Origin of the sequence: Hasllibacter sp. MH4015, from assembly GCF_020177575.1 — a bacterium.
GTDB lineage: Bacteria > Pseudomonadota > Alphaproteobacteria > Rhodobacterales > Rhodobacteraceae > Gymnodinialimonas.
In genome coordinates, this window is the sequence record NZ_JAHTBK010000001.1 from 2060546 (window position 1) to 2284453 (window position 223908).

The window sequence follows — 223908 nt, forward strand, 5'->3', positions numbered from 1 at the left end:
GAACAGATGCCGTGTTCCGGTGTTGGTCCCCGACGACAGAGACATGGGCGGGCGACCGCCCCGTCGCGATGCGCGCCTGCCATTGGGGCGCGCGCGGCGGATCAAGCACCGGTCGGAGGCCGGGCAGCCAAGGGGACACACATGGCCGAGAGCGGCAAGAGAGACCTGACCAAGGGCCCGATCTGGAAGGCCCTGACCGCCATGTCGGCCCCGATGAGTTTCGGCATCTTCTCGGTCATCGCGGTGGGTCTGGCGGATGCCTATTTCCTGGGCCAGGTCAGCGGGGCCGCATTGGCGGCGGTGGGCTTCATCTATCCGGTCATCACGGCCATCACGTCGCTTGCCATCGGGTTGAGTGCCGGGGCCAATGCAACGCTGTCCCAAGGGGTCGGGGCGGGCAAGGACACCGACGATGTGCAGCGCCTTGGCCTGCACGCGATCGGCCTTGGCCTTGCGCTGGCGCTTGTGATCGGCGCGCTGATCTGGCTGATCTTCCCGTTCATCTTCTCCGCCCTCGGCGCGGAGGGTGAGGTGGCCGAAGAGGTCGCCGCCTACATGCCGCTTTGGGCGCTGTCGTTCCCGTTTCTCGTCACGATGATGATTACCAACGCGGTGTTTCGCGCCCATGGCGACGGGGCGACCTCGGCGGCGATCATGGTGGTGGCGGCGTTTTTCGGCATCGCGCTCAACCCGATATTGATTTTCGGCTGGGGTCCGATCCCGGAGATGTCCACGGCGGGTGCTGCCACGTCTACGTTGATCGGGCGGGTGATCGCCATGGCGCTGGCCCTGTGGCTGGCGTGGCGGCGCGGCCTTCTGGGGGTATGCGGCAACGTGCTGAGCGGCCTTTGGGGCAGTGTGCGGTCGATCCTGAGCGTGGGGCTGCCCGCGTCGATGTCCAACGCGATCAACCCGGCCGGTATGGCGCTGGTGACGGCGGCGGTGGCGACGGTGGGCGACGCTGCCGTGGCAGGTTTCGGCGCGGCGGGCCGGGTGCAATCCATCTTGCTGGTGCCGTTGATGGCCGTCTCCGCCGGTATCGGACCCGTGGTCGGCCAGAATTGGGGCGCGGAGAAATACGGCCGCGTCACGCAGGCGACATCTTGGGCCTTCGGGTTTTCGCTGGCCTATGGCGCGGTGGTCGGGATCGTTCTGTTCACCCTCGCCTCCCCCATCGCGGGGCTGTTGGCGTCGGGCGAGGAAGATCAGGGATATGCCGCGCAATACCTGCGCATCGTGGGCCTGACCCTGTTCGGCTACGGCATCCTTGTGATCGGAAACGCGGCGATGAATGCCCGCGACAAGGCGCTTTGGTCCATGTCGCTGAGCCTTGGGCGTATCTTGTTGATCTATCTGCCGCTGGCGTGGATCGGCGTCTGGACCTTCGGCTATATCGGCATCGTCTTTGCAGCCGCCCTTGCCAATATCCTGGGTGCCGTCGGCGCGATCTATGCCGCGACGCGCACCGATCTTCTGCGTCTGCCGGAGGGGTGGTGGAAGAGCGGGACGGCGCAGCGGGCCTGAGGCGGGGCACGCGCGGGCGAGATCAGGCGCGGTCGGGCGGCGGCGGTTACGCCTCTGTCGGGGGGCCGAACCGGTCCTGCATCCGGGTCACGATCTGGTCGCGGGCCTGGCGGTAGCTGGCAAGCTTCGCGTCCCGCGTCTCGCCCAGGCCGGTGGGGTCGATGATCGGCCAGTATTCCACGTCGATATGAAACGTGCGCGTCATGTCGAGGGCGCGGCGCTGGCTGGCGGGGCTGAGGGCGACGATCAGGTCGAAGCCGGTCAGGTCGTCGCCCCATTGCTCCATCTCGTCGAAGGAGCGGACGCGGTGGCGTTCCAGCTCCACCCCCAATTCGGCGCAGACGGAGACCGCGAAGCCGTCAATCTCCAGCTCGTGCTTGACGCCCGCGGATTGCACATAGGCGCGGTGGCCGTAGAATTTCTTCATCAGCCCCTCGGCCATGGGGGAGCGGGTGGAATTGTGATCGCAGCAGAACAGGACCGATTGGGGGAAGGCCTTATGGGATGTGTCCGGGGCCACCTGGATCACGCTCCGAAATGCAGGACACAGATCAGGGTGAAAAGGCGCCGCGCGGTGTCGGTATCGACCTCCGCCTTGCCGTCGAGGCGTTCTTGCAAGAGCCGCGCGCCTTCGTTGTGGATGCCGCGCCGGGCCATGTCGATCGTCTCGATCTGGTTGGGGGGCAGCGTCTTGACGGCGTTGAAGTAACTCTCGCAGATCTGCCAGTAATCCTTGACGGTCTGGCGGAACGGCGACAGCGACAGGTGGAATTCGGCGGCCGGTTCGCCCGCGTCGGTGTCGACGTCGAAGACCAGCCGCTTTTCCCGGATCGCGAGGGTCACGCGGTAGGGGCCATCGGGGACGTCATCGCGGGGGATGGAGAACGTGTTCTCCTCCAGCAGGTCGAAGATTGCGACCTTGCGCTCCTGCTCGATCTCGGGCGTGGGGGCGGGCAGACCGTCGGTGTCGATCTCGATATGGCTGATATGCATGGTCAAACCTCCCCCTCCCGGTTCAGGCGATCGAGACGCGCGCGCACGGAGGCCGCATGGGCGCCGAGACCTTCGGAGGTCGCGAGGATCTCCGCCGCGGGGCCGATGGCCTTGAGCGCGTCGGGGTTCATGCGGGCAAGGGTCGTCTTCTTCATGAAATCCAGCACATTCAGCCCAGAGGAAAAGCGCGCGGACCGCGCGGTGGGCAACACGTGGTTCGGCCCGCCGATGTAATCGCCGATGGCTTCGGGAGTCCATTGGCCGAGGAAAACGGCACCCGCATGTGTGATCTTGTCGAACAGGGCGTCGGGATCGGCGACGCAAAGCTCCAGATGCTCGGGGGCGATCCGGTCCGACAGGGTGGCGGCCTGATCGAGGTCGCGGACCAAGATGATCGCGCCGTTGTCGCGCCACGACGGCCCGGCAATGGCGGCGCGCGGCAGGGTTTCGAGTTGGGTTTCAACGGCCTGGGCCACGGCGCGCCCGAAGGCGGCATCGTCGGTGATGAGAATGCTTTGCGCGCTTTCGTCGTGTTCGGCCTGGCTGAGCAGGTCGGTGGCGATCCAGTCGGGATCATTGTCGCGATCCGCGATCACGAGGATCTCGGACGGGCCCGCGATCATGTCGATGCCCACGCGCCCGAAGACGCGGCGCTTGGCGGCGGCGACGAACGCATTGCCGGGGCCGGTGATCTTGTCCACGGGCGCAATCGTTTCCGTCCCGTAGGCCATCGCGGCAATCGCCTGCGCGCCCCCGATGCGATAGATCGTCTCCACCCCCGAAAGCTGTGCCGCCAGAAGCACCAGCGGGTTCGCCACCCCGTCGGGCGTGGGCGCGCAGATCACCAGATGCTCCACCCCCGCGACCTGCGCCGGGATCGCGTTCATCAGCACCGAGGAGGGATAGGAGGCCAGCCCGCCCGGCACGTAGAGCCCCGCCGCCGACACCGCGTTCCAGCGCCAGCCAAGCGTCGCGCCCTCGGGATCGGTCCAGCGCGCATCTTCGGGCATCTGGCGGACGTGATAGGCGCGGATGCGGTCGGCGGCCAGTTCCAGCGCCCTGCGCTCCGCCTCCGGCACGCGGGCGGCGGCCTCCGCGATCTCGTCTTGGGAAAAGGCCAGCGTCTCGGGGGTCAGGGTCAGGCGGTCGAATGTCTCGGTGAGCTCGATCAAGGCCGCGTCGCCGCGCGCGCGCACATCGGCGATGATACCGGCCACGATGTCGTCCACATCCGCGCTGTCCTCCCGCTTCATCTCCAGAAGGGCGGCGAAGCGGGCCTCGAAATCGGCCTCCGTGGTATCAAGAAATTGCGGCATGTCCCCTCCGGAATATTAGGCGGCAGATAGCGCGGCGGGACCGGCGGCTCAACCGTTTGCGAGGGGGCAGACCATATAAAGCTGGTTGTGGATGTGACCGCCATGGTTCAGCGCGCGGGGAATGCCGCCGGTCACGGTGAATCCATGGGCCTCGTAGGCGGCGCGCGCGGATTTGTTGTCGGCGCCCACGTCCAGCTCGAACTGGATAATGCCGTCGTCAGCGGCCTCTGCCTTGGCGGCGTTGAGAAGCGCGCGGAAATGGCCCTTCTGGCGCGCTTCGGGCCGCGTGTAGACGGCGACGATATGGCCACGGTGGGCCTGGACCTGGCCGGGGAAGCGGTGCCAGCCAAGGCAGGACAGGACGCGGCCCCCTTCGACGACGGCCCAAAGATGCGTCTTGCCCATCCAGTCCACGACCTCGTCCGGGGCCCGGGCGGCCCATTCCGCGGGCATGGTGCCGAAGCTGTGCGTGGCCAATGTCAGCATCTCGGTGCGGATGTCGTGGAACGCCTTCCAGTCACCCGGACCAAGACGACGCATACCGTCGGGGCCGGGCGTCGGGCGGGGTTCGGAAAGCGTGCGGACCATGAAGATGTCGTCGCGCGGCGTGCCATCCATCACGACGGCCGCGGGCATCTGGCCGACACCGCGATAGCCGAGCTTGGTGTAGAAGGCCCGCGCGCGGGTATTGGCGGCGGCCACCCAAAGCTCCAACTGCGTCACACCGCGCGCGAGGGCGAGATCCTCGAAATACGCCATCAGCGACAGCGCGGCGTCGGAGCCGTGACGGCACCCGGTGACGTAGAACGGGCCGATATGGGCGCGGTGGGACGCCATGGCCCAGGGATGAAACTCCAGCCCCCCAAAGCCGATCAGGGTGACGCCGTCGAAACAGCCATGGAGGCGTCCGCTGTCCAATTGCGCGGCCACGCGGTCCGGAGGGGCCGAGCGCGCCTCTGCCGCGGTCAGGAGGAAGGCTTCGGGGAAGGCCTCGATTCCCTCAAGGCGCAGGGCGGCAAAGACCTCCGCATCGGCGGCGGTCAGGGGCCGGTGGCTAAGCGCCATGGTCCGGCGCGTGGCCCGAGGGCGCGATATAGGGCTTGGTGACGTCCTTCAGGGTCAGCTCCAACGCTTCCACATCCACCGCCACCGCGCCGTCACCCGCCAGCACGAGGGTCAGGCGGCCCATGCCATCTTCGGACGGCTCCCATTCAAGGGCAAGAAGCGACAGGATCGTGTCCGTATCGGCCCGGTCGATACCCTGCGTGGCAACCGCCAGCACGTCTTCGATCGCGAGGACGGCCTGCACTCGTTGCGGATCGCCGCGCCCCCGCTCCTCCCAGCGGAACCGGTTGAGCAGGATCGCGAAGCGGCGCGCCTTGCGGTCATAGCCCATCTCGGTGATCGGAAAGACCGCGTCCTGCACGAGGGCGGAGATCACGGGGACATCCGCGGCCTCCAGTGCGCGCAGGGCGACTGGCGCGTCATCGGCATCCTCGAACCGGGCATCCCGGGGCTGATCGTCAGACGCCATCGTTCAACCGCTCCACATTCGCGCCGACGCCGCGCAGCTTGCGCACTAATTGTTCATAGCCGCGATCCAGGTGATAGACGCGGTTCACCACCGTCTCCCCCTCTGCCGCGAGCCCGGCGAGGATCAGCGACACCGAGGCGCGCAGATCGGTCGCCATCACTGGCGCGCCCTTGAGCGTTTCCACGCCCGTCACGCGGGCCGTGTTTCCGTGAACCTCAATCTTCGCGCCCATGCGGATCAGTTCGGGCGCATGCATGAAGCGGTTCTCGAATATCGTCTCTTCCAGAACCGCCGTGCCTTCGGCAAAGCACATCATCGCCATGAATTGCGCCTGAAGATCGGTGGGAAATCCGGGGAACGGAGCGGTGGTGACATCGACCGCCTTCAGCCGGCCGCCGGGGTGCCGGACCTTCAGCCCGGCCTCGGTTTCCGTGATCTCCAGCCCCGCCTGTTCCATCTTGTCGCACAGGGAGGCGACCAGATCGCGGCTGCCGCCCAGGCATTCGACCTCTCCGCCCGCGATGCCGGGGGCGACCATGTAGGTGCCCAACTCGATCCGGTCGGTGATCACGCGATGGGTGGTGCCGTGCAGGCGGTCGACGCCGCGGATCACCATCGTCTCCGTCCCCGCGCCTTCGATATCGGCGCCCATGGCGATCAGGCAATCGGCCAGTGCCTTGGTGTCGGGTTCGCGGGCGGCGTTCTTGATCACGGTCGTGCCCTTGGCGCGCACGGCGGCGCACATGACGTTTTCCGTGGCACCCACGGAGGGGAAGGGAAATTCGACCTCCGCCCCTCTCAGGTCGCCCGAGGCATGGACGTAGCCATCCTTCAGCTCGACCTTGGCCCCCATCTTCTCCAACCCCGTGATGTGGAAATCCACGGCCCGCGCGCCTATGGCACATCCGCCGGGCAGTGAGACGATCGCCTCCCCCGTCCGGCCGATCATGGGGCCGAGCACGTTGAAGGAGGCGCGCAGTTTGCGCACGATGTCGTAATGGGCCAGATGCGAGGTCAGGTTGGCCGCCGACAGGGCGAGGGTCTGTCCCTCGTTCAGGCGACCGACTTCCACGCCGAGGCTTTCGAGAAGCTCGCTCAGCGTGGCGACATCCGACAGGCGCGGCACGTTGGTGAGCGTCAGCGGCTCATCGCTGAGCAAAGCCGCGCACATCAGTTTCAGGCAAGTGTTCTTTGCGCCCGCAATCGGGATCTGCCCGCTGAGCGGCCCGTTGCCGGTCACCACAATTCTGTCCATTTGCCTGCCTCTCTCTCCGCGTCTCTACTCGTCCGCCGGTTCGCCGGCCTCATTATCCTCACCCGCCGCCGCACGGGCGCGGGCCTGTGCCTTGCGCCTTGCCATATTGGCCTTGAGCGCCGCCTTGAGGCGGGCTTCCCTGGCCTCGACGGCGGAGCCCTGCGGCCTGTCGCTTGCGGGTTTGCGTGCCATGTCCAGAGCCTTTACCGCGCCACGCCCCGGGGGTCCAGATTGCGCTTGCAAGGATGCGCCCCACGCTCTAAACCGCCGCCACCCGGCGCTGCTGTAGCTCAGAGGTAGAGCACTCCCTTGGTAAGGGAGAGGTCGAGAGTTCAATTCTCTCCAGCAGCACCAGTTTCCACGCCTCAGGTCGCAACCGTCACACCAAGACCGAATGCCGGTCTCTCGACTGGCGCGCACCGGCGTGCGCCGCCACGCTGAGTGCGAGAGTTCAATTCTCTCCAGCAGCAGCACTTCCTGTTTGGCCTAGCGCCTTCGGCTACTTGAGGCCGTATTGTCGGTTTCTCCCGTTAGCCTCATCGTTATTCCGACTGCTGCTTTCGGCAGCTTGACGTCGTCTTTTCTGGACTACCGCGCTTTGCACTCTGAGAAGCCGGGCGGATTGAGGGGCAATTCGCTCTCTTTCTTCAGGAAACCCGGTGAAGGCCGATTAGGCCACAAGTACGCGGTGGAGCGCCTGCGACACGTGCACCCAAGCCGCGCCTTGCACCGGTCAGGTGCGGGCGGCTTCGAATTTGGCCCAGGTCTCGGCCAGCTTGTCGATGTCGAAATCGCCCGAGCGGGCGGGGTCGAGCACGATGGCTTCGCTGGCCATGACCGTCTCGATCCCCTGCTTGAGGCCGCCTATCACCTCCTCCGGGACGACAAGCGCACCGTGGCGGTCGGCGTGGATCAACTCGCCCTGCCGCACCTCAAGGCCCATGACCCGGACCGGCCCGCCAATATCGACCACGTGGACAAAGCCGTGGCTGACGCCGATGGATCCGGTGAGAACCGGGAAGCCGTCGTCGATCACGTCGAGATCGCGCATCACGCCGTTGGTGACGGCACCGGCCAAGCCAAGGCCCTTGTGGACGGCGACGTGAACCTCCCCCCACCAGCCAGCGATGCAATTGGGGTAATCGAGGTCCTCGACCACCGCGGCGGTGGGGCCATCGCCCCCGGCCATGGAGCGGAAATACTCCATGCGCCGGGCGCGGATCGTGGCCGGGTCTTCGGTCGGCGGGGCCAACCCGGCGATGCGCGCGGTTCTGGCGCGGCCCACGATGGGCGGATCGCCCGGTTTGGAATGCTGCATCGTGCCGCGCGTGAAACGGTTGAAGCCGCGGCGACCCTGCACGACCTCGATCGCGTTGCACACGGTCGGCGTATCGACGCGCCGCAGGAGCGCCAGAAGATCCTGCGGAATATCAGCCATTCCAAGTGGACCCGGCCGCATCGTCGGTGGCCACGACATGGAACATCGCGGCCTCCCCCGTCATCGAGGGATAGGCCGTGTGATCGAGGTTCGCGGGCACGTTCATGGTGTCACCCGGGGCCAGCGTGGCCGCGCCCGCGCCATAGGTCTCATTCGCCGCCCATTCGACGCGCCAATGGCCCTTGACCGGCATCAGGACGGAGGCGCGGTCGTGGCGGTGCATCTCCGTTTTGGCCGAGCCGCGGGTGAGGAACCCGACCTCGAAACCCGGCTTGTCGCGCAGCATTCCGTTCTCACCGATCACCAGCGCCGGTTTGCGGTCTGACAAGGCCACCATGTCCCAGTAGCGCGCGACGTAGTTCGGCACCACATCCGCCGTTGTGGATTCGGGGAACGCCTTCAGCTCCTCCTCGGTGAGAAGCGGCATGGGCTTCACGCCGTCGGGCAGCGCCTGCCCCTTCTTGGTGTCGTAAAGACGCCCGGTCTCAGCCAGGACCAGCCCGTGATCGGCCGCATCCTCGATCACCTGGGGCGCCCAGATCACGCCGCCACCGGCGTCGTCGCCGCCGAGGATGGCCATGATCATCCCGTAATCGTCGCCGATATTCTCGAACCCCCGGAAAATGCCGGTCGGGATGTTGAAGATGTCGCCCTCTTCCAGCGTCACCTCGCCCGCGTCGCCATGGCGGCCCCAGAAGAACCGCCAGCGGCCCTTGAGGACGAAGAACACTTCCGCCGTGCGGTGGGAATGGAGCGAGTTGCGGCATTTGGGCGGCTGGCCCGCCGCGCCGATATTGAAGCCGATCTTGTCGGTGATATGGACGTGCTGATCCGCGCTTTCGCTGACCCCGCCGCCGATGATCGTGAAATTCTCCTTCTGGTCGCTGCCCGGGGTATGGGCGTCGATGAAGGCGGTCTTGCAGGGGCGCAGGTCGCCGTAGCGGACGATGTTCTGCTCCATCTGGGATTGGCTGAGGTCTTTCATGTCACGCTCCAATGCGGATGCGATCCCCGCTCTCGGGATCGAAGAGATAAAGATGATCGGGGTTCAGCTTGATGCCCACGATATCGTCCTGTTCCTTGCGCAGATGCCGGTCGCCGCGCGCGATCACGCGCTGCTTGCCCCATTGCACGGTCAGAAGGGTGCTTTCGCCGGTATTCTCGAAGGCGTAGATCTTCACGTCGATATCGCCTTGGCCGGCCTCATGCACGCTCATATCGTCGGCGCGGACACCGAGGATGGCGCTGGCGCGGTCCGGCCCGCCGATGCCGACCAGCCGCGTGCCGCCGGTGGTCACGAACATGCCCGATTGGACGGAGCCGTTGATGAGGTTCATCGCAGGGCTGCCGATGAAGCCCGCCACGAAGACGTTGGCGGGGTCGTTGTAGATGTCGTCCGGCGTTCCGAGTTGCTGGATGATCCCGTGGCGCATGACGGCGACGCGGTCGGCGAGTGTCATCGCCTCGATCTGGTCATGGGTGACGTAGACCGTGGTGATCTGGAGCGCGCGGGAGAGGTGTTTCAGCTCCGCCCGCATGGTCACGCGCAGCTTGGCGTCGAGGTTGCTGAGCGGCTCATCCATCAAGAACACCTTGGGCGTGCGCACGATGGCGCGCGCGAGCGCCACGCGCTGCCGTTGACCACCTGACAGCGCCTTGGGCTTGCGGTGCAAAAACTCCGTCAATTCAACCTGTTCGGCGGCCTTCTTCACGCGCGGCTCGATATCGGCCTTGGGGGTGCCGCGCACCTTCAAGGGATAGGCGATATTGTCGAAGATCGTCATGTGGGGGTAGAGGCCGTAATTCTGGAACACCATGGCCACGTCGCGATCCTTGGGAAGGTCGTCATTGACCATGCGGTCGCCGATCCAGATTTCCCCATCCGTGGGGTCTTCGAGCCCCGCGATCATGCGCATGGTGGTGGTCTTGCCGCAGCCCGACGGGCCGAGCAGGACCAGGAATTCCTCGTCATGGATGTGCAGCGACTGGTCGTCGACACCGATGAAATCGCCCCAGCGCTTGGTGAGGTTGTTGAGCCGGATTTCAGCCATGAAGACCCCCATTTTCCGGTGTGGTATTTCTGTAGCTTTTTGAGGTTTTCTTTATAACCACAGATGCTGTTCCCATAATCGCTGTCCCAGACGCGCATCGGCGGGCCGCGGTGCGGCGATCCGACGTTCGTGTCGTCCACTTTATGCCCGCAAAATCCCCATAACATTCGACCGGATCACCAAGCCCCACCAAATCGCCGTGCCGGGGGGCGGCCCGGCGATGCGCGGCGGCTTCGCCTTTGTTCCGCGCCGGGTCTGCAATGGTGGCGCTCACCTGACCGCCCCCATAGTCATGCCTTGCACGAAATACTTCCGGATCGCCAAGGCCAGCACGAACATGGGCGCCATGATGATGATCCCGGCGGCGGATAGAAGGTTCCACAGATCCCCCTCCTCCCCCCGGAACAGCGCGAGGCCGATGGGCAGCGTCACCGCCTCCCGATTGGTGAGGAACAGCGCGAACAGGAACTCGTTCCACGCCAGGATGAAACAGAAGATCGACGCCGTGACGAGGCCGGGCGCCGCCATGGGCAGGACGATGTTCTTGATGACTTGCAGGCGCGACGAGCCGTCGACCATCGCCGCCTCCTCCGTGTCCATCGGGATGCCGTCGATGAAGCCTTTGATCATCCAGATCGCGAACGGCATCACGATGGCGAGGTTTACGAGGATCAGGCCCAGCCGCGTGTCCAGCAGGCCCACATCGCGGAACATGATGAAGAAGGGCAGGATGATGACGACCGCTGGCACGAATTGCGTGGCGAGGATCACGACAAGGATCGTCGTCTCGAATTTCAGGCGGAAGCGGCTGAAGGAATAGGCCGCCATGGTGGCGATGGGGATGGCGAAGATCACCGTCACGAAGGCCACGATCGTGGAATTGTAGAGTTTTGATCCGAGGTCGTAGGGCTCCTCGAACACGGTCCCGAAATTCTCCAGCGTGGGCGTGAAGAACAGGCGCAGCTGGTAGACTTCGACGTGGGATTTGAAGGCCGCGAGGAAGATCCAGATGATCGGGATCAGCATGATGAAGGCCGCGATCAGGATCAGGATGGTCTGAACACCGCGCCAGAAGCGTTGCTTGCGCTTGCCGGTCCAGAATTCGGACGCCTGCGCGGCGGACAGCTCGATTTGCGGTGTGGTCCGTTCCGTCATCGCGTCAATCCTTCTTGAACACGAACTTGGCGTAGAAATAGGTCAGCACCATCATCGGGATCACCATCAGCCAAGCGACGGACGCCGCATAGCCCACCTGCCCGTAGCGGGTGGAGGTGATGTAGATGTAGTGGCTGAGCGTTTGGGTCGCCGTGCCCGGGCCCCCATTCGTGAGCATGAAGACCTGGTCGAAGGTCTTGAGGCTGAAGATCGCCTTGAGGATGATGACGACGGCCAGAACCGGCATCAGTTGCGGCAGGGTCACGTCCTTGAACACGCGCCAGCCCGACGCGCCGTCGACCTGCGCGGCCTCGATCGTGTCTTGCGGGACGGAGGCGAGGCCACCGATCAAAACCAGCGTAAGGAAGGGTATCCAGCCCCAGACATCGGCCATGACGATGACGGCGAAGGCCAGGTCGGGGTCGGCCAGCCAGGAAACGTCAGCCAGCGGCGGAAAGACCACCCCGAAGAACGCGTCGAACAGGCCGAATTCCGGGTTGAACATGAAGCGGAAGGAGACGCCGATCAGCGCCGGGCTCATCGCGAAGGGCAGGATCAGGAGCGTCTGCACGCCCGAGCGCAGTTTGCCACCGGGGGCCAGCAGCATCGCAAGGCCGAGGGCGAAAAGCGTCGTCAACGCCACGGTGATGATCGTGTAAAGCGCCGTGACGTAGACGGAATTCCAGAAGGCCGGTTCATAGAGGAACGCCCATTCGTAATTCTCGAACCCCAACCAGTTCTGGGGAAAATCGCCCCTGTCGGTACGGCCTTGGTAGAAGGAGAACCGCAGGCTCTCGATCAGGGGCCACACGGCGGTCGCGAAGACCACCAGGACCGCCGGCAACACCAGCAGATATTTTAGGGTTTGATCGCGCATGGGCGTAAGGCGGGCGGGGACACGGACGCCCCCACCCCTCCAGAAAGGTTACTGGATACGTCCCGCGCGCCGCAGCACACGGTCGGATTGTTCGGCAGCCGCCATCATCAACTCGCGCACGTCACCGCCCGCGGCCGCCTCGGCAATCGCCGCCGACAGGATGTCGCCGACCTCGGGCCATTCCGGGATCTGCGGCATGATGTCGGAATTCTGAAGGCTGTCATAGGCGGCCTCCTGAATGCCCGCATTGGCGGCGTTCACATCCGGGTCGGTGAGGGAGGAGACATGGGTGACGACGTTGTTGACGATCGTTTCCCCGCCCACTTCCCGCTCGATCGCGTTGGCGCGGTCCATGTCGGGGTTGCTGAGCCATTTCAGGAATTCCCAGGCCGCTTCCTGGTTCTGGGAATAGCTGGAAATCGAGAACGGCATGGAGATCGCGTAGGTTGCGGTCGTGCCCTGATAGGACGGCATCCCAACGAAACCCACCTGATCGGCCGTGAGCGTGGAGCTTTCGGGGTTGATGAACCCGGAATAAGCCCACCACCAGACCGGGATCATCGCGGAATTGCCCTGCATGAAGGATTGCCGCGCGTCCTGCTCGACGAAGGCGAGGCTGTTGGGGTTGGTGATCTCGTGCTCCGTATGCAGGCCGATATAGGCCTCCGTCGCGGCGAGCGCCTCTTCGCTGGTCCAACCGGCGGTGAAGTCGTCGTTGAAGATCCGGCCACCGGCGGCCCAGAGGAAGTTGATCCAGATGAACAGGTTCTGACGGTTGCCGTCATTGTTGTAGTAAAGCGCAAGCGGCGAAATGTCGGGATTGGTTTCCTTCAGCTCGTTGCCGATGGCGATCACGTCGTCCCATGTGGCGGGCGGCGTTTCGATCAGGTCCTTGCGGTAGAACATCAACTGCGCGTGGGCGCGGAGCGGGAAGCCGAGCGTCTCCCCCTCAAACTGTGCCGACCGGGCGAAGGCGGGCGGATAGCGATCCATGGAGATGCCGTCGCGATCCATCAACTCGTCGATGCGCGCCAGCCAATGGGCGTTGGGCGGGCCCCAGCTGTCGAGGTAGTTGACCACGTCGAATGCGCCGTTTGCGGCGATGCCTTCGGCGTTCACGCGTTCCTGCAGCGAGCCGAAGGGGATGAAGGTCCATTCCACCTCGATCCCGGTCAGATCGGTGAATTCCTGGTCGCGCAGGCGCAGGCCGTCGAATTGCGGTGTGACCACGGACAGGACGTTGATCGTCGTGCCCTCGTAGGGGCGTCCGGGGGTCAGGCCGTAGGGAATTTCCTGGGCCAGCGCGAGCCGTGGAAGCCCGGCCGCCATGGCCATGGCCGATACGGTTGTGAGGAATGTCCGTCTTTGCATCGCTATACCTCCCAGTGTGCGATTCGATCCTTGCGTGGGGCCAGCATAGGACGGGATCGGCGCCTCACAAAGCCATTTTGCATTCGTATGCACTGTGCACATGCAGCAATCGGAGTGGTCGGACCGGGCGACGAACAGGCGGTTGGGGCGGTGTACGTGATGCGTCCATTACGCGGGCGGCTCGCCGTCGGTGCCGGACGGTGCTTGCGGTGGTCCGGTGCGGCGGTCGTCCGGCGTTCAATCCGACGCCCCGCGGCGATCCCATGACAAGGGCCGGGCGATATGTTCAAGTGCATCCCGACGGACCATTGATCTGGGAGGATGTTGAATGGCCTACGTGTTTCCCCCTGCCCCACCGGTCTCCTTGCCCGTGGCGGGGCAGGCCGACCGCTTCGCGATCCGCCGCATCTTCTGCGTCGGGCGCAATTACGCCGAACATGCGCGCGAGATGGGCCATGACGACCGCGAGCCGCCGTTCTTCTTCATGAAACCCGCCGACGCGGTGGTGGAGCACGGCGCGACCGTGCCCTACCCGCCCGGCACGAGTGACCTGCACTACGAGGCGGAGTTGGTCGTGGCCATCGGCACCGGCGGGAGGAACATCGAAAAGGTTAACGCCGTTAACCATATCTACGGCTATGCCTGCGGCAATGATCTGACACGCCGCGACCTACAGGCGGCGGCGAAGAAGGCCGGACGGCCGTGGGACATGGCCAAGGGGTTCGACCAATCCGCCGTGATCGGGCCGATCCACCGGGCCGAGGATGTGGGCCATATCGACAGGGCGGCGATCACGCTGCGCCTCAACGGGGATATCCGGCAATCGAGCGACGTGGCGGACATGATCTGGGCCACGGACGAGATCATCGCTCATCTGTCGGGCCTGATCGAATTCGCCCCCGGCGACCTCATCATGACTGGCACGCCTGCCGGTGTCGGTGCGCTCCAACCCGGTGACAGGGCGGTCGTGTCCATCAACGGATTGCCGGATCTGAGCGTCACGATCGGAGACCCGGCATGAGCGCGGAGAACACCCACAACAATGTCGATCACGGCATGCAGCCCGAGGATAGCCCGGAACTTCGCGCGCTTTATCAAGGCTTTGCCGATCAATCGTTGATCCCGCTCTGGACCCAACTTGGCGACCTCATGCCCATGCATCCCGCGCCCAAGGCGGTGCCGCATATCTGGCGATGGGCCGACCTGCTGCCACTGGCGGAGGCGTCGGGCGAGCTTGTGCCGGTGGGGCGCGGCGGGGAACGGCGGGCCATCGGGCTTGCCAATCCCGGCCTTGCGCCCAACGCCTATATCTCGCCGACCCTGTGGTGCGCGATCCAGTATCTTGGCCCCCGCGAAGTGGCCCCCGAACACCGCCATTCCCAGAACGCGTTCCGCTTCGTGGTGGAGGGGGAAGGTGTCTGGACCGTGGTGGACGGAGACCCGGTGCGCATGTCGCGCGGTGACCTGCTGCTGACGCCGGGCTGGCGGTTCCACGGCCACCACAATGACCGCGATGCGCCTATGGCGTGGATCGACGGGCTCGACATTCCCTTTTCACAACAGATGGATGTGGGGTTCTTCGAATTCGGTGCGGACCGTGTGACCGATGCCGCGACACCGAATTTCTCGCGCGGCGAGCGCCTATGGGCGCATCCGGGTCTGCGGCCCCTTTCGGGATTGCAGGATACCGTTTCCAGCCCCCTGGCCGCGTTTCGGTGGGAACACACCGACCGCGCCCTGACCGAGCAGCTGCTGCTGGAGGATGAAGGGCAACCGGCCACCTTCGGGCACGGGCACGCGGCGATCCGCTATACCAATCCCACGACCGGCGGCGACGTGATGCCGACGATCCGCTGCGAATTCCACCGCCTGCGCGAGGGATGCGAAACGCCCGCGCGGCGGGAAGTCGGATCGACCGTGTTCCAGGTCTTCGACGGGCGCGGACATGTGGTGATTGACGGCGCGGCCCACGCATTGGAAACCGGCGATCTTTTCACGATTCCGTCCTGGGTGCCGTGGAGCCTTCAGGCGGAGACGCGCTTCGACCTGTTCCGCTTCTCCGATGCCCCGATCATGGAGCGCCTGCACTTCGCGCGCACCCATGTCGACGGCGGCTGATCGCGCGGCGTTGCACGCGCGTCAGGGCGCGGGCGCGCGCTACGATGCGCGGGCAGCACCCCACGACGACCTGCTATTCGCGCGGCGGGCGACGGCCAATTTCTCTCGCCTTCTCAGCGCCCTACCGGACGATCTTCTTGTGGATAAAAGGGCGCGGGTCGTGGCCTCGGTCGGGTACGATGCGCGGCATATGGCGCATCTGGTCGCGGCCGCCCGGACCGGTCAGCCTGTCCCGGCGGAGGCTGAGATGCGTCACGCGGCCAGCCTGCCGCCCCGTGCGTTGCGGGGACTTTACGACCACGCCGCCAAGCATCTGGACGTGGAATGGCGGGACCTGCCCGATGCCGGGTGGGAGGAGACGGTCGCGCGACCCGGCGGCGCCATGGTTGCGGTGCGGGCGACGCCGCGCATCCGGGCCATCACGCTTTGGCAAGCGGCGATGGCGCTGGATGCGGGCGGGCGCGCGCGGGATGTGCCGCCCTCACTGCGTGCCGAGGCAAGCCTCGAAGGATGACGCGATCTGCTCCATCATCGCGGTGTAATGGCCGGGACCCGGCTCCACCAGGCTGCCGAGCGGGTCGATCACCTCGATCCGGGCGCCGCCTTCGGCGAAGGCCGCCTCCACCAGGGCCGCGTTGAATTGCGGCTCCGCAAAGCCGCACGAGATCGTCTGCGCCCGGATGACGTCTGTGATCTCCGCGAGCCGACGGGGGCCGGGTGCTGCCCCGTCACCCAGGGCGATGGATCCCGCCGCCTCGATATCGAAGCGCGCCTCGAAATAGTGGTAAGCGTCGTGAAACACGACGAAATTTCCGCTGTCGAGGGCGTCGATACGGTCCCCGATCTCGGCGCTCAGCGCGGCGATGCGCTCTGCCTCCGCAGCCGCGTTGGCGCGGTAGGTCTCGGCGTTTTCGGGGTCCAGCTCGGCCAGGGCTTCCGCGATCGCGCCAAGCCAAAGCTGCGCGTTGACGGGGTCGAGCCAGGCGTGTGGGTCGCGCCCGTCGTGGTCATGATCGTGGGCGTGATCGTGGTCGGCATGCTCTTCGTGGTCCTCGTGGCCGGCATGGTCTTCGTGGTCCCCGTGCTCCTCATGCTCCCTGTGCTCGGCGTGGTCAGCATGGTCTTCGTGGTCCCCGTGTTCCTCATGCTCCCCGTGCTCTTCGTGCTCGCCGTGCTCCTCGTGGTCCCCATGGTCCTCGTGGCCGTGATCATGGTCCCCTTCGACAAAGACCGGCCCCTCGCGAAAATTCAGGATGCGGGTGCCTTCGACATCGAGCAGGGTCAGGCGTGTGCCGTCGCCCAATGCCTCCACCGCGCGGGCGACGGCGGGGCTCAATTCCGGGCCGACCCAGACCACAAGGTCCGCCTCTTCCAAGGTGACGGCGTCGGAGGGGCGCAGCGCAAAATTGTGCGGCGACGCATTGGGCGGCACAACCAGGTCCGGCGTGCCCACCCCGGACATCACACTTGCGACGAGGCCGTGGATCGGAGGAATATCGGTTGCAACGCGCGGCGCGGCCATTGCGCCGTGACCAAGCGACAAGGCGGCGATACAGGTGAGGGTTCGGATCATGGGCGTGCTCCACAGCGTGAATAGGATCGGGCCTTGTTAGAAGCGATGTTATATCATATCAACCCCCAATGACGAATATCGGTTTCACCCCCCACGACCATGCCGGCTGCGTGCGCACGACAATCGACACCGTGGCCGCGCGCTGCGAGGCATCCGGATTGCAGTTCACCCCGATCCGGCGGCGCGTGCTGGAGATTCTCTTGGAAAAACATCGGGCTATCGGAGCCTACGATATCCTTGAGCACCTGCGCGCCGACGGTCAGAACGCGCAGCCGCCGGTGGCCTACCGGGCGCTGGAGTTCCTGACATCCAACGGGTTCGCACACCGGATCGAGCGCCTGAACGCCTTCGTGGCCTGCATCCACACCGCCGAGGATCATGCCCCCGCTTTCCTGATCTGCCGGGCCTGTGACGCGGTGGCCGAAATCGCTGCCACACCCGCCCGAAACGCCCTTTCCGCGACGGCGGATGTCACGGGCTTCGTGATCGAACGCGCCACGATCGAGGCTCTGGGACTGTGCCCCAATTGCGTGGACGCAACCCCGTGAGCGCGCTTGTGACGGCCCGGAGCATGGAGGTGCGATTCGGCGGCACACCGGTGCTTCGCGATGTGAATTTCGCCGTGCAACCGGGGGAGATCGTGACGATCGTGGGGCCGAACGGTTCCGGCAAGTCGAGCCTTCTGCGTGCGCTGATCGGGGCCGTGCCGCTCCATTCGGGGACGCTGTCACGACGCGCGGGACTGCGCATCGGGTACGTTCCGCAGAAACTCGCCATGGACCCGACCCTGCCGATGAACGTGCGCCGCTTCCTGGATCTGCCGTCGCGCGTTGACAACAAGAAAGCCGCGCAAGCCCTTGAAAACGCGGGGTGCAGCGGGCTGGACAGGCGGCAGATGGCGGATTTGTCGGGCGGTCAGTTGCAGCGCGTGATGCTGGCCCGGGCGCTTCTGTCGGACCCGGAGTTGCTGATCCTGGACGAGGCGACGCAAGGGCTCGACCAGCCCGGCGCCGCCGCCTTCTACCGCAAGATCGAGGACGTGAGGCGCGACACCGGCTGTGCCGTATTGATGGTCAGCCACGATTTGCACGTGGTCATGGCGGCCTCGGACCGCGTGATCTGCCTCAACGGGCATATCTGTTGCGAGGGGCATCCCGAAACGGTGGCGACGGCCCCGGAATACCGCGCCCTGTTCGGGTCTGGCACGCAGGGCACGCTCGCGCTCTACCGCCACGCCCATGACCATAATCACGACCATGCGGCGGACGGGTCCTGCGCCCATGATTGACATGCTCGACCACGTGATGGCGCGCGCCACACTGGCGGGTCTGGGCGTGGCGCTTGCCGCCGGGCCGTTGGGCAGTTTCGTGGTCTGGCGGCGCATGGCCTATTTCGGGGACGCGACGGCCCATGCCACGATCCTTGGCATCGCTTTGGCCTTGGCCCTTGATATCTCGGTCTTTTTCGGGGCGCTCGTCACGGCCTTCGGGATGGCACTTGCGGTGTCGGCGCTGACGACGCGGGGGCGGGCGATGGACACGAACCTTGGCGTCCTGTCCCATTCGGCGCTCGCCATCGGCCTTGTCGCGGTGTCGCTGTCCAGCGATGTGCGCATCGACCTGTCGGCGTTTTTGTTCGGCGACATCCTAATCGTGCGGACGGGCGATATCGCGTTGATCTGGGGCGGGGCTGGCCTGGTGCTGCTGTTGTTGTGGTGGCGCTGGCAGGCGCTTTTGACGTCGACCCTGTCGGTGGAGCTGGCGCAGGCCTCCGGCCTCGATCCGCGGCGGGAGCAGTTGGTGATTACACTGGCCCTGGCGCTGACCGTGGCCGTTGCGATCAAGATCGTGGGGGTGCTGTTGATCGCGGCACTTCTCATCATCCCGGCCGCCGCCGCCCGCCCCTTCTCGGACACGCCGGAGCGGATGGCCGTCCTGGCGACGCTGGCGGGGATCGCGTCGGTCATGGGAGGGCTCGCGGCCGCGTGGCACTATGATTTGCAGGCCGGCCCGGCGATCACTTGCACCGCGGCGGCCTTGTTCGCGGCCTCCCTCATTGCGCAGCGATTGCGGCGTCCGGGATGACCGCGCGCTGCAATTCGGCGGGGTCCTTGTAGGATCCGGGCGCCATGAAGCGCAGGATGTGGTCGTGGTCGGCGGGCAGGTCGAGGCCAAGGAACTGCGCCAATTCCCTCAAAAAGGCCGCCGGATGGGCCGCCGCCTTCTCGTAAGACACCATCAGGCACGGCGCGCCGATCGCGTCGATCATCGCGGAATTGCGGATCTGGGCGCGCAGGCGGCGCACCATGTAGCTGGCCCCTTCCGATTGCCCGACCTTGGCGCGCACCGCGCTGGGGACCGGATCGCGGTAAACACAGACAAGGTGCGGCGCGCGGATATCCCCGGCCAATTGCGCCAGGTACCTTTGTGCAAAGGGAAATTTCCACCCCCAGACGGAATGCTGCCGGTTGCGGGCGGCGATAATGCGCCGCGCATCGTCGAGGAACCTTTCGACCGGTCCGCCGTGCCAATCGAGGTTGAAGGCCGGGTCTTCGACATTCTTCCCGATACGTTCGCCCATCGGCACCCCAAGCCCGAGGATCGCACCGGCCACCATGCTGGTCCCGCCGCGCGCCGTGCCGAAACACACGATGGTACGCGGGCCCGTGGGCGGGGTGGAGGGTGCGAAGACCGGAAGCGATGTCAGGTGCTTGGCCGTGGGGTTCGGCATCTAGCCAATCCTCCCGGCGCAAGGCTCGATTGCAATGGCGCAGACATCCATGGCTCTGATCCCCGTCGTAGTGGTCACGCTGAATTTGCCCGATGAAAGGTCAATACGAGGTTAACGGGCGAGGCACCCGTCAGGGCCCACCATCGCGTCCCCCAGAACGGCCCGGGCATGGGCGATGCTGCGAGGCCCGTTCGGAAGGGTCGCGGCGGGAAATACGGCAACGCCGCGTTCCACGAACCGCTCCACCCGCGTGGGCAGATAGCGGGGGTTCAGCGCGCGGGTTCGACCGGCCTCGTCCCGTCCGATATCAAGGTAGAGAAGCGCGCCCGTGCGCCGCTCCAGCGCCCATTGGGAGGAGATGAGGTTGCCCAGGGAATAGGCCACGGGAACCTGCCGCCCGTCTTGCGACGTCACGATCGTGAGGGGTTGGAGCACGTGGGGATGCGCGCCCACCACCGCGATGGCACCCGCATCGGCCGCCGCCTGCGCCAGGCGACGCTGCCGCGGGTTGGGAGACCGCGAATACTCGGTTCCCCAATGGGGCAGAAGGATCACACCATCCACGCCGGGCTGTGAATTCAGGCTCTGGATAAGATTTGGAATAGAAGGCGCATTTCCATAACATCCAAGCACCTGATCACGCCCATCGCGCAGTCCATTGGTGGAGAATGTGCAAGACAGAAAGGCGATCGTCTGCCCGTTCACCTGCCGCAGCGCCGCCCAATTCGTCGCTTCACCCCGTGCCCGTGTGCCGGTCGTGGACAGGCCAGCCGCGCGCAACGCCTCCAGCGTCCGATCCACGCCCAACGCCCCACGATCGAGGGCGTGGTTGTTTGCGGTCTGCACCACATCAACCCCGGCCGAGGCCAGCACAGTGGCAATGGAGGGGTGGAAATTGAACTGGGGATAGCCGGAATAGACACGGTTGTCGAAGATCGTGGCCGGGCTGCGCCCTTGGCGCCCGCCGGGCAGGACGTCGCGTGCAGCCGGGCCTTCAAGGTTCACGATGGCGAGATCTGCACGGGACAAAGCCGCAGAGATCCCCTCGAATGCCGGGGCGAAACCGGTCGGGCGGGCGGCGGCCTCCGACTGGATGATCTGATGCAACAACACGTCGCCGCCAAAGACCAGATCGGGCCGCGCACAGGACCCGGCCCCACCCTCACTGCTTGGCGCACAGGATGCCACGGCTAGGCACAGCCCCAGCACGGCACCGATACATACCTTAGCTTTGCCCCGGAAGACATTGGAAAACATGCTGGAACCTGAAAATCGGGCTGTGGATAACTCAGCAGACCCGATCCGCCACCGCCCTGTCAACGCGGGCGCAAAACTCGGCGGCTCACCGTAACCAATCGGACGCAATGCGCAGATCGCTACACCCGGCGAAACGGGCCGCCCGCTCCAGCTCCGCGATCAGGCGGGATTGCCGCCCCTGCCCCATACGCACGCCGTCCTCGGCCCAGAATGCGCGAACGGCCAGCACCTCCCCCTCCCGCGCCATGTCGATGCGCCCGATCAGCCGCGTGCCTTCCATCACCGGGAAGACGTAATACCCGTATCGGCGCTTGGGGGCGGGCACGAATATCTCGATCCGGTAGAAGAACCCGAACAACCGCTCCGCCCTGTTGCGGTCTCGCAGGGCCGGATCGAAGGGTGAAAGGATGCGCACGCGGGGAGACGGCTCGGGAATTTGTTCGAGCGTTTCCAACGTATTGGGATTCATGAAGGAGCGCCGCGGCGCGCCGTCCGCGCCTTCGATATCGACCTCCACCACGTCGCCGTCGGCCAGCGCGCGCGCCACCCACTCCTTTGCGTGGGCCGGTGTGACCAGCGCGAAGAACGCCGCCAGTTCCCCGCTGGTCGCGAAGCCCAGACGGTCCAGCGCGGCGCGGCACGCCCAATCCACGATCTCCGCATCCTGCATCCGCGCGTTCAGATGCTCCGCCGGGATCACCCGTTCGGACAGGTCGTAGAATTTCCGGAACCCGCGCCGGTGGCAGATCGACAAATCCCCGGATCGCCAGAGGTATTCCAGCGCCACCTTCGATGGCCGCCAATCCCACCAACCCGTTGATTTCTCTGGCCGATCCTCCTCCATATCCGCCGTGCAGCAGGCCCCGTTATCGGCCACGTATCTCAAGACCTTGTCGATTTCCGCGTGGAAGGAGCCGCCGTGCCAATCGCGCCATTTCCCGTGCAGACGGGCGCGGTCCCGCTCGAACCGCATCCGCCACATCGGGAAAAACTGGATCGGCACGATGGAGGCGTCGTGGGTCCAATGCTCGAACGTCGCGCGCGCGCGGTCATTGACCCAACGAAGGCTGGCGGGGCGATAGGATTGACGCCGGGACCACAGGATCAGGTCATGGGCGCGGGCAAAGGTGTTGACGCTGTCGACCTGAACGAAGCCAAGGTCGGTAATAAGATCGGCAAGCGCCTGCCCTCGCGCCGGGCCGGACGGGGGCGCGATCAGCAGATGGCGGTCAAGAAACAGGCGCCGCGCCTGCGCGTTGGACAGAAGGGGGCGGGCCATATCCTATTGATCCCGCGGGACATTCACCGGTCGTCTTGCCATTGCCAGGGCCGCGTGTAATCCCCCAGCACCTTGGCGACACCGGCCTCGTCAGCTTCTCCGTTCCGGGCCAGATGCGCCTCGAGCCCCAGCTTCTTGTCCTCGACCACCTTCACGACCCGCGCCGAATGGCCCGCCTCCTCAAGTGCTGCATTGTAGATCCGCGTGATCGCCATCTTGCGCAGGTCGGGTTTGAACACCTTGCCCACCGCCGTTTTGGGCAATTCATCCAGCACTTCCAGATGCTTGGGCAGGGCGGCGCGCTCGTGGATATGTTCGGCGGCGTATTTCATCAGCGCCTCTTCCGTGACATCGGCGCCGTCCACAAGCTCCACGTAGACGCAGGGCAATTCGCCCGCGAAGGCGTCAGGTTGCCCTATGGCACCGGCGAAGGCGACGGCGTCGTGGCCGGCCATCGCCTCCTCGATCTCGGCGGGGTCGATGTTGTGGCCGCCCCGGATAATCAGATCCTTGGCGCGCCCAGTGATCCACAGATAGCCATCGGCGTCGATCCGTCCCAGATCACCGGTCCGCAGATAACTGTCAAAATGGTAAAGGTCCTTGTTCTTCGCGCTCTCCGTATAGGTGCGCCCGGCCAGAACCCCCGGATTTGACACGCAAATCTCGCCGATCTCGTCGACCTCGCAATCCTGCGGGCCGCCCGGGCCGTCGGTCAGGATACGGACGTCGGTGTGCGGGAACGGCACCCCGATGGACCCGATCTTCTTCTCCCCCTCCACCGGATTGCACGACACAAGGCACGTCGCCTCCGTCAGGCCATAGCCTTCGATGAGCGTCACGCCCGTCGCCTTCTCGAACCGGTTGAACAATTCCACCGGCAAGGGGGCGGAGCCGGAGAAGGCGGTTTTCACGGTGGAGATGTCGGCATCCACGGGCCGTTGCATCTTGGCGGAAATCGCGGTGGGGACGGTGATGATGAACGTGACACCCCAGCGTTCCACCAGCTTCCAGAAATTGTCGAATACGCCTTCGCCGCGATAGCCCTGGGGTGTGGGGAACACCACATGCGCGCCCGACGTGACGGCGGCCATCAGGATCACGTGGCAGGCAAAGACGTGAAACAGCGGCAGGGGACACATCATCGTGTCGGTTTCGCGGAACAGCAGCGTGTGGCCGATCCAGCCGTTATAGATCATGCCCTGGTAGGTGTGCTGCGCGACCTTGGGCATGCCCGTCGTGCCGCCGGTATGGAAATAGCACGCCACGCGATCCTGCTTCGTGTCGTCGAAACTCAGATCCTTGGGCTGACGGGCGCATTCCGCGTTGAAATCCAGCACCCGCGCACTGTGGCGGGCGGGGTTCTTGGGGCGCAAGAACGGCACGATGAACTTCTTCAGGCCGGTCAGGTAGCGCAGAAGATCAACCTCCAGTACCGTTTCGACGTTGGGGGCCAGCGCCAGCGCCTCGTTCACCTTCTGGGCCACATCCGTCTTGGGGAACGGCTTCAGCGTCACGACGACCTTGGCACCGGTTTCCCGCAGGATGGAGGCGATCTGTTCCGCCTCCAGCAGGGGATTGATCGGGTTCGCAATGCCCGCGACGGCCCCGCCCAGAAGCGTCAGCACCGTTTCGTTACAATTGGGAAGGATGTAGGCGACCGTATCCGTCTCTCCCACGCCGAGGGAGCGGAAGAGGTTTGCAGCCCGCGTGACCTTGGCGTGAACCTCCGACCAGGTCAGCGTTTCGGCCGGGTCGGTCGGGCCGGATTGCAGCTGGAAGGTGATCGCGTTCAGCGCGCCATGGGCGTCTTTCGTGCGGCTCAATTGTTCATAGAGTGTGACGGCCGGCTGGCTTTCGGGCCATGGCATGTCGCTCTCAATCGTCTTGATATCCTCGACCGTGGCAAAACGTGCCATCGTGTCCTCCCCTATATCTCCCGCGGGCGCATCTGGGCGCCTCAATTGGGGTCAGCATCGGGGAAACGTCCGGCACACGCAAGAATAACGCGGCGTTGGCCGCCTATTCCGCGGCGAGGCCGGAGGTGAATTGCAACTGCGCCAACCGGGCATAGAGCCCGCCCTGCGCCACCAGACTGTCATGGGTCCCCTCAGCGACGATCTTGCCATCCTCGAACACCAGGATGCGGTCAGCCTGTTTCACGGTGGCCAGGCGATGGGCCACGATCAGCGTGGTGCGGGTCTTCGACAATTCCCCCACCGCGTCCTGCACCGCGCGCTCCGATTCCGCGTCCAGCGCGCTTGTCGCTTCGTCCAGCAGCAGGATCGGCGCGTCGCGCAGGATTGCGCGGGCAATGGCAATGCGCTGCTTCTGCCCGCCGGACAGCATCAGGCCGCGTTCCCCGACATAGGTGTCATAGCCGTCGGGCAGCTTGGCGAGGAAGTCGTGGGCGGCGGCGGCGCGGGCAGCGGCCTCCACCTCCGCATCGCTGGCCTCGGGGCGGCCAAAGCGGATGTTTTCGCGCGCGGAGGCGGCGAAGATCACCGGGTCCTGCGGGACAAGGGCGATGGCCTTGCGGAACGTCTCGCGCGTCAGGTCGGTCAGGTCGATACCGTCAAGCGTGATGGTCCCGCTTTCGGGATCGTAAAACCGCAACAGCAGCTGGAAGATCGTGGATTTGCCCGCGCCCGACGGGCCGACAATTGCCACAGTTTCCCCCGGCGACACGGTGAAGCTGACCCCGTCCAACGCCGCCGTCTCGGGCCGCGTGGGATAGCGGAAGCGCACGTCGTCGAACGTGATATCGCCACGCCCGCCATGGGGCAGAGCGGCGCCGGTGTCCGGATCGGCCACCGCGTCCTCGGCCCCCAGCAATTCCACCAACCGCTCCGTCGCGCCGGAGGCGCGCTGCAACTCCCCCCAGATCTCCGACAGGGCGGCGGTGGAGCCTGCGACCATGATCGCGTAGATCAGGAACTGGATCAGCGCGCCGATCGACATCACATCCTCGCGCACATCCCGCGCGCCGATCCACAAGACCCCCACGATGCCCGAGAAGACCAGCAAGATCACGATCACCGTCATCACCGCCCGGATCGAGATGCGCTTGAGCGCGCTGTGAAAGGACTGCTCCGTCACGTCGTCAAAGCGGCGGGCGGAGGGGCGCTCGTGGGTAAAGGCCTGCACCGTTTGCGCCGACAACAGCGCCTCGGACGCGTTGCCGGAGCTTTCCGCGATCCAATCCTGGTTCTCGCGGCTCAATTCCCGCACCCGGCGGCCCAGGACGATGATCGGCACGATCACCACCGGCACGATTAATAGTACTGCCCCCGTCAGCTTCGGCGAGGTCCAGAGCATCAGCGCGATGCCCCCGAACAGGATCAGCGCGTTGCGCAGGGCGATGGAGATGCTCGACGAGATGACGCTGAGCAGAAGCGTCGTATCCGTGGTGATCCGGCTCAACACCTCGCCCGTCATCACGCGCTCGTAGAAGGCCGGGCTCATGGTGATCATCCGCTCGAAGACGGCCTTGCGGATATCGGCGATCACCCGTTCCCCCAGCCGCGTCACAAGGTAATAACGCAGGCCCGTGCCCACGGCCAAAAGCGCCGCAATGCCGAGCGCGGCAAGGAAATAGCTGTCCAGAAGCTCCGTCGTGCCGGTGTCGAACCCGTCGACCACCCGGCGCACGGCAAGCGGAAGGGCCAGCGACACCATCGCCGTCAACACCAGCGCCAGGCCCGCCCCGATCAGCACGACCCGGTAGGGCAGCAGGAACGGCCACAGCGCGGCAAGGCTGCTGATGCGCTTGGACGTGGCCCGATCCTCCACCGCGTTTGCGGCGGGTTTCAGGGCATTGGTCCTGGCCGGGTCTGGATTGGTCGTGTCTGTCACGCGCGTGGTCGCCTGATTGTCTGCCGGATGTCGATACCCAAGCCCATCAGGGCCTGCAAGGCACCCCGGCGATAGGTCGCGGACCGTATCCTTGCAACGAATACGTTACCGGCCCGCATCGAATTTGAACGAACCGGCCAAGGGGCCCCAACTTCGTGGCACAATCCCGCCATGATCCCGCGGGACATCTTGGCCCATGTGCCAGATCTGTTTTGCCTTCACCCCGTATCTCGATGCCTGCACCTATGGCGGGCTGTCCGTAACCGATCCGCAGGGCTCCGCCGCGCCGGTCGATGCCGTGGCGTCAATGCCGGTGGCGGAGGTCGCCGAAGCGGGCGACGCGAGCGCCAACACGTCGACCCAAGCCGCCCTGGCGCTGGGGGAGGTTTTCCTCGGCACCACCCAGACGCCCGGCGACAGCGACTGGATCGCGGTGGAGCTTGTGGCGGGCCAGACCTACACCTTCGCCGCCGCCGGCGTCGGTGCGTTGTCAGACCAGAACGCCGACCCGCACCTGTTCCTGCGCGACGGCGCGGGCGCGCAGCTGGCCAGCGACGATGCGGGCGGGCCGGGCTACAACGCTTCCATCACCTTCACGGCGACGACCAGCGGCACCTATTTCCTCGATGTGCGCGCGTGGGGCGGATCGGACAGCGGCACGTATGGCGTGACCATGGCCGAAGGCGAGATGGCGACCTACGCCCCGGACATGATCGCGGGCAACCTCATCCGCGACGGGCTGGCCTGGACCAGTGTGCCGGGCACGGGCGCGACGCTGACCTGGGCCATCCGCACCACCGGCGAAAACCCCGGCGGCGGCAATCCCAACGGCACGGACCCCGTGGGCGGCAACCCTTTCATCGCCCCCTCCCCCGGCCAGGTGGCGGAAATCACCGCGGCCATGGCCTATCTCGACGGGATCTCCAACCTCACGCTCAATCAGGTCGCACCGGGGGCGACCTCCGACAATGCCACGATCCTGTTCGGGGCCTACAGCGCCTTCGACGGCGCAGGCGCCTATGCCTATCTGCCGGTGCCGGGCGGCACCGGGGCGGCGAACAATGCGGGCGATGTCTGGCTCAACAACACATCCGTCACGACGGGCGCGATCACCTTCGGCTCCTACGCCGCCTTCACCATCCTGCACGAGATCGGGCATGCCATCGGACTGGCCCATCCGGGCGATTACAACGCGACCCTGGGCGTGACCTTCACCTACGACAATTACGCCCAGTTCCAGCAAGACAGCCACCAATTCACGGTGATGAGCTATTTCAACGAGACCCATACCGGCGCAAGCGGCGGCCTCGGGTTTCCCGATACGTTTATGCTTTACGATTTTCTGGCCATCCATCAGCTTTACGGGGCAGATATGTCCTTCCACGGCGGCGACACGACCTATGGGTTCAACGCGACCCATGGCGGCACGGCCTATGACTTCACCGCCAACACCAACCCGTTCCTGACGATCTTCGACGGCAATGGCTCGGACCTGATCGACCTGTCGGGCTATGACATGGCCCAGAGCCTCAGCCTCGTCGCGGGGACGTTTTCGGATATCGGCGGGTATTCCGGCAACCTTTCCATCGCCTATGGCGCGCTGATCGAGCGGGCGATCGGCGGCACCGGCAATGATACGATCATCGGCAACGGCGCGGACAATACGCTCGACGGGGGCCGCGGCCTGGATGAGATCCATGGCGGCACCGGGAACGACACGATCTATGGCGGCTCCCACAACGACATCCTCCATGGCGGCGCAGGTGGCGATGCCATTGCGGGCGAGCTTGGCAATGACACGATCTACGGCGGCGGCGACGCGGACCGGATCACCGGCGGCAATGGCAATGATCTGCTCGATGGTGGCATGGGCAACGACGTGCTCAACGGCGGGCGCGGCGATGATTTGCTGCTCGGGGGCAACCGAAACGACCGGCTGTTCGGAACATTCGACGACGATACGCTGATGGGGGGGGAAGGCGACGATCTGCTGCGCGGCGGCACCCAGAACGATCACCTGGACGGTGGCGCGGGCGACGATGCGCTGTTTGGCGGCGCAGGGTTCGACATCCTGATCGGCGGTGCGGGCGACGACACGCTGACGGGCGCGTTCAACGCCGACCGCTTCGTCTTCGGCGACGGGCACGGCTCGGACGTGGTGGAGGATTTCGATGCCCTCAACAAGGCGGAGAAGCTGGATTTCACCGGCCTCAGCACGCTCAAGACCCTCGCCGACGTCCTCGGCACCGGCTCCGGCACGGCGGCGGCCACCCAGATCGGCGCGGATGTGCAGATCGACACCGGAAGCGGGCTGATCGTGCTCAAGGGCGTGCAATATGGCGATCTGGACGCCACGGATTTCCTGTTCTGACGGCAAGCCGCAGGGCGATTATCGAATGGATCGGGAAGGATTGGAGCGGGCGACGGGAATCGAACCCGTATCATCAGCTTGGAAGGCTGAGGTCTTACCATTACACAACGCCCGCGCGCCGCATCGGGGTATGTCAAAGCCCGCCGGGGGTCAAGGTGCCCCGCGGCCCAGCGCGCATCCGGGCCGTGCCACGGTGATTGTTTCCCAGCGCCCCAATTCTGCCAAAAAGGCCCGCTATTGATCTCAGCATGGAAACGATGGTGACCTCCTCCCGGCCCATCTTTTCTTCTCTCCCTGTTGGACTTGGGCCGCCCGTTCTGGGCGGCCTCTTTTTTGCTCACGCGGCCAATGGCGTGATCAGTTCCGGGCCGTGGGCGCGGTTGGAATTGACCGCAGGGTCCACCCGCCACCGCTGATAAAGGCCCTCGGGCGCGGGTTTCATCAAGGGCGCGGCCTTGGCGTCCGCCTCCCCCAGCCATGTGGGCCAATCCGCTTCCGCCAGCACAACCGGCTCTCGGTGATGGGTCTCCGCCATCCAGTCGGAGGCACCCGTGGTCACGATGGCGCAGGTCGCAAGCGGGTCTTCCCCCTTGTCCCAGATCTGCCAGATGCCCGCAAAGACCAAAGGCGCCCCATCGGGGCGGGAGAAATACCACGGCAGGCGTGCATCATCCGCGCCCTTGGTCCATTCATAGAACCCCGCCGCCGGGATCAGGCAGCGCCGGGCGCGCACGGCAGCGCGGAAGGCGGGCTTTTCGGCAATCGTCTCCGCGCGTGCGTTGATAAGCAATGGGCCACCCGTGGGCGTCTTGTACCAATGGGGGATGAACCCCCACCGCATCGGGCGCAGCGCCCGTCGCGCGCCGTCGGACACGACCACGCTCACGTCTTGCGTCGGGCACAGGTTGTAATTGGGCGGCTCGGGCAGATCGTTCGCGGGCGCCGCATCGAACAGCCGCGCCAGCGCGTCATTGGGATGGGTCAGGGTCAGGCGTCCGCACATCCGTCCAGTCTAGGGCGCTGGCCGTTGAGCGAAAACCGTTTTTCGCCGCAGACACCCCGTTCCCAGCTTCAGGACAATGCCCCCCGAACCATGACCCGCACAAACAAAAGGCCGGACGCAATGGTCCGGCCTGTCATCATGTCGTGGTGCAAACAGCCCTTACGAGCCGTAGACCTGGCGATAGGCGATGCTGTGCGCGTCACCTGGAAAGATGCCCAGGTCTTCGACAGCCAGTTCCGTCGGCATCGCGGAGATTTCCGCGACGGTGCGGTTGTAGGCTGCACGCTTTTGGGCGGCAGTGCGGATCGTGTTGAGGATCGAGGCCATGGTACAGCTCCTCCAGGTTGGCGTTTCATCTCTCGTGCCCCCAATATGTGAGCGCTAACACAAACCACCATCCCCCCTTTTTCGAAACCCGCCTTGCACAAACTGCATGGCAAAAAAGAACCGGCCTCGGAGTGCCCAAGGCCGGTGCAAATTGCTCAATTATCAGGCAGTCGGAGACCTATTCCGCCTGGGTGATCCGCCCGTCGGTATAGGGCGCATAGGGGGAATTCTCGCCCAGATAGGTGGCCACGACCTCTTCCAGCCCGGGGCCGAAATCGTAGGCGTTCGTGGCTTCGGTCTCGAACACGTCATACCCGTCGCCGCCGCCGCGCATGTAGTTGTTGGACACGACGCTGTAGACCGCATCAGGGTCGATGGCCACAAACCCGTCGCCCTCGGCCACTTCGACCGAGACGATGCGGCTGCCCGGCTCCGCGGCGGGGTTCCAGGAGTAGCGCATACCCGCCACCTGCGGGAAGCGACCGGCCACTTCCTCAACCTCGCTCACGCCATTCTCAAGGGCCGAGATAATGCCCGCTCCGGTCAACTGGAACGTGGCAACCGTGTTCTGGAACGGCAGCACGGTAAGCACCTCGCCCATGGTCACTTCGCCGCCATCAATGGATGCCCGCAGGCCGCCACCGTTCTGAATGGCGATGGTCACGCCCTGATCGGCCACGCGGTCCAGCATGGCATCGGCCACAAGGTTGCCCATCGGGCATTCCTCAACCCGGCAGACAGACCGGTCGCCTTCGATGAAGTCGGCGGTCTCACCCACGATCACGCTCATCGCCTCCTCGATGGGGGCGGCCAATTCGGCGACGCGCGCGGCAATCTCCGCATCCGGCTCGACCGACGCATCGAGCAACATCGTATCGCCCTGGGCGAAGACCACTTCACCCGCATCGTCGAAGGTCACTTCCAGATGGCCCAGATACTTCGAATAAGCATAGGCCTGCACGATCGGCACCATCGTGCCGTCGGGGTTCGAAATCCACGTCGGATACGCGCTGTCGCGGTCCGGATCGCTGGCGCTCAGCAACGTGTGCGAATGCCCCCCCACGATCACGTCGATGCCCGTCACCGCCTCGGCAATGCGGATATCGTCGTTCAGACCGACATGGGTCAACGCGATGATGATGCCCACGCCCGCTTCGGTCAGCGCATCCACATCGGCCTGCAACGCCTCGATCTCATCGGTGAAGATCACGTTGTCACCGGGCGAAGACGTCTCGGCCGTATCCGTGGCCAGCGCGGAAATCACGCCAACCTGCACGCCGTTCACGTCCAGCACGACATGGTCTTGCAGCAATTCATTGATCTCGGGCTCCTGGCTCACGTCCAGATTGCCCGCGATGACGGGGAAATCCACCATCTCGATGAACCGCGCAAAACCCGACGGGCCGAGGTTCCATTCGTGGTTGCCCGACGCCATCACGTCAAAGCCGATGGCGTTCATGAATTCCGCCGCGGCCTCACCCTGGTAGGTCGTGAACATGGCCGAGCCCTGGAATTGGTCGCCCGCGTCCAGCACCAACACATTCTCACCCTCAAGCTCGCCGCGCAGCGTGTCGATGGCGGTGGCAATCCGCGCCACGCCGCCAAAGCATTCGCCCGCCGCGTCGTCTTCGGCGTTGCACGTGCTGTCGAAGCGGTTGATCGGCTGGATGCGGCTGTGCAGATCGTTGATATGCAGAAGGTGCAGGGTGGTGTCGGCGGCGGCAGGGGCGGCAACGGCCAGCCCCGCCAACATCGCCGTGGACCCCAGAATACGAGCAATCATGGAAATCTCCCGGTTTATCGTTGGACAGATTGCAGCTTGGCGCTGCGCTCGGCCCAAGTAAAGACGATTGATGACGCGTCCGTGACACTTGACGCCACGCAAAGGGCGGGGGAAACGCGGGCCATGCGAATTTACAAGATCCTGCGGGCCGCGGAATGGGCCGAGTTGCAAGCCAAGGGCGAAACCCCCGGCGCGCCGATCGACGTGACCGATGGGTTCGTGCATTTCTCCACCGCCGATCAGGCGCGGGAAACGGCGGCAAAGCATTTCGCGGGGGAAAGCGACCTGATCCTCGCGGCGATGGAGGCCGATGATCTTGGCCCCGCCCTGAGATGGGAGGTCTCGCGCGGGGGCGCGGAATTTCCTCACCTCTACGCCCCCCTGCGCCTGTCCGACGTGATCTGGCACGCCCCCCTGCTTCTGGTGGACGGCGTGCACGCCTTTCCGGACGACATGTAGATGCTGGAAAATCTCGGTCTCAAACTCCTGCGCGCGATAGATCCCGAACGCGCCCACGGCATGGCGCTGACGGCGCTCCGGATGGGGCTTGGCCCCCTCGACGGTCCCTATACGTCGCCGCGCCTTGCCACCCGTATCGCCGGCCTCGACATGCCCAACCCCATCGGTCTGGCCGCCGGTTTCGACAAGAACGCGGAGGCTGCGGGGCCGTTGCAGCGCGCGGGCTTCGGCTTCATCGAAGTGGGCGCCGCTACGCCAAAGCCGCAGCCCGGCAATCCCAAGCCGCGCCTCTTTCGCCTGACGGAGGACCAAGCCGCCATCAATCGCTTCGGCTTCAACAATGACGGGGCCGATGCCATCGCCGCGCGTCTGGCCAAGACGCCGCGCGAGATCCCCATCGGCCTCAACCTCGGGGCCAACAAGGACAGCGTGGACCGGCTGGAGGATTTCGCCGCCGTCTACCGCACCTGCGCGCCCCATATCGACTTCGCCACGATCAACGTCTCGTCGCCCAACACCGAGAAGCTGCGGGATTTGCAAGGCAAGGTCGCGCTCGCGGAAATCATCACGCGCGTCGATGCCGTGCGCCTTACGGCTGAGCATCCCGGCGCGCTGTTCCTCAAGATCGCGCCGGACCTGTCCGAACAGGACATTGAAGACATCGTGGAGGTCATCCTCGACGCGCCCGGTCGCGTCTCGGGCATCATCGCCACGAACACCACGCTCGACCGCGAGGGGCTGAAAAGCCCGCACGCACACGAAAAGGGCGGCCTGTCCGGCCAGCCGGTGTTCGAGAAATCGACCCGCGTGCTGGCCCAACTCCACACGCTCACGCGCGGCACGATCCCGCTGATCGGCGTGGGCGGCGTGGCCTCGGCGGAGCAGGCCTACGCCAAGATCCGGGCGGGCGCCTCGGCGGTGCAGCTTTACACCGGCCTCGTCTATGGCGGCCTATCGCTGGTGACGGAGATTGCCAGTGGCCTCGACGCCCTTCTTGAACGCGACAGCCATGCCAATGTCGCCCAGGCCGTCGGAACCGGAGTATCGGAATGGACCTGATCTTTTGGCACAATCCCCGCTGCTCGAAATCGCGACAGGCATTGACCCTGCTGGAAGATGCGGGTCACGCGCCGTCGGTCAGGCTCTACCTGTCCCAGACCCCCGATGAGGGGGAGATCACCGAGTTGCTGAACGCCCTTGGCGTCGCGCCCCGCGCGCTGATGCGGCGGGGTGAGAAGATCTACAAGGATCTGGGCCTGTCGGAGGCCGACGACACCGCGCTGATCGTGGCCATGGCGACCCATCCGATCCTGATCGAACGCCCTATCCTGATCGCGGGGGAGCAGGCCGTGATCGGTCGCCCGCCCGAGCGTGTGATGGCGCTGCTCGAAGGGCTCGAAAAGGATTAAGATCGGGTTAAGGTCATTTCATTTTTCCTTTTTAATCAGTGCCTTAAACCACCTTATCACGCGTGATACCTTCGGCGAATGCCGCCCTGCCTTGTATCACACATGCTCGAATGTGACCTACGCCGCCGACCGCTCCAGGCTCGGATATTTCGCGCCCAGCGTCACGCCGCGTGCCGCGAAACTTATCAGCAGGGCGATCCACACCCCGTGATTGCCGAGCGTCGGGATCAGGATCGCCGCGCCGATGACGTAGATCACCGCGCTGACGATCATCATGTTGCGCATGTCCCGCCCCCGCGCCGCCCCGATGAAGATGCCGTCCAGCATCCAGGCCGCGCATCCGACGATCGGGGCCAGCACCATCCATGGCAGGTAGAGCCGCGCGGTCGATTGCACGTCGGGATCCTTGGCAAGGATGTCGATAAAGGCGGGCCCGGCAAGCCAGAACACAAGCGCCAGCGCCACGCAGGTCCCCAGCCCCCAGATCGAGGTCAGCTGCGCCGCGTGCCGCACCCGCCCTGGATCGCGCCGCCCGTAGGCCCTTGCAATCAGGGTCTCCGCGGCAAAGGCAAACCCGTCCATCGCGTGGGCGGTCAGATACATGAACTGGATCAGCACCTCATTCGCGGCGAGCGTCACGTCCCCGAATTGCGCACCCAGAAAGGTGAAGGAGGTGAAGATCGCCATCAAAAGCGCGGAACGGATCAGGATATCCACGTTCAGAAGCGCCATGCGGATCAGCCGCGCGCGGTCGAACACCCGCACCCAGTCGCGCCAATCGGGCAGGTCGAACGCCCGGCGGCAGAACCACAATCCCACGGCAGCGCCCACGATCTCCGCGATGGCGGTCGACGCCGCGACCCCCATCACGCCCCATTGGAAGCCCAGCACGAACAGGAAGCTGAGCGCGATGTTCAGCCCGTTCATCAGCAATTGTATCCAGAACACCGCGCCCGTGCGCTCCTGCGCGATCAGCCAGCCGGTCAGCGCGTAGATCGCGATGGCGAAGGGCGCGGTCCAGATGCGCACGAACAGGTATTGGCGCGCCAACGCCTCCACCTCTGCGCTGGTCGGCTCCCACGAGAATGCGGCGAAGATGATGAGCGGATAGGCGAGGATGATGAGCAAACCGCCCGCGCCCGCGATCATCAGCGCGCGGGTCAGGATGGCGGAGACCTCTGCCTGGTCCCCCGCCCCTTCCGCCTGCCCCACAAGGCCCACCGTCCCCATGCGCAGGAAGCCGAAGATCCACAGAACCGACGTCATGATGATTGCGCCGATGCCCACGGCACCGATGGGGGCGGCCTCCCCCATCTGGCCCACAACACCCACATCGACGATCCCCAGAAGTGGAACCGTTGCATTCGACAGGACAATGGGGCCCGCGATCTTGACCACGCGGCGGTGGGTCAGGGGTTGGGGCGGGTCGCTGGCGGTTGCTGGCGGGGCGGACATGTCCTAGTCTCGGGACGGCATCAGGAAATGCCCCGTGGCCTGTGCGAACAGGCGCTCGCGATTGTCCTGCCACGCCTCCACATGGACCGATGCATAGCGCCGCCCGGACCGGTTCACGCGGGCCCGCGCATAGGCATCCCGCGGCAGGCCGGAGCGGAGGTAATCAACGGTGAAGTCGATGGTCTTGGGCATCCGGGGCAGGTTCTGCGGGCTCAAATCGTCTGCCGACAACCGCCCGCCCTCGATCTCGTCCCACAGGATGTGGAAGCCAAGCTCCATGATCGCCGCAACCTCCAGAAACGACGCAATGGCCCCCCCATGGAGCGCGGGCAGGAAGGGGTTGCCGATAAGCTTCTCGTCGTAATTCAGCACCGCCGTCAGCTCATCCCCGCGCCGGTCGAAGGTGATGCCGATGGTCTTGATGTAGGGCACACCCTCCACAAGGGCCGCAAGCGCCCGGTCACGGCGTTCCTTGATGACGTGGACGGGTTCGGGTTGCGGGCGCTTGCTCATTGCTTGGCCCTCCGCTCGACCGTGAAGGCCCCGGTTGCGGCGGCGACTGGCCGCTCGGCATCCTCGTCAAATGCCTCTGCCCGAATGAAGGCGACGGAGCGGGTGACATGGTAGCATTTCGCCCGCGCCGTGATCCGCTGCCCCGGGCTTGCGGGCCGCATATAGTCGATCCGCAAGTCGATCGTGGCAGTGCCCGCCAGTGCCTCGGGATGGCTCATCACTGCCGCGCCGCCGCAGGTATCCATCAGGGCCGATACCGCCCCGCCATGGATCACGCCTGTCGCCGGATCGCCCACCAGCGCCTCGGAATATGGCATGGAAATCACGGCAAGCCCGTCCCCGATCTCGTCCAGCCGCATGTCGAGCGCGTTGGAAAACGGGATCGCTTCGATGAATTGACGCGCGATCCGCGCCTTGTCCTGCGCGTGCGTCGGGGTCTTGTCGGCCATGTCGTCCCTTCTCGTACCTGGCCCAAGGTGTCGCCCCGGTGCCGTGTCAGTGCAAGGGGAAGTTGTTTTGCAATAGCGCAAGCGCCGCGCCATACTGCGCCCAGGGGAGACGGGAGAAGACACAGGGCCATGTCCGAGGAACGGTTGGATTTCAAACAGATGTGCGCGCGCTTCGACGTGACGCCGCGCACGTTGCGCCATTACGAATACATCGAATTGCTGGCGCCCGAACGCGAGGGGCGCGCGCGCTTCTACGGGCCGCGGGAAGTGGCCCGGATGACGCTGATCCTGCGAGGCCGTCGCTTCGGCTTCTCGCTGGAGGAGATCCGCCAATGGCTGGAAATCTACGACAAGGGCGAGGGCTGGGAAGCGCAGCGCGAGGTCTGGATCGAACATGCAGACCGGCAATTGGAAGAGCTGCACGCGCGCCGTGCGGAACTCGATGAGATCATCGTCGAATTGCAGGCCCTGCGGGACGAGACGGCGGCAAACCAATGATCCGCGCGGTCCTGCTCGCGTTGGCCCTCGCACAGGCCGCGCAGGCCGACACGCCCCTGCGACCGGCGGAAGACTGGACCATGGCCCCGTTCCCGGGTCTTGCCGTGACCGGATCGCTCAATCCGCCCGCCATCTTCATCGGCCCGCCCGACAATCCCACCTGGTCGATTGATTTCTGGATTCCCAGCTTTGCGGTCCACCCCTCGCCGGACGGACAACACGTCCTGATTTCTCCGGCCAGCGGCAATCTGCTGGGCTGGAGTGGCGACCCCGACGAGACCGTCCTGTGGCTCTACCGGGCACCGGGAGAAGAGATCGCGAACGTGCCGCTCCGCGCCCTGATACGCCCGCGCGCCATGGAACGGACCACGTCCCACCATGTCTGGATCACCGGATATCGCTGGTCGGAGAACGGGTGGGCGTTCGAGACCCCGGACGGGCGGGCCTGGCATTTCGGGACGGACCTGACGCTCTCCCGGCGCTGAAAACAAAATTTGACCAAGTAGTAAAATTAGCATTGACCCTGCGTCACTTTTCGTGACCTTTCGTCAGGCACGAAATGACGCAACGTCCCGTTTACGTAAACGTCATCTCTGCTTGTAGGATGGGCCATCGACTCGCAGATGGAGGCCATCACTGGCATGTTTGACAACATTGAGACCCGTACCATGACCTCCGAAACCATGACGATCCGCGAAATGTGCGACACTTTCCAGGTGACGCCGCGCACCTTGCGCTTCTATGAGGCGAAGGAATTGCTGTTCCCCCAGCGCGACGGCCAGCGCCGTCTGTTCACGCGCCGCGATCGCGCGCGCCTCAAGCTGATCCTGCGCGGCAAGCGCTTCGGCTTTTCGCTTGAGGAAATCCGCCAGCTTCTGGACCTCTACTACGTCGGCGACAGCCAGGAAACGCAGTTGAGCCAGACCCTCCAGATCGCCCAGGACCGCCTGCACGACATGGAGCGGCAGCGCGCCGAACTGGACGAGGCGATCGACGAATTGCGCAACCAGATGCAGCTGGTCGGCGACATGCTGAGCAGCCGTCAACCCGCCGCCCAATAACCCGAACACCAGCCCACCCCACCCCTCGGGAGACTGAAATGCCAAGCTACACCGCCCCCACCAAAGACATGCAGTTCATCCTGCACGACGTCCTGAACATCTCCGGCGACGACATCCCCGGCTACGGTGATCTGGACCGCGATTTCACCACCGCGATCCTCGACGAGGCGGGCAAGATCGCGGCGGAGGTTCTGGCGCCCCTGAACGTGGTGGGCGACACCGAGGGCTGCACGATGGAAAACGGCGTCGTGCGCACGCCGACAGGCTTCAAGGCGGCGTTCGACGAGACCCGCGAAGGCGGCTGGCCCGGCATCGACATGCCCGAGGAATATGGCGGCATGGGCCTGCCCTACGTGATGAACACTGCGACGGGCGAGATGTTCTCGGCCGCTAACCAGGCCTTCACCATGTATCACGGCCTGACCCACGGCGCGGCCTCCGCCATTCTCGCCCACGGCACCGAGGATCAGAAGAATACTTACCTGCCCAAGATGATCTCCTGCGACTGGACCGGCACCATGAACCTGACGGAGCCCCATTGCGGCACCGATCTGGGCCTGATGCGCACCAAGGCCGAGCCGCAGGGCGACGGCACCTACAAGATCTCCGGCCAGAAGATCTTCATCTCCGCCGGCGAACACGACATGGCCGACAACATCATCCATCTGGTGCTCGGCAAGATCGTGGGCGGGCCGGAAGGTATCAAGGGCGTGTCGCTCTTCATCGTGCCGAAGTTCCTGGTGAACGAGGATGGCTCCCTCGGGCCGCGAAACGGCGTCTCCTGCGGCAAGATCGAGGAGAAGATGGGCATCCACGGCAACTCGACCTGCGTGATGAACTACGACGAGGCGACCGGCTACCTTCTGGGCGAAGAGCACAAGGGCATGCGCGCCATGTTCACGATGATGAACGAAGCGCGGCTTGGCGTTGGCATGCAGGGCCTGGCCCAGGCCGAAGTGGCCTACCAGAACGCCCTGGAATACGCCAAGGACCGGCTACAGGGCCGCGACATTACCGGCGTGAAGAACCCCGATGGCCCCGCCGATCCGCTGATCGTGCATCCCGACATCCGCCGTAACCTGATGGAACAGAAAAGCTTCGTGGAAGGGGGCCGCGCGTTCCTGCTCTGGGGCTCCACCCTGATCGACCGCGCCCACCGTTCGGAAGATGCGGCGGCGGACGGCCTCGTGTCGTTGCTGACGCCCGTGATTAAGGGCTTCCTGACCGACAAGGGCTACGACATGACCGTGCAGGCGCAGCAGGTCTATGGCGGGCATGGCTACATCGAGGAATGGGGTATGTCCCAGTTCACCCGCGATGCACGCATCGCGATGATCTATGAAGGCGCCAACGGCGTCCAGGCGCTCGACCTCGTGGGGCGCAAGCTGGCGCAGGACGGCGGCAAGCACGTCATGGCGTTCTTCGACCTCGTGAAGGGCTTCTGCAAGGACAATGCAGAGGTGGACGGGATGGAAGATTTCGTCACCCCGCTCAAGGCCGCGTCAAAGGACCTTCAGGCGGCCGGGATGTATTTCATGCAAGAAGGCATGAAGAACCCCAATAACGCGCTGTCGGGCTCCTACGATTTCATGCATCTATTCGGCTATACCTGTCTGGGCCTGATGTGGGGCATGATGGCGAAGGCTTCGCTTGCGGCGCTGGCCGATGGCACCTCCGATCCCGACTTCCACAACACCAAGCTGGCCACCGGCCGCTTCTACATGAACCGCACCCTGCCGATGACCGCGACCCATCTGGCGCGCATCCAGGCCGGGGGCGAGGATGTGATGGTGCTGGAGGCCGCGAACTTCTGATGGGTTGGCGCGGCGACGGGTTTTTACTTGTTGCCGCGCCGTTTCCCGCCATGATTGGGGCAGACTTCATTCGGAAGGAGCTCCGATGCCCAAACGCCTCCGCCTGACCCGGCGGCCCAACATCGCGATGAGCGAGGACGGGTTCCGCAAACTCCGCACCCTGTCGAAGGAGGCGGGTCTGGACGAAGGCGAATTCCTGTCGTTCCTTTTCGAGAGCTGGGGCAGCGTCATCAACGAGGAAAAGTTCATCGCCCGTATACGGCTGTTCAATTCCGAAATAGATGAGCGCAAGCGATGATCCGCGCCGTCCTGTCCCTGGTTAGTTGCATCGCCACGGCGTGCCCCGCGCTTGCCCAAAGCACGGATTTCACCTTCGGCGGGCAGCCGGCCTTGCGCGACACACCCCGCGCGATCGAGATCTTTTCTGGCCTCACCGGCTATGGGGACCTGCTGCCCGATCTTTACGGCACCCCGATCAATCCCAACTCGACCGAGCTTGGCGCGCTCATGGTGCAGCGGCACTTCCGCAACGTCTGCCTGGGCCTTGAACAGGGCGCGCCGCTGGCACAGGTCACGCCCGCCGGCTTCGCCTCCTACCCTCTCTTCCCCTATTCCTTCGGCGATATCTCCGACCCGTTCGACGGGCCGGGGGATCGCGTCCTGTCGCCGACCGGCTCGATTGATGCGGACGAGGACAATGGCCACCCCTTCCTCTGGCTTCGCCCGGACCCGCTTGGCATGACCTGCCGCGTCGAGTGGCACCCGACCGGCGGCATCCCCGAGGATCGCTACGGCCCGGTCGCCAATGTTTTCGACATCTGGGCCGCCTGGCAATTCGCCATGGTCGCGGCCACGCGGCCCACCATGGATCTGGCGCCCCGGCGTGGAAATGCCACGGAATGGGACCGACCCTGCGGGGAACGCTGGTGCCCCGTCACCATCATCTACAGCCTGCCGCGCGGTCCCATCACCATGGAAACCACGCTCAATATCGTCGACATCGAAGGACCCCGCCCATGACCAACACGCTTTATTGCTTCGGGGAAAGCGGCAATGCCTACAAGGCCGCGCTGGCGCTGGAATTGGCGGGGATCGCCTGGCAGCCGCGTTTCGTCGATTTCTTCAAGGGGGAGACGCGCACGCCACAGTTTCGCGCGATCAACTCAATGGGCGAGGTGCCGGTGCTGGATGCCGATGGCACGATCCTGACCCAATCGGGTGTGATCCAGGATTGGGTGATGGCGCAATCGGGCAAGCTTGACGGCGGCGACCGGCGCGAGGTTCTGCGCTGGACCATCTTCGACAACCAGAAGGTCTCGGGCATGGCGGGGCCGCTGCGGTTCATGATGAATTTCCTGCCCGCCGACAAACGCAACGCGGATGTGAACGCCTTCCTTGCCGGGCGCCTGAAATCGGTGCTTCTGGTGCTGGAAGGCGAAGTGTCCAAACGCGATTGGCTGGTCGGCGACGGCCTGAGTTGCGCCGACATAAGCTGTGCGGGCTACCTCTTCTATGACGAGCCCTTCACCTTCGACCGCGCCGATTACCCCGCAATCGACGCGTGGCTGACCCGGATCAGCGAGGTGCCGGGGTGGAAACATCCCTATGACCTGATGCAGCGTGGATTGCCGGGATGAGACGGCACCGACGCGTTTGCGGGCTGGTCAGCGCCGCCGTCCTTTGCCAATCTGGCCCGAAACGGGGACATCGGTCGGGCACATGGTCAGTCAAATCGCGCTCGGGGCCATCTGGGGCTACCAACGCTGGATTTCACCGCGCAAGGGCTGGCGCTGCGCGCATTCCGTCCTGCACGGCGGCACGGGTTGTTCCGGTTACGCGAAACACGCGATCCGAGATCACGGGATATGGGGCGCGATCCCCCTCATCCGCCAGCGGTTCCGCGATTGCCGGGACGCCTCGGTCACGTTGCGGGCGGCGTGCACCGTCCATGCCAACTGGGCGGAGGATCAGGCGGGCGGCGGGTCGCCCCGTCGCGGGAGCAAGCGCCGACGGAAGCAGGAAAAGCAAAGCGGCGGCTGGTTCGGGAATGCCTGCGATTGCGGCGATGCGGCCTTTTGCGGGATCGCCCTTCCGGCATTCTGCGTGGCGGGATCGGTGGGATCTGCGCGCGCGCAAGGCGCGGGCAACGTGGCGGACAAATCCGGCACTCCCGTCGATGGTGGCGGTGCTGCCCCGGATGGGTCCGGGGCGGCCGATGGCTGTGGCGGGCTCGATTGCAGCGCGCCGTCCTGCGACGGGGGATGCGGCGGCTGCGATTGCGCGCCGTCCTGCGGATAGCGCCTCACGCAGAATTTCAACGTTCGCGACGCAACGTTCCGCTGGGACAGCGCGCCGTATTTGACCATATCAGACACGGAACCCGCCACGCGCGCGGGATGCAAGACCTGGAGATAAGCCATGACCGACGCCTATATCTACGACGCCATCCGCACCCCGCGCGGCAAGGGCCGCAAGGACGGCGCACTCCACGAAGTCACGTCCGCCCGCCTGTCGGCCTTCACGCTCAACACGTTGAAGGAGCGCAACGGGTTGGAAGGTCACGCGGTCGAAGATGTCATCTGGGGCAACGTCACGCAGGTCATGGAACAGGGCGGCTGCCTTGCGCGCGCCGCCGTACTGGCCTCCGACCTCGACGAAAGCATTCCCGGCCTCGCCATCAACCGTTTCTGCGCCTCCGGGCTCGAGGCCGTGAACCTCGCCGCCAACCAAGTGAAGGGCGGCGCCGGTGAGGGCTATATCGCGGGCGGCGTGGAGATGATGGGCCGTGTTGCCATGGGCTCCGACGGGGCGGCGATGGCCGTGGACCCGCAGCTTGCCATGGGCAGCTATTTCGTCCCGCAAGGGATCAGCGCCGACATCATCGCGACCGAATACGGGTTCAACCGGGACGAGGCCGATGAATACGCGGTCGAGAGCCAGCGCCGCGCCGCCGCCGCGTGGGAGGAGGACCGCTTTGGCAAATCCGTGATCACCGTGAAGGACCAGAACGGCCTGACGATCCTCGACCGCGACGAATACATGCGCCCGCAGACGGACATGCAATCGCTTGGCTCCCTCAAGCCCGCCTTCAAGGAAATGGGCGAGATGATGCCCGGCTTCGACGCCGTGGCGCTGATGAAATATCCGCATCTGGAAGCGATCAACCACATCCACCACGCGGGCAATTCGTCCGGCATCGTGGACGGGGCCGCGGCGGTTCTGGTCGGGTCCAAGGCATTCGGTGAGAAATGGGGCCTCACGCCCCGCGCGCGCATCCGCGCCAATGCCAAGATCGGCACCGATCCCACCATCAACCTGACCGGCCCCGTGCCCGTCACCAACAAGATCCTGACCGAAAACGGCATGGCGATCGGTGACATCGACCTGTTCGAGGTGAACGAGGCCTTCGCCTCCGTGGTGCTGCGCTTCATGCAGGCCTTCGACGTGGACCACGACCGCGTCAACGTGAATGGCGGGGCGATTGCCATGGGCCATCCGCTCGGTGCCACCGGCGCGATGATCCTCGGCACGCTCCTTGATGAGATGGAGCGGGCGGACAAGGAGGTTGGCCTCGCCACCCTGTGCGTGGCCGCCGGCATGGGCTCCGCGACGATCCTGGAACGGGTCTGAGCCAAGCGGGGCACAGGGAGGGACCGAACCACATGCCGCGCGAGACACCGGGTTTGCCGATGGATGCCGACAGCGCCGCTGATATCTTTCAGCGGCACCTCGACGCGACCACCAAGCTCGTCTTCGCGGGCCATGTGGAGGCGTTCGCGGACCACATCATGCTGCCCTACGTGTTCCGCACCGCGGCGGGGGAGGATATCGCGGAATCCCGCGACGAATTGCTCAGCGATATCCGCAAGATCAACGCCTGGCTGACATCCCAGGGCGCGACGGACTTTCACCGCATCGTACACAAGGCCCGGTTCCTCGACGACACGTCGATCGAAGGCACCCACGTCTCCTACATCCTGCGTGGGGCGATCCCGATCAACGATCCCTATCGCAGCAGGATGATCCTCAAGCGCGATGGCGACACCTGGCGCGCGGCCTATTCCGAACACGAACTCGCCGATGCCCTTTTTCCCGCGCGCGACACACGACCACGGCCGGGCGTGTTCCTGTCCGAGGATGGGTTCGGCAGTGATCCGGTGATCCACGACACCGCCCGCGCGCTTCCTCTCTACCAGGGCGTGATCGACACGATGTCGGACCTCAACATCGCGGGCGACTTCGAAGGGTGGATGGACCTTTTCACCGATCCCTACGACATCCATTACGAGGGTCGCGATTTCTATGCGACATCGCCGCTCCGCTCCCGCCCGTTCTTCGATGCCCTCGTGGCCGAGATGGCGCAATGCGGCGCGGACCGGTTGGTGCGCGAGGCGAGCTTCGCCGCCTTTCTCTCTGCCGACCGGCTGATGGGCTATCACCAGACGACGATGCGCAAGGGCGACGAGGTCCGCTTCGGCCCGATCCAAAGCCGCATGATCCTCAACGCGACGGACGAGGGCTGGAAATGCGCCTCCGTCACCAACTCACTTGCCAACACCGACAAGCTCGGCGCGGTCTTCGAAATCGCGGACCATCTGCCGACCCTGCGCGAGATACACGGAAGGAAGACGAAATGACCGATTTCACGATGAAGGTCGACGCGGACGGCGTCGCGATTGTCACCTGGGACGTGCCCGGCAAGTCGATGAACGTCCTCAGCCGGGAGGCGTTCTCCGAATGCGAAGCGCTGATCGACGAGGCGCTGGAGCGCGAGGACATCAAGGGGATCGTAATCACCTCCGGCAAGGACAGCTTCGCCGGTGGCATGGACCTCAACACGCTCGCCACGATCCGCGAGGAAAGCGGCGACAACCCGGCCCAAGGCCTCTTTGATTTCATCATGAACGGCCACCGCATCTTGCGCAAAATTGAGCGCGCGGGGATGGAGCCGAAGACCAACAAGGGCGGCAAGCCCATCGCCTGCGCCCTGCCCGGCACCTGCGCGGGCATCGGGACAGAGATTGCGCTGGCCTGCCACCACCGGGTGATGGCCGACAATCCGAAAGCCAAGATGGGCCTGCCGGAGATCCTCGTGGGCCTCTTCCCCGGCGCGGGCGGCACGACCCGCTATTCGCGTATGGTCGGCGCGATGGCGGCCGCCCCGGTTCTGCTGGAAGGCAAGATGTTGCCCCCCGCCAAGGCCAAATCGGCGCAGCTTGTCGATGCGGTCGTCCCGGCGGACGAATTGATGGCCAAGGCGAAGGAATGGGTTCTGAATGCAGGCCCCGCCGACATCGTGAAACCTTGGGATGCGAAGGGCTTCAAGATGCCCGGCGGCGCGCCCTACCACCCGGCCGGTTTCATGACTTTCGTGGGCGCCTCGGCGATGATCCACGGCAAGACCAAGGGCGTCTACCCGGCGGCCAAGGCGCTGCTGTCCGCGATCTACGAAGGCGCACTGGTGGATTTTGACACCGCGCTGAAGATCGAGGCGCGGTATTTCACGCAAGTCCTGATGGATCCATCTTCCACCGCCATGATCCGCTCCCTCTTCCTCAACAAGGAAGCGTTGGAGAAGGGCGCGAACCGACCGGACGTGGCGGACCAGACGGTCAAGAAGGTCGGCATCCTCGGCGCGGGCATGATGGGGGCGGGCATCGCCTATGTCTCCGCCATGGCCGGGATCGAAGTGGTCCTGATCGACGCCAAGCAAGAAAGCGCGGATAAAGGCAAAGCCTATTCCGAGGGGCTGCTGGACAAAGGCATGCAGCGCAAGAAGGTCACGGAGGAGAAGAAGGCGAAGGTTCTGGGCCAGATCACCGCCACCACCGATTACGACGCGCTCAAGGGCTGCGATTTGATCGTGGAGGCCGTGTTTGAAGACCCCAAGGTCAAGGCCGATGTGACCGCCAAGGCCGAAGCGGTGATGAATGCCGACGGCATCTTCGCCACCAACACCTCCACCCTGCCGATCACCATGCTCGCCAAGGCGTCCTCCCGCCCTGAGCAGTTCATCGGCATCCACTTCTTCTCCCCCGTGGACAAGATGCTGCTGGTGGAGATCATCAAGGGCAAGGAGACCGGCGATCAGGCCGTCGCCAAGGCCCTCGATTTTGTCCGCCAGATCCGCAAGACCCCCATCGTGGTCAACGACGAACGCTTCTTCTACGCCAACCGCTGCATCCTGCCCTACGTGAACGAAGGCGTCCGCATGGTTCAGGAAGGCGTCGAACCCGCGCTCATCGAAAACGCGGCCAAGCTAGTCGGTATGCCGCTGGGTCCGCTGCAACTGACCGACGAGACGTCCATCGACCTCGGTGCCAAGATCGCGCGAGCGACGAAAGCGGCTGATCCGAATTACGACGACACGACGGATGAGCTAGTCTTCTGGATGGAGGACGAGGGCCGCCTGGGCCGCAAGGCCAATGCGGGTTTCTATGAGTATGACGACAAGGGCAAGCGCACCGGGCTTTGGGACGGTCTGACCGCCCGCTACCCGACCGCCGACACCCAGCCCAACCTGACCGAGGTGCAGCACCGCCTGCTCTTCGCGCAGGTGTTGGAGGCCGTCCGCGCGTTCGAGGCCGGCGTGCTGACCGACATCCGCGAAGGCGATGTGGGCGCGATCCTCGGCTGGGGCTTCGCGCCCTGGTCCGGCGGCCCGTTCAGCTGGCTCGACATCCTCGGCACGGCCTACGCAGCCGAACGTTGTGATCAGCTGACGGAAGCCTACGGCGACCGGTTCGCCTGCCCGCCGCTTCTGCGCGAAATGGCCGAAAAGGGGCAGACCTTCTACGGCCGCTTCGGATCGGGGGCGGACGCGAAAGCAGCCTGATCCTACCCGTGGCACAATGGATCGGCGCGGTTCCCTGGCGGGGGCCGCGCCGTTTCGCGTCAGGCGGCCAGTGACCGGCGCCGGAGGAAGGCCTGCGCCTCGAAGACTCGGGCAATCGGGCGCGCCGGGGCGGCATGCCTGTCGCCCGACGCGCCGGTCAGGTCGGCCAGCATCGTCTCCAGATGGTCGGCCTGTGCGGCGGTCGGCAGCAGGGTTTCGGCCCGCGCCCCGCTCGCGCGGATGATCTCGTGCCGGGCGCAGGCAAAGTGGCAATAGGTCACGCCGCCCTCCGGCACCTCCCGCCGGACACCCGGCTGCCCGATCCATGCAATCGCCGGTGCCAGTATTTCCGGCGTCCCGAACCAGACCTCCGCCTCGGCCTCCGCCAGCATCAGCCGATGTTGCGGGGACACGCGCAGGGGCTCCGCATTGCCGACGCTGCCCGCCGCGAAGTGCAACGGCGCAAGATGCGGGGCGCGGCGGAGGTCCGCCCCGCTCACGTAATGCCGACCGGCCCAGATGATCCGCACCGGCCCGTGATCGAGCGAAGTGACGGTATCACCCTCCTTCAGATCCTCCACGGGGCGGGGGCCCGCGGGCGTGTCGATCAGCGTACCGGCCACGAAACACGGAATGTCGGAATAGGGCGTCGCGCCATTGTTGCTGCCGCCCGTCACGTTGCCGAGGATGAATTCGCCTGTCACCGGATCATAGGGCGGCGGCACCGATCCGCCCGGCGGCGCGATCAGGGCGTAGCCCGCATTGACCAGCGTATCGCCCGTGGTCGCACTGTTGGGATCGGTCATCCGGATCGCGACGAGCGTATAGCCGCTGTCGAACTCGATCGTGAATTCGCCCTGCACCTGGGTCGTCCCAGCCGGGAACGTGGTCGTCTGGGTCACGCCATCCTGGACGTATTCCAGCTCTACCGGATCATCGAGGAATTGCGGCCGGGACGTGCCGTCGTTCAGGATCGGCTCGTTCGCGCCGGTTTCCTGATCGTCGATCATCACGGAGGTCGGGTTGCCCTCCACCAGCTTGAACGGACCGCTGCCGTTGACGATCGAATTGGTCGTGTCGTCATCGAATCCCTGCTGCCCGGCAGCATTCAGAAAGCTCGACGCGTTGAAAATCAGGATTGGTTGTATGGCCATGGTGCTGTCCCGCCCGTTTCAGGAACACGTCAACCATGGAAATGTGGTGTGAATTTGGCGAAGGCGCCACAGGCGGGCGGGCCATCTGCCCGACCCCGGCAACGCATCGCCGATCCGCGCTTGCGACTGCCCGCATATCGGGCAGGGGCCAGGGCGGCATGCCTGTCGCCCCGGCTCTCTTGGCCGATCAGAACCGGTAGGCGGCGCGCAGGCCGAAGGACGTGGCCCGGACGTCCGAACCGTTGAAGGCATCCAGCGTCGTGCGGGTGATCCCGCCGCCCACGATCCAATCCTCGTTCAACATGAAATCCGCCCCGATGCCGAACTGCGCCCCGCTGTCGAAGCGCCGTGTGTCCGACGTGTCGCGCATCGTCGCCCATGAATACCCGATACCGCCATAGACCAGCACGTTGCCAAGGTCATAGCCGGCCTCGATCCCCACCGTGGCCAGCGCCGTCAGGGACGGGTCATTGGCCGTGGCCCCACCGACCGGCGCGGCCTCCACGTTGCCGAACATCAGCGACGCATTGGCCCCCAGCACGATATCGCCCAGATCATGGCGATACCCGCCCTCCAGCCCGGCCATAAGCCCATCGCCCTCGTTGGTCGTCGCGCCGCCGCCGATTGTCTGCATCCGCAGGCTGGTGATGTCGATATTCACCCCGCCGTAAAGGCCGGACCACGCCGCGTCCTGCGCTGTGGCCTGCGTGGCCATGTGGGTCAGGGGAAGGGTCAGAAGAAGTGCCGCAACGGCGCGTTGGACCTGCATGTTGTGCCTCGCTCTATATGTTTGGTGTTTTCCTGTGGATAAGTCATCCGCGCGACAATGGGGATGGGCGAATGCGTGGCGTGGGCGGGTTTTCCGTTGATGCGGCATTATTGACTCACCCCCGATGCCCCACCCCACCCTTCCCTTTTGTTGCGCAATGGGCGATCACGGTGGACATATTCTTGCGTGGGGGGATGCGGATCATGGGCTGGATGAAAGACGAGCGTGGCTTGGAAAAGACGCAGGCCAATTTCGTGCCGCTCACACCGCTCAGCCACCTGGCCCGCGCCGCCCGCGTCTTCCCGGAGCGGGAGGCGGTTGTCGACGGCCCGCACCGCGCAACCTACGCCGAATACCACGCCCGTGTCTCCCGCCTTGCCTCCGCCTTGGCCAAACGGGGCGTGACGCCCGGCGATGTCGTCTCCGCCGTGCTGCCCAACACCTACCCCCATGTGGAGGCGCATTTCGGCGTGCCCGCGGCGGGGGCCGTGCTCAACTCCATCAACATCCGCCTTGACGTGGCGACCGTCACCTACATCCTCGACCATGGGGAGGCGAAGCTGGTCCTCGCCGACACCCAATTCCTGTCACTGGTGGAAGACGCGGTGGCCGCAATGGCCGGACCCGCGCCGACCATCATCGAGGTTCCGGACGCCGCCGCGGGCCATCCGGCGACGGGCCGCTACACCACCTACGAAGACCTCCTCGCCGAAGGCGACCCCCACGCGCCCTGGGTGATGCCGGAGGATGAGTGGGAAAGCATCGCGCTCAATTATACCTCCGGCACGACGGGGCGGCCCAAGGGCGTCGTCTACCACCATCGCGGCGCGTACCTCATCACCATGGGCACGCCGATTTCGTGGCGCATGGTGCTCTATCCGAAATACCTCACCATCGTACCGCTCTTCCATTGCAACAATTGGTGCCATGTCTGGACCATGCCCACCGTGGGTGGCACGACGATCTGCTGCCGGGACATCACCGCGGCCAATATCTACAACGCCATCGCCGACGAAGGCGTGACCCATTTCGGCGGCGCCCCCATCGTCCTGAACATGCTGGTCAATGCCAAACCGGCGGAGCGTCGGGCGTTCGACCATATCGTGGAGGTTTTCACCGCGGGCGCCCCGCCCGCCGCCGCCACGCTCGCTGCGATCGAGACGATGGGCTTCAACGTCACCCAGGTCTACGGCCTGACCGAAGTCTACGGCCCCGCCACCGAATGCACCTGGCAAGAGGATCGCTGGGGCGCGCTGGAAGGTGACGACCGCGCCGCGATCAAGGCGCGCCAGGGCGTGGCATTCCCGAACATGGACGACATCACCGTGATGGACCCCGACACCATGACCCAGACGCCCATGGACGGCACGGCCCAGGGCGAGATCATGATGCGTGGCAATTCCACGATGAAGGGCTATTACAAGAACCCGGATGCCACGGCAGAGGCGTTCGCGGGCGGATATTTCCATACCGGCGACATCGCCGTGCAGCATCCCGACACCTACATCCAGATCGCGGACCGCGCCAAGGACATCATCATTTCCGGCGGCGAAAACGTCAGCTCGGTGGAGGTGGAAGGCGTGCTGATGCGCCATCCGGCCGTGTCGCTCTGCGCCGTGGTGGCCAAACCCGATGACAAATGGGGCGAAATCCCCTGCGCCTTCGTGGAGCTGAAAGACGGCGCAGAGGCGGAGGAGGGGGACATCATCGCCTTCGCACGCACGCACCTCGCCGGGTTCAAGACCCCCAAACGCGTGGTCTTTGCGGAGCTGCCGAAGACGTCCACCGGCAAAATCCAGAAGTTCGAATTGCGCAAGCAAGCCGCTGAAATCTAGCCCCGTTTGGCCGGAATGCCGGTATATGATAGGCTCGCGCCGATCTTGTGGGGGGATTTCAGAATGAAACCTGTATATATTCTGCTCGGCGCGGGCGTGATCGCCTTGGCCGGGTGTCAGAGCCTTTTCAACAGGGGCGAAACCTATGACCGGGGCACGGTCACGGTCGAAAACACCGATTACCAGATTTTCGAGCGGGTCCGCAGCACCGATGCGACCATTGACGATCCAAGAAACGATCCGACGGCGACCCGCGCGGTCTATGCAAGGGTCGGGACCGGGGCGACTGTCTATTGCGGACAAACCATCGCCGGATGTGAAGCCGCGATCCGCCGCTTCAATGCCGGAACGCAATCCAGCGACGAGATGTACTGACCCAGCCCCACCGCCCCTGACGAACGGCGCACCCGCGATTGAGGGACCGCGCCGCCTGTAGTAACGTCGCGTGCATAACAACAAGGCGCAGTTGCAGGCGGATGACCGCATTGGACGAATACCGACGGCTGGAGGCCCTGGGCCTCTGGCGGGAGCGGGCCGAGGACCAGAGGCGCGAGGTTGTCGTGTCCCTGGGCGACGCGACGCTTGTGATGTCGGCCCCGTCGGGGGAAGCGGTCGGCCATTGGTCCCTGCCCGCCGTCGAACGGCGCAATCCCGGCAAGTCGCCCGCCCTCTTCGCCCCCTCTTCCGACAGCGAGGAGGAATTGGAGATCGCCGACGCGGAGATGGTGGCGGCCATCGAGCGTATCCGCACCGCCATCGCACGCTCCCGCCCCCGGCCCGGACGCCTGCGCCTTGTGCTGGCGGCGGGCGTGATTGCGGCCATCGCCCTCCTTGGCCTGTTCTGGCTGCCCGGCGCGTTGACCCGGCAGACCGTGTCCCTCCTGCCCGATGCCAAGCGCGTGGAAATCGGGGAGGATCTTTTGACCGAGATGATCACGATTGCCGGTCGTCCCTGTGGCGGGCAAGGCGGGCGCACCGCGCTGATGCGCCTGTCCGTGCGCACCTTCGGGACGGAGGATGCGCCCCGCCTGATCCTCTTCCCGTCCCTGATCCCCGAGACCACCAGCCTGCCCGGCAATTTCATCGTCACCTCCGCCTCCCTGGCCGAGGATTACGAGACGCCGGAGGTCTTTGCGGGCTACCTGCTGGCCGAAGGGCTGCGCCGCGACCTCCGCGACCCGGTGGAGATCTTCCTGACCGAAGCGGGCCTCGGCGTCACCTTCCGCCTTCTGACCACCGGCGCCATCCCCGAAGACGCGATCCACGCCCACGCTGCGCGCCTTCTGTCGCGCGGCGTCTCCGCCTTGCCCGACGATGCCCTGATCGACCGCTTCGCCACGGCTCGCATCTCGACCCAGCCCTATGCCTTTGCCCGCGACGTCTCGGGCGAGTCGGTGCTGGGGCTGATCGAGGCCGACCCGATGCGGGGCCAGGCCAATGAGCCGGTACTGAGCGACGCCGATTGGGTCAGCTTGCAGGAAATCTGTTCCAGCTGAAACCATGCCCCCGCCACGAATGCCCGCTCCACGAAAAAAGGGCGCGATCCCCCGCGCCCTTCCCTCAATACGGTTCATGTCCCGTCAGTTGCGGGTCATCGCCCCGGGGAAGCCCGCGCCACGGGCCTGCAACAGCGCGCGGCCAAGCGATTGCGGATCGCCGTAGGGCCCCGCCATCACCACGAACAGGGTCGATCCCTGGCGGCGCACCTGGCCGATCCGCGCGGGCAGCCCGGCGGCCGACAGCCGTTGATAGGCGGCGGCGGCCTCGGCCTGTCCGCCGAACGTACCGGCCAGAACGTGGCGGTGCCCGGCCCCCACGCGCACTTCGTTGGACGGTGCCTCCGCCGCGGGAACCCGCGCGCGCGGCGCACGCACGTCGCCCCCGTCGCCCAATGCCGGACGCGAAGATGACGCCACGACGCTCACGCCATGGCCCGCGCCGCCGGTCCCGGCATAGCTGATCTGGGCATTGGCATGGCCGCTGAGCGGCACCGACGCCAAGCGGCGCGGCACGGTGTCGGTCCAGACCTGCAACATCTGCGCCTCTCCGGCGGGTGTGCCGATGCCGCGATAGGGGTTCAAGCGGCCATCTTCCCAGGCCAGCTCGTATCCCGGCGGCGGCGCGCTCAACGCGAAACTGCGCGGCGTGCCGGTGATCGGCTCTCCGCCCCCGATGCCAAGGCCCGATTGCGGGCCGATGATGGTGCCGTCGCCCGGGTGGCGCGCCTGCGGGCCGCAGCGCACGTCGTCGCCGGTGAAATAGGGTTGCGCATTGGCCGGCAGGTTCGGGCAGCCGGTGACACCGACGGTCGGTGCGATCACCGTCACCGCCGCGGGGGCCGCAACGGGTGCGGGCGTGCGCACGACCGGCGCTGGCGCGGGTGCGGCCGCGATCACGGGCGCAGGGGCCGCAGGTGCGGGGGCCACCGGATCTTCCCCGATGATAACGACCGTATCGTTGGAGGCCAGGTCCGGTGCGGCCTGTCCGCCGCCGCCCGACGGCTGGAAGCCGCAGACCGCGCGCCGGTCCCGACCCACGCGCGGCACCCATTCTGTCGCCGCGCCAAAGCCCACGCGCACGAACACGCAGCCGCGGCTGTCGACATATTGATCGCCGGAATAGCTGGCCGGCGGCAATTCCGCCGGAACGGCCTGGGCCAGTGATGCGTTGCTTGTCCCAAGGCTGGCAGCCAGCCCGATGACGGCAACGCGGAGAATAAACGTCTTCGCCATGCGAAACTCCCCCACAGAAATCGCTTGTGGATAGTTTGGGCGAGTCGTGCCGTTAAGTAAAGGCAGGCAAAGGACTATTTCGTCCCGAACATCCGGTCGCCCGCATCCCCCAGCCCCGGCACGATATAGCCGTGATCGTTGAGATGGGTGTCCAAAGCCGCGGTGACGATGGGCACGTCGGGATGCGCCTCCTTCATGCGCGCCACACCTTCTGGTGCCGCCAACAGGCACAGGAACCGGATGTTGCGTGCGCCGCCCTCCTTCAGAAGGTCGATCGCAGCCGCCGAGGAATTGCCGGTGGCCAGCATCGGGTCCACCACGATGGTCAGCCGATCCTCGATCGCATCCGGCACCTTGTAGTAATATTGGACCGGTTGAAGCGTCTCCGGATCGCGGTAGAGGCCGACGAAGCCCACCCGCGCATTCGGAATAAGCTCCAGGATTCCGTCCAACAGGCCATTGCCCGCGCGCAGAATCGACACCAGCGCCAGCTTCTTGCCCGCGATCGTCGGTGCTTCCATCGTCTGGATCGGCGTCTCGACCTGCATCGTCGTCATCGGCAATTCCCGCGTCACCTCATAGGCCAGCAGGTGGCTGATTTCCCTCAGCAATTGGCGGAACGACTTGGTGGAGCAATCCTTGTCCCGCATCAGGGTCAGCTTGTGCTGCACCAGCGGGTGATCGACGATGGTCAGGTGATCTTTCATGGCTTCAAACGCTCCCGTATCGTGTCGCGCGTGGCATCGTCGCAAAACGCCGCCTCCAGCGCGGTTTGGGTGATCTCTTCAAAATCCTCTTCGCCCCAGCCGAAGGCCCTCTCCAGCCCCTCGTATTCGCGGGTCATGTTGGTGTGGAAGAACGGCGGATCGTCAGTGGACACCGTCACCTTCACCCCCCGTTTCCGCAATTTCTGGATCGGATGGGCGGCCAGGCTCGGGTAGACGCCAAGGAACACGTTGGAGCCGGGGCAGACCTCCAGCACGATACCACGCTCGGCCAGCACGTCGCACAGGGCCGGATCGTCAATCGCCTGCACCCCATGTCCGATCCGCGCCGGGTTCAGGTCCTCCACCGCTTCGCGGACCGATGCGGCACCGCCCCATTCGCCCGCATGGGTCGTGATCTTCAGCCCCGCCTCCCGCGCGCAATCGAAGGCCCATGTGTAATCGGCCTGGTGGCCCACCATCTCGTCCCCGCCCATTCCGAAGCCCACGATCCAGTCGCCCGCCGTTTCCGTCGCGCAGATGGCCGGCGCGCGGGCGCGTTCGGGGCCGAAATGGCGGATGCAGGTGACGATGCCGCGCAGCGTGATGCCCAGATCGCGCTCCGCCTCCTCCGCCGTCTGGCGGATCGCGGCAAGGTAGTCCTTCCACGCCTCCACATCGCCGCCACCGCAGAAATCGGGGCTCAGGAAGCTCTCGGAATAGACCACGCCATGTTCGGCGCTTTCCTCCAGCACCGCGCGGGTCAGGCGGGCAAATTCCTCCGGGCCGGTCAACACGCTTGTCGCCGCCTCATAGACCGACAGGAAATGGTTGAAATCGCGATAGGCATAGGTGCCGTCCTCGCGGAAGATCCGGCTCAGATCGACGCCCTTCTCCGCCGCCAGACCGCGGATGAAGGCAGGCGGCGCCGCACCCTCGTGGTGCAGGTGCAGCTCGATCTTCTTGACGTCTTTCACAGAAAACTCTCCCCCGCGCCGCGATCCGGCAGGCCCAGATGGGCCGCCACGGAGGCCCCGATATCGGCAAAGCCCCGCACGCCCACCTGCCCCGAATACGGCCCCTTGGCAAGGACCGGCACCCGCTCTCTCGTGTGGTCGGTGCCGGGCCAGGTCGGGTCATTGCCGTGATCGGCGGTGAACAGCATCAGATCGTCGGGGCGCAGCGCGTTCAGGACCGATCCGATCTGCGCATCGAACCATTCCAGGTGCCGCGCGTAGCCCGACACGTCCCGGCGATGGCCGTAAAGACTGTCGAATTCCACGAAATTGGCGAAGGTCAGGCTGCCGTCCTCCGCCGTCTCCACGCATTGCGACAGATAGCTCATCAGGTCCCGGTCCGGCCCTTTCAGCACGTGGCCCGCGCCGCGCCCGGCGAAGATGTCCCGGATCTTGCCGATCGTGTAGGTTGTCCGCCCCGCCGACGTGGCCCAATCCAGCAGCGTCGTGCCCGGCGGCTCAATCGCGTAATCACGCCGGTTGCCGGTCCGCTCATAAAGTCCGGGCGGGCCGGTGAAAGGCCGCGCGATCACGCGCCCGACCTTCATCGCGTGCAAATGCGGCGCAAGCGCCTCACACAGCCGCAGCAGACGGTCGAGGCCGAAGCTCTCCTCGTGGGCGGCGATCTGGAAAACGCTGTCGGCGGAGGTGTAGCAGATCGGCCAACCGGTCTCCTCGTGCCGCTCCCCCAGCCGCGCGATGATCTCCGTGCCGGAAGCGTGTTCGTTGCCCAAGATGCCATCCGTTCCCGCGATCTCGCACACTTTCGCGATCACCTCGGCCGGGAAACTGCCGGATGTTTCGGTGAAATAATGCCAGTCCCACGGCACCGGCAAACCGGCCAGCTCCCAATGGCCCGAAGGCGTGTCCTTGCCCGGGCTGACCTCCTCCGCCACGCCCCACAGACCCTCGGGCAGGGCATCCAGCCCCTCCGCCCGCGCGCCGGTGGACAGGCGGATCGCCGCCCCAAGGCCAAGCGCGTCGAGGTTCGGCATCTTCAGCAAACCCGACCGCCCCTCATCCGCGCGCCCCTCCGCGCAGGCCGCAGCGATATGGCCCAGCGTGTTGGACCCGGTATCGGGCAGGTCGCCGTTGAAGAACGCACCGGCATCCGGCGCGCCGCCGCAGCCGACGGAATCCATTACGACAAGAAAGGCGCGGGGCATGTCAGGCAATCCTTTCGTGGATCAGGGGCGGCGCGTCGACGCGCGACCCCGACAGCGTGAAGGCGCCGCGGACGGCGGCGGCGACCTTCCGGCCCTCCTCCTCCGTCGCGCAATGGATGCGCGCCAGCGGCACCGCATCATCCACACGCGTTCCGATCTCGGCGATGTCCGACAGGCCCACGGCGGGATTGATCCGGTCCTCGGCGCGCAAGCGTCCCCCGCCTAAGTGCACCACCGCCTCCCCCAGGGCGCGGGTCTCCACGCCGGTGACATGGCCGGGCTCCGTCGCGTGGACATCCATCATCACCCGCGCGGCGGGCAGACGGTCCGGCCAGCGTTCCACGAAATCGACAGGCCCGCCCAGTTCGGCCACCATCTCTCCGAACACCTCCGCCGCGCGCCCGTCGCCCAGCGCCGCCGCGATCCGCCCCTCCCCGTCGGCGGCATCTGCAGCCAGCCCGCCCAGGGCCAGAACCTCTCCGCCCAAGGCAATCGTCAGGCGCACAAGGCGCGCCTCCATATCCGGCTCGGTCAGGGCCTCCATCACCTCGATCACCTCCAGCGCATTGCCTGCGGACCGGGCCAGCGGCTGGTTCATGTCGGTCACAAGGGCCGAGGTCATGCAGCCCGCGCCCTGCGCCGTGCCGACCAGCGCCTGGGCCAGCGCAATCGCATCGGCCTCCGTCCCCATGAAGGCGCCCGTCCCCAACTTCACGTCAAGGATCAGCGCCTCCAACCCCGCGGCCAGCTTCTTGGACAGGATCGACGCGGTAATCAGGTCCACCGACGGCACGGTCCCCGTCACATCGCGCACCGCGTAAAGGCGCTTGTCGGCGGGTGCGATATCGGCACTCGCCCCCACGATGGCACAGCCGACATCGGCCACGATCTCCTGCAAATCGTCGGTGGCGATATTGCTCGTGTAACCCGGGATCGCCTCCAACTTGTCGAGTGTACCGCCCGTATGCCCCAGCCCGCGGCCCGAGATCATCGGGACAAACGCGCCGCACGCCGCCAGGGCCGGCGCCAGCAGCAAGGACACGCAATCCCCCACGCCGCCCGTGGAATGCTTGTCGATCACCGGCCCGTCCAGCCGCCATTTCAGCACAAGCCCGCTCTCGCGCATCCCGTGGGTCAGGTGAACGCGCCCCTCCTCACCAAGACCCCGCTGGCAAACCGCCATGGCAAACGCCCCGGCCTGCGCATCGCTCACCTCGCCATTGGCCAGGCCCTCGGCGAACCAGAACATCTCCGCCTCCGACAGGCGCGTGCCGTCGCGCAATTTCGACAAGATGCTGCGCGCGTCGAACATCGCGCGGCTCACGTCACCTTGGCCATGTGGCCCGCATCGAACGATCCCGGCAGAAGCGCCGCAACGCTGGTCCGCTCCGACAGGCCCGCCGTGGTGGCAAGCGTCACGACCACGTCGCCATCGGCGAATTCCGCAAGCTTCTGGCGGCAACCGCCGCAGGGTGGGACGGGCGTGGGACTATCGGCGATGACGGCGATTTCGGTGATGCGCGTGTCGCCCTGCGCGATCATCGCGGCAATCGCCCCGGCCTCCGCACAGGTGCCTTCGGGATAGGCCACGTTTTCCACGTTACATCCGACATGCAAATTGCCGTCGGTGGACCGCAGGGCGCAGCCCACCTTGAATTTCGAATACGGCGCGTGGGCATTCTCTCGCACCCGCGCCGCTTCGTCGATCAATGCAATCTGCTCTGCCATGGCACCGGGTCCTTGCTGAAGTTTTGTGCAGTTTGGGGCGCATGATCCCCAAGCGCAAGATGCTCAACCCGGCGCGTCCTGTAACGCCGCGATCACCTCCAGGAGCCGGTCGAGATCGTCGCGCAAAGGTGCGTGGAACGGCGCAAGCTGGTCGGTCCGCCCGCGTTTCGCAGCGATGTTCAGGCTTTCGGCCAATTGGCACAGGCGTCGCGCGCCCACCGCGCCGGAGATGGCGATCAGGATATGGGTCTGAGAGCGGATCTGCGCCGCGTCCGTCGCCGCGACCCCGATGCCAAGCGCATCGCGCACCGAATGCAGGTCGGCGACCAGCCGGGTGAGCAATTCGGCCCGATCCTCCGGCCCCGCCGCCTCCAGCAGCGCATCGAGGCGCCCCCGATCGAACGCGACCGAGTCGATGGGAATTCGGGTCGGGTCCGGGGCGCTGTCCGGCCCGATGCGCCCCGCATAGCGCAGGATCGCGTTGCCGAATTCGGCGATCTGCCCGATGGGCTTGCCGATGATCCCGTCCGCGCCCGCCTCGTAGATCGCCTCTCGGTTGTCGCGCAGGACGTAGGCCGTGATCGCCACCAGCGGCAGGCGGCACAGAGGCTCGGGATCGGCGCGCGCGCGCTCCATCACCTCCAGCCCCGACAGGCCCGGCATCTCGATGTCGATCAGGCCAAGGTCGAACCCGCCATTCCGCAGGGCCGCAAGCGCCGCGTGGCCATCGGCGACGAACGTGGTCCGCGCCCGCATCCGCGTCAGCATCTTGTCGAGGATCATCTGGTTGGTCAGGTTGTCCTCCGCCACCAGGATGCTGAGGTCCGACAGATCCGGCAGGGCCTCCTCCGTCGCGCCCGGTGCCGGGTCCGGGGCGCCCGCGCCGTCCCAATCCAGCGCGTCTGGTCCGATCCGCAATTCCGCCACCGCGCCGCCCCGGTCAGGATCGTTGCCCAGCGACAGTTCGCCCCCGATCTCCGCACTCAGCGCGCGGGCGATCTGCAATCCCATGCCGGTGCCGCCCGTGGCCCCCGTGGCCCGCGTGGCCCGCGCCTCCGCCAGGGCCGACAGGATCGTGTCGGGAAAGCCGGGCCCGGTATCGACCACGCGCAGGATCAGCCCCGCCTCGCGCGTCGCCGTCACGTCCAGGCGCACATCCGCGCCCCGCCCGTGGATCAGCGCGTTGCCCACCAAATTCGCCACGATCCGGTCCAATGCCACGGGCGACACGCGCACCAGCTCGGGCAAATCCCCCGCCTCTCGCATCGTGAACGTCCCACCGCGCTCCGCCGCGCGTCCGGTCCAACGCTCCCGCAACGTCTCCAGCCATTCGGCCAAGCCCACCGGCCCCGCCCCCGGCCCCCGCGTGCCTTCACCCGCGGCGGTCATCAGCGCGTCATCGACAAGGGCGGCCAGCGTATCGGCGGCGGCGCGCACCCGCGCCATCTGGGTCTGCATCGTGGGGTCGAGCCGCCCGATCTCCACCAGCCGCAAGCCCCCGATCACGTCGGACATGGCGGATCGGATATCGTGGGACAGGTGCTGCAACGCATCGTGCATCTGCATGCCCTCGGGGATCGTCACCGGGGTGAGGTCGGATGCATCGACATTGGACGCCATGGAACCTCCGCTCCGCTCAGCCTTCACCCGACCCTAGCAGCCCCCGCGCGGCCCCTTCAATGGCCCGGTGTCACCCGTAATGGCTGACCGGCGTGCCCGCGAGGGCGGAGATGTTCAGCAATCCCCGCGCCGTGATCGACGGGGTGACGATATGGGCACGGTTACCCATCCCCATCAGGATCGGCCCGACCTCCAGGCCGTTGGCCCGCGTCTTGAGGATGTTGCGCGTGGCCCCCGCCGCATCGGTCGACGCGAAGACAAGCGCGTTCGCCGCCCCTTCCAGCCGACAATTCGGGAAGATGCGTGCACGCAATTCGGGGTCGAGCGCCGCATCCACGTGCATCTCCCCCTCGTAGCAGAAATCGGCCCCGCGCGCGTCGAGGATATCGAGGGCCGCGCGCATCCGCCGCCCACTGTCACTGTCGAGGTTGCCGAACTGACTGCCGGAACACAGCGCGATCTTCGGCGCGATCCCGAACCGCCCGATATGGCGCGCGCAGCTTTCCACCGTCTCCGCGATCTGCTCGGGCGTGGGCGTGGGGTGGACATGGGTGTCGGCGATGAACAGCGGCCCGTCTTCCTGGATCATCAGGCTCAGCGCGCCGACCGGGTGGCAGCCATCGGTGCCCAGCAATTGCTGGATGTAATTCAGGTGCCACGAATATTGCCCGAAGGTGCCGCAAATCAGCGAATCCGCCTCCCCGCGATGGACCATGACCGCGCCGATCGCGGTGGTGTTGGTGCGCATGATCGCGCGCGCCAGGTCGGGGGAGACGCCCTTGCGTGCCATGACCTTGTGATAGGTCTCCCAGTAATCGCGGTAGCGGGGATCGTTTTCCGGGTTCACCAGCTCGAAATCCTGCTCCGGCCGGATTACGAGGCCCGCCCGTTCGATCCGCGCCGCAATCACGTCGGGCCGTCCGATCAGGATCGGCTTGTCTGTGGTCTCCTCCACCATCGCCTGGGCCGCGCGCAGGACCCGCTCGTCTTCCCCCTCCGCGAAGACGATATTTCGCTCCGCCGTAGCGGCGGCGTCGAAGACGGGGCGCATGATGAAGGCCGATTTGAAGACCGACTGGTTCAGCTTCGCGCGATAGGCCTTGATATCCTCCAGGGGCCGCGTGGCCACGCCCGATTCCATCGCCGCCTCCGCCACCGCGCCCGCCACAACCGCGACCAGGCGCGGATCGAACGGTTTGGGGATCAAATACTCCGCCCCGAAGGTCAGCTGCTCGCCCTTGTAGGCGGCCGCCGCTTCCGCACTGGTCGTGGCACGCGCAAGTTCCGCGATGCCCTCGATGCAGGCCAGTTGCATCGCGTCGTTGATCTGCGTCGCGCCCACATCCAGCGCCCCGCGGAAGATGAACGGAAAGCACAGCACGTTGTTGACCTGGTTTGGAAAATCGCTGCGCCCGGTGGCGATGATCGCGTCCGGTGCCACCTCCCTTGCGGCGTCGGGCAGGATCTCGGGCGTGGGATTGGCCAGCGCGAAGATAATCGGGCGCGGTGCCATGCGCTGCACCATCTCGGGCGTCAGCACACCGGGGCCGGACAGGCCCAGGAACAAATCCGCGTCCCCGATCACATCGCCCAGCGTCGCGGGCGCGTCCCCTTGCGCGAACGCATCTTTCTGGGGCGTGGAATTGGCGCGCCCCTCATGGACCAGGCCGTCGATATCGCACAGCCAGACATTTTCCCGCTTAACGCCTAGCTTGAGCAGCATGTTCAGGCACGCGATCCCCGCCGCGCCACCGCCGGTGGAGACGACCTTGATGTCCTCGAACCGCTTGCCCGCCACGTGCAGCGCATTGGTCGCCGCCGCCCCCACGACAATCGCCGTGCCGTGTTGGTCGTCGTGGAAGACCGGGATGCCCATCCGCTCCCGGCACAATTGTTCAACGATGAAACAATCCGGTGCCTTGATGTCTTCTAGGTTGATCGCGCCGAAGGTCGGCTCCAGCGCGCAGACGATATCGGCCAGCTTTTCGGGATCGGATTCGTTCACCTCGATATCGAAGCAATCGATGTTGGCGAATTTCTTGAACAGGACCGCCTTGCCTTCCATCACCGGCTTGGAGGCGAGCGCGCCGATATTGCCAAGGCCCAGAACCGCGGTGCCGTTGGACACGACCGCAACCAGGTTCCCGCGCGACGTATAGCGGGCGGCATTGGCCTCATCTGCCTTGATTTCAAGGCAGGCCTCCGCCACGCCGGGGGAATAGGCGCGGGCCAGGTCGCGGCCATTGGCCAGCGGCTTCGTGGCCCGGATCTCCAGCTTACCGGGGCGCGGGTTCTCGTGGTAATGCAGCGCCGCCTCGCGCAGGCCAACCGGATTGTCGTCGCTCATCCCAACACCCCTCCCCAAGGTTGTTTAACGTTAAACGGTCTCTACCACCCGCCGCCGCACTTTACCCTGCGACACCTGCGCGCCGCCCGGGCAACGTCACTGGAACTGCTCGCGCAGCAACCGTTCCTCCAGCCCGTGTCCCGGATCGAACAGGATGCGATGCTCCACCGACGGCTCGGACCGGATCACCACATCGGCAACCGCCTTGACCGACCGGCTGTCGGCATCGGCCATGACGGGGCGTTTTTCCGGCTCCACCACCTCGAAGCGCACGATCGCGCCCTTGGGCAGCAGGGCCCCCCGCCATCGCCGGGGCCGGAACGCCGCCACCGCCGTCACCGCCAGCACATCCGCCCCGATGGGCAGGATCGGCCCGTGGGCGGAGTAATTATACGCGGTCGAGCCTGCGGGCGTGCTCACCAGCGCCCCGTCACAGACCAATTCATCCAGCCTTTGCTTGCCATCGACATGGATGCGCAGCTTGGCGGCCTGTGGCCCCGCGCGCAGCAGGCTCACCTCGTTGATCGCCAGCGCCTCCGTGACCTTGCCGTCCACGCCCGTCGCTTTCATGTGCAGCGGGTTGATGACCGCCTCCTCCGCCGCTTCCAGCCGGTCGATCAGGCCGTCTTCCCCGTAGGTGTTCATCAAGAAGCCGACCGTGCCGCGGTTCATTCCGTAGACCGGGGCGGGCAGATCCTGAGTTCCGTGCAAGGTGGCCAGCATGAACCCGTCGCCGCCCAGGGCCACGATCACGTCCGCATCCTCGGGTCTGTGCGTGCCATAGCGCGCATCCAGCCGGGCCTTGGCCTCCTGGGCCAGCGGCGTATCGGACGCCATGAACGCGATGTTGCGCGCAGCCGGCATGGCGGACCCTTCCCTGTCGTGCCTCGTCGGGATCAAGCATTGCGCGCGCCCATGGGAAACACAATCCCGCATGGGCGACACGCTGCCCGCGCAGCGGCCCCGATTTGCCGGTTTGCACGCCCATCGCGTCGCGTTCCACCCTTCCCCGCAGGCGCAATCTGCCCTACATCGCGCAGCAAGCCTGCCCCAAGCGCCCAAGGAGAGTTCCATGAACGCCGCCCACCGTGACGAGACCTTTTTCACCGAAAGCCTGGAATCCCGCGACCCGGAGATTTTCGCGGCAACCCGCAAGGAACTGGGCCGCCAGCGCGACGAGATCGAGTTGATCGCGTCGGAAAACATCGTCTCGGCCGCCGTGATGGAAGCCCAAGGCGGCGTGATGACCAACAAGTACGCCGAGGGCTATCCGGGCCGCCGCTATTACGGCGGGTGCCAGTATGTCGACATCGCGGAGGAGCTGGCGATCGACCGCGCCAAGCAGCTGTTCGGGTGCGATTTCGCCAATGTGCAGGCCAATTCCGGCTCGCAGGCCAACCAGGGCGTGTTCACAGCGCTCCTGCAACCGGGCGACACGATCCTCGGCATGTCCCTCGATGCGGGCGGTCACCTGACCCACGGCGCCAAGCCCAACCAATCGGGGAAGTGGTTCAACGCGATCCAGTACGGCGTCCGCCAGCAGGACCTGGAGCTTGATTACGACCAGGTCGCGGAATTGGCGACCGAGCACAAACCCAAGATGATCATCGCGGGCGGCTCCGCCATCCCCCGCATCATCGACTTCGCCCGGATGCGCGAGATCGCGGATTCCGTCGGCGCCTACCTCCTCGTGGACATGGCCCATTTCGCGGGAATCGTGGCGTCGGGCCATTACCCCTCCCCCTTCCCCCATGCCCATGTCGCCACCACGACCACCCACAAAACCCTGCGCGGCCCCCGCGGCGGCATGATCCTCACGAATGAGGAAGCTATTGCGAAGAAGGTGAACTCCGCCATCTTCCCCGGCATCCAGGGCGGGCCGCTGATGCACGTGATCGCCGCCAAGGCCGTGGCCTTCGGTGAGGCGCTGCGCCCCGGCTTCAAGGATTACCAGAGCCAAGTGATCGCCAACGCACAGGCGCTGGCCGATCAGCTGATGAAGGGCGGCCTCGATATCGTCACCGGCGGCACCGACACGCATTTGATGCTGGTCGATCTGCGGCCCAAGGGCGTGAAGGGCAACGCCACTGAAAAGGCGCTCGGCCGCGCGCACATCACCTGCAACAAGAACGGCATCCCGTTCGACACCGAAAAGCCCACCATCACCTCCGGCATCCGCCTCGGCTCTCCCGCCGGCACGACCCGCGGTTTCGGGGAGCCCGAGTTCCGCCAGATCGCCGACTGGATCGTCGAGGTGGTGGACGGTCTCGCCGCCAATGGCGAGGACGGGAACGAGGCGGTCGAAGCCAAGGTCCGGGCCGAAGTTCAGGCGCTGTGCGACAAGTATCCGCTCTACCCCAACCTCTGAGCCCCGGCGGATTGATATAGCATTGATCTACCCGGCCGGGCCACGGGTTCGACCAAACCCAAACAAAACCGCCCCGGAGATACCGGGGCGGTTTCGCTTTTCTCAGGCGACCCGGATCAGGCGGCGTCCTTGATCGCCTCCTCCAGCATCTTCTCGTTGCGGGCATCCTCGATCCGCTTCAGCCGATCCTCGTCCATCCGCATGTCGAAGCGGTACTTGACCACGTTAATCAGGCTCAGCGTCAGCAGGAAAATCCCCATCGCCCAATAGCCCTTGGTGGCCAGCGGCACGTCCGTGGACAGCCACAGCGACAGGCCCAGAAGCGTGTAGGCCAACGCCACGCCGATGAAATTCAGGTTCAGGATCAAGGTGTTGTGGTGACGGTCAAACATGTCGTTTCTCCTCGTTCGGTGCTTTGATTACTTGGTGTCAGCTTGCGCCCGCAGACGGCTCAGCACGTCGGCGGCGGTGGATTTCGTCGGATCGCCGAAGCCCGCTTCGGCCAGCCGGTCGGCCATGTCGGTGCGGTCCAGGCCCTGGTCGATTTCCTTCAGGATCTGGCTCTGCTCGAACGGGTCGTCGCGGTTGAGTACCCGCTGGATCAGCGCCTCCGCCTCCTCGAAGGCCGTGTCCTGGGCCACGTGGCGGCCCAATCGCTTCTGGATATCGGCCTCCCTCTTGGCTGCGCGCGCCGCGACAGCCCCTTGTTTCAGATCAATAATCCGGCGGTTGGCGGCCTCCACCGATTGCCGCAGCTGCAAGATCCGGCTCTCCAGCCGCCGCACCGTCTCGCGCCGCAGGGTCAGCTCGTTTTCCAGCTGCGCGATGGCACCGGCAGCCTCGGTCGCAAGGTCCTCCCGCCCGTCGGACAGTGCGTCCGTCGCCCGGCTCGTCAGGTCGGAAATCCGGTTCTCCAGCGCCGTGACCTGACGCATTTCCGAACGTTCGCGCTGGATCAGCGAGGCCAGCGAAAACTTCGCCGCCTTCAGGCTCGCCTCCGCCTCCCGGATCTTTTGGTCAATCAATTCAATGCAGAAATGATCGCGCAGGCGTTCCTCGGCCCGGGCATTTGCCCCGTCGAACAGCGTGGTCAAAGTTCTCAACATCGTCTTCTCCAAAATTGAACAACGTTCACAAATTGGATGTAGCGATTCCCTGAACGATGTTCAAGAACTTTTTTGAACGTTGTTCAGGTTTTTTGCCCGACTTGCTCCAGAAGCAGGCGGATCATGGTGCGCAATTGTTCTCCCGGAACGCCGGAGATGCGGTTTTCAAGGCCCAGAAGGACAATGCCGTGGACCGAGGAAAACAAGGTGCGCGTCATCAGATCGAGCTGTCGGTCATCGAAATCGGGAAAAATCTCCGACAGCGGCGCGGTGATATAGGCGAAAAGCTGTGCCATCGCCTGCGCGTACCACGCGGGCACCGGCCCGTCGGACCGCATTTCCACGTCGAACAACGCGCGCCACAGCTTCGGATGATCGCCCGCGAATTGCAGATAGGCATGGGACATCGCGATCAGGCGGTCGTTCGGGGCCTCGTGTTTCGTGTCGGCCACAACCGCGCCCACCGCGGCGCCCAGGCGCGCGAAGGTGCGTCCGTTCACCTCCAGCGTCAGGGCGTGCAGATCGTCGAAATGGGTGTAAATCGCGCCCACCGCGCAATCCGCCTGCCGCGCCAATTCCCGCGCCCTGAGTGAGGCAAGCCCCTCCCCCGCGATCTGCGCCTCGGCCAAATCCACGAGTTTCTCGCGCAATGCCGCTTTTCGGGCTTCGACTTTTCCTGCCACCTTGCTTCTCCTTGAACGTGGTTCAGTCCCTAGCAGGCAGAGGGAGGTAAGGAAAACCTCCAATCGCATTGGCGGGGTTTTGCGCAGCATTGTGCAAAACGGGGGTCATGTTGCAGCATTTCTCCTGCCATGGCACTTTGCACAATCGTAAACGGAACCTAAATGCATCCCCGGGCGTTCACCCACGCGCCTCTCACGCCTTAGGGCAAGATCGTAGACCATTTTTTGCTTTCGAGACCTGGACCGGACCCATGCACGCCTCCCCGACCCGTCCCGAGATTACGCCCAATTACCGCAAGGAAGCGGAGCGTGAGATTCGCCGCTTCGTGCGCGACTGGACCAGGCGCGACGATCGCCTTGCCGCGCTGAGCTATTTTGGCACCTTCGCCGTCTATTTCCTGACCCTGTGGCTGGCAATCACGGCCTGGCCGACCTGGTGGCTGGTTGTTCCCCTGATCGTCATCAACGCGGCCTCCGGCGTGCGCCTTTACGTGCTGCAACACGATACCGGGCACAATTCGCTGTTCTCCACCGCCCGGCTCAACACGCTGGCGGGCCACGCGCTCAGCACCTTCACGCTCACGCCCTTTGCCGTGATGCAGCACAACCACAACGAACATCACAGCCATCTCGGCAATCTTGAAGAGCGGGACACGACCGAGATCTTCACCATGACGCTTCGCGAATGGAATGCGGCCGACTGGAAAAAGCGCCTGTTCTACCGCCTCTACCGCAATCCCGCCCTCATGATTCCGATCGGCGGGCTCTTTACCTATGTTTTCGCCTATCGCTGGCCCAAGAATGCCGGTCGCATCGCGCCGCGCCAAGTCATCTTGCACAACCTGGCCCTTGCGGGCTGGATCGCGCTGATCTGGGCCTTTGCCGGTGTGCCGGGCCTGATCGTCTATGGCGGGACCGTTTTCGTGGCGGCCTGTCTGGGCGTCTTCCTCGTCTATCTTCAGCATAATTTCGAGGATACGTGGTGGGACCGCAAACCGGACCTGAACCCGGCGCGCGCCGCGCTCCAGGGCTCCTCCGCGCTGGATCTGGGGTGGTGGTTCGATCTGGCCGTCGCCAACATCACCTATCACGACATCCATCATTTCAACGCGAACATCCCCTCCTACCGGCTGCGCGTGTGCCACCGCGCCCTGCGCAAGCATTACGACGTGCAGACCATCGGCTGGGGGGAGGCGCTGCGCTCCTTCACCCTGAAGCTCTGGGACGAGGATGCGGAGCGTCTGGTGCCGTTTCCCAAGGAACGGCAGGTCGTGCCCCCGATCGTCCCGGCGGAATGACTTCCCCGCCCGGCCCTCACTCCGGGCGGACCACCTTGCGCACCATCTCCCAATAGATCGTTTCGACATCCGCGCGGGTCAGGCGGCCATCGTCGCGAAACCATGTCGTCACCCCCGTCAGCATGGAGATCAGCGCCATCGTCGCCAGTTTCGGGTCCGCGATGTCGAACGCGCCCTCCGCAAGCCCCGCGCGCAGGATCGCCTCCAACCGGTTCTCGTAATCCCTTCGCAGCCCCTCGATCACCACGAAATTTCCGGGCGCGAGGTTGCGCAGCTCCATATAGGCGATGAACACCAGGTCCGGGCGGTCAAGGTGATAGCGGATGTGATGACGGGCGAAATCCTCCAGCTCCGCCATCGGGCCGCCACCGGGCGGGGCCCAATCGCTCAGCAGATCGTCCATGTGATCGCGCATCAGCTCGAACAGAAGCGTCTGCTTGTCAGGCGTGTAGAGGTAGAGCGCGCCGGCCTGCACCCCGACCTCCGCCGCGATCTGGCGCATGGAGACGGCCGCGAACCCATGGCGCGCGAACAGCCGCAGCGCCGCCTCGCGCACCTTCGGGCCGGTGGTTCCGGCGTGGCTGCCCTGGGTTCTGGCCATGGGCGAAGAGTATCTGAACGAGCGTTCAATTCAACCGCGCTCTCTGGACTCGTCCCCTTGGCGCGCGTTACCCATATCCCATGCGTGCCGCCCTCGCCCTCCTTTGTCTCAGCCTTGCCGCCTGTGCGCCGGGAATGCCCGAATTGCACCAGCGCCTGAGCGTGGAGGCGCGCGCCGCCGAGTATCCGCAACTCGTCCCGCTCGGCCCGCTGCTGAGCCAGGTTGACGCCCCCGCCCCCCGCGCCGCCGCACGCGAAGGGCTGAGCCTTGAGGCCCGCGCGGAGGCCCTGCGCCGCCGCGCCGCCTGGCTGCGGAATATGCCGCTCTAGGCACGGCCCGCGTTGCAGCGTCCCGCCGGGTCCGCTAAAGCGGCCCAAGACATGCAAAAGCGCCCGGAGGCTCAGATGAGCGACCCAATCAGACTTGGTATCGCCGGACTTGGCACCGTGGGTGTGGGCGTTGTGAAAATCGTCCAGCGGCAGGCCGCCCTGCTCAGCGCGCGCACGGGCCGCGACATCACGATTTCCGCAATCTCCGCCCGGTCGCGCGGCAAGGACAGGGGCGTGAAACTGGACGCCTATGCGTGGGAGGATGATCCCGTCGCGCTGGCCAAACGCGACGACGTGGACGTGTTCGTGGAATTGATAGGCGGCGAAGACGGCCCCGCCAAAGACGCGACGGAGGCCGCCCTGTCCCTCGGCAAGGACGTCGTCACCGCCAACAAGGCGCTTCTTGCCCATCACGGCCAATCGCTCGCCGAAATGGCGGAGGGCAATGGCAGCGCGCTCCGTTACGAGGCCGCGGTGGCCGGCGGCATCCCGGTGATCAAGTCCCTGACGGAGGGGCTGGCCGGCAACCGGATCACCCGCGTCATGGGCGTGATGAACGGCACCTGCAACTACATCCTCACCCGCATGGACGAAGACGGATTATCCTACCAGGCGGCGTTTGATGAGGCCGACGGGCTCGGCTTTCTGGAAGCCGACCCGAACCTCGACGTGGGCGGCATCGACGCGGGCCACAAGCTCGCCATCCTCGCCTCTATCGCCTTCGGCACCCGCGTGGCCTTCGGCAACATGCGGCTGGAGGGGATCGGCAAGGTCTCCATCGACGATATCCGCCGCGCGGGCGATCTGGGCTACAAGATCAAGCTTCTGGGCGTGGCGCAGATGACGGGCCGGGGGCTGGAACAGCGCATGACACCCTGCCTCGTCCCCGCCACCTCGCCGCTGGGCCAACTTGTCGGCGGCACCAACATGGTCGTGATCGAAGGCGACGCGGTGGACCAGATCGTCCTGCGTGGCCCCGGCGCGGGCGAAGGCCCCACGGCAAGCGCCGTCATGGGCGACATCTGCGACATCGCGCGCGGCCTGCGCCTCGCCGTCTTCGGCCAACCCGCCGACAGCCTGGTCGAGGCCACACCCGCCAACGCCGAAAGCCCCGCCTGCTTCTATTTGCGGCTGGAGCTGGTCGACAAACCCGGCGCACTGGCCAAGGTCGCCACCGCGCTCGGCGAAAACGGCATCTCCATCGACCGGATGCGCCAATACGACCACGACGCCAGCAACGCGCCCGTGCTCATCATCACCCACCGCGCCGCCCGCCCCGACCTGGACGCAGCCCTCGCCGCCCTGCCCGCCACGGGTGTTGTGGCCGGTGATCCCGTCGCGCTCAGGATCGAGGACGTCTGAGGCCGGGACGAAGCCCTTCCCGCAGATCGCGGCGAAGGGCGGGATCGGCCCGCGCATTCGCTGTCTTGCAAGCCCGCGAATGTCGGATTTGCCACAGAACGCCTACGATTAGTCTTCAACCTCGGCCTTCAGCTCGGCGTTGAACACTTGGTACATCGGCAGCAATTGCGCCACGAAGTTCGCCGCATAGGGATTGCCCACGATTTCGTCCGATTGCACAAACAGGGTCTGATCCCCACACGCCTCCACCCGATAGAGGTGGTTGTCATGGCCGCCGCCGATGTCTTCCGGGAATGGGTCCGACCACCCGATCACGCTGCCTTCATCGTAGATCAGAGTGTGGGGGATCGTCATGACGTTGGGTTCGCCGTCCTCCGTCGTGCCAAAGATGAATGTGATCGTAACGCGTCCACCATCTTCGATGTCACCGGTCATGCCCTGAAGCGTGCCGGAGCTCCAGCTTGCCATGGCGTCGAAGTCGGTCAGCGTGGCCCAGACCGCCGCCGGGGTGGCGTCGATCAGAACAGATGTGTCCACAATTGCGTGGGTGGCGCTGAGCTGTGTGATGCTTCCGTGCATCAAGGTCGCGTCGCAGGAGGTTTCGGCTGACAGCGGCGTAGAGATGACAGCGGTAAGGGCGCTCGCGGCTAGAAATGTGGAAAGCTTCATGATCACTCCATTCGTATCGGTTTGGATTGCGTAGGTGAAACAGGCGTCGGCGATCATTTGCTGGGATCGCCGGACGCCCAGGCAACACCGTCGCCGCGGTCCATGGTCGCCATCTTGGCCATGTCAGCATCGTCGATTGAGAAAGAGAAGAGGTCGAGATTTTGACGCATCCGCTCCGGGTTCAGGCTCTTGGGCAGCACGGCGTAACCACTCTGGACACCCCACCGCAGCAGAAGCTGAGCTTCCGATACGCCGTATTTCTCGGCCATGTCCTTGAAGGCTGTGCCGTCCGCTTTCATCTCGTCGGTCTTGGCGCTGTCCTGACCGGGCTCCGTCCGCCACGTCGATAGCGGCACAAGGCTGCTGTAGGCGATTGGCGCGATCTCATGCTTGGCCATGAAGGCCAAAAGGTTCGGTTTCTGGGACCATGGATGCAACTCGATCTGATTGGCATCGGGCATTGGCAGTCCGGCTTCGGCAATCTCATCAAGGTGGCTTTCGTTGAAGTTGCTTACGCCCACCGCGCGGGCTTTGCCGCTGGCTTGCAGATCCAGCACTGCGCGCCACTGCTCAAGGCGCAAGTCGCCACCGTAAGGCGCGTGGATCAGGTACAGGTCCACGTAGTCCAAGCCCAGACGCGCAAGGCTTGCGTCACATTCCTCGATGGTTTGCGCACCGCTCTTTGCCGCGTCGCCCCAAGCGGGGTTGCCCGGCCAAAGCTTGGCCGTGACGAACAGGTCGGCGCGGGTCAGCCCCTCGGCGTTCAGCCCCTGCCTGATCCCGGCACCGACAGGTTCTTCGTTCCGATATCCCGAGGCCGTGTCGATGTGCCGATACCCCGCCGCAATCGCAGACCAAATTGCCCCTTCGGCATCGTCATTCGAAATCAGGTATGTACCGAACCCGACTGCGGGAACGGCGGCTTCCGCGTTCAGGGCGAAGGTGGGTTGCGATGCAGACATGCGATGCTCCGTTCAATTACATGGTCGACCCAAAGCTACGGACACGGCGCGTTTGCGTCCTGCCAGATTCTCCGACAGTCTTGTCGATTCCTCCGAACGGCGGTGTTAATGCGTGATTTTGGCCTGCTGGGTTGGTAGGGGTCGGGAAAGGAGTTTCCGATGTCACTGGATCGGCTAAATCATCTGGCAGCAGAGCTGGAAGCACGGGATATCGCGGCTTCCGGTAGAATCCTGCCATCAGCCCATATCTTCCAACGCACAGAGGTCACTGCGTTTGAAGCCGTGGTCTACAACCCTGTCATTTGTCTGATCCTACAGGGACAGAAAGAAATGAGCGTTGGACAACGGGTCATCGAACTTGAAGAGGGCGACGTGCTCGTGGTCAGTCATGACTTGCCGGTGGCCTCCAAGATCACCCAAGCCAGTGCGGAGCGTCCCTACCGCGCGCTCATATTCTCATTGGATTTGAGCATCCTGCGGGGTCTGTACGAACAGGTCGGCGAAGCTGTGTCCCACAAGGATCACGCGACGTCCTTGTCCGCGAGCCCAGCCGATCCTGCATGGACCGAGCCGATGGCCCGTTACCTGGAGCTGATGGATGCGCCAATGGACGCTCAAGTCCTCGGCCCGATGATCTTGAAAGAAATCCACTATCGTCTCCTCCTGTCACCGATTGGTGGCATGTTGCGAAATCTTCTGTCTGTGGATAGCCATGCCAGCCGTGTCGCAAAATCCATCCAGCAGATCAGGGCCAGATTTCGGGAACCTCTGTTGGTTGGCGAGTTGGCGCAAGTTGCCGGAATGAGCCAATCCTCGTTTCATGAGCACTTCAAATCCGTGACGGGCACAACCCCACTTCAATACCAAAAGGATCTGCGGATGATTGAGGCGCGCACGCTTTTGGAACGCGGCGTCCCGTCCGTGTCGTTCGCGGGGTTCGAAGTTGGGTATGAAAGCCCGACGCAATTCAGCCGCGACTATTCCCGCAAATTCGGATGTTCGCCCAAACATCACCTTGCACGCGCGTCCTAGACTACGAAGCCCACCTACGAGAGCGGACAATCGTATCATTCAATGAAAGCTTCCTTCGTCCCGCAAGACGGATTTCGCGAACCGAATGGCGAACGGAAGCATCGCCCCAGCACCGTTCACCTCAGCCGCTGCCAACCATACCCTCCGTGCCCATCACACCGGCTACCTATTCAGCGATGAATAGAGCACGTGCCTCAATGGCCGTTTCCATTCACTAATGAATGATCAACGTGATACCACCTGCACCAGAACCTGACCGCCCCCGTTAGCGCCCCCAGCCTTGTCGCCCCTCCCCCCGCCCGGTATGGCAGGGGAAACGGGGCTGACAATCGCGCAAGGGACTTTCATGGCCAAGACCGACTTCAACGACCGCACCCTCTCCCTCGGCCTCGCCCGCGTGTCGGAGGCCGCTGCCATCGCCAGCGCGCTCTGGATCGGGCGCGGGGATGAGAAGGCCGCCGATCAAGCCGCCGTCAACGCCATGCGCGAACAGCTCAACAAGCTCGACATCAAGGGCGTCGTGGTGATCGGTGAAGGGGAGCGGGACGAGGCCCCGATGCTGTTCATCGGCGAGGAGGTCGGCTCCGGCACCGGCCCCGACGTGGACATCGCGCTCGACCCGCTGGAAGGCACGACCCTGACTGCCAAGGACATGCCCAACGCGCTGACCGTGATCGCCATGGGCCCGCGCGGCTCCATGCTGCACGCGCCCGACGTCTACATGGAAAAGCTCGCCATCGGGCCGGGATACCCCGAAGGGATCGTATCGCTCGACCAAACCCCGGGCGAACGCGTGCGCCTTTTGGCCGCCGCCAGGCAATGCACGACCTCCGACATCACCGTCTGCGTCCTCGACCGCCCGCGCCACGAGGCGATGATTGCGGAACTGCGCGACACCGGCGCCGCGATCCGGCTGATCACTGATGGCGACGTGGCCGGTGTCATTCATTGCGCAGAGGCCGAGCAGACGGGCATCGACATGTATATGGGCCTCGGCGGCGCGCCCGAAGGGGTTCTGGCCGCGGCGGCGCTGAAATGCATGGGCGGGCAGATGTGGGGCCGCCTGACCTTCCGCAATGATGACGAGAAGGCCCGTGCCGCCAAGGCCGGGATCACCGATCTCGACCGTATCTATTCCCGCGATGACATGGTCACGGCGGACGTGATCTTTGCCGCCACCGGTGTCACCGACGGCTCCATCCTGCCCGGCATCAAGCGGGAGCCGACGCACCTGACGACCGAGACGATACTGATGCGCTCCAAGACCGGGTCGGTCCGGCGGATGAGCTACCGGAACCCCCGGCATTGAAGGGTTCCGTGTTGACGCGCATCCCTATCCGGAGACCGGTTCCCCACTTTCGGGGCGCGCCCTGATGGCCTCCGCGCTGATCCTGATCGACATCCAGCACGGCTTCGACGATCCTTGTTGGGGCGCGCGCAACAATCCCGGCGCAGAGGAAAACGCCGCCCGCCTTCTGGCCGCCTGGCGCAAGGCCGCCGCGCCCATCTGCCACATCCGCCATATCAGCGTGGAACCGGGCAGCCCGCTTGTGGGCGACGGCGCGGCCTTCAAGGCAGACGTCGCGCCCCAAGGCCATGAGCCGATCTTCGAAAAACACGTCAACTCCGCCTTTATCGGGACGGAGCTGGAGGATCACCTGACCCATGCCAGCGTCGGCGATCTGGTGATTTGCGGGCTGACCACGCCCCATTGCGTCTCCACCACTGCGCGGATGGCGGCCAATCTGGGGTTCGCGGTGCGACTGGCCCACGATGCCTGCGCGGCGTTTGCGGCCAATGCCTCCACCGACTGGTCGCCGGGCATGACACCGCTTGATCCGCAAGTGATCCACGACAGCGCGATCAGCCATCTGCACGGCGAATTCGCCCGCGCCATGGCCACCGACGCTATCCTGACCGAGGGACCATGAGCTTTTTGGGGGTGGAGAATTCCCTGACCGGGCGGACATGGATCGGACCATCCGACGACGTCGCGCGGCTGACCCAGACCCTGATCCAACGTGCCGATCTGGACCCGGCCGTGGCCGCGATCCTCGCCCGCCGTGGGGTATCGCCCGAGGACTCGGCCAGCTTCCTCAGCCCCGCCTTGCGGGACCTTCTGCCAAACCCCATGGGCCTGCGCGACATGGAGCCGGCCGCCGACCGGATCGTCCGCGCCGCTCAGGGCGGCGAACGGATCGCCATCTTTGCCGATTACGACGTGGATGGTGGCTCGTCGGCGGCCCTGCTGATCTGGTGGCTGCGGGGCCTGAACCGTGACGCGACGCTCTACGTGCCCGACAGGATCGACGAAGGCTACGGGCCCAATGACGAGGCGATGGCCGCCTTGGCACGCGACCACGACCTGATCATCTGCGTGGATTGCGGAACCCTCAGCCACGGGCCGATTGCCGCCGCCAAGGGCGCGGACGTGATCGTGCTGGACCATCACCTGGCCGGTGCGGACCTGCCCGATTGTGTCGCCGTCGTGAACCCCAACCGACAGGACGAGGATGGGGTGAACGGCCACCTCTGCGCCGCCGGCGTGGTGTTCCTGGTGCTGGTGGACTGCAATCGCCGCTTGCGCGCCGCGGGCATCCCGGGCCCGGACCTGATGGCCATGCTCGACCTCGTGGCGCTGGCCACCGTTGCCGATGTCGCCCCGCTCATTGGTGTGAACCGGGCGCTTGTCGTGCAGGGGCTGAAGGTCATGGCGCGACGCCAGCGCCCGGGGCTCGTGGCGCTCAGCGATGTCGGGCGGCTGGATCGCGCGCCGACCTCCTACCACCTGGGCTTCGTCCTCGGCCCGCGGGTGAATGCCGGCGGGCGCATCGGGGCCGCCGATCTGGGTGCGCGGCTGCTCTCGACTGCCGACCGGGCAGAGGCGGAGGCGCTGGCCGCACGGCTCGACACGCTCAACACCGACCGGCGGGAGATCGAAATGCGGGTACGCGCGGCGGCGATGGAACAGGCGGAGGCGCGTGGCCTTGATGCGCCCCTTGTATGGGCGGCGGAGGAGGGCTGGCATCCGGGCGTCGTCGGCATTGTCGCCTCTCGCCTGAAGGACCACACGAGACGCCCCGCGATCGTCATCGGTTTCGACGGGCAGGCGGGCAAAGGCTCGGGCCGCTCGGTCGCGGGTGTCGATCTTGGCGCGTCGATCCAGAAACTCGTGGCCGAGGGGCTTATCGAGAAAGGCGGCGGCCACAAGATGGCGGCGGGCCTGTCGTTGAGCCGGGCGCAGCTGGAGCCTGCCATGGCCCGCCTGTCGGAGCTTCTGGCCAGGCAAGGCGCGGGCACCGGCGGCCCCGGCGATCTGCGCCTTGACGGCACGCTCATGCCCGGCGCGGCAACGCCCGAATTAATTGACAAGATCGAGGCCGCGGGCCCCTACGGCGCAGGTGCCCCTGCCCCGCGTTTCGCCATGCCCGCCCTTCGCATCCGTCACACGCGCCCGGTCGGAGAGGGACATCTGAAACTGACCCTTGGCGATGGCGGCCCGGTCAACATCGACGCGATCTGCTTTGACGCCGCACGCCTTGGCCTCGACGCGCTGCAAGCCCATAACGGACGCCCGGTCCACGTGGCAGGCCGGGTGGAGCTGAACCATTGGCAGGGCCGCACCCGCGCGCAACTGCGCCTCGACGATGCGGCCTGGGCGGAGGAGTGAATTTTGCGAAAGAATCCGCTTGAACCATCGCCCCGGTTTTCTTAGACACCCCTCACCGCCAAACGCGGCCCGTTCGTCTATCGGTTAGGACGCCAGGTTTTCAACCTGGAAAGAGGGGTTCGATTCCCCTACGGGCTGCCACTTCTTCCTCAGCATTACACTCCAAGAGCGACGGTCCGTTCGAACCCGCGCTCGCTGTCGCCTGTCGCACGACTTTCCGTCCAGTTACCCGAACCGGCCGATGTCGTAGGCTGACAGGTCCGCGTTCGGACCGCGGCGGGTGATCAGGTCGGCCACGATCTCTCCCGATTTGGGGGCCATCATCAGGCCGTAATGGGAATGGCCGAAGCACGTGAACAACCCCGCATGGCCCGCGACCTCGCCGATCGCGGGGAGGCTGTCAGGGAAGGACGGGCGCAAGCTGTCCCCACGTCCGGAGGCCCATTACCTGCTGTCTGAGGCGGAGACGTTGCTGTCCCTGTCGCTGTTTGCCAGAAGCTCGGCCCAGATCGAGGAGCTGGCAAAGGCGCAAAGCATTGATTTCGGCTTTGGCGATGCGCCTTCCAGCGCGGAGGGGGAGGCGCTTTACGATTACCAGGTCATCTCGGGCCAATGTTTCGTCGTCCTGCCCCCGGACCACGCCCTTGCCCGTCGTGACACCATTGCGCTTGAGGATCTGGCCGGCGTCGCGCTGGGGACGCTGCAAAGCGACCATGCCCCGCGCGGTAAGCTGAACGACCGGATGAACGCAGCCGGCCTGCCGCTGAATGTCGTGCTGGAAAGCCAGACCTTCCTGCCGGTGCTGCAATTCGTGGAAGCGGGCTTTTGCGCCGCGATCATCGACCCGCTCACGGCCACCCATATCGAGGCAAGCGGACGATCGGGCGACGCCATCATCGTCAAACCCCTCTCCGTGCCGTTCCGCTATCGCTATGGCATATACTGGCCCCGCTTCCGGGCGATCCCGGCCCTGGGGACAAGCACGCGCCTCGCGTGGGAGGCGGAGGTGTGGCGCTACCTCACGGAGATCGGAGCCGACCCCCGAAGGGAGCAGGCCTGAAGCAGCGTCAGATCAGCTCGGACAGGGTGTCTTGATAGGCGAATAGCGCCGCCAGCCCGCCGGTATGGATGAAGCAGACCCGGCTACCCTTGGGGATTGCGCCGCTTTCCACCAATACGGGGACGGCGGCGAAACTTTTCGCCGTATAGACCGGATCCAGCATCAGGCCCTCGCAACGCGCCATCATCTTCATCGCCGCGCGGGCATCGGGGCCGGGTTTTCCGTATCCCGGCGCAAGGGCACCGTCCCAGGTCCAAATATCTGCATCGCCAACGGCGCGCGCCCCGTCATAGAGGTCGTTGAGCCGCGCCATCACCCGCGCGATGCGTGGCGTCTGCTTGGCTGCCGGGCGCCTGACGCATGATCCGATGACCGGCACCGCACATCCCGCCCCGCGCAGACCGGCCAGCAACCCCGCATGGGTCGACCCGCTGCCCGAGGCGACCACGAAGACATCGAAATCATCCCGTTGTGCCAGTATCTCATGCGCCGCGTCCACGTAACCAAGCGCGCCAAGCGGGGGATGCCCCTCGGACAGGTGGATGATGTAGGGGCGCTTGCCCTTGCGGAGCAACGCGTCGGCCCGGGCGTGCAGGGCCGCATCCGCGCCTGCCTCATCCTCCCCGTCGGGGTATTCTACGATCTCCGCCCCCAACAGGCGCGACAGGAGGACGTTTCCGCTTTGGTGATACAGCGGGGAGGTTCCGGCCACGCGGCGTTCCAACTGCACGATGGGATGCATCCCGCGCCGTCGGGCGATCGCGGCGGCAAGGCGCGCGAAATTCGACTGGACCGCGCCGGTGATCAGGATCGTATCGGCCCCCTCCACCTCCGCCGCTCCGAAGTAATATTCAAGCTGCCGTGCCTTGTTGCCGCCCAGGCTCGGCCCCGCCAGATCGTCACGCTTGATGTGCAGGTCGATCCCCAGCCGTTCGGAAAGAACCGCCGCATATTCAAGCGGTGTGGGGGTCGTGACGATGGGCAGGCGCGGATGCATGGGCAATGGTGAAACGCCGTGTCGCCGATGGCAACAGGCTAGGGCGCGATGCGATGCGGAGCGTGCGCGCGTCCCTGCGATACCCGCAGCCCGGGTCAGGTTCGCCCGGTATAGGCCCGGATCGCCGCGCGGGTGCCGTCGGCCCAGATCTGGGAGAGCCAGCGCGAAAAGGCATCGCGAAACGCAGGGGCATCGGCCAGATCACCGTAGATATTCGCCTGTTGCAGCCACGCCTCGGGCCGTGTGCGCGCCGCCTTGGCCGCCGCATTCAGCTCCTCCCAGAACGGATCGTTCGGCGCGATGGCGGTGCCGTCTTCCCGCGTGCCCTCGCACATCCGCGCCCAAAGCGCCTCCACCAGGGCCAGCCCCTCGACATCCTTGCCGATTGCCAGTGCGTCGCGCAGCACCGGCAAAAGGAACCCGGTGTGCCTGGCGGAGCCGTCGAACGCGACCCGGCGCGTGGTATCGCGGATCTCGGGGTTCGCGAAGCGGCGCTGGACGAGGCGCAGGTAATCGAGCGGCGTCGTTCCGGGGACGGAGCTGACATGCGGCGTGATCTCTTCGCGCTGCACCTTCTCGAACAAGGCTGCGACATCGGGATCGGCCATGCAATCGGCAATCGTGTCCAGCGACAGCAACTCACCCGCATTGGCGATGACCTGATGGCCGGCATTGAGGATGCGGATCTTCATCGCCTCGAAGGAATGGACGTCCCGGGTCAGGGTGGCACCGGCATCCTCCCAGGGCGGGCGTCCGGCGCAGAAGGCATCTTCGATCACCCATTGGCGGAAATCCTCGTGGCAGACGGGGGCCGCGTCGTCGATGCCATGGCTCTGGGCAAGCGCGATCTCCGCCGCGCCGGTGGCCGGTACGATGCAATCGACCATGGAATTCGGAAACGCCGCCGCCTGCCCGATCCAATCGGCCAGATCATCGTCGATCAGCCGGGCCAGCCCAAGCACCGTCTGGCGCAGGATATCGCCGTTGCCCTGCAGATTGTCACAGCTTTGCACGGTGAAGGCACCGTGGCCCGCCGCGCGGCGTTGGCGCAGCGCCTCCACGATCGCGCCGTAGACCGTAGCGGGTGCATGGGGGCTGCCCACGTCGTGCCGGATATCGGGGTGGTCGGCATCGAAGGCGCCGGTCACGGGGTCGGTGTAATAGCCGCCTTCCGTCACGGTCAGCGACACGATGCGGATCGCGGGCTCGGCCATCTGCGCGATCAACGCGGCGTTGCCCTCCTCGATCGGCAGGTAGTCGATCATCGGGCCGATGACCTCCACACCCGTGCGGCCGGGCGACAATTCGATCAAGGTGGTCAGGTAATCCTGGGCCGCCAGCTTGTCGCGCATCTTCGCGTCATAGCTGCGCACCCCCGCGCCGATGATCGCCCAATCCAGTGCCTTGCCCTGCTGCATCAGCCGATGCAGATACCACGCCTGGTGGGCACGGTGGAAATTGCCCAGACCGATATGGACGATCCCGGCGCTCAGGTCTTCGGGGCGGTAGCGTGGCGTGTCGATATGCCCGGCAAGCGCGTCCAACCGATCCCATCCGAGCGGAACGGGCGTATCGGAGCGAACATTGTCTTTCATCAGCTCATCCATTGGCCGCCATCTACATTGTAACATTGGCTGACGATGTAATCCGCCTCGGCGGAGGCAAGGAAGACCGCCATGCCCGTCAGATCCTCGGCCCTGCCCATCCGCCCGAACGGCACCGCCGCCCCCACCTCTCGCTTCTTCTGGCCCGGTGCCTTGCCCTCGTACTTGGCGAAGAACGCATCGACCCCGTCCCAATGCTCCCCGTCGACCACGCCGGGGGCGATGGCGTTCACGTTGATGCCATGTTCGATCAGGTTCAGGCCCGCGGATTGCGTCAGGCTGATGATCGCGGCCTTGGTGGCGCAATAGACCGCGACCAGGGACTCTCCCCGCCGACCCGCCTGGCTGGCCATGTTGATGATCTTGCCACCCTTGCCGTCGGCGATCATCCGGCGGGCCACGGCCTGTAGGGTGAAAAGCGTGCCACGCACGTTGATGTCGAAGCAGCGCGTGTAATTGGCCTCCGTGATTTCCACGATCGGGGCGGCCGTGAAAATCGCGGCGTTGTTGATCAGGATGTCGATCCGGCCGAGTTCTTCGGCCGCCGCCGCGACCCCGTTGTCGATGCTGGCCACGTCCGACACGTCCATCTGCACCGCCACCGCGCCGATCTCGGACGCCGTCGCTTGGGCCCGGTCCAGGTCGATATCGGCGATCACGACGCGGGCGCCTTCGCTGATATAGGTCTCGGCAAAGGCCCGCCCGATGCCGCGTGCGGCCCCGGTGATCAATGCGCCTTTGCACGCCAACCGTGTCATGCGATCCGCAGTCCCTCGGCATCGAAACGGTGCAGGTGCTGAAGCTGCGGCGTCAGGTACACGGTGTCGCCGTGCTTGACGCTCACCTCACCGCCCGCGCGGACGGTCATCGGGTCGCATCCCGGAATGCCATGGATGTGGATGAACGTGTCCGAGCCAAGGTGCTCCGCCACGCCCACTTTGCCCTGCCATTTGCCGTCCGTCGTCGACACGTCCAGATGTTCGGGCCGGATCCCGATGGTGGTGGCGTCATGCTCCGCCGCCGCCGCGCCGTCGATCAGGTTCATCTTGGGCGAGCCGATGAAGCCCGCGACGAACGTGTTGCGCGGCGCACGGTAAAGGTCCAGCGGGGAGCCGACCTGCTCGATATGGCCCGCACGCAAGACCACGATCTTGTCGGCCATGGTCATCGCTTCGACCTGGTCGTGGGTGACGTAGATCATCGTGGTGTCGAGCTTCTTGTGCAGCTCGGAGATTTCCATCCGCATCCCCACGCGCAACGCCGCATCGAGGTTGGAGAGCGGTTCATCGAACAGGAATGCCGCCGGTTCGCGCACGATGGCACGGCCGATGGCGACCCGCTGGCGCTGACCGCCCGACAGCTGCCCCGGGCGCCGATCCAGGTAATCCGTCAGGTTCAGCGCCGCCGCCGCATTCTCGATCCGCCGGGTCTGCTCCGCCTGATCCATACCCGCCATGCGCATCGGGAACGCGATGTTCTTGCGCACGGTCATATGCGGGTAAAGCGCGTAGGACTGGAACACCATTGCCAGCTTGCGCTTGGCGGGCGGGACCATCGTTGCATCTTCGCCGTCGATGTCGATCTGGCCGCTCGTCACATCCTCCAGCCCCGCGATCAGGCGCAGAAGCGTGGACTTGCCGCAGCCCGAGGGGCCGACGAATACGACGAATTCCCCGTCATTGATCTCCAGGTTCAGCGGCGGGATGACTTCCACGTCGCCGAACTTCTTCTGGACGTTTTCAAGTGAAATCTTTCCCATAACGTGTTTCCTTTCAGTCCCTTACGGCGAGCAGCACGCGTGCTACCCTACTTAACGGCGCCGAATGTGAGGCCGCGGACGAGTTGTTTCTGGCTGAACCAGCCAAGGATGAGGATCGGCGCGATGGCCATGGTGGAGGCCGCGCTGAGCTTGGCGAAGAACAGACCCTCGGGCGAAGAATAGCTGGCGATGAACGCCGTCAGCGGCGCGGCATCCACCGATGTCAGGTTGAGGGTCCAGAAGGCCTCGTTCCACGCGAGGATGAAGTTGAGCAATATAGTCGACGCGATGCCGGGCACCGCCATCGGCGTCAGTACGTAAAGCAATTCGTCCTTCAGGCTCGCCCCGTCCATCCGCGCGGCTTCGAGGATCTCACCGGGGATTTCCTTGAAGTAGGTGTAAAGCATCCAGACGATGATCGGCAGGTTGATGAGCATCAGGATCACCACCAGGGCGTAGCGGTTGTCGAGCACGCCAAGCTGGATGCACAGCAGGTAGATCGGGTAAAGCACGCCGACCGCGGGCAGCATCTTGGTCGACAGCATCCACAGCAAGATGTCCTTGGTCCGGCGCGACGGCACAAAGGCCATGGACCACGCCGCGGGCACCGCCACGAGGATGCCCAAAAGGGTCGATCCACCGGCGATGAACACCGAATTCCACAAGAACCGCATGTAATTGGAGCGTTCCTGCACCACGCCGTAATTCTCCAGCGTCCAGTCGAAGAACAAGAAGACGGGCGGGTTCGCGATCGCCTCCGCCTCGGTCTTGAAGGAGGTCAGGATCGTCCAGAGGATCGGGAAGAAGATCAGAAGCCCGATCGTCCACGCAATCGCGGTGTTCACCGCTTTTCGTTGTGTCGTGACGGCGCGTGCCATGCTTGGTCTCTCCTCAACGGTCCAGGTTCTTGCCGACGATGCGCATCAGGAAGATCGCAACGATATTGGCAAGGATGATGGCGTAGACACCGCCCGCCGATCCCAGGCCGACATTCTGGCTTTCCAGAACCCGCTGGTAGATCAGGTAGGTGAGTGTCCGCGTGCCGAAGGCACCGCCGGTGGTGACGAATATCTCGGCGAAAACCGCCAGAAGGAAGATCGTCTGGATCAGGATCACGATGGTGATCGCGCGGCTCAGATGCGGCAAGGCGATGAAGAAGAAGCGTGCCAGCGCGCCCGCGCCGTCCATCTCGGCGGCTTCCATCTGCTCGCTGTCGAGCGACTGGAACGCGGTCAGCAGGATCAGCGTCGCAAACGGCAGCCATTGCCACGAGATGATCAGGATCAGGGAAACCATGGGAACGTCGCTTAACCAGACCACCGGATCGGCCCCGAAGGCGCGCCACAGATGCGCGAACAATCCGTTGGTGGAATCCATGATCATGTTCTTCCAGACCAGCGCCGACACGGTGGGCATCACGAAGAACGGCGCGATCACGAGGATGCGGACGATCCCCTGCCCCCACATCGGCTGGTCCAGCAGCATCGCCAGAAGGATGCCGAACAGGATCGACACCAACAGAACGCCGCCGACGATGATCAGAGTCGTGCCGACCGCCGGCCAAAATGAATTCGAGGTCACGAAGGAGGAGAAATTGCTGAACCCGACCCAATCGAGATCCGGGAAGCCCTGGATGTAATCCAGAAGGAAATCGCCGAACCCATCGCCCCGCTCCCCGATCCGGTCGCCGCGGAGCGGCAGGAACCGCTTGAACGAAAAGATCAGCGTCAGCGACAGCGGCACCAGCATCCAGACCAGAAGCAGGAAAACTGCGGGGGCCATCATGATCCGGGCTGCTGATCGGGAATGCTGGGTCGCCATGACACATATCCTCTTCATTCAGGCGCACCTGGCCCGGTGAATATCAGGGTAAAAATGTAGTAGAAGTTTGGGGTGTTGTGGAAGGCGGCGGGAAGATTTCGCCGCCTTCCGGTCTTTGCCTTGGAGGCTTACTGGTAACCAGCGGATTCCATGGCTTCGTTCACGATCGCCTGGGCATTCGCCAGCGCGTCCTCGATGCTCTGCTGACCGGCATACGCGTTCGAGAATTCCTGGCTCACTTCTGTCCAGAAGCCCGCCCATTCCGGGATCGCCATGAACTGGACGCCCGTGTAGGGGACCGGATCAACGGTCGGCTCGTTCGGGTTGGCCGACAGGATCGAGTCGAGCGTCATCTGCGCGAACGGCACTTCCTGGTAGTTCGGGTTGTCATATAGCGACTGGCGTGCGCCCGGAGGCACGTTGGCCCAGCCTTCGTTCTCGGCAACCAGCTCGATGTAGTCGGCGGAGGTCGCCCACTCGATGAACTGAAGCGCTTCGTCGGCTTGCTGCGTGCCGGCAGGGATTGCCAGCGCCCATGCCCAGAGCCAGTTCGACCGGACACCCAGACCATTGTCGGGTGCCAGGGCGAAACCGACCGAGTCGGCCACTTCCGAATCGTCGGGGTTGGTCACGAAGGATGCCGCAACCGTGGCGTCGATCCACATGCCGCACAGGCCCTGCTGGAACAGCGAGAGGTTTTCGTTGAACCCATTGGTGGCATAGCCGTCAGGGCCGAAATCGTTCATCAGGTCGACGTAGAAGTTAAGCGCCTCGGCCCATTCCGGGCTGTCAAGCTGGGCAACCCAGTTTTCGTCCACGACGCGGGCGCCGAAGGAGTTTGCGGTGACGTTGATGAAGGCGCCGCCTTCACCCCAGCCCGGCTTGCCGCGCAGGCAGATGCCGTTGATGCCGTTTTCCGGGTCGTCCATGGCCTCGGCCGCTGCACGAATATCGTCCCAGGTGGGAGCTTCCGGCATTTCCATGCCTGCCGCTTCCATCAGGTCGGTGCGATACATGACCATCGAGGATTCGCCGTAGAACGGTGCTGCATAAAGCGTGCCGTCATGGGACAGGCCTGCACGCATGGCGGGCAGGATATCGTCGACGTTGTATTCTTCCGACAGGTTGTCGAGCGGGACGAGCCAGCCGTTGGCGCCCCAGATCGGTGCCTCGTACATGCCGATGGTCATGATATCGAACTGGCCACCTTCGGTCGTGATGTCGGTGGTCACGCGCTGACGCAGCACGTTTTCCTCAAGCGTCACCCACTCGACATTGATGCCGGTCTCTTCGGTGAACTGGTCGGTGTAGCCCTGCATCCGGATCATGTCGCCGTTGTTCACGGTCGCGATGGTGATGGTGGGCGCGTGGCCGTCGGCAAATGCCGCAGTGGCCGTAGCACACAGCGCAAGGGCGCTGGTCGTGCGAAGCACGGTCTTCGTAAACATCCGGTTCCTCCCTGAATTGGATGTGATGCGTGTAGGGTGCGCTGGAATCTCCGGCGCGTCAACAAATTTCTTTACGCGCGTAAATTTCACCCGCAAGAACCGGCCTCAGGCAGAGTCCCGCAAGATCAGGCGCGTCGGATAAAGCGTTTCCTGACGGTCGCTTAGGTCCCGTTCGCCTTCGATCACCTCGAACAAAGTCTTCACCGCGTGGGTCGACACGGCCTCGTAATCATGGGCCGCGGTGGTCAGCGACGGGCAGGTGAATCGCGAAAACGGGTGGTCGTCGTGGGAGGCGACTCGCAGATCACTCCCCTTCGCGCGGCCCACCTTCAGGCCCCGCTCGTAACAGGCCGCGAGCAACCCGATGGCCAGGCGATCGTTGCTGCACAGGATCGTCCGGGATTTCAGCCGCCCGTCCGCGATCGCGTCATGGGTGCCCGCGCGCCCGATCTCCTCGAAGCCCCAGCCTTCGCCTTCGACACTGATGACATCGGGCTCCAACCCCGCGCGCTCCATCGCCGCGATATAGGCCAGGCGCCGCTTGTTGGCATTGGGGTTGGCGGGCGTGCGCATCTCGAAGAAACTCGGCGGTTCACCGGTGCGGCACAGGTATTCCACGGTCTGATCCACGAAACTGGCATTATCGGACCCGATGAACGCCGCGCCCAGATGCTCGAGGTTGCTGTCGAACAGGACCGTCGGCACATGTTCGCAAAACGCCTCCACCGCGCGCTTGTCGGATCTGCGCCCCAGCGGGGCTAACAGCACACCGGCCGGCTTCAGCGCGCGCAGCGTCTCCAGGTTGTCGTTTTCCTGATCCACCCCCCCGTGGGAGCTGAGCAAGATGGGCCGGAACCCCGCCTCGATCACCAATGTCTCCAACGCGCGCGCGATCTCCGCAAAGAACGGGTCGGCCAGGAACGGCACGACGATCCCGATATTCTTCGTCAGCCGCCGGTTCTGGTTCACCGCATAGATGTTCGGGCGGTAATCATAGCGGTCAAGCGCCGCCTCGATCCGCGCGCGGGTGGAGGCCCGGACGCTTTCGGGATCGTTGAAATACTTCGATACCGTCGGCCGGGAAATGCCGCTTTTCGCGGCAAACTGTTCCATGTTTCTGATCGGCTCGGTGCTCATCTCATCCCAATACGTGTCTTGTGGCCCGGCCCGCGGGCCTGCACCCCTTAGCGCGCGTAAAGTATGCGCACCCTAGCGATCGCCGGGGCGAAGCGTCAACACGGGCGGGCAATTCAGCGCCGCTCGGCCACGTGATCGGCGACGGCCCGTTTATAGAGATCGCGAATGTGCGCCGTGACCGGTCGCGCGCCCGTGCCGATCGCCTTTCCGTCGATCTCCGCCACCGGCGTCTGCGCCCCGAATGTCCCGGTCAGGAAAGCTTCCTCGGCCCCATACGCCTCGTAAAGGGAGAAATTCCTCTCGAACACCGGAATGCCATCGGCCCGGCACAGGTCGATCACCTTCTGCCGTGTCACCCCGTTCATGCAATAATCCCCGGTGGAGGTCCAAACCTCCCCCCGGCGCACGATGAAGAAGTTGCACGCATTGGTGGTGTTCACGAACCCATTGGGGTCGAGCATCAGCGCCTCATCTGCGCCCGCCTGTTCGGCCTGCAGACACGCGATCACGCAATTCAGTTTGGAGTGGGAATTGTACTTGGCGTCCTGGCTCATCGGCAGGCCGCGGACCTGGGGCACGGTGGCAAGGCGGATGCCCGTCTTCTGCAAGCCGTCCACCGGCTTGGAATGTTCCATGATAATAACCATGGTCGGCCCCGACCGGCTGAGCGACGGATGCTGGAACGGCTTCACCTTCACGCCACGCGTCACCATCAGGCGGCAATGGACGTCGCTGTGCATATCATTGGCGGCCCGCGTCGCCTCCAACGCGGCGGCCACGCCGTCCGCATCCATGCCCGGATCAAGGCTCACGGCTTTGCAGGAATTCAGGAAGCGATCCATGTGCTCGTCGAAGAACGCCCAGACCCCGTCATAAAGCCGCATCCCTTCCCACATCCCGTCGCCCAACATGAACCCGCTGTCATAGACGGAGATCTTGGCGTCATCGCGGTGCACGATCTCTCCGTTGACGTAGATCTTGATGTCGGCATTGCGCGGGTCTTCCAGCGCGTCGTGGGTGGTCAGGGCGGTATCTTGCATCTGCGTGTCTCTCGGATCTGTCCCGGTCCGACGCTGCCACGGTGCGCAACAAATGTCCCGTGCCTTTAGCCGCCCGCGAAGCGCCGGGCCAGGCGCGGCAGGTCGACCCGCGCCCCCAGGCGTGTCGCCAGCAGGTACAATCCCCCGATCTTGCGTTGCAGGAACAAGGTATCCGCGGGCGGAATGTGCCACAGGTCGCGCTCCTGCCCTATCACCTGCCCCCGCGCGCGCAACTCTTCCGCCAAACGGCTGGTGGCGAAATCGAAGGGCTCCGGCCCGCGCAGGGCGGCGAAACCCATCTCCGCCATGTCGAGGATCGCGGCGCAATGCGCCTCCGACAGGCCGGGTTTGATGAAACCGATCCGCTCCAACTCCGCCAGGATATCTTCGCGCATCCCGTCCAGACCTGCGCGCAGCAAGCGGCGATGCCCGTCCGCAAGCGCGGCCGGGATCTCCCGCGTGGCACCGAAATCAAGCAAGACGATCTGCCCCGTCTCGGCCCGCCAGCGGTAATTGGCGAAATTCGGGTCGGTCTGCATCAGCCTAAAGTCGAACAATTCGCACAAGCACAACTCGATCAAGGCCGATGCGGCGGCGTCGCGGGTGGCGGTGTTGGCCTCGGCCAATGCCTCAATCGGGACCGACGGCTCGAATCGCATCGCCAGCACGTCGCGGGTGGACAGATCGGGGCGATGCACCGGCACGACAAAGCGCGGATCATCGGCCAGGACCGTGCCGAACCGGGCAAGGTAGCGGCCCTCGCGGTCATAATCCGCCTCCTCGTGCAATTGGCGGCGCGCCTCCGCCATCACGGGGCCGAGGTCCAGTTCCCGGGGCCAAAGACCGGTCCACCGGATCAGGCCCGCGACATTGTCCAGATCGCTGTCGATGGAGGTGCGGATACCGGGATATTGCACTTTCAGCGCCAGCCGCATCCCGTCTTTCGCCTGCGCGCGGTGAACCTGCCCGATGGAGGCGGCCGCGATGGGGCGCGTGTCGAAACTGCGGAAATGCCGCCGAAAATCGGGGCCATAGGCATCGCTCAGCACCTGTTTGAGCTGCCCGGGCGGCATGGCGTCGGCATCCGCGCGCAGGCGGGCGAGGATATGGGAAAGCTCCGGCGGCAACACGTCGCCGGTTTCCATTGACAGAAGCTGCCCCAGCTTCATCGCCGCCCCACGCATTTCCGACAGCCGATCGGCGATGCGGGACAGGTTGGCTTGCGTCATCAGGATCTGCGCCATATCGGGCCGTTGGCCGGTCAGCGCCGCGCGGGCCCGCCCCGCCGCCGCGCGCGCTGCAAGCCCCGTGGCCAATCCGCCGAGCTTGGTGAACCGTGACAGCCGCCCCGTCGGCACCGCGCGTGACGGCGGCGGCGGGGGTGGTGGCGTACGAGGCGGGGAATGGTCGGTCATGGGATGTGCGGTCACGGGATAAGGATCGTTACTCCCGTTGGACCTAGGGCAGCGGGGCGTGGCGAACAGGGCCACGGCCCGCCGCCCACCTCATCGACCGCTTTTCCGGTTGAACATCACGAAGCGGCCCCGCCCCTCGTTCTTGGCGCGGTAGAGCGCCGTATCAACGTCCGACATGATCTGCTCAAGGCTTGGCCGGTCGGTATATTGCGTGCTGGCCACGATGCCGATGCTGGCGGAAATCCGGCAGGTTTCCCCCTCGAAAGGGATCGGCACCTCGATCCGGTCGATCAGGCGCTGCGCGATCCGCGCGGCCACGAAGGGCGGCACGGCGGGGCGCAGCAGCACCACGAATTCATCGCCCCCCACCCGCGCCGGGAAATCGGTGCGCCGCAATTCCCGCGACAGGATGCGGCCCACCTCCATCAGCACCGCGTCGCCCGCCGCGTGGCCAAGCGTATCGTTGACCGTCTTGAACAGGTCGAGGTCGAGGTGCAGCAGCGTGAAATCCTGGTGCAGATCCTCCAGCGCCCGCGTGATCTGGTCGTCCATCGCGCGCCGATTGGCGAGGCTGGTCAGCATGTCGGTCCGCGCCTGCCGCTCCGCCGCGTCATGGGCTGCGCGCAACCTCTCCGACAGGTGCCGCGACAGCCGCGCGGTGGAGGCGTTGGCCTCATGGAGGTACAGTAACTCCACCGTCTGATCGCAGGGGGAAAAGTCGCTGAGCGTGAGGGAGAAATCCGCGACCGCCCGCGCGAAGGACAGGCCAAGCGAGACATCCATGATACCCCCCTGCCCGCCCGTATCCGGGTCCGGCACCGCGAAGGCCACGCCGCGCAACGGGATATCCGGGGCCGATTGCAGCGCCAGCGACAGGCGACAGCCCGCGTGGCTCAACAGGTTTTCCATATCCGCGATGCCGCGCGGACGGCGGAACTCCATCCGATCGAACACGCAATCCCCCACGGGATTGTCGAGGCCGAGCATCTTGGCGATGGTCGGCGCGGCATGGAGGATCGTGCCGTCGGGACCAAGCGACAGGTGCATGGGCATCAGCCGATCCATGATCGCGGCGGGCAAGGCGCCGTCGATGCGCGGCATCGCGCCCTGGATGCTCATGCCTCCACCTCGCCCAGTTGGAAGTGCCGCCCGGCGGCGTGGTGCAGATCATGCACCTCGATCTCCAACCGCTCCTCCCCGTCGGTCACACCGGCCAGACGCAAGGTGGCCAGCGCCCCGTAATCGTCCGCCATGGCCCGCATCGCGCCGAACAGGATCGGCCCGATCCCCGGCATCTTCCACCGCGCGGCCAGCCGATAGCGGTGGGGGCCAAGCGGCGTGACCACGATTTCCGGCATCTCCAGTTGCGGCATCGCCATGCGCCCCCGATCGGCCAATTCGTCCAGTGACAGGATGAATTCCCGGAACGTGGCACCGCCGAAGCGCAGCAAGCGCCGCAATTGACCCAGCGGCGGGTGGGTGATCAGGAACGTCCCAAGGTCTTCCAGCAGGGCGGTGGGCGGTTGATGCGTGACCTGGGTTGCGGCGGTGAAGCAGGCCATCGTGTAACTGTCATCATAGGTCAGCATCGTCTCGAAGTCGTCGAATGGCAGATCGGCGATGCTGCGCACTTCCGCCCAGACGTCATCGCCGTAGGTCGCCACCAGAAAACCCTGGAGCGCGCGGTTGATCATGCCGTGCATCGTGTCTCACCCTTGCCTCAGTGCCACTGCGCATCCGGACGCATGGGGCGCGCCCGGGTCCGGGGACGCTAGCGAGAATGGGTAAAGAAAGGCTTTCGCGCCGGGCGGGCAGGATCAGAAATCGGTGGGTGCCCCGCCTTCGGATTTGCGCCGCGCCACGAAGTCGCGCAATTCCTCGCGGATCGCGTCGTCCATCGGCGGGGCCTCGAACTCTTCCAGGATCGCCTTGTAGGTCGCGTGCGCGCGCTCCGCGGTCCAGACCGCACCATCCAGATCCCATGCCTCGAAATTGCGCCAATCCGACAGGAACGGGGCGTAAAACGCCTCCTGATAGCGGTCCTGAGTGTGCTGGCAGCCGAAGAAATGGCCGCCCGCGCCGACCTCCTTGATCGCGTCGAAGGCCAGATCATCCTCCGACGTGCCGAGGATCTGCGGCTCGAAATAGCGCTGGATCTGCTGGATTACTTCGCAATCCATGACGAACTTCTCGGGCGATGCGATCAGCCCGCCCTCCAGCCATCCCGCCGCGTGGTAGATCATGTTCGCGCCCGCCTGCACGCCCGACCAAAGGCTGTTGGACGTCTCCCACATCGCCTGCCCGTCGGGCACGTTGGCGGCGCAGACCCCGCTTGCGCGCATCGGCAGCTTGTAGAAGCGCGCCATCTGCCCCGTCATCTGGGTCGCGCGCATGTATTCCGGCGTCCCGAATGCGGGCGCACCCGATTTCATGTCCACGTTGGACGTGAAGGTGCCGATGGCTACCGGGCATCCCGGCGCGATCCATTGCAACAGCGCAATCGCCGCCAACCCTTCCGCAATACTCAACGCCACCGCCCCGGACAGGGTCACAGGCGCCATGGCTCCGGCCAGGGTGAAGGGCGTCACCACCACCGGCTGGCCCCGCCGCGCCAGGCGCATCGCGCCGTCGAGCATGGGGAAATCGTGTTTCAGGGGGCTGACGGAGTTGATGTTTGTGTACATTCGCGGGGTGGCATCAAACTCCTCATGGCTCAGCCCGCCGGCGATCCGCACCATCTCCATTACGTCGTCGACGCGCTCGGCCCCCAGCGAATAGGCATGGGCCACCTTGTCGGTCAGCGTCAGCTTCTCGTAGAGGCAATCGAGGTGCCGCACGCTCGCATGGACGTCGATGGGCTCCACCGGGTAGCCGCCCGCGAAATGGATGCAGTTGAAATACTGCGTCAGCTTGATGAATTCGACGTATGTCTCCATGTCGCCGGGCCGCTTGCCCCGCTTCAGGTCCCACGCATTGGGGGGGGAGGACACGTTACCGAAGACCATGTAATTGTCACCCATCACCAGCTTGCGGTCCGGATTGCGCGGGGTGATGGTGAATGTCTCGGGCGCGCGGGCGATCATCTCCTCCACGAAATCGCGCCCGAAAAAGACGGTCTGCCCCTCCACCTTGCAACCCGCCTGCTTCAGGTGCCCAATCGCTTCGTCGTTGAGGAATTCGATCCCGATTTCCGACAGGATGCGCATGGCGCCGTTGTGGATCGCCTGCACCCCGTCCGCGTCAAGCGGCTCCGTCGGGCGGTCGGTGTTGCGCGGCAAGCGCCACGGCGTCTGTTCGATCGCATGGGCATTGGCGCGCGCGGTGGAGGCGGCGCGCCCCCCCGCGCGGCGACGTCTTGCCGGGGCGGGGGCGTCGGCGGGTGTGATGTCGGCGGCGTCGGTCATGTCGGAACCTTCTGGTGGGCGGGCGCGTAGCCCGCTGGTCGTCCCCACACTTCCCCAAGCCGCCCCCGCGATGGTGTTCGGAAAACGACGAGAAGGCGTCGCATTTGTCGGATGTCCCGCTTATGTCGCGCCGCGTCCGTCCAGCCACGGGCCAAGGGCCGCGATGTTCGACAGAACGACATCGGCATGGGGGGCCAGATCCTCGTGCGTTGCCACGCCGGTCAGGACACCGATGGTCGTGAAGCCCGCCGCGCGGCCCGCGTCGATGTCGTGGGTCGAGTCCCCCACCATCACGAGGGCGTCGGGCCGCAGCCCGGTCTGCCTGGCGAATGCGTCGCACATGCCGGGGGCCGGTTTCGCGCCGTACCCGCTGTCGGACCCGGCGATGAAATCGAAATCCCCTTCGATGCCCGCCATCCGCAGATGCGCGCGCGCCGCCCGTTCGATATCGTTCGTCGCCACGCCAAGGCGCAGGCCCCGCCCCCGCAGATCGCGGAACGTTTCGGGCAACGGCACGGCAGGCACCAGTTGCGTGTTGGTCGCCTCGTCCATCAAAACCTGTCTGATCGCTTGCCTGTCGCGACCGGGCAAGGCGGCGGCAACCGCATCGACCACCTCTTCCGCCGTACCCGCGATCACGAAACTGCCGCGGCGGATTTTCCCGGTCGCAAGGTCATATCCCAGCACGTCCGCCAGATGCGTGCGGATACCCGCGTCACCCGCCGCGAAATGTCGGATCATTCGGTCCACCCAGCCGCCCCAGCTGCGTTGGAAATCGAACAAAACGCCGTCCTTGTCGAACAAGATCCCCTCGATCCGCGTCACGGGGTCAGGTCCAGTTCGGCAGGTGGCCACCGGGCAGCGCGGCGCGGATCATGGCGAAATCCTGCGCCGGAATGCCCGTGGCCGCGGACGCGTCGAGGACCCAGCGGTCGTCCATCAGCAGGAACTCCATCATCGCGGCCAGGAAGTCCGGATCACCGGCGCGCAGGCGCATGTCAGCCTCGCTCGTTCCGGTCGCGTTCATGAAAACCGGAAGCAGATCCTCGTCCCCCGCGAGCCAGGCCAGAACGGTCAATGCGCGGGCTTCGGCGAAATCTTGCTGCATGATTTCCACTTCCTTGCGGCTTAAAGGGTTTGTTAACCATTGCCCGTCAGATTTCGACGCAGAGCCGGACATGCGCGTAAACATGTCTATAGTTTCGAGAGGATGAGGTACACATGGCGGGGCGTATTCTGGTCGTTGACGATGTAGCCACGAACCGCATCGTCATGAAAGTAAAGCTGGCCGCCGCCTGTTATGCCGTCGAACAGGCCGAGAACGGGGCCGATGCGATCCGCGCCGCGCGGGAGTCGCGGCCGGACCTGATTCTCCTCGACGTGATGATGCCAGACATGAACGGGCTCGACGTCTGCCGCGCGCTCAAACGCGATCCGGCGACGGCGGACATTCCCATCGTCCTGATCACCGCGCTGACCGACACCGATGCCAAGATGGACGGGTTGGAGGCGGGAGCCGACGATTTCCTGACCAAACCGGTGGAAGAGGTGACGCTGCTGGCCCGCGTCCGGTCCCTGCTGCGCGCCCGCGACACGGTGCGCGAGCTGGAGATGCGCGATGACACCGTGTCGGCCATGGGCTTCGCGGAGGCGGCCACCGGCTTCACGGCCAAGCAAAAGCCGGGCCGCATCGCCCTTGTGGCCCCCGGTCCGCGCGGGGCCGTCCTGTGGAAGACCGCGATCAATGACCGGCTGGATGCGGAGGTGCGGATCATCCCGCGCGAGGCCGCGTTGGCGGAGGCGACGGCGACCGGCCACGCGGCGCCCGACGTATTCGTGATTTCCGTCGATCTGGCGCAACGCAATGAAGGCCTTCGCCTGCTGTCGGACCTGCGCTCCCGCCCCGGCACGCGCCATGCCGCCTCGATCATGATCCTGCCCGAGGGCGATAGCGAACGGGCGGCGATTGCGCTTGATCTGGGGGCGAGCGACGTGCTCCACGACCCCTTCGATGCCAAGGAACTGGCGATCCGCATCGGCGTGCAGCTCGACCGCAAGCGGCAATCGGACCGTATGCGTGCGGGCGTTCGCGCGGGGCTTGAGGCGGCGGTGACCGATCCGCTGACCGGCCTGCACAACCGCCGCTACGCCCTGCACCGGATGGAACAGATGCTGGCCCAACCGCGCCCGTCGCTCGCGGTGATGATGATCGACCTCGACCATTTCAAATCGGTCAACGACCGCCACGGCCACGGGGCGGGGGACGCCGTGCTGTGCGAGGTCGCCAACCGCCTGCGCGCGCAATTGCGTGGCGGCGATCTTCTCGCCCGCATGGGGGGGGAGGAGTTTCTGGTCGCACTACCCGGCTGCGACGCCGATCACGCCACCGAATGTGCGGAACGCCTGCGCCGCGCGGTGGCCGACCGTCCGTTCAACATGGGGCCCACCGACGGGGAACGGCATGTCACCGCCAGTATCGGCCTTGTCCTGCCCCACGACCCGCCCGGGGCGCTGTCGCCCGAAGGTCTGATCGACCGGGCCGACCGGGCGCTCTACCACGCCAAGGACCAGGGGCGCGACCAGGTGCGCCAGGCGACCGAGCCCGCCTCCGCCGCCTGAACGCGCTACACCCGCACACGCCGCCCGGCGTGCTCACTCTCCGCCCGGCGCGCGGCCCCGGCCACCCAGGCGGCGCATCATCCGCTCCAGGTTGTCGGCGAGCGCCCGGCGCTCCTCCGCCGTCATTGTCTCCACTTGATCCAGCAACGCCGTGTGACCCGCCTCCTGCAACGCGATGGCGCTGGTGCGGCTGGCGCGCAGGGCGGCCTCCGCGGCGGCGCGGTCGAACGGATCGGCGCGCAACGCCTCCTGCACCGCGCGCAGGGATCGACCGATGGCGCGGCGTTCTTCGCGCAGCGGATTTCCCTGGGCCTCGATCCGCCCGCGCAGGTCCTGCCGGTCCTCCCGGGACAGCGCCACCACGAACGGCCCTAGCCCCAGCGTCCGGAGGGCCGGTGCCGTGCCGCGGTCCCCCGGCCCACCCTCGCGGCCCAGAACCACGCCGCCGATCAGCCCCACGATGGCCAAGTTCAGGGCCAGCGAGACCGCCAGCGCGATCTTCACCCACCGGCCCGCGCCCTTGCGCGTCGGCGTCTCGATTGGGTCAGACATCTTCACCCTCCGTCCACAATTCCCCCAGATCCGGGGTCACGCCGAGGCCCGTTTCCGTAAAGCTCAACGCATCACCTCCCAAAAGCGCCTCGATCTCGTCGGGGGCATACAGCCCCACGGCCAGCCCCACGATCCCCGCCGCCGTGATGCCCGATACCGCGCTCCACCCGCCGATCCCCGCGATCACCCCGCGCCACCAAGGCACCCTGCCGCGCGGCGCGTGGGCGGGTTTGGCCGGGCGCGCCTGCACCCTGTCCGCATCGGCCAGCACCCGGGCCATCAGATCGCCCGACGGCGCATCGCCGCGCGCCTCTTCCATCAGCGCGTCAAAGGCCTCGTCTTCGCGGTCATTGGCCATATCCAAGGGCCTCCTTGTGGTGTTTCAATGCGGCGCTCAGCGCCCGTTTACCCCGTGCGGTCAGACTTTCCACCGCTTCCACGCCGATCCCGAGGGCCTCGGCGATCTCGGGGTTCGATAGTCCCTCGATATGGCGCAGGACGACCGCCTGTCTCTGCCGCTCGGGCAACGTGGCCAAGGCCGCGTCCAGCGCCGCCATCCGCCCCATGTCCTGCAAGCGCGTCTCCATCCCCGGCGCGCCGTCGGCGAAATCGTCGTCGCCCAACTCCACCGCGCGCCCCGATTTCCGCAAGCGGTCGATGGACAGGTTCGCCACCACCTTGTGCAACCAGGTCGACGGCTTGGCACTGCCATCGGCGCGCCACTCTGCCGCCGCGCGCCACAGGCGCAGCATCGCCTCCTGCGCCACGTCCTCGGCCGCCGCCCGGTCGCCCAGAACCCGGGCCGCATGGCGAAAGGCGCGGGGCAGCAGACGCTCGGTCAACAGCCGGGCCGCGCCCGGATCGCCGTGGGCGAAAAGGACCATCAGCGCCCCGTCATCCAGCGCCGCAAGCTCTGTATCCGCCTGCCCCATGAACCGTGCTTACCCCGTCGCGATGCGTATTGAAACGGGCGGTCCGCCACCTGCGCGGACCGCCCCCAAGCGTCAGGGCTCAGTTGCCGCCGCGCCGGTTGCCCATCCGCTCGATGAAGCGCGCGACGCCCTCGTCGAACTCGGCCTGCGTGACCTCTCCGTCGCCATTGGCGTCCAGACGCTCGAAGATGCGCTCCGGGCTCGGGCCGCGGCGGGAATGGCGGCCGCGATCCTCGCGCGCCTCTTCCAGCTCGGCCTGGGTCAGCATCCCGTTGCCGTCGCTGTCTGCGCGTTCCAGCATCCGGTCGACGCGGGCCTCGATCCGGCCCTGACCCTGCGCGATCAGCTCCGCCCGGGTCAGGTTGCCGTCGCCGTCGGTATCGGCGCGGGCGAACCGGTTCTCTCCTGCCGCCTGCAATTCCTCCAGCGTCACGGCGCCGCTATTGTCCGCGTCCAGCTCCTCGAAGATGAAGCGCGGGCCGGGGCGGTCGCCCTGATCCTGGGCAAAGGCCGGGGCGGCCAGGGCGGCGGGGATCATCAGGGCAAGGATGCCTGCTTTCCATAGGGACATGCGAATACTCCTTTTGTCTGCGTGTCTGGTATGTCCCACGGGCGGGGCGCGGAATTCCGTCGAAACTATTTTCCGGGCGCGGTCGCGGGCCTGCCCAATGCGCGCCAAAGTCGCGGGCCGCGGCCCTTTACGATTGCCCTGCGGAGGCGCATCTTCCGCCCATGGACACGCATCCCGACACCCCGCATTCCGGCCTGCCCGATGACCAGACGCTCTACACCCCCGCGCGGGCGGAGCGTCCGGCCTGGCCCGCCATCGCCAAGGGCCTGCGCCACCGCTGCCCCAATTGCGGCGAGGGCGCGCTGTACGAAGGGTATCTCAAGCTGCGCAAGGGATGCCCCGCCTGCGGGGAGGATCTGAGCCATGCGCGCGCCGATGACGGGCCCGCTTACCTCTCGATCCTGCTGACCGCCAAGGTCATGGGCACGCTGCAATTGTTGACCTATGAGCTTTACCAGCCGGAGCCTTGGGTTCTCGCGCTCACCTTCTCCATCGGGGTGACGGTGATGGCGCTGGCGCTGCTGCCGCGCTTCAAGGGGCTGATCGTGGGCGTGCAATGGGCCAAGCGGATGCACGGATTTTGAACGACCCCGCCCCGATCCGCGATGCGGCCACTGTGATCGTGTTGCGCGACGCGGCCACGCGGCCCCGGGTGCTGATGGGCCAGCGCGGCAAGGACGCGGCCTTCATGCCGTCGAAATTCGTCTTTCCCGGCGGGGCCGTCGATGTGGTGGATGCCGACATCCCCTTCGCCCGCCCGCTGCGCCCCGATTGCCTCAGCCGCCTGTCCGATGGCGGGGCCGATGCCAACGCGCTGATGGCCGCAGGCGTGCGCGAATTGTGGGAGGAGACGGGATTGCTCCTTGGCACGCGCGATGCCCGCGCCGCCGACATCACCGCGCCCCGCGGCTGGCGCGGCTACCTGGCGACCGGCCACCTGCCCGACGGGGAGGCGATGGAATACGTCTTCCGCGCCATCACGCCCCCGGGCCGCCCGCGCCGCTTCGATGCCCGCTTTTTCCTGGTGGAGGACAGCGCGCTTGGCTCGGACGCCGATGACTTCTCGGGCGCCGAGGATGAGCTGAACCATCTGCAATGGATACCGCTCGATGAGGTGCGCGGCTTCGACATGCCCTTCATCACCGAGGTCGTGCTGGCCGAACTGGCCGCCCGCGTCGAAGGCCGCGCCACACCCGGCGTGCCGTTCTTTGACAATTCGACCGAGGAAAGCCGGTTCCGGCGGCTCTGATCGCGCCCGCTACGCGCCAAGCCCCGCCCACAGGATCATCGCCAGCGACACGACCACCAGCGCGATGCCGATCACCTCGTTCCGGCTGGTCTTCTCCTTCAGCCAGAAGGCGGAGAAGAGGAACGTGAAGACCAGCTCCACCTGCCCCACCGCCTTCACGTAGGCCGCCGTTTGCAGCGCGAAGGCGATGAACCATCCGGTTGAGCCGAGCATGGAGGTCAGGCCCATCGGCAGCGCCACGCGCCACGCCGCGAAGACCTTGCCGATCTGCCCCGGCTCCCGCAGCGCCAGCCACAGACCCAGCGACAGGCTTTGCACCAGCGTCGCCGTCAACAACGCCACGCACGCCCGCAGCGGCGCATCCCCGCCCTCCAGCGCCAGCGTCGCCCCGCGGTAACAAACGGCGGAGACCCCGAACAACAGACCCGACGCCAGGCCATAGCCCGAGGCCGCGTTGAACACGCGCTTGGTCCACGGCAGCCCGTCCTCCTTCGGGGGGTCCGACAGGGCCAGAACGCCGGCGAAACCGATGGCAATCGCCACCAGGACCGGAAGGGACACGGCCTCCCCCAACACGACCAGACCCACGAAAGCGGTCAGGATCACCTCGGATTTCTTCAGGGTGATGCCGACGTAGAAATTCCGCCGCGCGAACAGCGCCACGACACAGGCCGTTGCACACATCTGCGCCAGTGCCCCGGTGACGACGAAGGCCCAGTATCCCGGCCCGATCCCCGGCATCGCCTGTCCGCTTACGCCGCGATAAAGGATCAGCGCCAGCGCCACGAACGGCACCGCGAACGCGAACCGCGCCCAGGTCGCGCCGCCCGTCGACAGGGTCGTGACCTTCAGGTGCCGTTGCAGCAGGAACCGCAGGTTCTGCATGAACGCAGCAAAGACGGAGGCGACGATCCACAAAGGCATGACAGCCTCATGCGCGCGCGGGCGCGGATTGCCAAGTTATTTGTGCAGCATCATCGGATGGGGCACCGGGTCCTTCGCGCGCAGAAGATGGCGGCGGAAGATCTCCGCGTAGCTGCGATAGCAATAGCCATCATTGCGGCGCAGGTACTTTTCTCGGTTGTTGAAATAGATCTTCGGCAACCGGTACCACGGCAGCTTGGGATGCATGTGGTGAACCACGTGGAGGTTGTTGTTGAGAAACAGGAACGCGAGGGGGCCCCTATCCTCGATGATGACCGTCCGGCCCCGCGCGCGTTCATGGGCCTGATGCTCCAGGAACGTGCGGATCTTCAGGATCGACAGGCCCCCGTAACACGCCAAGAGGTAGGCCCAGACCGGCATGGGTGAGACGGCGACCAGCCAAAGGATCGCGCCGCTCAGCCCCAGGTGACAGGCCCAGGCCCACGACACGCCGCGATCCCCCGCCCGGATCAATCGCGCATCCGCCCCCATGAACATCACTTGCGCCACCACCGGCCCGATCAGCATCCGGCCCAGAAGCGTGTTGTTGACGGCCAGCACGGCGCGGACCGGACCCGACAAGGCGGCCCAGGCCACCGGGTCGAAATAATTGCTCTCGGGATCGTCGTAGGGGTCTGTCAGGGTCGCATCCATGTGATGCGCCAGGTGCGTGTCGCGAAACCGGATATAGGGGATGGCCAGGTTCAGGGACGCGAAGACCAACGGCTCCCCCAAACGCCGGTCGCCGAACGGATGGCCGTGCAGGACCTCGTGTTGCAGCGATGCGTGCAGCGCGATGGCAAGGGCCGCGACCACGATGGCGAGCGTCGGGCTGAACCCCGCCACCCAGAAAATCGCCGCCAGCCAGACGGCATAACACAGCCCGATCAGGGCGAGTGTCGGCCACTCGATCCGCATCCTTGCTCCAACGCTGTTGAGAACCAGCGGGGTCAGACCGCCGGGTATGACAAACCTATGACACCTTGCATCGGGCGGGCAGTCCGTGTTTTCTCCACAGGAAAACAACATTGCTGGATTTTCTCAACGATGCTGGATTTGATCGACAAAAGAGAGCGCGCGGACCTATTCCGCGACCGCCTCATGGCCGCGCTGACCGCCTCCGGCCTCAGCCGCGCGGCGCTGGCCCGTGCGGTGCAGGTCGATCGCTCCACGGTCACGCAGATGCTGGCCGACGGCGACAGCCGGGTGCCGGGCGGCCATGTGGTCGCGGCCTGCGCGCAGGCCCTCGACGTCTCCGCCGACTGGCTCCTCGGCCTGACCGACCGGCCGGAACAGGCCGGCGCGCTCCTGGAATCGTCGCTCTCGATTTCCGAGACCGGGCGCGCCACCACGCTCGATGACCAGATCTTCGAGTGGCAGCAGGAAGCGGAGGGCTACAAGATCCGCCACGTCCCCGCGACCCTGCCCGACGTGCTCAAGACCGACGCGATGCTGCGCTGGGAATACGCGCCGATCACCAATCGCCGCCCGGACGAGGCCATCGACGCCGCCGCGGAGCGTCTGGATTGGCTGCGCCTGACGCTTAGCGATTACGAGATGGCGATGGCCGTCCACGAGATCGACAGCTTCGCGCGGGGCGAAGGCTACTATAAGGGCCTCGCCGCCGCCGACCGGATCGAACAGCTCGATTGGATGATCGAGGTCTATGACCGGCTCTATCCCGGCCTGCGGATCTTCCTCTTCGATGCCCGCGCTGTCTATTCCTCACCGGTCACGGTGTTCGGGCCGATGATGGCGGTGATCTATATGGGCCGTCATTACATCGCCTTCCGCGACCGGGACCGGGTCCGCGCCGTGACGCAGCATTTCGACTGGCTGGTGCGGGAGGCGACGGTGTCCGCGCGCGACATTCCCGATTACCTGCGCGGCTTGCGTGATCAGGTGCGCTGACCCACGAAACGGCCGACGCCTTCCGGCGCGGGCAATCCCGCATGGGCCTCCTTTGCGGTCGTGAACCACGCCGCCACATCCCGCCTCGGCGGGGCGGAGCGGCGGGTCGACAGGTCCATATGCAGCAGCAATTGCTCGCCCGTCGCGCAAAGCCGCCCGCCCACGCTCAATTCGTGCCAGACATGGAGCTTCTTGCCCCCGCCCTCCATCACGCGGGTCCGCACCTCGATCCGGTCGCCGATATTCACCTCGTCCAGATGGCGGATATGGGTCTCCACCGTGAACACGGAATGGCCCTCCGCCACGCAGGCCGCATCCATCCCGGCCCAGTCCAGCATCTGGTCCGTCGCGTCGGAAAAGACGGTCAGGTAATGGGCCTCGTTCATGTGGCCATTGTAATCGACCCAGTCCCTCGGCACCGCGCGGTCGAGCGTCACGGGCGGCTGCGGCAGGCTCGGGTCCGGTTCCGCCAACCTGCCCGCCGCCTTCGGCGTGGCCAGCGTCACGTCCAGCATCCCGCCCAGGATATCCGCCATCGCATCGCCGAAGCGGACGTGATCCTCCGCCTCCCAATGGACCCCGTCGATATCGGAGACCTGCACATGATCGCCCGCCCGCACGAAGGTCACGCCCTGCCGTGCCGCCATCTCCGCGAAGTGATCCTCCAGCCCCGCCTGCCGCGCCTCCGCGCCCGCGAAAGCCTCCGTCAGCACGCCCGTCTCCCGCACCGGCGCGGGGGCGACGACAACGATGCCCACCTCCGGCAGCGCCGCGCGGGTGATCCCTACCAACCGCTCCACCGATTTCGCAATGTCGAAGGCGGAGGTGGCGAAGCGCGGCTTGAGGTCATTGGTCCCCAGCATCAGCACCACCACATCCAGCGGCGCGTGGCTCGGAAGGATCGCAGGCAGAACCTCCGCCCCGTTGCGATTGCCGCCATCGACCGGATCGTGATGCACCGTCGTGCGCCCCGGCAGCCCTTCGCAGATCACCTCGACCCCCGGCCCCAGCCTGTCGGCCATCCGCTCCGGCCAGCGCGTGGCCTTCGGATGCCGGTCGAACCCGCCCAGCACCCGCAGGGGGATCGTGCCATGGCTGTTGCTGTCGCCGTAGACCAGTATCTGCGCCATCACGCCCCTCCCCCGCGACGCGGCCTCAATAGGGCATCGGATGCGCCCGGTGGGCGGCGTCGATATCCTCCAGCACCGCGTTGGACAGGACAAGATCCTTGCCGTCCAGGATATGTTGCAACTGCGCGCAGGTCGTGGCCCCGAAGATGCTCGACACCGCGAAGGGCCGCTGCACCGTGAACGCCATCGCCATATGCACCGGGTCCAGCCCGTGCTTTTCCGCCACGCCCAGATAGGCATCCACCGCCTCGAACGCGCGGGGGGTCCTGCGCCCGCCCATCTCGGGGCTCAGGGACATGCGGCTGTCCTCGGGGATGCGTCCGCCCTGGTACTTGCCGGTCAGAAGCCCGGTGGCAAGCGGTGAGAACGCCAGGAGCGTCACGCGCTCATGGACCGACAACTCCGCCATGTCGGTGTCGTAAAGCCGGCACATCAGCGAATATTCGTTCTGCACCGTCTGCACGCGGGGCAGGTCCAGCTCCTCCGACAGGCGCAGCCATTGCGCGGTGCCCCAGGCGCTCTCGTTGGACAGGGCGAAATGCCGGATCTTGCCCGCCTTCTGCGCCGCCCCCGCCGCGTCCAGCACGTCGCGCATGTTGTCCAGGATCTCGGCCCTGTCGCCCTTGGGCACGTAGGTCCAGTTCTGCCGGAACATGTAGCTGCCCCGGTTCGGCCAATGCAGTTGGTAGATGTCGATGTAATCGGTCCTCAGCCGCTCCAGCGAGCCCTCCAACGCCTCCGCAAACGTGGCCCCCGTGATCGGCTGCCCGGGCCGCACGAAGCCGCCATTCTCGCCCGAGATCTTGGTGGCCAGCTTGTAGTCGCCCCGCCGTGCCGGATGGGCGGCGTTCCAATTGCCGATCACGCGTTCCGTGTTGCCCACCGTCTCTGCCTTGACCGGGTTCACGGGATACATCTCTGCGGTGTCGATCACGTCGATACCGGCCTCCAGCGCCATGTCCATCTGCCGATGCGCCTGATCCTCGGGCGTCTGGTTGCCCCAGGTCATCGTGCCCAGGCAGTAATCGGTGATGGTCTCGTCGGTGGCCCCAAGGGGAACGTTGCGCATGTCGGATCGGTCCTTTCGGGCGGGGCTTGGGATCGGGGCGTCGGGTGGGTGAAACCCGCCATTCACCCGAATGAAATCCGCAAGGTAACGGGGAAATGACGGAGCGCAAGGCTTGAGAACATTTCATGAACATCTATAAAGGAGCCCATGGACATCTCTCGCCTCACCCGCCAATCCCACCGCCGCACCCGCCCCGGCCTGCGGCTTCTGGACCGGTTCGAGCTTGCCGGGCTGCGCGCCCACGAAGCCTGCGGCACCGCCCGCCGCCGCTTCGCCCTGTGGCTGGCGCAGGCCTGCACCGACCCGATCATCTGGATTCGCCCCGACTGGCACCCCGACCGCCTGCACATGGCCGGCGCCCGGGCAGATGTCGATCCCGGCCGCGTGGTCTTGGTGAATTGCTGCCGCCCCGCCGACCTTCTGTGGTGCGCGGAGGAAGGGCTCAGAAGCGGCCTCCTGCCGCTCGTGGTCGTCGACCTGCCCGAACCGCCGGGCCTCACGCCCGTGCGCCGCCTGCACCTGGCCGCCGAAACCGGAAGCGAACGGACGGGCCGCGCGCCCCTTTGCCTGCTGCTGACGCCCGGCGATGGCGGGGCCGCGGGGGTGGAAAGCCGCTGGCGCCTGTCACCCGCCCACCAATCCGACACCCCCACATGGTCCCTGTCCCGCCTGCGCGCCCGCGATGCCCCGCCCGCGGAATGGTCGGTGGTGCGGGGCACGGACGGCAGGCCAACCGTGAAACAGACAGACCCGACGCCCCAGATCGAACCCGCCTGAACGAACCGGCCCAAGTCGTTCTTTGGTCGAAACCGGCAACGCCCGGTCTGCGGACGAAGCGGTCATTGATAACTAGCTCGCAAATGTCTGGAGATAGGCAGACTTGTCGTGTTGTGACTTCATCATCGTCTCGCGCCAAATGGCTTGCTCTGCCGTGATAATCTCCAGCTCCCACACACACGCCACAGCAGGACGATTGATCGTGTCCAATGGAACTGCATCATCATATTGACGACGATAGATACGTTGGCAAAGGACCGAACCTTGCGCCCACCACTGCGCTGCGATTGTTAATCCAAGATCACCGGGATGAATGATTACGAAACCTAAGCCGTTGCTATCACCCATTTTCTGTGCATCGTCGATAACCTCTTCGCCTAGGAAGACTTTGGCAGTCTCTATCATCTCGCTGGTCACAGTCTTGCCTTCAGCAAGTATTTCATAAACCTTGAACTGAATTGCACCTAAATCCCACATCCCGCGATTAGCGGCGATACGCGGACTGTAGATTTCTATGGGGCCAGCATTCATCTAAAGCGTTCCTTTTGCATCCAAGGACACGCTATACCCATTCCCGCTAGGGTCAATTCTGCATCTGCAATGTCGGTAGGTCTGGGCTCAGACCCGCCCTCCGCTGCCTCTGCACACAGACCGACCTGGCAGCACCGACCCCGAGAGGCGGCAGCCGGGCCAATACCGAAAACCTCTTCTTCGAATGACGTCACATGCTTGCCCCCTCACCAACGTTGAGAGCCCGGGCGGACGCCGCATTCCCCTTGCCCTCTCCGCCCGACCCTCCTAAGCCGAATCCGTACCCACCGGGACCGCTGTTCCATGCGCCTCCTCATCTCCTTCGCCGCGCTGTTCGCGTCGGTGATCTTGCTGCAACTCTCCTCGTCCGGCGTGGGGCCGCTCGACGTTCTGTCGGGCAATGCGCTCGGCTTCACCAACGGGCAGATCGGCCTTTTGGGCTCGGCCCATTTCCTGGGATTCTTCATCGGCTGCTGGTGGGCGCCGCGCCTGATGGGCACTGTCGGCCATTCCCGCGCCTTCGCCGTCTTCACTGCCCTGGGCGCGATCGGGCTTCTGGCCCATATGGTCGTCGTGGACCCTTACGCCTGGGCCGCCATGCGCGTGGCCTCGGGCCTTTGCATCGCGGGATGTTTCACGGTGATCGAGGCGTGGCTGCAGGCCAAGGCCACGAACGAGAACCGGGGCCGCACCATGGGCGTCTACCGGATGGTGGATACCGGCGGGCAATTGGTGGCGCAGTTCATGATCGGGTTCCTCGCGCCCGCCTCCTACGTCTCCTACAACCTGCTGGCGATCCTGTGCTGTGCCGCCCTCCTGCCGCTGGCGCTCACCCGCCTGAAACAGCCCATGGCGACCGGCACGCCGCGCCTGCGCCCGATGCTGGCGTGGCGCCTGTCACCGCTTGCCGTGGGTGGCGTGGTCGTCTCGGGCGTGTCGGGCGCGTCGCTCAGGATGACCGGCCCGCTTTACGGCACCGAAGTGGGCCTCGCGCCCAATTCCATCGGCCTGTTTCTCGCGGCCTTCGTGCTCGGCGGCGCGCTCGCGCAATGGCCCGCGGGCCTTCTGGCGGATCGCTACGACCGGCGCTGGGTCCTGATCGGGTTCTCCGCCGCCTCCATCGTGTCATGCGCCATCACGATCGCCGTGCCCGGCCTTGGGCAGGCGGGCATCTTCTTCGCCGCGTTCCTTTTCGGGGCCACGACCTTCCCGATCTACTCCGTCTCCGCCGCCCATGCCCATGACTGGGCCAGCGACGACCAGCGGATCGAGCTCTCGGCCGCCCTGATGTTCTTCTTCGCCTGCGGCGCCATCGTCGCCCCGCTCACCACCTCGGGCCTCATCAGCGCCTTCGGTCCGGCCTCCTTGTTCTATTTCATCTCCGCCGCGCATCTGTTCCTGATCGTATTTGGCTTGATCCGGATGCGCCGCCGCGCGGCATCGGACACCCGCCAGCCCTATGTCTGGATCCCGCGCACCTCCTTCCAGGCGGGTCGCCTGTTCCGCCGCAACGGCGACAAATAGCGGGCAGCTTCGCGGAATCTCCAAGCTCCCGTCGCAATTCTGACGCCTTCGCCGGGCCATATCGCGCGCAACTCCTTGTCCCTTCGCGTGCGAGCCTCTGCCATGGTCTTTCTTCAACGCCTCCTCCTCGTCCTTGTCGGCGGCGCCTTCACCCTCGCCCTTGCGGCGCTGTTCCTCGGCCCGGCGGAGGAGGACGCGGCCCCGTCGTTCGAGGTTGCATCCACCTTGCCCGAGGCTGATCCCGGCGTGCTGCGCGACCTGGCCGCCACGCTGATCGGCGCACCCCGTGCCGCGCCAGGGCAGACGGCCCCCGCTGCCGCCCTTCCGCCCGATGCAAGCTTCACACCTTCCCAGCCGCTCACCCATGTCCCCGTCAGCGCCGGACCGCCGCAGGTCGCCGCCGCCCCAGCACCCGACACCGCGCCCCTCGCCTTGGATATCGACGCGGCCTGGCGCGCATGGATGGCCGCCCACGGCCTGACCGAAGGCGCGCTCGTCGTCCTGTCGCCCGATGGCACGATGCACCGCACGGGGTTGGAGCGGGACACCGCCACCTCCGTTCCCGTCGCCAGCCTCTCCAAGGCCATCACCGGCATCTGCCTCGACATCGTGCTGCACGAACACGGGCTTGGCTGGTACACGCGGCTCGGTGAAATCTCCGATCAGATGTCCGCCGTCCGGGTCACGCCGCAGGCTTGGAACGAGCACATCACGCTCGCCTCCCTCGTCACCCACACCTCCGGCCTCGCCCCCGACCTGACCCAAGGCACCATGGGCAGCGACCTGCACGGCGCTCTCGGCCTGCACCGCCGCATCGCGTCCGAGGCCCTGCGGGAGGAGAATATCCAAGGCACCCCGCGCACATTTTTCTACAACAACACCAATTACGCCGTCCTCGGCGTGGTGATCGAGGCGCTGACCGGTCAATCCTATTCGGAGGCCTGCCTGGACCGCGTGGTGACGCCAGCGGGCATCACCGATGCCACCATCCACGGGCAGATGGGCTCCCGCTCCTCCTATGGCGGGTGGGAGATGTCGGCCGAAAGCTACGCGCGCCTCGCCCAGCATTGGTTCACCGCCGGACAGCCCCGCATCGACGATCCCGCCAGCCGCCCGATGCGTGAAAACTACGCCCTTGGCTATACCATCCACGGCGATGGCGCGGGCGCGCAGATCTCCCATGGTGGGATGTTCTGCCACAATGGCGGCCCCAACCTTGGTGCCTATGTCCACGCGCGCGGCGACGGCACGGTGATCGTCGCCAATTGGTCCGGGCGCTGCATTTCCGCCGGGGATACCGCGTTGGGGACGACCTTCGCCGATCTGATGGAATAGGCCACTGGCCTTGGGCGCGGCACGGCGTTAAGCCTCTGGCAAAACCGTCCCGCGCCGAAAGCCAGTTCCATGACCCGCACGCTCATCACCAGCGCCATTCCCTACATCAACGGGATCAAGCACCTCGGCAATCTGGTGGGCAGCCAATTGCCCGCCGACCTCTATGCCCGCTACCTCCGCGCGCGGGGCCACGAGGTTCTGTTTCTCTGCGCCACCGACGAACACGGCACCCCGGCGGAACTTGCGGCGGCCAAGGCGGGCAAGCCGGTCGATGAATATTGTGCTGAGATGTGGGCCGTGCAGGCCGACCTGGCCAAAGGCTTTCGCCTGTCCTTCGATCATTTCGGGCGCTCCTCCTCGCCCCAGAACCACCGCCTCACCCAGCATTTCGCGGGCCGCCTCGCCGATGCGGGCCTGATCACGGAAGTGTCTGAAAAACAGGTCTATTCCAACGCCGATGGCCGCTTCCTCCCTGATCGGTATATCGAGGGCACCTGCCCCAATTGCGGATATGACAAGGCCCGCGGCGACCAGTGTGAGAATTGTACCAAGCAGTTGGACCCGACAGATTTGATCGAGCCGCGCTCCGCCATATCGGGCTCCACCGATCTGGAAGTGCGGGAGACCAAGCACCTCTACCTCCGCCAATCCTCCATGCGCGACCAACTCAACGAATGGATCGATTCCAAGACGGATTGGCCGATCCTCACCACCTCCATCGCCAAGAAATGGCTCAATGACGGCGACGGGTTGCAGGACCGGGGCATCACCCGTGATCTGGATTGGGGCATTCCGGTAAAGCGCGGGGATGCGCCCTGGCCGGGCATGGAAGGCAAGGTTTTCTACGTCTGGTTCGACGCGCCGATCGAATATATCGCTTGCGCAGCCGAGGCTGTGGAGGAAGGTTCGATTTCCGATTGGGAACGCTGGTGGCGTGTGGATAAGGGTGCCGATGATGTTCGATACGTGCAATTCATGGGCAAGGATAACGTGCCGTTCCACACCCTTAGCTTCCCCGCCACGATCCTGGGAAGCGGCGAGCCGTGGAAGCTGGTCGATTACATCAAGTCCTTCAACTACCTGAACTACGATGGCGGCCAATTCTCCACGTCCCAGGGGCGCGGTGTGTTCATGGATCAGGCGTTGGAGATCCTGCCAAGCGACTATTGGCGCTGGTGGCTGCTGTCCCATGCGCCCGAAACCTCTGATTCAGAGTTCACGTGGGAGGCGTTCCAGCAAGACGTCAACAAGGACCTCGCCGACGTGCTCGGAAATTTCGTCAGCCGGATCACCAAATTCTGCCGCTCCAAATTCGGCGAGGCGGTGCCGGAGGCCGGTGAATACGGTGAACAGGAAACCGCCCTCATCGCGGATCTGGAAAAGCGCCTTGCCGCCTACCAATCCCACATGGATGCCATCGACATCCGCAAGGCCGCGGCGGAGCTTCGGGCGATCTGGGTTGCGGGCAACGAATATCTACAAGCTGCGGCCCCCTGGACCGCGTTCAAGGAAGATCCCGACCGCGCCGCCGCGATCACCCGCTTCGCCCTGAACCTGATCCCGTTCTATGCGGGCCTGTCCGCCCCCTTCATCCCCGACGCGGCCCGCGCCATGGCCGATGCGATGGGAGTGGAGCTTGACTGGCCCACGGATGCGGAGACCGCGTTGAACCGCCTGCCCGGCGGCCACGCCTTCACCGTACCGGACGTCCTCTTCGCAAAGATCGCCGATGAGCAACGCGAGGACTGGGCCGAGCGGTTTTCGGGTTTGCGCACATAGATCGACCTAACCGGCGATCATTGTGCGCAAATCGCGTATATACTGGACCTATACCAACCCTATACCGATCCTATACGCCGCTCAGCCGCGCAAAACCGCGCCGGGATTGAGGATGTTGTTCGGGTCCAGGGCCGCCTTGATCGCCCGCATCGCCGCCAGCTTCCCCGGATCGCCATACCGCTCCAGATCGTCCACTTTCAGCCGCCCGATCCCGTGCTCCGCCGAGACGGAGCCACCCATCTCCGCCACCAGATCATGCACCGCGCGCTTGACCGCTTCGCGCTGGTGCTCATGGTCCGCGCGGGTCTTTCCCGGCATCGGGAAGACGTTGTAATGTAGGTTCCCGTCGCCCAGATGCCCGAAGCAATTGATCCTGAATTGGTCAATATTTCCAAGCGCTTCCGGCGCGGCGTTGATGAAGTCGGGGATGCGCGCGACCGGGACCGATATATCGTGCGACGACACCGATCCGACGCGCCGGTTCGCCTCGGGGATGCTCTCGCGGATGTGCCAGAACTCCTGCCGCTGCCCCTCCGATTGCGCCACCACCCCGTCGCTCACCAACCCGGCCTCGAACGCCTCCGCAAACAGCGCCTCCAGCGCCGCCTCGGGTGAGCCATGGCTCAATCCCAGGTCGATCAGGCAGCAATAATCGGGAATGGTTTCAAACGGTTGCCGTATATCGGGCCCCACTTCGGCCAAGAAATCAAAGCCCATCCGCCCGATCAATTCAAACGCCGAAATCCCCTCCCCGATCCGCCTCTGCGCCAGCCGCAACAGCTCCAGCGCCGCCGCAGAGGAGCCCACCGCCATCAGCGCCGCCCCGGTCGCAGCAGGCTTCGGGAACAGCCGCAAAGACGCCGCCGTGATCACGCCCAACGTCCCCTCCGATCCGATCAGAAGGTGGCGCAGATCATAGCCCGTGTTGTTTTTTCTCAGCGGCGACAAGGTGTTGACGATGGTGCCATCCGCCAGCACCGCCTCGACCCCCAACACCAGATCGCGCGCATTGCCATAGCGGATCACGTTCACGCCACCCGCATTCGTCGCCAGCAAACCTCCGATCCGGGCCGATCCTTGGGAGGCGAGCGTGAGCGGAAAGATCCACCCCTCCGCCTCCGCCCATCCGTGCACGTCCGACAGGATCGCGCCCGCCTCCACCGTCAATGTTCCCGCCTGCGCATCCATCGCACGCACGGCCCGCATCCGCTCCAGGCTCAACAAAATAGGGGGTGTGCCGCCTTGCTTGACCTGCCCGCCCACCAATCCCGTGCCGCCGCTATAGGGCACGACGGGCACGCCGCGCTCATTGGCAATCCGTAGGATAGTGGCAACGTCCGGCGTCGAGGATGGGGCGAGAACCGCCACTGCCTGCCCCGTCCAGCGGCCCCGCGGCTCCTCCAGATAGCGCGCGTCAGCCTCCCGGAAAACGTCGTCGGGCAGGGCCGCGCGCAATGTGTTCAGGATGTCCATGCCCCAGACCTAGCGCGCCCAATCGCCGCCGTCACCCGGCATCGGTGCGCCCGCGCCGGTCGTGGCGCAGGTTGGCGAACAGCACGTGGTTCCGCCACCGCCCGTCGATTTGCAGATAGCTTTGCGCGACGCCTTCGTATTTGAAGCCCGATTTCTCCAACACCCCGCGAGACGCCGCGTTTTCCGGCAGGCACGCCGCCTCCAACCGGCTGAGATCAAGCGCCTGGAACGCGTAGTGGCAGACCGCGCCAATCGCCTCCCGCATGTAGCCCTGGCGCACGAATGGCAGGCCGATCCAATACCCCAGCGTCGCCGATTGCGCCGGACCGCGCCGGATGTTGTCGAGCGTGATGGCCCCCAGAAGCGCGTCATCGGCGCGGCGCGTGATGAACAAAGGCACGGCAGAGCCCTGGTTGACCGAGCGTTGCGCCCAATAGACGCGGGCCGTGAAGCTTTTTCGGGTTAGGTGATCCTCGGCCCAGGCGGGCTCCCACGGGGTCAGGAAACTGCGCGATTGATGGCGCAGGGCTGCCCAGGGCCGGAAGTCCGCGTGGCGTGGCAAGCGCAGGGTCAGGCGTTCTGTTTCCAGTCGAAGATTGCGTTTTCGCGCGATCATCAGGCCGCCAGACGCTCCGTCACTCGGGAAAGGTCGGGGGCGGCCTCGACCGGCCCGTAAAGCGCCATGGCCGCACGACCCGCGCGGCCCAACGCGCCCGCATGGTCCTTCAGCCCGGCCAGCGTCACCGCATCCACACGCGCCACGGTTTCCTCCAGCGGCGGCACGCGGTTCCAGATCGCCACCAGCCGCGCCAGACGTTCCGCGCGCGCCGACGGGCTTTCGAGCCCCATCAGCAAACCCGCCTTCATCTGCGCCCGCGCGCGGGCCAATTCAGCCTCCGTCATCGTCTCGGCCGAGCGGCGCAATTCATCGACTGTCAGGCCGACCAGTTCCGGCAGATCCTCAGCGGAGGTTCCGGCATAGATTGTCAGCAACCCGGTGTCGTCATAGCTGCCCACTTGCGAATAGATCGTGTAGCACAGGCCACGCTTTTCGCGGATTTCCTGGAACAGGCGGGACGACATGCCGCCGCCAAGGGCTGTGGCAAAAATCTGCGCGGTATAGATATCGTCCGAGCGGTAGCCGGGCGCTTCAAGCGCGAGCGTGAAATGCGCCTGCTCCAGCCCTTTGACCACGCGATGTTCGCCACCGGCGAACTGGCCCGGCATTGGCACCGTGCCGGACACGGGCGTCAGGTGGCCGAACGTCGCCTCGGCCAGGCGCACAATCTCGGCGTGGTCCACGGCACCGGCAGCGGACAGGATCAACTGTTCGGGGCCGTAATTCTCCCCCACGAAGCGGTCGAAATCGGCGCGGCCAAAGGCCTGCACCCGCTCTGCCGGGCCAAGGATCGTGCGGCCCAAGGGTTGCTCAGGATAGGCCACTTCTTGCAACCAGTCGAAGATGATGTCGTCGGGCGTATCGGCGGCCTGCCCGATTTCCTGAAGGATCACACCGCGCTCGATCTCGATCTCCTTGGGATCGAACACGGGGTTCAGGACAATGTCCCCGATCAGGTCGAGCGCAAGGGCCACATCCTGTTTCAACACCCGCGCGTAATAAGCCGTCACTTCGCGCGACGTGTATGCGTTGATATAGCCGCCAACGTCTTCGATTTCCTCGGCGATCTGCAAGGCGCTGCGTCGCTTGGTGCCCTTGAACGCCATGTGTTCGAGGAAATGCGCGATGCCGTTCTGCTCCACCCGTTCGTGCCGCCCGCCCGCGCTGACCCAAAGGCCGAGCGCCGCGGATTCGAGCCCTGGCATATGTTCCGTCACGATGCGCAGGCCGTTCTTCAGGGTATGGATCTCAACACTCACGCAAACACGCTCCCTTCGATGACGGCTTCCAGCGCCGCCAGATCGTTGTCGACGCGCTGCATCCGCTCCTCCCGCTCGAACAGGTCGGCCATGCGCGGGGGCAAGGCGGGCCGGATTCCGGTTGCCGCTTCGACCGCGTCGGGGAATTTCGCCGGATGCGCCGTGGCGAGCGTGACCAGGGGCGTCGTACCCAGATGATCCTGCGCCACATGTACGCCGACGGCGGAATGGGGGCACAGAAGCTCTCCCATCTCGGGCAAAGCGCGCTTGATCATGGCGGAGGTCTCGTCTTCCGACGCGCGGCCCGAGGTGAAGGTTTCGCGCAACGCCTCCATCGCGCCCTGGCTGATCTGGAACGATCCGGCCGTTTGCAACTCGTCCATCACCTGTGCCACGGCGCGCCCGTCGCGGCCATAGGCATCGAAAAGTGCGCGTTCGAAATTGGACGACACCTGGATATCCATCGACGGGCTGATCGAGGGCGTGACGCCTTCCTTCGTGTAGGCCGACGTGACCATGGCGCGGTGCAGGATGTCGTTTTGGTTGGTGGCGATCACCAGCTTCTCGATGGGCAGGCCCATTCGCTTGGCAATGTAGCCCGCGAAGATGTCGCCGAAATTGCCCGTGGGTACGCAAAACGACACCGACCGGTGCGGCGCGCCCAAGGCGACAGCGGCGGAAAAGTAGTAAACCACCTGCGCCAGGACCCGCGCCCAGTTGATCGAATTCACACCGGCCAGCTTCACCCGGTCCCGGAATTCGAAATGGTTGAACATGTCCTTCAGCCGCGCCTGGCAATCATCGAAATCGCCGGTGATGGCGAGCGCGTGGGCATTGGCCTCGGTCACGGTGGTCATCTGGCGACGCTGCACGTCACTGACCCGGCCATGGGGGAACATGATGAACACGTCGACATTGTCGAGGCCGCGAAACGCCTCCATCGCTGCCGATCCGGTGTCGCCCGACGTCGCACCCACGATAGTCACGCGGTCGCCGCGACGCGCAAGGGCGGCCTGGAACAGTTGCCCGATCAATTGCATCGCGAAATCCTTGAACGCGAGCGTCGGCCCGTGGAACAGCTCCAGCAGGAAATGGTTCGATTGCAATTGCTTGAGCGGCGCGCGCGCGGCATGGCCGAAGCCCGCATAGGCCTTGGCGATCAGCTCCGCGAAGTCCGCATCGCTGAACGTATCGCCGATGAAGGGCCGCATCACGCGGAACGCGATCTCCTCGTAGCTGAGGCCCGCCATGGCGGCGATGTCACCGTGGCTCAGCGCGGGGATTTCGGCGGGCACGTACAGGCCCCCGTCCCGCGCCAGACCGGTCAACATCGCGTCTTCAAAGCTCAAATCCGGCGCGTTGCCGCGCGTCGAGACATACCGCATTGGCTCTCCCTCAGGCCGTTCGTCGGGTGATACGCCAAGCCAGGAACGCTGTCATCCCCAACCAGACGATCGCCAGCCCGAACCACTGTACCGCATAGCCCAGATGGTTGTTCGGGATCCCCTCGGACGTCACGGGCAAGGGCGTCACGGGGGCGTCCGAAACCGACATCTCGCGGGCCACGATGAAGACTGGCTCGGTGTCGAAATGGGCCGCCAACGTGTCCACGTCGCGGGCGAACCACATGTTGCGCGCGATGTCGGGCGCGGGCGTGAACCCGTCCACCTCGTCGGGCCAATGGAGGTTGCCGATCACCGTCACCTCCCCCTCCGGCAGGGGCACGGTTTCGATGCTTTCGTGCAGGAACCCGCGATCCACCAGAACGCGCCGACCGCCCTCGGTCCCGAACGGAGAGATCAGGCGAAACCCCGGCCCCGATCCCTGGACGGAGACGAGTACACGCGCCGGGTCCTCCAGAAACTGCCCGGTCACGGTGACGGGCAGGTACCGGTCCGCCTCCCGGTCGGGGGCGGCGGGCAGGCCGACGGGGGTCGCGTCGATCCGCGCCTCGATCTCGGCCAGCACAGTTTCTTTCCAGGCGAGTCTTTGCAATTGCCATACGCCAAGCGACACCAGGATCGCCGCGCCGATGATGCCGAACAGACCAACCGTGATGATGCGACCGCCCATGGATCCCCTTCGAAGGATCAAGGGCCCACCTGTCCGGCGGGCCCCGTCATCTTGCCAAGACTTTCAAAACGTCCCACCGGCCCGGATGGGGCCACGCCCGGTCTCCGGGCGCGGGGGGCGGTGGAGGGTGGGAGGGCGAGTGCCGAAGCCTCCCCGCCAGCTCCCTACAGGGCGTTACTGACCCCAGATATAGACCGCCACGAAGAGGAACAGCCACACGACGTCGACGAAGTGCCAGTACCACGCCGCCGCCTCGAACCCGATATGCTTCTCGGCGGTGAAATGGCCCTGCCGCACGCGAAGGTAGCAGATGAACAGGAAGATCGTGCCGATCACCACGTGGAAGCCGTGGAAGCCCGTGGCCATGAAGAAGGTGGAATAAAATTTGTCGCCGTCCGGGCCGCCGAATTGCCAATCGTGGTGGACGATCAATTCGTAATACTCGTAGGCTTGGAGAGCGGTGAAGGCGACGCCCAGGACAACCGCGCCCAGAAGCCCGTATTCCACGTCCTTGCGGTCGCCGTTATGGACCAGCGCGTGGTGCGCCCAGGTCACAAGGCAGCCCGACAGAAGCAGGACCAGCGTGTTGATGAGCGGCAGGTGGAACGGGTCGACCTGATAGATTTCCGGCGGGATGTAGGTGGAGGCCTCGTAGCCATCCATCGGGAAAATGGCGTGTTTGAAAAACGCCCAGAACCACGCCACGAAGAACATCACCTCGGACATGATGAACATGATGAAGCCGTAGCGCAGACCGATGCGGACCACCGGCGTGTGATCGCCGTCGCCGCTTTCATGGACCACATCCGCCCACCAGGCATACATCACGTAAAGGACCGCCACGAAGCCCGCCGCGAACAGCCACGGGCTGCCGGAATGCATCCAGTTCACCGCGCCGAACAGCATGGCGAAGGCCCCCGCCGCCGCGATCAGCGGCCAGATCGACGGCGGGAGGATGTGGTAGTCGTGGCGTTTTACGTGGGCCATGGCAGGTCTCCGGTCATTGTCCTTGCGCCGCTGCACGCGCGGCGGATTGGTCTCAGTTCTCCGCGTCGAGCGCGGCGTAATCTTCGGGCATGTCCATGACGTGGAACGTGTAGGACAGGGTAATGGCGGGCGTGTCGACGGTTTCGGGATCGTTCTGGATCTCGGGGTCGACGAAGAAGGTCACGGGCATCTCCACCCGCTCCCCGGGCATCAGGATCTGCTCCTCGAAGCAGAAACACGCGATCTTCACGAAATAGCCGCCGGTGTCGAAGGGGGCCACGTTGAAACTCGCGGTTCCCGCGATGGGATAATCGGTCGGGTTATAGGCCTCGTAGAAAGCCAGCCCCGTCTCCCCGATGCGGATATCGACGTGGGGGACCATGGGGCGGAACTCCCATGGCATGTCCGCGGCGGTGGAGGCGTCGAAGCGGATGCGGATCACATCGTCGAGGATCGTGTCGCTTTCCGCGTCCGCCGTCACGGTCGCGCCGCCGAAGCCCGTCACCCGGCAGAACCAATCGTAGAACGGCACCGCGGCGGCGGTCATCGCGCCCATGAACACAACCACACCGCACAGCTTCAAAACGGTGCGCGCGTTGGTGTCCATGCCCTTCGGTCGTTCGCTCATTCCGTGCTCTCCGTCACCGGCAGCATGGAGGCGCGGGGCTGGTGGTCATTGGCCTCCAGCAATCCGCCTTCGCGCACCTTCGCGATGGTCAGGCCGAACACCACGGCGCAGAACCCCAGCAGGCACAGGGCCGTGCCGACATTGCGCCCGAAGCGGCGCTTGTGGATCTCGTGAGTCTCCGCCAGGCTCTTGGTCTCCGCCATCAGATCAGCCTCCAGATCGCATCGACCAGAAGCGCGCCGAAATGCAGGAAGAGGTAGAGGAGTGAGAATTTGAAAACGCGCTTCTCCACCGCGTAGCCATCGGCCTCCGCCACATCCTCATTGCGCCGCCAGATGTCCCACGCGCCCTTGAGGAAGATCGCGTTGAGCACGATCGCCGCGGCCAGATAGACGGGGCCCGCCACCGGTGTCAGCGCAAGGCCGAGGGCCACCGGGACCAGCAAGATCGTGTAGATCAGGATCTGCTTCCGCGTCTCGGCGCGCCCGTGGGTGACGGTCAGCATCGGTACATCGGCCTTGTGATAATCGCCCTTCATGAAAAGCGCCAACGCCCAGAAATGCGGCGGCGTCCACATGAAGATCAGCCCGAACATGAGGACCGACGCGAGGGAGACGTCGCCCGTCACCGCCGCCCATCCGATCATCGGAGGGAACGATCCCGCGGCCCCGCCAATCACGATATTCCACGGCGTCGCGCGTTTCAGCCATATCGTGTAGATCACCGCGTAAAAGAAGATGGTGAAGGCCAGAAGCCCGGCCGCGACCCAATTCGTCGCAAGCCCCAACATCACCACCGACAACGCGCTCAGCCACAGGCCAAGTGTCAACGCCTCCCCCGCCGGGACCTTGCCCGCGGGGACGGGCCGTTTGGCGGTGCGCTTCATGACCGCGTCAATATCCGCGTCGTACCACATATTCAGCGCGCCGGAGGCGCCGGCGCCGAGCGCGATGAACAAGATCGCCGTGAACCCGATCATTGGGGACGTGCCGCCGGGCGCGACGAGAAGGCCCACCAAGGCAGTGAACACGACCAGCGACATCACCCGCGGCTTGAGCAGGGCAACGTAATCGCCGAACCCCGCCTCGGGCGTGCCGGTGCGGGCTTCGGTCACGGATTGTGCGGTGAAATCGCTCATCTCTGTCGCTTACTCAGCCGCCGCCAGCTCGATATATTGCGGCGCGCGCGCCCCATCGAGGGACGCGAATGCCGCCGCTTCACCCGCCAGCCACGCCTCGTATTCCTCGGCCGTGACGGCGAAGACGGTAATCGGCATGTAGGCATGCGCCGCGCCGCACAGTTCGGAACATTGGCCGAAATAGATGCCTTCCTCGCCGGGGGCGACCGTGAAGTGCAGCTCTGCCAGACGTCCCGGCACGCCGTCCTGCTTCACGCCAAAGGCCGGGATGGTCCACGAATGGATCACGTCGGCGGCGGTGACTTGCACCACGATGGTCTGGCCCGTCGGCACCACGACGGCGGTATCGGTGGCCAGCAGGTATTCATCGCGCGAATATCCGTAATCGGCCAGCTCGTCCTCATTCAGCATGTAGCTGGGATATTCGATCCCGTGCTCGGGGTATTCGTACGTCCAATACCATTGGAACCCGGTCGCTTTCACGACGACATCGGCCTCGGGGATCGTCTGCTGGCGGAACAGGACCGGAAGGGAGAACGCGCCGATCACCACGAGGATCAGAAGCGGCACGATGGTCCAGGCCACTTCGATCCGGGTGTTGTGGGTGAAGGTCGCAGGCTCCGGATTGGCCTTGGCATTGTGCTTGAGCGCCGACCAGATCAGCAAGCCCAGGACAAAGACCGTGATCGCGGCGGCGATCCAGTGCAGGAAGCTGTCGAGCGCGCGGATGTCGAGCGCACCGTCGGTCACGCCCGGCTGGAAGCCGATGCCACCGGGCTCCGGCGCGCCGATGATCTCCAGATCGCCCCGGATTTCCGTGGTTTGCGCCGCCGCCATCGTGGGGGCCATCATCGCGGTTGCGAGGGTTGCGCCAATCGCGGCCCAAAGGCCGCTGAGCTTCTTGCGAAGTGCCATATGGTCTGTCCTGTTGTCTGTCCGGGTGTCCGACCCCGGGGCGATCCCCGCGGGCCCGTTCCAGCGTCTGTTCACGTTGCGCCAGACCATATAGCGGGCCGACGTTCAAGACAGTGCTCTAAATTGTCTCACCCAAGAGTGCCGCGCAGCGGTGCTCGTAGCTCTGCAAGAGTGCCGCGCAGCGGTGCTCGTAGCTCTGCAAGAGTGCCGCGCAGCGGTGCGCGCAGGTGTCTCTTTGCCCAAAGAACCGGTATCCATGAACCCTGCCTCCGCTCAATTCTCAACGGGGTGTCGCACCCACCCCAAATCGCCTTATGTATGACCCCGAGACAGGAGCAGACTTCATGGCCGACACATCCCCCTTCCGCCCGTTCGACACCCATCTGGACGAAGCCGCCGCCCTGCGCATCCTGCGCGCGGCCACCGATGGGGCGGAAGACGGGGAATTGTTCCTTGAGCGCCGCCGGTCCGAGGTGCTGGTCTTCGACGATGGCCGCATCAAGAACGCCTCCTACGACGCGGCGCAGGGATTCGGCCTGCGCGCCGTTAAGGGGGAGGTTGCGGGCTACGCCCATTCCACGGAGCTTTCCGAGGCCGCCCTGCTACGCGCAGCCGAAACCGCGCGGCTGGCCGTGGGGGACGGGGGCGGCACGCTCGCCGATGCGCCGCGCGGGACGAACGAAAAGCTCTACACCGATGACGACCCCATGGCGGGCGCGGAATTCGGTGTGAAGCTGGAGACGCTGGCCGAGATCGACGCCTTCGCCCGCGCCCTTGATCCGCGCATCGTGCAGGTCAGCGCCTCGATGGCCGCGTCGCATCAGGAGGTCGAGATCCTGCGCCCCGAAGGCACGCGGGTTTCCGACATTCGCCCGATGGTGCGCCTGAACGTCTCCGTCATCGTGGAGGAGAATGGCCGCCGCGAAAGCGGATCGGCGGGCGGTGGCGGGCGCGTGGGCCTTCTGGGCCTGATGGAGCGCGGCCATTGGGAATCGGTCGCCAGGGAAGCCCTGCGCATCGCCGTGGTGAACCTGTCGGCAGAACCCGCGCCTGCGGGCGTGATGGACGTGGCCCTTGGCCCCGGCTGGCCCGGTATCTTGCTGCACGAGGCCGTCGGTCACGGGCTGGAGGGCGATTTCAACCGCAAGAAGCAAAGCGCCTTTGCCGGCCTGATGGGGCAACGGGTGGCGGCCAAGGGCGTGACCGTGCTGGACGATGGCACGATCCCCGACCGCCGCGGCTCCATCTCCGTCGATGATGAGGGCACGCCGTCCAGCGCCACCACCCTGATCGAGGACGGCATCCTCGTGGGTTACATGCAAGACCGTCAGAGCGCCCGCCTGATGGGGGTGGAGCCCACGGGCAACGGCCGCCGCCAGGGCTTCGACCACGCGCCGATGACGCGGATGACGAACACCTACATGCTGGGTGGCGAGGCCGACCCCGGCGATATCGTGGCGGATGTGAAGGACGGGATTTATGCCGTGGGTTTCGGCGGCGGGCAGGTCGACATCACCAACGGCAAGTTCGTCTTCTCCTGCACGGAAGCCTACCGGGTGAAGAACGGCGTTGTCGGTGCGCCGGTGAAGGGTGCGACCCTGATCGGCGACGGCGCGACGGCGATGACGCAGGTGCGCGCCATCGGCAATGACATGGCGCTTGATCCGGGCATGGGGAATTGCGGCAAGAACGGCCAATGGGTGCCGGTGGGCGTGGGGCAACCGACGCTGCTGATCGGCGGGCTGACGGTGGGCGGCTCCGCGGCTTGAGCACGATGGATGGCACTGCGGTTGACTGCCTTGGGGGGAACGGATGGCCCGAGACCGGGCGTTTGCCAGTAACCTTCCGTTAACCAATTGCCGCCAAGCCTGTGGCCATGTGGACCGCACCCGATTCCCCGTCGCATTTCGCGGCTGATCCCTTCTTCTACGAGGCGCCGGTCTCCTATATCCCGCCGCCTGCGAGCGGAGAGGACGAGCGTCTGATGCGCCTGCGCCTGATCCGGTCGCGGCGGGTGGGGCCTGCGACGTATCTGCGACTTCTGTCCGAACACGGCTCCGCTGCCGCCGCGTTGCGGGCATTGCCGGAGGTTGCGAAGGCCGCGGGCGTGAAGGGGTATGAGCCCTGCCCCGAACCCGTGGTTCTGGCCGAATTGCGCGCCGCCGCCCGGGTGGGGGCACGGATGATCTGCCTCGGTGATCCCGATTACCCCGCGATGCTGGCCGACACGTCCGACGCGCCGCCGATCCTGTGGTCGATGGGCCGGGCGAGCCTGCTGTCGAAACCCTGTGTGGCGATTGTCGGCACGCGCAACGCCTCCGGCCTCGGCGCGCGAATGGCGCGGAAGCTGGCCGCCGACCTGGGGGAGGCCGGGTTCACCATCGTCTCGGGCCTTGCGCGCGGGATCGACGCGCTGGCCCATAAGGCGAGCCTGCCCGCCGGCACCATCGCGGTCCTCGCCGGTGGTGTCGATGTGGTCTATCCGGCGGAGAATGCGGCCCTTGCGGCGGAGATTGCGGAGACCGGGCTGCGCCTCTCCGAACAGCCGCTTGGCCTGCAACCGCAGGCCCGCCACTTCCCGCGCCGCAACCGCATCGTCTCGGGCCTCGCCCAGGGCGTGGTGGTGGTGGAGGCGGCGGCGCGCTCCGGCTCGCTCATCACAGCGCGGCTTGCGGGGGAACAGGGGCGGGAGGTGATGGCCGTGCCGGGCCACCCGATGGACAGCCGCGCGTCGGGGGCCAATATCTTGCTGCGCGACGGGGCCACGCTGATCCGCTCCGCCGACGATGTGTTGGAGGCATTGGGCCTGCCTGCCCCGGTTCGCGACACGGCCCCCGCCCGCGCGCCTGACCCGACCCGCGCATCCGAGGCGGCGCACACCGCACCGCCCCCGCCCGACGCGCCGTTGGAGGGCCGCATTCTCGCCGCGCTTGGGCCGACGCCGCTGGCCGAGGATCAGCTGACCCGCGACATGCGCGCCCCGGCCCGCGACATGGCGCAGGCCCTTGCGGTGCTGGAAATGTCCGGTCGCATCACCCGCTCCGCCGGCGGCATGGTGCAGCTGGCGGGCGACTGACGCGCAAGACGTCCGTTGATTTCGGCCATCCCTGGGCGGCGGCTTGGCCACGCGGGGACCAATCGCACGGCCCGCATTGACATCCCCACCCAAGGCCCCACATGTTCCGCCGCCAGTCCAATCCCGTGAAAAGGTGATCCATCCATGCCCGTTGTTGTTGTCGAATCCCCGGCCAAGGCCAAGACAATCAACAAGTATCTGGGCAGTGATTACACCGTTCTCGCCTCCTTCGGACATGTGCGGGACCTGCCGCCCAAGGACGGCTCCGTCGACCCCGAAGAGGGGTTCGCGATGAAGTGGGAAATCGCGGCGGATTCCAAGAAGCATGTGAAAGCCATCGTCGATGCGCTGAAGGATGACCCGTCCCTGATCCTCGCCACCGACCCCGACAGGGAGGGGGAGGCGATCAGCTGGCACCTGCAAGAGGCGCTGACGTCTCGCAAGGCGATCAAGAAGGACACGCCCGTCAGCCGCGTGACGTTCAACGCGATCACCAAGGACGCCGTGACCAAGGCCATGGCGGAGCCGCGCCAGGTCGACATGGAACTGGTGGAAGCCTACCTCGCCCGCCGCGCGCTGGACTATTTGGTGGGCTTCAACCTGTCGCCGGTCCTGTGGCGGAAACTGCCCGGTGCCAAATCGGCGGGGCGCGTGCAATCGGTCTGCCTGCGCCTGATCGTGGAACGCGAGATGGAGATCGAGGCGTTCCGCCCCCGCGAATACTGGTCGGTCCGCGCCATCCTCGACACGCCCCGCGGCCAGTCGATCGAGGCGCGCCTCGTCACGCTCGGCGGCAAGAAGCTCGACCGCTACGACCTGCCCAACGCCGCGGAAGCGGGGCTGGCGGTGCAGGCCGTCTCCTCCCGCGCGCTCAGCGTCACGAATGTGGAGGCCAAACCCGCCAACCGCAATCCCGCCCCGCCCTTCATGACCTCCACCCTCCAGCAGGAGGCGAGCCGCAAATTCGGCATGGGTGCGCGGCAATGCATGTCCACCGCGCAGCGCCTTTACGAGGCCGGGCACATCACCTATATGCGGACCGATGGCATCGACATGGCGCCCGAAGCGGTGACCCAAGCCCGCGACGCGATCAAGGACCGCTACGGCGACGCCTATGTCCCCGGCAAGCCACGCATCTACAAGAACAAGGCAAAGAACGCGCAGGAGGCCCATGAATGCGTGCGCCCCACCGACATGTCCAAGGCCGCCGATGACCTGAAACTGTCCGAGGATGACCAGCGCAAGCTCTATGACCTGATCTGGAAGCGCACCATTGCGTCCCAGATGGAAGCCGCGCGAATGGAGCGGACGACGGTGACGATCGGGTCCGCCGACGACCAGGTGGAATTGCGCGCAACCGGTCAGGTCGTGCTCTTCGACGGGTTCCTGAAGGTCTACGAGGAAGGGCGCGATGACGTCCAGGCCGACGAAGAGGATGGCAAGCGCCTGCCGCAGGTCAGCCAGGGCGACGCGCTGAAACCCGCGACCCAGGCGCTTGGCGCGGATTACGCGAAACTCGCGGGCGACGATCTTGTAGAAGATGACGCGGGCGAATTGCGCCGCTCCAAGGCCGCGATCCTGTCGGCCAATGGCGCGGTTCTGGGCCAACAGCACCACACCGCCCCCCCGCCGCGCTATACCGAGGCGACGCTCGTGAAGCGGATGGAGGAACTCGGCATCGGGCGCCCCTCCACCTATGCCTCGATCATGGATACGATCCAGAACCGCGGCTACGTGATCAAGGACAAGGGCCGCCTGATCCCGGAGGACAAGGGGCGGCTCGTGACCGTCTTTCTGTCCAACTATTTCCGCAAATACGTGGGCTATGACTTCACCGCCGACCTGGAAAACCAGCTTGATGAGGTGAGTGCGGGCGATCGCCATTACAAGGACGTGCTGGATCGGTTCTGGAAGGATTTCCACGCCGCGATCGAGGAAACGGCCGAGCTGCGGATCACCGAGGTGCTCGAAAAGATCAACGAGGTGCTGGAGCCGCACCTGTTCCCCGCCAAGGAGGACGGATCCGACCCGCGCCTCTGCCCCAATTGCGGCAAGGGGCGTCTGTCGATGCGCACGGCGCGGGCGGGCGGCGCGTTTATCGGCTGCTCCAACTACCCCGAATGCCGCTACACCCGTGCCTTCGGCCCGCCACAGGAAGGCGCGGATCAGACGGGCGACATCCTCGGGCCAGACGGAAAGATGCTCGGCGTCGATCCCGACACGTCCGAGAAGGTGACGCTGCGTACGGGTCGTTTCGGGCCGTACGTTCAACTGGGCGACGTGACCGAGGAGAACAAGAAGCCGCCGCGCGCGTCGCTTCCCAAGGGGTGGGAAGTTGACGATATCGACCTCGAAAAGGCGCTGACGCTGTTGTCCCTGCCGCGCAAGGTCGGCGATCACCCGGAAGATGGCGAACCGGTGGAGGCCGGGATCGGGCGCTATGGGCCTTACGTGAAGCACGGTCGCATCTACGCCAACCTGCCGGAGGTGGAGGAAGTGTTCACCGTCGGCATGAACCGCGCGGTCGAATTGATCGCCCAAAAGGCCGCCGGGCGCGGCGGACGCGGGCAGGCGGCCGCCCCGCTCAAGGAATTGGGCGAACACCCCGAGGAGGGCGGCCCGGTGCAGGTCATGAAAGGCCGCTACGGGCCGTACGTGAAATGGGCAAAGATCAACGCGACACTGCCCAAGGATGTCGATCCCGAAGCCGTGACGATGGAAAAGGCCGTTGAGGTGTTGAACGAGAAGATCGCCAAGGGCGGCAAGGGCACCGGCAAGCGTAAGGCGGCGGCGAAAAAGCCCGCGGCCAAGAAGAAGGCACCCGCGAAAAAAGCGGCGAAATCCGCCGAATAGACGTGCCCGATGGCGATGCGGGGCGGGCAAGGCCTTGATCTTGCGGCCCCCGCGCCCGAAATCGGTTCCATGGCTGATTCAACGCCCCTTGCTCCGAACGCCGAAGCACTCGATTTCCTGCTGACCCGCCGGTCACGCCCGCCACGCATGATGGGCCGGCGCGCGCCCGACCCCGACACGCTGCGCATCCTGCTGACCGCCGCTGTCCGCGTCCCGGACCATGGCAAGCTGGAGCCATGGCGCTTCCTGCTGCTCGATGCGCCCGCCTGCCAACGCCTTGCGGCACTGACCCGCACGCGTGGTGCCGCCCTGGGGATCGAGGCAAAGCGGATCGAAAAGGATGCCTCGGGCTTCGCGGATGCGCCGCTCATCGCCGCCGTCATCTCCAGCCCCAAATCCGAAAGCCTCGTGCCCGAGCGGGAGCAATATGCATCCGCCGCCGCGGTATGCCTGTCGCTGCTCAATGCCAGCCTCGCCGCCGGATGGGGGGCCGTGTGGCTGACCGGTTGGCGCGCCACGGATCGTCCGTTTCTGACGCAGGGGCTTGGCCTTTTCCCCCATGAAAGTGTCGCGGGCTACGTCCACATAGCGGATGAGGCGCGCGTTCCCCCCGACCGCCCTCGCCCCGATGTCGATGCGCTAACCACCTGGATCAAGACATGATTTTCACCGCGTTCCTGAAGGCCCTGGGCCAATTGACCGACAGCCGCTTCCTCGGTGTCCTGGGCCTTGGACTGGTGCTGACCATCGGCCTTTTGGTGGGATTCTACGCGCTTTTCGCTGGTGTCGTGGGTTGGTTCGTGCCCGACACCTTCACCCTGCCCTGGATCGGAGAGGTGAACTGGATCGATAACGCCCTGACCATCGCGGGCATTCCGCTGATGCTGGTCTTGTCGATTTTCCTGATGGTCCCGGTCTCCGCCGCGTTCATGGGCATCTTCCTGGACCGCGTGTCGGAGGCGGTGGAGGATCAGCATTATCCCGGCCTGCCGCCCGCGCGCGGGCTGACCATCGGCGAAGCCCTTGTGGACGTTGCGAAATTTCTCGGCATCCTGACCGTCGTCAACATCCTTGCGCTGCTGTTTTACCTGATCTCCGGGCCCTTCGCGCCACTGGTCTTTTGGGTAGTGAATGGCATCCTGCTCGGTCGCGAATACGGGCAGATGGTGGCGCTGCGCCGCAACGACGCGCGCGGCGCGGCGGAGTTTCGCAAGCGCAACCGCCCGACGCTCTTTGCCGCGGGCGTGTTGATGGCCGTGCCGTTGACGATCCCTGTGGTGAACATCCTCGTCCCGATCCTGGGCGCCGCGACGTTCACCCATCTCTACCACATGCTCAATCGCGCGGGGGCGCGCCCATCCCGAACCGCGTGAACAGGTCGATATCGTCCAGCGTGATCAGATCGAAGATGATGATCGACGCGATCACGACCCAGATGAAGGCGGCCACGATGCTGGTCCAGACGACGCGCCGCTTCAACTGCGCATCTGCGGGCGCGGAGCCGTGGGTGCCGGCCACCCGTTCGCCCGCTTCGTCCTGGCTCGTCACCCCCACCTGCAACGCAATCAGAAGCGTCATGAACCAGATGATCGCGTAGAGCACGATGCCGGTGACGATCCCCATCAGACCTGCTCCAGCTCCACCAGCGTGCCGGTGAAATCCTTGGGATGGAGGAAGAGGACCGGTTTGCCATGGGCGCCGATCTTGGGCTCCCCATTGCCCAAGACACGGGCCCCTTCGGCTTGCAACTTGTCTCGCGCCGCTAGGATATCCTCGACCTCATAGCAAAGATGATGGATGCCGCCGGACGGATTTTTTTCCAGAAACCCACCTATGGGGGAGTTATCCCCAAGCGGATAGAGAAGCTCGATCTTGGTGTTCGGCAGCTCGATGAAGACCACCGTCACACCGTGATCCGGCTCGTCCTGGGGGGCACCGACCTTGGCCCCGAGCGTGTCGCGGTATTGCGCGGCGGCAGCGTCGAGGTCGGGAACGGCGATGGCGACGTGGTTCAGGCGTCCGATCATGGGGGCTCTCCCATTGGGGTTGCGTCAGGCTTGGTCCGCATATGGCCCGGGGCCGGCGCGACGGCAAGATCGTCCGGTGTCGCATGGCGAAAGCGGTCGCGTTTACCGCTCGTAAACCTTGCGCATGCGACATCTGGACAGCGTCCGGGGGAATCGGTTCCGCCGACACATGCCGGGCAGCCACAGGACATTTGGGGGATTTGACATGGACGACCGCAAAGAATTCGACCTTCACCCGCAACCGACGGCGGAACGGCCCCTGCTGGGGCTCACCATCCTCGTGGTGGAGGACAGCCGCTATGCGTCCGAAGCGATCCGGTTGATGTCCATGCGGTCGGGTGCGCGGTTGCGACGGGCCGATTGCCTTGCTTCCGCCGAACGGCACCTCAACGTCTATTCGCCGACCGTCGCCATCGTGGACCTCGGCCTGCCGGACGGCTCCGGCCTCGATCTGATCCGCAAGATGGCCGATGCCTCGCCGCGCGTGCAGGTCATCCTCGGCACATCCGGCGCGGAGCGGGAGGAGGCGGAAAGACAGGTCATCGCCGCGGGTGCGGATGGCTTCATCCCCAAGCCCGTGTCCAGCATTGCCGCCTATCAGGCCGCGATCCTTGCGCATCTGCCGCTGGACCGGCACCCCAAGGGCCCGCGGGAGGTTGCGGTGACCGCCATCGACCCCGACCCCCTCGCCCTGCGGGAGGATCTGAGCCACGCAATGGACCTCTTGGCGCTCGACACGCCGCCTGTCAGCTACCTCAAGCCATTCCTGATCGGCGTGGCGCGCGGGATCGACGATGACGATTTGGAAAAGCAGGCCCACGCCATGCCCGAAACGCTGCCCGCACCCGACCGCGCGGCGCTTCGCGCGTTCCTTTCGGGCCGCATCCAGGCGGTGCCGGGGGTGATCTGAAGCAACCCGCCCCTGCCCTTGGCGCTCACTCCTGCGGAATGACCCGCAGCCCAAGCTCCATCAACTGATCCGAGGTGGGATCGGACGGCGCGTTCATCATCAGATCCTCGGCCCGCTGGTTCATCGGGAACAGGATCACCTCGCGGATATTGGCCGTGTCGGCCAGCAGCATCACGATCCGGTCGATCCCCGCCGCACATCCACCGTGGGGCGGCGCGCCGTATTGGAACGCGTTGACCATCCCGCCGAACCGCTTGCGCACCTCGTCCGCGCCGTACCCCGCCAGCTCGAACGCTTTGAACATGATATCCGGGCGGTGGTTCCGGATCGCGCCCGACACAAGCTCATACCCGTTACAAGCCAGGTCATACTGGTAGCCCAGAACCGACAACGGATCACCGTCCAGCGCGTCGATCCCGCCCTGCGGCATCGAAAACGGGTTGTGGGAGAAGTCGATCTTCCCGTCCTCGTCGGCCTCGTACATCGGAAAATCGACGATCCAGGCAAAGGCGAAGCGGTTCTGCTCGGTCAGGCCAAGCTCATCCCCGATCACCACGCGCGCCCGGCCCGCGACGGCCTCGAACTCGGCGGGTTTGCCTGCCAGGAAGAAGGCCGCATCGCCCACGCCCAAACCAAGCTGCTCGCGGATCGCCTCCGTCCGTTCGGGCCCGATATTCTTGGCCAGCGGGCCTGCGGCCTCCATCCCCTCGCCTTGATCGCGCCAGAAGATGTACCCCATGCCCGGCAGCCCCTGTTCCTGGGCAAACTTGTTCATCCGGTCGCAGAACTTCCGCGACCCGCCGCCGGGGGCGGGAATGGCGCGGACCTGGGTGCCGTCCTGCTCCAGCAGGTTTGCGAAGATCGCAAAGCCGGAACCCGCGAAATGCTCGCTGACGATCTGCATCTTGATCGGGTTGCGCAGGTCGGGCTTGTCGGTGCCGTACCACAAAGCCGCGTCGGCATAGGAGATTTGCGGCCAGTTCTGGTCGACAGAGGCGCCGTCCCCGAACTCCTCGAACACGCCGCGCAGGACGGGCTCCACCGTGTCGAACACGTCTTGCTGCTCGACAAAGGACATCTCCATATCCAGCTGGTAGAAATCGGTGGGCGAGCGGTCGGCGCGCGGGTCTTCATCCCGGAAACACGGCGCGATCTGGAAATACTTGTCGAAACCCGACACCATCAGCAGCTGTTTGAATTGCTGCGGGGCCTGGGGCAGCGCGTAGAACTTGCCCGGATGCAGGCGCGACGGCACCAGGAAATCGCGCGCGCCTTCGGGGCTGGACGCGGTGATGATCGGGGTCTGGAACTCGCGGAAATCAATGTCCCACATGCGTTTGCGGATCGAGGCCACGACGTCCGAGCGCAGAACCATGTTGCGCTGCATCACGTCGCGGCGCAGGTCGAGGTAGCGATAGCGCAACCGCGTCTCTTCGGGGTATTCCTGATCGCCGAAAACCTGCAAGGGCAGCTCCGCCGCCGCGCCAAGCACCTCCATGTCGCGGATGAACACCTCGATCTCGCCGGTCGGCAGCTTGGGGTTCACCAGCTCCGGATCGCGGGCCTTCACCGTGCCGTCGATGCGGATGCAATATTCGGCGCGCAGCTTCTCCACCTGGGAGAAAACCGGGCTGTCGGGGTCGCAAAGCACCTGCGTGATCCCGAAATGGTCGCGCAGGTCGATGAAGATCACACCCCCGTGGTCGCGGCGGCGATGCACCCAGCCGGACAGGCGGATCGTGTCACCGACATGGGTCGCATTCAGGTCGGCGCAGGTGTGGCTGCGATAGGCGTGCATGGAGGTTCTCCGGGTATCAGGTTGCGCCCGGATAGACCGTCCGGGGCGGGTGAAGTCAAGACCACGCGGCGCGGGCCGGACGGGCATCTGGGCAGCGGGCGTAGAGGGTCAGAGCGTGCAGGCCAGCGCGCGGGCCACGGAGTCCGCGCTGAAGGGTCCAAGCGCGCGGGCGGTCAGTGTGCCGCCCTCCAGCCGCACCGCCATCACGCTTCGCCAATCCCGGTCGGCCACGATCATCTCCGGCCCCGCGCTACAGCTGCGGATGCCGCCGGTGATGAACGGCTCCCCGATGCGGTGATTGGTCAGGCCTTCCAGTGCGGCGATCTCCGTCAGGGTGTCGTCCTGGAACCGCCAGACCCGCAGGGTGCGCGCCAGGTGCGGACGGTCGATATAGGCGATCTCCACATGGCCGTCCCCGTCCAGATCCGCCGCCCCGATGGGCGCGAGCCAGCGATTGCGCCGCCCGATATGGGGGGTCGTGGCGACGGCCTCCAACCCGATCCCGTCCAGCGCGCGGCGGTAAATCGCCAACTGCGCGCCGAAATCCTCGTGGCTTTGCACGGCAATGATCTCCGGCACGCCGTCCCCGTCCAGATCGGCCAGGCGCGGGGCCGTATCCTCGAATACCAGATGCGGCGGAAGGGTCAGGGATTGGTCGCCGCACGACGACAGGGCGATGTCGGAATAGACATGCAGGCGCGTGCCTTCAATCGCATCACCAAGAACCCCGTGGGCGTAGCGCGTGGTGGGGATGTCATACCAGGCCAGAACGCCGTCGGGGCCGGGCCACGGGGCCGACACGCTTTCCGGCATCGCGGTGGCGGCATGGGGCGGAAGGGTGCAGGCGAGCGCCACGCCCGACCCGGTCAGCCACAGGCACAAGGCCATACACGCGCCGCGGGCGGACCGCATCCATCCACGCACCGGACGACGCGGCGCCACCGGCTCAGATCTGCTTTTCGGGCATCTGCACCACCAGCCCGTCGAGGGCATCGGTCACCTTCAACTGGCAGGTCAGGCGGGACCGCGTCTCGTCCGGTTCATAGGCGAATTCGAGCATGTCCTCTTCCATCGGGTCGATGGCGGGCAGCTTATCGACCCACTCCGGCGCGACGTAGACATGGCAGGTCGAACAGGCGCAGGCGCCGCCGCAATCGGCCTCGATCCCCGGTATGGAATTGTCGCGCGCGCCTTCCATCACGGTCAGGCCGGTTGCGACCTCCACCACATGTTCGGTGCCGCCGTGTTCGATATAGGTGATCTTGGCCATGTTCTGCCCTCGCAATCAAAGTCTTTACGGTTGGTAATACGCCCGGCCCCGTGTTTCCAGCGCGAAAGCACCGGCTTGTGTCGGCGGGGTTTTGTTCTATCTTTGTTCGCATGGAGCCCGACATCCGCCCCCCCGATTGGCCAAGGCCGCCCGATTGCCTGCCCCACCACATGCTGCACCTGCCCCATGAGGGCGCGCGGATCTGCGTGGCGGGGCTGGTGCTGGTGCGTCAAAGGCCCGGAACCGCCAAGGGCGTGATCTTCATCACGCTGGAGGACGAATTCGGCGTCTGCAACGTGGTGGTTTGGCAAAAGCTCTACCAGAAATACCGCCGCGCGGTGATTTCGGGGCGGCTTCTTCGCGTGACCGGCCGCATCCAGAGGGAGGCGGGCGTTGTCCATGTCGTGGCGGAACATGTGGAGGATATCTCCCCCATGCTCGACGAACTGGTCCGCCTCCACGAAGGGGCCAAGGCCGGGGATCAGCCATAGGGCGACGTAGCCGGGCGCGGATTTGGCCACCCGCCCCATGGGCAGGTCCCGGCCCACGCTCGCCATCCCACTTCCCCCATAGCGCCAAATCCGCTACACTCCCGTCAATAACAAACGGCAGGACAGAGCAGTCCCATGCGCAACATCCTTCTACTGGCCGCCCTTGGCGGTCTCTCGGCGTGCCAGGCGACCGCGCCGGGTGGCGACAGCTTCACCTCCGTCATTGATCCGGTCACGACCTCGGGCGCGTCCGGTGTGCAGGTCACGCGCGGCTTCGGCCCGCCCGACGCCGACCCGGCCAGCTGCTACGGGCGGGAGGTCGACCCCGCGGTGATCGAGACCGTGACCGAGCAGATCCTGGTGGAACCCGAACAGCTGGACCGCAACGGCAATATCCGCCGCCCCGCCGTGTTCGTGACGGCGACCGAGCAGCGGATCGTGGAGGATCGCACCGAGACCTGGTTCGAGACGCCCTGCGCGATGGAGGGCAACGCCGACTACATCGCCACCCTGCAACGGGCGCTGGCCGCGCGGGGGCATTACACCGGCCCCGTCACCGGCCGCATGGACCGCGCCACCGTGCAGGCCGTACGCGCCTATCAACAGCCCCAAGGCCTCGACAGCGGGGTGCTCAGCCTCGCCGCCGCGCGCCAATTGGGGTTATCGGTTTGGGATCCGGAGCTTGCCGCCGGCACGTCCACGGACGGCTGACGCGCACCCCGATCCCAAAACGAAAAGGCCCCGGCACGCAGGGCGCGCGCCGGGGCCTGTCTTTGCCGGACGAATGGGGCGTTACTCGGCGGGGACCAATTCGCCCTCCGTCTCTTCCTCCTCGATGGTCAGCGCCATGAAGCGCGGCGTGCCATCGCGGCGGATCAGGATCAGGATGCTTTTCTGGCCCGCCGCATCGGCGGCGTCGATCCGGGCCTGGAAGTCGGCCACGGTCGCGACCGGCTGCTGCGTGACCTCGGTGATGATGTCACCCACCTGAAGCCCCATCTCGGCGGCGTCGGAGGCAGGGTCGATCGCTTCGATCACAAGCCCGCCCGCGATGTTGCCGGCGTTCAGCTCCTCGCGGCGATCGTCGGTCAGCGGGCTCATCGTGATGCCGAGGATTTCGCTCGACGTGGTGCCATCGGGCGCGCCTTCGACCTCGGGTGTTGCGGCGGATTCCGCTGTCTCCCGGCGACCGAGGGTCACGCGCAGGGTCTCGGTCTCTCCATCGCGGAAGACCAGCACGCGGACCGTTTCCCCCACCGTACTGTCACCCACGATGCGGACCAGTTCGCGGGTATCGGCGATGTCCTGCCCGTCGAAGGACAGGATCACGTCGCCCACCACGATGCCACCTTCTGAGGCCGGGCCGGTGGGCACGTCGGTCACCATCGCGCCGCGCGCATCCTCAAGGCTCAACGCCTCGGCCATCTCGGCGGTGACGTCCTGGATACGGACGCCGAGCCAACCGCGCCGCGTCTCCCCGAATTCGCGCAATTGCTCGACCACGTTGATGACCACGTCCGAAGACATGGCGAAGCCGATCCCGATGGAGCCGCCGGTGGGCGACAGGATCGCGGTGTTCACGCCGATCACATCCCCGTCGAGGTTGAAAAGCGGCCCACCCGAATTGCCCTGGTTGATGGCGGCATCGGTCTGGATGAAGTCGTCATAGGCCCCGGAAAGCGAGCGCCCGAAGGCCGAGATCACGCCGACCGAAACGGAAAAGCCCTGGCCGAGCGGGTTGCCCATGACCATGACCCAATCGCCGACCCGATGCTCGGACGCGACGCCGAAGCTGACGAACGGCAACGGCTCATCGCTGTCGACCTTGAGAAGCGCGATGTCCGTGTTGGGGTCGGTGCCGATCAGTTCGGCCACCAGCTCCACGCCGTTGCGAAACTCGATCATGATCTCGTCCGCGCCTTCGATGACGTGGTTGTTGGTCACGATATAGCCGTCCTCGGAAATCACGAAACCCGATCCCAACGCCTGGCTGCGCCGGGGCGAAGGGCCGCCATCGGGGGCCTGGCGATCCAGGAAATCGTTGAAGAAATCCTCAAGCGGGGAGCCTTCGGGCACGATCGGGTCCGGGCCACCGCCGCGTCCCGCCACGACCGAGGATGTGGTGATGTTGACGACCGCGTCGCCCACCTGATCCACGAGATCCGCGAAACCGGGCAATTGCGCCGATTGGGCGCGCGCGGGCAATGCCGCGAAGGCGATGGCAAGGGCCGTCAGAAGCGCCATGATCGCAGCCAGCACCGTGCGGGCATCCATGCCGCGAGCGTCGCGCGCCACGGCCGCCTTTGCGCCTGTGCGCTGCCGTTCGGACTGGTGGGGGGGAAGATTGTGTCTCGTCTCTATCGTCACTTCGGGTCGCCTCCTCAAAATACCGTCGGACGATCTGTTCGCCCCTTGGGACCGTGCAGCACGCCTGCGATCGTGGTCCGGGGGCGCTTGCATCGCGCCCCTCTCCGGGACACGCGCAAAGATCGCCCGTTGAAATATATTTGGGGCATAACGCAGGTAATCAAGTTCGGGAAACCCAACCTTTCGCGCCTGACCCGTCACATGGGCGTGAAAGCCGCGCCCGGTTTGTTACAAGGGTGGCATGGGGGCGGGTCTTGCGCAAAGGCTAATCTCGCCTCGCGTTAAAGGCTGATCGCCCAAGATGTCAGAACCGCGCCAAGGACGAGGGCCGACAATCCGATCATCCGCCGCGTCTCGGGCGGGATCGTGGCCATGGCGCGCAGAAGGTCCTCCAGACGCGAAGGGGCCAGTGCGAACACCAGCCCCTCGATGACGAGGACCATACCGAGCCCCATCAATATCGCTTGCCACATCGGCGGTTTACTCCGCCGGCGGGGGAGACAGTGAATTGCCGCCGCCAAGCGCGGAGCCGTCGAAATACTCGAAGAACTCGCTATCGGGCGAAATCACGAAGGTGGAGTTCTGGCGCAGCGCCCGTTCATAGGCCGCCAGCGAGCGGGTGAAATCGTAGAATTCCGCGTCCTGCCCGAAGGCCTCCGCGAAGATCCGTGTCCGTTCTGCATCCGCTTCACCGCGCGTGATCTCCGCCTCGCGGCTGGCGTCGGAGACGAGCTCCACCACCGTCCGGTCGGCTTGCGCCCGGATACGCTGTGCCGCCTCTTCACCGCGCGCGATCTCGTCGGCGGCTTCCCGCTCCCGCTCCGCGCGCATCCGCGCGAACGTGGCGTCGAGGTTCTGGGCCGGCAGGTTCGTCTGGATCAGACGCACGTCGAGCACGGTGATCCCCAGCGACGCGGCGCGCGCCCGGGCCTGGATCGTGGCCTGCTGCATCAGCGCCGCCCGTTCATCGGACAGAATTGTGTTGGACGTCACGCCATCGGCACCCAGCACGGCCCGGATACGGTCGTTCAGGATACCTTCCAGCAGGTCGTCCGCGGCGCGGATGCCGCCCGGAACGGCGGTCCGGAATTGCTCGACATCCACAATGCGATACCGCGCGAAAGCGTCGACCACGAGGCGGCGGTCATCGGACGGCGTTACCTCGGTGGGCGACGTGTCGAGCGACAGGATGCGGTCCTCGTAATATTCGACGTTCTGCCACGGCGCCTTGAAGTTGAGTCCGGGGTCGTTGATCACGTTCACGATCTGGCCGAATTGCAGGACCAGCGCGCGCTGGCGTTCATCCACCACGAAGATGGAGCGCGACCCCAGCAGCAGCACGATCACGAGGATCGGAATCAGGAAAAAGGATCGCTTCATATCAGTTCGAGCTCCCGGTGGTGGTGCCATTGCCCTGTTGCGGGCGGCGCAGTTCGTTCAGCGGCAGGTACGGCACAACGCCCTGCCCGCCCCCGGTGTCACCGTCGATGATGACAAGGTCGGTCTCTCCCAGAACACGCTCCAGCGTCTCCAGGTAGAGGCGACGGCGCGTCACCTCGGGCGCCGCCTCGTATTCCTCAAGGACGGCAAGGAAGCGGCTGGCTTCACCCAGTGCCTCGTTGACGACGCGGGCGCGATAGCCTTCCGCCTCTTCGAGGATCTGCGCGGCCTCACCCCGCGCCCCGGCGGTGACGCGGTTCGAATAGGCGTCCGCGGTACGTTCCAGGCGGTCACGCTCCTGCTCGGCGGCCTGCACCTCGCGGAAGGCGTCGATCACCTCGGCCGGCGGGTCGGCGCGGTCGAGGTTGACGCGGATGATGTTGATGCCGCTGGCGTAGATGTCGAGCGTCTGCTGGATCAACGCCTCCGCCTGTTCACCGATAAGCTGACGGTCGCGGTTGAGGATCGGGGCCAGTTCGGACTGGGCGATGATCTCTCGCATGGCCGATTCCGCCACGGCGCGGATCGTCGCCTCGGGATCGCGCAGGTTGAAGAGGTATTCGGCGGGATTGGCGATGTTCCAGACCACGTCGAAGTCGATATCGACGATATTCTCGTCCGTGGTCAGCATCAGACCCATATCAGACGTGCCCGACCGGTTGTCGCCGATGGAGATCGTCCGCTCGCCCTCGGTGTCGATGACCTCGGCCTGGTAGAGCGGCCAGGGCGCCAGTTGCGGGCCCGGCGCGGTGATGTTGTTCTCGACGCCGAGGAACAGGACGACGCCCTGCTGGCCCGGCTGCACGGTGTAGAACGACGCCCAGAGCCACGCGACGATCGCGATCACGATGCCGCCGATCCACAGGGTGCGCGGGCTGACGGGATCGCCGCCGCCCTGGTTGCCGCCGCCGGTCCCGCCACCGCGACCGCCCATCAGGACGCGCAGCTGCTCCTGGCCCTTGCGGACGATGTCGTCGATCTCGGGGATGTTCTGGCCGCCGCCCTGGTTGCCGCCACCGGGCCGCCGAGGCCCGTTGCCGCCATCATTGCCATTGCCGTTGCTGCCCGAACCGCCGCGGTTTCCACCGCCGCCGCCACCCCAGGGTCCGCCACTGTTACCCGCCATGTGCTGTCTCACCTCTAACGAATGATCGTCTGTTGTAGCCCTATATGGGGCGAAAAAATCGGTTTGCACCTGTATCCGCGCGCTTTTGGCCCGAAAAACGCCGATCAGGCGGTACGGATCGGGTCGCGCATCGTCACGATCTCTTCCGACATCGTGGGATGGACTGCAACCGTACGGTCGAAATCCTCCTTCGTGGCACCCATTTTCACCGCGATCCCCGCCAACTGGATCATCTCTCCGGCATTGGGCGCGACGATGTGACAGCCCAGGATCTTGCGGTTGGCCTTGGACACGACAAGCTTCATCAGCACGCGCCCCGGCTTACCGGCAAATGCGGTCTGCATCGGGCGGAAGGACGTGCAATAGACCTCGATCTCCTCTTGCTCGCGCGCGTCTTCCTCGGTCATGCCGATCGTGCCGTATTCGGGCTGGGTGAAGATCGCCGACGGGATCAGGTCATGGTCGACGGGGGTCGGGTTGCCCTTGAAGACGGTCTCCACGAAGGCCATGCCCTCGCGGATCGCAACCGGTGTCAGGTTCACGCGGTTGGTGACGTCACCGATGGCATAGACCGACGGCACGGCGGTCTGGCTGTACGCGTCCACCACGACCTCCCCCCGGCGCCCGATCTCCACCCCGATCTCCTCCAGCCCCATATCGGTCGTATTGGGCGACCGCCCGGTGGCGAACAGGACATAGTCGAACACGCCCTCGCGCCCGTTGGTGGACTTGACCCAGATCGGCCCCTCGCCCGCACCTTTCACATCGGTGTTGAGCGCCTGCATCTGCTTCACATCCGCCCCCATCGCCGCGTCGCTCTGGGTGGGCACGGCATCTTCGGGGTTCTGCGCATCGGCGGGCTTCATCTCCACGATATTGGTGCCGGTATGCAATTCGATCCCCTGCTCGCGCATCATCTCCGCGATCAGTCCGCGCGCCTCGTCGTCGAAACCGCGCAGGATCTGCGCCCCGCGGTAGAATTGCGTCACCTTCACGCCAAGGCCCGCCATGATGCAGGCGAACTCACACGCGATATATCCGCCCCCCACGATCAACAGGCTGCGCGGCAATTCCGGCAAGTTGAAGATGTCGTCGGACACGATGCCCAGATGGGCGTTCGGCATGTCGGGTTTCACCGGATGCCCGCCCGTGGCCACCAGGATATGCTTGGCGGATTTCGTCACGCCGTTGGCGAACTGAACGTTGTGGGCATCCTTGAGGACCGCCCGGCTGTCGAAAACTTCCACCCCCGATCCGTCCAGGAGGTTGCGATAGACCTGCTCCAGCCGGTCCAACTCGGTGTTGAGGTGGTCGCGGAACACGTCCCAGTGGAATTCTCCGTCCTTGACGTCCCACCCATAGGCGCGCGCGTCCGAAAACCCTTCGCGGTAGCTCGACGCGAAGACCATCAGCTTCTTGGGCACGCAGCCCCGGATCACGCAGGTCCCGCCCATCCGGTTATACTCGGCCAGGGCCACCTTCGCCCCCGTCGCCGCCGCGACCCTCGCGGCCCGTACACCGCCCGAGCCGCCCCCGATCACGAAGAGGTCATAGTCGAATTCGGACATGGGCGCGGCTCCGCTGCAAGAAAACTCGCCCGACGGTATTCCACAGCGTCGCCCCAAGGACCAGAGGCAGGCGACGGGCCCGCGAAACAGACCCACCGCGCGCAGTATGGCGGATTTGCGCAACACCCCCTCTAGCCGCGCTATACGGGTGCCCGGTGATCACCGACCCAAGGCTGTTGGTTGCGATCCGAAGGCCCCCAGACCACCCCTTCATCGGGTGCAGGGTGTTCGGCTCCGGACCTTGCGCATCCTGTCCGCCCCTCCGGCTTTCAACCGGGCGGGATCCGTGACCGCATCGAAGCGGCGCCGCTTCCTCTTGGCTCTTGCCCACACGGGGCCCGTGCCAGACCGAGAGATCCGCCCCTGCCCCGCCCGACCCCAAGGCCCGACGGCGCATTCGGCTGCGCGCGCCGAGCACGCGCCCGCCCCTCTTTGCTTCGAAAATACCTCGGGGGAGTCCGCAAGGACGGGGGCAGCGCCCCCAATTGGGGTGGGAGGGCGGGCCCTCCCACCCTCAAACTTTAATCCTGCACGTCAACGAAAAGGTTGTCGGTATCGACCACATCGACCCGCTCATGCTCGATCGTGCCGTTGTTGATATCACGCACTTCAACGGTGCCGTCGGCATTGCCGATCACAAGGATGTCGCAGATATCGAGGAACAGGCCGTTCTCCACCACGCCGGGGATCTGGTTCAGCACTAGGCTCAACTGCGCCGGTTGCGCCACGCGGCGCAGATGCAGGTCGAGGATGTAATTGCCTTCGTCGGTGCGGAACGGCTCCGTGCCGCTCAGGCGCAGACTGGCCGAGCGTCCCAGCACATCGACATTCGACAGCATCTCCTCGATCAGCGCCTTGGTGGTCTGCCAGCCGAAGGGAATGATCTCCACCGGCAGGGGAAACGCACCCAGCGTGTCGACCTGCTTGGACAGATCGGCGATCACCACCATCTGGTCGCTCGCCGTGGCCACCACCTTTTCGTGCAACAGCGCGCCGCCGCCGCCCTTTATCAGGTTCAGGTTGGGGTCGTATTCATCCGCCCCGTCGATGGTCAGGTCCAGCCAGCGCACCTCGTCCAGCGTCTTGACGTTCACCCCCACCTCGCGCGCCAGGTCTGCGGTGCGGCTCGACGTGGCAACGCCGGTAATCATCATGCCCTCTTCGCGCACCAGCTCCCCCAGGCAACGCACCATCCACGCCGCCGTGGACCCGGTGCCGAGGCCGACGCGCATGCCGTCCTCCACAAATTCCACGGCGCGCCGCGCGGCCACGTATTTCGCTTTGTCGATGGGGGACAGGTCGGCCGTCATGGGGCAGCACTCGATCTCTTGGGCAACTTTGCGCCGGACCTTATCGAAGCCTCACCCCCGGGGCGAGTGCAAATCTGCCGCCGACAGCGCCGCCATCGCCGGATCCAGCGCCTCGCGCGGCAAGATCAGCAGCACCCCCGGCCCATCCGCGCAAAGGTGCGCCTGGTCCTGCGCCATCTCGTTGGAGGTCCCGATCTTGCGCGCCGGGTGCAGGTCGAGCGCGTCGAACTCCCACCGCAGCCCGGTGATGGAGACGCGCACGCCGTCCATCGGGAACAGCGACACGCGGGTCCCCGGCGGCAGGTGAAGGTCGATCGCGCGCGGCAGGTGCAGCACGACATCTTCCTCGCCCACCACGATCACGCGCCGGTCGGGGCGCGCGATCAGCGAATGGAACACCGCCAGTTCATGGTCCAGCCGCGCCCCCGTGACCCCCACTGCCAGCACCATGGGCGCGTCCACGGACCGCAGCGCCTTGTCGAAATCCGTGCTATCTTGCTCCGCGATATGGACCAGATGCGCGTCGGGAATCGCGGCGCGCGCGGCGTCCGGGAGCGAATCCATATCGCCGATCACGGCCTCGGGAATCGCTCCAAGGTCGAGGATGGCCGCCGCCCCGCCATCGACGGCCACGACTTTTTCGCACCGTGCCCGGGCAAATGCGAAGGTATCGCCTGGCAAGGGGCCGCCGCCCACCAGCAACAGGGGGGCGTTGAATTTCAACGGCAATTCCGGCGCGCCCGTTCGGCCCGTCAAGGTCTTGCCATCTTCTGGGTCAAAGATCACGGAATGGTCCAATTCGTGTCGCTTTTGAATGGAAACAGTTTGTTACACCTTTCACGAGGAATATAAATTCCGGTGTCCAACCGGACGAGCAGAGTGGCAGAGCAATGAGTGACGAGAACAAGATCCTGACAGTGTCCTACGGGACGTTTTCCTGCACCCTTGAGGGCTTCGACCGCCCGTTCGAGGCGATGAAGGCCGTGGCGGAATATTTCCGCGATCTCGCGGCGGAAGATCGTTACTTCGGGGCCGAACCGCCCACGCCGGACGCAGAAACGCTCCACCGCATCACGGAGGCTGCGATCCAGCGCCGCGTCGAATCGCGCCGTGTGGACAATGGCCTCATCATGCGCCCCGAAGGCGCCCCCGCCGAAGACACGCCCGCTTTTGAAGGTGCTTCCGAACTGGTTGTGCGCGAAGACCGCGACGCCATCGAAGACGCCGTCGAAAGCGTGACCCCCGAAGCCGACGCCGAACCTGCCCTCGCCGCCGACGAAGAATTGGTGGCGGAGGAGGCCGCATCCGAAGACGCAGACGCGGCAGAAACTGCCGAAGACCCCGCCGACGATATCGCCGACGCCCAAGCCGAAGCCGATGCCGATGCCGATGCCGAGGCGGAGGATGAAGCGGATAGTGCCGAGGACGAGGCAGAGGATGAAGCGACGGAAGAGGACAGCGCCGACACGATTGCGTCCGTTGCCGCCCTGATGTCCGACGCCGACGCGCCGGAGGCCGAGGTTGAAGACGAGGCCGCCCCCGCCGGGGACGACTCGGTCGTGGCCGGGTTCGAGACCGCCGAGGTGGAAGCCGCCGACGAGGCCGAGGCCGAAGCCAACGTTACAGAAGCCGACGACACGGACGCTGACGTTGCGGAGGTCGAGGAAGACGAGATCGAAGACACCCAGGGCGATGCCGGGGCCGACACCCTGATCGCCGTCGCCGCCGCAATGGCCGCCGGGACCATCGCTGCCGAAGCCCTTGATGAGGATGAGGCGCTCGATGCGGAGGCCGAGGAAGACATCGCCATCGCCGCCGATCCCGAAAACGCCGTGATCGACCCGCTGGGTGACGATTCCCTCTCCGCCGGTCTCGACGCCGACGATGCGGCCGATGACAGCGACGCCTTCGATCTGGCGGAGGAGGAGATCGACTCCATCTTCGCCGGTGACGCCGAAGACGACACGGCCTTTGACGGCGCATCCGTTGCCGCCCGTCTGGCCCGCATCCGCCAGGCCGCCGTCGAGGAGGATGGCGACAGCGCCGCCCCGACCGTGCAGCCCGACGATGAACTGATCTCCGCCGGCGGCGAAGGGGCCGCGCCCGAGCCGGTGATCGAAGCCGACGATGACAGCGCCGTGGCCGCCCTTGCCGCCGCCTTCGCCACCGGCGCGTCCACCATGGCCGCCGCGTCCGAGGCGCTCGACCAGGTGGAGACGGATGCCGGGGAAGAGCGCGCCGTGGAAGAGGAGGCCAGCGACGACACGCTTGCCGCCATCGCCGCCCTGCGCAGCGACGAAGACACCGCCGAGATCCACGACGCGGACGACGCCGAAGCCGCCGATGCGGAGGAGGTTGTCGAGACGGAAGCCGCGGATGCGGATGCCGCAGATGCCGACGCCGACGCGTCCGACGCCGACGCGCCCGACGCCGATACGCCCGAGGCGGAAACCCGCGCGCACTTCGCGCCGTCCGACGACGGCGACAGTGAAGACCGCCTGTTCGAGGCCACCGAAGGTCGCCTCGCCACCGTGGAAACCACCCGCCGTCGCGCGAATATCGAACATCTCAAGGCTGCCGTCGCCGCCCGCGCGGCAGAGACGCAATTCGCCGCCGACGGGGCAAGCGCCGCCGATCTGGGGGCCAATGCCGACACCGCCGCCGAATACCGCGAAGACCTGGCCCGCGTGATGCGCCCGCGCCGGGTGCGCGTGGACGTCTCGCGCCGTGGCACCGCCGAAGCGCGCCCCGCGCCGCTGGTGCTGGTGTCCGAACAGCGTGTCGATGATGCGCCCGACGCCGCCCCGGCCGAAGCCGCCTCCATCATGCCCCGCCGCGTGTCCCGTGAGGATGCGGAGGTCGATGCACCGGCCCGTCCGGTCCCAACCATCGTGCCCGAAGCGGCCCAGGCCGGGGACCCGATCATCGCGGAGGCGGACACGCCGCTGGTGCTCGACACGCCGGTCGCCGAAGCCGAGACCGCCTTTGATGAGGGTGCCTTCGCTGACACGCGCCCCGCTCCGCGCAAGATGGCAAGCTCGCTCGCCAATCTCGCGCAGCGCGCCGGTCAGATCGCCGTGGGCCTCGGCCGTCCCGCCCCGAAGGAACGTGCGGATGAGGTGGCGGAGGCCGATCACGATCCGGTCGACGAGGCTCCGGTCCTCGACCCCTCCGCACCCGCCGCACCTGAGGAGGCTCGGGCGCCCCAGGACGCCGATCACGACGATGATCCGATCGCCGCGCTGGAGGAACAGCTGGCCCGCGAGTTGGAAGAAGTCCGCGAGAACCCGGTTCAGCCCCAGGCCGCCCCGGCCCAAAGCGAGGGCGCGGAAGAGGTCGACCACTTCGCCCAATTCGCCGAAGTCCTCGCCGCGTCGGAAGCCACGGAAATCGTGGAAGTCGTGGAGATGGGCGCGGAATACCTGACCAAGGAGGCCGGTCTGGAAACGTTCAAGCGCATGCAGCTTCTGCGCCTTGTCCGGATCGCCACCGATGGCAGCATCTCCCGGCCCGAGGCGATTGCCGCCGTGGACAGCCTGACCGAGGATGGCGTACTTGAGCCGGTGGAGGATAATGTCTACCGCCTGGGTCGCGGCATCTGATCCGACAGGACATCACGATAGACGAAGGGCGCCCGTTGCGGCGCCCTTTTCGTTTTCCGGGCCTCGCCCGCTACTCGTCCGGTGCCGCGTCCGGGTCGGCCTGACCCACCCCCAGGAAGACCGATTTCAGTGGCAGGGCCCAGATGATGGAAAACGCGAGGCAGATCACGATCTGCAACCAGACCGGCCAGCCCTCGATCAGCGACAGGATGAACCAGACCGCCGCGATATAGGCGGGCAGACCGACCAGAAGGATGAACAGCGACCAGCGCCGCCGGGCTTTGTAGCTAAGGGCCATGTCCCCTCCGGATCAATCGGCGAACGGGTCGGTCACAAGGATCGTGTCATCGCGTTCGGGCGAGGTGGAGAGTAGTGCGACCGGGCATTGGATCAACTCCTCGATCCGGCGCACATATTTGATCGCCTCCCCCGGCAGATCGGCCCAGGACCGGGCGCGGGCGGTCGATTGGCTCCAGCCCGGCATCTCCTCGTAGATCGGGGTGCAACGCGCTTGGGCGTCGGTTGCGGTGGGCAGATAATCAAGCCGCGTGCCGTCCAGGTCATAGCCTACGCAGATCTTCAGCGTCTCGAACCCGTCCAGCACGTCGATCTTGGTCAGCGCAATCCCCTTGACGCCACTGGTCACGCAGGTCTGGCGCACCAGCACCGCATCGAACCAGCCGCAGCGCCGCTTGCGCCCGGTCGTGGTGCCGAATTCGTGGCCCTGTTCGCCCAGGCGCTGGCCATCGGCATCGTGCAACTCGGTGGGAAATGGCCCCTCGCCCACGCGGGTCGTGTAGGCTTTGACCAACCCCAGCACGTAGTCGATGGCGCCCGGCCCAAGGCCCACCCCCGTCGCCGCCTGCCCGGCGATGACATTGGAGGAGGTGACGAAGGGATAAGTGCCGAAATCAATGTCCAGAAGCGCGCCCTGCGCCCCTTCGAACAGGATGCGTTTGCCCGCACGGCGCTTCTCGTTCAACACCTTCCAGACCGGGGCGGCATAGGGCAGGATCTTGGGCGCAACCTCCCGCAATCGGGCGATCAGGGCGGCGCGGTCCACCGGGTCGAGGCCGAGGCCACGGCGCAGCGCATCGTGGTGGGCGAGCGCCCGGTCTACCCGCGCCTCCAGCGTTGTCGCGTCGGCAAGATCCGCGACGCGCACCACGCGGCGGCCGACCTTGTCCTCGTAGGCCGGGCCGATGCCGCGGCCCGTCGTGCCGATCTTGGCGCCGGGGTTCGCGGCCTCCTCCCGGGCGCGGTCCAGCTCTCCGTGGATGGGCAGGATCAGCGGCGTGTTCTCGGCGATCATCAGGGTGTCGGGGCCGATCTCAACGCCCTGGGCGCGGATCGTCTCGATCTCGTCCACCAGGTGCCAAGGATCAAGCACGACGCCGTTGCCGATCACCGACAGTTTGCCCCCGCGCACCACGCCCGAGGGCAGCGCGTGCAGCTTGAAGACCTCGCCGTCGATCACAAGCGTATGGCCCGCGTTGTGCCCGCCCTGGAACCGCGCGATCACGTCGGCCCGTTCACTCAGCCAGTCGACAATCTTGCCCTTGCCTTCATCGCCCCACTGGGCGCCGACAACCACGACATTAGCCATGTGATCTCCTTCAAACGGGTGTGGCGAAGCCGAGGGCGGCTATACCGGGCCGGGCAACGAGGGGGAACCGATATTTGTGTCGCGTCCCGACGCTACGGGTACGATTAGCCAAATTCACACCTATATGGGGTCGGATTGCATGGAACGACTTCATGTGAAACCATTCATTCCGCACGCTAAACGGGAATCACTGCTTTGAACATTCGGGTCGCTCTTGCGGCGGCCTGTCGCATCTCATAAGGAGACGCAAATCAGAGCACTGGTCGCTGAAAAAGGCCCCGCCAATGGAAAATGTCATCCTCGTCGTCCACCTGATCCTCGCCGTCTGTCTGATCGGCGTGGTTTTGCTGCAACGCTCCGAAGGGGGCGGTCTGGGCATGGGTGGCGGCGGCGGCGGTGGCGTGATGACCGGACGCCAGGCCGCGACGGCCCTGGGCAAGCTGACCTGGGCCTTCGCGATCGCGTTTCTGATCACCTCGATCACCCTGACGATCATCGCGACGCAGAACTCCGCCGGATCATCCCTGCTGGACGAATTGGGCGGCCTGCCCCCCGCCGAGGGGGAGACGGGCGGCGAGGGCGGAACCGCATTGCCGCCGATCGACCAGATGCTGCCGCCGATCCAGGGCGACGCACCGGCCCTGCCCCCGATCGAAGAATAAGATCAGCGCGCTATCGGTTTGCGCCACCCCATATGGGGGGCGCAGGCCAGCCATCCACATGATATTGCCACGACACCGCAAAGTCCGCTTGTGCCGGGCGGGCGAATCCGGGTATCCTCAAATCCCGTGATAACAGGAATGATGGGCGGCGGTTGAGACGCGCCAGCACCATCTGCGCGGGGGACAGCAGTCATGGCCAGGTTCATTTTCATCACCGGGGGTGTGGTTTCGTCCCTTGGCAAGGGGCTGGCCTCCGCCGCGCTCGGCGCATTGCTGCAATCGCGCGGCTTCACGGTCCGCCTGCGCAAGCTCGACCCCTACCTGAACGTCGATCCCGGCACGATGTCACCCTTTGAGCATGGGGAGGTGTTCGTGACCGACGATGGGGCGGAAACGGACCTCGACCTCGGCCATTACGAACGCTTTACGGGCGTGCCCGCGCGCAAGACCGATTCCATCTCCTCCGGCCGGATCTACACCAACGTGCTGGAGAAGGAGCGGCGCGGCGATTACCTGGGCAAGACGATCCAGGTGATCCCCCACGTCACCAATGAAATCAAGGACTTCATCTCCATCGGGGAAGACGAGGTGGATTTCATGCTGTGCGAAATTGGCGGCACGGTCGGCGATATCGAGGGTCTGCCATTCTTCGAGGCGATCCGCCAGTTCAGCCAGGACAAGGCGCGCGGGCAATGCATTTTCATGCACCTGACGCTGCTGCCCTACATAAAGGCGAGCGGCGAGTTGAAAACCAAGCCGACCCAGCACTCCGTCAAGGAACTCCGCTCCATCGGCCTCGCGCCGGACATTCTCGTCTGCCGCTCCGAAGGGCCGATCCCGGAGAAGGAGCGGGAGAAGCTGGCGCTGTTTTGCAACGTGCGCCCGGACGCCGTCATCGCGGCCCAGGACCTCAAGTCGATCTACACCGCGCCCCTGGCGTACCACCGCGAGGGGCTGGACCAGGCGGTACTGGACGCGTTTCAGATCAGCCCCGCCCCCAAGCCCGACCTGAGCATCTGGGAAGACGTGGCCGACCGCATCAACAATCCCGAGGGGGAGGTGAAGGTCGCTATCGTCGGCAAATACACGCAGCTGGAAGACGCCTATAAATCCATCGCGGAGGCGTTGACCCATGGCGGCATGGCGAACCGCGTGAAGGTCTCCGTCGAATGGGTCGATGCGGAGATTTTCGAGCGCGAGGACGTGGCCCCGCACCTCGAAGGTTTCCACGCGATCCTTGTGCCCGGCGGCTTTGGTGAGCGCGGGACGGAGGGCAAGATCAAGGCCGCCGAATTCGCGCGGACCCGTGGTGTGCCCTATCTAGGGATCTGTCTGGGGATGCAGATGGCGGTGATCGAGGCGGCCCGGAACCTTGCCGATCTGGGTGATGCAGGATCCGAGGAATTCGACCACGAGGCCGGGAAAAAGCGTTTCACACCAGTGGTTTACCACCTCAAGGAATGGGTGCAGGGCAATCACAAGGTCGAACGCAAGGTGACCGACGACAAGGGCGGCACGATGCGCCTGGGTGCCTATGACGCGGTGCTGGCGGAGGGCTCTCAGGTCGCGCAGGCCTATGGCGGCACGGCCATCGAGGAGCGGCATCGCCACCGCTACGAGGTCGATATCAAATATCGCGAGGCGCTGGAGGCGCAGGGCCTGATCTTCTCGGGCATGTCCCCCGATGGCCGTCTGCCGGAGATCGTGGAGGTCAAGGACCATCCGTGGTTCATCGGCGTGCAATTCCACCCGGAGCTGAAGTCGAAACCCTTCGCGCCGCACCCGCTGTTCCGGGATTTCATACGCGCCGCGAAGGAAAATTCCCGCCTGGTCTGATCGCGCCCGAAGCGACCGCGCCTAGAACCCGCAGCCGGTGGCGGCCAACCGGTCCAGCGCGGCGGCGGAGCCCGCAAGTGGAATACTGTCCAGCGCCCCGCGCCGGTAAAGGCCGATATCCAGCACCGATCCCGCCCGAAGTTGCGCGATGAAATCCTGCGCGCGCGCGATCGTATCCATGTCCAGAAGGCAGGTCGCGCCGGTGCATTGGCCGAAATAGAGGTCCTCTGGATTGTCGTCGATGCGCAGCACGAAAATCTCCTCCGCCGCGCCCGGATCGTGGCCCGCGATGACGAAGCCCGGCAGGCCGCCATTGCCGCATTCCACGACCAGCGAAACCCGGGCGCCCGGCCCTTGTGCCTGCCCTTGCGTGGTGAAGGTCCAATCAGCCCAGGCGGGGCCGGAAAACGCGAGCAATATCAGCGTGGTGAGAAGTCGATACATGGCAATCTCCGATCAAAATCCTGTGAAACGAATGGTGGCATTAACCGGATCGTGACGTATTTGACGCAATCTGGTCAAACGGAAGTCTCTGCCACCTTCCAACGCTCGGCGCGACGGGGTATACGGGAATCAACGCGGGGCTTTTCCGCGATGTTCGAAGGATAACGCCATGCGCCTTGCCATCTCCTCTCTCGCAATCGCCGCCGCGCTCGCCACCACCGGCGCGCAGGCTCAGGATGCCGGTCAATGGTCGGGCTTCTACGCTGGTTTCGCCACGAACATCATCTCGCCGGAATTCGACAACACCGCCGCCGCCCTGCCCTTGCAGGAAGGCACCGGCTTTGGCGTGTATGGCGGCTACAACTACGCGCTTGGCGACAATTTCGTGGTCGGGGCGGAGGTCGGGTTTTCCGGCCCCGTCAGTTTCCAGACCTCGCTCGGCAATCCTGATTTCGAATTCGATAACGTGATCAATGCGCGGGTGCGCGGCGGCTACGCGATCGGCAGCGCGCTGGTCTATGGCTCGCTCGGCTACCAGACGGTGAATTACGGCACGACCGCCGGATATTCGTCTGCCGATGGCTCCGCCTCGGGCCTGGTTTACGGGATCGGGGTCGAGATGCTGCTGACGGACACGGTTTCGGTGCGGCTCGATTACACGTCGACCCATATGAACCCCGACGACACTTCCACGCTCAGCTCCGGCGCCGGATCGCAGATCGACGCGAACGCGGTCGGCCTGGGTGTTGCGCTTCACTTCTGATCCGACCGGGATCACCGGATAACGAACGGCGCCTTAACAGGGCGCCGTTTTTCGTTGCGGGGCGTGCTGCCGGTCAGGCCGCGTTCAGCGCCAGAACCTCGTCGCGGATGATCTCGGCGATGAGCGCGGCATCATCGGTCGAGAAGGTCAGCGGCAACCGCATGTCCAGAAGGCCCGCGAGGATGTGATCCGTTTTCGGTAAGCTCTGGGCGGGCGCGTATCGCCAGCTGTCATAGCGGGAGGTAAAGCCCACAGGCTCCGCCGCGCCGAACCATTTCAATTCCACCCCTCGCGCGGCGCAGCCCTTCACGACGCCCGTAACCTCTTCTGCCGTGGCGCGGGGCAACCGCAGCTGGATGGAGGAGCCGACGATGTCTTCCTGCGGCGGGCGCTCGATCACCTGAAGGCCGGGCGTGTTGCGCAGACCCTCCTCCACCGTCCGGTAGAGCGCGTTCCACCGCGCGATCTGCGCGGGCAGGTCGGCAAGCTGCGGACGCAGGATAGCGGCGCGCAGATTGTCCAGCCGGCCCGACACGTTCGGCGTGACGTACTTGACCTTTTCGAACGTTTCCAAAGGGGGTGAGGCGGTGTGACGCCCAAATAACATGTAAGAACCCGACAGCATGACGGCTTTTGCCATCAGCTCCGCATCGTCGGAGACAAGCAAGCCGCCCTCCCCCGAATTAAGGTGTTTGTAGGTCTGGGTGGAGTAGCAGCCGACGATCCCGTGCCGCCCGGACGGCACGCCGTTCCAAGCGCCACCCATGGTGTGCGCGCAATCCTCGATCACCGCGACGCCGCCGGCATCGCAGATCTCCATCAGGCGGTCCATGTCGCACAGATGCCCGCGCATGTGGCTGAGCAGCAGCGTCTTCGACCCGGTCGCCGCAATCTTCGCTGCCAGATCGTCGAGGTCGATGGTCAGGCTTTCGGTCACTTCGACAAAGACCGGCTCCGCGTTTACCGCGGCGATGGCCCCCGGCACCGGCGCGAGCGTGAAGCCGTTGGTCAATACGCGGTCGCCCGGCCCCACGCCCAGGGCCCGCAAGGCCGAGCCCATCGCGTAGCCGCCCGAAGCCACGGCGAGGCAATATTTCGCCCCGGTGAAGGCCGCGAATTCCTGTTCCAGCGCCGCGACCTCTCCATCCTCGCCGGGGGCGGTGTTGTAGCGGTGCAACCGGCCAGAGCGCATGACGGCGATCGCCGCGTCGATCGCCGCCTCCGGGATCGGCTCTTGCTGGGTGAAATTGCCGGTGAAGATACGCTTGTCCATGGCGCGAAGATCGTGCGGGCGGGAGGGATCGTCAATGGGGCGGTTCGACCGGGCGCTCAGGGCAACAGGCGGTCCAGCACCGCGTCCAGCTCATCGTAGTGATCCAACAGCGCCTCGGGCTCAAGCTCCGCCACGGCCCGCCCGTTGGGTCCGAACGTGACAAGCACGCACGGAACGCCCAGGGCGGCGGCGGTTTTGCGATCCGTGATCGTGTCGCCGATCAGCACGGCGCGATCCGACGCGCCGCCCAGACGCGCGATCGTCTCGGCCAGGGGTGCGGGGTCGGGTTTGCGGGTCGGCAAGGTATCGGCCCCGATGAGCACGGGAAAGCGGTCGGTCAGGCCCAGGCGGGCGATCAGGGTGACGGCCAGACCTTCGGGTTTGTTGGTGCAAATGCCTGTGGCGTGGCCCTGCGCGCGCAGCCGGTCGATTGCGGCCAACGTGCCGGGGTAGAGCGTGGTATGGGTGTCGATTTCCGCTCCGTAGGCGTCCAGAAGCGGTTGATAGCCCGTATCGGCCAGCCCTTCCGCATCGGCGATCCCAAGACGCTCCGCCGCCAAGCGCAGCATCGCGCGCCCGCCCGCAAACGCGGTGGCGTCGTCCGAGCCCATCACCAGTTGCGGCGCATGGCCCAGTTGCACGAGCGCGGCATTGGCCGCCGCGATCAGATCACCCGCCGTGTCCGCCAAGGTCCCGTCGAGGTCGAAGACAATCGTGCGCAAATGGTGTCCTTTCGGCAGTAAATCGCCCATAGCGTTACAACATGTCGGGCAAAGTGACCGGCGCGGGGGTTTGCCCGTGCCGTTTTGCTTGGTTAATAGGCGGCAAACGTGAAGGAAAGACGTTTCATGCAGGCACCTAAAGATCGTCCCCTTGCGCTGATCGTGCTGGCCGCCGGGGCGGGGACGCGAATGAATTCCGATCTGCCCAAGCCGCTGCATCTGCTGGGGCAAGCGCCGCTTCTGGCCCATACGCTCGCCGCCGGGGCCGCGCTGGAGCCTGCGCGCGTCATCGTCGTGACCGGCCATGGCGCGGATGCGGTGGAGGCCGCGTTGGACGGGCTGATGCCCGAGGCGGTCGCAATCAGGCAGGACCCGCAGGAGGGTACGGGCCACGCGGTGTTGCAGGCCGCCGATGCGCTGGACGGGTTCGACGGCGACGCGATGGTGCTTTACGCGGATTCTCCGTTCTTCCGGCCCGAGACGCTGGCGCAGATGCGCGCCGCGCGCGGCCAGCATGACGTGATTATGCTCGGGTTTGAACCGGAAGATCCGGGCCGCTACGGCCGGTTGGTGATGGAGGGCGATGCGCTGAAGCGGATCGTGGAGTTCAAGGACGCGACGGCGACGGAACGTGCGATCGGCCTGTGCAATTCCGGCGTGCTCTGCGCCGATGCCGGAACGCTGATGGGCCTTCTGCGCAAGGTCACGAACGACAATGCGGCGGGCGAATATTACCTGACCGACGTGCCGGAACTGGCCAATGCCGACGGGCTGAGCGCCAGCGTCGTGATCTGTGACGAGGCGGAGACGCTTGGCATCAACTCACGCGCCGAACTGGCCGCGGCGGAGCGGCGGTTCCAGGATATCCGCCGGGGCGAGATGATGGAGGCGGGCGTCACCATGCAGGCGCCCGAGACGGTGCATTTCACCCTCGACACCCATATCGGGCGCGACGCGGTGGTGGAGCCCTACGTGGTCTTCGGCCCGGACGTCACGGTGGAATCCGGCGCGCAGATCCGCGCGTTCAGCCATCTGGAAGGCTGCCACGTGGGTGCGGGCGCGATGGTCGGGCCCTATGCGCGCATCCGGCCCGGAACGGAATTGGGCAACGATGCCAAGATCGGCAATTTCGTGGAGGTCAAGGCGGCGGAGATCGGCGAAGGCGCGAAGGTGAACCACCTGTCCTATGTGGGCGATGCATCGGTGGGCGAACGGGCCAATCTGGGCGCGGGCACCGTGACCTGCAACTACGACGGCGTCATGAAACACCGCACGGAGATCGGGGCGGAGGCATTCATCGGCTCGGACACGATGCTGGTGGCCCCGGTCAAGATCGGCGCACAGGCGATGACGGCCAGCGGATCCGTGGTGACGGAGGACGTGCCGGACGGCGCACTGGCGCTTGGCCGGGCGAAACAGGTGAACAAGCCGGGGCTGGCGGTAAAGCTGCGCGCCCGGCTCAAGGCGATAAAAGCAGGCAAGACAAAGGGATAGGCCCATGTGCGGGATTGTTGGGGTTCTGGGCAGGCACGAGGTTGCGCCCATCCTTGTCGAGGCGCTCAAACGCCTGGAATATCGCGGCTATGACAGTGCCGGGATCGCCACGGTGCAGGATGGCGTGCTGGATCGCAAGCGCGCGGTCGGTAAGCTGGTGAACCTGTCCGACGCGCTGGTCCATGATCCGCTGGCGGGCAAATCCGGCATCGGCCACACGCGGTGGGCGACCCATGGCGGGCCGACCGTCACCAATGCGCATCCCCATCAAGCGGGGCGCGTGGCCGTGGTCCATAACGGGATCATCGAGAATTATCGGGAGCTTCGGGCGCGGCTGGATCACCGGACCTTCGTGACGGAAACCGATACCGAGACCGTCGCGCAGCTTTGCGAAGATTACCTGGATCAAGGCATGACGCCGCGCGACGCCGCGACGGAAACGCTAAAACACCTCGACGGGGCCTATGCCCTGGCCTTCCTGTTCGAGGGCGAGGATGACCTGATCGTGGCGGCGCGCAAGGGCTCCCCCCTGGCGATCGGCCACGGTGAGGGGGAGATGTTCGTGGGCTCCGACGCGATCGCGCTGGGGCCGATGACGAACCTCATCACCTATCTGGAAGAGGGCGATTACGCCTTCGTCACGCGGGATGGCGTGGAGATCCGCGATGCCGAGGGACGGTTGGCCAACCGCGAGACACGGACTATCCCCGCCCAATCCACGCAGCTCGACAAGGGCGGCCACAAGCACTTCATGGCCAAGGAGATCTTCGAGCAGCCCGTGGTCCTGTCGGATTGCCTGGGCCACTACGCCACCGCAGACGGCGTGAGCATCCCGGGGGAGGTTGATTTCGCGCAGGTCGACCGCGTCAGCCTCGTGGCCTGCGGCACGGCCTTCTACGCCGCCTCGGTCGCGAAATACTGGTTCGAACAACTCGCCCGGCTGCCCTGCGACGTCGATATCGCGTCCGAGTTCCGCTACCGCGAACCGCCCGTGTCCGACAAGAGTGTGGCGCTTTTCGTCAGCCAATCCGGGGAGACGGCCGACACCCTTGCCGCTCTGCGCTACGTGCAGGAAAAGGCCGCGAAAATCCTGGCCGTGGTGAATGTCCCCGAAAGCTCCATCGCGCGGGAAAGCGACCTGATCCTGCCGATCCAGGCGGGCGTGGAGGTGGGCGTCGCCTCCACCAAGGCGTTCATGAACCAGCTTGGTGTTCTTGCGAACCTCGCCATCCTCGCCGCGCGCCAACGCGGCACCATCGACGCCGCGCGGGAGGCGGAGTTGTTGACCGCCCTGCGCGCCATGCCGGGGCTGATCAACCAGGCGCTGGCGCTCGAAGATCAGGTGGTCAAACACACCGCCAAGCTGTCGGAGGCGCATTCCGTCCTGTTCCTGGGCCGTGGCCCGATGTTCCCGCTTGCCATGGAGGGGGCGCTGAAGCTCAAGGAAATCAGCTATATCCACGCCGAAGGATACGCGAGTGGAGAGCTCAAGCACGGCCCCATCGCGCTGATCGACAAGAGCGTGCCGGTGATCGTGCTGGCCCCCAAGGACGCCCTGTTCGACAAGACCGTGTCCAACATGCAGGAGGTCATGGCGCGCGACGGGCGGGTCTGGCTTGTCACCGATGCCGATGGCGCGGCGGAGGCGGGCGATGGTACATGGGCCACGCTGATCCTGCCCAAGGTGGACCCGATCCTGGCCCCGATGCTCTATGCCGTGCCCGCGCAATTGATCGCCTATCACACGGCGCTTCACAAAGGGACGGATGTGGATCAGCCCCGCAACCTCGCCAAATCGGTGACGGTGGAATGAGCCTTGGTCCCGCGGCTCTGACCCTGACAGGCAATCATGTGCGCCTTGTGCCCCTGCACATGGATCACCGCGATGCGCTGGCCCAGGCGTCGGAGGCGGGGCAATTGCACCGGCTCTGGTACACCACTGTTCCATCGGCAGGCGGGATGGCGGCGGAGATCACCCGCAGGCTCGCCTTGCGCGATGCGGGTGCGATGATCCCGTTCACACAAGTGGATGCCAGCGGCACGCCGGTGGGCATGACGACCTACATGAATATCGACCACGACCTGCCGCGGGTGGAGATCGGGTCCACCTGGATCGGCCCGACGGCGCAGCGCGGGCCGCTCAATACCGAGGCCAAGCGCCTGCTTCTGGGCCACGCCTTCGAGGTTTGGGACTGCGAGGCCGTTGAGTTCCGCACCCACCGGCTGAACCTGCAATCGCGGCGCGCGATCGAGCGGCTTGGTGCGCAGCTGGACGGGATCTTGCGGGCCCATATGCGCATGGCCGACGGATCGCTGCGCGACACTGCGTGCTATTCCGTGATCCGCAGCGAATGGCCGACCGTGCGCGCGCATTTGGATTGGCTGATCGAGAAGCCGAGATGAAAGTGGATGAGGCGCTGGAAGCCTTGCGCGAAGGTGCCGATCCGGCCCGCGCGGCGGAAATGGCGGCCTACCACAAGATCCACCGCCCCTATCTGGGCCTGTCCAACGCCGTGACCGGCGAATTGGCGACCGCTTGGCGGAAGGCGGCGGCGGATCAGGCGGCCCTGGTCGACCTGGCGCGCGGCCTTTGGGAGAGCGACATTTTCGAGGCGCGGATCGCCGCGGGCAAACTGTTCGTGCAGGCCCGGATGCGCCCCGATGATCGTCTGGCCTGGGACTGGATCGCATCCGTCGTGCCCGAGTTCGACTCCTGGGCCATTGCCGATGCCGTGGCGCAGGGCGGCCAGAAGCGCGTGGTGCAGGATCCGGCCCGGCTCGATGTGCTGGAACACTGGGCCGGATCGGACCATTTCTGGACCCGGCGCGCGGCCTTCGTGTTTGCCCTGCCGTTTTGCAAGGCGCGCCATCCGGGGGAGGTCGAGCAAGCGGCCCGCCTGCGCGTGATGGGATGGGCGGAGGATCTGGCTGGGAACCATGAATGGTTCATCCAGAAAGCCATCGCCTGGTGGCTGCGCGACCTGTCGAAGCGGGACGCGGTGACGGTCGCGGGTTGGCTGGAGCGGCACGGCGCACGCCTGAAACCCTTTGCGCGCAAGGAAGCGGCGCGGCATCTGCCGCAAGATGCATCCCCGGAGGCGTGAATCCACGCTCTCCCGTGCTGGACCAACTGCCAAGGCAGTCGGCCTGCGCTTTGGGCGTGGCGCGCCGGGCGGGGCAAGCCCCGCGTCGGCGCGGATGGTGCCTTTGGCGGGTGTCGGGGGGAATCGCCGGATGTCGGGCAGGTTGCCCGTTCTGGAGCCTCCGGCGGAGGTATTTTTGGAAGCAAAGAAGGCGAGAGGTCACCCTCCGATCCCGGACCGATGAGCCCGGAGACCGGAGGATGCGCCGTCTTCGCTTGCGGTCATCGGCTCCTCAGCCTGTACCGCGTAGGCAGGTTGCAGCCCGGTTGGTTAAGATCGCGTAAACGGCCCTCTTTGCTTCCGAAATACCTCGGGGGAGTCGCCCCTGGGCGACGGGGGCAGAGCCCCCCGTTCTTCGCCAGGACTCGTCTCCTCGCGGCCCGCTGTCACGCCCAGGGAACACCGCCCAGAAGCACGGTGGAGAGCCATTCCTTGTCGATATTGCCCCCACAGAGGATCACGGCGACCTTCTTGCCCACCATCGCCGCGCGCTCCTGCATCAGGCCCGCCAGGGGCGCGGCGCCTGCGCCTTCGGCGAGGTTGTGGGTGGCGTGGTAATAGGTGCGGATCGCCTCGGCCACTTCGGCGTCGGAGACGGCGATGATCCGCTCCACGCCCTTGGAGTAGATATCATAGGCTGCCTGCACCGGGACGCGCACGGCCATGCCGTCGGCGAAGGTCTTGGCGCTGTCGGTTTCCACGAGGTGCCCAGCCTCAACCGACAGTTTCGCGGTTTGCGCGGCGTCGCTGACGACGCCCACGATCTTCGTCTTCAGCCCCAGCGCGTCGCGGGCGAGGATCGTGCCGCAGATGCCGGAGCCGCAGCCGATGGGGACATAGACCGTGTCGAGGTCGGGGACGTTGGAAAACAGCTCCCACGCATAGGTCGCGACGCCGCGCACCAGTTCCTCGTGGAAGGGAGGCACGATCATCAGGCCCTCTTCTTCGGCGACGCGGAAGGCTTCGGTGCGGGCCTCGTCGAAATCCTCCCCGAATTCGATCAGCTCCGCCCCGAAGGCGCGCATGGCGGCGTTCTTTTCCACCGAATTGCCGCGGGGGACGTAGACCTTGGCGGTCAGCCCGGCGGCACGGGCGGCGCGGGCCTGGCCCTGCCCGTGGTTGCCGCGCGTGGCGGTGCAGATGCCCGTCACGTCGGGATGGGTGCGCTTGAGCCAGTCGATGAAGGTGATCGCGCCGCGCAGCTTGAAGGCACCGGTGGGGGTGTGGTTCTCGTGCTTGACCCAGACCTCGCATCCCGTTTTCTCGGCCAGCAGCGGCCAGGCATATTGCGGCGTCGGTTGCATCTGGGTGTAGACGATGCCGGCGGCGGCGCGAAGGTCGGCATGGGTGAAGTGCATCTGGGCCTCTGACGATTTGGTCCTGTCAGGGTATGGGGGGCCGGAGGGGCGCGCAAGGCGCGGGTTGCACGCTTGCAACCGTGGGTCAAATTATTGATTTGTATCTTTTTTATGAATCATGTTAACGCATTTTTAATGACTTGGGCGGGGGCGATAGCCCGGTCTCAGGGCGCATCTAAGGTTGCCGCGAGAGGCGGCAGCGCGCGCGGTTTGGTTGTTACCGCTTCACGCCCGACCGTCAGGGCTCAGGCGCTTGGGCCAAGCCGTCTGGTCAGCAACAGCGACAGGATCGCTGCGATCACAAGGAACGCCGCGCCGACGCTCCATGCGATGGGCGTGGAGTAGACCTCAGCGATTGCGCCGGTCATGACCATCCCCAAGGCGCCGCCCAATTGCTGTATCAACGATCGCAGAGAGAGCATTGTCGAGCGCTGATGGTCGCCCACATAGCGGTGAAGAATGCTGCTGGCCGGCGTTTCGCTGACGCCAAGGATCACGGCATAGAGGATGAATATCACCGCAAAGCCGAAGATAGTGCCCTGCAAGGCCAGTGCGATCTGGACGATTGCGAGACAGGCGAAGGTCGCGGCCAGCGTTACGGCGTGCCGCCGTTTGAACACCCGGCTGATCTGCGGCGACAGGAACGCGCCGAACGCGATCGAAAAGAAATAGGTCGCCATCAAAGCGCCGATGAACGTGTTCGCGAAATCCTCGTCCAACATCGGCTTGGCGTGGGTCGGCCAGATCACCTCCACCGGGTTGGATGCCATGAGGAAGAACGTCAATGCGGCCAGCAGCATCGACAAAGCGGGATGCCTGACGGCCAGGCGGCCTGCGTCCTTGATCACCGATGGCACGGTGGCGAAGCCGTTTTTGAGCGCCGTCATCGTCAACGGGCGCGGCGTCTCGGCAATGGCCCCCAATGTAAACGCCAACACGCCCAACATCACACCGGCGCTTGCCATGTAAGACACGTCATAAATGCTGAACCCGCGGCATTCCGCGACGCCGCCCAGGATGTCGGGCAAGATACCACCCACCACGGCGCCGGTGGCGAGGCCGACGGCATTGGCCCATTGCGCTTTGGCCAGCGCGGGCTGGACATCCACATCGGGCGCGGTCGCCTTGAAGGTTTCGACGAACCACGCATCAAGCGTGCCGGACCTGAGCGCGCGTCCGAACCCGATGAAGGCAAAGGACAGCGCCAGCACGTAGAAATCGCTGCTTGATAGGAAGAGCACGAGCGACATCAGGCTGGCGACGATTGCCGCCAGGAAGACCGGCTTGCGGCCGATACTGTCTGCAAGGCCCCCGAACGGAAGCTCCATCGCCATTGTCGTGAGGGAGTAGATCCCGAAGAGAAGCGAGATCTGGAAGAGGTCCATGCCACGGTCGGTCAGGGCCAGGGCCACCACGGCAACGGTCAGTCCCATCGCGAAACGGTCAAGAAACTGATGGACCTGAAACACGCGGATATGCCGCCGCGCCGTGTCGCTGAGGGATGCGAAGGAGAATTCGGTTTCGGCGGCCATTTTTGCAACATCGCCGGTAAGGTCGACATGCACAATTCAATACGTGACCTGAGCCCGATGCAGCGTATCGCCGTGGATCGTCGGGTGAGCGGCACGATTGCCCGGATCGTCGATGGCGTCCGCTGCAAAGTTACGGCGCGTGGTCAGTGCGTTCTGGCCATTACCGCCCCGCCATCCAGTCCGTGAAGATCGCAAGGGCCGGTTTCGGCTGCCCGTCCGTGTCGTAAAGGCCCGAATGCGCGTGATAGCTGCCGGGATCGTCGGTCAGCTTGAAGTAATAGGCGCGCGCGACGGGGAGGGTGGCGATGGTGTCGAGGTAAACGGCCAGGCGCGCGGCGTGGTAGTCCGGGTCCGAGGGTTCGTTGCGCGGCCAGGGTCCGCCGAATTCCGTGACCCAGACGGGGCGGTCGGTATGGGCCTGCATCCAAGCGACCGCGCCGGGCCAGAGGCCGGGGGCGTCGTAGAGGTGGATGTCGGCCACGTCGTAATCGGCGATGGACAAAGCGGCGGAAACGGCGGCCTGGGCGGCCTCGTTGAACATCATGCCGCGATTGCAGAGCCATTGGCGGACATCCTCATCCCGCAGGCCGGGAATGCCATGGTCATCGCCTTCAAAGCACAACGCGTGGGAAAGGCCCGCGCGCCCCGTCACGCCCCCCAGAACGAGGGTGAGGTCGGGCCGCTCGGCCCGGATCACGGCGGCGGCGCGGGCGTGCAGCGCGAGGAAATCCCGCGTGCTTCCCGGGAAACGGTTGTCCCATTCATTGCCGATCTGGATCGCGTCGAGGTCGTCGCCGACGGCTTGAAGAAGGGTGGTGAGGTAGGCCTCGAACGGGGCATCGTCGCGGATGATGCAGGCGTGATCGTTGCGCAACCCGCAGGCGGCATCGGGCGCGTCGAGTTCGACGGTCAGCAGGATGCGGAGGCCCGCGGCGCGCAGGTCGGCGGTACGTTCAGCGAGGGGGGCGAAGTCTTGCGGCCCGGGATCGAGGGGGCGACGGGACCAGGCCTCCGCAATGCGGATGTGCTGGATGCCGAGATCCACTAGGGCGGCTGAGGTGAAGGCGCGATGGGCGGCGGTGGAGACGGGCGGAAAGGCGATGCCGATGGCGGGATCGGCGCGAAGCGGTGTGGCGAGAAGCAGAAGAAGCGGCAGAAGGGTAAGGCGCATGGCAGGTCCGGCGATGGTGACTGGCCCCCACCTTAGGGGCGGCGGCGGGACAAGTCCCGCGTACTGAACGCAGGGGCCGATGGGTGCGCCCCCTTGCCACCCCGCGCCCTGCCCCGTAAGACGCGCCGACGCTAAACGGAACCCTGATCCATGCCTCTTCTGGTGATGAAATTCGGCGGCACCTCCGTCGCCACGCTTGACCGTATTCGCCGCGCCGCCAAGCGCGTGGGCCGCGAGGTCGCCAATGGCTATGACGTGATCGTCATCGTGTCGGCCATGAGCGGAGAGACCAACAAGCTGGTGGGGTTCGTGGAAGAGACGGGCCAATTCTATGACGCACGCGAATACGACGCGGTCGTGTCGTCGGGCGAGAACGTGACGGCGGGCCTTATGGCGCTGACCTTGCAGGAGATGGACGTGCCTGCGCGGTCCTGGCAGGGCTGGCAGGTGCCGCTTGTCACGACCGACGCCCATGCCTCTGCCCGGATCGAGGAGATCCGGACCGAGAATATCAACGGGAAATTCGCCGAAGGCATGAAGGTGGCCGTCGTCGCGGGGTTCCAGGGGATCTCGCCCGAGGGGCGTATCACCACGTTGGGGCGCGGCGGCTCGGACACGACCGCGGTGGCCTTCGCGGCCGCCTTCGGGGCGGAGCGGTGCGATATCTACACGGATGTGGACGGCGTCTATACCACCGACCCGCGGATCACGACGAAGGCCCGCAAGCTCGACCGGATCTCGTTCGAGGAGATGCTGGAGCTGGCCTCGCTTGGCGCGAAGGTGTTGCAGACCCGGTCCGTGGAACTGGCCATGCGCTACAAGGTGCGCCTGCGGGTGCTGTCATCGTTCGAGGAGCCGTCGGATGACGCCGGCACCCTCGTCTGTTCGGAGGAAGAGATCATGGAATCCAACGTCGTGGCCGGTGTGGCCTATTCCCGCGACGAGGCGAAGATGACCCTGCAATCGGTGGAGGATCGCCCCGGCATTGCCGCCGCGATCTTCGGGCCGCTGGCGGAAGCGGGCGTGAATGTCGACATGATCGTGCAGAACATCTCGGACGGGGGGATGACGGATATGACGTTCTCCTGCCCGGTGGGAGAAGTGGCGCGGGCCGAAAAGGCGATGGCCGATGCCAAGGCGGCGGGCGATATCGGGTTTGCCGGGCTGGTGGCGGATACGGATGTGGCGAAGGTGTCGATCGTGGGGATCGGGATGCGGAGCCACGCCGGCGTCGCCGCCCAGATGTTCCAGACGCTGCGCGACGAGGGCGTGAACATAAAGGTCATCACCACGTCGGAGATCAAGGTGAGCGTGCTGATCGACCGGAAATACATGGAGCTGGCCGTGCAGGCGCTTCACGACGCGTTTGGGCTGGAAAAAGCGGCCTGAGCCGGTCGGTCCGTGACTGACTTGGCAACCCTATCCGAAAAGATGCGCCAAATTGTCGAGTTGGATGGGTCCGAGGCGGAGCAAGACATGTTGATCGCCGAAATCACCGCCAACGCGCCGGACCCGGAATGAATGGATCACGTGTTCCACTCCCACGCGATCAACGGCATCGACGACACGCTCGATTATCGGGCGGTCAGCGCACATATCCTGGCCGACAGGGCGATCCGTCTTTAACGCTCGGGTCCGCTGCGCCGGGGAGCGCGCAGGCTCGAGACGGCCCAGGCCGTGACCAGCGCGGCAAGGACGCACAGCGCGATCTTGCTGACAGGCTCCATCGTGCCCTCGATCAGCAGGGCATGGGCGATCGTGCCTGAAACAATGACCAATGCCAGCGTTCCATGGGCGAGCCGCCAGACCCGCAGACGCAGCTTGCGACGTCCCATGGCCACAAGCGCCGTAGCGAAAACCGCCCACATCGCGATCACCCCCCAGACGGAGAATGGCGTGGGCGACGTGAAGGTCAGCGCATCAACCACATCGGGCGGAGACGTGATCCAAAGCCCCGCCACATGCACCACGACAGCCGTGACCAGCGCCGTGCCGGTCCACCGATGCGCGCGACGTGACATCGGGCGTGAAAGTCCCGGCATCGCCGCCATTCCCAACAGGGGCTGCACCGCCAGAAGTGCGAGGCCCACGATCCCCGCGAAGCCCGCGATAATGTAGATGGGCTGACGGTATTGCAGGTAGGAGCTTTGGGTCGCAAGGATCAGCGCCGCGCCGATGGCCGCCGCCAGCGCGCCCCAGAGGATCAGCCCGCGAAACGGCATCAAGCCGGTTGCAGGACGAAATCCGCCGTGAGGCTGGTCTGGCTGGGGCTGTCCATGAGCGGACGCAGAAAAACGGTCTGAAACTCCGCGCTGTCATACGCGAGATGGGCGTGGGCCTGGCCGAATGCGGGGACGATCTGCGGCATCTCCAACCGGAAGACACCATCCGCATCGGTAAGCGTGGCGCCGTGGCTTTCGGGGTCCCGCTCGTGCCCCTCGGTCGTGTGGGCCCAGATCTGGATGCGTTGCCCGGCCAGCGGCATCCCGTCGCCCGCCCGGCGCACGGTGCCGGACATCATGAACCCGCCGCCACCGATCCGGTCGACGATGGGCGCGCCCGGGAGGTAATTGTTCGCGCCGCCCCGCATGGTGGTCGTCGGTGCGAGGCCTTGCGCGCGGGCAGGCACGCTCAACCCCAGCGAGAGCGTCGCGCCAAGCGCGCCGGAAGTGGCAATGAAACGACGTCTGCTGGCTGTCTTGTGGGTCATCGGCGCTCCCATCGGGTGAATAAACGAACGGGGTGATGCCAAAAGAGATAGCCAGTCCCGGCTCCGGGGCAAGGCGGTCCGGGCGTAAATGGCCCTGCCGCGCAAAATCGTGATCCCACATCCCTTCCCTTCCCTGCTAGGCTTTGACCCAGGGACAATTCGGAGGGCATTTTCATGCGGAATGCAGTGGCGGCAGCATTGGTCTGTGTCGCGGGGCCGGCCTTGGCCGATGGGGAGGATATCACCATCCGGGGCGAGGTCATTGACACCTGGTGCTATTTCTCGGGCGTGATGGGTGGACCGGACGCGGTGACGGGGACGGCGCATCATACATGTGCGATCTGGTGCAGCGCGGGCGGTATCCCCGTGGGGCTGCTGGCCGAGGACGGGACGGTTTACATGATCCTCGCCCTCGGGGGGAGCGACCAGAGCGCGGGCGGGGCGGCGCAGCTGGAGCTCGCATCCCACGACATTACGGTGTCGGGGCAGGTTTTCGCGCGGGACGGGTTGAACTACCTCGTCGTGGCCGACGTGGTCGAGGATCACGGCATCACCAATATCAACCACACGGATTTCGGCGTCGTTCCCGGCTTCGCGATCCCGAACCCGGAGGGCTGAGGCGATGTGGAAATACCTGATCCCCCTGGTCGTGCTGGCCAGCCCCGTCGCCGCCCAGGATGGCCCGTTTTCCGAAGGCTCCGAAGCGCGGTCATGGAACCTTGCCTGGGAAGAACCGGCCCGGTTCGAGGCGACGGTCGTGGATATGCTCTGCGAAGTGGCGGGTGATTGCGCGAGTGAATGCCGGACCGGTCGGCAACTGGGCCTGCTGCGCGCCGCGGACGGCGTGCTGACCTATCCCAACAAGAACAACCAGGGCATCTTCACCGGCGCGGCGGTGGATCTTGCCCCGTTTTGCGGGCTGGAGGTCGAGGTCGACGGGCTGATGATCGAGGATGAATACGTCGGCGCGACGAACGTCTACCTCGTCCAGATGATCCGGGAAGTGGGCGCAGAGGAATGGGTCACGGCCAATGGCTGGACCACTGCCTGGGCCGAGGAATTCCCCGAAGCCGCCGCACAGGAGGGGCGCTGGTATCGCAACGACCCGCGTGTTCTGGCCCTGATCGAGGCGGACGGATACCTTGGCACCGGGGAGACCTGGGAAGAGGCGTGGGAGATCACCCGTTGATCCGGACCCTCCCCCTGATGCTAGTGCTGGCGATGCCCGCCGCGGCGCAGGACCTGACCGACGATCTGGGCGGCGCGTTCACCCTGATCGACAATCACGGTGAGGTGCGGACGCAGGTCGATCCCGAGGGGCGGCATCAATTGCTCTTCTTCGGCTACGCGAATTGCCAGGAAATCTGCTCTGCCGTGTTTCCGACCATGGCGTCGGTCGTGGACATCGTGGGCGCCGACGTCTTGCGCCCGGTGATGGTCACGGTGGACCCCGAGCGCGATACGGTCGACACGATGTCGGACGCGCTGCACGCCCATCACCCGGCCTTTGTCGGTCTGACGGGCAGCGCGGAGGATTTGCAGGTCGCCTATGACGCCTATTCCGTGGAGTTCGAGGAGCTGTTCGTGGATCCGTTCCATGGCACCGTCTTCTCCCACGGCTCGTTCATCTACCTTCTGGACGGCGAGGGAGAGGTGCTGACCCTCCTGCCCCCGGTCCTCGGCCCCGAGATGATGGCGCAGATCATCGGCGGCTACCTGGAGGCGGGCTGACCCATGGACCGCAGGCGGTTTTTCATCGGCGCAGGCGCGCTTGCGCTCGTGGGCGGGGCGTTCGCCGCGACGGAGGGGCGCAACCTGTTCTACGCGGCGCTGTCCGAAGGGGTGGACGAACAAATCTCCGTGGCCGAGGCGCATCGCCTGGCGGAGGCAGGTGAAATCCTTCTCATCGACATTCGCAGGCCCGACGAATGGGATGCCACGGGCACTCCCGCATCGGGGCACCGGCTTGACATGTGGCGGGAGGATTTCGCGGAGGCGCTGCTGGATTTGACCGGCGGGGCGCAGGACGCGCGCGTGGCGCTGATCTGCGCGCGCGGTGTGCGTTCCTCGCGGTTGACCAACCGGCTGAGCGAGGCCGGGTTCACCAACATCATCGACGTGCCGGAAGGGATGCTTGGCTCGGGCGCGGGTCCGGGCTGGATCAGGGAAGGGTTGCCACTTGACCGAAGTTGAGACCGGCGCGGGGCGCGCGTTCGCGACACGAGGTGCGCGCGCGTTGAAAGGGATCAGCGCGCTTGCGGCTTGGGCTGCGCTTGGCGGGCCGGCCCTGGCCGATTGCGATGCGGTTGCGGGCGCCTGCGCGGTGCCGATGGGCGACTATCACATCGCCCTGCCCGAGGGCGAAGGCCCCCACCCCGCCGTGATGATGCTGCACGGGGCCGGCGGGCGCGGGGAGGGCATGGTGAACATGCTGGCCGAGGCGATGAACGCGCGCGGTTACGCGGTGATCGGGCCGCAGGGCCTGCGCCGCGAGGGCTCGCAATTCGGCTCCACCTGGTCGTTCCATCCCGAGTTCGATCCAATCCGGGATGAGACGGCGTTCTTTGAGGAGGTGCTGAGCCACGCGGCGGAGGTTCACGGGATCGACCGCGATGCGGTGATGATCGGCGGGTTCTCCATCGGTGGGTCCATGACCTCCTACCTCGCCTGCGCCGCGCCGGACATCGCGCGGGCCTATGCGCCGGTGGCGGGGGCATTCTGGCGTCCGCACCCGGCGCTTGATGCCTGCGCGGGGCCAGTCGATGTGCTCCACGTCCACGGCTGGAGCGATGGGACCGTGCCGATCGAGGGCCGCGTGTTCCGCGACGGCGCGGTGCGGCAGGGTGATGTCTTCGCGTCGATGGAGATCTGGCGGGAAACCAATGGCTGCAACCGCTCCGCCCCCGATGAGATCACGAACGAGGGCACTTACTGGCACCGGATCTGGTCGTCATGTGATGCGGGATCGCTGCAATTCGCGCTGTTCCCCGGGGGTCACGCGGTGCCGAGGGGATGGGCGGACCTGGCGCTGGACTGGTTTGAGGGGTTGGACGAGTAGCCGCGCTTTCGGCGGGGCTGATGCGGTTGACCTCGTTCGTCCTACTCCGCCGCTTCCGGCAAATTGCCGAGCGTCTCTCGCAGTTCCGCGCGGTGGGCCTTGGCGGCGCGGATTATGGCGGGGGCCGCGTAAACCTCCGGCGTACCGAGCGCCCGCGCAGTGGCGGCAAAGCGGGTCAGGCGCAGGCCGGACAGCGCGGAAAGCGGCACGGCAAGCGCCAGCGACGCGGCAATGGGCAACAGCCACAGCGACACGATCCCGCCGGCCATGCCCGCGATCAGGCCGATGCCTGCAAGGCTCTCCAGCCAGTGGAATTTCACCAGCGCCCAGAGCGAGTAGGAGCCGCCCGCGCGCGCCTGCGGTTTCCAATCGACCGTCCATCCCAGAACCGTGCGCGCCACGGCCTTGGTCTGCTGCACCATCAGGATCGGGGCGTAGAGGATCGACAGGAACATCTCCGTCACGAAGGAGGCGATGAAGCGCACCGGCCCACCCAGATCGGCCACACGCAGGCCCATCGACCCGATGGCCGCCGCACCAAGCGCCTTCGGGGCCAGCAGCATGCCGTACATGAAGACCAGAAGCGCCGTGGAATGCACCGCGTTCATCTCGGGCCATTGCACCTGTGGGTTGAGGCCGGAGAAATAGCGGATCACGTTTTGCTCCGCGCCCGTGCCGATCAGCGCCCACGCGGTCAGGAGCGCGAACCAGGCAGGGCTGAGCAGGTAGGACATCGCGCCGTGGAACATGTGGAAGCGGCTGACGCCGTGAAAGCCCTTGGCGGCGAGCAGTTTGAGGTGTTGCAGATTGCCCTGGCACCACCGCTGATCGCGCACGACGTAGTCGATGAGGGTGGCCGGAACCTCCTCGTAGCTGCCCTTGATGCGGGGGGAAAAGCGCACGCCCCAACCGGCGCGGCGCAGCAGCCCGGCCTCCACGAAATCGTGGGAGAGGATCAGCGCGCCCGGACCCGTGCCGCGCCCGAGGAACGGGCGGATCTTGGGCAGGCCCGCGCAGGACGCGAAGGCGGCGGTGCGCATTATCGCGTTGTGGCCCCAGTAATTGCCTTCCCGGTCCGACCACGTGGCCAAACCTTCGGCCAGGACCGCGCCGTAGATGGCGGAAGCGAATTGCTGCACACGGGCAAAGACCGTCTCGGCCCCGAAGAGCTGCGGGAAGGACTGGATCAGACCGGCGGAGGGATCGGCAGAGAGCTCGTCGCTAAGCGCGACGATGGCATCGCCCGACATCAGGCTGTCGGCATCGAGCACCAGCATCGCGTCATAGGCCCCGCCCCAATGTTCGACCCATTGGGCAAGATTGCCCACCTTGCGGTCGGTATTCATGTCGCGGCGGCGGTAATGGATGCGGATCGTGTCAGGCAGGCGCGCGCGCAGTGTGGCGAAGGCGCGCATTTCCTGTTCGGCCAGCGCGGGGTCGCGCGTGTCGGACAGGATGAACAGCGTGTATCGGTGGTGGGTCGGATGGGCGTCCAGCGCCTCCAGCATCGCGCAGGCATTGCCGAAGACGTCCCACGGCACCTCGTTATAGCAGGGCACCAGAAGGGCGACATCCATCGCCGGACCCGGGGCCGCGTCACGCGGCGGGGCGGTCAGCAGGCGGCGGATCAGCCCCACGGTCACGGTGGAGACCGACAGGGAGATCCAGAAGAAGGTCAGCGCGATCAGGGTGATGAGCGCGATCTCGAACCCCGTCAGCCCGCCCATGGCGAACCAATCGGTAAAGGCCGCAACAAGGGCAAGCGTCGTGGCAAAGGCGGGCAGGAACGTGGCCAGACGCCACAGAAGCGCGCGCGGCTTGCCGAGGCCGGGTGCGGTCCGGTCGAGATACGGCGCGCGCAGGTCCTGGATCGGGCGCGGCATCGGCGCCTCGGGCGGCATGTAGGGTTCCATGCGCGCGGTCACGCGGACCACCTGTAAAGCCAGACCTCGGACACTGGTTCCTCTTCCCGCAAGATTTGCGCCCGAAGCTCCATCGACGGATGCTCCCCCGGCTCTACACCAAACGTCAGCCGCAGGCCGCCGGTTCCGGGATTTCGTTCCAGGACGCCGTCCGTGACCTCCCCGCGATTGGTGCGGATCAGGTGGGTGTAGGTGTCGGGATCGTCGGACAGCAGCGGATGATCGGCGAAGTCGATGGCGATAAGCGTGGTCGAGCGGTTCCAGTTGCCGCCGATGGCCGTGTTCAGAACCGGGGCCACGTCGCGGGGCCGCGTCGGTTCGTGGCTCCATTCCATGTCATAGGTGAAGCGGTGCGGACTGCCCGCCTGCAAACCGCCCCGGGGGCGCCAGTACGCGACGATGTTGTCGTAAATCTCAAGCTCCGACGGGATTTCGACCAGTTGGACGGAGCCTTCGCCCCAGCCTTCGCCGGGCATGATCCAGAGCGCCGGGCGATCCTCGTAATGGGCCTCGAAATCCTCGAAATCGCCCAAGGTCCGCGCGCGTTGCATCAGGCCGAATCCAAGGGGATCGGTGTCCACGAAGGACGACACTTCAAGGCTGGCGGGGTTCTTCAGCGGGCGGAACAGCAACTCCCCCGCGCCATTGTGGATCAGGAGGCCGTCGCTGTCGTGGACGGCGGGGCGGAAATCATCGTGGCCCGCGCGGTTCGTCTGATCGTAGAGGAACATGGAGGTCAGCGGCGCAAGGCCCACATCGGGCATGTCCACGCGGGGGTAAAGCGTCGCGGTCACGGCCATGCGGGTGCGATCACCGGGCGTGATGCGGAACGTGTAGGCCCCGGTACAGCTTTCGCCGTCCAGAAGCGCGTGCAGGACCTGCGTGGCATCGCCCGGTTCGGGCGTTTCAAGCCAGAAGCGGGTGAATTCGGGAAACTCCTCGCCCTGCGCCGAGGCGGTGCCGATCGCGAGGCCGCGCGCGGACAGGCCGTAATTCATGCCCGTCCCGATGGCGCGAAAATAGCTCGCGCCCTGGAACACGGCGAATTCGGTGAAGATGTCGGCGCGTTCCAGCGCGGCGCGCAGGCGCAGGCCCGAATAGCCCATGGTTTCGTCCACCGGCAGGTCGGGGAATTGATCGGTGCGGTCGAAGAGCGACATATCGAAGGCAAGCGTCTGCGCCACCCCCCCGTCCACCACGTTCACCTCGACCGGGCGGGGGAAGTAGAGGCCGGGATGGAAGAAATCGACCTTGAAGGGCCGATCTTCGTCCATCCACAGGCCGCGCTGGGGGTTGAACCACATCCAGCGGTATTCGTCGTAGGTAAGGTTCTGCCATCCCTGCGGGACGTCCGGCAGGGGCTGGAACGGCGATTGGGCCAGGCGCTCCGCTTCCGCCTCCAGCCAGGCGCGGTCAAACGGATGGGCGGTGCCATCGCGGAACATCGGCAGGGCCATGGCGGGGCTGGCGGCCAGGGCGGCAAGCATCGCCATCGTGTCACGGCGGGAGATCATGGGCGCTTCACCCGCCAGGGCTGGCCTTTGACCCACCCGACGAAATAGGCGACCGCCAGAAGCAGGGCAACGCCCACGAGGTTCACGAACACGGTGTGCCAGGCGGCCTCCCGCCCCCATTGGTCGAGCCAGAAGCCGTTGAGCCGCGCCAGCATCATGGAAAAGACGAAGACCGCGAGGCTTTGCTGGCCGATCTTCATCAACTGACGCACGATGAAGTCCCAGGCCTGGGGCAGCAGCCGGGCGCTGCGCGCCATCAGATATTTGCCGCCCTCCCCCACCATCACCCAGGCCAGATAGGCCAGCGACAGGAACTGGAGGTAACGGAACAGGCCGAAATCGGACTTGGTGATCCAGATGCGGTTGGCCACACGCCAGTCGATCACCGGGTTGCCATCGGCCACGAGGCCGAACCATTCGCGATTGAACGCCCGCACGCCGATATTGCTGAGCGGGATATTGGCCAGAACGATCAGCGCTGCCAGTGCGATCAGCCACCATTTGACCGGCGGTTTCGGTATCCAGCCCGCCATCAGCGCGAAGCCGGTGAAGAACACCAATTGCCATCCGAAGGGATTGAAGAACCATTCCCGGTCCGACCACGGCTCTGCCGGGAAGCCAAGGTGCAGGTCCGGCACGCCGAGCGCGTCAAGGATGCGGCGCTGCGCGAAAAGCCAGACGGTCAGCATCACGGCGGCACACAGCCACGGGTTGATCCGGTAGAGCAGGATCACGAAGGGCATCATCGCGAGGATGACCAGATACATCGGCAGGATGTCGAAGTAGTTCGGCACATAGGTCAGCGTCAGCAGCCCGAGGAATTGGTCAGTGGTGGAGCTGACGAGTTCGCCGTCGCGGGTCACGCCCTCGAAAAACGGGATCAGGTTCAGCTGGCCCACGTAATTCCGCTCGAACGGGCCAAGCGCGTTCAGCGCGACCATTGCGGCGGCGATGGCGAAGAACATGCCGATATGGGCCCAGTAGACCTGCCAGCAGCGATAGGCCACGCGCGCGGTGCCAAGGGTCCAGCCCGCCCGGTCGAACGTGCGCCCGAAGGCGATGGCGCTGGCCATGCCGGAGCAGAACACGAACATCTCCGTCGCGTCGGAAAAGCCCCAGCGCGCGGGGATCCACGAGGTGAAGAAATTGCCGGGCGTATGGGCGAAGAGGATGATGATCATCGCGATGCCCCGGAAGAAATCCAGCCGCGGGTCGCGCGTGGTTGCGGGCGCTGCGGCGCGGGCGGCGGCGGCGGGCTGGGTCGTGCTGAATTCCGGGGTCGTGCTCACCATGTCGGGCGTCGTTTCCGTTATTCCGCGGGCACGCGCAAGGGGGCGGCGCAATCGGCGATCATGGCCCGGCGGGTCCGGGCGAATTGGTCGTCGCGCCCGGCGCGGCGCGCGGTGCGGTCATTGAGGATCGCGAGCGTGTCGGTCAGACGTCCGGCGCGCAGGCCCGCGTCGATGGTCAGACGCTCGAACACATCGCGCTGCGCGTGGGAGCCGCCGGCCAGCTGCATGTGCCGGCGCGCCTTGCTCAGCCCCGCAAAGGCGGCTCGGTATTCGCCTTCGCCGAACGCCTCCAAGGCACGGGCGGCGGCCGCGCCGGGGGAGGCCATGCGCATGTCCATCTCCGACGCGCCACGCGCGCCATCGGCCGCGATACGCGCCACGAGGGTCGCCGCCGCAACCTCCCGCCGCCCGCCGATCAGCGCCAGCAGGTAGTGCAGGTCCGCGAAGATCAGGGAGCCGTCATCGGTGCGCGCGGCGGAGGTCTCCGCCAATTCGTCCCAGCGATGGCCCACGTCGATCCCGTCCAGCTCCAGCCGCATCAGAAGCGATGTGGCGTTGGAGATGTCGCGGTAATCGTCGGTCTGATCGGCGCGGATCAGCGTGTCGTAGAGGTGCAGGACCGTCTCCGTCTCTCCGATGTCGAGATGCATCAGCGCCTTGTGCCACCACACGTGGTAACGGAAATTGTTGCAGTGGGACCAGGCGGCCTCCTTGCCGTTGAGCCAGCGCAGGCCCTTCTGCGGCTCGCCGATCATGTCGTAGACATGGGCCACGGCATGCAGGCCCCAGGCGTCGTCGGGCGAGAGGGCGAGCGCGGCGGACCCCGCGGCGGCCGCAAGGCCGTATTCCCCCGTCTCCTCCAGCGCGAAGGCGTGGCAGCCCATCAGGTAGCCACGGGCCGGGTGATCGTCGCCATAGGCGGGCAGCACCTGCTCGACGGCGCGGCGCATCCCCTGGGCATCCCCAAGCACGAAGCGGAGCGCGTGGCCGATCTTCATCGCCAGCGCATCGTCGGGCGCGGCAAGCTGAACCTGATCGAGGCTCGCCACGGCCTTGGACGGGGCTCCGTCGAGCCAGAGATGGAGCGCGTCGATGAACGCGGCCTCGCGCGCGCTGACGGGAATGCGGACAGCGGCGGTGCGGGCGTGATCCGCAGCCTCCCGCGCGGTGGGCACCAATTCGCGGCGGCCCAGGAGCAGCAAGAACATCCCCTTCACCGCATGGGCGAGGGCAAAGTCAGGGTCCGCCGCAAGGGTCGCCGCCAGATGGTCCGGAGTTGCGGCGCCGTGGGCCATGAAGGCCATCTGCGTCGCGTTCCAAGCCTCCAACCCTGCCACGCTGCCGATGGTGGTGGGTTGGCCGAAGCAGTCGATCTGCGCCATGCCGTGTCCAATTCCTAAGTGTCCCTGCATCCACGCCTAGACCATGGCCCGGGCCACGCGAAGGGGTGTTGCGGCCAGTTGACGGACATGTGAGCCGCCGACAGGCCCGCGTGAACGAAAACCCGCCGAAACCGCCCCGATTGGGCAAGAACCCGCTGTTATTGCAGGTGAAACCGTTTCACGCCCGCCCGGTTTTGCGGCGCAGCGCCTAGGCTTCGGGCGTGGCGCGTTTGCCCGCGAGCCAGTCGAGGACCGCCTGCGTATCCTCCCCCAGATGGGGCGGGGCGTGGCGATAGGTGACGGGCGTGGCAGAGAATTTCAGCGGATTGCCGATCAATTCCACGCCGCCGCGATCAATGCCGTCCTTGGCCATGTCGATCCGCATCTCGCGCGCGGCCACCTGGTCGGAGGCGAAGGCCTGCTCCACGCTGTGAACCGGGCCGACGGGGACCTTGCGCGCCTCCAGCCCCGCCACGATGTCGGCCTGGCCATGGGTGCGCATCAGATCCTCGAGGATCGGGATCAGCGTGTCGCGGTTGACGACGCGGGCGGAATTGGTGGCGAAACGCGCGTCATCGGCAAGGTCCGGCCGCCCGAGGAAATCGCAAAACCGCGTGTATTGCAGGTCGTTGCCCACGGCGACGAGGACATGGCCATCGGCGCATTCGAAGGTCTGGTAGGGCACGATGGTCGCGTGCTGTTGCCCCCGGCGCGGGCGCGGCTTGCCGGTGGTCAGATGCGCCACCCCTTCGTTGATCATCCACGCCACCGATGCATCGACGAGCGAGAGGTCGATATGCTGCCCCTGGCCCGTCCGGGTGCGATGATGGAGCGCCGCGAGGATACCGGTCGCGGCATACATACCGGTCATAACGTCCGCGATGCCGACGGCCACCTTGGCCGGGGGGCCATCGGCCTCCCCCGTCAGGGACATGATGCCGGAATATCCCTGCGCCATCAGGTCATAGCCCGGCTTTTCGCGGTTCGGCCCGGTCTGCCCGAAGCCTGAGATCGAGCAATAGATCAGGTGCGGGTGGCGCGCGCCCATGGTAGCGTGATCCAGCCCGTATTTGTCCAATCCGCCGGGCTTGAAATTCTCGATGCAGATGTCGGCACGGGCGGCGATGTCGTGGATCACCTGTTGGCCCTCAGTCGTGGCGATGTCCACGGCGACCGACAGCTTGTTGCGGTTGGTGCACATGAAATAGGACGACAGATCGGTGCGTTCGCCATCCGTGCCGGTGGCGAAGGGCGGGCCCCAGCCGCGGGTGTCGTCGCCCCGTCCGGGATGTTCGACCTTGATCACGGTGGCGCCCAGGTCGCCGAGCGCCTGGGTGCAGGTCGGCCCGGCGAGGATGCGGCTGAGGTCGAGGACGATTATCCCGTCAAGCGGTCCCTTAGATCCGTCCATCGTATCCTCCTCGGTCGATATGGGCGTCGATCACGGTGAACGTGTCGGCAATCAGTGCGGCGTCGATCGCCACGCGCAGCTCCGCCCGGTTGGTGACGGTCACGCCGACCCCGCCCATGGCGCGGCCCATGGCGGCGATGTCGTGGCGGATCGGGAAATCGACGCCGGCATTCGTCAATTGCCGCTCACGCTGTTTCTTCTCGATCAGGGACAGGGAGGCGTCGTTGAGCACGATGATGATCGGTTTCAGCCCCATCTCCGCCGCCGTGGTCAGATCGCCCGGCATCATCAGGAAGCCGCCATCACCCAGGAACGCGACGGCGGGGCGGTCGGGATCGGCCAGCGCGAGGCCCATGGCCATCGGAATGGCGCAACCCATGGTGCAGAGGCCGGTGGATTGGATGATCGTGCGCGGGGTGTGGGTGGTCCACATCTGGGACAGCAGGATGCGGTGGGCCCCGGAATCGACGCTGATCGCGGTCGCCTCAGGCAGGGCCGCGCGCGCCTCGGCAATCACGCCGGCCGGTCCCCATTCGGCATCATGGGGGAAGGCTCGCGTCAGGGCGGCATTGGTGGCGGCGGGTTCGCCCCCGGGCCAGCGCGGGGCGGCCGGTTCGGCCTCCATCAGGGCGCCGAGCGTCGCGCCGATGGAACAGGTGAAGCTGAGGGTCGCCTGGTGCATGTAGTGGCGGTTCTCGACGGCCTGCAGATCGACGACATGTTGCGCGGATGGGTCCCAAGGCTCCCGCCAGCCGGGGCGCATCTCGATCGGGTCGTAGCCCGCAAGAAGGATCAGGTCGGCCTGTTGGACAAGCGGCAGGAGGTGCCGGTCGGCGAGCGGGGACAGGCCCGCGCCGCCCATCGCGAGCGGATCGGTTTCGGGCAGCACGCCCTTGGCCTTGTAGGTGGTGATGACGGGAATTTCGAAGTGTTCCGCGAAGGCGGCAAGGGCGGCGGGGCCGTTTGGTTCTGCGAGCACGTCCAGCCCGGCAAGGATCAACGGGCGTTCCGCAGTGCCGATCCAGTCGCGCAGGAGCTTGGCCTTGTCGCCCCCCGGCACGGTCACGCCCAAGGGTGCGCGGCAGCGGTGCTTGCGTTGTGATGGCGCATCTGCGACGGCGATCGGCACGTCGATCAGGACAGGTCCGCCGCGCGGCTCCGTCGCGATGGCGATGGCCTTGTCGGCGATGGTATCGGCCTCCCCCGCGCTGAGGGTGAAGGTCGCCTTGGTGATCGGGTCCAGCACGGCGCGGTGATCGAGCACCTGGTGGGTGTAGGTCAGCGCCTCGTCCGCGTCGATGCAGCCGGTCAGAACCACCATCGGCACGCGATCCTGTTCTGCATTGGCCACCACGTTGACGGCGTTCATCAGGCCCGGCCCGACGGTTGCCACCAAAACCACGGGCGCGCCATCGACATGGTGCACGCCCTCGCCCATAAAACCGCCCGCGTTTTCGTGTTTGACGAGGTGGAAGGCGATGCCGGCGCGGGTCAGCGCGTCCACGATGGTCAGGACCTCGCCGCCGGGCATTCCGAACGCATGGCGGCACCCGGCCTCGAACAAGCGCTGCGCGACGGCGTCGGCGGCGCGTATCTGTTGTGCCATTGTGATCCTCCTGCACACCCCTGCCCGGCGTAGCGCAAAGCGCGCGCCGCTCCAAGCGGATGTGGTGACACAAGGCTGTGTCCCGGGTCGCCACCGGGGGCCGCCATGCCCGCCACCATTGCGCCGCGCCGCCCGCCCGCGTTAGACGTGGGGACAAGGACGGCAGCACGCCGCCGGTGCGGGGACAGATGGCACAGAGTTCTGACACGGAAAGCCGCAAGCTTCTTTCGCGCTTGCAGGCTGTCATGGCCGACGCCGATGCGGGCCAGGAACGGCTTGACCGGATCGTGCATCTGATCGCGGATTCGATGGGGACTGAAGTCTGCTCCGTCTACCTGCTGCGCGACGCTGACACGTTGGAATTATGCGCCACCCAGGGCCTCGCGCCCGAGGCGGTCCATGTCACGCGGATGCGCCTTGGCGAGGGGTTGGTGGGCCGCGTGGCCAAGTTCGCCCGCGCGATCAACACCGCGAACGCGCCCGTCGCCAAGGGCTTCCGCTACATGCCGGAGACGGGGGAGGAGGCATATTCCTCGTTCCTCGGCGTGCCGATCCAGCGCCTGGGGGAGCCGATGGGCGTGCTGGTCGTGCAATCCAAGGACGAGCGCGAATATTCCGAGGACGAGGTCTATGCCCTCGAAGTCGTCGCGATGGTGCTGGCCGAGATGACGGAGCTTGGGGTTTTCGTGGGTGAAGGCGCGGCGCTGAGCGCGCGGCATACGAGCCAATACATGATCCGGGGCACCTGCGCACAGGAAGGGGCCGCGATGGGCCAAGTCTGGCTGCACGAGCCGCGCGTGGTCGTCACCCGCCCCGTCGCCGATGACCCCGAGGCCGAGCGCAAGCGCCTGAACGAGGCCATCGACCAGCTGCGCACCGATATCGACAAGATGCTGACCCGCGCGCCGAGGGGAGACAAGGAGCAGGCGGAGGTGCTGGAAGCCTACCGGATGTTCGCCCGATCCCGCGGCTGGATGCGCCGGATGGAGGAGGATATCGCCCGCGGCCTGTCCGCAGAGGCCGCCGTGGAAAAGGAACAATCGAGCGCGCGCGCAAGGATGCAGACCGTGCCCGACGCCTATCTGCGCGACCGGCTGCATGACCTTGACGATCTGTCGAACCGGCTTTTGCGGCTGCTGACCGGACAGGGGCGCGATACAGGGGCGGAATTGCCGAAAAACCCGGTGCTTGTCGCGCGCAATATCGGGCCTGCGGAATTGCTTGATTACGGGCGCAAGCTGAAGGGTGTGGTGCTGGAGGAAGGCTCCGTCGGGTCGCACGCGGCCATCGTGGCGCGCGCGCTTGCGATCCCGTTGGTGATCCATGCCAAGCGGATCACGACGGAGGCGCTGAACGGCGATCCGATCCTTGTCGACGGGGATCAGGGCATCGTCCACCTCCGCCCCGAGGATACGGTTTCGGGCGCGTTTCAGGACAAGATGGCGATGCAGGCGGAGGCGCAGGAGCGCTATGCCTCGATCCGGGACAAGCCCGCGCAGGCCCTGTGCGGCACGGTGGTGAGCCTTCAGATGAATGCGGGCCTGATGGCCGATCTGCCCTCCCTCCCCTCCTCTGGGGCCGAAGGGGTGGGGCTTTTCCGGACCGAATTGCAGTTCCTGACCCGCGCGCGTGTGCCACGGCGGGGCGAATTGGCGAAGCTCTATTCCTCCGTCATGGATGCGGCGGGCGACAAGCGCGTGGTGTTCCGCACGCTCGATATCGGGTCTGACAAGGTGCTGCCCTATATGAAGCCGCAGGACGAGCCGAACCCGGCCCTTGGATGGCGCGCGATCCGCGTGGGCCTCGACAAACCGGGCGTGATGCGGATGCAATTGCAGGCGCTGATCCGGGCGGCGAACGGGCGGCCCCTGTCGGTCATGTTCCCGTTCATCGCCCAGTTCGACGAATTCACCGCCGCGCGCGATCACCTGATGAAGGAGATCGACCGGGAGGCCGCGTTGGGCCATGTCCTGCCCGCCGACCTGAAGGTGGGCGCGATGCTGGAGACCCCGAGCCTTGCCTTCGCGCCGCGCCAGTTCTTCGAGATGGCCGATTTCATCTCCATCGGGGGCAATGACCTGAAGCAATTCTTCTTTGCCGCCGACCGGGAAAACGAACGGGTGCGCCGCCGCTATGACACGCTCAACGTCAGCTTCCTGACCTTCATGGAGCAGATCGTGCATCGCTGCGCCGAAAGCGACACGCCCTTGAGTTTTTGCGGGGAGGATGCAGGTCGCCCGGTGGAGGCCGTGTGCTTCGCCGCCATGGGCCTGCGCAACCTGTCGATGCGCCCCGCCTCCATCGGGCCGGTGAAATCGCTGCTGCGCCGGGTGAACCTGGACGAGGCCCGGGCCGTCATCACCGACGCGCGGGGCAGCGGTGCCCAAAGCGTGCGCGGGGCGGTGATGGACTGGCTGAAGCGGCAGGGGTGAATGGCAAGGGGCTTATCACGGTTGATAAGCGACATTAAGCCATTGATTCTAAATCAAAATCGAATTCCTGTTAACCGTTTCTTAACCCGTCACGTGCTCCGGCGCAGGGTGGCCGTCAGCACGCCCATGGCGATCAGCGTGGCGCCGCCCGCGCGGGTGAGCCATGCGATGACGCCGGGACGCGAGAGGCGGTTGCGCAGGCTGCCGGCCAGAAACGCATAGGCCAATGCATTGAGCGTGGCGATGGCAACGAAGGTTCCGATCAGGATGGCGAATTGCGGGATCAGCGGTGCCTCTGGCGTGATGAATTGCGGCACGAAGGCGATGAAGAACGCGATGCTTTTCGGGTTGAGCGCCGTCACCACGGTGGCATGGCCGAAGGTGCGACGGGCGGTGACGGCCTGCGCCTCGGGCAGGGCGAAAGCGGCGGAGCGCGCGCCGAGGATCATCTTGATCCCGAGATAGATCAGGTAAACCGCGCCGACCCATTTCAGCACGGTGAAAAGCGTCGCCGAGGCCAGGACCAGCGCGCCCAGGCCGGCCAGCGAGGCGGTCATGGCGATCAGATCGCCCACGGCCACCCCGGCGGCGGTCGACACGGCAACCCGGCGGCCCTGGCTGATGGCGTAGCTGAGCACCAGCAGCACGGTGGGACCGGGGATCAGCACCAGGAGGGTGGAGGCGGCGGCGAAGGCAAGCCAGGTGTCGAGGGGCATGGTGGGACTCCTTTTCCGTGACACTCAGCCCCAAAGCGGCGGCTTTGTCACCATCAACCAGAATATCACGATGAGTGCCACAAAGGCGGGCCATCCCAGCGCGAACCAGATGCGGTAGGCGCGCGTCGCTTCCGGCGGTAAAGGCTGGTCCTGCGCCACGGCCTCCGCCGCCAGATCACGGATGCGGATTTGCAGGCGCACGACCGGAAGCCAGCAGGCGAAGGCGAGACCATAGAGCGCGTAGGTCAGAAGCAGCCAAGGCTCCGTCAGGGACCAGCCTTGCAGCCAGATCAGCCAGAGCCCGCTGGCCGGTTGGACCAGGCCCGCAGGTGTGGTGAAGAGCCAATCTGCCACGACCACGCCCGACGCAACCCCGTGGACCTGCCCCGGCACGGCGCGGCGCATGGCCCAGACCATCTGGAACGCCGTCCCGATGCCGGTGCCGAACAGAACCGTGCTCGACAGGATATGGATCCATTTCGCCAGCAGGTACGGGTCCATCAGCGTTCATCCTCCAACACCATCCAGGTCACGATCAGGACAAGGATGGGCAGGTTCTTGAGCAGCCCGCCGAGGGGGAGGAGCCACAGGAACGGCGCCAATAAAGTGAAGGCCAGGGTGTACGCGCCAACAAGCGCCAGTTGCGCGAGGCCCGTCAGGCGGGGGCGCCAGTTGCGGATCAGCGCCAGCGCGATGGCAAGATCGGCCAGCCCCCCACCCCGCGCCAGCGCGATCCAGAGCGCATCGGGCAGGTCCAAATGAGCGGTCATGGGCAGAAACGTCTCGGCGGGCAGGAACAGGCCCAGAAGGCCCGAGGCGATCCAGAGCAGCGCAAGGGTCAGTCGGATCAGCGGACGCAGCAGGAACAGGCGTGCGTGCCACAGGTCCTGAGTGCCAGCGGGGCGGTGGGTCAGAAATTGTTCAATCCCGCGCGGTTTGGCGGTGAGTTGATCCACCAGTGGGGCTTCCGCCGTTTCCACCCCCTGCTCGATCTGCGCCACTGCCGTACGGGAAATCGGGCCGAGGTTCAGCGCATCGCCCACCGCGCCCCCGATCCGCGCCACCGCAGGCGACATCGGCAGCGCGCGCGCCGGTGGCAGGCCAAGCCAGCCGCGCAGGTCGCGTAGCAGATCGGCCTGGGTGATCCGGGTCGGACCGCCGATGTCATAGGGCTGGCCCGGTTTCGGCGCGTCCAGGCACTCGCCCACCACCCGGGCCAGATCCTCGGCATGGATCGGATTGAAGACCTGATCCCCCTGCCCCACCATCGGCGTCACGGCGGGCAACGCGGCCAGGGCGCGGAGAAGCGACGTGCCGCCATAGGACGTATCGGCCATGACGAGGCCGGGGCGCAGGATGGTGATTTTGGCGGCGGCGGCCACATCCTCCCCCGCGCGGCGCCACCGGGCGAATGGCGTGTCCGCCTCGATCCCCACGGCGGAGATCAGAACACCGCCATCGGCGTTCGCGTAGGCGGCGGCGGGGGCTTTCACATGGACGGCTTCGAACCGCGCATCGCTGGCCGTCAGAAGCCCCGCGGCATTGACGATCTTGCGCCCCGTGGCAACGCCCGCCCAGAACGCGGGGTCATGGGTTTGGGGATCGGCCAGATCGGCAGTGAAGCAGGCAAAGCCCATCCGCGCCAACCGGGTCGTGCGGCGCGCGGAGGCCACGACGTCCCAACCTTCCGCCCGCAGGTGAAAGGCGATGTGGCGCCCGATGAACCCGTCGGCACCGAGGATCAGGACCTTGCCGGTCATGGGGAGGGATTGCGTCGCGTCGTCATTCTATGCACACAGAGCCTGAAACGCGGGGCGATGTCATGGGAAATCCGGTCCGCCGTGCTGAGCTGTGCCCACAAATGCGGAAGATGCCCCCGGAGCCGCGCACCGGCACGTCCGCGACTCGCCGCAAAGGGGCCCTTCATGATATGCTTCGCCCCATGTCAGAGAGCCGGAAGCCGACCCATTCATCGAGCACCAATCCCTACATCCCGAAAGGTGATGGCGACGGGCCGGTACAGGCCTATATCGCCGCGATGCCAGGCTGGAAACGCGACGTGGGTCGGCAGATCGACGCGACGGTCGTGGGGACCTTTCCAGATGTGCGGAAACAGGTGCGGTGGAATACGCCGTTCTACGGCAAAGACGACGGCTGGTTCCTCGCGCTTTACTGCTACAAATCCTACGTCCAGATCTCGTTTCTGACCGGGTCCGCCCTTGATCCGGTGCCGCCCAAGGCGTCCAAGGTGGACAGGACGCGCTATCTGGACATCTTCGAGGACGACACGCTCGACACCGCGCAGCTAATCGAATGGGTGCGGCAGGCGATGGCGTTGCCGGGGCAGAACCTTTAGGGCGTTCCAGACTTGGCGGGCGCGCTTTCACGCGAGGGGCGCGATCAGATGTCGGTCCGCGTCGGCCCGATCTCAAGGCTTTATTTGAACGTGTCCGCCCCGACCTCTCGTGCCGCGTTGCCGTTCAGCTGGCTTGGAATGATTGTGGTCAGCAGCATCGTGCCGTAGCCGGTTTTCTCCGCCGGTTCCGCGACCTCGATCCCGGTCTCTTCCCAGGTCAGCAGACAGCCTTCGGATGGCAGCACGGTCCACGTCACCGATACCGCCCCGCCTTCTTGCCCGATCGCGCCATATTTCAGGGAGTTGGTGGCAAGTTCGTGGATCGCCATGGCCACGGCCTGGGACTGGAGCATCGACAGCGAGTAATCATCGCCGGACACGGAAATCCGGTCCAGCACGTCGGGGCCGTAGACCGCAAGCTGGTGGTCGACGACCGCCGCCATACTCTCTTCTTGCGTGACGTTCGATCCGCCAAGTTGCTTGTTGAGGGAGACAAGCGACCGCAACCGCCCCTCGAACATAGACAGGAAATCGGGGATGGTCGCGGCGGTGCGCCCGACCTGCCGCGCCAGGGCGAAGACGATGGAGAACGTATTGCCCATACGGTGCTGCAACTCTCCCATCATGGCGTTGCGCATTTCCCGCATCCGCACCTGGGCGGAGACATTTTCGCTGAACTGGATCAGGAACGGCTCCCCCGACGGGCCGCTTTGCAGGCTGGCATGGCGGACGGTCCACCATTCCTCCTTCGACACGCCCTTCACGGTGATGCGGAACGGAACCTCTTCCAGCACCGTCTCCTCACCCTCAAGGGTCGCTTCGAAGAGGGATTTCATCGCGCGCACGCGATCCTCCGCCTCGGGGAAGGCATCGAAGACGTAGGTGCCGTCCAGATCGTCCCAGGTCCGGCCCACCATTTTCAGGTAGGCCGGGTTCGCCGCCACGAAGCGGAGTGACTTGTCGAGGATCATCGTGGGGGCGGGCGAGCGTTCGAACAGAACCTGAAAGTCGATCTTGTTGAGCATCGTCCGTTCCTTGCACACGCATTCGCCGATCCGCGGGCCAATATTGACGAAGGGGACCGACAAACGCTTCGCGATGCGCGGCTGCGATCTTTATTCCCCCCGATCGGCATCCTCCACAGCAAAATGGGGAATCCGTCAAGGGGCAAACAATCTTGTAAATGCAAGCATCGCGGGCCGTGGGGCTCGGCGTGGAGGCGCGACTTGCGGGGCGAGCGCGGGCCCACCCACGCGCGGTCAGTTGCCCGCGTGCAGAACACGGCCCGCCACGGCGTCCAGCCGCGCGATCATGTCCGCATCCCGCGCCCCGGGCGCTGTCATGATCGCGTGGTCGAGGGCGCGGTCGCACCCGGCGTCACAGGCGGAGCGGTCGGGCGACAGGGCTTTCGCAATGCCCAAAACCATCGCGCGGGCCGCGGCGGCGTTGCCATGGAGCGTTTCGATGATGGCGGTGATGTCCACCGCGCCGTGGTCGGGATGCCAGCTGTCGTAATCGGTGATCATGGCGACGGAGGCGTAGCAAAGCTCCGCCTCGCGGGCCAGTTTCGCCTCGGGCATATTCGTCATGCCGATCACGTCACAGCCCCAGGCGCGGTACATCCGGCTTTCGGCGAGCGAGGAGAATTGCGGCCCTTCCATCGCAAGGTACGTGCCGCCCTTGTGGACGGTCACGCCCGCGTCCCGCGCGGCAGCCTCGGCCACGTCAGACAGGTGCGGGCAGACCGGGTGGGCGACGGAGACATGGGCGACGCAGCCGCTGCCGAAGAAGCTCTTGTCCCGCGCGAAGGTGCGGTCGATGAATTGGTCGACGATCACGAAATCGCCCGGCGCCATCTCCTCCCGGAAGGAGCCGCAGGCGGAGACCGAGACGACATCGGTCACACCGATCCGCTTGAGCGCGTCGATATTGGCGCGGTAGGGCACGTCGGTGGGGGAATGGACATGGCCGCGCCCGTGGCGGGGCAGGAAGCTGAGCGTCAGGTCTCCCAGCCGACCGGTGAGGATCGCGTCGGACGGCGTGCCGAAGGGGCTCTCGACCTCCTGCCACGCGGCCCCTTGCAGCCCGTCGATCTGGTAAAGACCCGATCCGCCGATGATTGCCAGATGCCTGTCCATGCGCGCCCCCATTTGACCTCACACAGCGTCGCACCGGCAGAGCGGTGACGCAATGGCGCCGATGCGCGCCCCTTGCCGCACGGCGGCATAGCAAGTATGCGCAAGAATACCGTGACTTGGGCGGACAAGCCCCGTAGGTCGTCGCGGAGAAATTCGACGGCGGAGCACGCGTGAACCTTCGCCCGATTGCCCTGATTTGAGGTGAGTATGACCCGCATCCTGATGGCCGCGGCCAAGAACCGTTTGTCGCCCGAGCTGACCAATATGGGCCATGGCTGGGGCGCGAACCGGATGAAGATCGAGATCCTGGCGGGTCTGACCGTGGCGCTGGCGCTGGTGCCCGAAGCGGTGGCGTTTGCCTTCGTGGCGGGCGTGCATCCGTTGGTGGGGCTCTATGCGGCGTTCATCGTGGGCCTGATCACGGCGGTGATCGGCGGGCGGCCCGGCATGATCTCGGGCGCGACGGGGGCGCTGGCGGTGGTGATGGTGGCGCTGGTGGCCGAACACGGGGTCGAATACCTGTTCGCGACCGTCATCCTGATGGGGCTGATCCAGATTACCGTGGGCGTCCTGCGATGGGGCAAGTTCATCCGGCTGGTGCCGCATCCGGTGATGCTGGGCTTCGTGAACGGGCTGGCCATCGTGATTTTCCTGGCACAGTTGAGCCAATTTCAGGTGCCGGGATCGGCGGAGGCGTCGGGCCATGGCATGGCGGGCGGCGACTGGCTGCCCGGCCCGCAACTGGCGATGATGCTGGCGCTTGTGGCGCTGACCATGGCGATCATCTGGCTGTTGCCCAAGGTCACAACGATCATCCCTGCGCCGCTGGCCGGCATCGGGATCACCGCGGCCATCGTGCTGGTCTTTTCCATCGACGTGCCGCGCGTGGGCGACCTGGCGGAGATCGCGGGCGGCTTCCCGGCCTTCCACATGCCCTTCAGCTTCAGCGGCGAACCCACGGCGGGGCTTTACGGCGACCTGCTGGCCCCCTTCACGATGGAGACGTTCTGGATCATCCTGCCTTACGCGCTGATCCTGTCGGCCATCGGCCTGATCGAGAGCCTTCTGACCCTGAACCTGGTGGGCGAGATCACGGGCGAAAAGGGCGGCGCGTCGCAGGAATGCGTGGCTCAGGGCGTGGCCAACACCGTCACCGGCTTTTTCGGCGGCATGGGCGGCTGCGCGATGATCGGGCAGTCGATGATCAACGTGAAATCGGGCGCGCGGACCCGTATCGCTGGGATCGCCGCGGCGCTTTTCCTTTTGTCCTTCATCCTGATCGGCGCACCCCTGATCGAGCAGATCCCGCTGGCCGCACTTGTCGGCGTGATGTTCATGGTGGTGATCGGGACCTTCGCCTGGAACAGCCTGACGATCCTGTTCAAGGTGCCGCGCACCGATGCGATTGTCATCATCCTTGTGACCGTCGTGACGGTTGCCACGGACCTCGCCACGGCGGTGGTCGTGGGCGTCATCGTCTCCGCCCTCGCCTATAGCTGGCAGAACGCCACACGCATCCACGCAATCACCCGCGACAGCGCGACGGAGAAGGGTGCCAAGGTCTACGAGATCCAAGGGCCGCTATTCTTCGGCTCCGCCGACGGGTTCATGGAATTGTTCGAGATCGAAAGCGACCCCGACACCGTGATCGTCGATTTCAACGGCAGCCGGGTGGTGGACCAATCGGCGCTTCAGGCGATCGAGGCGGTGGCCGGCAAATACGAGGCCGCGAACAAGCGCATCATGCTGCGCCACCTGAGCCGGGATTGTCATCGCCTGCTGTCCAAGGCGGGCCACCTGATGGTCGATAGCGACGATGACCCGGATTACGAGATCGCCACGGATTACTCGGTTCGCACGGGGATTTTGGGCGACCATTGAGCCGCGGGCGGCTGGCCTTCTATTCCCCCGGGCGGTTCAGCGAGAAGACCTCGCGCACGACGGAATAGTCGCGGTATCCCAACCGGGTCAGCGGGTTGAAGCGGGTCACGTCGAAGATACCGTCGACCAGGCAATCGTCGCGCAGATGGACGCCCACGACCTCCCCGAAGACGGCGAAATTCGCCTCGCCCGGCAATTGCACGATTTGGCTCAGGCGGCATTCGAGGTTGGCGGGCGCGTCTGCCACGCGGGAACACGCGATCTCGGCGCAGTCCTCGCGCCTGATCCCGGCATCGGTGAATTCATCAACCTCCTTCGGCCAGGGACCGGAGGTTTGGTTCATCGCGTCCCGGGCGGCATATTCCACGATGTTCACGCAAAAGACGCCCGTGTCGCGGATATTGGCGACGCTGTCTTTCGTATCGCCCCGATCCTCCTTGGCGGAGGTGGAGGAAAACATGACCTGCGGCGGCACGTAGGCGACGGCGTTGAAGAAGGAATAGGGCGCGAGGTTGTCCTGCCCGTCCGCGCCCCGGCTGGAGATCCAGCCAATCGGGCGCGGCGTGACGACGGCGTTGAAGGGATTGTGCGGCAGGCCGTGGCCATCGGCGGGGCGGTAATACATGGAAGGCGCACCTTTCGTCGTGGTTTGGCAAAGACCTAGCCCCATGCTACGCCCATGGCCAGAGGCAGCGCAGGTCCAGACGACCCCCGGCAGATGTACCAGCTCAGACGTGAAACCGACGATGACCGCGCCGAGGTGGAGGCGCTTTTCGACACCTGTTTCGCGCCGGGGCGCGAGGCGCTGTCGTCCTATCGCCTGCGTGACGGGGTGCCGCCGATTGCTGAATTGTGCGTCGTGGCGCGCGACGACCTGCACATCGTCGCGGGCGCCGTGCGGTTCTGGCCGGTCCTGGTCGGCCGGAGCGAGGCGTTGCTGCTTGGCCCCATCGCGGTCCATCCCACCCGGCAGGGGGAGGGATTGGGCGCCCAGATGATGGAGGATGGATTGGCACGCGCGCGGGCGGCCGGGTGGGCCCGCATCTTGTTGGTGGGCGATGCGCCTTATTACGCACGCTTCGGTTTCGCGCGGCTTGCGGGTGTTGAGATGCCGCCGCCCACCAACCCCGACCGCATCCTGGGTGCGGGTCCGTGGGACGGCATCACCGGGCGGGTTCGCCGTTGGGGCGGGTCCGGACACGACTAAAGCAAGCGCGCAACAGGTGGCGGCCAATGCGCGCATCCGACTTGATCCAGCGCCGGAGCCGCGCCATCAATTTGCGCGATGTGGCGTCTGTATCTCCTCTCCCTCGTCCTGCTTGCCCTGCCCGCGCCGCGTGGCGGATCGGCGCAGGAATTCCTCGTGGTGCCGGACCTCGTCTCGGACGAAGCGTTCTATCGCATGGTGGCCTGCGCCGCGCCGCCCGGGGGCGAATGCGGCAAGCCCTTCATCTTCTGGCCCGAAGAACAGCGCCTGAACCTGCGGGTGGGGATCGCGACCTCTGCCGACAGTTTCCCCGATTACAAGCTCGACCTCGTGGATGCTGCCATCGACGCGGCCATCGACGAGATCAACGGGGCGGGCGCGCACCTGTTTCTTGAACGGGTCTACGAGGGGGAGATGGATATTCCGCTGCACCTGGTCGAAGCGCCCCAGGGCGGGGTTATCGAAGGCACCGGCGTGGAGGAGCTGGACGGCTCCTCCATCGCCATTGGCCGGGTCGCGATCCGCTCCCGCGGGGCGGACATCGTTGCGGCCACAATCGCCATCAGCCAGGATATCCGGCGGCGCGAGATCGCGTCGGTCGTGCTGGAGGAACTGGTGCAATCGCTCGGCCTTGTCACGGACATCGCCTCCCCCGCCTACGAGGATTCGATCTTCGCGGAGAACGGCAACAACATGACCCGCCTGCGCGGTCAGGATGCCGCCGCCCTGCGCCGCCATTACCCCCGCCCCGGCGTGCCCGAGCGCGGGTCGGACTAAGCCCCCATCGCCGGCAAGGAGCCCGCAGACATGATCGCCCAGAAAAGCGTCCGAGATTACATAAGAACGATCCCGGATTTCCCTCACGAGGGCATCTTGTTCCGCGATGTCACCACGCTGTTCCAGGACCCGAGGGGGTTCCGGCTGGCCGTCGACCAATTGCTGTCACCCTTCGTGGGCGAGACGATTGACGCGGTTGCAGGGCTGGAGGCGCGCGGCTTCATCCTGGGCGGCGCGGTGGCGCACCAGCTGTCCAAGGGCTTCGTGCCGGTGCGCAAGAAGGGCAAACTGCCCGCCGCCACGATCGAGCAGGCCTACAAGCTGGAATACGGCGAGGCGGTCGTGGAGATCCACGACGATGCCGTGGCCCCCGGCGACAAGGTGCTGATCGTCGACGACCTTCTGGCCACCGGCGGCACGGCGGAGGCGGGCATCAAGCTGATCGAGCGGCTGGGGGCCGAGGTGATTGGATGCGCCTTCGTGGTCGACCTGCCCGATCTGGGCGGGCGCGCGAAGCTGGAGGCGATGGGCGTCCCGGTCCACGCGATCTGCACCTACGAGGGGCTTTGAGCGCGCGTGCGGTAACGCTCCGTCGTTAACCGTCCTTCGTTAACCGTCCATTAAGGGATTTCCCCGTAACGTTCGGCATCCGCCGCCTGGTCGGCGGACTTCTGTGCTTGTGTACCCAGATGCTGCACGTCCCGACCCCAATCCGGGGCGTGCAGCTACGGCGCGGGGCTCTTCCATTGTCATCCCTGCCCGGCCCCGCTACCGATAGGCGCGATGCGGGCGTGATGGAATTGGTAGACATACCAGACTTAAAATCTGTTGGGCCTTGTGCCCGTGCGGGTTCAAGTCCCGCCGCCCGCACCATTCTTCAAAACAGACCCCCAATCCCCCTTCAACGCCTTGAAGGGCATGGATATTTCGGGAGTTCTAGGTCCTTGATTTCGGTCATATGCGACGGGCCCCTGGAAGGCCAGTTTCAGTACCAATCGTTGTATGCTGGCCTGCCCGCTTTCCCAGAGTTTCCAAGGGTTTGAGAGGAATCGTAAGGCGAGTTCTAGTTTTTCATCGAAGGCGCGTTGCGGCGGTTGCTCTTTGAGCGCCGTTTCACTCAATCGAGCCTTGTCATACTCGAGCTTGGCGATTTTATCTTCGTATGCACGGATGACGGCGCTGTTGCTGGCTTCCACAATCCGACCAAGCAGCTGATCAATCTCCGTCTCGACCTTCGCCATTTGACGCTTCGCAGCTTGTACTTTGGCCTTGGCTTGTTCGGCCCGCATGGCCCATGCGTCCTGGAACATACGCGTTGTAATCGCGATGAGCCCCCCCGTTGGCTGGAGATCTTTGATGATCTCGCCAACTTGTGCCTCCAACCGATCCCGAGGAATCGACTTCCCGTAGGCCTCGCAGCCTTTGGTCTGGCAGAGATAATAAGCGTAGCGCTTGTACTTGCCCTTCGACCAGCTGGAGCGCAGCGGCGCATCACAGCAAGCGCAGGTGGCGATGCCGCGCAGCGCGAAGTCATTCCCGATGTTTTTGCGCTGGGGCGCGTGAGACGCTCCTAGGCGACGCTCTTGCACCTTTTCAAAGATATCCATGGAAACCAAAGGCTCATGCTGGGCCTTGATCCAATTCAGCTTGTAGCGCTCGGAACAAATGTACCCGGCATAGATTGGATGTGAGAGAATATCGGCCACACGCTGACTGGTCACCGCGCCGTGTCTGTTGCGGGGGAAGTCAAGAAAGCTCGCAAAGAAGCGTTGAACTTCCGCCTGAGTTGCAAAGCGCCCAGACGCGAACCCCTCAAATCCTTCACGCACAATCGCATCGAATGGTGGATTGGCGACAAGCACTTTCCCCCGGCCCTTGATGGTCTGATACCGATAGCCGATGGGCGCGGTGTGGATCCAATAACCATTCTCCATCCGCGCCTGCATCTTCTGGGCCACCTGACGGCCATTCTGTTTGCGCTCCAGCTGCCCTTGAGCGGCGAGGATGGTCTCGATGAACTCGCCCTCAGGCGTGTCTTCAAAGTTGAAGTTCAGGCACTCGACCTTGGCGTCCCGCTCGCGGAAGGCATCGCGCAGGCGAAAGTGGAAATCACGGTCGCGCGCGAAGCGCTTGAGATCGTCGAAGATCACCACAAACCGCTCATCAGGTTGCGCATCAAGGAACGACAACAGCGCAACCATCCCAGGCCGCTTCATGAAGTCTCCGCCGCCGGTGATGGTATCTGGAAAGACGGCGGCAACGTCATAGCCCTTGGAGGCCGCGTATTGCCGACAGCGCGTCTCCTGGCTCTCCAGCCCATGACCCTCAGATTCCTGAGCTTTCGAGCTCACACGGCAATAGATCAGGGCCTTGGTACATCCTGTTTGTTGCTCATCTACTTGTGCCATGTCTCGTCCTCCTCGCGCGCCGTTTGATCTGCTTCTTCTTGTGCCAACAAGGATAGCAAATCCGGGGGATCATCGGACAAGGGATCGGCGCCTTGTCCACAGATTTGACGGACAGGATCGAGATCAAAGCCCATATCCACAAACATCACGACGATGGACCAGAGCGTCTCAATCAGTTCCCGCTGCTGCTCAATCGGACGATCGCTCTCTTCTAACATGGCGGCATAGAGCTCCCAATCAACGGAGAGGCTTGGGATCTTATCTGTGGTTTGGTCACGGGGTGTCAGTGGCTGGGACATGGCCGGTCCTTTCTTGTTTTTAGTTGTTGGGGGTCATGCTTGTTTTGCTGTCTGGCCTACAGGCGGACGCAATTGGAACAAATATAGAACAAACATGCCACACCTCGCGTGTCAGCGCAAGAATAATTTACAATGATCCTAGACGCTTAGCCTGTCTTTAGCATGGCGAACCGATGACGTTCTTGGGTGATGCGGGGGTGAAATCGGGTGAAGAAATCATCGTTTGCACAGCTCAACGAGCGCAGTATCACACCAGTATGGATGGCAAAGAAATTGATTGGATGGCTCTGTCATCGGAAGAGCGGCAAGGGCCGACAAAGCAGCTCTACGTAGTATTACGGGCGCTCCACAAAAAAATAGGTGGGCGGTTTGACCTGTTGCTGGAAGAGGCTCAGGGCAGCCCCTTGTCGACGACGGCAGACCCGTTCTCAAATATCAAGCGCGGCGTCTACGATAAGACGAAAACGCAAGCCATCCATGAGTGGATCGCTCGCAATCACTTTGAGTTTGGTCAGCGAAAAGCCCCGAAGCTTTTCCAGTATCGGAGGGTTTCGGAGTGGGACCAATTTATCAAGCAGTACGAGGTTGAGGGTGGTGTTACAGCCGTTCCACTTGGGCAGCTTGGTATTGCTCGCCGTTCGCCGCCGGACGACGGTGCAGCGCGGTTTCGGCTTGGGCAGCCGTATGGATTTCAAGTGGAAGTGCCTGAGCCTTGCTACATCGTTGCCTATGAAGGTGTGAGAGAGGCATGGCACCTGCTAGCCTTAGGTGAAGGAAAGCGTAGCTATCTTGTAAAGCTTCGGCCTGGCACGGCGGCGTTGCCGCAAACGTCGGACGGCACACCCATCGAAATCGCCGAATATGACGATCCCAGTTTGCACACATTTGTATTCGTGCTGTGCTTTGGTCCAAAACCGCTCATCGATCAGAACAGTCTCATCACATATGCCAAAGAGTATGTGGCAATTGTCTACACGCTGGAAGTGAGGTTCATCACCTAGTAGTGGCTGAGTTACGACAGATGCCGCATTTCATCCTATGGCTGCTCCGAGCGCGCTCCTACCAAGTTTCTGCAATGTCGCGAATGGCGACTTTCGGGTCTTGCATCTGGATTTTACCTACGAGGGACTATGCGTCTCACAGCTCGTTAAACTGAAACCGTTTTCTTCAATCAAGACGATTTCCTTTTCTCTTGCAACAATCTATGATTAGATATCAATAGGGAGTTTTTTTGTGGGTTTTGGATTTCGAAAATCATTTAAGATCGCGCCGGGTGTCAGAATTAACACTGGTAAGAGGGGCGCTTCAGTTAGTCTTGGAGGGAAAGGCCTAACTACAAATATCAGTAACCGCGGTACGCGTGTTACTGCTAGCATTCCCAAAACCGGCCTTAGCTACACTGCCACTTCCAGTGCGAAGCCAAAAGCCAAGGCTGCGTCAAAGCGGCGTTCAGAAGTAAGCCATCCTGCCGAAGTTAAGCCGGTCAAAAGGTCTATTCTTGGTACGATCTTCATGTGGATCGGGATATTTACAGTGGGACTCCTGATAGTTGGTGCGTTGGCTGGCTAACACCGCGCTATCCTTCACAACCAAAGGAGCTTTGGTGCGTACGTTATCACTTGTGCACCGGTTTAGAACCTCACCAACACGCACAACCTTTGTAATAAGTGTATTTAACGCAAATCGCGGGCTTAGGAACTGCTGCGCATAAAAAGCGGCCATCTACACCAACAATTTCTACGTCGGCTTCGTCCGAACAACTGACTTTGCACATTCACGCATCGCGGATCATTTGAAGCAATCGGTCGTTGAGTGGCTTGAGTTCTGCCCATTGTTTTGCGCCGTCGGTTCGGAAGGCCTTGGACGGTTGATGGCCATTGGTGAGGACGTTTTCGATATCTGCGAAGAAATCTTCGGCTCCTCCGAGCTTGTCCCAGGCATCGGGGATGCCGACCGCTTCGGCGAATATTTGTGAACTTGCAAAGACGGGTTCAAGAATTGCCTCGCGATAACCGTCGATTTCTTCCGCACTTGGGAGATACGCATCTGGGATATGCTCTAAACCCTCGTGGTGGGCGAGTTTGTAGGCTGGGATGTAGGGGAGCTCGGTCAGATAGGCCAAGAGCTGGTACAGCCGTGTTGCTGCCATTGGATGTGTCCGGCTACGCTCCTCATATTGCTGGTCTTCGCGTTCCAGGATGAACATCACAGGCAGGATGCAGGTTGCGTAATAGCGGTAGAGTGGCCAGTTCTCAGCGGCGTAGGCCCCCAGCACAATCTCGGTCGCATCCTGGTCAGTTTGCAATTCCAGACACGGCGAAACCATGTCTTGCTCTTCCTGTGGCAGAGCTTTGATATCGATGCATGGCTGCGTGCGCCGTGACGCAACATCGAATACAACAGGAGGACCCGCATCCGAGATGCCCGCCGAGCCAGTGATCTTGAAGTGCCCAATGGCGAAGTGGTTGAGCTCGTGTTGCATGAGCCATCTTAGGGACATGTCCGCCGCGTGTTCCGGGCGGCCAAGCAATTGGATCTGGCGGTGCTCGGGCAATTCCGCCGACAGCGTAAGAGCTTTGTGCCACGCCTCTATGATCTGAACTGCTGCGCCAGAGCTGACGTCAATCCCTAGCCCATCACCCAATGGGAAAACGTGGGCGCGGAAATCGTCGTTTGGAACAACCCGAAACGATGGAGATGCCGAGAACGGAACTTCGACGCGTTCATCGTAACGATCCAAGGCAGCTTCCAGCGCAGCCAGTAGTCGCTCATCGTTTGAGATTGGCTCCGACATCGCTACTCCACAATCGGCGATCCGCTGTGGCTTAAGTCGTGTATATCCACAAGGTCAATTTCGGTTCACTGACCCAGTTCTGCGTCATTTGTCTGCATAAGCGCTATCGCAAGATGTGTGTGGTCGTACCGTCGCACACCTCTTGGCAAGGGGGCCCATTCCGTCACTGTCGTTCTTGCATGCCCCCGTTGCATCCCCCCGGCCCATGGCGACCATCCAGGCATTGAGCCGATGTATGGTGCGCCAGAAGACCGTATCGCCGGTCAGTCACTCGTAGGGGACCTTTAGACCCCCACACCCCCAACCAGGAGGGAGATGCCATCTCTCCCTCCATGGACCACCCATAGGCCAAAGGCGTGCCGTCCTTTGCAAACCCGCCCGAGGAGATGTCGCTCTCCTGGACCATCGACTTGGACGGCGTTCCTACCCCCAAGACCCCTGACCATTCCATGGAGGCCAACCGGCGTCGGTTGAATTGACGCCAGCGGGACGCCGCTGGACCCGATACTGTTGCGCCATTTTGGCCTAGCCAGGAGGCTGTGGCCTGAAGAAGCGCTGCATGATCACATGGTCGATGTTCTTCAGCGATGTGGTGATCAATGACCGTGCTTCATGATTGTTGTCCGCCAATTTTTCCAGAAGCTCTCTCAGCTCACATCTAAGTTCTTCAAGCTGTTTGGTTGTGAGCGTTCGTAGCTCTTCGATGGTGTATAGATTGATCATGGAATCCTCCGTCTCGGTTCATTGAGACCCGCTTAAGTGCTGGTCTTTCTCGAGGGAGGGATCGCCTCAGGTCCGATGACAAGGACACCGTATGGGCGCAACGCATGTGAAGCAGGGCTTTCCCTTGGCCTTCCAGATCATTGGCCTGTGGCAAAACCGACGATGAGATATCCATCACTTCCAATGTGGTCGCGAGACGAGAAGCGGATTGCTTTGATCGGCATACACGCCACAAAAGAGCAATTCGGTTCAAACGGCACGGAGCCTTACTTGGGGCTGCTGCCCCTGGCGCGCGACAAGGGGTGGGTCCTCGCCATGCGCGCTTCAGTCGTTTCTCTCCTTGCAGCTGTGCGTGGCTCTGGTCCCGGCTGATGCCGCCCTTGTCCCTTGCACCCCCGCTCTTCGCCAGAGGGGCAGACGGTTGCATGCGCAACCCGTCAGGAGAAAGGACAACACACATGACAAGGATCTACGCTCAACCCTATGACCTTTCAGCCACCGGCTTCTTTTTTGAAAGTGCCGAGGAGTATCACGCTAAGGTTTCGGCCCTTCGTAACGACTACGGTCAAGAGGTTGAAGAGTTTGAACTTCAATTTATTGATGGCGAGGCTATTGACGCAGCTCTCGCAGAAGCAACTGGATTATACCAGGGGAGCATTGAGGGATTTTTTGAAGCAGTTGAGGAATGGGCAAAAAAACAAAAGCAACGGGTTATTGTAGCTGTTGGAGAGTGTGGCTATTCGTTTGAGTATGGTAAAACGTCTCCCGATGACTTTGACGTTGATATCTATCATCTCGCATCGATGCGGACTTTGGCGATTGAGTTTGTTGAAGAGGGGCTCATGGGTGATATTTCCGAGGCCATGCGTATCTACTTCGACTATGACGCCTTAGCCCGAGACTTATCCGTCGATTATACCGAGACAATTATTGCAGGTGAGTGTTTGATATATCGGTGTGGATAATCAGCAAGAGTTGGCGGCTTTGCCATCTTTGAATATGCCTTCTTGCGTGTCGGTGAAAGGCATCATAGGCAGAGCCGTCACTATGAAGGAAAAGGGTCCAATGGCGAAAAAGCTGGATTTGGAGAAGCTCTCACTTGAAGAGCTCAAGGCACTACAAAAAGAAACGGCGAAAGCTGTCGAAGGATATGAAGAGCGCAAGCGCGCCGAGGCCATCGCAGAGCTTGAAGCTGTTGCTGCAAAGCACGGCTATAAGCTCAAAGACCTATTGGGTGGTAAGCCAACCAAGACAAAGGCCAAAGGCGAACCCAAATATCGCCATCCAGAAAACCCCGCCAAGACTTGGACTGGGAAGGGCCGTCAGCCTGCTTGGATTAAAGAAGGGCTGGAGGCCGGAAAGTCGATTGAAGATTTCGCCATCTAAGCATTCGCTGTTCTGAAACCTGAAAGCGCCGCCAGTCTGATTGACCGGCGGCGCTTTGTTGTTTGCAGGGGTGTGCCTCTCACGATCAGGCAGGGTCACGTTTGGGACTGGCGATGACGATGACCAAGCCGACACCAGCCAGAACAATGCCGAGATAGGTGAGGAGGGCTACATTGCCCGACATCGGACATTGCGAGCCTCCGGGAACAATAGCGCAGGTCATGCGCTGAGAATTCTCACGGGCGATGACGGTTTCCATTTGCCTACTATAAACCTCAAGGCCCTGACCTTGCCCCCAGGTGGCATAGTTGGTCCTGAGCTGCGCATCGGTGAATGGCGGTCGAAAGGATGAGACAGTGACGGCGATAGCGATGGCTGCAAGGAGACCGCCAATGGCCATGAGGCCAATGCCGAAGATCTTGATATTAAACATGACGATGAAGACTCTTTGGTAAGACAGCGATAAAGGGAGAGGGCCTTAGGAGACGATCGTGTCGTCCATTTGCATCATCTCGCCGGTTTCATGGCGGGCGAGATGCCCCTGTGCGGGACGCCAGGCACAGACACATCGTGCGCTTGGCTCCATCCGTTCCAATGTCCATGTGGTTGGAATGGACTGAGATGCGATCTCAGAGTCGGCTTTCTCCACCCTGAAATACTGCTCGCGTTTTTCTTCGTTCGAATATTCCACAAGCACTTCGTCATCCGCCAAATCGAAGTGTTTGTGGGTCAGATGCAGCGCAAAGCGGTCCAGCTTACCGTGCTCGACAAGGACAGCACGGATGGCTTTCATACAATCAAGGTCGCTTTGATCGAGTGGGGCGGTGTCTTCCAAGTCTTTGGTTCGTGCCCATTGCATAACTTCGAGCACGAATTGATTGGGTTTGGGGTGATGCATGATGGTGGACCTCTCAGGCGTTGCCCATGTCACACCGGCTGCAAAAGGGGTCCCTTTTGCTATTCATACCAGACTGCACCACCGATTTTCGCAAAGGCCTGTTATCCACAGTTTTTTGAGCAAAGACAGGCCGATCAAACCCAGCCCAAGCGCCGCTTTCAAAAGGGACCCCTTTTGCAAAGAGGAGAATGGCCATGAAAGCGGCTTGTGCGACAGAAGGACTCAGGCAGCCTGAGGATATGGAGGAGAAACCAAAGGGCCGGAAAATCGGCTATGTGCGGGTGTCGGATGCAGATCAGTCCGAGGCTCTACAGGTGGATGCACTGAAGGCTGCAGGATGTGATGTGATCTATGGGGACTTGGGTGTCTCTGGAGCGATCAAGGATAGGGCGTCACTGGAAAGCCTACGCCGTGAGCTTAGCAAAGGTGACGTGCTTGTTGTTTGGAAGCTGGATCGGCTTAGCCGATCTATGCTCCATCTGCTACAAATCCTCGATGATCTTCGACAAAACGGGGTGGACTTCATTGCGTTAACCCAAGGCATAGACACGACGACCGCCGTCGGGCGGATGCTCTATGGCCACCTGGCGGTGTTCGCCGAGTTTGAGAGGGAACAGATAAGTGAACGGACCAAGGCGGGGATGGAGGCAGCAAGAGCGCGCGGGGTCCATATCGGTAGACCAAAAAAGACCCAAAAAGGTGTATTCTCCTCCTTAAAGAAGAAGGCGAGAAAAGGTCTGGACACAGCCGAGTAACTCAAGCTTCATTGGATAAATGGTATCATACTAGTTACTCGGAAGCGCCTAATGCGCCTTCTTGAGAGACTTGCCACCCTTTGCCAAGTATCACCTGGTGCATCTACGTTCTCATCAAGGTTGTGTGACGCCTGTACAAGCTCCTCATCTGGTTGCACACGGCTCCTAATGAGCAGCTGCTCGATCTGCGCCTTCGCCACGGACCTGGATAAAGAGCTACGTGGCACAATGTTGTCATGAGCTAATTGGTGGACCTTCTTAAGTTCTTCCAATCTATTCCTTCTTTCCGAAAGTCTTTCAGCTATATCCTTTCTCAGCAGAAATGTAACTATAGCTGCAACTGTTGTAATAATAAATAAAACCATTCCAACAATAGAGTTGAAGGCAAGATTTGTCAAATTGAATATACCTTGTTCAAATCAGATTCGAATTCATCGAGAATCGTACGATTTATATTTGGGTTGAAAAATTTTCTAACCGTACGCGCAAGCGTATCCGCGTGATGCGTTTCGATCTGTGGCGCTAACCATTTCCAAGAATAGCCCTCTTTACGTTCTAATTTCTCGATTTGTCGGACGTGCTGCAAGAGCAAGAAACTATTTACCAGCGAGGCACGCGCCCAATATCTCGGCGACGTACGATCTCTCTCATACGCTCGTATTGACGGATCGCGAACATGCGAGGGAAGTGCGATGTGTGGAAAAACGTGCTCTATGTACTCAGTTTTATGACAAAGATGATCTATGCAGAGCATACCCAAAGGTTCAGCCTGAAAAAATACGGAACCATTTTTGAAGCGCGTTTTGAGCAAACCAGTCCGACACATCACGGCTAATGTGCGATCGTAGTCCGTGCTGTACGATTGTCCAAGTTTGGACGCTATTTCCACAGCAGTCAGTGGAATGCGCCTAACAAGTTCACAAATACGAATTTTTGAGAGGAGTCCCAGGGGAGCTTGATTCTTCTCATCATAGTTATAAACATTGTCAATGTAGTTTCCAACGCCCTCCAAGTCCATAATTCCGTTTGGTCCCATTTCTCCATCTGCAGGCAGGGCAATTGAGTTTCGAAACGTCGATCGGTTCTGGCACAATAGGATCCCTAATAATCTATATTGTTTTTGTCGAATGCGCCTACGAAATTCTGGATCTCCAGCCACCGAGAACAAGTTCTCAACCGAATCCGTATAAGAATTTTTTGGATCTGCAATAATCTCAAGAACAATAAATTCAATTATGAGTTTGAGGAAGTTGAGCTCTTTTCTCGCATTTCCATTGAATAGGTTGAGGGGTACAAGTGGGTTTGATTTCTCGTTTTCATTGTTGCCTTCTGAAGTGGCTTCTGTGTCACCTTTAATGATTACCTCACGGATAGTCTTGCGCATGAATCGATCAAATTCAAAGAGATCGGCTGAAACATCAGGCAAATTGTTTTCGTCACATACTCGAGCAATAGCCCTTGCCACCAAAGCTTTAGAGCTAGGGCCAATTATGCGAAAATGCTTTCGATTGTCTATCTCATCTAGTCCCGGGTTGCGTTCGAAGAACCGTGCGTAAGTGACGTCGCGCATCACAAAAACCTGATGAAAATCCAAGTGGGAACCGATGCGGTCCAAGAGTGGGAACTTCGAAGATCCTTTATAAACGGAATTCAACGAGGCTATTTGCTCGCTGTTCGAAGTGGAATAAAGATAATCCGCGGCGGTAATGTAATCAAAGCCATCGAATATCGATACAAAGCTGTATCCGAGATGTTGCGTGACGTAGTGTATCGTCAACTCTTTGAAGGTGTCATCTGAGTTCCGCACCTCCATTTTTCTATCTTCTCTACTAAGTGTGATGAAGCGCTTTGCTTTTGCGATTTGGAAATCCGCAAAATCCTCCGCAGCTTTTTGTCGGTTTTCGAAGTTCTGCCCGTCTCCGATATATAATTTTCGATCTATGATATAGCGTCGAAACTTTTCGAATTCCCCGTTCTCAAAGAAGCTTGTTTTCCTTACCTCATCGCTAAATAGGTGATGAATTTCTCTATAGAACGAGTCGATAATCGCCCTGCGGAGCATCTCTAGTTTTCGGGTTTCATCGGATGGTGAAGATCTGCTAATCTTCGAGAATTCAATTCGCGCTGGAATAATTTTGGATTCTAGAAATAATTTCTGATTTTTACGAATGGTTCTTTTGAAGAATGTGGATTTTCCGGTGCCTATTTCACCTGTTACAAAGAACCTGATGTATTTATCTTTTTCCGCTTGCTTTGAGCTTTGAAGTAGGCTTCGGACCCAGCCCTCGTTTTGCTCTGTGCTATCGTTAATTACAGGTGGCTCTGTTCCTTTCGTAAGATTGAATTGGTCCGTCCAGCGACTCAATGAGTCTGGTCTCACGTAATCTTCATCCCACTTTCGGGACGGTGTTCGAAGAAAATCAAACTTTTCCGTAATTCTATGAAGAGAGCGAAAAAATGGTGATATATTTGGAAAATCTCTGAGTGCGTACTCGGAGTCAAGAAAGTTCGGTGCATCGGGGGTCCGACGATCCAGCCGAGAAGGTTGAAGTGTTTTCGGCTGCGGTATTTCTCTTTCGTAGTAAGGGGAAAATGGGTTTGTATTGTAGGCTAGGTCGTTGGTCAAAAGTGGCTTCCGGTTGCTGATCTCCAGTGCTCAACGAATGTGTGATCATTCAGATTTTTTTTTCAAGCTCTATGTTCATCATTCGCCGCCATCCCGTAGGGCTCATACCCCGCGGGCGGCGTGTCTGATCGTGTTGCCATCCCTCTACGATGCCGCCCACACTCATCCGCCCAAAGCCAGTACATGAGCAACTTGGACAGTGGCCAGTCTTCAAAGGGTGTTCGGATGCAGTGTGTGACCCAAGAGGCAAAATCCCCACCTGGGGTCTCTTCGAGCCAATCGACGTAGTTCTATGAGCTTTGTGGAAGCTGCACCATGACCTCAGCGCCGTTTCCGTTCGGATAAAGGCGTGTCTGGATGTCTTGTCCTGGGTGTTGCTCTTCCTGCTCTCTGAGGAACCTCATAAATTCGATTTGGCTCATATGAGCAGGATAGCACAAAACGCACTATCCCGCCCTAGGAGCGTGTTCCTATCGCTCCATGCCTTGGGTTTTGTCCTGACCCTTATCAAACCCTTTGAAGGACTGTTGTGGCGTATCATCGAGCCCATTGCGAATGCGCTGTAGGGCTTCTCGCATCTCTGTGTCTTGAGGCGCTATATCCCATCCCCGATCATAGTGAGCGACCATCTCTCCATCCTTGCGGATATCGAGCTTCGAGATCTTGCCGCCATCAATGCCGTGCGGTGAGGGTTCATCGAAGACCTTCGCTTGGAAGGTGTACCCAGGCATGGAGGTCACCCGTCCATCGATCCACGGGCTATCTGGTTCGCCATGATCCGTCGCAATACCAGCCTCTTGGATGGGATCCGAATGAATGGCTCTATCGTCTTCCGGTATCAGGTCTTTCTCTCGAGGGGGGAGCTCGCGTTCCGGTTCTAGTGCTCCTCGCAATTCATGAAGAGCTTCTTCATGGCCGTGCCCGTCCTCTCCAATCCATTTGCCATGATTGTACCGTGCGACGGTTTCATCCTCGAATTTCAGGACAAGCTGTTCGATCCGACCCTCATCCAACCCATACGGAGTGGGTGTGTCATTCACACGGGCGAGGAACGAATAACCCGGCATCGTGGGCATATCACCGGTGTAGTAGCGCTGTGGGTCCACAGTGATTGCGCTGGTAAAGGTGAGCTTCGCCTCTGGATCAAGCGGTGGGCGATCATCCTGTTGCTCTCTTGATTGTCCCAGTCCTGTCCGAAGCCCCATCGCACCACCTGGTGCGAGGTTTGGGGCAGGCTGCGTGTAACGCATCTGCGGCTTGAACTGAGGGGCGTCATTGTCTTTGTCGCGCAGGGGCGAGCCATCGGGATTGGTGATACTATTGAAGGCATCTTTGCTGTCATCTCTATCGTTGGACATGTTACTGCTCCTCAAAAGCTGTCATCGGTGATGAAGGGCGAGGGATTGTCGAAGATGTCTTCGAAGCGCAGATCGCCAATGGCGATATGCGCGCCGAAGGCTGCAGCTTCACGCAGAGCGGCTCTCAAAGCGCGATCACGCTGCGTGCGGTGCCACATATCCACCATCAGGCGTTCATCGATTGGCATGCCGCCCAGGCGCGCCATTTTGAAGGTATCGGTGGGGCCAAGCGTCAGATGAACAATCGCCCAAGAATTTTGCGGGGCCATGTATAGGGTCATGGAAAAACCTCATGCGGTACGGGAGTGGGAAGATGTGCGGTGCGCCCTCCGGCGGCGTATGCCACCGAAGGGTCTTGGTTTGCGTCAGCTGTCGTGGGTGTTGACGCCCTTGGCTGAGAGCTCTTCATCCTCAAACCACCGGATCTTCTTCGCCATGATCGGATCCATGTTTTCGATGAGAAGAAGTTGGCGATCGAGCGGGAGACGGCGCAGCTCATCTGGATAGGCCAGATTGCGCTGTGATGCCGCTCGATTGTCCGAATAGGTCATGGATTTGCCCGACGAGCTTCCGCTGCTGCCCGCATTGGTGTTGAAGGCATTGGAGACAGCCGAAGAGAAGTTCCACACGGTTGTGGTCCCACACGCCGCAGAAAAATACTCCGTCGAGGTTTTGTCCGGCGATCCAAAATACGCCACAGCCCCGGAGTTGGCGATGAAGCTCTCATAATCCTCGCCATAGACCCGGCGCAGCTGGCAGAGGTCCTGGGTGATACCCCAGAGCTGGATGCCAAACCCTGCCATGAGACCATAGGCCTGCTCCACCATCGCCAAACGCCCCAGAGCGGGCATTTCATCGAGGATGAAGAGAACAGGCTTTGCGGGCTTATCTTCGATATTGCGTGCATTGACCGTGATGGCCTGTTGCACTTGCAGGCGCAGCAGTTTGTTGAAAGCCTGCAGCCGATCAGCGGGCAGGATCATATAGATCGACACCGCTTTCTTCTTCAGATCGGCAAAGTCGAAGTCTGATGCGGACAAAGACTCTCGGATACGGTCACTATCCAGCATATGCGTCTCAGCCTGCGCAGAGGCCATGACGTTGGCCATCAGCTTTGGCTCTTTTTGCAAACAGCGAGAGCCCGTGCTGCGCACCAAATGATGCGGAGAGTTCGCCATATACCGGAACAGCTCTTCAAGCTGATCCCCATCGAGCAACAACAAATCCCGCACAGTGCCGAGATTGCGTTTGCCATTATACGTTTCATCAAAGGCCACGAGCAAGATCAGGCCTTGAAGCAACGCCTTGGCTTCTTCGAGCCAGAACGTATCGGTCTTGCTGTTATGCTCGACCAAAGCGTCAGCCAGCAGCATGGCGTTTTCTGTGGCATCTGGATCGGTCAGTTGGATCCAATCGATTGGATTGAACCGGGCAGGGGTCATCTCCAGCTGATGGGCTGCGATGTTCCAAGGATCGATCAGGTGAACCGTTTGCCCCATATCTTGACGGGCTTTGGCGGTGATCAGGGCGTTTTCGCCTTTTGGATCGATGACCAAAACTGAGCCCAGATAAGTGAGCAGGTTCGGAACAATATGGCTGATGCCCTTCCAGGCCCGTGTAGGCGCAACGGTCAGGATATGCCGATCACCCTGGTAAAAGATCCGCGAGAGCTTCTCTCCGTCATGGGCAAGGCCTAAGAGAATGCCGCCCGTATTGAAGAGCTTGTTGGCGATCAGGTGTGCGGCTGTAGCCCACCGGGAACTGCCGAAAGTCTCTGGCACTTCGGCCATGGCTCTGATCGTTTGACCAGCCCAAAAGCCAAGCCCCCAGACAAATCCAACGACTGCCATGACAAAGGCTGTGCTCCAGCCGAGCCATCCGTGATTGGTGCCAGCAATGATCACTGCTGCAATACCAGCCAGGATCGCAATCGTGGCTCTAAATTGCGCGGCATAGGGTGAGAGAAACCATCCCAGGCCAAAGCCGAAGCCCGTGGCAAGGATGATCATACCCACGCGCATCATGGCGAGTTGGGCTAGCAGCTGTTGTTGATAGCGTCGGGCATAGTCGCTGCCATCGGTGTAGAACGATTGCGCCATGGCGTCGCCCACCCCGAGGCCTGTAAGCCCTGTGGCCAAAGCCATAGCGCCGATGAAGATTGGAACATGTCTCATAAAAAGCACCTCATTTGTTCAAGTGGAAAGGTGCATTCCAAGTGAACCAAATCTGGGCGCTTGTGTGAGGTGAAGTGGGGGTGAGTAAGGGTGAAGGGTTCAGTCTGGTTTAAGGCTGACCGCAGGATTAGGATCGAAATGTAACGAAAACCAAATCCAGAAGAGCAGACATGACGTTGATAGAAATTCTTGGCGCACTTGAGCCGTATCAAACGACGATCGTGGGCGCTCTAGGTTTCATTGGTGTGATTTGGACGTTGCGGACCAATGCGCGTCATGCTGCAGCCGCGCACGAAAGAGAGATCGATACCCGTCGTCGAGCCCTGCGGCGGGTGCTTGCCGCTGAGTTCCGAAATGACGCTCGGGCTTTACGAGAGAACAGCGAACGTAAGGTGCCACCTGGTGAAACAATCTCAGTTGGTCGAAGTGAACGTGCAGTCTCAAATGCACTCGATGCCGATATCGGATTGCTCGATCTTGATGAGATTGATGTTGTGATGAACGCGATCATCAGCCGCGCCGGAATGAACCATCTGCTGGAGAATATGGCCGTCGTACAAAGCAACGGGCGGTTTGTTTTACCAGCGACTGCCTTTGATGACTTCTGCGATGTGGCATCGACAACTGCAAAGGCTATGGAGTTGGCTGTGCAGGCGTTGGAGTATTCAGGCGATGCGTAACGAGCGGCCCTTAGGAGACCTTTAGCGTGCTGGTCGATTGCTGCGATCGCAATCCGCATTGCTGACATTCGCTGCGGCTATGATGTAAGCTGAAATTTAGTCCCTTGAGAGATTGTAAATGTGCCGCGGCATCATCACTTAAAGTTGAACAACTAAAGAATAAGGAGTTTTGATGAATAGGCATTCTGACATTGGATACGGGTACAACATAGCGATTGAAAAACTGGCAGAGGAGCTGGCAGTACCACAAGATCGATTTGATCAGGCCGAAAGTCGCTACAAGGACCTTGGTGGATTCCTACACCGCGCCGACTCCAAGGTGCGTGAATTCGATCCAGACGTTTATGTTCAAGGTTCCTTTGCCTTGGGGACCCCAATTAAACCCGCCTCTTCAGACGAGGACTATGATCTGGACATCGTCGTTGCATTCCGGTCCTTGAACAAAATGTCGATCACGCAAGCTGATCTGCGTGGGCTTATGAGGAATGAGCTCAAAGCGTATCGAAAAGCTCGCGGTATCAGTAACGAGGTGGGAGAGTCCCGCAGATGCTGCACATTGGTCTATGCCGACGGAGCGCAGTTTCACATGGACGTGCTGCCCGCTGTGCCGAACGAAGCAAATATGCGTTTGCTTTTGTCTTCATACATGGCCGACGAAGCCCTGGCTGAAGGGGCAATTGCCATCACTGATTCCGACGAGACAGCCACATACAACGTCATCACAGACGACTGGCCTCGTAGTAACCCACGAGGCTTTGCTTCCTGGTTCAAATCGAGACAAATCGAACAACTGAATGAAAGGCGTCGTGCGTTCTTGGATGCGCAAGGCAAAGTGACCGCCAGTGTGGAGGATGTGCCTGTTTTTCGGGTCCGGACGCCTCTCCAGTCTTCGATTATGATCCTCAAGCGGCATAGAGACGAATGGTTCGCTGAGAGGGATCCGGATTTGAAGGTGATAAGCATCATCTTAACGACGCTGTCCAGCCACGCGTACTCCGGTGAAAACAGAGTATCAGATGCAATAGCGAAGATTCTTCGCGACATGCATCTCGCTATAGAGCAGCGAGGTAGCATATCTTGGATCCAGAACCCGACCGACCCTTCTGAAAACTTTGCTGATCGCTGGGAAACGTACCCAGAGCGGCGGACCGCTTTCTTCAAGTGGTTGGAAGCAGCTCGGCAAGATTTCGGCGCGGTGCAAAAGTTCTCTGATGCAGGCATCGTCTTGAATGAGCTTGCGCGTAGCCTCGGGAACCCATTGACGGAAGCAACCCGATCAAGAGTCGCGTCGTCAGCTGGATCGCGCGCGGCAACAGCCGCACCAGCTGTCGCGGGCGGTGCCTCCGCTCCTGGCCTTGTGTTTGGTGAAGAAGAACGCAGACCAACGGAGCCCAAGGGCTTTGGTTGATGAGCCTCGCCCAGAATGAAGAGCGGCTAGTTCGAGAGTGTGAAGAGCTTTCGGCGCTAGAAGGGCTTTCAGATTGGCTCCAGGATGGTAGTTTTGGCCAAGATAGAAATGGCCTAGTCTGTTGGTCATTTACTTTGTTGACAAAGGACAGGCGAGTTCCTTTGCGCATGGTCTTCCCGGTACTTTTTCCAGATTTGCCACCTTTTGTGGTTCCGGCAGATGACACCATTACGCTTTCCCAGCACCAATATGGAGCGGGTGGCGAGCTTTGCCTCCAATACAGATCCGACAATTGGCATCCGGATTGTAATAGTACAGATGTGGTTCGAAGTGCCAAAGCGCTCATCGAGGCCACGCCCGCCAACGACGCCGTATCTGATGTTGAGAGTGCTCATCCAACCGATCTACCGACGGTGCTTGCAGCATATCCATTGCGATTCATGCTGCCACCAAAGACCGCAGACCTACTAAGGGTTCGGTTGGCTGGGCGCGCAACCGAACTTCGCCTAACCGTAGAGCACAGGTTGGGAACAATGGAAACGCAGGTTGCACGCGTTGCCTCCATTGGGCATGACCAGGGATTGCGAGTTCCAGCCGATGGCCCAGGGGTTGGAGGCAAGTGGGTTCGAGGGGTCCTTTACCGCTTGCCAGGCATTCAGAAGATTCCCGATCTCACTGCGCATGACGCCGAGGAGCAACTTTTTTTTCTTTTGCCCTATTGGTTGCGAGCATGGATCAACAAACATGAGAGTACGCTGGTCGTTCTTTCAAACGGCAGACAGGAGGTTTTGTTCCGTGTTTGGTATGCCGACAACGACAGGAAGATTGACCTTTTTCTTACCTTCGCCCCGCCCCAGGCAAAGGAACGTAGGATTCATGGACTGACATTCAGAAAATCCAGCGTTTGTATTATTGGAGCAGGGTCTCTCGGTTCCAAGGTTGCCGCAAGCCTAGCGCGCGAAGGTGTCGGGCAATTCATGTTGCTCGATAACGATGTCCTTTGGACCGACAACTTGGTTCGAAATGAATTGGACGAGCTGGATGTTGGACATCATAAGGCAATGTCGCTCCAGCACAGGCTGCTTCGCATAAACCCAAATGTCCTAGTCTCCGCGCTCGGTATGAGCCTAACATCACAATCAACTGTTCAGAACATCTCGAAGCTTGGCGAGATCGTCAGTTCTTGTGATCTTGTTATCGACACAACGGCTGATAGCAGCGTGTTTCGTATGGCAGCAGCAATCTGTACGCAGAAGAGAAAGCCACTGGTTTGGGCACGCGTCTACGCTGGCGGAATTGGTGGGCTGGTTGCACGCAGCGTTCCGAACGAAGACCCGGCTCCTATGATTGCCGCTTCTCAACTACAGGCTTGGTGTGATGCCAAAGGCGAAGCGCCGCCGGAAGGAGAACAGCGCAATTATGGCCTTCATGAGGAGGGCCAAGAACAACCACTATTCGCCTCCGATGGCGACGTGGGAGCGATCGGAAGTAGATTGGTTCGCCATGCGCTGGATGTGCTCTCGCCTCCAGAAATGAGGATCCATCCCGAGCCTGCTTATTTCGTCGGCCTTCGGAAAGGATGGATTTTTGAACATCCGTTCGACACGCATCCCGTTGTCTACAGCTCAAATGCTGGTTGGGGCGACGGGGAGGCTGGCGACAATGGTCTTTCTTCAGAAAAGGTCTTGGACCAGCTGGGGGTCAATTATGGCCCTTAGTCTGAGAATTCCCCCTGCACAATGGAATGCGATGCGAGGGTGCCTCGAAACAGGTGGTCTCCGAGAGATCGGCGGTTGGTTGGCTGCAGAACAGCTTGCGCCCGGGAAGTTTGAACTGGTCGGTTTTACAGTTGACCTGGACGTTGGAACGCACAATCGCTTCGCCAGTCTTCCTACCACACATGGCGTCCAACTAGATGGCATTTTAGCTGCGAATGCGGACAGAAATGGACGAGTGGATTATTTAGGTGAATGGCATTCGCATCCGACTTTCCCGCCTGTACCCAGTGACATCGACGTGGCTGCAATGACGACGATGGTTGAGGAAAGTGGGCCATCGTTCGCCACGTTGCTCATTGTTCGCCTGTTGGGTGTGGGGGTGCTCCAGGCCACAATCACAACTTTCCAACGTGGTCTACCACCTGAACAAGGACAGTTGATCATCGATCACGCTCGCCTGACACCGGTGCTTCCTGGGATGGATTTGACCGACAAAAATGGGAGGCACAGCTAATGTCGAACAGAGGGAAGCAACTGAGCGAAGTTACAAAGCTGCTGGTTTGGGGGCGTGCCGCTGGTCGATGCCAATTCAAAAACTGCGAAAAAACCCTCGACCATGACCTGATTGCTGGAAAAGCGGAAATCAATGCTGCTTATCTGGCCCATGTCGTCGCTTCTTCGCCGAAAGGCCCGAGGGGGCACCCCACGCGGTCGCACCAGTTATCGGATGATGCATCAAACATTATGCTCATGTGCGATGTCCATCATCGCATAATCGACGGCAAAAGGACCTGGCAGGACTTCCCAGAAGAGCTGTTGCTGCAGTGGAAAAAGGAGCATGAGGAGTGGGTCGATCTGGCCTTGTCTTCGGGTCCAGACAGCCGCTCCCATATTCTACAGTTCTCCGCTCCGATTGGTCCCAACGAAACGGCTGTACCATTTGACGACTGCGTTTCTGCGATCATGCCGGATCGGACGCCTGCGGAAAAGAGATCAATTGAGATTAAGGTGCGCGGCATGCACTTCCAGGACAGCGAAGAGTCTTACTGGAACGTGCAACCTGAAACACTAAGGCACGGCGTCTCACAGAATGTACGGGGTAGGTTTGAGAGCGGTGACATCCGCCATCTTTCGATTTTTGGCTTAGCCCCGATCCCGCTCCTGATGGAACTTGGTCGTCTTGTCTCCGACATTTCGGATGTTGATGTGTACGAACGCCATCGTGAACCTGCTCAATGGAAATGGCCTGAAGACGGGCCCGAAGTGAGTTTCTCGCGCACTAAAGGTCGAGAGGGCTCGAAGAATGTGGCGCTAAAGCTTTCGGTTACATCGAAAATAACAGATGATCGCGTTACAGAGGTACTTGGTGACGAAGTATCGATTTGGAATATTTCAAGTGATCCACAAGCTCATGGCGTGATCCGCCGTAAAAGCGATCTAAGCCGATACAGATCCATCGTCCGAGCGACGCTTGATGAGATCAAGAACGCGCACGGGATGGATGTCACACTATCCATATTTCCCGCTGTACCTGTTTCCTGTGCAATCGAATTTGGCAGGGTTTGGCAGCCAAAGGTGCACCCTGGTATTGAAATTTTTGATCAAGTTCGCGGGAAAGGCTTCACACACAGATTGTCATTCACCCCCTCCTCTTAGTAGCTCAAATGACAGAGAACACTACGGCCATTGCTGAACATCCTACGCATCACTTTATGCGATCAACCGGTTGCAGCATTTACCGCTCGCGTTGACGTATTGAACGTCCGCTTTTTCGGAAACTTGTGCGATGCTCACGGTTGCAGCGAAGGTCGGCTTCCCGCCCTATCTATCGAACGCTGGACCACGATATCGTCGCCGTTCTTCATCGCGTCGCTGGTGTTGGGTTGCAGCGGCCCGTTGTAGAAATTCGTTGACGGTTTTTGCCATGTGTTTGCGCTCAGCGCCTTGTCTGACCTTCTCCTGCTTGACCCGGTCTTGGAGTTCCATTCGTTCCAATATCTGAGCCTCAATCAGCGTAACTCGTTGCTCTTTATCACGCTGAGTACATGACAATGCTTCTGCTTCGTTGCGTTTGATTGTCTGACGATGTGACCCGGTTAGGCGATCAAAGAGACCTCGAAGTCCCTTGTTGAGCCGTCCCATGCGAACATGTGTCTCGTCTTTCCAACGCTGTTCCTGTTTCGACTTGAGGATTGCCCGCTCTCTGCGCTGCGCAGTGACCATGGCAGTTCGTTCATCCAGATACGGTCGCAGCTGCTCGGTATGCTTATCTTTCACTTGCTTGATGTAGCTGAGAACTTGGGCATTGACCTTAGATCGAACAGTTTTCCGAACATCATCTGCGCTTTGTAGTTTTGATGCCTCCCCCAGGCGGGCTTTGACATCTTTCGATTTTTGCCCAGTCCATCGGGCCACTGAGTAGGTGTTTCCCTGGACGTCTATAGCGATAAACCCACGTCGATCTCCCTTGGCTAGATACAAGCCTTTGTCCTCAAGGGCCGCTTGATACGATGCTAAGTCATCCGATTGTTCCCAGGCTGCGCGAAAGAGCTGTTTCATCTCCCTAGGATCAATGCCTGTGCGTTGTGCTTGCTGCCACTCAGCCAGTGTGAAGTTCAGAGGGTTCTTTCGATCGTAGGTTTGTAAACCCTCCGGCAATTCCCATCCATGGTCTAGGAATATCTCTTTGGACAGATCACGCAGTTTGGTTTTGAAATGCGGAAGGTTGATGGCCTTCATGGTGTCAGCATCAATCCGTGAGACAACCAGATGCGCATGACGCCGTCCGTTTTTCTCATGAATGATCAGCGAGTAGGGTTGTTCTTCCAGGCCGAGTTTCTCAGCGACACGTTCCGCTGCGTCTCGAAAGCCATCATCGGTGACCACCACGCCCTCAGGTGGATTGAGGCTGCAAGAAAACAGAAACTGCGTGCACTTCGTTGCTCTGGAGACAGCGTAGGCTTCTTGCAAAGCACCATGCAGATCCTCAGCCATGAAGCCGGATTGCTCAATAACTTCGATATGATCGTTGTCTCGATCATTCATCAAATGATCAGCCAAGGCAGCAGCGCCCGATCGTTGAGATGCAACTAGGATCATAACTTCACCCCAAGCGCTTGCATCAGCGTTGTTCGCATCCACGCGACATCAACGACGGCTTGTTGAAGATCTTTTGCCAACTCTTCATCGATTACCAACGTGCCTTGGTTCAGATGCTTAGCGATTTGGTTGAGATTGTTGGCGGAGCGGGATGCACCCAACCGTGCGAGGATCTCTGCGAGTAGCTTTTGGTCGGCTTCAGGTGCAGGGCGACGTTTGCGATAAGTGGGTGATTCATCAGAAAGCACCACAGACTTCACATACGAGGACAAGGGCATGGAGCCAGCCTTTGCTTCGAGAGCTGTGCGTTCAGCATCGGACAATCGCATGGAGAAGGGCGGTTTACGCTTTGCTGGTGATTTATGCTGAGCAGGATCCATCATGGTCGAGGTCCTCGCAGATGGGGCGAGGTTGGTGGCAGCTTCCGAAGATGCTCCACAGCCTCGTCATCGGCCTCAATCATCTCCGCCCAGTTTGCTATTTCAGAGAGGCAATTATCGAGATCAGAAAGTTCTAGGTTACTCCCCTGGGGTGCACCATTTCTTATTTGGCCTACCGCCCTTCGGGCTACTTGAGGCCGAATTGCCGGTTCTAGGCTCCGCTACACCATCCGCAGGTTACAGCGGTTTCGAAGGAACCGCGAGAGCCCTTGGCTGCAATCTATCCACCGCCGACGCAGTTTCCGTCCTGCCAGACCGGTCGACCGCCCCCTCAATCCTTCGCTTTCAGGCCCACGATATTGGCCATCAAGCGATACGCTCCGGGCACCAGTTGCGGCAATTGATGGTGCAGGTTCAGTGCGACGTGGGCATGGGTTCCGCGCCCGATCCGACCCACCAGGAGCCCGCCATCCAGCGGCTGCTCATCGGGATCGGCCATGCGCAGCAGTGCGGTGTAGTCCGGGGACCAGTCTTTCGCGAAATAGAGGCCCCGTTCCTTTTGCCAGCCGTCCCAGTCGGACGCCGTGATCGAGTTGGGTGTGGCGAAGACCGGGTGGTCGGGGGCGAGCATCGTCACCTCCGCGTCGGCATCGGTGATGCGCCATCGCAGGGATGGCTGGCCGATCTCGATCCGGGACGGCGGTGTGGCCTCAGGGTCCCAATCGTCGCGGGGGCGGTGATAGAGCGTGACAAGCGTGCCGCCCGCCGCGACCCACGCGTTCAGCCGCGCCACCATCGGCTTCAGAGCCGGGCGGAAGCGATAGGCGAACACGCCGACCAGCACCGTGTCGTAACCCGCAAACGGGTCGGCGCCCGACAGCGCCGCATCGTCCAAGTCTGTCACGTCGAGCCCGGCGGCGCGCAGCCACTCCGCCACGCTATCATTGCCCGCGCCGATATAGGCGATGCGCGCCTCGGGCACCTCCAGCCGAGCAAGGCGCAGGGTCAGGGTCGCGGGCCAGTGGTTCATCACCGGGCGGATGTGGTCGTGGTCGATGATGCGTGTGGCCGTTGCGGGCGCGCCGTTGACCAGCAGGGGCAAGACGTGAAGCCCCTCCCCCGCATCCTCGGGCAAATGCAATGTCACTTCGCCGCCGCTCCAGTCCTGCGACCAACCGTTGGGCAGATCGAAAGACAGCTCTGCGCCCTCCGGCCCTGAGGCTGACAGGGTCAGGCCTCGCGCCGGTTCGTTGAGGTTGAGAAACGCCTTCGCGGTGGAAAGCCGCGCCTGCCGGGCCGGGTAGACATGCAGGGGGTGGTCCATCGCCACGCGGGACCGGCTTGTCACACCCTCCAAAGTGACGGTCACATCCAGCGCAGGTGCGGGCGGGATCAGGGGATCGAAGCTGTCGGGATAGGGATCGCGGGGCGCGGCGTCGGGCGCGGCCTCGATCCGGCCTGCCGAGGCCTGCAGGCCCGCGCCGGGGTCGAGGGCGACGTCCACGTCCACTTCATTCGGATGGGACATCTCCACCGTGACGGGCGTCCCCTCGCCCGGTCGAAGTGCCTTGCGCGCGGCATGGGCGCGGATGGCGACACCAGACGTCAGGCGGATAAGACGGGAGAGTTGCGCGGCCTTGCGGGTGACACGGTGGCGATGCTCCGCCGCGACGGATGCGTCGTCCAGAAGCGTAAGGGCCTTGGCCGCCAACCCTGCCATGGCTTCCATATCGGGGAAGGCCGCAAGCGTCGCGTCGACGGCGGATTGCGCCTCCTCCATTCCCAGATCAGCCAGGGTGAGCGGCAGATTGTCGGTGACACGGCCTGCATCCGCACCCACACGCGACCACGCCAGGTGCAACGGCCAGTCCCTCTCCTCACCTGGGGCGATCCAGTGACCCATGCCTTGGGTGCGGTGGAATTGCCGGGACCATTGGCCGATCACCTCATACCGCATGCCGAGCATCGGATCGCCGCCCTTGGCCTCCACAATCAGCGTGGCGGGCGGTGGCGGCACCTCATCATCGTAAGAGCCACCCGCCCCGGAAAACGCGGGCAAGTAGAGCTTGGAGACCTGCCAGACCGGCAAATCGCAGCCTGGATAGGTGGGATCGGCGGCAGCCTCGATCACGTCATGGGCGGCCTGGGTCATCGCGCGGTGGTGCCCGTGCTGGCCCGGAATATCGAGGAAGGTTGGACACAGGATATCGGGGCGATCCGCGCGCACGATCTGCACGAACCGGTCCATCAGGCGCTCCCGCCCCCAGATGCCGATCGTTTCTTCCCGCGACTTGGAGAAGCGGAAATCGCGGATCGTGTCGTCGGCCGATTGCCCGTGCCAGTAAAGCCGCATGTCCAGCACATCCGCCGCCCGCTCCATCTCTGCCGTGCGGAGCGCGCCGAGATCCGCGCCGGTCTCCGTCCCGATGTCGTTTTGCCCGCCTTCACCGCGGGTGGAGCAGGCATAGGACAGGTTCACGCCGTCGCGCAGCCACAGGGCGGCCAGCATTGCCGTCGTCTCATCATCGGGATGGGCGCCGGAGTTCATGAAGGTCACGCAGGAACGCAGCCCCGCCATGGCGCGCCAGACGCGGGCGATCAGGGGGTCGTGGGCTTCGGACAGGATGCGGGTCTGGATCTCGGTGGCCATGGGCAGCCCTTTTTCAATGCGTGGCGACAAGGCGGGGGGAGAGGGCCGTATTCACCACATGGGCCGCCGCCCCCAACGTGGCGGCCATGCGCCCGGCATTGCCCGCAATCAGGCGGGGATGGGTCCGGTCGGGGCGGTTGGCGACGGAATGCGCGGGCAAGGTGATGGCCTGCACGAGGTCTTGCAGGATCGCCTCGGGCATGGCGCCGGTAATCAGGATCGCTTGCGGGTCGGTCAGGTTTTCGAGGATCTGGATCGCGGTGCCAAGCGCGTCACCCGCCGCGTTCAGCCAACGCAGATAGGCCGGAGGGCGCGTGGCCTGTATCGCGGCCAGGTCCTCGACCGTCTCGACATGGATGCCGTCGCGCGACAGCGCCGCGACAAGCGCCATCCGGCTGGCTACCTGTTCGAGCGGTTGCGGACCGTCGGCGGTGTGAACCGGGATATGGCCGATTTCGCCCGCATTCCCGAAGGCCCCGCCATTGACGGACCCGCCGCTTACCAGCCCCAGGCCAAGCCCAGCCCCGAAATAGAGGCAGGCGAAGGTCTCCAGATCCCGCGCCGCGCCCAGCACCATCTCGGCCATTGCCGCCGCGTTGGCGTCGTTTTCGACCGTCACCGGCAGATCGAGCGCGCGGGCGATTTCCCGGTCCGCGGCGATCTGGCCCCAGCCCGGCAATTCCGTCGCCTGCCCCGACACGCCGGTGATGCCAAACGGCCCCGGCATGACGACGCCCGCACCGATGACGTGATCCGCGGCGATGCCCGCCCCGTCCCCCCGACCCGGCAGCGCGCGCAGAAGGGGCAGCACGCAGTCCGGCGAGGAGGCCCTGAGCTGGAACCGTTCGGTGTGCAGAACCTCCCCGCCCAGATCGATCCACGCGGCCAGAAGCGCGTCGGTCCGGATCTCGATCCCCAGCGCGGCCCCGGCGGCGTGGCGGATGGCGTAGGTCACCGGCGGCTGGCCGCGTTGCCCGGTGCGGCGGCCCGTTTCCTGCACCCAGCCGTCGGACAGAAGGTCGGAGATGATGTTGCTGACCGCCTGGATGCTCAGCCCCACGGCGCGCGCGATCTCGGCCCGGCCCGCACTGCCGGCGCGGCGCAGGTGGCGCAACACCAGCCCACGATTATAGAGCCGCGAGCGTTCCGCGTTGGATCCGGGCGTGGAGATGCTGTGCGCGGCCATATCCCCGATTAACTCAAGTCACTTGATGGTTCAACGATGCTCCGCTAGCGTCGGGTGCAGAGCCCACAAACACTGCTTCAACCGGGCCGCGAACCGCCACGCATTTGCACCGTACCAGGGAGATCCTCCATGACACGAACCTTTCGAACGACGCTTTTTGCCCTTGCCACATCGGCCGCCGCCCTGTCGGCGGGTGCCGCGCAGGCCCAGGAAGTGACCATCGAATACTGGCAGTATTTCTTCGAGGCGCGCGTCAACGCGATGGAGCAGCTGATCGAGAATTTCGAAGCTGCCAATCCCAATATCAACGTGGAGATGACCCATTTCCCCTATGCCGATTATCGCACCCGGACCGCCGTGGCCGTGCCTGCGGGCGAGGGGCCGGATATCGTGCAGCTGTTCTACGGGTGGCTGAACGATTACATCGACGCGGAGCTAATCCAGCCCCTGCCGGCGGAGGCGTTCCCCAACGAGATGATCGAGGCGGAATTCTTCCCCATGGTCAGCGCGATGGAGCGCGACGGCCAGTATTTCGCCCTGCCAACTGCCGTGCGTTCGCTTGCACTGTTCTACAACAACCGCCTGCTTGAGGCCGCCGGTCTGGACGGCCCGCCCGAAACACTGGACGAACTGATGAGCCATGCCGAGGCGATGACGGAACGCGACGGGGCGGGCAATATCACGCAAGTGGGCCTGACGACCGGCATGACGGGGCAGGATCACCATTGGTTCCGCGAAGTCCTGATCCGCCAGATGGGCGGGGAGCCTTACACCGACAATTACCAGACGGTAAACTACGACACCGAGGCCGGGCGCGCGGCGCTGGATTACTACCTGGGCCTGGAAGAGGCGGGCGTGACGCAAGTGGGCTTCATGGACGAAGCGCAAGCCGCCTTCCGCGCCGGGCGCGCGGGTTTGCATATCGACGGCTCCTTCCGCATCGGCGCGCTCAACGACAGCCGCGGGTTGGATTGGGGCGTGACGGAGCTTCCCGCAGGTCCCGACGGGACCCGGTCGAACTATTCCTCCTACTGGGTGAACGCGATCACGTCGTCCGCCGAAGGGGCGGAATACGACGCGGCGGTCCTGTTCATGCAATACATCACCTCGCCCGAAGCGATGCAGATCTGGCTGGACACGGTGGGCGAACTGCCCGCCCGCCAGGAGGTCGGCATGACCGAGGAAAACGCCAATGACCCCGTCTTCGGCCCCTTCATCCGCGGGCTGGAATACGCCAACACCACGCTGTTCGCCGATGAAAGCGCACAGCGTCAGGTGCTTGTCGATATGGTGGAACGGGTGCAACTTCAGGGTCAGGATCCGGGCGAAAGCCTGAGTGCCGCGGCAGAGGCCGAACAGGCGATCCTTGACGGATATTACGGCGACTGACCCCGGGCGCCGCGAAACCGGGGCGGGCCAGCGATGGCCCGCCCCCCCCCAAAGAACCGACCTTCCCCGCAAAGGCGCAAGCCATGGCGAGCATCCCATCCCCGGACAAGGCCCAGACACCCGCCGCCCCGCAGGGTGCCTATAGCCGTCTGAGCATCACCCAGAAGCGCACGCTCTGGGCGTGGGGGTTCCTCGCCGTGCCGATCCTGTTCTACGTGGTGATCCGCTTCTACCCCACCGGCAACGCGATGGTTCTGTCCTTGCAGGAATGGAACCTATTGGGCGATCGCACCTGGGCGGGGTTGGAGAATTACCGGGTTCTGCTGAGCGATCCGGTCTTCTGGCAGGTCTTCCGCAACACGTTCCTTTATCTGCTGCTGGGCACGCCCATCAGCCTCGTGATCTCGTTCATCATCGCCTACCACCTGGACCAGGTGCGCTTCATGCATGGCACGATCCGGGCGCTTTACTTCGTGCCGTTCATGACCTCCGCCGTGGCGATGGCGTGGGTCTGGCGCTGGTTCTACCAGGACGTGCCGATTGGCCTTTTCAACAACGCGCTCGCCTCCATCGGGATTGCGCAGATCGATTTCCTGGACAGCACCACCAACGCCCTGCCCTCGGTGCTTGCGCCCGCGATCTGGGCGGGTCTCGGCTTCCAGATCATCATCTTCATGGCCGGCTTGCGGGCCATCCCGCGCACCTTTTACGAGGCCGCGAAGATCGACGGCGTGTCCACCTGGACCGTGCTGTGGGAGATCACGCTGCCGCTTCTGCGTCCCACGATCGTGTTCATCGTCGTGCTCAGCTCCATCGGGTTCCTGCGCATCTTCGACCACGTCTTCAACATGACGACGAACAATCCCGGCGGGCCGCTCAACGCCACCAAGCCGCTGGTGCTGATGATCTACCAGACCGCGTTTGACAGCTTCGACATGGGCTATGCCGCGGCGCAGACGGTCGTGCTGTTCGTCATCCTTCTGATCGTCAGCCTGATCCAGCTGCGCCTGTTGAGGGATCGCTGAGATGGCCGCCACCGACGATCTGGCCGTGCGCGCCTCCTCCGAGGCGCTGTTGACGGCGAAGGCCCCACCCAAGAAGCGCAACATGGCGCAATTCATCCGCTGGATCTTGCTGTTCGCGGGCGGTGTCCTGATGGTGATGCCGCTGGCCTACATGATCTCCACCTCCATGAAATGGCCGTGGGAGGTCTACAATATCGGGCTGATCCCCGAGGAACCGACGCTGGAGAATTACACCTACGTGCTGGAGGACGGGCGTTTCTTCAGCTGGTTCCTCAATTCGGTCATCATCGCGGGCATCACCACGATCTCTGCGCTCTTTTTCGACAGCCTCGTGGGCTACACCTTGTGCAAGTTCAAGTTCCGGGGCCGCTACATCGTCTTCATCGCGATCCTGTCGACGCTGATGATCCCGACGGAGATGCTGGTGATCCCGTGGTACATGATGAGCCAGAGTTTCGGCTGGCTCGATACCTATTGGGGGATCATGTTCCCGGGCCTGATGACCGCGTTCGGCGTGTTCCTGATGAAGCAATTCTTCGAGACGGTGCCCGACGATTTCCTGGAGGCGGCGCGGATCGACGGGTTGAACGAATTCCAGATCTTCTGGCAGGTGGCCCTGCCGATGGTGAAACCGGCGCTGGCCGCCCTGGCGATCTTCATCTTCCTCGGCAACTGGACCGCCTTCCTGTGGCCGCTGATCGTGACCACGGACACCTCGCTTTACACGCTGCCGGTGGGCCTGTCGTCCTTCGGGGACGAGGCCGATGTGGCGTGGGAGCTGATCATGACCGGCGCGGCAATTTCCACCCTGCCCACCCTGATCTTCTTCCTGATCTTCCAGCGCTTCATCATCCGGGGCGTGGTCATGGCGGGTTTGAAGGGATGAAGCTGGACCATGTCCACCTGCCCTGCCGCGACCGCGACGCGATGACGGAATGGCTGGGGCAGGTCTTCGGACTTGCACCCGATCCGCAATTCGCCGTCTGGGACGCCGATGGCGGGCCAAGGTTCCTCCGCAATCCCGACGGCCCCGCCCTTGCCCTGTTTGAGGGCGATTGGGACGCCGAGGCAGCCCAGGACCACACGATCGCCTTCCGCGTCGATGCGGCGGCCTTCGACGCCTTTCACGACCGCGCAATCCGCCTGGGGTTGCGGGACCGGTTCGGGGCCTTGGTCGCGGAGAAGGGCACGACGGACCATATGGGGCTTGCGACGTCCATCTATTTCGTGTCGCCCGAAGGGCACCGGTTCGAGGTCACGACCTATCCCGATGGCAACGCCGCATGACCGATACCTCCACTTTCCCCGACCCCACCTATCGCGACACGGTGCTTGCCCCGTTGTTCGAGGGCGTCAAAACCCATTTCGCCGATCACATGGATGCCATCAACCGCGCGCATCTGGTGATGCTGGTGGAAACGGCCATCCTGTCGCCCGGTGACGGCAAGGCCATTGCAGACGCGCTTGACGTCATCGCGGCGGAGACCGACCGCGACGCGCTCAGCTATACCGGCGAGCATGAAGACTGGTTCTTCTTGGTTGAAGCAGAACTGAAGAACCGCCTCGGCGATCTGGGGGGCGCATTGCACACCGCGCGCAGCCGCAACGACATGGATCACACCATGTTCAAGATGGCGTTGCGCGACCGGGCGGAGCGTGCGCAGGCGCAGATGCTGAGCCTCGCCCAAGCGCTGCTCGACAAGGCCCGCGCAGAACGGGATACGCTGATCGTGGCCTATACCCATGGCCAACCGGCGCAGCCGTCGACCTTCGGCCATTACCTGGCCGCCGTGATCGAGGTTCTGCTGGCCGATGCCAGACGCTTCGACGCGGCCATCGCGCCGCTTGACCTCTGCCCGATGGGGGCGGCCGCGATCACCACGAGCGGCTTTCCCATCGACCGCGCCCGCATGGCCGAATTGCTGGGATTCACCGGGCCCCGCGTGAATGCCTATGGCTGCATCGCGTCGGTGGATTACGTCACCGGGCTTTATTCCGCGCTGAAACTTCCGATGCTCCATCTGGGCCGCGTGGTGCAGGACATGGCGTTCTGGTCGGCCTTCGAGGTCGGGCAGCTCTATGTCCCGCGCAGCCTTGTCCAGATCTCCTCCATCATGCCGCAGAAGCGCAATCCGGTGCCGATTGAACATCTGCGGCACCTGGCCTCCGTGGCGGCGGGACGCTGCGATACGATGGTCAACACGATGCACAACACGCCCTTCACCGACATGAATGACAGCGAGGGGGAGGTGCAGCAGGCAGGCTATGGCGCGTTCGACCATGCGGGCCGAGTTCTCGACCTTTTGACAGCCTTCCTGCCCGCCTGTTCGATCAACGCCGAGCGGGTGGCGGCCACGTCCGACGCCGCCTGCATCACCATAACCGAACTGGCCGACACCCTTGTGCGGGAGGAGGGTTTGAGCTTCCGCCAAGCCCATGATGTTGCCGCCACCACCGCCCGCGCCGTGATCGCATCCGACCAGCCACTGCGCGCGGGATATCCGGCCTTTGCCGATGCGTTCACCGCCGCGATGGACCGACCCCCGGCCTTGACGGAAGACAACTTCGCCACCGCCGTGGATGCCCGCACCTTCGTCAACCGCCGAGACCGGATCGGAGGGCCAGCCCCCGCAGCGCTGGACGCGGCCTTCGCGGACTACGCCGTGGCGCTTGACGCCCTCAAGGCAGAACAGACCACCCGCCTGACCCGTCGGGCGCAGGCCGCAACCCGCCTGACCGACGCATTCGACGACCTGAAAGGGCAAAGATGAGCAACCTGATCCTGCGCGACCTCGTCAAACGCTACGGCGATGTGGAGGTGCTGCATTCCATCAACCTCGACGTGGCGGAGGGGGAATTCGTGGTGCTCGTGGGTCCGTCGGGCTGCGGCAAATCCACCACGCTGCGCATGATCGCGGGGCTGGAGGAAGTGACGGACGGCGCCGTGGAAATCGGTGGGCGCGTCGTCAACAATCTGGAGCCCAAGGAGCGCAACATCGCGATGGTGTTCCAGAATTACGCGATCTACCCCCACATGTCGGTGCGCCGGAACATCGGCTTCGGCCTGAAGACCGCGAAGGCCACCAAGGCGGAAAAGAACGCCCGCATCGACGAGGTTGCCGGCATCCTTGGCATGACGGAGCTGTTGGAGCGTAAGCCCGCGCAGCTGTCAGGCGGGCAACGGCAGCGGGTGGCCATCGGGCGGGCCATGGTGCGCGACCCGGCGGTGTTCCTGTTCGATGAGCCGTTGTCGAACCTTGATGCGCAATTGCGCACCCAGATGCGGCTGGAGATCAAGAAACTGCACAGCCGCGTGGGCAAGATGATGATCTTCGTCACCCACGATCAGGTGGAGGCGATGACGCTCGCCGACCGGATCGTCATCATGCGCGACGGCCATATCCAGCAGGTCGGCACACCGGCAGAGGTCTATCACAGCCCCGCCAACACGTTCGTTGCGCAATTCATCGGCGCGCCCGCCATGAACCTTCTGGCGGCGGAGGCTTCGGGCGACACGATCCGCCTGTGGAACGGGGCGGAGGTTGCCGTGCCGGGCGTCACCTTGGCGGACGGGCGGAAGATCCAGCTTGGCATCCGGCCCGAGGATCTGACCGAAGACCCGGGCGGCGCGCTGGAAGGGCGCATCACCGTGGCCGAACCGCTTGGCGCGGAGACACTGGTTTACGTGGATGTGGGCGGGCAGGAGATCACCGCAACCGCATCGGGCCGCAATCCCCCCAAGGCGGGCGACATGATCCGGCTTGGCCTGTCGGGGACCGACGCGCATCTGTTCGACGCCGATAGCGGGATCAGCCTGCGGCAAGGCTAGGACAGGCCCGGCTCAGTCGTCCGCCCAGGGCCCGTGCTGGTCCGTCTTTCCGTTGTCCAGCCGCACGAAGCCGTGCAGGCCGAAATAGTCACGCTGGCCCTGGATCATGTTGGCCGTCCCCCGCGCCCGGCGCATCGTGTCGAAATAGCCCAAGGCAGCAGCCATCGCAGGCACCGGCAGCCCCGCGCCACTGGCCGTCACAACGACGTGCCGCAACGCGCCGATGGTCTGCGCCAGCAAATCCGCGAAATAGGGCGCTTCCATCAGGGTTTTGCCGGGGGCAACCTCGAACGCCTCGGCCATGTCATCAAGCATGGCGGAGCGGATGATGCAGCCCGCGCGCCAGTTCCGCGCCACATCTTCGCGCATCAATGACCAGTCGAAGGCCTGCGCCGCCGCGCGCAGCATGTCGAAGCCTTGGGTGTAGCACAGGACCTTGCCGCAGGTCAGGGCCGCCTCCAGCATGTCCATCGACAGATCTACCCGTTCTTCCGTGCCGAAGCGCGCGGCCAGCGTCGCGCGCAGGTCTCGCTGCGCCGACATGTTGCGTGCCGCAACCGCAGCCTCGATCACCGGGATCGGCGTGCCTAGATGCTGCGCCTCGATCGCCGTCCACCGTCCGGTGCCCTTCTGACCCGCCGCGTCCACGATCACGTCCAGAAGCGGCCCGTCCGTGGCCGCATCGTGGGCCGCGGCCACTTTCGCCGAGATCTCGATGAGATAGGAGGCCAGCCGCCCGTCGTTCCAGCCCGCGAAGACCGGCGCGATATCGGGCGCGGCCATGCCAATCCCGTCCCGCATCAGACCATAGGTCTCCGCGATCAACTGCATGTCGGCGTATTCGATGCCGTTATGGACGGCCTTGACGAAATGCCCCGCACCGTTCTCCCCCAGACGGGCGGCGCAGGGGGTGCCTTCGTACTTGGCGGCGATGGCAGTGAGGATCGGCGCGACGCGGTCCCAATGGGCTGCCTCCCCCCCCGCCATGATCGCGGGGCCGTGGCGCGCGCCTTCCTCCCCGCCCGAGACACCGACGCCCAGGAACGGGCGGTCCAGCGCCTTCATCCGGCGCATCGTATCGCGGAAATTGGCGTTGCCCGCGTCGATGATCAGATCCTCGGCGTCCAGATGCGGGTCGAGCGCCCGGATCTGCTCATCCACGGCGTCGCCTGCGGGGACCATCAAGATGATCGCGCGGGGGCCTTTCAAGGCCTCGGTCAGCGCCTCCAGCGTCTCGCAGGGGACCACGCGCGCGGCCAGGTCGCCCGCCTCCTCCACGAAGGCGTGGGTCTTGGCAGTGGTGCGGTTGAAGACGGCGACGGTAAATCCCTTCTCCGCGATGTTGAGCGCCAGGGCCGAGCCCATGGTCCCAAGCCCGATCAGCCCGATATCCGCGTTTGCCATCCAATCCTCCCCATCATTTGTGCCGATGAAGGCCGACAACGGGGCGGTTGTAAAGCGGTCCCCCCAAAACGAAAAACGCGCCCTGCAGAGGGGCGCGTTTTCGAAGCTGGCAGCTTGTCGTTCGGTGCGATCAGGCGGCTTCGGCCTGACTGCGGCGTTCGCTTTCCTCGCGGCTGAGCGCGACGGAGGTGCGCACACCGTTGGCCACGAACGCCATCAGGCCGTTCACAACCCGTTCGTTCGGGTCGATGCCGGCGCAGGACAGCACTTCGCGTCCATCGCGCGAACGCGCCCACCGGGCAATCTGCTCTGGCCCGTTTCCATATTTCTTGTCATCGGCGATTGCATCGTCCAACGCCGCCAGGACCACTGCCGCGAAAAGCTTCCGCGCCCGTGTTCCCTGTTCGAAGTTGAAGGCTGTGCCGTCAACGAAATCCCGCATGCGGTCGTCCTTTTTTTGCTCTTGCGTTTTTTGGCGTAGGAGCCCTTATGCCCGGATTCTGTGCGCAACAGCGATGCGAATTTTGCATATGTGGTATTCGCCAGATGCAATGCTCGGCGATTTTCCGCACTTTTTCCGGTGTATGGACACCCCTCCAACGCCCAGATATAGGTCGCGTCAACGAATTCTCAAGGTTTTGCCAAGGTTTTGCCACATGCCAAAAATTAACGGGAACGAGATCCGGCCGGGCAATGTGCTGGAGCACAATGGCGGTCTGTGGGCCGCCGTGAAGGTTGACCACGTCAAACCCGGCAAGGGGGGCGCGTTCGCACAGGTCGAGCTGCGCAACCTGCGCAACGGCTCCAAGCTGAACGAACGGTTCCGGTCCGCCGACAAGGTGGAGCGTGTGCGGCTGGAGCAGAAGGACCAGCAATTCCTTTACGAAAGCGACGGAATGCTCACGTTCATGGATGCGGAGACCTATGAGCAGATCGAATTGCCGGCGGAACTTCTGGGTGAGCGTCGGCCGTTTCTGCAAGACGGCATGACCATCGTGGTGGAGTTTTACGAGGAAGAGGCGCTGAACGCGACGCTGCCTCAGAAAGTCACCTGCAAGGTGGTGGAGACGGAGCCGGTGGTGAAAGGCCAGACAGCGGCCAATTCCTTCAAGCCCGCGATCCTCGACAATGGCGTGAAGGTCATGGTGCCGCCCTTCGTGGGCCAGGACGAGGATATCGTCGTGAACACCGAGACGATGGAGTACTCGGAACGCGCTTGACGCGCGAACGCCCCTCCGGGGCGATAGAGTATTCCGAACGCGTCTGAGCGCGCGCGGCACGATCACCGTTACCGTCCGCCCGACCACGGCCCCCGTGGCCCGCGCCGTTGCCCCGCGCGCGGCACACGGGCGATGTCGGCCAGGGGCCTGTCCGCCCCGCGCGGGCTGCGCACCCGCCGGACCCGCGGAATGGGGGAGCGGTCGCGCCGCTCCACCCGGTATTCCACTTCCTCATGGGGCGGTTTGCCGCCATGGACCGCCCAATATTGCGTCCCGCCTCGCCGCAGCCAGATCGGCAAGGCAAGGATTACGCCCGCAAGGAACCCGCCCGCATGGGCCCAGTATGCGACCCCGCCCCCCACAAGGTCCATCGACAGCCCGTTGACCAATTGCAGGCCGAACCAGAGCCCCAGCATCAGCCAGGCGGGAATGGTGAAGACCTTGATAATGACGACAAGGATCACCAGCACGTCGATCCGCGCCCGGGGAAAGATCAGCAGATAGCCCCCCATCACGCCGGCGATGGCACCCGACGCGCCGACCATCGGGATGGGCGATCCCGGATCGGCAAGGATCTGCCCCGCCGCCGCCGCGATACCCGATGCAAGGTAGAACAGCGCAAAGCCCAGATGTCCCATCAAATCCTCGATATTGTCCCCGAAGATATAGAGAAACAGCATGTTGCCGATCAGGTGCATCCACCCGCCATGGAGGAACATGGACGTCACCAGCGGCCGCAGGGAGCCGCCATTCGTCACCTCCCCCGGGACCAGGCCCCATTCGCGGAAGAACGTACCCAACTCCGCCTCGTTGCCGGACAGGGCGGGGAAATAGGCCAGGAAGATCGCGACATTCGCCACGATCAGCGCCCAGGTCACGAAAGGCGTGCGGTCGGAGGGGTTGTGGTCGCGGATCGGGAACATGTGCGAACCGTCCCGCGCCGCCCCCGGAACGTCAAGGGGCGGGACGGGATGTGCTATGGGTGACGGTGCCCTGTACGGGTCGGGATCGGACGAGGCCGTGGATTATTCGAGGTCTTCGGCCGCCAGCGCAAGGCGCACTTCGCGGCGCACCATCTTGCGGACGTTGCGCGTGATGCGCTGGCCCAGGACGCCCTGAAGCTCCTCGCGCACGACATCGACGATGATCTCGCGCAGGGTCTCCTCGTCCAGCACGCCCTCTTCTGGATCGGGGAAGGTGAAGGGGGACGGGTCATCGCCCAGATCCTCCGCCTGCGGATCATCTTGGGCAAGGTTGTCCTCCGCCTCTGCCGCGTTTTCCGAGATCTCGCCCGTATCTTCGGCGGTCACATCCTCCGGCGCATCGGCTTCCGCTTCCGGGGCGTCCTGCGCCGCCTCCATGGCATCGTCCTGCGCCATCTCCGGCGTCTCCGGCACGTCGGACGCAACCTCGGCCGAATGGTCCTCCGTCGCGTCATCGTCCATCTTCGGCGCGTCGGTCAGGTCGGCATCCGCGTCGGCGTCGGGATCGCGACGGGCGACGAGGGTCATCAGCGCCGATGGGGCCCCGGCACTCGGCCAATTGTCGTCGCCGGTCTCGGATTCGAAGGCGTCCTCTTCCCCGCCCTCCGCGGCGAAGGCGTCCGCGCCGCCGTCCAGCACAACCAGATCGGCAAGGTCTTCGTCAGTGATGGAATCGTCGCCCGGGTCTTCCACCGGGTCGGTGTCGGCATCCGCCCCAACGTCATCGAATTGCGCAAGGCGATCTTCCGGCTGCCACGCGGCGCTTTCGTCCTCGTCCGGCATGTCGGTATCCGAGCCCGCGTCTTCCGTGGCCCCTGCCCCGACCAATTGAGAAATCAGGCTTTCCGGCACCTCGCCCGTGTCTTCGTCCGAGTCTGAACGATCCGCGTCCGCCTCATCCGTTTCGGCGGCTTCGGCCACCGGCGACCACGGATCTTCCGGATCGCTGACGCGGAAGGACGGGGTCAGGACAAGGCGGTTATCCACCGGACTGTCCGGCGCGATGGGCGGCGCAGCGGCAGCCTCTTCCTCCGCTGCAATGGGCTGCATGGAGCCATCGGGCGCCGGGCTGTGATCGGATACAAGCCTGCGGATGGATGCCAGGACATCCTCGATCTCCTCCGGCGATTTCGCGGGATCGGACATTCATGCTCTCCTCAGATACGCGGGCCAAACGGGCCATCGTCGCACCAAAATGCAGCCCTTGGGCGGGCCGTTCTGCTCAACTACTGGGGCGCAGGATAGCCAAAACCGCGCCATCGCACAACAATTCCCGCGTGCGATGCCATTCGGGTTTTCGCAAAAAGCCAGATATTGCGGCCCCTTGGCACGGGGCCGCCCGATGGAGTGGCGCACACGACGCGATCAGTTGCGCCCGATCCGCTCCAATATGGAATCCAACTGCTCGCCCTGCGGGCTGTTGAACCGGCTCGGCGCGTTGGAGAACAGATCGGCATAGGCGGCCGGGTCATATTCCGGGACGTTGAGGTGCAGATTCTCCACCGTCAGAAGCCCCGCTGCGGCAAGCAGCTGGTAGCACGACAGGTAAAGGTCCGTCTGCGCTTCGATCCGGCTGATCCGCGCGTCCAGCACGTCCTGTTCGGCATCCAGCACGTCAAGGGTCGTGCGCGCGCCAAGCGATGCTTCCTCCTGCACACCCTGGAAGGCCAGCGTCGCGGCCTCGATCCGCTGATCGGCGGCCTGGATCTGGGCGGCGGCGATGTTCATGCGCGCCCAGGCATTGCCCACGGCCTGAAGGTTGAGCCGCACCTGCTGGCTCAATCCCATCCGCACGGCGGAGGCCTGCGCCCGCGCCTGGCGTTCCAGCGACAGAAGCTGGCCACCGCGATAGATCGGCTGCGTCAGCGTCATTCCAAGGGTGGCCGACCCGCCTTCTTGCAAGGGGTTGGGGGCGACGAAGGTTTCCGTCAACCGGCCCTCAAGACTCAATTGCGGGCGTCGCCCGGCCTCCGCCTGTTGAATGCCGAGTTCCGCCGCCCGCACTTCGTGCTGCAGCGCGATGATGGCGGGATGTTCCTGCCGGGCCAGCGCCTGTGCCGCGGCCTCGCTGCGGGGCACGTTGGGGATCGCGCCCGGCCCGCTCAACCCGTTGGGATAGCGCCCGACGGCAAGGTTGAAGAGCTCGCGGCTGATGTCGAGCGCACCTTGCGCACCGGCCAATTGCGACCGGGCGGTGGCCAGCTGCGCCTCCGCCTGGGCGACATCGGTGCGGGTATCCTCCCCCACCTCGAACCGGTCCTGGGCGGCGCGCAATTGTTGGGTGATGACGCGGACATTGCGTTCGCGGACGCCCACGACCTGCATGTCGCGCCAGACATTCATATAGGCGGTCACGGCATCCAGAAGCACCTGCTGCTCCAGGCTGACAAGCTGCTGACGGGTGGCCAGGACGGTTTCCTCCGCCGCCTCGATCGCGAAATGCCGTGCGCCGCCATCCATGATCAGCAATTCCGCCACGAGAGAGGCGGAGGCATTCGTCGTATCGTTCACCAATTCGCGGCTTGCCGTGGCGATGAAGGTGATGACCGGGCGTAATTGCGCGACCGCCTGGGCCACGCCCTCATCCTGCACCCGCAACAGGTATCGGTTCTGTTCAAGAAGATTGGAGTGGCGATAGGCGTCCACCATCACGTGACGCAACGAATCCGCCTGTCCCGGCGTCGCAATCGCAAGCGCCATAACGCCCGCCGTCAGCGCCCGACGCGCCCGTATCTGCCAGCCCGTTGCCATGTCTTCGGCCCCCTCATGCCTGTGGGTCTTCACTGCTCTGCCCTCATGCGCGGCCAAATTTGCCTGTGCCGCGCCAACGTCCGGTCCGGGCGGGGGAACCCCCCGCTTCAGAAGACGAAATCCGTTTCCCGTGCGAAGCCCGGCAGCACCGGGGCGGTGGCATTGAACACCATCCGCCACGAAATGCGCCCGTTCGACTTCACGCCAAGGCGTGCCTCGCCAAGGGGACCTTCCATGAAGATCGCGGCGATCTTGCCGCCCTCCTTGAGTTGGTCCTGTATGGCCTGCGGCACCATTTCGACGCCCGCGAAGATCACGACCGCGTCGAAGGGACCGTGCTTGGCACTGCCCTCCGCAATCGGTCCCTCGACGATGGCGGCATTGTCCACGCCCTGCTCGGCCAGCGTCGCCTCGGCGTCGCGGGCAAGCGTCGCGTCTTCCTCCACCGCGACCACCGCCTCGGCGAGATGCGCCAGAAGCGCGGTTCCGTATCCTCCGCCCGCGCCCAGTTCGAGTACCAGATCGGCGGGCGTGGGCTCCAACGCGTCGAGGAGTTTGGCGATCGCGCGCGGATCAAGCAATTGCCGACCGCCGCCCAGATCCACCGGAATGTCCATATAGGCAAGGTCACGCTTGTCGGCAGGCACGTAGGCTTCCCGCGGGACAGAGAGCATTGCATCGAGGATCGGGAACTTGGTCACATCGGACGGGCGCACCTGTGTGTCGACCATCGTAACCCGGCGTTGCGTGTAATCAGCCATCAAACTGAACCATTTCGTCTAGTTTTCTGAAATGGTCTTCGCACATAGCCCTGCGCCGCGCAACAGTGGCCTTTCTCTCGGCGCCAAACTGCCGCGCCAGGGCGACAGGTGGCCCCGCGATTTGGGGTTGCCCGTGGAGGGTCGCTCACCTATTGAAACGTCGCACCACGCGAGGCGAGTTGGCGGAGTGGTTACGCAGCGGATTGCAAATCCGTGTACACCGGTTCGATTCCGGTACTCGCCTCCATTTGTTTTCAAGCACTTGCGCCCCACTGTCGCTTGCGCGGCCTGCGCCGTTTACAGGTGCGTTTACAGTTTTGTTCACGATGCACCCCCTTTTGCATGGGCGAGTTTCACAAGAACGGCGTCGGTTTCATCGGGCGAGACCCGAGCATAATGCTCGATCACATTCGCCGCGTAGCGAACCGACCAACCCATGTGATTTGCGATCTCCGCAAGCGAAAGACCGGCGTTCAATAGCCGCGTTGCAGCTGTGCCGCGCGCATCGTTGAGGCGCAATTCATCCGACAGCTTGGCCTTGTCGCGCCACTGGCGAACACCTTCAGACGCGCGGTGCAGGGTCAGGGCGTTGCCGCTGGCATTTGTCAGGATCAGCAACCGGCCAGGTG

At 64.3% G+C, this 223908-nt stretch carries 219 protein-coding genes and 5 tRNA genes (1 of these 224 running past the window's edge); 91 read left to right on the forward strand and 133 right to left on the reverse strand.

The features are described from left to right. The first annotated feature begins 141 nt into the window (after window positions 1-141). Window positions 142-1524 carry an MATE family efflux transporter gene (locus KUW62_RS10595; protein ID WP_224815452.1) on the forward strand — a complete coding sequence of 461 codons (1383 nt, stop codon included), beginning with the start codon at window positions 142-144 and terminating at the stop codon, window positions 1522-1524. Between the two features lie 46 nt (window positions 1525-1570). Here KUW62_RS10595 and KUW62_RS10600 read toward each other — a convergent pair whose 3' ends face one another. The 7 genes from KUW62_RS10600 to KUW62_RS10630 form a co-directional block, all read right to left on the reverse strand. After that, complete coding sequence (locus KUW62_RS10600) at window positions 1571-1966, reverse strand: low molecular weight phosphatase family protein (RefSeq protein ID WP_255599360.1); 396 nt, start codon at window positions 1964-1966, stop codon at window positions 1571-1573. A gap of 83 nt (window positions 1967-2049) precedes the next feature. Continuing rightward, on the reverse strand, window positions 2050-2517 hold the full coding sequence (locus KUW62_RS10605) for a UPF0262 family protein (RefSeq protein WP_224815454.1): 468 nt from the start codon (window positions 2515-2517) through the stop codon (window positions 2050-2052). A 2-nt stretch (window positions 2518-2519) separates the two neighbouring features. After that, window positions 2520-3833 (reverse strand): histidinol dehydrogenase, encoded by a 1314-nt coding sequence (gene hisD / locus KUW62_RS10610; RefSeq protein WP_224815455.1) that lies wholly within the window; start codon window positions 3831-3833, stop codon window positions 2520-2522. Window positions 3834-3881: 48 nt separating this feature from the next. Next, a complete protein-coding gene (locus KUW62_RS10615; protein ID WP_224815456.1) occupies window positions 3882-4898 on the reverse strand; it encodes a GNAT family N-acetyltransferase in 1017 nt (338 codons plus the stop codon). After that, complete coding sequence (locus tag KUW62_RS10620; RefSeq protein ID WP_224815457.1) at window positions 4888-5367, reverse strand: DUF2948 family protein; 480 nt, start codon at window positions 5365-5367, stop codon at window positions 4888-4890. The genes KUW62_RS10615 and KUW62_RS10620 overlap by 11 nt, the downstream gene beginning before the upstream one ends. Next, complete coding sequence (gene murA / locus KUW62_RS10625; protein ID WP_224815458.1) at window positions 5357-6622, reverse strand: UDP-N-acetylglucosamine 1-carboxyvinyltransferase; 1266 nt, start codon at window positions 6620-6622, stop codon at window positions 5357-5359. The genes KUW62_RS10620 and murA overlap by 11 nt, the downstream gene beginning before the upstream one ends. 24 nt (window positions 6623-6646) lie before the next feature. Then, entirely contained in the window at window positions 6647-6814 is a 168-nt protein-coding gene (locus KUW62_RS10630) for a hypothetical protein (RefSeq protein ID WP_224815459.1), read from the reverse strand. Window positions 6815-6901: 87 nt separating this feature from the next. Here KUW62_RS10630 and KUW62_RS10635 point away from each other — a divergent pair. After that, window positions 6902-6976: transfer RNA gene (locus KUW62_RS10635), tRNA-Thr, on the forward strand. Window positions 6977-7355: 379 nt separating this feature from the next. On the opposite strand, the gene KUW62_RS10640 is transcribed toward KUW62_RS10635, so the two are convergent. From KUW62_RS10640 to KUW62_RS10665, 6 genes are all read right to left on the reverse strand, one after another. Next, on the reverse strand, window positions 7356-8060 hold the full coding sequence (locus KUW62_RS10640) for an RraA family protein (protein WP_224815460.1): 705 nt from the start codon (window positions 8058-8060) through the stop codon (window positions 7356-7358). Then, complete coding sequence (locus KUW62_RS10645) at window positions 8053-9045, reverse strand: cupin domain-containing protein (RefSeq protein WP_224815461.1); 993 nt, start codon at window positions 9043-9045, stop codon at window positions 8053-8055. Before KUW62_RS10645 ends, KUW62_RS10640 begins: the two co-directional genes overlap by 8 nt. 1 nt (window position 9046) lies before the next feature. After that, window positions 9047-10111: an ABC transporter ATP-binding protein gene (locus KUW62_RS10650; RefSeq protein ID WP_224815462.1), complete on the reverse strand. Its 1065-nt coding sequence runs from the start codon at window positions 10109-10111 to the stop codon at window positions 9047-9049. A 270-nt stretch (window positions 10112-10381) separates the two neighbouring features. Further along, window positions 10382-11266, reverse strand: coding sequence for a carbohydrate ABC transporter permease (locus tag KUW62_RS10655; RefSeq protein WP_224815463.1), 885 nt, complete (start codon window positions 11264-11266; stop codon window positions 10382-10384). Between the two features lie 4 nt (window positions 11267-11270). Further along, the gene (locus tag KUW62_RS10660) at window positions 11271-12143 is read right to left on the reverse strand and encodes a carbohydrate ABC transporter permease (protein WP_224815464.1); all 873 of its coding nucleotides are present in this window, start codon (window positions 12141-12143) and stop codon (window positions 11271-11273) included. 48 nt (window positions 12144-12191) lie between these two features. Next, window positions 12192-13514 carry a sugar ABC transporter substrate-binding protein gene (locus KUW62_RS10665; protein ID WP_224815465.1) on the reverse strand — a complete coding sequence of 441 codons (1323 nt, stop codon included), beginning with the start codon at window positions 13512-13514 and terminating at the stop codon, window positions 12192-12194. 328 nt (window positions 13515-13842) lie between these two features. Between KUW62_RS10665 and KUW62_RS10670 the strand changes: the two genes are divergently transcribed. Genes KUW62_RS10670 through KUW62_RS10680 form a run of 3 tightly spaced genes read left to right on the forward strand, consistent with a single transcriptional unit; the run spans window position 13843 to window position 16146 of the window. After that, complete coding sequence (locus KUW62_RS10670; protein ID WP_224815466.1) at window positions 13843-14535, forward strand: fumarylacetoacetate hydrolase family protein; 693 nt, start codon at window positions 13843-13845, stop codon at window positions 14533-14535. Next, the gene (locus tag KUW62_RS10675; protein WP_224815467.1) at window positions 14532-15632 is read left to right on the forward strand and encodes a cupin domain-containing protein; all 1101 of its coding nucleotides are present in this window, start codon (window positions 14532-14534) and stop codon (window positions 15630-15632) included. The genes KUW62_RS10670 and KUW62_RS10675 overlap by 4 nt, the downstream gene beginning before the upstream one ends. Further along, entirely contained in the window at window positions 15616-16146 is a 531-nt protein-coding gene (locus tag KUW62_RS10680) for a hypothetical protein (RefSeq protein ID WP_224815468.1), read from the forward strand. The genes KUW62_RS10675 and KUW62_RS10680 overlap by 17 nt, the downstream gene beginning before the upstream one ends. Here KUW62_RS10680 and KUW62_RS10685 read toward each other — a convergent pair. Beyond that, window positions 16114-17205 carry a zinc ABC transporter substrate-binding protein gene (locus KUW62_RS10685; RefSeq protein WP_224815469.1) on the reverse strand — a complete coding sequence of 364 codons (1092 nt, stop codon included), beginning with the start codon at window positions 17203-17205 and terminating at the stop codon, window positions 16114-16116. The genes KUW62_RS10680 and KUW62_RS10685 overlap by 33 nt on opposite strands. Before the next feature lie 68 nt (window positions 17206-17273). Here KUW62_RS10685 and KUW62_RS10690 point away from each other — a divergent pair, with 68 nt between their 5' ends. The 3 genes from KUW62_RS10690 to KUW62_RS10700 are packed head-to-tail and all read left to right on the forward strand — an operon-like array spanning window position 17274 to window position 19289. Continuing rightward, the gene (locus tag KUW62_RS10690) at window positions 17274-17753 is read left to right on the forward strand and encodes a Fur family transcriptional regulator (RefSeq protein WP_224815470.1); all 480 of its coding nucleotides are present in this window, start codon (window positions 17274-17276) and stop codon (window positions 17751-17753) included. Window positions 17754-17776: 23 nt separating this feature from the next. Beyond that, window positions 17777-18493 carry a metal ABC transporter ATP-binding protein gene (locus KUW62_RS10695; RefSeq protein ID WP_224815471.1) on the forward strand — a complete coding sequence of 239 codons (717 nt, stop codon included), beginning with the start codon at window positions 17777-17779 and terminating at the stop codon, window positions 18491-18493. A 1-nt stretch (window position 18494) separates the two neighbouring features. Next, window positions 18495-19289: a metal ABC transporter permease gene (locus tag KUW62_RS10700; protein ID WP_224817089.1), complete on the forward strand. Its 795-nt coding sequence runs from the start codon at window positions 18495-18497 to the stop codon at window positions 19287-19289. On the opposite strand, the gene KUW62_RS10705 is transcribed toward KUW62_RS10700, so the two are convergent. The 5 genes from KUW62_RS10705 to KUW62_RS10725 all read right to left on the reverse strand — a co-directional run bounded on the left by KUW62_RS10705 (window position 19258) and on the right by KUW62_RS10725 (window position 26281). Beyond that, window positions 19258-19935, reverse strand: coding sequence for a sulfotransferase (locus KUW62_RS10705; RefSeq protein ID WP_224815472.1), 678 nt, complete (start codon window positions 19933-19935; stop codon window positions 19258-19260). The two genes, KUW62_RS10700 and KUW62_RS10705, sit on opposite strands and share 32 nt — an antisense overlap. Before the next feature lie 111 nt (window positions 19936-20046). Continuing rightward, a complete protein-coding gene (locus KUW62_RS10710) occupies window positions 20047-21192 on the reverse strand; it encodes a CapA family protein (protein WP_224815473.1) in 1146 nt (381 codons plus the stop codon). Between the two features lie 85 nt (window positions 21193-21277). Next, window positions 21278-22471: a winged helix-turn-helix domain-containing protein gene (locus KUW62_RS10715; RefSeq protein ID WP_224815474.1), complete on the reverse strand. Its 1194-nt coding sequence runs from the start codon at window positions 22469-22471 to the stop codon at window positions 21278-21280. Window positions 22472-22494: 23 nt separating this feature from the next. Further along, on the reverse strand, window positions 22495-24387 hold the full coding sequence (locus tag KUW62_RS10720; RefSeq protein ID WP_224815475.1) for an acyl-CoA synthetase: 1893 nt from the start codon (window positions 24385-24387) through the stop codon (window positions 22495-22497). 103 nt (window positions 24388-24490) lie between these two features. Next, window positions 24491-26281: an ABC transporter transmembrane domain-containing protein gene (locus tag KUW62_RS10725; protein ID WP_224817090.1), complete on the reverse strand. Its 1791-nt coding sequence runs from the start codon at window positions 26279-26281 to the stop codon at window positions 24491-24493. Window positions 26282-26519: 238 nt separating this feature from the next. On the opposite strand from KUW62_RS10725, the gene KUW62_RS10730 reads away from it, so the two are divergent. After that, window positions 26520-28694, forward strand: a complete 2175-nt coding sequence (locus tag KUW62_RS10730) for a M10 family metallopeptidase C-terminal domain-containing protein (RefSeq protein ID WP_224815476.1) — start codon at window positions 26520-26522, stop codon at window positions 28692-28694. Window positions 28695-28735: 41 nt separating this feature from the next. Here KUW62_RS10730 and KUW62_RS10735 read toward each other — a convergent pair. From KUW62_RS10735 to KUW62_RS10750, 4 genes are all read right to left on the reverse strand, one after another. Continuing rightward, window positions 28736-28809 (reverse strand) — tRNA-Gly (locus tag KUW62_RS10735). 222 nt (window positions 28810-29031) lie between these two features. Further along, window positions 29032-29697, reverse strand: coding sequence for an SOS response-associated peptidase (locus KUW62_RS10740; RefSeq protein ID WP_224815477.1), 666 nt, complete (start codon window positions 29695-29697; stop codon window positions 29032-29034). 159 nt (window positions 29698-29856) lie between these two features. Beyond that, the gene (locus KUW62_RS10745) at window positions 29857-30024 is read right to left on the reverse strand and encodes a hypothetical protein (RefSeq protein WP_224815478.1); all 168 of its coding nucleotides are present in this window, start codon (window positions 30022-30024) and stop codon (window positions 29857-29859) included. 178 nt (window positions 30025-30202) lie between these two features. Beyond that, the gene (locus KUW62_RS10750; RefSeq protein WP_224815479.1) at window positions 30203-31807 is read right to left on the reverse strand and encodes a bifunctional UDP-sugar hydrolase/5'-nucleotidase; all 1605 of its coding nucleotides are present in this window, start codon (window positions 31805-31807) and stop codon (window positions 30203-30205) included. A 123-nt stretch (window positions 31808-31930) separates the two neighbouring features. Here KUW62_RS10750 and KUW62_RS10755 point away from each other — a divergent pair, with 123 nt between their 5' ends. Genes KUW62_RS10755 through arsC form a run of 3 tightly spaced genes read left to right on the forward strand, consistent with a single transcriptional unit; the run spans window position 31931 to window position 33675 of the window. Further along, window positions 31931-32266, forward strand: a complete 336-nt coding sequence (locus KUW62_RS10755; RefSeq protein WP_224815480.1) for a DUF952 domain-containing protein — start codon at window positions 31931-31933, stop codon at window positions 32264-32266. Further along, the gene (locus tag KUW62_RS10760) at window positions 32267-33325 is read left to right on the forward strand and encodes a quinone-dependent dihydroorotate dehydrogenase (RefSeq protein ID WP_224815481.1); all 1059 of its coding nucleotides are present in this window, start codon (window positions 32267-32269) and stop codon (window positions 33323-33325) included. Then, window positions 33316-33675, forward strand: coding sequence for an arsenate reductase (glutaredoxin) (gene arsC / locus KUW62_RS10765; protein WP_224815482.1), 360 nt, complete (start codon window positions 33316-33318; stop codon window positions 33673-33675). Before KUW62_RS10760 ends, arsC begins: the two co-directional genes overlap by 10 nt. Window positions 33676-33792: 117 nt before the next feature. Here the strand turns inward: arsC and KUW62_RS10770 are convergent, their stop codons facing one another. Genes KUW62_RS10770 through KUW62_RS10780 form a run of 3 tightly spaced genes read right to left on the reverse strand, consistent with a single transcriptional unit; the run spans window position 33793 to window position 36092 of the window. Next, entirely contained in the window at window positions 33793-35130 is a 1338-nt protein-coding gene (locus KUW62_RS10770; RefSeq protein WP_224815483.1) for an MATE family efflux transporter, read from the reverse strand. Window positions 35131-35133: 3 nt separating this feature from the next. Beyond that, window positions 35134-35643, reverse strand: a complete 510-nt coding sequence (locus tag KUW62_RS10775; protein WP_224815484.1) for a PaaI family thioesterase — start codon at window positions 35641-35643, stop codon at window positions 35134-35136. Then, window positions 35640-36092 carry a PaaI family thioesterase gene (locus KUW62_RS10780; RefSeq protein WP_224815485.1) on the reverse strand — a complete coding sequence of 151 codons (453 nt, stop codon included), beginning with the start codon at window positions 36090-36092 and terminating at the stop codon, window positions 35640-35642. Before KUW62_RS10780 ends, KUW62_RS10775 begins: the two co-directional genes overlap by 4 nt. Before the next feature lie 129 nt (window positions 36093-36221). Between KUW62_RS10780 and KUW62_RS10785 the strand changes: the two genes are divergently transcribed. The 11 genes from KUW62_RS10785 to KUW62_RS10835 all read left to right on the forward strand — a co-directional run bounded on the left by KUW62_RS10785 (window position 36222) and on the right by KUW62_RS10835 (window position 46300). Beyond that, window positions 36222-36590 (forward strand): MerR family DNA-binding transcriptional regulator, encoded by a 369-nt coding sequence (locus tag KUW62_RS10785; RefSeq protein ID WP_224815486.1) that lies wholly within the window; start codon window positions 36222-36224, stop codon window positions 36588-36590. Further along, window positions 36587-37075, forward strand: coding sequence for a hypothetical protein (locus KUW62_RS10790; protein WP_224815487.1), 489 nt, complete (start codon window positions 36587-36589; stop codon window positions 37073-37075). Before KUW62_RS10785 ends, KUW62_RS10790 begins: the two co-directional genes overlap by 4 nt. Window positions 37076-37258: 183 nt before the next feature. Further along, window positions 37259-37651 carry a MerR family DNA-binding transcriptional regulator gene (locus KUW62_RS10795; protein ID WP_224817091.1) on the forward strand — a complete coding sequence of 131 codons (393 nt, stop codon included), beginning with the start codon at window positions 37259-37261 and terminating at the stop codon, window positions 37649-37651. Window positions 37652-37689: 38 nt separating this feature from the next. Then, window positions 37690-39465 (forward strand): acyl-CoA dehydrogenase C-terminal domain-containing protein, encoded by a 1776-nt coding sequence (locus KUW62_RS10800; protein WP_224815488.1) that lies wholly within the window; start codon window positions 37690-37692, stop codon window positions 39463-39465. An 85-nt stretch (window positions 39466-39550) separates the two neighbouring features. Beyond that, complete coding sequence (locus tag KUW62_RS10805) at window positions 39551-39763, forward strand: hypothetical protein (protein ID WP_224815489.1); 213 nt, start codon at window positions 39551-39553, stop codon at window positions 39761-39763. Beyond that, on the forward strand, window positions 39760-40485 hold the full coding sequence (locus KUW62_RS10810) for a hypothetical protein (RefSeq protein ID WP_224815490.1): 726 nt from the start codon (window positions 39760-39762) through the stop codon (window positions 40483-40485). The genes KUW62_RS10805 and KUW62_RS10810 overlap by 4 nt, the downstream gene beginning before the upstream one ends. Further along, the gene (locus tag KUW62_RS10815; protein WP_224815491.1) at window positions 40482-41102 is read left to right on the forward strand and encodes a glutathione S-transferase family protein; all 621 of its coding nucleotides are present in this window, start codon (window positions 40482-40484) and stop codon (window positions 41100-41102) included. Before KUW62_RS10810 ends, KUW62_RS10815 begins: the two co-directional genes overlap by 4 nt. Window positions 41103-41184: 82 nt before the next feature. After that, window positions 41185-41763 (forward strand): membrane protein insertion efficiency factor YidD, encoded by a 579-nt coding sequence (yidD, locus tag KUW62_RS10820; protein WP_224815492.1) that lies wholly within the window; start codon window positions 41185-41187, stop codon window positions 41761-41763. 120 nt (window positions 41764-41883) lie between these two features. Then, window positions 41884-43095, forward strand: a complete 1212-nt coding sequence (locus KUW62_RS10825) for an acetyl-CoA C-acetyltransferase (protein ID WP_224815493.1) — start codon at window positions 41884-41886, stop codon at window positions 43093-43095. A 32-nt stretch (window positions 43096-43127) separates the two neighbouring features. After that, window positions 43128-44102, forward strand: a complete 975-nt coding sequence (locus KUW62_RS10830; RefSeq protein WP_224815494.1) for a hypothetical protein — start codon at window positions 43128-43130, stop codon at window positions 44100-44102. Then, on the forward strand, window positions 44099-46300 hold the full coding sequence (locus KUW62_RS10835; RefSeq protein ID WP_224815495.1) for a 3-hydroxyacyl-CoA dehydrogenase NAD-binding domain-containing protein: 2202 nt from the start codon (window positions 44099-44101) through the stop codon (window positions 46298-46300). Before KUW62_RS10830 ends, KUW62_RS10835 begins: the two co-directional genes overlap by 4 nt. A 59-nt stretch (window positions 46301-46359) precedes the next feature. On the opposite strand, the gene KUW62_RS10840 is transcribed toward KUW62_RS10835, so the two are convergent. Both KUW62_RS10840 and KUW62_RS10845 read right to left on the reverse strand, forming a co-directional pair. After that, complete coding sequence (locus KUW62_RS10840) at window positions 46360-47454, reverse strand: Hint domain-containing protein (RefSeq protein ID WP_224815496.1); 1095 nt, start codon at window positions 47452-47454, stop codon at window positions 46360-46362. A gap of 187 nt (window positions 47455-47641) precedes the next feature. Beyond that, window positions 47642-48223 carry an outer membrane beta-barrel protein gene (locus KUW62_RS10845; RefSeq protein ID WP_224815497.1) on the reverse strand — a complete coding sequence of 194 codons (582 nt, stop codon included), beginning with the start codon at window positions 48221-48223 and terminating at the stop codon, window positions 47642-47644. A 203-nt stretch (window positions 48224-48426) separates the two neighbouring features. Here KUW62_RS10845 and KUW62_RS10850 point away from each other — a divergent pair, with 203 nt between their 5' ends. The 3 genes from KUW62_RS10850 (at window position 48427) to KUW62_RS10860 (ending at window position 51554) form a co-directional block, all read left to right on the forward strand. Continuing rightward, window positions 48427-50058, forward strand: coding sequence for an AMP-binding protein (locus KUW62_RS10850; RefSeq protein WP_224815498.1), 1632 nt, complete (start codon window positions 48427-48429; stop codon window positions 50056-50058). A 63-nt stretch (window positions 50059-50121) separates the two neighbouring features. After that, window positions 50122-50433, forward strand: a complete 312-nt coding sequence (locus KUW62_RS10855; RefSeq protein WP_224815499.1) for a hypothetical protein — start codon at window positions 50122-50124, stop codon at window positions 50431-50433. A 101-nt stretch (window positions 50434-50534) separates the two neighbouring features. Further along, complete coding sequence (locus KUW62_RS10860; RefSeq protein ID WP_224815500.1) at window positions 50535-51554, forward strand: hypothetical protein; 1020 nt, start codon at window positions 50535-50537, stop codon at window positions 51552-51554. Window positions 51555-51638: 84 nt separating this feature from the next. On the opposite strand, the gene KUW62_RS10865 is transcribed toward KUW62_RS10860, so the two are convergent. The 9 genes from KUW62_RS10865 to KUW62_RS10905 form a co-directional block, all read right to left on the reverse strand. Next, a complete protein-coding gene (locus KUW62_RS10865; protein ID WP_224815501.1) occupies window positions 51639-52790 on the reverse strand; it encodes an SPOR domain-containing protein in 1152 nt (383 codons plus the stop codon). 74 nt (window positions 52791-52864) lie between these two features. Beyond that, window positions 52865-53497 carry a uracil phosphoribosyltransferase gene (upp, locus tag KUW62_RS10870; RefSeq protein ID WP_224815502.1) on the reverse strand — a complete coding sequence of 211 codons (633 nt, stop codon included), beginning with the start codon at window positions 53495-53497 and terminating at the stop codon, window positions 52865-52867. After that, entirely contained in the window at window positions 53494-54471 is a 978-nt protein-coding gene (locus tag KUW62_RS10875; protein ID WP_224815503.1) for an adenosine deaminase, read from the reverse strand. The genes upp and KUW62_RS10875 overlap by 4 nt, the downstream gene beginning before the upstream one ends. After that, window positions 54468-55676, reverse strand: coding sequence for a phosphopentomutase (locus KUW62_RS10880; protein ID WP_224815504.1), 1209 nt, complete (start codon window positions 55674-55676; stop codon window positions 54468-54470). Before KUW62_RS10880 ends, KUW62_RS10875 begins: the two co-directional genes overlap by 4 nt. Window position 55677: 1 nt before the next feature. Further along, window positions 55678-56988 carry a thymidine phosphorylase gene (locus KUW62_RS10885; RefSeq protein WP_224817092.1) on the reverse strand — a complete coding sequence of 437 codons (1311 nt, stop codon included), beginning with the start codon at window positions 56986-56988 and terminating at the stop codon, window positions 55678-55680. Window positions 56989-56996: 8 nt separating this feature from the next. Beyond that, window positions 56997-57404, reverse strand: a complete 408-nt coding sequence (locus KUW62_RS10890) for a cytidine deaminase (RefSeq protein ID WP_255598853.1) — start codon at window positions 57402-57404, stop codon at window positions 56997-56999. A 63-nt stretch (window positions 57405-57467) separates the two neighbouring features. Continuing rightward, window positions 57468-59024: an ATP-binding protein gene (locus KUW62_RS10895; protein WP_224815505.1), complete on the reverse strand. Its 1557-nt coding sequence runs from the start codon at window positions 59022-59024 to the stop codon at window positions 57468-57470. 70 nt (window positions 59025-59094) lie between these two features. Then, window positions 59095-61371 (reverse strand): NADP-dependent malic enzyme, encoded by a 2277-nt coding sequence (locus KUW62_RS10900; RefSeq protein WP_224815506.1) that lies wholly within the window; start codon window positions 61369-61371, stop codon window positions 59095-59097. Between the two features lie 96 nt (window positions 61372-61467). Next, window positions 61468-62235 carry an NAD kinase gene (locus tag KUW62_RS10905; protein WP_224815507.1) on the reverse strand — a complete coding sequence of 256 codons (768 nt, stop codon included), beginning with the start codon at window positions 62233-62235 and terminating at the stop codon, window positions 61468-61470. 208 nt (window positions 62236-62443) lie between these two features. On the opposite strand from KUW62_RS10905, the gene glyA reads away from it, so the two are divergent. Continuing rightward, entirely contained in the window at window positions 62444-63739 is a 1296-nt protein-coding gene (gene glyA / locus KUW62_RS10910) for a serine hydroxymethyltransferase (protein ID WP_224815508.1), read from the forward strand. Between the two features lie 116 nt (window positions 63740-63855). On the opposite strand, the gene KUW62_RS10915 is transcribed toward glyA, so the two are convergent. The 3 genes from KUW62_RS10915 to KUW62_RS10925 all read right to left on the reverse strand — a co-directional run bounded on the left by KUW62_RS10915 (window position 63856) and on the right by KUW62_RS10925 (window position 65528). After that, entirely contained in the window at window positions 63856-64131 is a 276-nt protein-coding gene (locus tag KUW62_RS10915) for a hypothetical protein (RefSeq protein ID WP_224815509.1), read from the reverse strand. 27 nt (window positions 64132-64158) lie between these two features. Beyond that, window positions 64159-64845 (reverse strand): PspA/IM30 family protein, encoded by a 687-nt coding sequence (locus tag KUW62_RS10920; RefSeq protein ID WP_224815510.1) that lies wholly within the window; start codon window positions 64843-64845, stop codon window positions 64159-64161. An 83-nt stretch (window positions 64846-64928) separates the two neighbouring features. Further along, on the reverse strand, window positions 64929-65528 hold the full coding sequence (locus KUW62_RS10925) for a TetR/AcrR family transcriptional regulator (RefSeq protein ID WP_224815511.1): 600 nt from the start codon (window positions 65526-65528) through the stop codon (window positions 64929-64931). A gap of 251 nt (window positions 65529-65779) precedes the next feature. Here KUW62_RS10925 and KUW62_RS10930 point away from each other — a divergent pair, with 251 nt between their 5' ends. Beyond that, window positions 65780-66826, forward strand: a complete 1047-nt coding sequence (locus KUW62_RS10930; protein WP_224815512.1) for a fatty acid desaturase — start codon at window positions 65780-65782, stop codon at window positions 66824-66826. 16 nt (window positions 66827-66842) lie between these two features. Here KUW62_RS10930 and KUW62_RS10935 read toward each other — a convergent pair whose 3' ends face one another. After that, a complete protein-coding gene (locus tag KUW62_RS10935; protein ID WP_224815513.1) occupies window positions 66843-67427 on the reverse strand; it encodes a TetR/AcrR family transcriptional regulator in 585 nt (194 codons plus the stop codon). A gap of 80 nt (window positions 67428-67507) precedes the next feature. Here KUW62_RS10935 and KUW62_RS10940 point away from each other — a divergent pair, with 80 nt between their 5' ends. After that, a complete protein-coding gene (locus KUW62_RS10940) occupies window positions 67508-67756 on the forward strand; it encodes a hypothetical protein (RefSeq protein WP_224815514.1) in 249 nt (82 codons plus the stop codon). A gap of 75 nt (window positions 67757-67831) precedes the next feature. Beyond that, window positions 67832-69118 (forward strand): homoserine dehydrogenase, encoded by a 1287-nt coding sequence (locus KUW62_RS10945; RefSeq protein WP_224815515.1) that lies wholly within the window; start codon window positions 67832-67834, stop codon window positions 69116-69118. Between the two features lie 108 nt (window positions 69119-69226). On the opposite strand, the gene KUW62_RS10950 is transcribed toward KUW62_RS10945, so the two are convergent. Then, window positions 69227-69787, reverse strand: coding sequence for an SRPBCC family protein (locus tag KUW62_RS10950; RefSeq protein ID WP_224815516.1), 561 nt, complete (start codon window positions 69785-69787; stop codon window positions 69227-69229). Window positions 69788-69840: 53 nt separating this feature from the next. After that, window positions 69841-70749, reverse strand: a complete 909-nt coding sequence (locus KUW62_RS10955; RefSeq protein ID WP_224815517.1) for an aldo/keto reductase — start codon at window positions 70747-70749, stop codon at window positions 69841-69843. Between the two features lie 159 nt (window positions 70750-70908). Here KUW62_RS10955 and KUW62_RS10960 point away from each other — a divergent pair, with 159 nt between their 5' ends. The 5 genes from KUW62_RS10960 (at window position 70909) to KUW62_RS10980 (ending at window position 75592) form a co-directional block, all read left to right on the forward strand. Further along, on the forward strand, window positions 70909-71781 hold the full coding sequence (locus KUW62_RS10960; protein ID WP_224815518.1) for an AraC family transcriptional regulator: 873 nt from the start codon (window positions 70909-70911) through the stop codon (window positions 71779-71781). 346 nt (window positions 71782-72127) lie between these two features. Then, the gene (gene glpX, locus KUW62_RS10965) at window positions 72128-73090 is read left to right on the forward strand and encodes a class II fructose-bisphosphatase (RefSeq protein WP_224815519.1); all 963 of its coding nucleotides are present in this window, start codon (window positions 72128-72130) and stop codon (window positions 73088-73090) included. Window positions 73091-73154: 64 nt separating this feature from the next. Then, window positions 73155-73712, forward strand: coding sequence for a cysteine hydrolase family protein (locus tag KUW62_RS10970; RefSeq protein ID WP_224815520.1), 558 nt, complete (start codon window positions 73155-73157; stop codon window positions 73710-73712). Beyond that, window positions 73709-75451 carry a single-stranded-DNA-specific exonuclease RecJ gene (gene recJ / locus KUW62_RS10975; RefSeq protein WP_224815521.1) on the forward strand — a complete coding sequence of 581 codons (1743 nt, stop codon included), beginning with the start codon at window positions 73709-73711 and terminating at the stop codon, window positions 75449-75451. Before KUW62_RS10970 ends, recJ begins: the two co-directional genes overlap by 4 nt. A gap of 66 nt (window positions 75452-75517) precedes the next feature. After that, a tRNA-Glu gene (locus tag KUW62_RS10980) sits at window positions 75518-75592 on the forward strand. 84 nt (window positions 75593-75676) lie between these two features. On the opposite strand, the gene KUW62_RS10985 is transcribed toward KUW62_RS10980, so the two are convergent. Beyond that, on the reverse strand, window positions 75677-75811 hold the full coding sequence (locus KUW62_RS10985) for a hypothetical protein (RefSeq protein WP_370632881.1): 135 nt from the start codon (window positions 75809-75811) through the stop codon (window positions 75677-75679). On the opposite strand from KUW62_RS10985, the gene KUW62_RS10990 reads away from it, so the two are divergent. Further along, window positions 75804-76511, forward strand: coding sequence for a LysR substrate-binding domain-containing protein (locus KUW62_RS10990; protein ID WP_224815522.1), 708 nt, complete (start codon window positions 75804-75806; stop codon window positions 76509-76511). The two genes, KUW62_RS10985 and KUW62_RS10990, sit on opposite strands and share 8 nt — an antisense overlap. 7 nt (window positions 76512-76518) lie before the next feature. On the opposite strand, the gene KUW62_RS10995 is transcribed toward KUW62_RS10990, so the two are convergent. From KUW62_RS10995 to KUW62_RS11065, 15 genes are all read right to left on the reverse strand, one after another. After that, window positions 76519-77508 carry a D-cysteine desulfhydrase family protein gene (locus KUW62_RS10995; protein WP_224817094.1) on the reverse strand — a complete coding sequence of 330 codons (990 nt, stop codon included), beginning with the start codon at window positions 77506-77508 and terminating at the stop codon, window positions 76519-76521. A 95-nt stretch (window positions 77509-77603) separates the two neighbouring features. Further along, window positions 77604-79103 carry a mannitol dehydrogenase family protein gene (locus KUW62_RS11000; RefSeq protein WP_224815523.1) on the reverse strand — a complete coding sequence of 500 codons (1500 nt, stop codon included), beginning with the start codon at window positions 79101-79103 and terminating at the stop codon, window positions 77604-77606. Next, a complete protein-coding gene (locus tag KUW62_RS11005) occupies window positions 79103-79870 on the reverse strand; it encodes an L-iditol 2-dehydrogenase (protein ID WP_224815524.1) in 768 nt (255 codons plus the stop codon). The genes KUW62_RS11000 and KUW62_RS11005 overlap by 1 nt, the downstream gene beginning before the upstream one ends. Then, the gene (locus tag KUW62_RS11010) at window positions 79867-80871 is read right to left on the reverse strand and encodes an ABC transporter ATP-binding protein (protein ID WP_224815525.1); all 1005 of its coding nucleotides are present in this window, start codon (window positions 80869-80871) and stop codon (window positions 79867-79869) included. Before KUW62_RS11010 ends, KUW62_RS11005 begins: the two co-directional genes overlap by 4 nt. Window positions 80872-80918: 47 nt before the next feature. Beyond that, entirely contained in the window at window positions 80919-81749 is an 831-nt protein-coding gene (locus KUW62_RS11015; protein ID WP_224815526.1) for a carbohydrate ABC transporter permease, read from the reverse strand. A 13-nt stretch (window positions 81750-81762) separates the two neighbouring features. After that, complete coding sequence (locus KUW62_RS11020; RefSeq protein ID WP_224815527.1) at window positions 81763-82692, reverse strand: carbohydrate ABC transporter permease; 930 nt, start codon at window positions 82690-82692, stop codon at window positions 81763-81765. Between the two features lie 128 nt (window positions 82693-82820). Next, a complete protein-coding gene (locus tag KUW62_RS11025; protein ID WP_224815528.1) occupies window positions 82821-84140 on the reverse strand; it encodes a sugar ABC transporter substrate-binding protein in 1320 nt (439 codons plus the stop codon). Between the two features lie 105 nt (window positions 84141-84245). Continuing rightward, complete coding sequence (locus KUW62_RS11030) at window positions 84246-85277, reverse strand: LacI family DNA-binding transcriptional regulator (RefSeq protein WP_224815529.1); 1032 nt, start codon at window positions 85275-85277, stop codon at window positions 84246-84248. A 113-nt stretch (window positions 85278-85390) separates the two neighbouring features. Continuing rightward, on the reverse strand, window positions 85391-86317 hold the full coding sequence (locus KUW62_RS11035) for an aminotransferase class IV (RefSeq protein WP_224815530.1): 927 nt from the start codon (window positions 86315-86317) through the stop codon (window positions 85391-85393). A gap of 65 nt (window positions 86318-86382) precedes the next feature. Beyond that, window positions 86383-87732: an AarF/ABC1/UbiB kinase family protein gene (locus KUW62_RS11040; protein ID WP_224815531.1), complete on the reverse strand. Its 1350-nt coding sequence runs from the start codon at window positions 87730-87732 to the stop codon at window positions 86383-86385. Between the two features lie 90 nt (window positions 87733-87822). Continuing rightward, window positions 87823-88851, reverse strand: a complete 1029-nt coding sequence (locus KUW62_RS11045; RefSeq protein WP_224815532.1) for a GGDEF domain-containing protein — start codon at window positions 88849-88851, stop codon at window positions 87823-87825. Continuing rightward, on the reverse strand, window positions 88848-89435 hold the full coding sequence (locus KUW62_RS11050) for a heme NO-binding domain-containing protein (RefSeq protein ID WP_224815533.1): 588 nt from the start codon (window positions 89433-89435) through the stop codon (window positions 88848-88850). Before KUW62_RS11050 ends, KUW62_RS11045 begins: the two co-directional genes overlap by 4 nt. Window positions 89436-89549: 114 nt before the next feature. Then, window positions 89550-91136, reverse strand: coding sequence for a trimethylamine methyltransferase family protein (locus tag KUW62_RS11055; RefSeq protein WP_224815534.1), 1587 nt, complete (start codon window positions 91134-91136; stop codon window positions 89550-89552). Window positions 91137-91256: 120 nt separating this feature from the next. After that, window positions 91257-91961 (reverse strand): HAD family hydrolase, encoded by a 705-nt coding sequence (locus tag KUW62_RS11060; protein ID WP_224815535.1) that lies wholly within the window; start codon window positions 91959-91961, stop codon window positions 91257-91259. Window positions 91962-91965: 4 nt separating this feature from the next. Next, window positions 91966-92244, reverse strand: coding sequence for a DUF3572 domain-containing protein (locus tag KUW62_RS11065; RefSeq protein ID WP_224815536.1), 279 nt, complete (start codon window positions 92242-92244; stop codon window positions 91966-91968). Window positions 92245-92357: 113 nt separating this feature from the next. Between KUW62_RS11065 and KUW62_RS11070 the strand changes: the two genes are divergently transcribed. Continuing rightward, a complete protein-coding gene (locus tag KUW62_RS11070) occupies window positions 92358-93755 on the forward strand; it encodes a diguanylate cyclase domain-containing protein (protein WP_224815537.1) in 1398 nt (465 codons plus the stop codon). 33 nt (window positions 93756-93788) lie between these two features. Here KUW62_RS11070 and KUW62_RS11075 read toward each other — a convergent pair whose 3' ends face one another. From KUW62_RS11075 to KUW62_RS11090, 4 genes are all read right to left on the reverse strand, one after another. After that, window positions 93789-94307 (reverse strand): periplasmic heavy metal sensor, encoded by a 519-nt coding sequence (locus KUW62_RS11075; protein ID WP_224815538.1) that lies wholly within the window; start codon window positions 94305-94307, stop codon window positions 93789-93791. After that, window positions 94300-94665, reverse strand: coding sequence for a dihydroorotate dehydrogenase (locus tag KUW62_RS11080; protein ID WP_224815539.1), 366 nt, complete (start codon window positions 94663-94665; stop codon window positions 94300-94302). Before KUW62_RS11080 ends, KUW62_RS11075 begins: the two co-directional genes overlap by 8 nt. Then, window positions 94655-95239, reverse strand: coding sequence for an RNA polymerase sigma factor (locus tag KUW62_RS11085; protein WP_224815540.1), 585 nt, complete (start codon window positions 95237-95239; stop codon window positions 94655-94657). The genes KUW62_RS11080 and KUW62_RS11085 overlap by 11 nt, the downstream gene beginning before the upstream one ends. A gap of 79 nt (window positions 95240-95318) precedes the next feature. Then, entirely contained in the window at window positions 95319-95810 is a 492-nt protein-coding gene (locus KUW62_RS11090; protein WP_224815541.1) for an EF-hand domain-containing protein, read from the reverse strand. 161 nt (window positions 95811-95971) lie between these two features. On the opposite strand from KUW62_RS11090, the gene KUW62_RS11095 reads away from it, so the two are divergent. Continuing rightward, window positions 95972-96394 (forward strand): DUF983 domain-containing protein, encoded by a 423-nt coding sequence (locus KUW62_RS11095; RefSeq protein WP_224815542.1) that lies wholly within the window; start codon window positions 95972-95974, stop codon window positions 96392-96394. After that, the gene (locus KUW62_RS11100) at window positions 96367-97059 is read left to right on the forward strand and encodes an NUDIX hydrolase (protein WP_224815543.1); all 693 of its coding nucleotides are present in this window, start codon (window positions 96367-96369) and stop codon (window positions 97057-97059) included. Before KUW62_RS11095 ends, KUW62_RS11100 begins: the two co-directional genes overlap by 28 nt. Window positions 97060-97068: 9 nt before the next feature. Here KUW62_RS11100 and KUW62_RS11105 read toward each other — a convergent pair whose 3' ends face one another. Next, window positions 97069-97983: a DMT family transporter gene (locus KUW62_RS11105; RefSeq protein ID WP_224815544.1), complete on the reverse strand. Its 915-nt coding sequence runs from the start codon at window positions 97981-97983 to the stop codon at window positions 97069-97071. A 36-nt stretch (window positions 97984-98019) separates the two neighbouring features. Continuing rightward, window positions 98020-98901 (reverse strand): fatty acid desaturase, encoded by an 882-nt coding sequence (locus tag KUW62_RS11110; RefSeq protein ID WP_224815545.1) that lies wholly within the window; start codon window positions 98899-98901, stop codon window positions 98020-98022. A gap of 129 nt (window positions 98902-99030) precedes the next feature. On the opposite strand from KUW62_RS11110, the gene KUW62_RS11115 reads away from it, so the two are divergent. Then, on the forward strand, window positions 99031-99894 hold the full coding sequence (locus KUW62_RS11115; protein ID WP_224815546.1) for a helix-turn-helix domain-containing protein: 864 nt from the start codon (window positions 99031-99033) through the stop codon (window positions 99892-99894). On the opposite strand, the gene KUW62_RS11120 is transcribed toward KUW62_RS11115, so the two are convergent. Then, window positions 99882-101024: a thioesterase family protein gene (locus tag KUW62_RS11120; RefSeq protein WP_224815547.1), complete on the reverse strand. Its 1143-nt coding sequence runs from the start codon at window positions 101022-101024 to the stop codon at window positions 99882-99884. The genes KUW62_RS11115 and KUW62_RS11120 overlap by 13 nt on opposite strands. A 25-nt stretch (window positions 101025-101049) precedes the next feature. Then, window positions 101050-102093 carry an aldo/keto reductase gene (locus KUW62_RS11125; RefSeq protein WP_224815548.1) on the reverse strand — a complete coding sequence of 348 codons (1044 nt, stop codon included), beginning with the start codon at window positions 102091-102093 and terminating at the stop codon, window positions 101050-101052. Window positions 102094-102240: 147 nt separating this feature from the next. Between KUW62_RS11125 and KUW62_RS11130 the strand changes: the two genes are divergently transcribed. Further along, window positions 102241-102870 (forward strand): ImuA family protein, encoded by a 630-nt coding sequence (locus KUW62_RS11130; RefSeq protein WP_224815549.1) that lies wholly within the window; start codon window positions 102241-102243, stop codon window positions 102868-102870. A gap of 72 nt (window positions 102871-102942) precedes the next feature. Here KUW62_RS11130 and KUW62_RS11135 read toward each other — a convergent pair whose 3' ends face one another. Beyond that, window positions 102943-103401, reverse strand: a complete 459-nt coding sequence (locus tag KUW62_RS11135) for a hypothetical protein (protein ID WP_224815550.1) — start codon at window positions 103399-103401, stop codon at window positions 102943-102945. Between the two features lie 303 nt (window positions 103402-103704). Here KUW62_RS11135 and KUW62_RS11140 point away from each other — a divergent pair, with 303 nt between their 5' ends. From KUW62_RS11140 to metG, 3 genes are all read left to right on the forward strand, one after another. Beyond that, window positions 103705-104925, forward strand: coding sequence for an MFS transporter (locus KUW62_RS11140; RefSeq protein WP_224815551.1), 1221 nt, complete (start codon window positions 103705-103707; stop codon window positions 104923-104925). Window positions 104926-105027: 102 nt separating this feature from the next. Beyond that, window positions 105028-106260 (forward strand): serine hydrolase, encoded by a 1233-nt coding sequence (locus KUW62_RS11145; protein WP_224815552.1) that lies wholly within the window; start codon window positions 105028-105030, stop codon window positions 106258-106260. A 69-nt stretch (window positions 106261-106329) separates the two neighbouring features. Then, window positions 106330-108039: a methionine--tRNA ligase gene (gene metG / locus KUW62_RS11150; RefSeq protein ID WP_224815553.1), complete on the forward strand. Its 1710-nt coding sequence runs from the start codon at window positions 106330-106332 to the stop codon at window positions 108037-108039. A gap of 81 nt (window positions 108040-108120) precedes the next feature. On the opposite strand, the gene KUW62_RS11155 is transcribed toward metG, so the two are convergent. The 10 genes from KUW62_RS11155 to coxB form a co-directional block, all read right to left on the reverse strand. Further along, the gene (locus KUW62_RS11155; protein WP_224815554.1) at window positions 108121-109512 is read right to left on the reverse strand and encodes an FAD-binding oxidoreductase; all 1392 of its coding nucleotides are present in this window, start codon (window positions 109510-109512) and stop codon (window positions 108121-108123) included. 31 nt (window positions 109513-109543) lie between these two features. Next, window positions 109544-110128: a GNAT family N-acetyltransferase gene (locus KUW62_RS11160; RefSeq protein ID WP_224815555.1), complete on the reverse strand. Its 585-nt coding sequence runs from the start codon at window positions 110126-110128 to the stop codon at window positions 109544-109546. Then, the gene (locus KUW62_RS11165; RefSeq protein ID WP_224815556.1) at window positions 110128-111390 is read right to left on the reverse strand and encodes a pitrilysin family protein; all 1263 of its coding nucleotides are present in this window, start codon (window positions 111388-111390) and stop codon (window positions 110128-110130) included. The genes KUW62_RS11160 and KUW62_RS11165 overlap by 1 nt, the downstream gene beginning before the upstream one ends. Continuing rightward, window positions 111387-112775, reverse strand: coding sequence for a threonine synthase (thrC, locus tag KUW62_RS11170; protein WP_224815557.1), 1389 nt, complete (start codon window positions 112773-112775; stop codon window positions 111387-111389). Before thrC ends, KUW62_RS11165 begins: the two co-directional genes overlap by 4 nt. 10 nt (window positions 112776-112785) lie before the next feature. After that, window positions 112786-113463, reverse strand: a complete 678-nt coding sequence (locus KUW62_RS11175; RefSeq protein ID WP_224815558.1) for an SURF1 family protein — start codon at window positions 113461-113463, stop codon at window positions 112786-112788. A 174-nt stretch (window positions 113464-113637) separates the two neighbouring features. Continuing rightward, entirely contained in the window at window positions 113638-114450 is an 813-nt protein-coding gene (locus KUW62_RS11180; protein WP_224815559.1) for a cytochrome c oxidase subunit 3, read from the reverse strand. Between the two features lie 52 nt (window positions 114451-114502). Further along, entirely contained in the window at window positions 114503-115078 is a 576-nt protein-coding gene (locus KUW62_RS11185) for a cytochrome c oxidase assembly protein (protein ID WP_224815560.1), read from the reverse strand. Then, complete coding sequence (locus tag KUW62_RS11190; RefSeq protein ID WP_224815561.1) at window positions 115075-115281, reverse strand: hypothetical protein; 207 nt, start codon at window positions 115279-115281, stop codon at window positions 115075-115077. The genes KUW62_RS11185 and KUW62_RS11190 overlap by 4 nt, the downstream gene beginning before the upstream one ends. Beyond that, the gene (gene cyoE, locus KUW62_RS11195) at window positions 115281-116216 is read right to left on the reverse strand and encodes a heme o synthase (protein ID WP_224815562.1); all 936 of its coding nucleotides are present in this window, start codon (window positions 116214-116216) and stop codon (window positions 115281-115283) included. Before cyoE ends, KUW62_RS11190 begins: the two co-directional genes overlap by 1 nt. Window positions 116217-116225: 9 nt before the next feature. Beyond that, window positions 116226-117131: a cytochrome c oxidase subunit II gene (gene coxB, locus KUW62_RS11200; protein ID WP_370632882.1), complete on the reverse strand. Its 906-nt coding sequence runs from the start codon at window positions 117129-117131 to the stop codon at window positions 116226-116228. A gap of 344 nt (window positions 117132-117475) precedes the next feature. Between coxB and tldD the strand changes: the two genes are divergently transcribed. The 5 genes from tldD (at window position 117476) to KUW62_RS11225 (ending at window position 124433) form a co-directional block, all read left to right on the forward strand. Next, complete coding sequence (tldD, locus tag KUW62_RS11205) at window positions 117476-118900, forward strand: metalloprotease TldD (protein WP_224815563.1); 1425 nt, start codon at window positions 117476-117478, stop codon at window positions 118898-118900. A gap of 215 nt (window positions 118901-119115) precedes the next feature. Further along, entirely contained in the window at window positions 119116-120207 is a 1092-nt protein-coding gene (gene dprA / locus KUW62_RS11210; protein WP_224817096.1) for a DNA-processing protein DprA, read from the forward strand. Window positions 120208-120351: 144 nt separating this feature from the next. After that, window positions 120352-123060, forward strand: a complete 2709-nt coding sequence (gene topA / locus KUW62_RS11215; protein ID WP_224815564.1) for a type I DNA topoisomerase — start codon at window positions 120352-120354, stop codon at window positions 123058-123060. Window positions 123061-123129: 69 nt separating this feature from the next. After that, a complete protein-coding gene (locus KUW62_RS11220; protein WP_224815565.1) occupies window positions 123130-123723 on the forward strand; it encodes a nitroreductase in 594 nt (197 codons plus the stop codon). After that, a complete protein-coding gene (locus KUW62_RS11225) occupies window positions 123720-124433 on the forward strand; it encodes an EI24 domain-containing protein (RefSeq protein ID WP_224815566.1) in 714 nt (237 codons plus the stop codon). The genes KUW62_RS11220 and KUW62_RS11225 overlap by 4 nt, the downstream gene beginning before the upstream one ends. Here the strand turns inward: KUW62_RS11225 and KUW62_RS11230 are convergent. After that, window positions 124396-124683, reverse strand: coding sequence for a DUF1467 family protein (locus tag KUW62_RS11230; RefSeq protein ID WP_224815567.1), 288 nt, complete (start codon window positions 124681-124683; stop codon window positions 124396-124398). The two genes, KUW62_RS11225 and KUW62_RS11230, sit on opposite strands and share 38 nt — an antisense overlap. After that, window positions 124683-125087, reverse strand: a complete 405-nt coding sequence (gene mce, locus KUW62_RS11235) for a methylmalonyl-CoA epimerase (RefSeq protein ID WP_224815568.1) — start codon at window positions 125085-125087, stop codon at window positions 124683-124685. Before mce ends, KUW62_RS11230 begins: the two co-directional genes overlap by 1 nt. 205 nt (window positions 125088-125292) lie before the next feature. Here mce and KUW62_RS11240 point away from each other — a divergent pair, with 205 nt between their 5' ends. Continuing rightward, entirely contained in the window at window positions 125293-125997 is a 705-nt protein-coding gene (locus KUW62_RS11240) for a response regulator (RefSeq protein WP_224815569.1), read from the forward strand. A gap of 25 nt (window positions 125998-126022) precedes the next feature. On the opposite strand, the gene aspS is transcribed toward KUW62_RS11240, so the two are convergent. From aspS to KUW62_RS11255, 3 genes are all read right to left on the reverse strand, one after another. Continuing rightward, window positions 126023-127795 (reverse strand): aspartate--tRNA ligase, encoded by a 1773-nt coding sequence (gene aspS / locus KUW62_RS11245; protein ID WP_224815570.1) that lies wholly within the window; start codon window positions 127793-127795, stop codon window positions 126023-126025. A gap of 108 nt (window positions 127796-127903) precedes the next feature. After that, a complete protein-coding gene (locus KUW62_RS11250; protein ID WP_224815571.1) occupies window positions 127904-128683 on the reverse strand; it encodes a VCBS repeat-containing protein in 780 nt (259 codons plus the stop codon). 58 nt (window positions 128684-128741) lie between these two features. Then, window positions 128742-129065, reverse strand: coding sequence for a 2Fe-2S iron-sulfur cluster-binding protein (locus KUW62_RS11255; RefSeq protein ID WP_224815572.1), 324 nt, complete (start codon window positions 129063-129065; stop codon window positions 128742-128744). A 110-nt stretch (window positions 129066-129175) separates the two neighbouring features. On the opposite strand from KUW62_RS11255, the gene KUW62_RS11260 reads away from it, so the two are divergent. Both KUW62_RS11260 and KUW62_RS11265 read left to right on the forward strand, forming a co-directional pair. Continuing rightward, window positions 129176-129556: an OB-fold nucleic acid binding domain-containing protein gene (locus tag KUW62_RS11260; protein ID WP_224815573.1), complete on the forward strand. Its 381-nt coding sequence runs from the start codon at window positions 129176-129178 to the stop codon at window positions 129554-129556. A 135-nt stretch (window positions 129557-129691) separates the two neighbouring features. Continuing rightward, the gene (locus KUW62_RS11265; RefSeq protein ID WP_224815574.1) at window positions 129692-130267 is read left to right on the forward strand and encodes a peptidoglycan-binding domain-containing protein; all 576 of its coding nucleotides are present in this window, start codon (window positions 129692-129694) and stop codon (window positions 130265-130267) included. Between the two features lie 81 nt (window positions 130268-130348). Here the strand turns inward: KUW62_RS11265 and KUW62_RS11270 are convergent, their stop codons facing one another. The 7 genes from KUW62_RS11270 to KUW62_RS11300 all read right to left on the reverse strand — a co-directional run bounded on the left by KUW62_RS11270 (window position 130349) and on the right by KUW62_RS11300 (window position 138153). Further along, window positions 130349-131830, reverse strand: a complete 1482-nt coding sequence (locus KUW62_RS11270) for a Do family serine endopeptidase (RefSeq protein ID WP_224817097.1) — start codon at window positions 131828-131830, stop codon at window positions 130349-130351. 374 nt (window positions 131831-132204) lie between these two features. Further along, the gene (locus KUW62_RS11275; RefSeq protein ID WP_224815575.1) at window positions 132205-132396 is read right to left on the reverse strand and encodes a DUF2065 domain-containing protein; all 192 of its coding nucleotides are present in this window, start codon (window positions 132394-132396) and stop codon (window positions 132205-132207) included. Between the two features lie 7 nt (window positions 132397-132403). Beyond that, window positions 132404-133303, reverse strand: coding sequence for a protease modulator HflC (gene hflC, locus KUW62_RS11280; protein WP_224815576.1), 900 nt, complete (start codon window positions 133301-133303; stop codon window positions 132404-132406). 1 nt (window position 133304) lies between these two features. Continuing rightward, complete coding sequence (gene hflK / locus KUW62_RS11285) at window positions 133305-134489, reverse strand: FtsH protease activity modulator HflK (protein WP_224815577.1); 1185 nt, start codon at window positions 134487-134489, stop codon at window positions 133305-133307. A gap of 104 nt (window positions 134490-134593) precedes the next feature. Next, window positions 134594-136057, reverse strand: a complete 1464-nt coding sequence (locus KUW62_RS11290; protein ID WP_224815578.1) for an FAD-dependent oxidoreductase — start codon at window positions 136055-136057, stop codon at window positions 134594-134596. Between the two features lie 521 nt (window positions 136058-136578). Then, window positions 136579-137367: a ribose-5-phosphate isomerase RpiA gene (gene rpiA, locus KUW62_RS11295; RefSeq protein WP_224815579.1), complete on the reverse strand. Its 789-nt coding sequence runs from the start codon at window positions 137365-137367 to the stop codon at window positions 136579-136581. A 51-nt stretch (window positions 137368-137418) separates the two neighbouring features. After that, on the reverse strand, window positions 137419-138153 hold the full coding sequence (locus KUW62_RS11300; RefSeq protein ID WP_224815580.1) for a thiamine diphosphokinase: 735 nt from the start codon (window positions 138151-138153) through the stop codon (window positions 137419-137421). A gap of 104 nt (window positions 138154-138257) precedes the next feature. Here KUW62_RS11300 and KUW62_RS11305 point away from each other — a divergent pair, with 104 nt between their 5' ends. Continuing rightward, window positions 138258-140969, forward strand: coding sequence for a hypothetical protein (locus KUW62_RS11305; RefSeq protein ID WP_224815581.1), 2712 nt, complete (start codon window positions 138258-138260; stop codon window positions 140967-140969). Window positions 140970-141039: 70 nt separating this feature from the next. Here KUW62_RS11305 and KUW62_RS11310 read toward each other — a convergent pair whose 3' ends face one another. Then, window positions 141040-141267, reverse strand: coding sequence for a DUF2842 domain-containing protein (locus KUW62_RS11310; protein ID WP_224815582.1), 228 nt, complete (start codon window positions 141265-141267; stop codon window positions 141040-141042). A gap of 12 nt (window positions 141268-141279) precedes the next feature. After that, on the reverse strand, window positions 141280-142575 hold the full coding sequence (locus tag KUW62_RS11315) for an adenylosuccinate synthase (RefSeq protein WP_224815583.1): 1296 nt from the start codon (window positions 142573-142575) through the stop codon (window positions 141280-141282). A gap of 284 nt (window positions 142576-142859) precedes the next feature. Here KUW62_RS11315 and secG point away from each other — a divergent pair, with 284 nt between their 5' ends. Continuing rightward, a complete protein-coding gene (gene secG, locus KUW62_RS11320; RefSeq protein ID WP_224815584.1) occupies window positions 142860-143237 on the forward strand; it encodes a preprotein translocase subunit SecG in 378 nt (125 codons plus the stop codon). Between the two features lie 192 nt (window positions 143238-143429). Then, the gene (locus tag KUW62_RS11325) at window positions 143430-145073 is read left to right on the forward strand and encodes a CTP synthase (RefSeq protein ID WP_224815585.1); all 1644 of its coding nucleotides are present in this window, start codon (window positions 143430-143432) and stop codon (window positions 145071-145073) included. A gap of 21 nt (window positions 145074-145094) precedes the next feature. On the opposite strand, the gene KUW62_RS11330 is transcribed toward KUW62_RS11325, so the two are convergent. Beyond that, on the reverse strand, window positions 145095-145517 hold the full coding sequence (locus KUW62_RS11330) for an invasion associated locus B family protein (RefSeq protein ID WP_224815586.1): 423 nt from the start codon (window positions 145515-145517) through the stop codon (window positions 145095-145097). Between the two features lie 169 nt (window positions 145518-145686). Between KUW62_RS11330 and KUW62_RS11335 the strand changes: the two genes are divergently transcribed. Beyond that, window positions 145687-146280, forward strand: coding sequence for a porin family protein (locus tag KUW62_RS11335; RefSeq protein WP_224815587.1), 594 nt, complete (start codon window positions 145687-145689; stop codon window positions 146278-146280). Window positions 146281-146353: 73 nt separating this feature from the next. Here the strand turns inward: KUW62_RS11335 and KUW62_RS11340 are convergent, their stop codons facing one another. Further along, window positions 146354-147553, reverse strand: coding sequence for a DegT/DnrJ/EryC1/StrS aminotransferase family protein (locus tag KUW62_RS11340; RefSeq protein ID WP_224815588.1), 1200 nt, complete (start codon window positions 147551-147553; stop codon window positions 146354-146356). A 56-nt stretch (window positions 147554-147609) separates the two neighbouring features. Then, window positions 147610-148305, reverse strand: coding sequence for an HAD hydrolase-like protein (locus KUW62_RS11345; protein WP_224815589.1), 696 nt, complete (start codon window positions 148303-148305; stop codon window positions 147610-147612). A gap of 96 nt (window positions 148306-148401) precedes the next feature. Here KUW62_RS11345 and glmU point away from each other — a divergent pair, with 96 nt between their 5' ends. The 4 genes from glmU to KUW62_RS11365 are packed head-to-tail and all read left to right on the forward strand — an operon-like array spanning window position 148402 to window position 152873. Further along, entirely contained in the window at window positions 148402-149769 is a 1368-nt protein-coding gene (gene glmU, locus KUW62_RS11350; RefSeq protein ID WP_224815590.1) for a bifunctional UDP-N-acetylglucosamine diphosphorylase/glucosamine-1-phosphate N-acetyltransferase GlmU, read from the forward strand. Window positions 149770-149773: 4 nt separating this feature from the next. Further along, window positions 149774-151582, forward strand: coding sequence for a glutamine--fructose-6-phosphate transaminase (isomerizing) (gene glmS, locus KUW62_RS11355; protein WP_224815591.1), 1809 nt, complete (start codon window positions 149774-149776; stop codon window positions 151580-151582). After that, window positions 151579-152172, forward strand: coding sequence for a GNAT family N-acetyltransferase (locus KUW62_RS11360; protein ID WP_224815592.1), 594 nt, complete (start codon window positions 151579-151581; stop codon window positions 152170-152172). Before glmS ends, KUW62_RS11360 begins: the two co-directional genes overlap by 4 nt. After that, entirely contained in the window at window positions 152148-152873 is a 726-nt protein-coding gene (locus tag KUW62_RS11365) for a DNA alkylation repair protein (RefSeq protein ID WP_370632883.1), read from the forward strand. The genes KUW62_RS11360 and KUW62_RS11365 overlap by 25 nt, the downstream gene beginning before the upstream one ends. Window positions 152874-153298: 425 nt before the next feature. On the opposite strand, the gene KUW62_RS11370 is transcribed toward KUW62_RS11365, so the two are convergent. The 3 genes from KUW62_RS11370 to KUW62_RS11380 form a co-directional block, all read right to left on the reverse strand. After that, window positions 153299-154270: a threonine dehydratase gene (locus KUW62_RS11370; RefSeq protein WP_224815593.1), complete on the reverse strand. Its 972-nt coding sequence runs from the start codon at window positions 154268-154270 to the stop codon at window positions 153299-153301. 245 nt (window positions 154271-154515) lie between these two features. Next, window positions 154516-155802 carry an MFS transporter gene (locus tag KUW62_RS11375; protein WP_224815594.1) on the reverse strand — a complete coding sequence of 429 codons (1287 nt, stop codon included), beginning with the start codon at window positions 155800-155802 and terminating at the stop codon, window positions 154516-154518. A 160-nt stretch (window positions 155803-155962) separates the two neighbouring features. After that, entirely contained in the window at window positions 155963-156973 is a 1011-nt protein-coding gene (locus KUW62_RS11380) for a glycoside hydrolase family protein (RefSeq protein WP_224815595.1), read from the reverse strand. Between the two features lie 150 nt (window positions 156974-157123). On the opposite strand from KUW62_RS11380, the gene KUW62_RS11385 reads away from it, so the two are divergent. Next, window positions 157124-158362: an aspartate kinase gene (locus tag KUW62_RS11385; protein ID WP_224815596.1), complete on the forward strand. Its 1239-nt coding sequence runs from the start codon at window positions 157124-157126 to the stop codon at window positions 158360-158362. Between the two features lie 233 nt (window positions 158363-158595). Here the strand turns inward: KUW62_RS11385 and KUW62_RS11390 are convergent, their stop codons facing one another. Then, window positions 158596-159195 carry a ferric reductase-like transmembrane domain-containing protein gene (locus tag KUW62_RS11390; protein ID WP_224815597.1) on the reverse strand — a complete coding sequence of 200 codons (600 nt, stop codon included), beginning with the start codon at window positions 159193-159195 and terminating at the stop codon, window positions 158596-158598. Further along, window positions 159195-159683: a twin-arginine translocation pathway signal gene (locus tag KUW62_RS11395; RefSeq protein ID WP_224815598.1), complete on the reverse strand. Its 489-nt coding sequence runs from the start codon at window positions 159681-159683 to the stop codon at window positions 159195-159197. The genes KUW62_RS11390 and KUW62_RS11395 overlap by 1 nt, the downstream gene beginning before the upstream one ends. Before the next feature lie 174 nt (window positions 159684-159857). Here KUW62_RS11395 and KUW62_RS11400 point away from each other — a divergent pair, with 174 nt between their 5' ends. The 5 genes from KUW62_RS11400 to KUW62_RS11420 are packed head-to-tail and all read left to right on the forward strand — an operon-like array spanning window position 159858 to window position 162741. Then, on the forward strand, window positions 159858-160301 hold the full coding sequence (locus tag KUW62_RS11400; protein ID WP_224815599.1) for a hypothetical protein: 444 nt from the start codon (window positions 159858-159860) through the stop codon (window positions 160299-160301). A gap of 4 nt (window positions 160302-160305) precedes the next feature. Then, a complete protein-coding gene (locus KUW62_RS11405; RefSeq protein ID WP_224815600.1) occupies window positions 160306-160872 on the forward strand; it encodes a hypothetical protein in 567 nt (188 codons plus the stop codon). Next, window positions 160869-161414 (forward strand): SCO family protein, encoded by a 546-nt coding sequence (locus KUW62_RS11410; RefSeq protein WP_224815601.1) that lies wholly within the window; start codon window positions 160869-160871, stop codon window positions 161412-161414. The genes KUW62_RS11405 and KUW62_RS11410 overlap by 4 nt, the downstream gene beginning before the upstream one ends. A gap of 3 nt (window positions 161415-161417) precedes the next feature. Continuing rightward, window positions 161418-161876: a rhodanese-like domain-containing protein gene (locus tag KUW62_RS11415; RefSeq protein WP_224815602.1), complete on the forward strand. Its 459-nt coding sequence runs from the start codon at window positions 161418-161420 to the stop codon at window positions 161874-161876. After that, window positions 161863-162741 carry a PHB depolymerase family esterase gene (locus tag KUW62_RS11420; protein WP_224815603.1) on the forward strand — a complete coding sequence of 293 codons (879 nt, stop codon included), beginning with the start codon at window positions 161863-161865 and terminating at the stop codon, window positions 162739-162741. Before KUW62_RS11415 ends, KUW62_RS11420 begins: the two co-directional genes overlap by 14 nt. 41 nt (window positions 162742-162782) lie before the next feature. Here KUW62_RS11420 and mdoH read toward each other — a convergent pair whose 3' ends face one another. The 6 genes from mdoH to KUW62_RS11450 all read right to left on the reverse strand — a co-directional run bounded on the left by mdoH (window position 162783) and on the right by KUW62_RS11450 (window position 171868). Further along, entirely contained in the window at window positions 162783-164654 is a 1872-nt protein-coding gene (mdoH, locus tag KUW62_RS11425) for a glucans biosynthesis glucosyltransferase MdoH (protein ID WP_255599365.1), read from the reverse strand. Between the two features lie 8 nt (window positions 164655-164662). Continuing rightward, window positions 164663-166177, reverse strand: a complete 1515-nt coding sequence (locus KUW62_RS11430; protein ID WP_224815604.1) for a glucan biosynthesis protein — start codon at window positions 166175-166177, stop codon at window positions 164663-164665. Next, a complete protein-coding gene (locus KUW62_RS11435; protein ID WP_224815605.1) occupies window positions 166174-167469 on the reverse strand; it encodes an OpgC family protein in 1296 nt (431 codons plus the stop codon). Before KUW62_RS11435 ends, KUW62_RS11430 begins: the two co-directional genes overlap by 4 nt. A gap of 17 nt (window positions 167470-167486) precedes the next feature. Then, window positions 167487-168851 (reverse strand): tetratricopeptide repeat protein, encoded by a 1365-nt coding sequence (locus KUW62_RS11440; RefSeq protein WP_224815606.1) that lies wholly within the window; start codon window positions 168849-168851, stop codon window positions 167487-167489. 208 nt (window positions 168852-169059) lie between these two features. Beyond that, a complete protein-coding gene (locus KUW62_RS11445; protein WP_224815607.1) occupies window positions 169060-170262 on the reverse strand; it encodes a CaiB/BaiF CoA-transferase family protein in 1203 nt (400 codons plus the stop codon). Next, the gene (locus tag KUW62_RS11450; protein WP_224815608.1) at window positions 170249-171868 is read right to left on the reverse strand and encodes a thiamine pyrophosphate-binding protein; all 1620 of its coding nucleotides are present in this window, start codon (window positions 171866-171868) and stop codon (window positions 170249-170251) included. Before KUW62_RS11450 ends, KUW62_RS11445 begins: the two co-directional genes overlap by 14 nt. A gap of 188 nt (window positions 171869-172056) precedes the next feature. On the opposite strand from KUW62_RS11450, the gene ptsP reads away from it, so the two are divergent. After that, complete coding sequence (gene ptsP / locus KUW62_RS11455) at window positions 172057-174300, forward strand: phosphoenolpyruvate--protein phosphotransferase (RefSeq protein WP_224815609.1); 2244 nt, start codon at window positions 172057-172059, stop codon at window positions 174298-174300. Window positions 174301-174389: 89 nt separating this feature from the next. Here the strand turns inward: ptsP and KUW62_RS11460 are convergent, their stop codons facing one another. Genes KUW62_RS11460 through KUW62_RS11470 form a run of 3 tightly spaced genes read right to left on the reverse strand, consistent with a single transcriptional unit; the run spans window position 174390 to window position 176776 of the window. Continuing rightward, a complete protein-coding gene (locus KUW62_RS11460; RefSeq protein WP_224815610.1) occupies window positions 174390-175016 on the reverse strand; it encodes a LysE family translocator in 627 nt (208 codons plus the stop codon). A 24-nt stretch (window positions 175017-175040) separates the two neighbouring features. Further along, window positions 175041-175517: a DUF2269 domain-containing protein gene (locus KUW62_RS11465; RefSeq protein ID WP_224815611.1), complete on the reverse strand. Its 477-nt coding sequence runs from the start codon at window positions 175515-175517 to the stop codon at window positions 175041-175043. Further along, complete coding sequence (locus KUW62_RS11470) at window positions 175517-176776, reverse strand: DoxX-like family protein (protein WP_224815612.1); 1260 nt, start codon at window positions 176774-176776, stop codon at window positions 175517-175519. The genes KUW62_RS11465 and KUW62_RS11470 overlap by 1 nt, the downstream gene beginning before the upstream one ends. Before the next feature lie 182 nt (window positions 176777-176958). On the opposite strand from KUW62_RS11470, the gene KUW62_RS11475 reads away from it, so the two are divergent. Next, the gene (locus KUW62_RS11475) at window positions 176959-177372 is read left to right on the forward strand and encodes a DUF1801 domain-containing protein (protein WP_224815613.1); all 414 of its coding nucleotides are present in this window, start codon (window positions 176959-176961) and stop codon (window positions 177370-177372) included. A gap of 80 nt (window positions 177373-177452) precedes the next feature. Here the strand turns inward: KUW62_RS11475 and KUW62_RS11480 are convergent, their stop codons facing one another. Beyond that, entirely contained in the window at window positions 177453-178397 is a 945-nt protein-coding gene (locus KUW62_RS11480) for a sensor histidine kinase (protein ID WP_224815614.1), read from the reverse strand. Between the two features lie 234 nt (window positions 178398-178631). Continuing rightward, window positions 178632-179510, reverse strand: a complete 879-nt coding sequence (locus tag KUW62_RS11485; RefSeq protein ID WP_224815615.1) for an S-methyl-5'-thioadenosine phosphorylase — start codon at window positions 179508-179510, stop codon at window positions 178632-178634. Between the two features lie 207 nt (window positions 179511-179717). On the opposite strand from KUW62_RS11485, the gene KUW62_RS11490 reads away from it, so the two are divergent. After that, on the forward strand, window positions 179718-181391 hold the full coding sequence (locus KUW62_RS11490) for a SulP family inorganic anion transporter (protein WP_224815616.1): 1674 nt from the start codon (window positions 179718-179720) through the stop codon (window positions 181389-181391). Window positions 181392-181410: 19 nt separating this feature from the next. On the opposite strand, the gene KUW62_RS11495 is transcribed toward KUW62_RS11490, so the two are convergent. Next, window positions 181411-182016 (reverse strand): flavin reductase family protein, encoded by a 606-nt coding sequence (locus KUW62_RS11495; protein ID WP_224815617.1) that lies wholly within the window; start codon window positions 182014-182016, stop codon window positions 181411-181413. A 93-nt stretch (window positions 182017-182109) separates the two neighbouring features. On the opposite strand from KUW62_RS11495, the gene KUW62_RS11500 reads away from it, so the two are divergent. The 4 genes from KUW62_RS11500 (at window position 182110) to KUW62_RS11515 (ending at window position 184248) form a co-directional block, all read left to right on the forward strand. Further along, a complete protein-coding gene (locus KUW62_RS11500) occupies window positions 182110-182598 on the forward strand; it encodes a GNAT family N-acetyltransferase (protein ID WP_224815618.1) in 489 nt (162 codons plus the stop codon). 78 nt (window positions 182599-182676) lie between these two features. Continuing rightward, on the forward strand, window positions 182677-183375 hold the full coding sequence (locus KUW62_RS11505) for a DUF2927 domain-containing protein (RefSeq protein WP_224815619.1): 699 nt from the start codon (window positions 182677-182679) through the stop codon (window positions 183373-183375). Window positions 183376-183408: 33 nt separating this feature from the next. Further along, entirely contained in the window at window positions 183409-183945 is a 537-nt protein-coding gene (locus tag KUW62_RS11510; RefSeq protein WP_224817100.1) for an adenine phosphoribosyltransferase, read from the forward strand. Between the two features lie 215 nt (window positions 183946-184160). Next, window positions 184161-184248: transfer RNA gene (locus KUW62_RS11515), tRNA-Leu, on the forward strand. On the opposite strand, the gene KUW62_RS11520 is transcribed toward KUW62_RS11515, so the two are convergent. Together KUW62_RS11520 and KUW62_RS11525 are read right to left on the reverse strand one after the other, a co-directional pair. Further along, on the reverse strand, window positions 184227-185783 hold the full coding sequence (locus KUW62_RS11520) for a recombinase family protein (protein ID WP_224815620.1): 1557 nt from the start codon (window positions 185781-185783) through the stop codon (window positions 184227-184229). The genes KUW62_RS11515 and KUW62_RS11520 overlap by 22 nt on opposite strands. Continuing rightward, entirely contained in the window at window positions 185771-186082 is a 312-nt protein-coding gene (locus KUW62_RS11525) for a hypothetical protein (RefSeq protein ID WP_224815621.1), read from the reverse strand. The genes KUW62_RS11520 and KUW62_RS11525 overlap by 13 nt, the downstream gene beginning before the upstream one ends. A 173-nt stretch (window positions 186083-186255) precedes the next feature. Between KUW62_RS11525 and KUW62_RS11530 the strand changes: the two genes are divergently transcribed. Both KUW62_RS11530 and KUW62_RS11535 read left to right on the forward strand, forming a co-directional pair. Then, entirely contained in the window at window positions 186256-187083 is an 828-nt protein-coding gene (locus tag KUW62_RS11530) for a hypothetical protein (RefSeq protein WP_224815622.1), read from the forward strand. Window positions 187084-187315: 232 nt separating this feature from the next. Continuing rightward, the gene (locus KUW62_RS11535) at window positions 187316-187651 is read left to right on the forward strand and encodes a DUF4236 domain-containing protein (protein WP_224815623.1); all 336 of its coding nucleotides are present in this window, start codon (window positions 187316-187318) and stop codon (window positions 187649-187651) included. 205 nt (window positions 187652-187856) lie between these two features. Here the strand turns inward: KUW62_RS11535 and KUW62_RS11540 are convergent, their stop codons facing one another. Then, window positions 187857-188876 carry a hypothetical protein gene (locus KUW62_RS11540; RefSeq protein WP_224815624.1) on the reverse strand — a complete coding sequence of 340 codons (1020 nt, stop codon included), beginning with the start codon at window positions 188874-188876 and terminating at the stop codon, window positions 187857-187859. 525 nt (window positions 188877-189401) lie between these two features. Further along, window positions 189402-189599: a hypothetical protein gene (locus tag KUW62_RS11545; RefSeq protein ID WP_224815625.1), complete on the reverse strand. Its 198-nt coding sequence runs from the start codon at window positions 189597-189599 to the stop codon at window positions 189402-189404. Between the two features lie 458 nt (window positions 189600-190057). Between KUW62_RS11545 and KUW62_RS11550 the strand changes: the two genes are divergently transcribed. Continuing rightward, window positions 190058-190564, forward strand: coding sequence for an antirestriction protein ArdA (locus tag KUW62_RS11550; protein ID WP_224815626.1), 507 nt, complete (start codon window positions 190058-190060; stop codon window positions 190562-190564). A 100-nt stretch (window positions 190565-190664) separates the two neighbouring features. After that, window positions 190665-190985: an H-NS family nucleoid-associated regulatory protein gene (locus KUW62_RS11555; RefSeq protein ID WP_224817101.1), complete on the forward strand. Its 321-nt coding sequence runs from the start codon at window positions 190665-190667 to the stop codon at window positions 190983-190985. A gap of 85 nt (window positions 190986-191070) precedes the next feature. Here KUW62_RS11555 and KUW62_RS11560 read toward each other — a convergent pair whose 3' ends face one another. Further along, window positions 191071-191418, reverse strand: a complete 348-nt coding sequence (locus KUW62_RS11560; RefSeq protein WP_224815627.1) for a hypothetical protein — start codon at window positions 191416-191418, stop codon at window positions 191071-191073. Window positions 191419-191463: 45 nt separating this feature from the next. Then, a complete protein-coding gene (locus KUW62_RS11565; RefSeq protein WP_224815628.1) occupies window positions 191464-191883 on the reverse strand; it encodes a hypothetical protein in 420 nt (139 codons plus the stop codon). A 188-nt stretch (window positions 191884-192071) separates the two neighbouring features. Between KUW62_RS11565 and KUW62_RS11570 the strand changes: the two genes are divergently transcribed. Then, window positions 192072-192638 carry a recombinase family protein gene (locus tag KUW62_RS11570; RefSeq protein ID WP_224815629.1) on the forward strand — a complete coding sequence of 189 codons (567 nt, stop codon included), beginning with the start codon at window positions 192072-192074 and terminating at the stop codon, window positions 192636-192638. Window positions 192639-193032: 394 nt separating this feature from the next. Here KUW62_RS11570 and KUW62_RS11575 read toward each other — a convergent pair whose 3' ends face one another. The 4 genes from KUW62_RS11575 to KUW62_RS11590 form a co-directional block, all read right to left on the reverse strand. After that, window positions 193033-195264, reverse strand: coding sequence for a hypothetical protein (locus tag KUW62_RS11575; protein WP_224815630.1), 2232 nt, complete (start codon window positions 195262-195264; stop codon window positions 193033-193035). 470 nt (window positions 195265-195734) lie between these two features. After that, complete coding sequence (locus tag KUW62_RS11580; RefSeq protein ID WP_224815631.1) at window positions 195735-196622, reverse strand: hypothetical protein; 888 nt, start codon at window positions 196620-196622, stop codon at window positions 195735-195737. Between the two features lie 11 nt (window positions 196623-196633). Further along, complete coding sequence (locus KUW62_RS11585; protein ID WP_224815632.1) at window positions 196634-196828, reverse strand: hypothetical protein; 195 nt, start codon at window positions 196826-196828, stop codon at window positions 196634-196636. Window positions 196829-196987: 159 nt separating this feature from the next. Beyond that, window positions 196988-198796, reverse strand: a complete 1809-nt coding sequence (locus KUW62_RS11590) for a type IV secretory system conjugative DNA transfer family protein (protein ID WP_224815633.1) — start codon at window positions 198794-198796, stop codon at window positions 196988-196990. Between the two features lie 170 nt (window positions 198797-198966). Between KUW62_RS11590 and KUW62_RS11595 the strand changes: the two genes are divergently transcribed. The 5 genes from KUW62_RS11595 (at window position 198967) to KUW62_RS11615 (ending at window position 204258) form a co-directional block, all read left to right on the forward strand. Next, complete coding sequence (locus tag KUW62_RS11595) at window positions 198967-199476, forward strand: hypothetical protein (protein WP_224815634.1); 510 nt, start codon at window positions 198967-198969, stop codon at window positions 199474-199476. A gap of 172 nt (window positions 199477-199648) precedes the next feature. Continuing rightward, window positions 199649-200884 carry a nucleotidyltransferase gene (locus KUW62_RS11600; protein ID WP_224815635.1) on the forward strand — a complete coding sequence of 412 codons (1236 nt, stop codon included), beginning with the start codon at window positions 199649-199651 and terminating at the stop codon, window positions 200882-200884. Further along, window positions 200884-202602, forward strand: coding sequence for a ThiF family adenylyltransferase (locus KUW62_RS11605; RefSeq protein ID WP_224815636.1), 1719 nt, complete (start codon window positions 200884-200886; stop codon window positions 202600-202602). Before KUW62_RS11600 ends, KUW62_RS11605 begins: the two co-directional genes overlap by 1 nt. Before the next feature lie 31 nt (window positions 202603-202633). Beyond that, the gene (locus tag KUW62_RS11610; protein WP_224817102.1) at window positions 202634-203116 is read left to right on the forward strand and encodes a Mov34/MPN/PAD-1 family protein; all 483 of its coding nucleotides are present in this window, start codon (window positions 202634-202636) and stop codon (window positions 203114-203116) included. Continuing rightward, entirely contained in the window at window positions 203116-204258 is a 1143-nt protein-coding gene (locus tag KUW62_RS11615; protein ID WP_224815637.1) for an SAVED domain-containing protein, read from the forward strand. The genes KUW62_RS11610 and KUW62_RS11615 overlap by 1 nt, the downstream gene beginning before the upstream one ends. 165 nt (window positions 204259-204423) lie before the next feature. On the opposite strand, the gene KUW62_RS11620 is transcribed toward KUW62_RS11615, so the two are convergent. The 4 genes from KUW62_RS11620 to KUW62_RS11635 form a co-directional block, all read right to left on the reverse strand. Next, window positions 204424-205743, reverse strand: a complete 1320-nt coding sequence (locus tag KUW62_RS11620; protein ID WP_224815638.1) for a relaxase/mobilization nuclease domain-containing protein — start codon at window positions 205741-205743, stop codon at window positions 204424-204426. After that, window positions 205698-206084, reverse strand: coding sequence for a plasmid mobilization relaxosome protein MobC (gene mobC, locus KUW62_RS11625; RefSeq protein WP_224815639.1), 387 nt, complete (start codon window positions 206082-206084; stop codon window positions 205698-205700). Before mobC ends, KUW62_RS11620 begins: the two co-directional genes overlap by 46 nt. A 328-nt stretch (window positions 206085-206412) precedes the next feature. After that, the gene (locus KUW62_RS11630; protein ID WP_224815640.1) at window positions 206413-208731 is read right to left on the reverse strand and encodes a PIG-L family deacetylase; all 2319 of its coding nucleotides are present in this window, start codon (window positions 208729-208731) and stop codon (window positions 206413-206415) included. A 13-nt stretch (window positions 208732-208744) separates the two neighbouring features. Further along, the gene (locus KUW62_RS11635) at window positions 208745-209917 is read right to left on the reverse strand and encodes an ROK family transcriptional regulator (RefSeq protein WP_224815641.1); all 1173 of its coding nucleotides are present in this window, start codon (window positions 209915-209917) and stop codon (window positions 208745-208747) included. Window positions 209918-210046: 129 nt separating this feature from the next. Between KUW62_RS11635 and KUW62_RS11640 the strand changes: the two genes are divergently transcribed. The 6 genes from KUW62_RS11640 to KUW62_RS11665 all read left to right on the forward strand — a co-directional run bounded on the left by KUW62_RS11640 (window position 210047) and on the right by KUW62_RS11665 (window position 216160). Continuing rightward, window positions 210047-211306, forward strand: coding sequence for an extracellular solute-binding protein (locus tag KUW62_RS11640; protein ID WP_224815642.1), 1260 nt, complete (start codon window positions 210047-210049; stop codon window positions 211304-211306). 83 nt (window positions 211307-211389) lie between these two features. After that, a complete protein-coding gene (locus KUW62_RS11645) occupies window positions 211390-212331 on the forward strand; it encodes a carbohydrate ABC transporter permease (protein WP_224815643.1) in 942 nt (313 codons plus the stop codon). A 1-nt stretch (window position 212332) separates the two neighbouring features. Further along, window positions 212333-213217: a carbohydrate ABC transporter permease gene (locus KUW62_RS11650; RefSeq protein WP_224815644.1), complete on the forward strand. Its 885-nt coding sequence runs from the start codon at window positions 212333-212335 to the stop codon at window positions 213215-213217. Continuing rightward, window positions 213214-213618 (forward strand): VOC family protein, encoded by a 405-nt coding sequence (locus tag KUW62_RS11655; RefSeq protein ID WP_224815645.1) that lies wholly within the window; start codon window positions 213214-213216, stop codon window positions 213616-213618. Before KUW62_RS11650 ends, KUW62_RS11655 begins: the two co-directional genes overlap by 4 nt. Continuing rightward, complete coding sequence (gene argH, locus KUW62_RS11660; protein WP_224815646.1) at window positions 213615-215102, forward strand: argininosuccinate lyase; 1488 nt, start codon at window positions 213615-213617, stop codon at window positions 215100-215102. Before KUW62_RS11655 ends, argH begins: the two co-directional genes overlap by 4 nt. After that, window positions 215099-216160 carry an ABC transporter ATP-binding protein gene (locus KUW62_RS11665; RefSeq protein ID WP_224815647.1) on the forward strand — a complete coding sequence of 354 codons (1062 nt, stop codon included), beginning with the start codon at window positions 215099-215101 and terminating at the stop codon, window positions 216158-216160. Before argH ends, KUW62_RS11665 begins: the two co-directional genes overlap by 4 nt. A 12-nt stretch (window positions 216161-216172) precedes the next feature. Here the strand turns inward: KUW62_RS11665 and gndA are convergent, their stop codons facing one another. Together gndA and KUW62_RS11675 are read right to left on the reverse strand one after the other, a co-directional pair. Further along, entirely contained in the window at window positions 216173-217564 is a 1392-nt protein-coding gene (gndA, locus tag KUW62_RS11670; protein ID WP_224815648.1) for an NADP-dependent phosphogluconate dehydrogenase, read from the reverse strand. Between the two features lie 130 nt (window positions 217565-217694). Further along, window positions 217695-218006 (reverse strand): DUF6280 family protein, encoded by a 312-nt coding sequence (locus KUW62_RS11675; protein WP_224815649.1) that lies wholly within the window; start codon window positions 218004-218006, stop codon window positions 217695-217697. Window positions 218007-218220: 214 nt separating this feature from the next. On the opposite strand from KUW62_RS11675, the gene efp reads away from it, so the two are divergent. Then, the gene (gene efp / locus KUW62_RS11680) at window positions 218221-218784 is read left to right on the forward strand and encodes an elongation factor P (protein ID WP_224815650.1); all 564 of its coding nucleotides are present in this window, start codon (window positions 218221-218223) and stop codon (window positions 218782-218784) included. Between the two features lie 68 nt (window positions 218785-218852). Here efp and KUW62_RS11685 read toward each other — a convergent pair whose 3' ends face one another. The 4 genes from KUW62_RS11685 to KUW62_RS11700 form a co-directional block, all read right to left on the reverse strand. Further along, a complete protein-coding gene (locus tag KUW62_RS11685) occupies window positions 218853-219707 on the reverse strand; it encodes a rhomboid family intramembrane serine protease (RefSeq protein ID WP_224815651.1) in 855 nt (284 codons plus the stop codon). 102 nt (window positions 219708-219809) lie between these two features. Then, window positions 219810-220913, reverse strand: coding sequence for a hypothetical protein (locus KUW62_RS11690; protein WP_224815652.1), 1104 nt, complete (start codon window positions 220911-220913; stop codon window positions 219810-219812). 219 nt (window positions 220914-221132) lie between these two features. Beyond that, window positions 221133-222518 carry a TolC family outer membrane protein gene (locus KUW62_RS11695; RefSeq protein WP_224815653.1) on the reverse strand — a complete coding sequence of 462 codons (1386 nt, stop codon included), beginning with the start codon at window positions 222516-222518 and terminating at the stop codon, window positions 221133-221135. A gap of 107 nt (window positions 222519-222625) precedes the next feature. Then, window positions 222626-223279: a protein-L-isoaspartate O-methyltransferase gene (locus KUW62_RS11700; protein WP_224815654.1), complete on the reverse strand. Its 654-nt coding sequence runs from the start codon at window positions 223277-223279 to the stop codon at window positions 222626-222628. A 173-nt stretch (window positions 223280-223452) separates the two neighbouring features. Between KUW62_RS11700 and KUW62_RS11705 the strand changes: the two genes are divergently transcribed. Beyond that, a tRNA-Cys gene (locus KUW62_RS11705) sits at window positions 223453-223526 on the forward strand. A 74-nt stretch (window positions 223527-223600) separates the two neighbouring features. On the opposite strand, the gene KUW62_RS11710 is transcribed toward KUW62_RS11705, so the two are convergent. Beyond that, window positions 223601-223908: the end of a tyrosine-type recombinase/integrase gene (locus tag KUW62_RS11710; protein ID WP_224815655.1), read on the reverse strand. 742 nt of this gene lie beyond the right edge of the window; 308 of the gene's 1050 nt are visible here — the last part of the coding sequence; its start codon lies off the right edge, out of view — the gene reads right to left on this strand; it ends in the stop codon at window positions 223601-223603.

Bases quoted from the DNA above. Each gene is read 5' to 3' on its own strand.
- KUW62_RS10815 (WP_224815491.1), top strand. From the start codon at position 40,482: ATGACCAACACGCTTTATTGCTTCGGGGAAAGCGGCAATGCCTACAAG.
- KUW62_RS10855 (WP_224815499.1), top strand. From the start codon at position 50,122: ATGAAACCTGTATATATTCTGCTCGGCGCGGGCGTGATCGCCTTGGCC.
- KUW62_RS10940 (WP_224815514.1), top strand. From the start codon at position 67,508: ATGCGTGCCGCCCTCGCCCTCCTTTGTCTCAGCCTTGCCGCCTGTGCG.
- KUW62_RS11105 (WP_224815544.1), bottom strand. From the start codon at position 97,983: ATGCCTTTGTGGATCGTCGCCTCCGTCTTTGCTGCGTTCATGCAGAAC.
- glmS (WP_224815591.1), top strand. From the start codon at position 149,774: ATGTGCGGGATTGTTGGGGTTCTGGGCAGGCACGAGGTTGCGCCCATC.
- KUW62_RS11275 (WP_224815575.1), bottom strand. From the start codon at position 132,396: ATGTGGCAAGCGATATTGATGGGGCTCGGTATGGTCCTCGTCATCGAG.
- KUW62_RS11590 (WP_224815633.1), bottom strand. From the start codon at position 198,796: ATGAGACATGTTCCAATCTTCATCGGCGCTATGGCTTTGGCCACAGGG.
- KUW62_RS11310 (WP_224815582.1), bottom strand. From the start codon at position 141,267: ATGGCCCTTAGCTACAAAGCCCGGCGGCGCTGGTCGCTGTTCATCCTT.
- KUW62_RS11315 (WP_224815583.1), bottom strand. From the start codon at position 142,575: ATGGCTAATGTCGTGGTTGTCGGCGCCCAGTGGGGCGATGAAGGCAAG.
- thrC (WP_224815557.1), bottom strand. From the start codon at position 112,775: ATGCGGTATGTCTCGACGCGCGGCAACGCGCCGGATTTGAGCTTTGAA.
- KUW62_RS11255 (WP_224815572.1), bottom strand. From the start codon at position 129,065: ATGGCCAAGATCACCTATATCGAACACGGCGGCACCGAACATGTGGTG.
- KUW62_RS11145 (WP_224815552.1), top strand. From the start codon at position 105,028: ATGGTCTTTCTTCAACGCCTCCTCCTCGTCCTTGTCGGCGGCGCCTTC.
- KUW62_RS11520 (WP_224815620.1), bottom strand. From the start codon at position 185,783: ATGGCACAAGTAGATGAGCAACAAACAGGATGTACCAAGGCCCTGATC.
- KUW62_RS10785 (WP_224815486.1), top strand. From the start codon at position 36,222: ATGTCCGAGGAACGGTTGGATTTCAAACAGATGTGCGCGCGCTTCGAC.
- arsC (WP_224815482.1), top strand. From the start codon at position 33,316: ATGGACCTGATCTTTTGGCACAATCCCCGCTGCTCGAAATCGCGACAG.
- KUW62_RS11695 (WP_224815653.1), bottom strand. From the start codon at position 222,518: ATGGCAACGGGCTGGCAGATACGGGCGCGTCGGGCGCTGACGGCGGGC.
- KUW62_RS10770 (WP_224815483.1), bottom strand. From the start codon at position 35,130: ATGTCCGCCCCGCCAGCAACCGCCAGCGACCCGCCCCAACCCCTGACC.
- KUW62_RS11025 (WP_224815528.1), bottom strand. From the start codon at position 84,140: ATGTTTACGAAGACCGTGCTTCGCACGACCAGCGCCCTTGCGCTGTGT.
- KUW62_RS10600 (WP_255599360.1), bottom strand. From the start codon at position 1,966: ATGGCCGAGGGGCTGATGAAGAAATTCTACGGCCACCGCGCCTATGTG.
- KUW62_RS11225 (WP_224815566.1), top strand. From the start codon at position 123,720: ATGATTTTCACCGCGTTCCTGAAGGCCCTGGGCCAATTGACCGACAGC.
- KUW62_RS11290 (WP_224815578.1), bottom strand. From the start codon at position 136,057: ATGTCCGAATTCGACTATGACCTCTTCGTGATCGGGGGCGGCTCGGGC.
- glmU (WP_224815590.1), top strand. From the start codon at position 148,402: ATGCAGGCACCTAAAGATCGTCCCCTTGCGCTGATCGTGCTGGCCGCC.
- KUW62_RS10800 (WP_224815488.1), top strand. From the start codon at position 37,690: ATGCCAAGCTACACCGCCCCCACCAAAGACATGCAGTTCATCCTGCAC.
- KUW62_RS11615 (WP_224815637.1), top strand. From the start codon at position 203,116: ATGTCGAACAGAGGGAAGCAACTGAGCGAAGTTACAAAGCTGCTGGTT.
- KUW62_RS11260 (WP_224815573.1), top strand. From the start codon at position 129,176: ATGGAGCCCGACATCCGCCCCCCCGATTGGCCAAGGCCGCCCGATTGC.
- KUW62_RS11220 (WP_224815565.1), top strand. From the start codon at position 123,130: ATGGCTGATTCAACGCCCCTTGCTCCGAACGCCGAAGCACTCGATTTC.
- KUW62_RS10750 (WP_224815479.1), bottom strand. From the start codon at position 31,807: ATGATTGCTCGTATTCTGGGGTCCACGGCGATGTTGGCGGGGCTGGCC.
- KUW62_RS11070 (WP_224815537.1), top strand. From the start codon at position 92,358: ATGGCGGGGCGTATTCTGGTCGTTGACGATGTAGCCACGAACCGCATC.
- KUW62_RS10670 (WP_224815466.1), top strand. From the start codon at position 13,843: ATGGCCTACGTGTTTCCCCCTGCCCCACCGGTCTCCTTGCCCGTGGCG.
- KUW62_RS10710 (WP_224815473.1), bottom strand. From the start codon at position 21,192: ATGTTTTCCAATGTCTTCCGGGGCAAAGCTAAGGTATGTATCGGTGCC.
- KUW62_RS10930 (WP_224815512.1), top strand. From the start codon at position 65,780: ATGCACGCCTCCCCGACCCGTCCCGAGATTACGCCCAATTACCGCAAG.
- tldD (WP_224815563.1), top strand. From the start codon at position 117,476: ATGGCCGACACATCCCCCTTCCGCCCGTTCGACACCCATCTGGACGAA.
- KUW62_RS10810 (WP_224815490.1), top strand. From the start codon at position 39,760: ATGATCCGCGCCGTCCTGTCCCTGGTTAGTTGCATCGCCACGGCGTGC.
- KUW62_RS11075 (WP_224815538.1), bottom strand. From the start codon at position 94,307: ATGTCTGACCCAATCGAGACGCCGACGCGCAAGGGCGCGGGCCGGTGG.
- KUW62_RS11175 (WP_224815558.1), bottom strand. From the start codon at position 113,463: ATGGGCGGTCGCATCATCACGGTTGGTCTGTTCGGCATCATCGGCGCG.
- KUW62_RS11090 (WP_224815541.1), bottom strand. From the start codon at position 95,810: ATGTCCCTATGGAAAGCAGGCATCCTTGCCCTGATGATCCCCGCCGCC.
- KUW62_RS11030 (WP_224815529.1), bottom strand. From the start codon at position 85,277: ATGAGCACCGAGCCGATCAGAAACATGGAACAGTTTGCCGCGAAAAGC.
- KUW62_RS10835 (WP_224815495.1), top strand. From the start codon at position 44,099: ATGACCGATTTCACGATGAAGGTCGACGCGGACGGCGTCGCGATTGTC.
- KUW62_RS10885 (WP_224817092.1), bottom strand. From the start codon at position 56,988: ATGTTCGACGCGCGCAGCATCTTGTCGAAATTGCGCGACGGCACGCGC.
- KUW62_RS11450 (WP_224815608.1), bottom strand. From the start codon at position 171,868: ATGGCACAACAGATACGCGCCGCCGACGCCGTCGCGCAGCGCTTGTTC.
- KUW62_RS11435 (WP_224815605.1), bottom strand. From the start codon at position 167,469: ATGGTGAGCACGACCCCGGAATTCAGCACGACCCAGCCCGCCGCCGCC.
- KUW62_RS10850 (WP_224815498.1), top strand. From the start codon at position 48,427: ATGGGCTGGATGAAAGACGAGCGTGGCTTGGAAAAGACGCAGGCCAAT.
- KUW62_RS10900 (WP_224815506.1), bottom strand. From the start codon at position 61,371: ATGAGCGACGACAATCCGGTTGGCCTGCGCGAGGCGGCGCTGCATTAC.
- KUW62_RS10895 (WP_224815505.1), bottom strand. From the start codon at position 59,024: ATGGCGTCCAATGTCGATGCATCCGACCTCACCCCGGTGACGATCCCC.
- KUW62_RS11570 (WP_224815629.1), top strand. From the start codon at position 192,072: ATGGCCATGAAAGCGGCTTGTGCGACAGAAGGACTCAGGCAGCCTGAG.
- KUW62_RS11380 (WP_224815595.1), bottom strand. From the start codon at position 156,973: ATGCGCCTTACCCTTCTGCCGCTTCTTCTGCTTCTCGCCACACCGCTT.
- cyoE (WP_224815562.1), bottom strand. From the start codon at position 116,216: ATGAGCGATTTCACCGCACAATCCGTGACCGAAGCCCGCACCGGCACG.
- KUW62_RS11040 (WP_224815531.1), bottom strand. From the start codon at position 87,732: ATGACCGACCATTCCCCGCCTCGTACGCCACCACCCCCGCCGCCGCCG.
- KUW62_RS11500 (WP_224815618.1), top strand. From the start codon at position 182,110: ATGTACCAGCTCAGACGTGAAACCGACGATGACCGCGCCGAGGTGGAG.
- KUW62_RS10860 (WP_224815500.1), top strand. From the start codon at position 50,535: ATGACCGCATTGGACGAATACCGACGGCTGGAGGCCCTGGGCCTCTGG.
- KUW62_RS10780 (WP_224815485.1), bottom strand. From the start codon at position 36,092: ATGGCCGACAAGACCCCGACGCACGCGCAGGACAAGGCGCGGATCGCG.
- KUW62_RS11005 (WP_224815524.1), bottom strand. From the start codon at position 79,870: ATGACACGGTTGGCGTGCAAAGGCGCATTGATCACCGGGGCCGCACGC.
- hisD (WP_224815455.1), bottom strand. From the start codon at position 3,833: ATGCCGCAATTTCTTGATACCACGGAGGCCGATTTCGAGGCCCGCTTC.
- KUW62_RS10760 (WP_224815481.1), top strand. From the start codon at position 32,267: ATGCTGGAAAATCTCGGTCTCAAACTCCTGCGCGCGATAGATCCCGAA.
- KUW62_RS11675 (WP_224815649.1), bottom strand. From the start codon at position 218,006: ATGCGGGATTTCGTTGACGGCACAGCCTTCAACTTCGAACAGGGAACA.
- KUW62_RS11305 (WP_224815581.1), top strand. From the start codon at position 138,258: ATGAGTGACGAGAACAAGATCCTGACAGTGTCCTACGGGACGTTTTCC.
- KUW62_RS11125 (WP_224815548.1), bottom strand. From the start codon at position 102,093: ATGCGCAACGTTCCCCTTGGGGCCACCGACGAGACCATCACCGATTAC.
- KUW62_RS11600 (WP_224815635.1), top strand. From the start codon at position 199,649: ATGAATAGGCATTCTGACATTGGATACGGGTACAACATAGCGATTGAA.
- KUW62_RS11685 (WP_224815651.1), bottom strand. From the start codon at position 219,707: ATGTTCCCGATCCGCGACCACAACCCCTCCGACCGCACGCCTTTCGTG.
- KUW62_RS11665 (WP_224815647.1), top strand. From the start codon at position 215,099: ATGAGCAACCTGATCCTGCGCGACCTCGTCAAACGCTACGGCGATGTG.
- KUW62_RS11180 (WP_224815559.1), bottom strand. From the start codon at position 114,450: ATGGCCCACGTAAAACGCCACGACTACCACATCCTCCCGCCGTCGATC.
- KUW62_RS11055 (WP_224815534.1), bottom strand. From the start codon at position 91,136: ATGACCGACGCCGCCGACATCACACCCGCCGACGCCCCCGCCCCGGCA.
- KUW62_RS11100 (WP_224815543.1), top strand. From the start codon at position 96,367: ATGGGCCAAGCGGATGCACGGATTTTGAACGACCCCGCCCCGATCCGC.
- KUW62_RS10935 (WP_224815513.1), bottom strand. From the start codon at position 67,427: ATGGCCAGAACCCAGGGCAGCCACGCCGGAACCACCGGCCCGAAGGTG.
- KUW62_RS10945 (WP_224815515.1), top strand. From the start codon at position 67,832: ATGAGCGACCCAATCAGACTTGGTATCGCCGGACTTGGCACCGTGGGT.
- KUW62_RS11360 (WP_224815592.1), top strand. From the start codon at position 151,579: ATGAGCCTTGGTCCCGCGGCTCTGACCCTGACAGGCAATCATGTGCGC.
- glpX (WP_224815519.1), top strand. From the start codon at position 72,128: ATGGCCAAGACCGACTTCAACGACCGCACCCTCTCCCTCGGCCTCGCC.
- KUW62_RS11560 (WP_224815627.1), bottom strand. From the start codon at position 191,418: ATGTTTAATATCAAGATCTTCGGCATTGGCCTCATGGCCATTGGCGGT.
- argH (WP_224815646.1), top strand. From the start codon at position 213,615: ATGACCGATACCTCCACTTTCCCCGACCCCACCTATCGCGACACGGTG.
- KUW62_RS11415 (WP_224815602.1), top strand. From the start codon at position 161,418: ATGGACCGCAGGCGGTTTTTCATCGGCGCAGGCGCGCTTGCGCTCGTG.
- KUW62_RS11000 (WP_224815523.1), bottom strand. From the start codon at position 79,103: ATGAAAGACAATGTTCGCTCCGATACGCCCGTTCCGCTCGGATGGGAT.
- KUW62_RS11045 (WP_224815532.1), bottom strand. From the start codon at position 88,851: ATGAGCATCCAGGGCGCGATGCCGCGCATCGACGGCGCCTTGCCCGCC.
- KUW62_RS11135 (WP_224815550.1), bottom strand. From the start codon at position 103,401: ATGAATGCTGGCCCCATAGAAATCTACAGTCCGCGTATCGCCGCTAAT.
- KUW62_RS11270 (WP_224817097.1), bottom strand. From the start codon at position 131,830: ATGGATGCCCGCACGGTGCTGGCTGCGATCATGGCGCTTCTGACGGCC.
- aspS (WP_224815570.1), bottom strand. From the start codon at position 127,795: ATGCACGCCTATCGCAGCCACACCTGCGCCGACCTGAATGCGACCCAT.
- KUW62_RS11525 (WP_224815621.1), bottom strand. From the start codon at position 186,082: ATGTCCCAGCCACTGACACCCCGTGACCAAACCACAGATAAGATCCCA.
- KUW62_RS11635 (WP_224815641.1), bottom strand. From the start codon at position 209,917: ATGGCCGCGCACAGCATCTCCACGCCCGGATCCAACGCGGAACGCTCG.
- KUW62_RS10740 (WP_224815477.1), bottom strand. From the start codon at position 29,697: ATGTGCGGACGCCTGACCCTGACCCATCCCAATGACGCGCTGGCGCGG.
- KUW62_RS11555 (WP_224817101.1), top strand. From the start codon at position 190,665: ATGGCGAAAAAGCTGGATTTGGAGAAGCTCTCACTTGAAGAGCTCAAG.
- KUW62_RS10615 (WP_224815456.1), bottom strand. From the start codon at position 4,898: ATGGCGCTTAGCCACCGGCCCCTGACCGCCGCCGATGCGGAGGTCTTT.
- KUW62_RS11530 (WP_224815622.1), top strand. From the start codon at position 186,256: ATGACGTTCTTGGGTGATGCGGGGGTGAAATCGGGTGAAGAAATCATC.
- KUW62_RS11020 (WP_224815527.1), bottom strand. From the start codon at position 82,692: ATGGCGACCCAGCATTCCCGATCAGCAGCCCGGATCATGATGGCCCCC.
- KUW62_RS10685 (WP_224815469.1), bottom strand. From the start codon at position 17,205: ATGATCCGAACCCTCACCTGTATCGCCGCCTTGTCGCTTGGTCACGGC.
- KUW62_RS11650 (WP_224815644.1), top strand. From the start codon at position 212,333: ATGGCCGCCACCGACGATCTGGCCGTGCGCGCCTCCTCCGAGGCGCTG.
- KUW62_RS11580 (WP_224815631.1), bottom strand. From the start codon at position 196,622: ATGTCCAACGATAGAGATGACAGCAAAGATGCCTTCAATAGTATCACC.
- KUW62_RS10660 (WP_224815464.1), bottom strand. From the start codon at position 12,143: ATGCGCGATCAAACCCTAAAATATCTGCTGGTGTTGCCGGCGGTCCTG.
- KUW62_RS11465 (WP_224815611.1), bottom strand. From the start codon at position 175,517: ATGGACCCGTACCTGCTGGCGAAATGGATCCATATCCTGTCGAGCACG.
- KUW62_RS10720 (WP_224815475.1), bottom strand. From the start codon at position 24,387: ATGGCACGTTTTGCCACGGTCGAGGATATCAAGACGATTGAGAGCGAC.
- mdoH (WP_255599365.1), bottom strand. From the start codon at position 164,654: ATGGAACCCTACATGCCGCCCGAGGCGCCGATGCCGCGCCCGATCCAG.
- KUW62_RS11330 (WP_224815586.1), bottom strand. From the start codon at position 145,517: ATGTATCGACTTCTCACCACGCTGATATTGCTCGCGTTTTCCGGCCCC.
- mce (WP_224815568.1), bottom strand. From the start codon at position 125,087: ATGATCGGACGCCTGAACCACGTCGCCATCGCCGTTCCCGACCTCGAC.
- KUW62_RS11325 (WP_224815585.1), top strand. From the start codon at position 143,430: ATGGCCAGGTTCATTTTCATCACCGGGGGTGTGGTTTCGTCCCTTGGC.
- metG (WP_224815553.1), top strand. From the start codon at position 106,330: ATGACCCGCACGCTCATCACCAGCGCCATTCCCTACATCAACGGGATC.
- KUW62_RS10845 (WP_224815497.1), bottom strand. From the start codon at position 48,223: ATGCAGGTCCAACGCGCCGTTGCGGCACTTCTTCTGACCCTTCCCCTG.
- efp (WP_224815650.1), top strand. From the start codon at position 218,221: ATGCCAAAAATTAACGGGAACGAGATCCGGCCGGGCAATGTGCTGGAG.
- KUW62_RS11370 (WP_224815593.1), bottom strand. From the start codon at position 154,270: ATGCACTTCACCCATGCCGACCTTCGCGCCGCCGCCGGCATCGTCTAC.
- mobC (WP_224815639.1), bottom strand. From the start codon at position 206,084: ATGATGGATCCTGCTCAGCATAAATCACCAGCAAAGCGTAAACCGCCC.
- KUW62_RS10880 (WP_224815504.1), bottom strand. From the start codon at position 55,676: ATGCCCCGCGCCTTTCTTGTCGTAATGGATTCCGTCGGCTGCGGCGGC.
- KUW62_RS11130 (WP_224815549.1), top strand. From the start codon at position 102,241: ATGGACATCTCTCGCCTCACCCGCCAATCCCACCGCCGCACCCGCCCC.
- KUW62_RS11120 (WP_224815547.1), bottom strand. From the start codon at position 101,024: ATGGCGCAGATACTGGTCTACGGCGACAGCAACAGCCATGGCACGATC.
- KUW62_RS11545 (WP_224815625.1), bottom strand. From the start codon at position 189,599: ATGATCAATCTATACACCATCGAAGAGCTACGAACGCTCACAACCAAA.
- hflC (WP_224815576.1), bottom strand. From the start codon at position 133,303: ATGAAGCGATCCTTTTTCCTGATTCCGATCCTCGTGATCGTGCTGCTG.
- KUW62_RS10955 (WP_224815517.1), bottom strand. From the start codon at position 70,749: ATGTCTGCATCGCAACCCACCTTCGCCCTGAACGCGGAAGCCGCCGTT.
- secG (WP_224815584.1), top strand. From the start codon at position 142,860: ATGGAAAATGTCATCCTCGTCGTCCACCTGATCCTCGCCGTCTGTCTG.
- KUW62_RS11375 (WP_224815594.1), bottom strand. From the start codon at position 155,802: ATGGCCGCCGAAACCGAATTCTCCTTCGCATCCCTCAGCGACACGGCG.
- KUW62_RS11700 (WP_224815654.1), bottom strand. From the start codon at position 223,279: ATGGCTGATTACACGCAACGCCGGGTTACGATGGTCGACACACAGGTG.
- KUW62_RS11585 (WP_224815632.1), bottom strand. From the start codon at position 196,828: ATGGCGCGCCTGGGCGGCATGCCAATCGATGAACGCCTGATGGTGGAT.
- KUW62_RS10890 (WP_255598853.1), bottom strand. From the start codon at position 57,404: ATGGCAGAGCAGATTGCATTGATCGACGAAGCGGCGCGGGTGCGAGAG.
- KUW62_RS10705 (WP_224815472.1), bottom strand. From the start codon at position 19,935: ATGCCGAACCCCACGGCCAAGCACCTGACATCGCTTCCGGTCTTCGCA.
- KUW62_RS11505 (WP_224815619.1), top strand. From the start codon at position 182,677: ATGTGGCGTCTGTATCTCCTCTCCCTCGTCCTGCTTGCCCTGCCCGCG.
- KUW62_RS11640 (WP_224815642.1), top strand. From the start codon at position 210,047: ATGACACGAACCTTTCGAACGACGCTTTTTGCCCTTGCCACATCGGCC.
- KUW62_RS11395 (WP_224815598.1), bottom strand. From the start codon at position 159,683: ATGACCCACAAGACAGCCAGCAGACGTCGTTTCATTGCCACTTCCGGC.
- KUW62_RS11385 (WP_224815596.1), top strand. From the start codon at position 157,124: ATGCCTCTTCTGGTGATGAAATTCGGCGGCACCTCCGTCGCCACGCTT.
- KUW62_RS10620 (WP_224815457.1), bottom strand. From the start codon at position 5,367: ATGGCGTCTGACGATCAGCCCCGGGATGCCCGGTTCGAGGATGCCGAT.
- KUW62_RS11095 (WP_224815542.1), top strand. From the start codon at position 95,972: ATGGACACGCATCCCGACACCCCGCATTCCGGCCTGCCCGATGACCAG.
- upp (WP_224815502.1), bottom strand. From the start codon at position 53,497: ATGAAAGATCACCTGACCATCGTCGATCACCCGCTGGTGCAGCACAAG.
- murA (WP_224815458.1), bottom strand. From the start codon at position 6,622: ATGGACAGAATTGTGGTGACCGGCAACGGGCCGCTCAGCGGGCAGATC.
- KUW62_RS11340 (WP_224815588.1), bottom strand. From the start codon at position 147,553: ATGGACAAGCGTATCTTCACCGGCAATTTCACCCAGCAAGAGCCGATC.
- KUW62_RS10695 (WP_224815471.1), top strand. From the start codon at position 17,777: ATGGAGGTGCGATTCGGCGGCACACCGGTGCTTCGCGATGTGAATTTC.
- KUW62_RS11140 (WP_224815551.1), top strand. From the start codon at position 103,705: ATGCGCCTCCTCATCTCCTTCGCCGCGCTGTTCGCGTCGGTGATCTTG.
- coxB (WP_370632882.1), bottom strand. From the start codon at position 117,131: ATGGCACTTCGCAAGAAGCTCAGCGGCCTTTGGGCCGCGATTGGCGCA.
- KUW62_RS10700 (WP_224817089.1), top strand. From the start codon at position 18,495: ATGCTCGACCACGTGATGGCGCGCGCCACACTGGCGGGTCTGGGCGTG.
- KUW62_RS11240 (WP_224815569.1), top strand. From the start codon at position 125,293: ATGGACGACCGCAAAGAATTCGACCTTCACCCGCAACCGACGGCGGAA.
- KUW62_RS11080 (WP_224815539.1), bottom strand. From the start codon at position 94,665: ATGGCCAATGACCGCGAAGACGAGGCCTTTGACGCGCTGATGGAAGAG.
- KUW62_RS11495 (WP_224815617.1), bottom strand. From the start codon at position 182,016: ATGTATTACCGCCCCGCCGATGGCCACGGCCTGCCGCACAATCCCTTC.
- KUW62_RS10840 (WP_224815496.1), bottom strand. From the start codon at position 47,454: ATGGCCATACAACCAATCCTGATTTTCAACGCGTCGAGCTTTCTGAAT.
- KUW62_RS11440 (WP_224815606.1), bottom strand. From the start codon at position 168,851: ATGGCGCAGATCGACTGCTTCGGCCAACCCACCACCATCGGCAGCGTG.
- KUW62_RS11475 (WP_224815613.1), top strand. From the start codon at position 176,959: ATGTCAGAGAGCCGGAAGCCGACCCATTCATCGAGCACCAATCCCTAC.
- KUW62_RS10960 (WP_224815518.1), top strand. From the start codon at position 70,909: ATGTCACTGGATCGGCTAAATCATCTGGCAGCAGAGCTGGAAGCACGG.
- KUW62_RS11160 (WP_224815555.1), bottom strand. From the start codon at position 110,128: ATGATCGCGCGAAAACGCAATCTTCGACTGGAAACAGAACGCCTGACC.
- KUW62_RS10645 (WP_224815461.1), bottom strand. From the start codon at position 9,045: ATGAAAGACCTCAGCCAATCCCAGATGGAGCAGAACATCGTCCGCTAC.
- KUW62_RS10690 (WP_224815470.1), top strand. From the start codon at position 17,274: ATGACGAATATCGGTTTCACCCCCCACGACCATGCCGGCTGCGTGCGC.
- recJ (WP_224815521.1), top strand. From the start codon at position 73,709: ATGAGCTTTTTGGGGGTGGAGAATTCCCTGACCGGGCGGACATGGATC.
- KUW62_RS11470 (WP_224815612.1), bottom strand. From the start codon at position 176,776: ATGACCGGCAAGGTCCTGATCCTCGGTGCCGACGGGTTCATCGGGCGC.
- KUW62_RS10715 (WP_224815474.1), bottom strand. From the start codon at position 22,471: ATGGCCCGCCCCCTTCTGTCCAACGCGCAGGCGCGGCGCCTGTTTCTT.
- KUW62_RS11085 (WP_224815540.1), bottom strand. From the start codon at position 95,239: ATGGGGCAGGCGGATACAGAGCTTGCGGCGCTGGATGACGGGGCGCTG.
- KUW62_RS11010 (WP_224815525.1), bottom strand. From the start codon at position 80,871: ATGGGAAAGATTTCACTTGAAAACGTCCAGAAGAAGTTCGGCGACGTG.
- KUW62_RS11230 (WP_224815567.1), bottom strand. From the start codon at position 124,683: ATGGGGATCGTCACCGGCATCGTGCTCTACGCGATCATCTGGTTCATG.
- KUW62_RS10655 (WP_224815463.1), bottom strand. From the start codon at position 11,266: ATGACGGAACGGACCACACCGCAAATCGAGCTGTCCGCCGCGCAGGCG.
- KUW62_RS10730 (WP_224815476.1), top strand. From the start codon at position 26,520: ATGTGCCAGATCTGTTTTGCCTTCACCCCGTATCTCGATGCCTGCACC.
- KUW62_RS10675 (WP_224815467.1), top strand. From the start codon at position 14,532: ATGAGCGCGGAGAACACCCACAACAATGTCGATCACGGCATGCAGCCC.
- KUW62_RS11630 (WP_224815640.1), bottom strand. From the start codon at position 208,731: ATGGCCACCGAGATCCAGACCCGCATCCTGTCCGAAGCCCACGACCCC.
- KUW62_RS11605 (WP_224815636.1), top strand. From the start codon at position 200,884: ATGAGCCTCGCCCAGAATGAAGAGCGGCTAGTTCGAGAGTGTGAAGAG.
- KUW62_RS10630 (WP_224815459.1), bottom strand. From the start codon at position 6,814: ATGGCACGCAAACCCGCAAGCGACAGGCCGCAGGGCTCCGCCGTCGAG.
- KUW62_RS10950 (WP_224815516.1), bottom strand. From the start codon at position 69,787: ATGAAGCTTTCCACATTTCTAGCCGCGAGCGCCCTTACCGCTGTCATC.
- KUW62_RS11265 (WP_224815574.1), top strand. From the start codon at position 129,692: ATGCGCAACATCCTTCTACTGGCCGCCCTTGGCGGTCTCTCGGCGTGC.
- KUW62_RS10595 (WP_224815452.1), top strand. From the start codon at position 142: ATGGCCGAGAGCGGCAAGAGAGACCTGACCAAGGGCCCGATCTGGAAG.
- hflK (WP_224815577.1), bottom strand. From the start codon at position 134,489: ATGGCGGGTAACAGTGGCGGACCCTGGGGTGGCGGCGGCGGTGGAAAC.
- rpiA (WP_224815579.1), bottom strand. From the start codon at position 137,367: ATGACGGCCGACCTGTCCCCCATCGACAAAGCGAAATACGTGGCCGCG.
- KUW62_RS11540 (WP_224815624.1), bottom strand. From the start codon at position 188,876: ATGTCGGAGCCAATCTCAAACGATGAGCGACTACTGGCTGCGCTGGAA.
- KUW62_RS10905 (WP_224815507.1), bottom strand. From the start codon at position 62,235: ATGCCGGCTGCGCGCAACATCGCGTTCATGGCGTCCGATACGCCGCTG.
- KUW62_RS10795 (WP_224817091.1), top strand. From the start codon at position 37,259: ATGACCTCCGAAACCATGACGATCCGCGAAATGTGCGACACTTTCCAG.
- KUW62_RS11480 (WP_224815614.1), bottom strand. From the start codon at position 178,397: ATGCTCAACAAGATCGACTTTCAGGTTCTGTTCGAACGCTCGCCCGCC.
- yidD (WP_224815492.1), top strand. From the start codon at position 41,185: ATGGTCAGTCAAATCGCGCTCGGGGCCATCTGGGGCTACCAACGCTGG.
- KUW62_RS11390 (WP_224815597.1), bottom strand. From the start codon at position 159,195: ATGCCGTTTCGCGGGCTGATCCTCTGGGGCGCGCTGGCGGCGGCCATC.
- KUW62_RS11185 (WP_224815560.1), bottom strand. From the start codon at position 115,078: ATGAGCGAACGACCGAAGGGCATGGACACCAACGCGCGCACCGTTTTG.
- KUW62_RS11050 (WP_224815533.1), bottom strand. From the start codon at position 89,435: ATGCACGGCATGATCAACCGCGCGCTCCAGGGTTTTCTGGTGGCGACC.
- KUW62_RS10995 (WP_224817094.1), bottom strand. From the start codon at position 77,508: ATGCATCCGCGCCTGCCCATCGTCACGACCCCCACACCGCTTGAATAT.
- KUW62_RS11065 (WP_224815536.1), bottom strand. From the start codon at position 92,244: ATGCAGCAAGATTTCGCCGAAGCCCGCGCATTGACCGTTCTGGCCTGG.
- KUW62_RS10775 (WP_224815484.1), bottom strand. From the start codon at position 35,643: ATGAGCAAGCGCCCGCAACCCGAACCCGTCCACGTCATCAAGGAACGC.
- KUW62_RS11335 (WP_224815587.1), top strand. From the start codon at position 145,687: ATGCGCCTTGCCATCTCCTCTCTCGCAATCGCCGCCGCGCTCGCCACC.
- KUW62_RS10680 (WP_224815468.1), top strand. From the start codon at position 15,616: ATGTCGACGGCGGCTGATCGCGCGGCGTTGCACGCGCGTCAGGGCGCG.
- KUW62_RS11610 (WP_224817102.1), top strand. From the start codon at position 202,634: ATGCGAGGGTGCCTCGAAACAGGTGGTCTCCGAGAGATCGGCGGTTGG.
- glyA (WP_224815508.1), top strand. From the start codon at position 62,444: ATGAACGCCGCCCACCGTGACGAGACCTTTTTCACCGAAAGCCTGGAA.
- KUW62_RS11445 (WP_224815607.1), bottom strand. From the start codon at position 170,262: ATGGACGGATCTAAGGGACCGCTTGACGGGATAATCGTCCTCGACCTC.
- KUW62_RS11690 (WP_224815652.1), bottom strand. From the start codon at position 220,913: ATGTCCGATCCCGCGAAATCGCCGGAGGAGATCGAGGATGTCCTGGCA.
- KUW62_RS10915 (WP_224815509.1), bottom strand. From the start codon at position 64,131: ATGTTTGACCGTCACCACAACACCTTGATCCTGAACCTGAATTTCATC.
- KUW62_RS11015 (WP_224815526.1), bottom strand. From the start codon at position 81,749: ATGGCACGCGCCGTCACGACACAACGAAAAGCGGTGAACACCGCGATT.
- KUW62_RS10825 (WP_224815493.1), top strand. From the start codon at position 41,884: ATGACCGACGCCTATATCTACGACGCCATCCGCACCCCGCGCGGCAAG.
- KUW62_RS10665 (WP_224815465.1), bottom strand. From the start codon at position 13,514: ATGCAAAGACGGACATTCCTCACAACCGTATCGGCCATGGCCATGGCG.
- KUW62_RS10790 (WP_224815487.1), top strand. From the start codon at position 36,587: ATGATCCGCGCGGTCCTGCTCGCGTTGGCCCTCGCACAGGCCGCGCAG.
- KUW62_RS11345 (WP_224815589.1), bottom strand. From the start codon at position 148,305: ATGGGCGATTTACTGCCGAAAGGACACCATTTGCGCACGATTGTCTTC.
- topA (WP_224815564.1), top strand. From the start codon at position 120,352: ATGCCCGTTGTTGTTGTCGAATCCCCGGCCAAGGCCAAGACAATCAAC.
- KUW62_RS11460 (WP_224815610.1), bottom strand. From the start codon at position 175,016: ATGCCCCTCGACACCTGGCTTGCCTTCGCCGCCGCCTCCACCCTCCTG.
- KUW62_RS11595 (WP_224815634.1), top strand. From the start codon at position 198,967: ATGACGTTGATAGAAATTCTTGGCGCACTTGAGCCGTATCAAACGACG.
- KUW62_RS10920 (WP_224815510.1), bottom strand. From the start codon at position 64,845: ATGTTGAGAACTTTGACCACGCTGTTCGACGGGGCAAATGCCCGGGCC.
- KUW62_RS11400 (WP_224815599.1), top strand. From the start codon at position 159,858: ATGCGGAATGCAGTGGCGGCAGCATTGGTCTGTGTCGCGGGGCCGGCC.
- KUW62_RS11190 (WP_224815561.1), bottom strand. From the start codon at position 115,281: ATGGCGGAGACCAAGAGCCTGGCGGAGACTCACGAGATCCACAAGCGC.
- KUW62_RS11115 (WP_224815546.1), top strand. From the start codon at position 99,031: ATGCTGGATTTGATCGACAAAAGAGAGCGCGCGGACCTATTCCGCGAC.
- dprA (WP_224817096.1), top strand. From the start codon at position 119,116: ATGCGCCTGCGCCTGATCCGGTCGCGGCGGGTGGGGCCTGCGACGTAT.
- KUW62_RS10605 (WP_224815454.1), bottom strand. From the start codon at position 2,517: ATGCATATCAGCCATATCGAGATCGACACCGACGGTCTGCCCGCCCCC.
- KUW62_RS10640 (WP_224815460.1), bottom strand. From the start codon at position 8,060: ATGGCTGATATTCCGCAGGATCTTCTGGCGCTCCTGCGGCGCGTCGAT.
- KUW62_RS11655 (WP_224815645.1), top strand. From the start codon at position 213,214: ATGAAGCTGGACCATGTCCACCTGCCCTGCCGCGACCGCGACGCGATG.
- KUW62_RS11490 (WP_224815616.1), top strand. From the start codon at position 179,718: ATGACCCGCATCCTGATGGCCGCGGCCAAGAACCGTTTGTCGCCCGAG.
- KUW62_RS11110 (WP_224815545.1), bottom strand. From the start codon at position 98,901: ATGCGGATCGAGTGGCCGACACTCGCCCTGATCGGGCTGTGTTATGCC.
- KUW62_RS10650 (WP_224815462.1), bottom strand. From the start codon at position 10,111: ATGGCTGAAATCCGGCTCAACAACCTCACCAAGCGCTGGGGCGATTTC.
- KUW62_RS11430 (WP_224815604.1), bottom strand. From the start codon at position 166,177: ATGATCTCCCGCCGTGACACGATGGCGATGCTTGCCGCCCTGGCCGCC.
- KUW62_RS10865 (WP_224815501.1), bottom strand. From the start codon at position 52,790: ATGGCGAAGACGTTTATTCTCCGCGTTGCCGTCATCGGGCTGGCTGCC.
- KUW62_RS11035 (WP_224815530.1), bottom strand. From the start codon at position 86,317: ATGCAAGATACCGCCCTGACCACCCACGACGCGCTGGAAGACCCGCGC.
- KUW62_RS10805 (WP_224815489.1), top strand. From the start codon at position 39,551: ATGCCCAAACGCCTCCGCCTGACCCGGCGGCCCAACATCGCGATGAGC.
- KUW62_RS10755 (WP_224815480.1), top strand. From the start codon at position 31,931: ATGCGAATTTACAAGATCCTGCGGGCCGCGGAATGGGCCGAGTTGCAA.
- KUW62_RS11485 (WP_224815615.1), bottom strand. From the start codon at position 179,510: ATGGACAGGCATCTGGCAATCATCGGCGGATCGGGTCTTTACCAGATC.
- KUW62_RS10745 (WP_224815478.1), bottom strand. From the start codon at position 30,024: ATGGCCTCGATCCTCAACACGATCCGCACTGCCGCCCAAAAGCGTGCA.
- KUW62_RS10970 (WP_224815520.1), top strand. From the start codon at position 73,155: ATGGCCTCCGCGCTGATCCTGATCGACATCCAGCACGGCTTCGACGAT.
- KUW62_RS10830 (WP_224815494.1), top strand. From the start codon at position 43,128: ATGCCGCGCGAGACACCGGGTTTGCCGATGGATGCCGACAGCGCCGCT.
- KUW62_RS11250 (WP_224815571.1), bottom strand. From the start codon at position 128,683: ATGGCCTTGTGCCTGTGGCTGACCGGGTCGGGCGTGGCGCTCGCCTGC.
- KUW62_RS11550 (WP_224815626.1), top strand. From the start codon at position 190,058: ATGACAAGGATCTACGCTCAACCCTATGACCTTTCAGCCACCGGCTTC.
- ptsP (WP_224815609.1), top strand. From the start codon at position 172,057: ATGGCACAGAGTTCTGACACGGAAAGCCGCAAGCTTCTTTCGCGCTTG.
- KUW62_RS11405 (WP_224815600.1), top strand. From the start codon at position 160,306: ATGTGGAAATACCTGATCCCCCTGGTCGTGCTGGCCAGCCCCGTCGCC.
- KUW62_RS11565 (WP_224815628.1), bottom strand. From the start codon at position 191,883: ATGCATCACCCCAAACCCAATCAATTCGTGCTCGAAGTTATGCAATGG.
- KUW62_RS11155 (WP_224815554.1), bottom strand. From the start codon at position 109,512: ATGGACATCCTGAACACATTGCGCGCGGCCCTGCCCGACGACGTTTTC.
- KUW62_RS11645 (WP_224815643.1), top strand. From the start codon at position 211,390: ATGGCGAGCATCCCATCCCCGGACAAGGCCCAGACACCCGCCGCCCCG.
- gndA (WP_224815648.1), bottom strand. From the start codon at position 217,564: ATGGCAAACGCGGATATCGGGCTGATCGGGCTTGGGACCATGGGCTCG.